The following is a 218,648-nucleotide window of genomic DNA, read 5'->3' on the forward strand; positions in this document are numbered from 1 at the left end:
GACAGGCGATTCATCAAAGCCACGGGTAACACGCCTGTCGAATATGCGCAAAGGGTAAAGATCGAATCGGCAAAAAAAGCGCTGGAAACTACCCGTAAAACGGTCAATGAGGTCATGTACGAAGTTGGCTATTCCGATGTAAAGGCGTTTCGCGAAGTATTTAAAAGATTCACGGGTATGTCGCCCCTCGAATACCGGAACCGGTATAACAAAGAGGCTTTGGTATAAATTTTCCTAAACATTGGCCAGTACGTTACATGCCCTATAGGGGCGTTCCCCAAACAGAGATCACCAGTTTTCTGCTCCCGCCCTGGTTGCGGTGCTCGCAGAGGTAGATGCCCTGCCAGATGCCCAGCGCCAGCCGCCCCCGGTTTACGGGTATCAGCACTGAACTGCCCAACAAGGCTGCTTTCAGGTGGGCAGGCATATCATCCGGACCTTCATCGGTATGTACATAGTCCGGATCATTTTCCGGCACCGATTTGTTGAACCAGGTTTCGAAATCCTCCCGTACAGTTGGGTCGGCGTTTTCGTTGATAGTTAGAGAGGCAGAGGTATGCTGGATAAAGACCTGACACATACCGGCGGCAATTTCACCGATCTGGGGCATCGCCCGAACGATTTCGTTGGTAATGAGGTGAAATCCACGGGGCCTTTCCCGCAGGGTGAGTTGAGCCTGAAACATTTTCATGCTGCAAAATACAAACGAAATGTCATGACTTTTCCTGACATAACCTGACATTCGCCGGCGAGTGCTGGGAGCAACTTATTTTCTTTGGTAAGTTTGTAAATCGGTTCAAGACGAGATCAGTCTGGTCATGGTCAAAAGATCTCTGCCTCCCTGATCGATCCGTCCGCAGGCACCGGCTCCGTAGCGCTCCCGTACCCGATCCGTACCCGACCCGTACCGGTCTCGAATAAATAGCACAACTTTTGAAACAGCCTCATTTTCACTAAAAATGACAGGGCGTATTATGATCATCTCCCGCACAATTCACAGAGGCCCTAACAAACAATGATGCGATTGGTAAGTTGAACAAGGTTACACAACCTGGCATCGGTACTAATAATTCCAGAAAACATGGACTTGAACGAGTACAATAACGGAGAAGCAACACCCAATTTTGCGTAATGATACTTTAAGCTGATCCGGATAAACCCCCTACCTTAGTTCCGCTAAGCAACTTCCCCCACCCATACACTACGAAACGATAACTCCTCCCTGATCGTTACTATTCGTTCATCTTAAAAAATTCACCATTACCATGCAAGCAATTACCATCAATGCCAACAGCACCACACCACAACCTGCTGCTGCAAAACCTGCTGTGTTACTCTCTTATGTAACGTACGATCCGGATCCTGTCAGCGATATTGCCACCTACCTGCCGGGCTGGAAGGTAGTTTGGAATGGGGTCCAAACCGAAGATGGAAACTATGCCTTTATTGCACTTGAAACCGCCACTTCTACTTACGCATTGGCAATCCGTGGTTCACTGCCACCACAAGATGTATTTGATAACTGGGATGCCTTTGCCAACTGGGTCCTGGAAGACATGGACGTAATCACTACCGTAAGCTGGCCCTATTCAAGTATTCCGAAGGCCATTATCAGCAATGGTACCAATACTTCCTTCACAAACCTGCAGGCAATGCAGGACTCGCTCGGGTCGGGCCAAACGATTACCGAATACCTCAATCAAAATGTGATAACGCCCGGTAAGCAACTGATCATTACCGGTCATAGCCTCGGCGGAAATATTGCCAATGTGTACGCTTCTTATTTGGTAAGCAGTATTGCCAATACCAATTATTCGTTGAGCAACCTTTCCCTCTTAACCTTTGCAGCGCCGGCAGCTGGCAATGGCGCATTTGCCAACGACCTCGATGCCAAAATTACCAATGCCTGGCATTACCATAACTTTAACGACATCGTACCCTGCTTCCCCGTATGTGTATTGGTAGGTACCGTTGCTTATCAATACATACCCCAGCCCGATGCTGGCGCGATTACAACAACCATCGACGGGGTAACCGTGAGTTTAAAAGAGGCATTCCTGATATTGGCCGGTACATTCTACGTCTATGGATACCAGCAACAGAACCGGAACTATTTTGTATTCAACACTACGCTTGATAAAGATTACACCAGCAATACGATGAGCGATTTCTTCCAGCAGGCAGGATACCAGCATCACCTGCAAAATTATGCAGGGTATTTAGGCGTCACGATTCCCAATGCCACCCTGGTAGCTGGCTAAAGTATTCTATTTAGGTCAATGGCCCACCGCATTGATACGCAACGAAACAGTAAAAGGCTGTAGTGAACCCGCAAGGATCACTGCAGCCTTTGTTACATGAATGACCAACCATTGTAGTGGGCTGTTCGCAACGCGTGTTGTTTCTTCTCTATTCGTCAACGTCTTCAAATCCTGTAGGCGTCTAAACCGCAACGCTTTCTAAACCTGCCGCGAGGGCCGATTCCATAAGGCCGGGAATACCAGCTCCTTCAATGCGGTAAGTGGTTATATCGGTAATGCCCATAAATTCGAGGATAAAGCGCAGGTAAGGTTCCCCAAAATCGAAAGGTTTCATAGGTCCATCCGAATACACGCCATTGGAGGCAATGGCCAGATACACTTTTTTCCCTTTTAATAAACCTTCCGGCCTGCCGGTTTGGTAGCTGAAAGTTTTACCGGCCCGCACTATATGATCGATCCAGGCTTTAAGGGCCGAAGGAATGTTAAAGTTGTACATGGGCACACTGATAACAATGATCTCGGCTGCAAGCAATTCTTTTACAGCTTGATCCGAACTATACAGGGTATCTTTTTGTTCTGGTGTGTGTTCTGTATCAGCCAGTCTGTAAGCGACCGGGTGAATTTCATTGAGGTGGATATAGTTCTTCTTCACAGTATCGTTGATACTTACTTCACTGCCAGGAAATTGGGTAAGAAGTAGTTCAACAATCCGGCTCCCCAGGCGGGTGCTGTTCGATTGATCACCCCGCGGACTGGAGGTGACATGCAAAATTTGTTTCATCGTGTATTATGCAAAGTAGTTACGAAATGTTAAGTCATCCAGCTGATCCCTGCGCAGGTTTCATGATGCAAGCTATGTACATTTGTAAATGGAAAAGACTTACTAACCTCGAGGTTAGCAGTTACTTGTAGTATACTATCCTGAATATCATTATTATGGAAAATGCACACAACGGTCATCATCTTTCTGGTCAATGCGTTTCCGTATTGGATACGGTAGATGATGCGCTCTATGTGATCGGAGGTAAATGGAAATTGAGGATCATTATTGCACTCTCGGATGGGAGGAAGCGGTTCAACGAACTGCAGCGGTCCATTAAAGGCATATCAGCCCGTGTGCTCTCCAACGAATTGAAGGATCTTGAATTGAATGGATTCGTTAAACGCATCGTCGATGAAAATTCAGCGCTGTCATCGGTGGCTTATGAGCGAACAGATTATGCCAATACTTTGCGCTCCGTGATCGGGTCCCTGCATGAATGGGGAGAAATGCACCGCAAAAAGATCATGCAGCCTTAACCCTTCGAAAGCTCGATCCACACCGGCGCATGGTCGCTGGTTTTCTCCCAGCCCCGCACTTGTTTGTCGACACCGGCTGCTTTTAACCGGCCTTTGATCTCGGGGCTCAGCAGGAAATGATCGATCCGCAAACCGGCATTGCGGCCAAAAGCATCACGAAAATAATCCCAGAAGGTATAGATGGTTTCGTTGGGGTGCAAAGTACGTAGCGCATCCGTCCAGCCCTGACCAGCGAGCTTTGCAAAGGCTGCCCTTGTTTCGGGTCGGAATAAGGCATCGTCTACCCAGCGTTCCGGCTTGTAAACATCCTTCTCAGTAGGCATCACATTATAATCACCCGTCAGGATCACCGGCTTCTTTTGGGCCAGTAAGGATTGTGCGTGTACAGCAAGTCTTTCAAACCATTGAAGTTTGTAATCGAATTTGGGTCCCGGTGCCGGGTTGCCATTGGGTAAATACAGGCAGCCGATGATGATGCCATCGATAGTTGCTTCGATGTAGCGGCTATGAAGATCTTCCTGGTCTCCCGGCAAAGCACGCCTGATCTCCTGGGGAGGTTCGTGGCGCGAAAGGATGGCAACACCATTCCAGCTTTTCTGCCCGTGCCAGATGGCATGATAACCTGCATCCCGGATCGCCTGTTCGGGAAATTTTTCCTGCGGGGCTTTCAGTTCCTGCAGGCAGGCAACATCCGGTTTCGACTCTTCGAGCCAGCGTAACAATACAGGCAACCGGCCATTCACACCATTCACGTTATAAGTAGCAATCTTCATACAAGCATTTTTACAAATGGAACATCTTCGGTAAGTCAACCGAAACAATAAAGCTACATTCTTTTCCGCACGCTGCCTTCGGTAAAATGTTATCAATTCCCTGCATAAAGTGGAAGATCCTATACATCACAAGAGGGGAAATGCGTTTGACTGGATGTATAAAAAAGCGTGCGCCCGCACGGGAGTGTCGTCAAAAGGGTAGCCCCTTTAACGGCATATCACACGCGGGCGCACCCACCGAGGTTATTACTGCTGTTTGTATTACTTAATGAAAGGCCGATTTGAACCTGGCCAATGGGGCCATGCGGGCCCTGTTGAGCACCAGTTCATCACCCGAGACTGTAAAGTTATCAGCCATTTCCAATGCTTTCAGGTACTTGGTTTCAATCTCCATGTTCTTGCAGAACATACGGGTAGAGATCATTTTTGAGAACTTGATGCGATTGAGCGGCCCTGTCTCGAACTGCCCCGAAAAGGTATTGCAGCTGCCATTACCGCTCGCACGGCCCGTGCTATCGATTAAAGTAAGAAAAGGTTCTTTGGCAAAGGACGAATCTACGGCTATAGGTTGACCATTCAGTTCCACTAGCTTCCACCTGCGGTAGAGTATGGCATAGTTGTCTTTACTGAGAACATAGTTGGCTGCCAGATCGCCGGTGATCTTCGCACCGTTCAGGTCCAGTTGGGTGAGGGTACGTTCGCCTACAAAATACTTGGCCGGGCCCGAAGCGCTTTCCAGCGTGATGGTATTGCCTTCTGCATTCCAGGTAAACTTCCCTTTTTCATCGGCAGGCGTTACAGGCCGCTCGAGGTATTTGGTTCTTCGCAGGTAGGTAAGATCCCTGTTGAGGTAGATAGTAGTTTGAATACCTGGACAATCTGCGCACGGCAACACGCCCCGGTAAATACCATCCCAGTCCAGCGAATTGTTGCTGTTGTGTGCTTGATCCGCAGCAGGGACGTTGCCGGTCGTGGTGGTGGCGGCACTATCGGTCGATCCGGGTCCTTCCTTCGAGGCAGGCGTGGGGGAATCGCAGGCGGTCCACGCAGTAATAAGCAATGTGTACAAGAAAATAGATAGGCGTTTCTTCATGATGAATACTTTAGGTGAAATGGAAAGGATGGATCTTCTGCGGAGGGGGTGGGGAGCTTCGGAACCGGAGCTTGTTAAAGGTACTTATTTTGCAATTCTTGTGCCTCGGAAAGCAATTTGGGGAAGTTTGAGCAATAAATAGACATGGCCCATACTGCAGGAGTGCAATACTGGCATGAGGTTGGTCGCTGGAGACCGGCGGTGAGTTGAATTGTTAAGCGCGTCTGTACTGTGGCAGTACAAAAAGTTTCACAATGCTATGTGCGATCAATGAAAGCGCAAAGGATACCACCACCAGCAATAATTGTTTACCAGGCGTGTTGAAAGTATCGATCACCGGCGATACATCCTTGCCCGCATATAAAAAGGCAGTCAGGCAGGCCAAAGCGCCCGTGATCCACAACGTAAGGTGAGAATAAAAATAACGGGTCTTTTTAAGACCTCCGGGACCGAAACTGGTAAATAACAGGAATACATGGGCGAGAAAGCTAACGGCCATTAAGGCAAGCAGCATGACGATCATAAGTAGTGTTTTAGATGTTACCCAAATAAATACCACAACGTATGTAGCTATGGGTTGCAGGTAGCAACCCTTTCTGCGATCAAGATAATACAATTACCCGAGATCGCTGCGCTTGCCATATACCGTAAAGCCGCAAGTAAATAAACCTTCTTGTGCAATACCCCCACGATCGTATACCGTTTAGCCGCAAGTAATCAATCCTTTGCAAAACGTACCACCATTTCCACCACTTGGAAGCAGCTGCGGGCCGGCCGCTTTTCACCCGGCACCACCAGCCGGAACGGGCCTTTACCAGATGGCAGGGGCCCCCCATCCACCTGGTGCGCCAGGATCACCTGCCTGTCTGTAAATTCATTATCGAGCTCGGCCAGCGAGAACACCACTTCGTAGCCATCGGCGCATTTTACCAGTAGGTACTTGGCCAGATTTTCTCCATGAAGTTGCTTGCCGGTGGTCACCCCCGCTTTATTCAGTAGGTCCTGAATGGGCACCCCCGTATAGGTATGCTCTTTACCATCGCGGTCTTTTAACATGGCTGGTGTTTGTTTCATGCCGAGTATTTCCGCAGCGGTTATTTTGGTGGGCGCTTTTACCTCGCCGTTGATCGCAAGAGCTACCGGATTGTCTTTATTTTGAGTCCATGCAGCCTTTGTCAGTAAACAGGTGGACAGCAATAGAAAAAACAGTCTTGTTTTCATTTCGATTGATTTTTGAAAGGATCCGAGAATCGTTGGTCGCTAATAAATGTTGAATCGGTAAGCATTTGTAGAAAAGCCAGCAGGTCTTTTTTTTCAGCTGCAGAAAGTCCCAATTGATTACCACGCATTCCTTCGGCTCCCTGCTGCAAAAACACGCTTAGGGTTGAACTGCTGTGTATATGCTCATTGTAATGGTCGATCACGGCATCCAGCTTGTCGAAGCGTCCATCATGCATATAAGGAGCCGTCAGCGCAATGTTGCGCAGTGTGGCAACGCGAAACCGGCCTGCGTCGAACGACTGGCCCGTAATGGCGGCGCGCCCTGCGTCTTGCGGCACACTATCGAGACCGTTGTTATGATACAATTCAAGAAAGGTCTTCGGGCCTCCATGACAATGACCGCAGGCCGCGCCGCGGATGCCCTTTTCGCGGTTGGGATTGGTAAAGAACAGTTGGATGCCATTTAACTCCGACGGGCCTGGTTGGTATTCACCCCGCAGGTACTGGTCGTACTTCGAGTTGGAGGAGATCAGCGTACGTTCAAACTGCGCGATTGCCTTAACAATAAGATCACCGGTGATGACCGGCGTGCCGAATGCTTTTGCAAACAGGGGAGGATACACCTTCGTGCGTTGTAGTAGTTGTGCCGACCGTTCCGGCGACTGCCCCATTTCATGCGGATCTGTCAGGGGTATGGAAGCCTGCGCCTCCAGCCCTTTTGTCCGTCCATCCCAGAAGAAGTTGCGCACCCACAGCAGGTTGGCCAGCGACATGGCATTGCGTGGCGTGGAGGTCCCATCCACGCCAAGGCTGAAACGAAGGCCATCGGTAAAGGCTTTCTCCTGCTGGTGACAGCTGGCGCAGGAAATACGACCGTTGGCCGAAAGACGGGGTTCATAGAATAAATGCCTGCCAAGGAAAACACCCTCTTCTGTAAGCGGGTTGTTTGCCGGCATATCAAAGCGGTTACCGAAGTAGGAGGGGTATTGCAGTTGCATGGGGGTAGCCACCGGCTGCTCCACCCAGGCCGCAAGGCAAACCAGTGTAACCATCGTACCTATTACTTTGATCCGTTTCATAGCATGCTTTCCGGTATTACAAACGATACACGACATTCACGAAATAGTTTCTGCCTGGTTCAGGATAGCCTTCCACTAGCGAATAATTCACATCGCCAATATTGTTAATGCCGCCTTCCACCGAAAAGTATTTCCATACCGGTACCAGTGCCCGCGCATTCAACAGGGTAAATGAACCTGCCTTGGTGCCATAAGTGGTGCTGTAACGATCAGCATTGTATTCTATATTGGCCTGCAATGAAAACCAGTGCTGAAGTTGGTATTGCGCAAAGCCAAACACCTTATGTTCCGGTACATCCGTAAACCGGATCGCCGGATTGCTGAGGTTATTACGTTTTACATAGGTATAGTTGGTGCCCAGTTTAAGCGATGCGATCAATAGGTATTCGAAACCGGCTTCAACGCCCATGAACTCCGACTCACCTACATTTTGCAATTGACTTTGCCACACTTTGCGCACAGAGTCGTACTTCACATTGCTGACGCTCTGTATCGTATTGTGGATCTTGCTGTAGAAGAGGGCCGCTTGCAGGCTCAGCCGGTTGTTGAAATAGCCCCGGTAACCCAATTCGTAATTGAGGGCATATTCAGCAGCGAGGTAAGGATTGGGAATCGCTGTGCCGAGCCGGTACGAATACCGGTCTTTCGTGGTGGCAAACCGCGTTTTCCTGGCTGCACTCGCAGTGAATGTACTGTTGTTGTTTAAACGGTATTCCAATCCACCTTGTATGTTAAAGGCATCGTTGTCATTAGAAGGGTAGTCGGAGATGGTCTTGGTGGTGGAATTATAATCCTGGGCCTTCAGGCTGTTGCGGTTATTGTAGCTAAGTCCTGTCAGCAACAATAACTGGTCCGTGATTTTGAATTCGTTTTCCAAACCGGCCGTAAAGGTATTGTCGCTCATGGTACGTTCTGGCTCCCCTTCATTGTGCTCGCGATGCACGTCCTGCTTAAACTGAACGGTGAGCTTCAGTTGATCACGCTGCTGCCAAAAACCTCGTCCGTATTCTGCAATGCCGCCGAAGGTATAATCATTGTAATGGCTCTTGAAGGCGTAAGGCCGGGATATACTGGTATAGGTAGCGTCGTCGTAAGAGTTGAGCTGGTTCTTGAACTTGTCGTAATATAAGCGGGCCTTTATATATTGGACACTATCGATGGCTGTATTGGCAATGAAGTAGAGGCTTTGCTTATCCCAATAGGGCCACTGCCAGTACCGCGGACTTTTGAACTGACTGTTCAAAGTATCTTTCCCTGTGTATACCGGCGATCCCTTTTTGCCGTGCTGATAAATATAACTCAGGGCATACTCCGATCTTTTGTTGGGGGTAAAGCCCACCTTCACACTGTACTTCTCATCGGAGTTGTAGGAGTTGTTGCGTCCATCTCCATTTTCTGTTTTAGTGCCAATGAAATTATTCGATAACGGAAACGAGTCACGGTTCAGTTTGGAAGCGCCTGCCTGAACATAGAACTTGCCAAGGTTGCTGCCTACATTGATATTCATGCGGTACCCGCCCGATAGCCAGCCACTGGCGCCATTTATTTCCAGTTTCTTTTCGGGCCGGCTGCTCACGAGGTTGATAGCCCCTCCCAAAGCGTTGGGTCCATAGAGTACAGAGGTATATCCTTTCGAAACGTGGATGGCCGAAAGGTCGAAAGTAGTGAAACGGGCCAGGTCAACATAGCCGTCATAGGGAATGTAAACCGGAATACCGTCTATCAGTAAGGGTACCTGCCGCAGATCGAATCCACGCACATACACCATGGCCTCATTACGCGGACCTACAGCAGACAGATGTACGCCGGGCAGCAGGTTGAGCGCTTTGGAAACATCGTTTTTGGCAAACGTTTGTAGGCGGTTACGGCTGAGAAAACCGTTCAGGTCCGATTGTTTTTTGCTGATCACCTCAACGGTGCCAAGGGTAAAAATGCGTGGTGGCAGTGAGTCGGTCGGCTTTCGGGATTGGGTAGGAGAGCGTTCTTGTGCTTCGCACCAGGACGCAGCCAGTAGGCTTGCCCACAACAGCATTTTAGTCATGGAAATATCAGTTTTAAGCGTTATTCCCGTAAAGATATAACGATGTCGCTGAATTACCATACGGCACACTCCAGGCAGTAAAACAAACCAAATCAGAAAGGGCACTGGTATTTACATGAATGCAGCAAGCTGTCCGTCAGTTTGTAGAGGCCGGCAACTCAAATCATCTCTTGCAAGCTGCTGGTTTCTGCTTCGAGGAATTGCAGAAACCTTTCCCGCAGTTGGTGGTGATATTCGATCATAGCTTTGGCGGCCACCGAAATGGAGGAACCACCTCCTTTTTCGCCGCCGGTGGCCGTTACGACCATCGGTTCTTTGCTCATGGAGTTTAGACGGGATACGATCTCCCAGGCCTTCTTATACGACATGCCCATTTCTTTGGCCGCCTGGTTGATGGAACCGGTCGACTCGATATGTTCCAGCAGTTCCACAGGGCCCGGACCCCAAAACCGGGTGCCATCGCCCTCAATCCAAAGGCTGCCCTTTACGGAATAGGATCCCTTCTTGAAGATATCCTTGGTAGACTTTTTCATGCTGCAAATGTATCTAGTTTAAACAAGGCATGCAATGCTCGTTCCCATTACGTTTGTGGGACCCGGAAGAACAGCCACTGGCAAGGTTCACCGGGCTTACCATACTCAAATTGAACCATGATAGCGGTCGTTGACCCTTGGCGTGACTATGCCAGTGCGCTGCCTTTGTGGAGTAACCCGTTTGCCGGCCGCCGGCAGGCAGAAAGTTTTGCCGTATTTTAATGGCGACACCAAAGCAACTTTACTATCTTGCCCCGGCCAATAGCTGCCTTCGGCAGCCAATAAAACCAACCTTTAGTTATTAAACCCGATTGCATGAAGCGATTATTATTGATCCCTTTTCTGTTCCTGAGCATACTGGTAGCTGCTCAGTCTGCCTCCAATGACATGTTATTACCCGATTCGCTGGGCTGGCGGCTCGGCAGCCAGGCCTATACATTCCGCCTGTTCAGTCTCGAAGAAGCACTGGGCAAAATGAAAAGTATCGGCATTAAGTACGTAGAATTGTTTCCCGGTCAAAAGATCACCAAGCAAGGCACAGCCACTACTGCCCCCAATGCTACCCCCGAAGACCGTGCGCTGATCAAAAAGCTGCTGAAGGATAATGGCATCAAAGCCGTTTGTTATGGTGTAGTGAATGGTAAGAACGAAGAGGAGTGGAAAGCCGTCTTTGAATTTGCCAAAGACATCGGAATCGAACACATCACCACCGAACCTCCTTTCAACCAACTGGAGCTGCTCGATAAATTCTGCAATGAATATAAGATCCGCGCTGCCCTGCACAATCACCCCGTGCCTACCACCTACTGGCATCCTGCCATCGTGCTCGACCAGTTGAAGAATCGCAGCAACATGATCGGTGTATGCGGTGATATTGGTCACTGGGTGCGCTCTGCGCTCGATCCTGTTGCAAGCATCAAGGAATTAAAAGGCCGGTTGATTGCATTTCACGTAAAGGACCTGCATGTATACGGCTCCAAGTCGGCCCACGACGTACCCTGGGGTACCGGTGTAAGCAATATTGCTGGTGTGCTCAATGAATTAAAAGCACAGGGCTTTAAAGGTTATTTCTCGGTGGAGTATGAATACCAGTGGGAAAACAACCTGCCTGCAGTGCAGGAAAGTACACAGTACTTCATGCGCGTGGCAAAACGTATCAATGCCGGAAACTAAGGAACCAATAGGTACACCAAAAGGTACAATGTTCTTACAACTATAAGGATCAAGACTGATCCTGTTCAAACGGCCGCCCGATAACTGGCTTTGCGCTGGCTCATCACAAATGGATGAGTGTATTAGCAAAAGCACAGCTTATCCGGTGGCCGTCGTTATTTAGTAAGCTGATTATTTACTGATCTTCCTTTTGCTGATCGCACCATATCTGCATGATAGGCGTTTGCGGTAGCATAGTAGTTGAGCTCGTCCGGCGTTTTGCCCACCCAGTCGGTTGAGCGGCCTTCAAAATAGAGCACCGACCGCTGCGGATCGATGGTGAGCGTAGTGAACAGGGCATCCTTATATGGACAGGTACTGGCAAGCACGGGATGCGATTGATGAATATCGGCGCTATAGCTCTCGTGGGCAAACTTGTTGCCCAACCAGAAGTAAGAAGCTGAATTTACATGTACGTAATGAACATTCTTTACCTGGTAGGCCGCATCGATATGGGTGTGTCCGTTCAGTGCCACCAGTATTTTATCGGCAGCATCGCTGAGAATATCCTGCAATTCGGCCGCATTGTCTACCGCAACGGGCCCCGCCAATGGTTGGTGCGAAACGATCACGATCGGGCCGTCTATAGTCTGCAGTTTTTCTTTCAGCCAGGTCGTTTGTTCACTGCCGATGAAAGCGGGGTAACCGCTTTTATAAGCAGGCGATCCCTTATCATTGCCATCCAGTACGATGAAAGAGATGCCATTCACTTCCTGTACGTAATAAGGAGCCGACATACCCCAGGTAGCGATCACCTGGTCTTTCGTGTATCCCGTATCAGTATCATGGTTGCCGATCACGTGCAGGCGTTTGTCATGAGCCTGGTTGAACAACCCAATGAAGTCTTTATTCTTATCCGCCGGAATGGCGAAGTCGCCCATCTGCATGATCGCATCTGGCTTCACCTTATTAATGTGTTGTACAAACGACCCGAGGCGCGCAGGCGCATCGTGAATGATATCCTGGTGCAGGTCGGTGATGATGCCCACTTTTACAGTCTTCTTTAGACGATGGATAGCGCTGCTGCTGTTAAATGGAATGAGTAATGATAAGCAGGCGCCGGCAGTACTGGCAATGAAACGACGGCGGCTAAGTCCATTGGGCTGGTGAATCGAGGAAAGGTGGTTCATATGGTTGTTTTTCGACCGGCTTTAATTGCCGGCCCGGCAGTATTAGTAGTTAAAGGCAAAGTACCGAATTCTCCGGTAACGAATTGGGTTGTCTCCTATTTGTTGATTATTAAATTGTTATGTGCTGATTGGCATCTCCGGGGAAGTGGCTTTGCCCCACCGTTCATCATTATTCTCCTAATAAGTTAGTTGAACTACTAATTAATTAGTAGTATTGTTGTACAAAGCAATCAGCCATGCAAAAACTCGCTAAAAGGGAAGAACAGATCATGATCGTATTCTGGGATTTGAAGAAGGCCTTTATACGGGAAGTGATCCCCCACCTGCCCGACCCCAAGCCACACTATAATAGTGTAGCTACGATGGTGAAGATCTTAGAAGATAAAGGCTTCCTGAGCCACGAAGCAGTTGGTAATATGTATAGTTACTTTCCGCTCATCGAACGGGAGGATTATCAGAAGCACGCCATCAAAGACATCGTTAGCCAGTATTTCGACAATTCCTACCCGCGTATGCTGGCTTTTTTTGCCAAAGAGCAAAACCTATCAGAAGACGAACTCAATGAAATAGTGAACATCATTAAAACCAAGAAAAAATGATGCATTATATCACCAATGCAGGTCTTATCCTGGCGGGATGCTTCATCTTCTACAAGCTCCTGCTGCAGAAAGAAACCTTTTTCCGCGCCAACCGCTGGATATTACTGGCCTGCCTGGCGCTCTCGTTCAGCTTGCCGCTCGTTCGGGTACCCGAACAGTGGTCGTTGCGCAAGCCAGGCATAGCGACTTCAACAGAAGAAGCGGGCTCAGGCAGTATTACCGCCAACGAAACTACCAACGAACCCGTGAATACGGGAGCAACGGAAGGTAATACCAGCGCAGAAACAAAGCAGGAGAATACAACAGGTGCGTTGAAAGCGCCTCAAAATAGTGACCCTGCTACGGCAGCCGCATCAACACCACCAGTCACCAACAATACCAGAGACACGGATACCAACTTCTTTACCTGGCAGCAGGCACTTACCTGGGCTGGCTGGCTGTATTGGTTTGGTGTGTTCGTCTTTGCCGGTAACTTCCTGGTTCAGCTCTTTACATTATTGTATCGAGCCTATTCGCGGCCGGTGATCCGTGATGGTAAATTCCGCATCGTAGAGCTCTCCGGTAACCAGGCGCCCTGCTCTTTCCTCAATAATATTTTCATCAACCCCGAGAAGTATGATTGGGAAACCTACAACCAGATACTCGAGCATGAAAAGATACACATAGAACAAAAGCATAGCTTCGATCTGCTGGTTGCCGAACTGGTGATTGTATTCCAGTGGTTCAACCCCTTTGCCTGGCAATACAGGAAGGCCCTGGAAAATAATCTCGAATACCTGACCGACGATCAGCTCGTCAACTACAAACAGGTAGAGAAAGCAACCTACCAACTAAGCCTGCTCAAAGTTTCGGCTCCCCACTTTCCGCTAAACCTGACCACCAATTATAATCAATCACTGCTCAAAAAACGTATAGCCATGATGAACGTAAAAAAATCAAATCTTCACACCGCGTGGAAGTATTGCTTCCTGCTTCCTTTGCTCGTATTGTTTGTGTGCCTGCTCAATGAGCCCATCGCGTCGGCACATGAGCCCGCTACTAAAAAGTCTTCCATGATGGGCGAAAACTTCTTCCGTACAGATATGGAAACGGAGGGCGCCTGGTTCGCTACCATCAATGCTAAAAAGCAGGAAGTGAGCATCCAGTTCAAGAGCGATGGCGATGAACACTCCAACAACAGTACTACTTTTCCTCTGCGCGACCTCGGAGAGCTGCCAAGAGACAAATCGGGCATCTTTACCGTTACCCGCGAAGCAGGTATCATGCAGTTTACCGGCAAGTTCGAAGGCGATCAGGGCATGGGGCGCTACAAATTCACACCGGCTGCCGGATTTGCAGAGACCATGAAAAAGGAAGGCATCGAACTGCGCCATGACAAAGATGTGCTGGTATTCTTCTTCGTGAATGTCACCCACAGCTATGTAAAAATGCTGAAGAACAATGGTTACAACGATATCGACCGGGATGATGTAATACCACTGGCTGCCCTGAAGATCGATGAGCCCTATATCAAAGCCATAAAAGCCAGCGGCATCAAAGGGTTGTCGCAAAAGGACCTGGTGCCTTTCAAAGCACTTGGCATCAATGGTGAATATATTGCCGAGATCCGCAAGGCCGGATACCCTGATGTATCTGCTCAGCAACTTATTTCCTTTAAGGCACAGAATATCGATGCAAAGTACATAGCAGATGTGAAGGCGGCCAGCGCTGTTACCGCAAAGCCATCTGCATCTGGCACGGGAGCCAAACCTGCTGCGGCAGCCAAGGGAACCAATCCAAACGCTAATCCCAACGTAAATGTGCATAACGATGTCGAGGTCAATACAGAAGTGTCCGCACAGGATATGATATCGATCAAGGCACTCAGGATCGATCCGGAATACATCAGGTCGTTGAAAGCCGTTGGTTTCGACAACCTGCCCAATCATCAGATCATATCTATGAAAGCGAATGGCGTAACGCCGGAATATATTAAAGGATTAAAAGCAGCAGGTATAAATGATCTCCGGGCAGAGGATGTGATCTCCATGAAAGCGCTGAACGTAGACGCAGCCTATATTAATTCAATGAAGGCCGTTGGCGTCAACGATATCCCCACGCGTGAATACGCCAACATGAAAGCGATGGGAGTGGATGCAGCCTATGTAAAGTCTTTAAAGTCATCCGGGTTTAGTGATATATCCTCCCGCGATATATTGTCCGTTAAAGCACTGAATGTAACGCCGGAGTACGTAAAGTCGTTCGAAGCCCTTGGATATAAGAACATCATGCCCCGGCAGGCAGTATCTATGAAGTCGCTGGGCGTTACCTCCGATTATGTAAAAGGATTTCAGGATATCGGATACAAAGACTTCAGTCTTAACCAGGCAGTTAGTTTTAAAGCTATGAACATAACACCGGGTGTAGTAAAAGAGTATACCGACCTCGGCTTTGACCATCTTTCACTCAACGATGTGCTGAGCGCCAAAAGCACCGGCACTACACCTGCCTTTATATCGTCGATGAAAGAAAAGGGACACAATTTCAAGAGCCTGCAAAAATATGTTCAACTGAAAACGATCATCGATTAAGGATCGTTTCAATCAATAGCCATGATCACAAAGGGCCGACTATTTCAAAATGGTCGGCTTTTTTGTGCATGGTAGTTACGGGCACACAGGTCCGGTCACGATCAATAAGATGTAGGGACAGTATTTTATACGTTCCCGCAGCTCGCTCACCGGCGACCAGGTGGCAAAAGAACAGGCACCGACCGAATAAGTGAATTGCGCACAATTCATGTTAAATGGTTTACGGGTCACCCCGTAAATCTGCCAGTTGGGTACTACTACCTATAAAAAAACATGTATTGGAAATCTATATTTGCCGCCACTGAAATCATAGGCAAATGAAAACAATGACCAGGAAATATAGGGTGCTGCTGTTGGGCATGATCGGGGTTGGTATTTATACAAGCAGCCTGGCGCAGGTACCCCAGGCGCCCTGCACGAAAGAGGATGTGGTAAATATATCCACCAATTGGACCACGCCTTTGGTGAAAAGCAGCACAGCCCAATCTCAACGGCAGCAAAAGATATTGCAGATACTCAAGGCTGCTTATCCCAAACCCACCGGACTCGTTCCCAATGTACATGGCTTCCTGCCTGTAGATGGAGATCCGGGTAACGAGTATATTGATCAGCCCAAAGGGTCGCCATTGCGTTATTCGGTCACAACTTACTTTCATACCCTGCTGTGCGACGCTAAAAAGGGAACCACCTACCGGGATGGAGAAACCCATACCTGGATTATTGCTTATATCAATTCACTGACCACCTTTTTGGTGCCGGCCCATTTTAAACTTCCCAACGGACAACCGCTGTACTTTATGCCAAGAGTGGTTGGCCAACTGAAGGGTTATCCTGTATACGATACGCAGAAATGGAAAGATATACCGGATGAATCCGTAGTATTGGCTGTCGGCGACAAATTGCCGGTAAGGCCTGTAAGCCGCGACGAAGTGTTGTCGGTATTGACGGCCGAAGTCAACATGCAAATGGCCGAATTGGAAGCAGCACAAATAAAATTAGCGGAAGCATTAAAAGAGTCACTGGCAGAGGCCGATAAAATGAGTTTCAAGACACCCGAAGAAAGGGAAAAATACAAGCAGGGTAATATCCGTGAGGTTGAGAATGGAAAAAGTAAAAGCACTCAAATGATCGCTTCCTTTCGCCAACGGCTTCAGGCCATAGAACAGTTAAGAGCATCGATGTCACCAGCGGATAGAGCAAAACAGGCGGTATTGAATGATATCCGGGATCTGGTTCCCATCAAAGGAAAAGCCATCAGTTTTGAGGAGCAGGAAAAAACAGGTCGTGCCCTGGTGGTGCGTGACCTTACCTGGGGAAACAAAAAACAAGCTCCACATAGTATCCAGTTGATCCAACTGCTCATGCACCATCAAACCGATGCCCGCCACGTCGCCAAAAAAGAAATGATCAGGCAATTCAAGGAGAATATTGATGTGGAGGCATTGAGAAAGTTACTGGAAGTCGGATCATAATAATTCACTTCCTGTAATACTCCACCTTCTATACAGCTCCTTCAAAAGTCGGCACCAGCAATAGAAATTGCCGGTGCCTGTAACTATTATTATTGAATGGATGCTAATAACGTAATTTTTAAGGCATTGTGATTTTGTTTCGGATAAAATAGCGATTCAGTCGTCATGGGTTGTACAATATAGGTAGTGAACGGCAGCTGGCTGATCCTCATTGATCCATGTATATTTTATCAACCATAAAATGTTATTTCGGGCGAATCAGGTTGGGTAGCTTCCTGAACTGGCAGGAAAGGGCGTTCAAAGATTGAAACGTGCCAGAATGCTTTTCATGCATCAAATTGATGCTTTTGACCGATTTCGATTTTACCTTATATAACGAAATACTATTTTAGACTCACCTTACTCCTATAGCAACATCCTGTTGCTCTATTGAGCACCCTAAATCCATACATATGAAGACAGTACTAGCCCTGGTAGTTTTTCTACTATTGGGTACCTGCACCATGTCCCAGGAATTGAAACGGGACGTCACCTTTAATAATAATGACACTACGGCGAACTCCAGTGTTCGTTGTATCGCCATTCAGGCCGATCAGAAGATCATCTTTTTTGGCGACAATACATTTTACAACGGCTACTGGCCGCTGGGAAATGGTATGCCCATCAATTATGGCGGGCGATTGAATATGGATGGATCCTGGGATGCCTCCTTTCAGGGTATAACACTCGATGGAAGGGTGGATGATGTACAGATCCAGGACTGGGATCAAAAGGTGCTCATCGGTGGATCCTTTACCCAGGTAAATGGAATACCACGCAGTGGTATTGCGCGGTTGAACACGGATGGAACAGTGGATATGTCTTTCAATCCGGGCACGGGTATATCGGGCAGATGGGATGGTGATCTGCGCGTATGGAGTATCCAGGTAAAAAATGCAGCATTGCCGGCTGATCGAAGGATCTATATCGGTGGACATTTTGAGTACTACAATGGTACTTATGTCGGTTTACGCGGTGGAGTAGCCAGGCTGTTGGAAAACGGGAGCAAAGATATGGCGTACGATCCGCAGGTTACCAATGGGGTAGTGTACTGCATCCTGCTAGATCAGGCAACAGATCAACTATATGTAGGAGGTGATTTCTGGAAAGTGGCGGGAGCAGATAAAATACGGTTTGCCCGGTTAAATTCGAATGGTTCACTGGACAATGCGTATACGATAGGGAACTTCTGGGATTTTCCCGATGGAACCCTTACATCCATGACGCTTACTCCCAGCGGAAAGCTGCTTATCGGGGGATATTTTACTTCTATCAAAGGCTTTACCCGTCGTGGGCTTTGTAGAATGAACCTGGATGGAACTGTTGACGCTTCTTTTAATATGGGCAGAGGATTTGAGAACGGTGGATCGGCATTGGATAACGGAACTGAAGTTAGAACAGTGCTCACATTAAAGGATGGTTCAATAATAGCAGGCGGCAATTTCACCAAATACAATGGAGTATCATGTCCTTATATTGTTAAGTTGGAAGAAGACGGCAGGATCGATACGGATACCACTTTCGGTACAGGATTTAATGAATGGGTGACCGATTTGAAAGTTCAGAATTACGCAGGCGTTGAGAGCCGCCTGGTGGTAGGAGGGTTCTTTACCAGGTACCAGGGCTTTTACCAGGGCGCCATCATGCGATTGTTTACGATGATCGCGCTGGCGCAAACGCCAACGGCAGAAAAACCACCCATCGTTAAGCCTGCCGCCGAACTGGCAGTCTATCCCAATCCTGTGGCGTCGGTGATGCAGGTGAAGTCGGCTTTTACGAAAGCCACTACTTGCTATTTCAAGTTGGTAGACATGAATGGACTGGTGATCAAAAGCTGGCGCACCCGGATCGCCGGCGGCAACCAGTCGACGCAATTTCAGATGCCGCCTTTTGCCGGAAAATATATTGTATTGCAAATGACCGATGAAGGAGGATATCCTCTGCTCATCACAACATTAAGAGCTCGTCCATAGTTTTGATGGTTAAATTGTTTTTGCCAATAACCTATTCCTTCGAAAGAAAATTGTTTCAGGCCATTAAAAACAAAGTACAATGAATTGCATCCCATTCATAAAGCATCATCTATGGATAACCGTACACCCTCTCTCAATGCTCACTGGCTTCCTGCTTTGTCTTTTCGTTTTGCCATTGCTCAGGAACAAAGAAAGTGCAGTGACCTGAATTTTATACCGGCCAGGGTCGATGTAGGACAGGCTGGTGTGAGCGCTGCTATCGAACAGGCCCGCCAGGAAGAACGCAACCGGATTGGTGGCGAGCTGCACGATAATATCAGTCAGCTCCTGGTTACCTCCAAATTGCTCTTAACCCTCATGCAGGCCGATCCAAGGCAAGCCGATGAGGTATTGCCGAAAGCTATAGAATTGCTATCCAAATCGATCAATGATGTGAGAAGTTATGCCCATGCGATCGCCAACGCAGGAGAAAGCCGGAAGCCGCTGGCCGCAGAGATCGAAACCCTGTTGGAGATGGTAACCCTGGCAGCGGGCATCGAGATACATTTTCCGCAGGAGGCTAAGGATAATTTATCGGTCGATCGCCGGCAGGAAACCGATCTGTACAGGATCGTACAGGAAGCGATCCACAACATCATCAAACATGCAGGGGCCACCCGGGTGGAGATCGCCTGCCAACGTTCAGGCGAACGCCTGGAATTAACCATCTGCGATAATGGCAAAGGCTTCGATCCTTTCGAAGTGGAGAAAGGGGCTGGTTTAGAGAATATGCATCAGCGGGCGCTGCGATTACAGGCACTATGCATGCTCGATACATCGCCCGGTAAGGGAACCTCTGTGTTTATCAGCTTACCGGTAAACGTTCACCAACTCAAAACTGCCTAATATTCTTTCACAGTAACTTCATGACCTACTTCTTGCGAAGTAAGGGCATGTGCTTTTGCCGGTGCTGTTGAATATTGATCGGCGCCCGCATCCAAAGGCGCTTTTCGCAACTGACCGTCCTGGTCTACAGTAATGCCTCTCCAATCGTTGCCGGCTGCGCCGATTGCCGGACTGCCTTTTTGCAAATGATAAACCCCGGAAGCATCCTTGATAAATAAAGGATCTGCGGAGAAGTAGGCTGAATCCGGTAATTGACCGGCTCCCTTTGTTTGAAAAAGCAAATTGCCCTTCCATACGGGCTGCAGGTAGGGGCCTTTAATACTCACCGCTTCACCACCACCCTGGATAATGTTGTATGCGATCGTGATATTGGTTGAACCAAGCCCATTAGGCCTTTCGGTGCGGGTTATATTCTCTTCATTATTCACCAGCGTATTGAAGAGGATCAATACCCGGTCGGGCCGGTCGTGCGAACGAAGGTCGGCGCCATCCGCCACTTCTGCACCGCCGTTTCCAATATTGATGGCTGGCTTGCATTGCTCGAAGTAATTGCTGTGTACAATATGGTCGTCCCCGAAAATGCGCAAGCCGGGTGTGCGGAAGAAATAATTGCCATACACTTCACAATGATTGCCATGGCGCAGGGTAAACTGCGCTTTGCAATCGCGGATGGTATTGTAGCGAAGGGTGACGAAAGAGGCCTTTACCGAGATCAGTTCGTTTTCGCCCGCACATTGTTCAAAGAGGTTATTTTCTACCAGGCTATGGCTGGAAGAAAGGCTGTATCCGCTTAAGCCAAACTGAACGGCTTCGGCCCCATTGCCTTTTTGCGGCTGGAAGTCGAAGAAGTAATTGTGGTGTATCCAGAGCCGCTCTGCAATCTGGTTGCCTTCGCCGCGCACACCAATGAATTTGCCGAGGGCATTTTTGTGGTGGAACGTATTGTAGTCGACCTGGTGATCGCTCCCCATGATAGTCAGGTAGTTTCCTTCGCCGGCGGTTTGGAAAATGTTGTGCGTCCAACGGCAAAACCGGCTGCCGGGTTCCATTAGCGCTTTATCGGAGGTATGCAGGAAGTGAAAGCCACGGATAACGATGAAGGCGGTATTGCCTGCAATGCGAAAGCCGCCGCTGCCTTTGATCAAGGCACCGCCGTTTTTTTGAGCCGCAATGGTAATAGGGTGGGCAGCTGTGCCGCTATTGCGAATGATAATATCACCGGTAGTCGTATAGTCGCCATTGGCAACCAGGATCACATCGCCTGGCTGCGATTTGTCAATAGCGCTTTGCAGTGCCGAAACAGATTTAACCAGAATTTCTTTGGCGGTAATAGTGCCGGCAGTCAGCAATAAGGCCAGTAATGTACAGGCTCGCAAACACGTCATTTGTTGGGATGTCATGGAATTGATCGCTTAAGCCACAAATAACGAAATAATTGAAGCATGCTCCGTCTATAGTATTTGCTTTTTGTACAGGTATATTGGCGCCAGACCGGTTATTTCCCAACGCCGAAATCGTACAACGTGTCACCACCCTTAAACCAGGTGTCTTTCACAGCGCCCAAACCCTCGAAGCGGTATTGAACACCCACAATCCCGGTAGGATCATTGGGAAAATCAAGTTGGTAGGCCATCGTTCCATTTACATAGAATTTCATGTGGCGGTTGCTGCTTTCAACCCGCAGGATAACCCAATTGGAGAGGTCGGCGCCAAACCCGGAAAGGTCAGCATGTTTACTGTAAATATTGGCGCCACAGGCAGTGAGGTGGAGGTCACCCGTACAGGTCTTGGCGGCCAGCGGAATGAATATGATATCGTTCTTGCATTGTATCAGTACATCTGCATACTGGCAGGCTCCAGAGCCTGATGAAAAGTCACTCTTCACTTTTGTTTCAAAAACAAAGCGGTCGCTTTGCAAGGTGCCCAGGTCGCGCTCATTGAAAAAGCGCAGGCGGGGCGCTGTAGGATAGAGGGACAGGCCATAGGTTTTCAGGGTGGTCGTATCCACTTCCACCCTGTCAGCTTTCAGGTATTCTTCTTTCCGGAAATAATGCGGTACAGGATTGTTCTCTGCCAGGCACAGCCAGCCATTGGAAGAGATCATGAGGTTATGGGCCTTCACTTCTTCGCCATCAGCGATCAGCCTTGCCCTGAAAAAGCCGGGATAATAGTAAATGGCGGAGTGTTCATGTTTGTCTTTGGGCACATGTGTTTTGCGCCGAATATCCCAGGTTTGCACGATAAAAGTCGAATCGGTATGGGCGGCGGATGCATCGTAATGAAAAATGACGGTATTGGGTACACCTTCCGACGCGATCTTGTTGGCCGAAAAGCGAAACTTGCCGGGATCGGGTCTTTGCAGTTGCTTAACTCCCATGAAACCGATCACCGCCAACGCGAGCAGTATACCTCCGGCTGCATACAGCAATCCTTTCTTTTTCCTTGGCGGGGTATGCCCGAGGTGGCCAACGGCTTCGTTGGCTGACCTTTCGGCCACGGTTGTATCGTCGATGATTTCGACGGGGCGAACCTCTGTGATGGTTGATAAACTTGTCGAGGCAGGCACTGGTGCAGGCCTGAATTGCTGCTGGTAGGTACGCCAATCCGCATAACCCAGGTACATGGCGAGGGTATTGAGCGTGGTTTGGGAAGGCGCGTTGAGATAGGTAACTTTGCCCCATACCCTTTTAAGCGTGGACACGCTGAGTTGTACCTCCGTATCATCGGCTATCAAAGCAGCCAGCTTTTCGAAGTCTGCACTAGACCAGCCCGAAGCAGCTCCCCAGTTCAATTTGGTCTCGATGGCCTGCAGACAGGCTTTGATATGTAGTTGCTCATCATTTGTTGTCATTTGGTAATGAGCTGTTTAATGCGTGAATAAAAATGAACAGAACTTGCATTGCTTTTGTGCAGGCCGCATAGGCCGGTACGCATCAATTTTGGGTTCATCATCACATAAACCATCAAATTCCATTGCATGAAAAAAATGATACGCTGCACGATGCTGTACCTCCTCGCTGTAATGACAGCTACTACCTCTTTCGCACAGGGCAAAATACAAAAACTCCCGCTTGACGATCAGACCAACTGGCAAATATTTAACAGGAGCATCGTAACCGTCAGCAAAGATAGTGTGGCTTTCGGCCAGGGCGAGAACGAAGGCATGTGGATCTGGAAAGGGACGACTTTTACGCCACAAACGATCGAATTCGATGTGCGCGGTGAAAACAATATGGACAGAAGTTTTGTCGGCATTGCCTTCAACCTGCAGGATGAAAAGACCTATGAAGGCATTTACTTCCGTCCTTTCAACTTTTACAATCCCGATACCATTCGTCGCTGGCGCGCGGTTCAATACATCTGCGCTCCAAATTACCCTTGGTTTAAGCTACGGGAAGACAGCCCGGGCAAATACGAGAACAAGGTATGGCAGGCGCCCAATGGCGACGATTGGTTTCATGTAAAGATTACGATCGATCATCCCGTCATTAAAGTGTATGTAAACAAAAACAACACGCCCACGCTGGTCGTGAACAGTCTTTCCGAACACAAGTCGGGCAGGGTGGCACTTTGGATGGGTAACCAGGCACGCGGCACTTTCGCCAATCTTGTCGTGAAATAAAGCAAACGTCTTTCAATGTGTCAAAGGCATTACTGGCCGTCTTCTGTAAGGGAAGGAACGGCTTGTGATGCACTTTGATCGTTGTGGCAATGCATGCCGGAGAAACCGTAACTTTAAATCAAAAATGCCCCAGCAAGGCCTGCTCTTCATTCCGGATATCAGTGGCTTTACGAGGTTTGTGAATGAAATAGAACTTGAACACAGCCGCCACATCATTCAGCAATTGCTGGAATTGCTGATCAATGCCAATGAAGTGGGGTTGGAGGTGTCGGAAGTTGAAGGCGATGCCATCCTCTTTTATAAATTTGGTGAGCCCGACGAACTGCCTACCCTGTACAAACAGGTGGAAAAAATGTTCCTGTCATTCCACCAGCATGTGGCGGCCTACAACAAACGCCGCATCTGTCAATGTAAAGCCTGCATCACGGCTGTCGACCTTACGCTGAAAGTGATCACGCATTATGGCGAGTTTACCACCTACAATGTCAAAAACTTCAACAAGCTGATCGGCAAGGATGTGATCGTTGCCCACCAGTTGCTCAAAAATGATATTGACCAGCACGAATACTGGCTGGTGACCGGCAACCTGCTGAAAGATCAACAGCCTGTTGGCCTGGCAGGCTGGATGGAGTGGAACAGCAGCACCAAACAAACTGAGAACGGACAAATACCGTTTTATTATACGCAACTCAGCGAGCTCAAGAATGACCTGCCACCCGATCCGCTGCCCGATGTAGAGGTGGCCGATAAAGTGAAGGTGGTATCGGTCTCGAAAGTCTATGATGTGGGAATCAAGGTGCTTTGCTTCACGGTAGTTCATTTTGAGTTCCGGCACGAGTGGCAGGTAGGGCTAAAGGCAATCGATGAGGTGGAACATTTTCTGCCGGGTATCGGAAGCAGTCACCGCCACCTGTACGACAATGGCAAAAGCACGATCCTCCACACCAGCAGCTTTGTTTATGACCCCGCCGTGAAAGTAATGTTCAGTGAAACCGATGAACCTAAAAAAAGAGGCCTGTATTATACGATCGAGCCGGCCGGCGATGGCAGAACAAGGCTCACGCTCGATTTTTACATTGCCAAAGGCTTTGTACGTGAAACACTTTTCAACCTGTTTGAAAAGCAGAAAATGCAGCGTGATCTCGAGCAGTCGCTAAAAAACCTGGAGCCTATTGCACGGGATATGGTGTTACCCGTTGAGTTTTAGGGCGCAGCAAAACAGCGACCTTACCGTGGCGGCAACAGTAATTAGCGATTCATAAACATTAATTGTCCGACAGTCGCCAAAAAAAGCGAGAAATCGGTAATATTGGTTAATGAAAGTGCTACAGTTTACTGTGCCGATGACGCAGCGGGGTTCCGTCGTGGTGCAGGAGGATAACCTTCCTTATTTCTACAACTTCTTTCACCGGCATACGGAAGGGCAGGTTACGCTTATCCTGAAAGGGGAGGGAACACTGATAGCCGGCAATTATACACAGCCTTTCAAAGCAGGGGAGATCTATATCCTGGGCGCCAATCAGCCGCACATCTTCAAAGCTGCCCCCCGCTATTTCGAAACCGAGGTGCCCAACAGCATACACGCCATCCACCTTTACTTTGATCATGACAGGCTGCTCTCGGGCATTTTTAATATGCCGGAATTCGATCAGATCAGGAAATTTGTAAGGGCTAGCAATAATGGCTTCCAGCTGCCCGAACGCCTGGCGCCGCAAGGCGGCCGGTTGATCAGGAAGATCAATAGTGCCGGCGGCACTGAACGCCTGATCACTGTGATCAGACTGTTCCACTTTTTCGCCAACGAGGTCAAAGAATGGAAGTCGCTCTCGACTGGTACATCGAAACAGGCATTTACCGATATGGAAGGCCTGCGGATGAACGATATTTACCAATACACCATCGACCATTTTACCGACGATATCTCGCTTTCGCAGATAGCAGGCATTGCCCACATGACGCCCCATGCATTTTGTAAATACTTCAAGAAGCACACCCGTAAAACGTATATGGGATTCCTGAACGAAGTGCGGATCAACGAGGCCTGCAAGAAGCTCATCAATGGAAACTTCGAATCTATTTCCACGATTGCCTATGCTAACGGCTTTAATAACACGATCACGTTCAACCGTGTCTTTAAGAAGGTAATGGGTATGAATCCCACAGACTATATCAACAGCTACAAGCGTAAGTAACGAAGCTGCCTCATTTCTTTAATGTGGGGTATGAACGAAATTCCATGAAACAGCAAGCTGTTGATTGTTCTTACACGGCAAGACGCATATGCCCCTGCTTTTGTCTTTTTATCCCCCCGATAGTGAGCCAACAGGCAGGTAAATTTGTTGCAACCAACAAAACCTTCTATGTCACGCACCGACTTCAAAACAGTAGATGAATATCACGCCATTTTCCCTGCCGACATTGTAGCAAGGCTCGATGCAATCCGTACCATCATCAAAAAAGTGGCGCCAGACGCAGAAGAGGTGATCAGTTACCAGATCCCCGCTTATAAATACCTGGGATTTTTGATATACTACTCCGCCTATAAGGGGCATATCTCGTTGTCGTATCCTTTCAGCGCAGCGTTGCTGGCTGAATTCAGTAAAGACCTGGCAAAGTATAAAGTGAGTAAGTCGGCCATTCAGTTTCCGCACAACGGGCCGTTGCCGGAGGCATTGATCAAAAAGATCGTTCAGTTTCGGTTGCGGGAAAATAAAGAAACGGCAGCTTTGAAGGCAAAAAAATAACCAGTCGAAGTACTTATGTAAATCCTGTTCTGTTCGAATATATCCATCCTGTATGCATCTTCTCCGACTGCCGTGTTCGTTTGGCGACGTTTAGCTTAGTCAGGTCCTATTGATAGGGTGGGGCTGGAAAGGAGGTTAAAAAACTATCCGGTTTTCCGGTAGTTGAGAGGAAGTTCAAAAGCGAGGTCGTTCCGGATAAAATCGGAAGGAACCTGACCGGTAAACCGTTTGAAAGCTTCCCGGAAAGAGTTCCGGTTATTGAAGCCACACTGGGTGGCCAACCCATCCAGGCTCCAATGACAAGCCTCTCCCTGCTTTATGAGCAGCACTGCGTGCCCGATCCTGTGCAAGTTGACAAAATCGGTGAAGCGCATGTCGTACGACTGATTGATAAACGCAGACACCCGGTAAAGCGGGATCCCCAATCCGTCCGACAATTCCTGAAGGCTAAAACCATGTCTCAGATAAGGTTTTGAGTCCCTGAACAAGCTCTCCAACAAGGATTTAAGACCGGAATCTTTAACATCCCCATTCGCATTTTCGACGTAGATAATGGTACTCATTAGGATAAATTTAGTGATGTAAAATTATGAGCTACCTACGCTTACGGGCAGTATGTTACCGTTAATTAACGGTAATAATCTAACTATGGTCGAGGCTGATACCTGCCGCTTCAACACCATCCATGATGCGTAAAGTGATGTCTTCGAAGAGGATGAACTTCTCGAGGAATGCTTTTAATTCCCGGTGGATGTCTGGCCAGATGGCTTTCAATTCACGCACCAGTATTTTACCTTCTTTGGCGAGTTTAAGTTTGCCCATCGTAGCCGTACGGATCACCAGGTCGAATTTGAGGGAAGGCATATTGATCTTTTCGCCCCACGCGCGCGCCATTTCGTAATCTTCGTGAATATAGTAATAGACCGACATCGTGAAGCTATAGCACCACGGGTAAAAAGGATTCAGTTCGATCGCTTCTTCCAGCAAGGATTTCCCCCGCTCATATTCACCCAGGTAGATCAGGGTAAGGCCCAGCCAGCCGATATTGTTGGAAGAACTGTAGTTGAGGGCCAGGCATTCGTCGATCACCTTCAAGCTGGCTTTGCGTTTTCGGGCCAGCAGCAAAGCCCACGCGAGGGTCTGGTAGCCATGCATGCAATAACGGTCGAGGTTGATGGCCTTGCGTGCATATTCAATGCCGCTGCTGATAACGGATACCGGGTGAAGGTCCATCAGGTAGCTATCGAGATGCACTTCACCCAGCACTGCCCAGGCCAGCGCGTTGGCAGGCGTTACCTGCAGCGTATGTTCCAGGGCTTCTTTGGCCTGCAGCAAAACCGGTACATTGTATTCTTTATGGTATTTGTAATGCCAAAAAGCGGCATTGTGGGTGCCGAGTATGTCGGCCTGTTCGGCCGGAGATGCAATAGACAAGTGGTGAATGATAGCGCCGTAATACCCGGCGATCACGGAAGCGATATTCCTGGTAACATCGTCCGATACGTTGTTAAGCGGTGTAGCCGAGAGCGGCTGATCGTAAGTGCCCGCCCATATTTGCTCGGAGGTAAACGTATAGATCAATTGAACATTGATGCGTATGTTCTCTTCGATCACCTGCACACTGCCGGTGAGTACGTAGTGAATACCATATATGGCGCTCAGCTGGTTAAACTCCGTAAGCCTGTTGGATATCATGCGCATGGAATAATAAGAGATCACCGATACGTTGCGGAAGTGCGATATCTCGGTGCTTAACTGCTCGCTGATGACATCGGCAAAGAAATGTTTGCCCGTTTCGGGACCCCGGTTATGGAACGGCAATACTGCAATGGTAAGCCGGCCAGGTGAACTGGGAGGCAATAGCGTAGCGGGAGGTTCCACAGGAGTTACTTCTGAGGGCATAAAAGAAAAAACGGGCACATAGGTGCCTTTGGGGATGGCGATCTTTACCGGGTCGCCTTTACCGGTATTGGAGTAATAAGCGTCCAGCGTCTGGCGGAGGCGGCCCGCATGGATGCGGACGCAGGCATCGAACTGCGGATTGAAATCGGCCGGCCTGCCCAGTGCGCGGGTGCCAATGGTATATTCCTTGATCTCGTTAACGCGTCCGGCGATGGTCTCTTCTACTACATAATCCAGGAACCGGCATAGCAATTCCTTATTATTAAACTCCTTACTCATCCGGATGCGAGCCATTTGCATGGTAATGTCTTCTGATAACGGCGTTAGTTCCTTGACAGATTGGTTGGCCATATTAGCGTTGGTTGAATGGTCGCTGGGAAAATAGAACTACAATTAAAAAAGCAAGAGCCGCTGATAATGTAAAGGTTGATTGTCTGTGCAGAAGCAAATCGGTCGCCTGCCAAATTAAAATAATATTTGAACATGGCAATATTATGTATTGGCATCCTGTTCATTCGGATTAGCTTTCACCAGGTATGTGCGCTGGCAATATAGATAATTTCCTTGCTAAACCGTTATTCTATTGACTTTTTTAACCATGCTCCATTTGACCGGGAGGCTGGTGAAAATGCAGGCCGGCTGATTGACAGGTAACACTGGTACTTGAAAATGTGTTTCCCGGCTTCGGGATATATTGCCTGTAAACCTTAAATTGTGTAATCATAACACACCCATAAAAAGCCTTGCTATGAACACACGTCGCTCGTTCCTGCAGAAATTGTCTGCCGCAGCTATCACCTTTCCACTCATTTCATTTGAAGATTGTACCAATGCCGATCAGGCTGGCAGCAAAACCTACGACGGCCCTGTATTGCGCGTGGCCATCATGGGACTTGGTGGTTATGGAACACGTGTGGCCGATGCCATGGTCGACTGTAAGAAAGCGAAATTAGTGGGCGTCATCAGTGGCACACCTTCAAAAGTCAAAGCCTGGCAGGCGAAATACAATATCCCCGATAAGAATTGCTATAACTACGAGAATTTCGATGCCATCAGTAAGAACCCCGATATTGATGCAGTATACATCATAACCCCCAACTCTCTGCACCATCCACAGGCCCTCAGGGTGGCGAAAGCAGGCAAACATGTGATCTGCGAAAAGCCGATGGCCCTCAATGCGAAGGAAGGGCAGGAAATGGTCGATGCCTGTAAGAAAGCCAATGTAAAACTCCTGGTGGGGTACCGTATGCATTTTGAGCCTAAAACACTGGAAGTAGTGCGTATGCGAATGGATGGCGAGTTGGGAAAGATCCTGTTCTTCCAGGGCTTGTCGGGTTTCAGGATCGGCGATCCCACACAATGGCGCCTCAACAAACAACTGGCAGGCGGTGGTTCGATGATGGACATTGGTATTTATTCTATTAATGGCGCAAGGTATATGGTGGGCGAGGAGCCGGTATGGGTAACGGCACAGGAAAGCAAAACAGATCCGGTGAAGTTTAAAGAAGGGGTAGATGAGACCATTCAATTTCAATTGGGCTTTCCTTCGGGTGCGGTAGCCTCCTGTTTATCGACGTACAGCATGAATGGATTAGATAAATTCTACCTCAATGGCGTCAATGGCTTTGCGGAGATGCAGCCCTCCACGGGTTACGGCCCTATCAAGGGCCGCACGCACAAGGGCGAACTGACCCAGCCGCATGCCACGCATCAAACCGTTCAGATGGAAGAGTTTGCGGCCATAATACTGGAAGGACGTAAGCCGGTAATACCTGTTGACGGTGAAGAGGGCCTGCGCGACCTGCGGATCATCGACGCCATTTACGAGGCCTGCAAAACAGGAAAAAAGATAGAACTGAGATAATTTACTGGTGATACGGGTGGCCAATGAACAGGTTGAAGCTTTTCACGAACGGTTGTTCATATGGCAAACAATAACCATGGTAACGCGTATGGGTCGGTTACCGTTTGGTGAATGATCCCATTGTATAAAGCCCGCTTACTGTTGCAGAAATGCTGTTTTTCTTCTCTCACAAGACGTATTCCACCCGTCATAATGCCGCATTTACCCCTGAGAATAAGCACGTAATCAATTTACTTTTGTAAACGCGAACCATGCCGCGGGTAACCTTGTTATCAATAACCTTTGGTTTACCCGATAGGCAACCGGTTGGCTCCCTACTGGGAAATTTCTTTGAAAAAAACTTGGCTGTATCTCAAACGTTGTTACTTTTGCTAACACTGTTAGATAAAATAACAATGGGAATATCTGAAAGAAGGTTACGGCAAAAAGAGGAAGTGCGGTCCAGCATACTGGCAACAGCGTGGCAAATTGTTAAAGAAGAAGGATGGCAGGCACTCTCCATCCGGAAGATTGCCGATGCGATAGAATACAGTGTTCCGGTCGTATATGATCATTTCGTGAATAAGGAGTGTATCCTGCTGGAGTTTGCCCGGGAAGGCTTTTGTTTGTTGGCCAGGAAGATGCAGCAGGCCAAGGGAAAGCACGCTGATCCTGCCCAGCAGCTGAAGGCGATGGCTGATGCCTATTGGAACTTTGCCTTTAAGAACAAGGAATACTATCAGGTGATGTTTAACTTGGGTATACCCTGTAGTGAAGCAGATGATTGCAGCTGTTTGCCCGAGAAGATCAGTTTCAGGAGCCTGGTTTCGGATTCGATCACCACGATCCTGGTAAAAAACAAACGAACGGACATTAGTGTATGCATGAAGAGCCATACCTTCTGGTCGGTGATCCACGGACTTATTTCCATTAAAATGATGAGAACATCCGATGTATCGGATGATTTGAATAAGATGGTGATGGATGATGCGATAGAGGGGTTCATTAAAAACCTTGCCTGATCTTTCTCTGAGGGGAAACTTATCCAGTGGGTAAAAAAAGGCGCTAATTTATTTAGTGATTCGTGACTAATTTAATTAGCTTTGCTTCCGCTGTTTATTAAAGGGAAATGATGGCACAACATTCGTTTGCTGAGTATAGACAGTTCTTGAAAGGGAAAGATTAGCCATGAAACAACAAATCCTCCTGCGCCCAACGGTAGGCAAGAGATCGGTCGAAATATAGTATACCGGATTTGTCTGTCTTCGTCTCAACTGTTCGTCTTAGCTACAAAAAAGTATTGATTATCCTGCCCGACTGATAGAAACTCAAGTCGATTGCATGCTTTTGCCATAAGCATATTGTTGATATACTGACCTGTTTATTTAATAACCGGAGGTGCTGCAGCCTCCCGTAAACAACCTGTTATGCAATACACACTGAAGATGAATAAAAGAACACACCAATCAATTGCTGCTGCCGGTCCGGCGTTGCGCCTTCCGGGTGCACCGTTGGGTCAGTTCATGCTCGGCGCCATTGTCTCTATCTTATTATACAGCTGCGGATCTTCTGCAGCTCCCGGACCTGCCATGGGTGCTATGCCTCCTCCCCAGCTGCCGGTGATAGCAGTCTTTACTTCACCTGCTACAACCTACAAGGAGTATTCAGCTACCCTGGAGGGGAGAGTGAATGTGGAAATACGCCCGCAGGTAGAAGGTTATCTCGAAAAGATCTATGTTGATGAAGGCGCCTTCGTAAAAGTTGGTCAGCCCTTATTTAAGATCAACGACCGCATCTACAACGAACAGCTCAACAGCGCTCAATCGAGTGTGCTGGCTGCCCAGGCCAATGTGGCCAAAGCACAGGTAGAGGTTGACAGGCTGATACCACTGGTAGATGCAAAGGTTGTTTCCGAAGTACAGCTTAAAACAGCCCGCACGGTACTGGACGCTGCCAAAGCATCCGAAGAGCAGGCGAAAGCTGCCGTAGGCAATGCGCGTATCAATGTAGGTTATACCTATATCACGGCTCCTGTTAGTGGTTATATCGGTCGCATTCCGCATAAAACGGGTAGCCTGGTAGGAAAGGGAGAATTTCTGCCGCTAACCGTACTGTCGGACATCAACGAAGTATATGCTTACTTCTCCATGAGTGAGCCCGATTTTATCGTGTTCAAGCAACAGTTTGCCGGTAACTCGGTCGAGGAAAAGATCAGTAAAGCACCAGCAGTTGAGCTGCTGCTGGCCGATAACAGTGCCTATCCTCAAAAAGGAAAGATCACGTCGGTTGATGGTCAGTTCGATAAAACAACGGGCACCATCAGCTTCCGCGCCACTTTCCCCAATGCCGGCGGAACACTTCGATCGGGCAATACCGGTAAAGTACGTATCCCGCAACCGCTGTCGGAAGTGGTGATCGTACCGCAGGAAGCGACCTTCGAGATCCAGGACAAGGTATTTGTATTCGCTGTAGGCGATAGCAATAAAGTGGCCAGCAAGCCCATTACCGTGGCTGGTAAAACGAGTACTTACTATTTCGTGCAGAGTGGTGTTAAAGCCGGTGAGAAGATCGTATTCTCCGGTACCGGTAACCTGCAGGATGGAATGGTGATCGTACCGCAGCCTATTTCGACCGACAGCTTATTAAAAGTAAAACCATTGTAAATCTCATGCGATTCGTACGGATACCCATTGCATGCATGTATCTGTACTTCCTTAAGATTGAATGCTGATTTCTATTAGATGAATTCTGTATTCTGAATTCTAATACCATTCCCATGCTTAAAAAATTTATTGAAAGGCCCGTATTATCAACGGTCGTTTCCATCATATTGCTCCTGTTGGGCGGACTGTCGTTGTATACACTGCCAGTAACCCTGTTCCCGGATATTGCGCCACCCAGTGTGCAGGTCACTGCACTCTATCCAGGCGCCAATGCCGAGGTGGTTGCCCGCTCGGTGGCTACGCCGCTCGAAGAAGCCATCAACGGGGTGGAGAACATGACCTACATGACCTCCAACTCGAGCAATGACGGTAGTATGACGCTCACCGTTTTCTTCAAACAGGGTACCGATCCCGATATCGCTTCGGTGAACGTACAGAACCGCGTATCCAAGGCTGTTAACCAGGTGCCTGCTGAAGTTGTTCAGTCCGGTATCTCTACCCAGAAAGTGCAGAACAGTATCATCATGTTCGTAGCACTTTCCAGTGAAGACAGCGCGCAGTACAACGAGCTGTTCCTCGAAAACTATATTAAGATCAACCTGATCCCCCAGGTACAGCGTGTACCCGGCGTAGGTCAGGCGCTGGTATTCGGCACCAAAGACTACTCCATGCGCATCTGGTTGAGGCCCGATCGCCTGATCGCCAACAACCTGTCGCCCCAGGACGTATTGAGTGCCATTCGCGACCAGAACCTGGAAGCGGCCCCCGGCCGTTTGGGACAAAGCAGTCCGGAGACCTTCGAATACGTACTTAAATACAAAGGGAAACTGAGCCACAACGAAGATTATGAGAACTTCGTGATCAAGGCCAACAACGACGGATCTATGCTGCGCCTCAAAGATGTGGCACGTATTGAATTTGGTTCCTTTACCTATTCGAGTAACAGCCGCATGGATGGCAAACCGGTTTCGGGTTTTGCCGTATTCCAGACCGCTGGTTCCAATGCGAATGATATCCTTACCGAAGTAGAAAGACAATTGAAAGAGTTCGAACGGACCCTGCCCAAAGGCGTTAAGACAACGGTGATGTACAACTCGAAGGAATTCCTCGATGCATCGATCCACCAGGTTCGTGAAACGCTGATCATTGCCTTTGTACTGGTGTTCCTGGTAGTGTTCATGTTCCTCCAGGACTTCCGTTCAACGTTGATCCCGGCCATCGCGGTACCGGTAGCGATCATCGGTACGTTCTTCTTCCTCCAGTTATTCGGTTTCACCTTGAACCTGCTGACGCTCTTTGCCCTGGTACTGGCCATCGGTATCGTGGTGGATGATGCGATCGTGGTAGTGGAGGCAGTACACTCCAAAATGGAACGAACCAACCTGCCGGCGCGTACGGCCACCGTACAGTCGATGAGCGAAATTTCCGGAGCCATCATTTCTATCACACTGGTAATGGCTGCGGTGTTTATCCCGGTAGGCTTCATGCAAGGCCCGGCTGGTGTATTCTACCGTCAGTTTGCCTTTACCCTGGCCATTGCGATCCTGATCTCGGCGGTGAACGCCTTGACATTAAGCCCCGCACTTTGTGCCCTCTTCCTGAAGAGCCCGCATGGAGATGAAAGCCATGGCAGCCGTAAAGGATTTGCCGGCCGTTTCTTCGGAGCTTTCAATTCAGGGTTCACCTCGATTACCAATAAATATATCAAGAGCCTTCAATTCCTGATCAAACATAAATGGGTACCTATTTCAGGGCTGGTGCTCATCAGCGCAATAACCTTCTGGCTGGTGAAGAAAGCACCTACCGGTTTTATTCCCGATGAAGACCAGGGCTTCGTACTCTACGCCGTGAATACGCCTCCCGGTAGCTCGCTCGACCGTACCAACCAGGCTACCCGTCAGATAGAGAACATAATCAAAACAGAAGAAGCCGCCAACCACCACTATGTGATCGATGGTTTAAACTTCATCAGCAATGCCAACGCATCTCCTTATGCCGCCGGCTTCATCCGCCTGAAGGATTACAAGGATCGTGGTGCTGTGAAAGATGCCACACAGATCGCCAATGGCATTGCCGGTAAGGTTTCTTCTGTAAAAGGAGCCAGCGCCTTCTTCTTTAACTTCCCCACCGTGCAGGGTTTCGGTAACGTGAGTGGTTTCGAGTTCATGCTCCAGGACCGCAGCAACGGGCCGCTCGACAAATTGGGCAACACTGCCTGGGGATTCATTGGTGCGCTCATGCAAAGGCCCGAGATCGCTTATGCATTCACCACCTTTGCTACCGGCAATCCGCAATACATGATCGAAGTAGATAACATCAAGGCTAAACAGCTGGGTGTTTCCATTACCGAGTTGATGCAAACTATGCAGATCTATTACGGTAGTAGCTTCGTTTCCGACTTCAATCGTTTCGGTAAATATTATCGTGTAATGGCACAGGCCGATCCTGCTTTCCGGACAGACGCCTCTTCGCTGGATGGTATCTATATAAAGAACGACCGGAAAGAAATGGTGCCGGCTAAAACACTGGTTCGCCTGAAACGGGTATATGGTCCGGAAACTGTAACAAGGAATAACCTCTTCAATGCCGTAACCATCAACGGAGTGCCTAAGCCAGGCTACAGTACCGGTGATGCGATCAAAGCGATCGAAGAAACGGCGAAACAAGTATTGCCCCGTGGTTATGCTTATGAGTGGACGGGTGTTACCAGGGAGGAGATCAATACCGGTGGTCAAACAGGTTTCATCTTCCTGCTGAGTATCATCTTCGTGTACTTCCTGCTGGCAGCGCAATATGAAAGTTATATCCTGCCGCTGGCGATCATCCTTACCATACCGACGGGGGTGCTGGGTGTGTATGCGTTCATCGGATTCGCCGGCATTGAAGCGAATATCTATGTGCAGATCGGTTTGATCATGTTGATCGGTCTGTTGGCCAAGAACGCGATCCTGATCGTGGAATACGCTGTACAACGCAGAAGAGCCGGTATGGGCCTCATTGAGTCGGCGCTGGAAGGTTCCAGGCTGCGGCTTCGCCCCATCCTGATGACCTCTTTCGCATTCATCGTGGGCCTGCTACCATTGATCTGGACGCACGGCGCATCTGCAAAGGGTAATGCTTCTATCGGTACCAGTGCGGTAGGCGGTATGCTAACCGGCGTAATACTCGGTGTTTTCATTATCCCCGTATTGTTTGTGATATTCCAGTACCTGCAGGAAAAACTCACCGGCAGAACCGGACCCAGAGAGATTAGCCTTAGCGAATAAGATACATTGACACTATAGCGATCCGGCAGCGCGAGCTGCCGGATCGTAAAACCAACAACAGAAGACATTAAACGGATATAGCATGCAATACAAGCATATTCATTTTTACATAACAGTAGTAGCCGTCCTCCTGGTAACAGGCTGTAAGGTTGGCAAGGATTACCAGCGTCCGGAAGTACAGCTGCCACAGCAGTTCAACGGACAAAGCTTTGCCGATACCAACAGCATTGCTGAAATAACCTGGAAGGACTTCTTCACCGACCCTGCCCTCCTGGAATTGATCAATAAAGGCATTGCCTACAACAACGATCTGCTGGTGGCGATCAAGCGCATCGATATCGCACAGGCGCAAGCCCGGCAGGCGAAGCTGCTCCAATTGCCTGAAGTAAACCTTCAGATAACCGGAGCCATCAACCGGCCATCGGATAATAGTTTGAATGGTCTTAGTGCCAGTGCCTTCCTGGGCAAAAGCTATATCGAGAATTACCAGGTGCTCACCAGCATTTCCTGGGAGGCCGATATCTGGGGAAAGATCCGCCGGCAGAAAGAAGCCGTACTGGCGCAGTACCTGCAAACGCAGGAAGCAGCCAGAGCGGTACAAACACAGGTGGTGTCCAGCATCGCCCAGGGATATTATAACCTGCTGATGCTCGACAGGCAATTGGTCATTGCCCGCAACAACCTGGCACTGAACGACACTTTCGTGAATGTTACCAGGATATTGAGAGATGGTGGCGTGGTGACTACGCTGGCGGTACGCCAGGCCGAAGCCCAAAAGCAAACCACCTCGTTACTGATTCCGCAATTGGAGCAGGATATCGCACTGCAGGAAAATGCCTTGCAGGTCCTCACCGGCCAGTTACCGGGCACGGTTTCCCGCACGGCTGTACTCAACGACATTCCCTTGCCTGCCTCCATGTCTACGGGCTTGCCCGTGGCGATGGTGAGCAGAAGGCCTGATGTACGAACCAATGAAATGGCGCTGGTGGTGGCCAATGCGCAGGTAGGCATAGCACAAGCCAATATGTACCCCGCGCTCAGCATTACCGCCGGCGGTGGCCTGGAATCATTCAAATCAAGTAACTGGTTTAATATACCCGGATCGCTGTTCGGACTGGCGGCTGGTACCATTGCGCAACCTATTTTCAGGAAGCGGCAACTAAAGACCCAGTTCGAGATCGCTAAACTGGAAAGAGAACAGGCTGTCATCGAGTTCCGTCAGGCGGTGCTGCTCGCCACCGGTGAGGTCAGTAACGCACTGGTGCAGGTGGAGAAACTGAAAGAACAGCGTGTAATCGCCGTGAATCAGGTAGATACCCTGAAAGAAGCCGTTGGAAACGCTCAACTGCTGTTCAAAAGCGATATGGCAAATTACCTGGAGGTGATCGCCGCACAAACCACCGCATTACAGGCCGAATTGAACCTGGCCGCCATTCAACGCAGCCAGCTGGGCGCTGTGGTGGAATTGTACCGCTCACTGGGTGGCGGTTGGAAGTAAAAGAGTGTAGTGGTCATTAATGACCTACTTACGACAACAAACCGTCTCACAAGGCGCTTAAATAAAGTTGTTTTTTAGCCATGAAGAACAAATGGGTCACCCGGGTTATACCGGTGTGGCCCATTTTTTGTTATGCAATGCCTGCGCTTTTCCCGGAAAATGCCAGGTGGGGTAAATATGCCGACAAATTATCATCTGGTAATTCGTCTGTGAATTTGTTCAAACAAACATTTCTTTGGGGCAACTCAGATCACTCCCTTCCCGTTTACCGTAAAATAGTCATCACTTAGCCATCCCTGCGAACTGTCCGTAGCCGGGAGAATTAGTCTTTGAAACAGTCCATTTGCGCCATCGTTCATTCTAAAATTGGAGTAATTTAGTATTGGCATGAGAGGAGTGACCAACACCAACTACATTATCCGTTACCTCGTGTTGCTTTTATTGGGTATGATGACGCAGGCATCCCAGGCTCAGCAGCATACCCTGACAATACAGGTAGTGGACAGCACACTGATACCCGTGGGCCACGCCACTATAAGAATCAATAAGCGGGAAATGCTGGTGGATTCATCCGGCACTTATACAGCCGGCTTTTCCCGTGGCAACTACCGGATTTATATAACTGCGGTAGGACATAATCCTGCAGTGCAGGAAATATTCCTGCGTTCAGATTCCAACCTGCGCTTTATTTTGCATCCCAGAGAAAGTTTGTTGACCAGCGTATTCGTATCGGCCTATTCGAATGTGCGGCGCAATCAAATGAGCGCACAGCGGCTTAGTATTACACAGATCAAAAAACTACCGGTGATACTGGGCGAAATAGATCCGCTCAAGACCATTACCCTGTTGCCCGGCGTGAAGAATGGGGGAGAGGCGAGCGCCGGTTTGTATATCCGCGGCGGCGGACCCGATCAAAACCTGGTATTACTCGATGGAATACCGGTCTATAATCCCAATCACCTCCTTGGGTTCTTTAGTATATTTAATGGAGACGCGATCAGGAATATCGAAGTGATAAAAGGTGGTATACCAGCTGAGTTTGGTGGCCGGCTAAGCAGCGTCATTGATGTCAATTCGCGTGAAGGGGACAAAGATAGTTTCCATCTTTCGGGCGGAATAGGACTTATTTCTTCACGCCTTGCCGTGGAAGGCCCATTAAGTAAAGGCAAATCCTCCTATCTCATCAGTGCCAGGCGAACTTATATAGATCAGGTGGCGAAACTCGTAGCGAAGGACAGTTTGGGCGATAATGGCTATTACTTTTATGATGTAAATGCAAAGCTCGATTTTCAATTGAATAAAAAGAATGCCCTTGCGTTTACCTTCTACCTGGGTAAGGATGATTTCTCTTTTGTGGATGATGATGAGGACGGACCAGACCGCCGCTTCAACGCTATTTGGGGCAATACTATCCTTGGTCTCACCTGGAAACAGCAGCTGAGCTATAAACTCCGGCAGGAATTATCTGTTGTGCGCAACGATTTCGATCTCGATAGCCGCATGATATACGGCACTACCACCTATATATACGCATCGGGCCTCACCGATTATGCCGCAAAGAACGATTGGGTGTACACGGCCAATCGCTGGCTCAAGGCGAAGGCTGGCTGGCAGTATACCTGGCACAACTTCAGGCCCGGTGCAGGAAGCTCAACTGCTGGCCTCCAGGATTTCAAAAGCAATATCGAAGATCGTCATGCACATGAGGCGGCAGCCTATGTCAGTGCCGATCTGAATATAACGCCAGCCATTAATCTCGTGGCTGGCTTGCGCTACAGTTACTTTAACCAGGTTGGTCCTACTTCGTTCGTGGTGTATGATGCCGATGGGTCGCCCACCGGCGAAACAGAACAATATGGTAAGGGGCAAAGTATCGGCAGTTATCACTATCCGGAACCAAGATTTTCCCTATTGTACAAGCTATCTCCCCAGTCAAGCATTAAATTATCCTACACACGTACCGTTCAATACCTGCACCTGGCCACCACAAGCGCGGCCACCTTCCCCGGCGACCTGTGGGTGCCTTCGGGCAGAAAAATAAAACCAGCTCAGGCCGAACAGGTGGCAGCCGGTTATGCGTGTGACTGGCATGACGGAGCCTGGGAGCTCAACGTGGAGGCGTATTACAAAACGATGTCGAACCAGATCGAATTCAAGCCCGGTGCAAGGTTGTTGCTGAACCAGAACCTGGAAGGCGAAATGGTATTCGGAAAAGGAACCGCCTATGGGCTCGAAGTATTTTTCCAAAAAAAGACGGGCCGGCTTACTGGCTGGATCGGTTATACACTGAGTCGTACAGAACGCACGTTTCCCGACCTGAACAAGGGCAAAACCTTCCCTTACCGCTACGATCGTACGCATGATGCAAGTCTTGTGCTTAACTATAAGCTCAGCAGGAAATGGGATATAGCCTCCGTGTTTGTATATGGTACTGGCAATGCATTGACGATGCCTACAGGCAGGTTTGCGTACAGCCTCGGCTTTAACCGCAACGAGCGTACACCCATATTTACGAACATCAATCAATATGAGCAGGTAAACGATTACCGCATGCCGGCATACCATCGTTTTGATCTTGCATTCACCTTTACTCCCAGACCCGATAGTAAGAAACGATTCAAAAGCAGCTGGAATTTTGGGGTATACAACGCCTATAACCGGTACAATCCGTATTTCATCTATATCGATGTGGACGAAGACCTGCAGACGATCAAAGGCAAGAAAGTATTTCTTTTTCCCATTGTGCCCTCCGTTACCTGGAACTTTAAATTTTGATGTATGAAAACAGTACTACTAAAGCGGAAATGGATGTGGTTGGCTGTTTGCCTCGCAGCGGTAGGTTGCGAGCGCGATTTTGAAATAGACCTCAATGATGGCCAGCCGCAACTTATCGTGGAAGCATATATCAATAACGAAATGCCCCTGTACAATTATGTGGTGTTGAGCAGGAGTAAGGACTTTTATGAATCGGGCCTGCAAAATGTGGCCGTAACAGGCGCAATGGTAACGATCACAGAAGGCATGCGCATGCCCGACAATACCTACCAGTGGGATGGCGCCACCACGGTACAAATGAAGGAAGGGCGGTTGCAGCAATTGAACAATTCGAGCCTGCCAGGCTTTTATTTCGATCAACGCCTGGCTACCGATTCAATCAATGCATTGATGGGCAAACCCGGTAAGAGTTATAAACTGGACATAGAAGCAGATGGGAAAAAGTACAGCGCCATAACCGAACTGCTGATACCCGTTGCCATCGACAGCCTGACCCTCGGAAACTATTACCTCGACAAGAACGAAGACACCGTTTACAGAAAAGCGCGTATAACCGTGCATTATAAAGACCCGGATACCATTGGCAACACCCAACTCTATTATTGGCGCCATTGGGAAAATCGTAATAGTTTTGGCTGGGGCGCCCTGGGTACCAACCGCTATACGCCGGGTACCGACGACCTCATCAACGGACAATATGTAGACCTCACCTTATCGAATGGTTTTGTAATAGGCGATACGGTCAATTACTTTATGTCCAGTGTGGAACGCAAAGTGTATAATTTCTGGGACAGCTTCAATAAAGCCCGGAGCAATGGAGGCCCCTTCGCAACCCCGGTTTCGTTGCAGAGCACCATCTCCGGAGAAAACGTGGTGGGCTGTTTCAGTGGTTTCAGCCTGAGCGGAAAAACGATCTCTATAAAGTAATCTGGCCGAGATCGGGCTGGCCTTGTAACAAATGGTATTGTTGTAACGACAAATGGCCCTGACCGGGAACTGGCTTTGCAGGTAAGAATGGGTGGCAACCGGCATTTCTTCATAAAATGCTTAACCATGGAACAAACCATCGTGTTGAAGGTCAATGGCAAGTCTTCATCGGTAACCATCGATCCCGAAACGCCATTGCTGTATGCCTTGCGCAATAACCTGCACCTGAACGGACCAAAATACGGTTGCGGAATGGCGCTATGCGGTAGTTGTATGGTTTTACTGGATGGAAAGGCACAACCCTCCTGCATCATGCCCTGCAGTGCGGCAGCCGCTCACAACATTACCACCCTCGAAGGGATAGGAACTGCCCAGGCACTACACCCCCTGCAGCAAGCTGTGATAGAAACGCAGGCCGCCCAATGCGGCTATTGCCTCAACGGTGTCATCATGTGCGCCAAACAACTCCTGGATGAGCACGGATCGCCTTCCGAAGCACAGATCAAAGAAGCATTGCAGCGGGTATTGTGCCGTTGCGGCACCCATACCCGGTTTATTGCCGCTATAAAAAAGGCTGCAGCCATGAAGTGATAAAACTACCATTCACTATCTACCCATAACAAACCATGCCAATTCCTGTCAATAATACACCCACCAACGAATCCCGCCGGCGATTCCTGCGCCACACCGGCCAACTGCTGATCGGCTTTCATTTATTACCCGCTTCTCTCAGGCTGGCACAGGCGGGCGAAACGATCAGTCCCATGCCAGACGAAGGCAATATCAATACCTGGTTGAGGCTGGATGCCGAAGGCAACCTAACGGTGCTTACCGGCAAAACGGAACTGGGTCAGGGTATTAAAACGGCCCTGATGCAGATTGCAGCAGAAGAATTGGATATATCCATGCAGAAGGTAAACATCATTATAGCCGACACAGCCCAAACAGCCGATGAAAGGTATACGGCGGGGAGTGCCTCCATCACCGCCAGCGGCAGCGCCATACGGTCGGCAGCGGCAGAAGCCCGGAAAATATTACTGGAACTGGCAGCAGCACAACTCCACACAACTGTGCAGCAACTGGCCGTAAAGGATGGCGTAGTTACAGCGCTGAACACCAAAGAGGCAATTAGTTATGGGGCATTGCTGAAGGGAAGATCGATAGAAGGAAAAGTTACGGAGAAAGCTCCTTTGAAGGATCCTGCTAAATATACCATTGTAGGTACTGCCTGGCCGCGCGACGATATCAAAGCCATGGCAACCGCACAACCCGTATATGTGCAGGATATCAGGATGCCCGGCATGGTGCACGCGCGGATATTGCGTCCGCCGGTGTATGGGGCAAAACTATCCTCCCTGCCCAATGATGATCCTGCCGGTGTTACGGGCCTCCTCAAAATATTTCGCAATGGAAGTTTCGTGGCAGTGGTTACCAGCGAAGAATACCAGGCCATCAAGGCACTTAAATACCTGCGTGAAAAAGCGATATGGCAAAAGCCGGTACTGTCGCCGGCGCAGGATAAATTATTCGATCAAGTTACCGCATTACCCTTGAAAGGTGAGGAGGTGGCGAAGAACGAGGCGGCTGAAGCTGCCATCGCCGGGGCGGCTGCCAAAGTAGAAGCTGTCTATAAACGGCCCTATCAGATGCATGGCTCCATAGGCCCCTCCTGTGCCGTGGCATTATGGAAAGAGGATCTGCTTACCGTGTGGTCACATTCACAGGGAGCTTTCCCATTGCGCAGTACACTCGCCGATCTGTTGCACCTTCCCGAATCGAAGATCAGGGTGATCGCGGTGCCCGGTTCGGGCTGTTACGGTCATAACGGAGCCGACGATGCAGGTGCAGATGCGGCCCTGTTGGCAATGGAATTACCCGGGCGGCCGGTACGCGTGCAGTGGATGCGCGAAGATGAACATTGCTGGGAGCCTTACGGATCTGCGATGGTCATGAAACTTACCGGTGGTTTGGATGCCAGCGGGCAACTATTGGCCATCGATACCACCTTGTGGTCCGATACGCACGTCGCGAGGCCCGGCGGCAAAGCCGGGCACTTCCTGGCTGGCCGCGATCTGGCAACCCCCTTTACCTTCACACCCGGTGGCTATTCGGGCGGTAGCTACCGCAATGCATTGCCGTTGTACGATACATTGCGTAAAGTGACCTTGTTCAATTATAAAGGACCGCTGAGAACTTCGGCCCTGCGTAGTCTTGGCGCTTATGCCAACATCTTTGCCCTCGAATCATTCATGGATGAACTGGCCATTCGTGCCGGTAAAGACCCTGCCGCCTTCCGTCTGCAAAATTTGAAAGACGAGCGGGCTAAGGCCGTTATTCAAAAAGTAATGGACATAACGCAGTGGGAAAAGCGAACCGGAGCAAAAGCGGCTTCGGTTGGATGGGGCATCGCATTCGCACAATACAAGAATGATGCAGCTTATTTTGCCGTGGTAGCCGAAGTTGCGATCGACAAAACGGCCAAACAGTACCGCGTCAAATCACTCACCGGTGTAATCGATGCCGGGCAGGTGATCAATATAGACGGACTAAAAAACCAGACCGAAGGGGGCATGATACAATCAACCAGTTGGACCCTGCTGGAGCAGGTACAGTATAACGAAAAGGGAATATTGAGCCGCGGCTGGGATTCCTATCCCATCCTGCGTTTTCAGGCTGTGCCGTCTATAGCCGTGGAAGTCATCAACAGACCTGGGTCACCACCCGTGGGCGCCGGAGAAGCGGCTCAGGGACCTACGGCGGCGGCCATTGCCAACGCCATCTATCAGGCCACCGGCAGTAGGCTGCGCGAGCTGCCACTCAAACCAGACAAAATAAACTGGCAATACTAAACTTTGCATAAACTGCCTGGACTTATCCCACGCTCACCTTCATCACCACTTTCTTGACGGGGGCTGCACCCTGTACCTGGATATTTGGCATATGCAGATCGGTAGGATAGAAAATGGCAAACATGCCTGTCTTCATATGTGAAAAGAAAGAGGGTTTGCCACCAAAGAGCCAGAAGTCATTCGTATCGTCGTAGGCTTTGGAAGGTTCCTGCTGACGCAGAAAATCATGACCGATCAATTCTTCCCCACGCACAATGTATTGAACGTCGATGTATTTCTTGTGGGCTTCCATTTGCTCACCCGAAGCCGCAACGGTGTCATACTCATTCACGATGGCAATAACATCGGTGCCATCTATCTCATATTTTCCTTTGGGCACATTGCTGAAGTCAGTTTCGGAAAGGTAGCGGAATGCTTTTACGAACTTAGGACCAAGGTGATTATACAGCGCCGCATTTTCTAAAGTGTCGATAACCATGCTGGATAGGTAATTTATGGAGCAGCAAGATAGGCTAATAAGCTTACAATCAAAACCAGGACAACCTTTGACTCTCTTATAATCAATTATAAATCATAGGGTATTTGCCTCTTTAACTTGTTTTAACAAAAAAAAGAAGAGCTTCTATATACAACGTACGTTTTTTATCGTACCTTGGCGTTATGAAAGTCAGGAAAGACAATAATGCCCGCGATACCGTGCCTACCAAGGCAGAAATGGATGTATTGCAGGTATTGTGGAAACATGGCCCCTCTACCGTTCGGTTTGTGCACGATACCCTCAATGAGCAAAAAGAAGCTGTTCAATATACGTCCACGCTCAAGCTCATGCAGGTGATGACCGAAAAGGAAATGCTTACGCGCGATGAAACGAACATGAAGCATGTGTATAGTGCAGCACTGGAAGAAGAAAAAACCAAAGGCACCATGCTAACCCGTTTCGTCGATTCGATGTACGATGGTTCTGTGAGCAACCTGATGGTGGCCCTGTTGGGCAATGATAAAACGTCGGAGAAGGAAGTAGAAGTGCTGAAGGCGATGTTGAAGAAACTGGATCAGCAATAGTCCCCAATAAATCACAGCATGACTGGCGCATATTTATTCATACACGGCACATTGACCCAAAAGATATTGCAGGCATTTACCTGGATGCTCGTACATTCTATATGGCAGGGATTCCTCTTGGCGCTCCTCGCTGGTGCAGCTATGTTGTCGATGCGAAAGTCGGCCCCCGATAAGCGATACAAGGCATTGGCCGTACTGCTGGCTGGGTACCTGGTTACTTGTTTGTTAACGTTTGTATATGTATGGAATGATGCACCGGCCGTTAATGATGCACCCGGAACAGGGATGGCGATTGCCGAATGGAAAGGATTTGCCATCACCAACATCATACATTGGCTTAACGATTATTGCACCACACATGCTACCTTAATTGTAGCCACCTGGTTTTTCCTCTTTGCCTTCCGTTGCTGGCAAATGACGATGGCCATCAAATACGTCAAAAAGGTAAAAACGAAACAACTGTCGGGCCCGCCGGATGGATGGCAGCAAAAGGTCAATACGTTCGCATACCAACTCGGTATCGGCAAAGCCGTAACCTTGCTGGAGTCGGGTGTTACCAAAGTACCGGTAGTCATCGGCCACCTGAAGCCCGTTATCTATATGCCGCTTGGTTTACTGGCCAACTTGCCGCCTCACCAGGTAGAAGCCGTGTTACTCCATGAACTGGCCCATATCCGCCGCCATGATTACCTGTTCAACTGGGTGCAGCATCTGGCAGAAACGGTTTTCTTCTTCAACCCCGGATTGTTGTGGGTATCGGCCTTGTTGCGGGAAGAAAGAGAGCATTGCTGTGATGACATCGCCTTGTCATATACCGGCAACAGGAAACAATTTATACAAGCGTTGATCAACTTTAAGGAACAGGTAAGTCAACAGGGCGCTTATGTGATGGCGTTTCCCGGTAAGAAAAGCCAGTTGTTGCAACGGGTTACCCGCATCGTTCACAACCGAAACAATGCATTTAATGGCATTGAGAAAGGGTTCCTGCTACTGAGTGCTTTTGTTTGCCTGCTGTTGCTGGCAACCTTTGTCACCGATCAAAAGCAGGTTCAAACATGGACAGCCGAAACAATAACAGCAACTCCATTGATGCACGTTAGCCAGCCTGCGAACGCAGAACCGCCTGCTGATCGGTCTCGTACGGTTTTGCCCGTCAAATCATCTGGCCGTTCACGTAAGTCTAACAATACTGCCACCTCCGAAATACCGGCCTCCATCGTGATAGGGACAAGCGTAGAGCCGTCAACGGTTCCACAAGAACCCGTTCAGCAACACCCAACGGAGTACACCGGGCAGCAGGAAGAAATGAAGTCTGAAATTGATGTAACAGCGCAGTACCATGCAGCTTTGATTGAGCAGCATCGTCGCCAGGCGGCGCAGGATAACCAGCAGGCAGCCGTGCAACGCGAAAAGGCCGAACAGGATAGAAAGGAGGCTGAACGTCATCGTGCACAGGCAGCTATCGAACGTATACAAGCGGAACGGCACCGGGAGCGGGCCGAGGCAGACCGTCGCAAAGCGGAGCAAGACCGCGAACAGGCAGAACAATATCGGCAGCTGGCAGCTGATGATCAGGCGAAGGCGGATCATAATCGCGAGAGGGCCGCCAAAGACCATCAACAGGCACTGCAGCATGCCGCACAAGCCGAGAAAGACCGGCAGCGTGCAGAGATCGATCGCCGGCATGCCGAACTTGATAGGGCACGCGCAGAGCGCGACCGGGTACAGGCCGACAAAGACAGGGCTCGCGCAATGACCGGACGAAACCTGGCCGAAAGCAGGCAGTATAGCCGGCAATAAGCAAAAGACAAATTCCCGATATATATCAATCATTCAGGGGCTACCCAGTACAGGTTACTGATGCGCAGGTAACTGGTAGCGTGTGTGTATTGCCCGGATGAAGACAGATTATTCTCATTTACAAGCTGGGTTTCCAAAAAATCACTGCATGGTGAACAGGGAAAGTATTGCCCATTCTAAAAAAAGAAAACATGAAAAACAAAATGTTCAATGTAAAACTACTCCTGCTGGTAAGTACACTGGCAGCAACAGGCGACGCGGTACAGGCTCAAACAAAAACACATTCCAGTACACGCTATAGCACTACCGATTCAAACACCGGGTCGGGTATTACCTGGCTCAATGTCGATTCAGATTCGCTGAACGATCCCCGCAAATTGATCACCCTGTACAAGAACAATCAGGTATACAAGATCAAGACCGATGAGGGAAAGATCACAGAACTGTTCATTGATGAAAAGAAGATCGCAGAAGCCGACTACCCGCAATACCAGCCTATGGTAAAAGACCTGCTCGAAAAGATCAGGAAAGACCAGGAGCGGGCAGAAGCAGATCGTAAACGTGCTGAAAAAGACCGTGCAAGAGCCGAGGTGGATAGGGCCGTTGCTGAGAAATACCGCGAGGCCGCCAGTCGTGACCGGGAACGGGCCGAGGTAGACCGCCGCAAAGCAGAGAAAGACCGGGAGCAGGCTAGGGGCGGCCAGGAGCGTGCTGAAAAGGACAGAGAACATGCCACGCATCAACGGGAAACGGTAGAAGCCTACCAACAGGAAGCCCAGAAGCATCGTGCGGAGGCCGAAGCCGATCGCAAGCAAGCCGAGGCGCACCGGCAGCAGGCAGCAAAAGATCATGCACAGGCCGAAAAGCACCGTACGGAAGCTGAAGCCCACCGCGCGCAGGCCGAAAAGGACAGGGCCCGCGCAGTAGTGGATCGTCAACGGGCCGAAGTCGATCGCCAACGGGCCGAGATAGACCGTAAGCGGGCGGAAGAAGACCGTAAAATGATGGAGCAGATGATCGAAGAGCTGATCAGCGAAAAGATCATCAGTGATCGCGAAGAGCTGCGCGTGGTGCAATTATCCGAAGAAGCCCTTATCATCAATGATACGAAGCAACCTGCAGCCTTGCACCAGAAGTTGAAAGGCAAATACCTGAAGAAGAAAGGTGGCAGGATCACTTATGTACACAGTCCCAACCGTACGTACTTCGATGTAGATAACAAGTAGGCTGCAGAGCACTACAACAACAAAGTCGTTTGGCGAAGCAGTTCCTGCATCAGCCAAACGACTTTCTATTTTGAGATGGGTTGGTCTTATTTCCTCGTATGAGAAGCCCAGGTATGTCCCTGGCGGGCGATCAGGGCCTCTGCATTCTCCGGACCCCACATACCGGCCGAGTAATTGGGAAATTCGATCGAGTTGTGCGATTCCCACGCTTCGAGAATAGGTGTCACCACATCCCACGCGATCAGCACCTGGTCCGAGCGCATAAAGAGGGTAGCATCGCCCTGCAGTGCATCGAGCAACAACGTCTCATACGCTTCTGGTGTACTGGTAGAGCAGGAGTCGTAATCGAACACCATTTCCACCGGGTTCAGGTTCATCTCGAGCCCCTGGCGTTTAGCGGTAAACCGCAGGCGGATGTCCATTTGCGGCTGTATGTTTATGATCAGCCTGTTGGGCGTTACACTGTCATACAAATGCTCGGGGAACGAAGAGTGGGGTATGGGATGGAACTGGATGGTGATGGACGAAGTCTTTTCGGGCATGCGTTTACCGGTGCGAATATAGAAAGGCACGCCTTGCCAGCGCCAGTTGTCGAGGTGGAATTTGATGGCCACATAGGTCTCGGCATTGGAGTTGGGGCTTACGCCCGGTTCCTCGCGGTACCCGGGCACCTGCTTACCCTCTATCCACCCCGCGTCATATTGTCCACGCACGGCATACTTACTAACTTCTTCGGGTTTGATGGGCTTGATGGCGCGCATCACATCGGCTTTCCGGTTGCGGATCTCTTCGGCATCAAAAGTCACCGGCGGTTCCATCGTGATCATGCACAACAGCTGCAGCAGGTGATTTTGCACCATATCGCGCAGCGCTCCGGCGCTTTCGTAATAGCTGCCCCGCTCTTCCACGCCCACCTGCTCGGCCACGGTGATCTGCACGTAGTCGATATAATTCCGGTTCCACAAGGGCTCAAACAAGGCATTGGCAAACCGGAATGCCAGGATGTTCTGCACAGTCTCTTTGCCCAGATAATGGTCAATGCGGTACAACTGCTGCTCCTGGAACAGGCCGGTCAGCAGGTTGTTGAGTGCAATAGCTGTTTCCTTGTTGTGGCCGAATGGCTTCTCGATCACGACACGGTCGGTAGCAGCATTGGAGGCCAGCCCTTGCTTGTGCAGGTTAACGGCTACCACTTCCACAAAGCGCGGAGCGATCGAGAGATAAAACAAGCGGTCGGCACGCAGTCCCCACTGCTTGTCCAGCTCGTTCACCTTATTGGTGAGGTTGGTATAAGTGATCTCTTCATTCATATTGGCCGGGATATAACTCAGCCGGCTTTTGAACTCCTGGAGCGCAGCAGCATCTGGTTTGCCCTTGCGCGAAAACTCGTTCAGGCTGTCTTCTACGAATTGGTGGTATTGGGCATCATCGAATTCATTGAGGCCAAGACCAATAATGGCAAACACATCGGGCATCCAGCCATCGAGGTATAAATTATAGAAAGCAGGCAATAACTTTCTCTTCGAGAGATCGCCGCTGCCGCCGAAGATGACAATGATGGTGGGGGTGGTTTTTTTCCCTGAGATCATAGTGGTGATTTATGAATGGTTGCGCAAAATTAACAGGTATCTGCGTTAGTCGACAGCCATGCCGTATTGAAGCAGCGCGCGGCGGGTTTCTTCCAGGCTAATGTGCTGAATACCTTGAATACCCAGGCTGCGGGCCACATTGATGAACACAAGCCGGTCGTCCAGATACAGTGCTTCTGATGGTTTCACGAAGGCAATGTCCAAAGCCAACGTATAAATTTCTTTATCGGGTTTACGCAATTTCACGAAAGCCGAGGAAATGAAAGCGTCGATGAACTTATCCAACCCGAAAGTCCGTATACGGTAGTCGTTCAGTTCCCGGCCTTCATTGTTGAGGGCAATGATCCGGATGCCGTATTGCTTTTTCAACTTCTGCACGAAGGCCAGCATGTCATTGTCGGGCTGGGTTTGCTGGAAGATGAAATCGGCAAATACTTCGGGGGTAAAAGAACGGGGTTCGTAAAAAACGGTTTGTTGCAGGTAGTCGTCCAAAGAGATCTTGCCCGATTCGTAGGTATCGAAGAACAGTTTATGGCGATCGTTAAATTCTTTGAAATCAAGAGAGAACTTCTCGGCGGCCAGCTTCCGGGAGCTCTGTGGCCATCCATTCGTGAGAATGACGCCGCCCATGTCGAGGAACAATACTTTAATTGGTGTACTCATATATAATTGCCTGTCAGTTTTATAATCCGCAAACAAAGCTATTGAGTAAGTTCCAATACACCAATTGACAATTAATTACCCGTATTGTACAAATCATGGAAAGCCCGGCGTATATCACCACTGCTGGCGACGATACACGCCGGGATCGTATTAATTAAAGATATCGTTGAGTACACCCGCCAGGCGAACCCCGCCTTTCAGCAGCCGCTCGTTGAGGGTTTGCACATGGTCGAAGTTGTAGCGGTAACTCAGTTTCTGGTTAGGCTCTTTGATCTCTGCGTACAGCTGATTGCTTACCGTGTACGATTCGAACAACCATTGGCCGATCGGTTGACTTTGCCATTCCTTCCTTTGTTCTTCCGTTGTAAAATTGATGGCCTTTACATATTCAGTATAGCTCAGCTCCTGGTACTCGATGAGCTTCTCGTCCCACACGCTGTGGAGGTTTGCCGGCTGGTTAAACCATAAAACATTAACACGGTTGCCGCCAAGATCATCCGGGCGGCCGGTATGCATGGGTTGATGGGCGTCGCCCACGAGGTGAATGAGAACGCGCAGGTATAAAAGCTTTTTGTCGGCTTCCAGCGACTTGTTCTTTAGTTCACTGATCACAAAGTTCATCTTAGTATAAATATCCGTGGCGGTGTCTTTGGCAAGGTAGTCGTGAACCTGCTGTTCGCTCAATCCTTCTTTGAAGTTGATATAGTGCCACGGGCTCAGGTAATTGTAGGCCGGGTCGGATTTGATGAAGTCGGGCCAGTTGCTCGTCATGGCCAGCGATTCGTTGCCGAGAATGGCGGCGATCTGGCGGCGCGCCTTTTTGGTAAGATAGCCATCGGCTATTTCACCCACGATGCGATGTCCCAGCATACCCCAGGCCATCGATTGGGCGGGCATATAAAAGAGGAATGCCATAAACAACCATTTTTTCAAGATACTCATATCAGTAAGTAATTGTTTGCCCAAATATAAGCAGATCACCCCACGCCACCATTAAGCCTGTCTTAAGTCCCGGGTCTGGTGGCATAAGATTGGAACCTTTATAAAATAGTCATAACCGGGGAAATTTAGCCCCGTTCAACGTCAAACAGTCTCATTTATGGGTGAACCTTCCAGGAAAACGCGCACGCAGGTATTTACAAAGCAATTGGATTCCTTTTTCATGGATATCTATGCTATCGGGCAGTTTACCGGCAGATTCTTTCGTGAAGCGTTCCGCCCGCCGATAGAATGGAAAGAGATCATCCGGCAGTTTTATATGGTAGGATATAAATCGCTGGCACTCGTTTCCGTGACCAGTTTTGTAACCGGTATCGTATTTACCAAACAATCGCGCCCCTCGCTGGCCGAGTTTGGAGCCACCTCCTGGCTGCCTTCCCTGGTAGCCATAGCCATTATCCGGGCCCTGGCGCCGCTGGTAACAGCCCTCATCGCTGCCGGGAAAGTGGGATCGAATATCGGAGCCGAGCTGGGGTCTATGCGCGTAACGGAACAGATCGATGCCATGGAAGTATCTGCCGTCAATCCCTTTCGCTATCTCGTGGTTACCCGCGTGCTGGCTACTACCTGTATGCTGCCGCTGCTCATGCTGTATATGTCGCTAATAGCTTTGCTCGGCGCCTACCTCAATGTGCACCAGAACGAACAAACCAGCCTCAATGCATTCTTTCAAAATGCTTTTGAGCAGATATCCTTCCTCGACTTGTTTGCCTCGACCTTCAAATCGCTCGTATTTGGCTTTACCATTGGCATAGTTTCCAGTTACAAAGGATATTATACCACCCAGGGCACACAGGGCGTAGGAAAGGCCGCCAACTCGGCCGTAGTAATATCCATGTTCCTCATATTCATCGAAGAGATCATCATCGTGCAAGCCGTTAACTCAATAAGACCGTAAACAACCAATGAAGAAACCAAACCAACATATCGAACACAACAACGCAGTCATTCGCATCCGCGATCTCTACAAATCGTTTGGCGATAACCATGTATTGCGTGGCATCAACCTCGATATCCGGCAGGGCGAAAACCTGGTGGTGCTCGGCAAATCAGGTACCGGTAAATCGGTGCTCATCAAGATCATGGCTGGCCTCCTGAAGCCGGATAGCGGCACGGTAGAAGTATTGGGCGAGCACGTAGATAAACTGTCTGCCAAAGAACTCGATGCCCTGCGGCTAAAGATTGGATTCTCATTCCAGCACAGCGCGCTGTACGATAGCATGACGGTAGGGGAGAACCTGGCTTTTCCCCTGCAGCGCCACCAGCGGCACTTATCGGCCGATGACGTGCGTAAAGAAGTAATGCGGGTACTGGAGGCTGTAGGGCTGGCACAAACCCTTAAACAGTTGCCGAGCGAGCTATCGGGCGGCCAGCGCAAACGTATCGGTATTGCGCGTACCCTTATTATGCAGCCTGCTATTATGTTGTATGATGAGCCTACGGCCGGTCTCGATCCCATAACCAGTATGGAAATCAATAACCTTATCAATGAAGTGCAGGAAAGTTACCACACCACGGCCGTGATCATTACCCACGACCTTACCTGTGCCAAGTCGACCGGCGACCGCATAGCCATCCTGCTCGATGGCCATTTCAATCATACCGGCACCTTCGAAGAAGTAGTGGAGAAAAGTACCGACCCGCAAGTGAAAAGTTTTTATGACTATAATTTTATCGACTGATGGCAACCAACAAAAACAGACATGCTATAACGGTGGGCTTTTTTATTACCCTCGGCACCATTATCCTCATCGTAGGCATATTCACCCTCGGCGGACAGAAGAAAACCTTCTCTCCCTCGCTGCATGTTTCGGCCGTATTCAATAACGTCAACGGATTACAGAAAGGCAATAATGTATGGTTTTCCGGGGTCAAGATCGGCACTGTACGCAGCATCGAATTCTTTGGTACCTCGCAGGTAAAGGTGACCGTCAATATCGACCGCACCGCACGCGAATACATCCGGAAAGATGCGCGGGCGAAGATCACGGCCGAAGGATTGATCGGCAACAAACTCGTGGTATTGTCGGGCGGCAGCCAGGAGGCGGGCCCTATACAGGGCGGGGAAATCCTGCTGGTAGACGAAGCCATGAACCCCGACGAACTGCTGGGCACGCTGCAAACCAACAACAAAAACCTGGCAGCCATCACCACCGATTTCAAAACCATCAGCAAGCGACTGGTAGAGGGAGAAGGGTCGATGGGTGCCTTACTCACCGATAAAACCCTGTACAAAGACCTGCAGACCACCATGGCGGCCCTGCGTACCACCGTGGGTAACTTACAGGTAGCGGCCCGCAACAGCGAGCAGCTGACAAAAAGTATAGCCGACTATTCCTCCAGCCTCAACCGCCCGGGCACCCTGGCCGGCGACCTGGTTTCGGATACAGTCATCATGACCAACCTGCGCACCTCGGTCGAGCAGATCAACCTGGCCACGGCTCAGGCCAATGCGTTCGTGCATTCGCTGCGTAATGCCGGCAAAAAACTCGATGAAGGGGATAATGCCGCTGGCCTGCTCCTCCATGATGAACAGGTGGCAGAAGAGTTGCGCAGTACCCTGCAAAACCTCAACAGCAGCAGTAAAAAGCTCGATGAGAACCTGGAAGCCATGCAGCATAATTTCCTGTTCCGTGGTTATTTTAAAAAGAAGGCCCGGCAGGAAGCGAAGGATAGCGCGCGGGCGAAGAAAAATTAAGCTGGTACTGCCCGATGCCGTCAACCCCTACAGAGATCCGGAACATCACAACAACGTATAAGTTGCCCCTGTTGAAACAAACCACCAACAGGGGCTTTGTTTATTCCGTCTTCAAACTTTTAACCGGGTTCACCAAGGCTGCCCGGATAGCTTTATAACCCACCGCGATCCACGCGATGAGCATGGAGAAAACGATCGCCAGCAGGAAGATCCCGGCACCCATCGTTGTGTGGTAGTGGAAATCGGCCAGCCACTCGTTCATGAAATAATAGGCCACCGGACCAGCGATCAGGAAAGCCACCACGATCAACACCGTAAACTCTTTGGAAAACAACAGAACAATGCTTTGTACCGAGGCGCCCAACACTTTGCGTATACCGATCTCCTTCGTCTTTTGAACCGCCATAAAGGCAACCAGCCCATACAAACCGAGGCAGGAGATGAAAATGGCCAGCACGGCAAATACTTTGAACAGCTGAGCCGTGGTAGCCTCCGACTTATACATGCCGTTTATTTTATCATCGAGAAAGGTAAGGTCATACAGGTAGGTTGGGTAGATGTTCCTGAACAGCCGCTCCACCTTTTCCATCGTTGGGCCAAAGCTGGCGGTGTTGACGCGAACGGCCAACGTAGAATAGTAACCCAAATTCGTCGTGATGGCGATCGGCTTCACCGCCATGTGCAAAGACCGGCTATTGTAATCACGCACAACGCCTACTATAGGATACCGGGTTTTTCCATCGAACGAAAGCGTTTTACCGATAGCCGCATCCGCAGCAGCAAGTCCCAGTTGCTTCACAGCGGTTTCGTTCACTACTACTTCTCTAACGGAATCGCTTTGGAAGGGAAGCCTTCCTGCTGCCAGTTGCAAACCAAAAGTGGAATAAAAGCTGGTATCGCCAAACTGAATGGTGATCCTGAACGGCAGTTTCTCCGCATCGTTATTGAAGTAAAGTTCTTCTTCGGCCGACCAATAGGCGACCGGCGAATCCCAGCACAGGCTCGCCTCTTTTACGCCAGGCAGCGCCTGCATCTGTTGTTTCAGTAAGGGATATTTCACCCGCAGCGAACTGTCGCTGGGCAGATCGATCAGGGCAATGCCCTCTTTCACCAATCCCATTGACTGGTTGCGGAAAAATTGCATCTGCTTCACCACGACGATCGTGCCAATCACCAGCAACTGTGCGATCACGAACTGAAAAACCACCAGCGATCTCCGCAGCGAAATGCCGCCTCCGATCTTACTGCTGAGCTTGTTCCTGAAAATGGCCGCCGGTTTAAAGCCCGATACAATGAAGGCCGGGTACAGGCCCGCCAACAGCGTGATGACCAGTGTAAGGGCAACCAGGAACAAGAGCACGGCTGGATGCAATAACAGGCCAACCGAAAAGGTTTTGTTCAAAAGGTTGTTGAGAATAGGCAGGCAGGCCACAGCCAGTAGCATACCCAGCAGCAAGGCAAAGAAGGTAATAACCCCTGTTTCCTGCAGGAACTGGCTGATCAGCGAACCGCGATCGCTTCCCAATACTTTTCGTACGCCGATCTCTTTCGCTCTAAGTACAGATTGAGCCGTAGATAAGTTGATAAAATTGATGCAGGCCACCAGCAACAGGAACACACCGATAAGGCCCAGCGACCACACCTCGCGGCGCGATAAACCATCCTCCCGGAAACTGCCATATGAAGCATTGAAGTGAATATCGTGCAAGGGTTGAAACCTGAGTTGAGAGCTGGCCTGCCCGGGTTTTGCCACCGGTGCATATTTCTTCATGAAGGCCGGTAATTGAGCGGCCTCGGTGTTAATGGAATGGTTGCGGGGCAACAGCACAAAACATTGCATCCGTTCATTGACCCAGTTCCAGTTATCTGCTGCAGTAAACCAGGTGGGATCCATGATCTTTCGAAGCGTGGCGAGCGACACCCCCAGTTGTACAGGAATATCGGTATTGCCGGGCAGGTCCTTGAAAACGCCCTGGATCAGTACTTTATTCCGGAACGACCAGAACTCGATCGTACGGCCAATGGCAGCCTGCGCACTGCCGAAGTATTTTTTAGCCAGGGTTTCCGACAGCACACCGGTATTCGGCGCCGTGAGGCCAGTCGCGTTGCCAGCCACCCATTGGTAATCGAAGATCTCGAACACGCCGGATTCAGCGAAGAACAGTCCCTCGTTTTCCTTGAACCGCTTTTCGTCGGCAAGCCCGTTGCTGCCGGGTACATAGATCTGTGCCTGGCCCAGCGAAGCAATGAAACCCACTTTCTCAAAAGCCGGAAAGTCGTTGCGCAGCGCATCGACCATGGGGTTGGGCACGCCGCGATGGTATTCATCGATAGCACCGGTAGTGGCATTTTTCTTTTCGGTAACTACACGGTAGATCCTGTCATTGTTTGCATGATAATTGTCATATGTCTCCTCGTACCGGATCACCAGGAAGAGAAGGATGGCGGCAGCGATGCCCACTCCCAGGCCCGCAATATTGATCAGGGCAAAAGACCTGTTCTTCTTCAACGACCGGAATGCCGTCTTCAGGGAGATAGTAGTCATAGCAATTTGGGTGGTTATGTGTTTAAACAGATACGGGCACGGAGAAATGTGCATTAGCTGATCCCAAAAGCAGTCCAAAAATTATCGACTTCAAAGCTAATAAGATAGAAATGCAAGAGAAGAATAGGCTGTTCGATAGTGATACACTGGCCGACCGGATTTGAACAACCTGCGCCTTAAAATGAGGGCACCCCTTCGCGGTCTGCCGACCAGGAAGGGGTGCCCCGTTTATCGCCTTACTATAGAATCTACTTTTTGATCATCACCCGCTGGGTAAATTCAACCGCTGTACCCTGCACCAGTACGAAGTACTGGCCAGCTGCCAGCTGATGGGTGGGTATACGCTGTTGCCAGTAACCTGCTTCCTTGTTGAATTGATTCACTTGCACCGTGATGCCCTGGCTGTTCAACAGCTTAACGGTGATCCTGTCCTTGTTGGGATTGTTGAAGCCGATCGTGATCGCATCGGTTGCCGGGTTGGGAAACAATACCAGCTTGCCTGTCTGCACATCGATGGTAGCCTTCAGCAAGGAGAACAAGGTAGTTTTACCGTTGACGTCCGTTTGGCTGAGCCTGTAATAATTATTGCCGATTGCCGGATGTTCGTCTTTGAAAGCATAGTTGCTGCCATTGGCTTCGTTCGTCGAAGCAACCTGGCCTATCTTCTGGAAATTGACCCCGTCTTCCGAACGTTCGATGCTGAAGAACTGGTTGTCCTGCTCCAGGGTCGTAGACCAAATGATGCTCACCCCTTCTTTGCCCGAGGAAGCGATCTTATAATTGGAAAGCGCTACCGGCAGGGCAGCTTCGGCCCGGCTGTACTGCAGCGCCCATTCGTACACATTCCTGCCATTCTCCTTAAAGGAAGCGTCGTAGGTGGCCGTCCAGGCATCATGGTCGGCCGATGGGAAGATCGTCTTTTTGGCCCTTGGGGTAGGTGGGTGTAAGCCATCGTTGATCAGCGTAATGTACAGGTTGGTGGCAGTGACCCGCACAGTGAGGTCGCCGTCGTTGTGCGTAGCCCATACCGGCAGGTTGGCTTCGCCGATATTGTCAGCAAGCCAGGAATAGGCTTGCGAATAACCGCATACAGGAATAATACCGGCCAGCTTTTTGGCTGCCGCAAGGCTGCTGCCCGCATATTCCCATACGGCGCCGCCACCCAGGCTCATGCCGGTAAGGTAAATACGGTCGGTATCTACCCGGTAATTATTCTTTACATAAGTGAGGATCGATTCTACTTCTGAAGGAACCAGTCTTTGCTTGTATTGGGGTGAGATAACTATGAAACTATAAGACCGCCCGCCGGAAGTAACTGTCGTGGGGAACTTGCCTTCCTGGATATTTTTGGGAATGGCATCACCCAGTAACTTCTGCAGATCATTTTCACTGCCATCGCCACGGTCGCCATCACCATGGAGGTAAACGATCACGGGATATTTTTGGGTACCACTGGGGTTGTAGCCCTGGGGCAGGTACTCCCACAAACCACCACAATTGTTGTTGATGAAAACTGTCTTTTTCCGGTGTACGGACGCTTGAGCAAAACCTCGCTGATTCAATAACAGGCATACCAATAACAGGCATGCTGTACCGAAAGTGTACAAATGCTTCATGTCGTTAATTTTTCAGGATAAATACAATAAGGGCGGCTACAGCCTCGCAGCTGTACACAAGAAATTGGATGCTATGGCAAGAAGTGTAATCAGAAGGTAAGCGACCAACGACGAAAAAAAATCGTGCCTGTGGTATTTTACGGGATCAGGTCAGGTTTAGGTTGCCAGTTATTATAAATAGCGGCAAATATTCCACAAGATTGGACTGGGTGCTTTGAGCGGCCCAAAGCTACAGAAATTTTTACCGTATCCGCCGCGGTTTGCAAGATTAAAGTTAGGAGTTATAGGTTGCCGATAGAATTGGGTTCCCGGCCGATTAGCACTACACTTATATCTGCGAGTAATTGGTGGGCTGCAAAAAGGTCTTTGTAATGCGCGAAATGATCAGCTTGTCGGCATACTCCGGCAGGCTCGCGACCTTTTTCCACTCGGGGTCGCTACCGAAGGTTTTCCAGTTGCGGTCGTGTGCCTCCATATTATCGAAAGTAATCATGTAAGTAAGGTTGGGCCGCGCTTCGCCGATCAGCGATTCACCAAAGAAAACGGGAGTGAGCCCGGTCTTTTTGAAGATCTCTATCTCACCGCCTTCATTGAACATCTCGATCTTTTTCTTGCCGGCATACTCTGTAGGGCTTTCATACCGGCGCAGCTCGAAGATCCTTTCCTTCATGGGTGGCGCCACCAGGTGGGGCATTTCGGTGAATGATTTCAGCAAAGAACTCTGTATCCGTTCGTAGGCCGGAGCATCGGCCGGGGCACTCAGATAGTCGGAAGCTGCTTGCTGGAATGTTATGTCTTTCGCCAGGTTGAAGTCCATCGACGTAAAATCATCCAGCGAAGGAAAGGGGATCACTACATACAGTTTGGTTTGCCCCGTGGGCTGCAATTCAGTAAAAACGCCTACCTGCTTTGCGCCAAGCCGGTTGAGGGCAGGTATGGCTGCCTGGGCAAAATAACGTTCGGTAAGTTGTTGCTGTTCGGGATTCTTAAAAGTGTAGATACGCAGTTCATAATATTCCTGCTTCTTTTTTCCTGCCGCGGGTGGCAAAGCAGCAGCGGGCAGGGAGGCAGCAGAAGCGCCGGTAACAAGGGCAGATTGAATAAAACGACGACGTTTCATATAACAGGTATAGTAAGTGAGATCAATAAGAATGATATCGATGTAAATTTATTGATTCCGGCCGGTATTCAGGAGAGCTTTTTATAGCCGCTCACAATGCACCATCCAAATAACCGATAAAAAGCCGGCAGCAGATCAACTGCCGCCGGACGGGCCAACCGTCTATCTCATCGCCGACGGCCAGGCCCTATGTTGACATAACAAGCAAACCCATAACAGACCAGTTCAGAAACAGTAGAAAGTCTTCACCTCCGTACAGGGCCTTGGTCCCCACACGGTCCTATGTGCTCATGGCTGTTTTCTTTTTTCGCCGCTTTTGCGAGCGCCGGTAAAAGATCTCCACGATCAATGGAAAGATCAGAAGCGTAAGGATCGTTGAACTGATGAGCCCGCCGATCACGACGATTGCCAAAGGCTTCTGTGTCTCTGACCCAATACCGGTGGAGATGGCTGCTGGCAACAGTCCGATGGCTGCCATCAAAGCCGTCATTACCACCGGCCTGATCCTCGAATTGACCCCATCGCCAATGGCCCGCACCAGCGGTATTTTCTGGTGCATGTTCTGCTTGAACACCGAAATGAGAATAACCCCGTTCTGGATACAGATACCAAAAAGTGCGATAAACCCGATGCCCGCCGAGATACTGAAGATGGTGCCCGTGATGTGCAACGCGAGTATACCGCCGATCATGGCAAAAGGTACATTGATCAGCACCAGACCTGCATCCAGAGCATTACCGAACATGATGAACAGGAGAATGAAGATCATGACCAAAACCACCGGCACTACCTGCGAAAGCTTTTGCTGCGCACGCACCTGGTTCTCAAACTCGCCGCTCCACTCGATGTTCATTCCCTTGCCCAGCTTCACTTGCTGCTGTACCCTTTTTTGCGCATCGGTGATCGTGCTGCCCATATCGCGCTCGCGAATGGAAAACTTGATGGCAATGAACCGGGTGTTCTTATCACGGTAAATAAAAGCCGGTCCGGTCACCGTGCCGATGGTGGCGATCTCTTTGAGTGGCACCGTAGCACCATGCAGGGTGGGTACCCGCAATTTGCTCATGGCATATTCATTGTCCCGGTACTCTTCGGGATAGCGGATGCGGATGGGGAACTTGCGATCGCCCTGGTAAAAGTAAGAAGCCGATTTACCACCAATCGCCGTTTCGATCACGGCATTGGCATCGGCAATGGTAACACCGTAGAGCGCCATTTTCTGTTCGCTGAGTTGTATGCTGATCTCCGGCTGGCCCAAGTTGCGCAACACACCCAGGTCCTTCACCCCCGGCACGGTTTTCATCACCTGGTACACACTGTCGGCCACCCGGTCAATACTCTCCAGATCATTGCCGAATATTTTGATGCCGAAGGAAGCCTTGAAACCCGCCACCGCCTCGGCTACGTTGTCGATGATGGGTTGAGAAAAGTTGAGTACGATACCAGGGTACTGATTCAGTTTTCCGTTCATCTCTTCGATCAATACCTCCTGACTGATCTTTCTTTTCCATTCTTTTTTGGGCTTGAGGTCAACCTGGAACTGGGTGAAATAAAAACCATTCGGGTCGGTACCGTCGTTCGAGCGGCCGATCTGCGACAGCACACGGCTCACCTCATCAAACCCACCCAGTTCCTTCCGGAAAGTTTCGGACATTTTTCGTGTCTCTGTGAGGGAGTAGCTCATGGGCAACTCCGCCGTAACCCACAGGGCGCCTTCATTGAGCGTGGGCAGAAATTCGCTGCCCAGGAATTTGAAAGAGAATAGTACAAGACCCATGAAACCAAAAGCAACCGACAGGCTCAGTTTCTTATGGCCCATGGTAAATCGGAAAGCCCTGTTCACGATGCGGTTGAAGAAATTGACAACCGGATTGTTCCGCTCCCGTGCGTTTTTATTCAACAATAGACTGGCCAGCACCGGTACCAGCGTAAGGGTAAAGAGCAAAGCGCCCAGCAGGGCAAAGCTCAGTGTCCAGGCCAGCGGGGAGAACATTTTGCCCTCTACCTTTTCAAAAGCGAAAATGGGAATGAGGCTGGTGATAATGATCACCTTGGCAAAGAAGATGGCCTTGGCCAGCGATGAGCCCGTTTTACGGATCATGCTCAGTTTGGCCATCTTGTTGTACCGCGCCATACCCACCTCATGCGCTTTGTGCGCCAGCACTACGAACAACCCTTCCACCATCACCACGGCCCCGTCGATGATGATGCCAAAATCGATGGCCCCCATCGAAAGCAGGTTGGCGCTCATGCCTTTCATACGCAGACAAATAAAAGCAAACAGCAGCGAGAGGGGAATAATGATCGAAACGATCACCGTCGTGCGCCAATCGAACATGAAGATGAAAACGATCAGCGTTACCAGCAGAATGCCTTCAATAAGGTTGTGGGTGATCGTTTCCGTACAAAAATCCATCAGTTTGTCGCGGTCGTAAAAAGGCACCATACTTACACCGGCCGGCAAAGTATGCTCATTGAGTTCTGCGATCTTCGCTTTCACTTTGGTCAATACTTCCCGCGGGTTCTCCCCTTTGCGCATCACCACAATACCTTCTACCACATCGTTGTCCTCATCGAGGCCCACCTGGCCCACGCGTGGCACATGACTTTCCACAACAGCCGCCAGGTTCTTCACCAGCACTGGTGTACCGTTGATATTGTCTACAATAATGTTTTCGATGTCGCGTGTTTTGTCGAGCAGGCCAATGCCGCGCACCACATAAGCCTGTCCGTTCTTCTCGATCACATCACCGCCTACGTTAATATTGCTTTTGCTGACGGCGTTGAAAACTTCCAGGGGGGTGATATCGTAACGCAGCAACATGGCAGGATCTACCTTGATCTCATAGGTTTTTTCAGCACCACCGAAAGCGACCACATCGGCCACACCGGGCACACTGCGCAGCTGCCGGTCAATGACCCAGTTCTGGATGGTGAGCAGGTCGGTAGAGCTTTGGCCCTTACCCTGCACGGTGTAACGGAATATTTCGCCCGTAGGGCCATAGGGAGGTTGTACCTCCGGCTCCACACCATCGGGCAGGTTTACATTGGCCAGTAAATTGTTCACCTGTTGCCGGGCAAAAAAATCTTCTACCTCGTCATCAAAGATGATCTTGGTAACGGACAGGCCAAACATTGAGATGGAGCGCAGCGAGGTTTTCCTCTGCACCGGGTTGAGGTTCACCTCGATGGGAACAGTTACAAACCGTTCCACTTCTTCGGCGCTGCGTCCTGGCCATTGTGTTACGATGACGATCTGCGTATTGGTAACGTCCGGGAAAGCCTCCAGCGGAGTTTTGATATAACTCCAGATGCCGGCAACGATCGTTACCAGCGTCATGAAGAAGATGAAGAACCTGTTCTTTAACGAAAAGGTCACTATGTTGGAAATGAATTTGTTCATGGTGCAACAACTTTTGCAATGGGTAAATCGGATTAATTGTTCAGCGCACCATAGATCAGCAGCTGGTAGCGTGCGATCACTTTTTCGCCTTCCTGCAGTCCGCTCCTGATATAGGTGGTAGTACCGATGGTCTTATAAGGTTCTACTTCACGGGTTTCGATTTGGCAATGGTCTTTGTGGACCATCACGAAATTCCGGTTGTGGTCGAAGATCATCGCCTGTGCGGGGATGGCTGGCATCTGCTCCCGGCCTTCGGTGTACTCGATATTGATCTGGGCAAACATTTCGGGCTTCAGCAAATAGCCGTCATTGGGAATCCGTATCCTCACCTTCATCACCCGGCTTTGCGGATCCAGGATGGAATAGATGCGGTCTACCTTGCCTTTAAAGACTTTGTCTTTGTAGGCGATCACACTTACCTGCGCATCATAACCCACCTGTATCTTGGAGATATCGCTTTCAAATACATTGGCGATCACCCATACTTCATCGAGGTTGGAGATGATGAAGAACGGGTCGGATCCTTCAACACGGTATTGCATTTTGTCGGTCACGTTTTTCTCCACGATAAAACCGGATACAGGCGCCGTGATCGTTTGCAGGGCATTGCCGCTGGCGCCGTAAATGGCATTCGTTTCGCGGATGCGCTTGAGATCGGCGCGCGCTTTGTCGAGATCTGTTTCGGCGGCAAGCACATCTTTTTCTGTAGCGAGGCCGGCAGCAAACATCTCTTTATTGGCGGTCAAGGATTTCTCCGCCAGCTTAACCGTCGATGCGGCATTCGACAACTGCCCCTGGTAATCGGCAATCTCACTGCTGCGCACCACGGCCAGTACCTGCCCCTTGGTGACGTAATCGCCCAGCTGCACTTTCAGCGATTCAACAATGCCGCCCACTACCGGAAATACCTTGATCCATTTATCTTCATTGGCTTCGATCTTTCCCGATAAGGCGATCTCATTCCTCACGGTGTCGGCCTGTACGGTTGCCAGCTCAATGTTCTTTTGCAAGGTATCGGAGAGGCAAAACCGTTCAGGCTCAATGGTGTTGGATGCCTGCTCCTGGCAGGAGGCCAGTGGCAGCCACATCAAAACGATGTATACAGGAAATAATAGTGGTTTCATAATTGAATGCATTTAAATGGGTTAGTTGAATACATTTTTGCCCAGCGCGAAATTGAGCGACTCGAGCGCCTGGTCTTTCTCATTCCGCAGCTGGTTCCACCGCAGGATATTATCGCGCCAGGATTCGTAGAAGTCGGTAAACTCCAGCAGACTGATGTTCTTCTTCTGGAAATTCTCAGTGATGCCTTGTAGCAGGTGGTCGAACTTCTTGTGGAAAGCCGGGTCGAAAGATTGCAGCATCTTCTCGCTGTTCAGCGCCTTGATATAGGCTTTCTGCACTTCATTTTCTACAGTAAGTTCCTGTTGCTGATGCAAAACCTTGCTTTGCTCAACCTGTGCCTGCGCGGCTTTGATATTGCCCTGGTTGCGGTTAAAAAATGGGAGGTCCATCGCAGCATTGAGGAAGGTGGCGTCGTTTACGAAACTGCCGCGCTTATCAAACTCGAGACCCAGTTGCAGATCGGGCGTGCGCAGGGCTTTCTGCCATTGATAGTGCTGCTGGCTGGCCGCCGTGTTTGCATCGGCTGCTTTGAGGTCGTACCGGTTGTTGAAAGCGCTGTCGAGCAGTGATTGCAATGGATGTTGCTGCAGGGTAACCGGACCATCACCCATTTCCACAGGTAAATAATAATGGTGGTTGTCATTCAGTAATAACTGCCATTCGGCCTGCAGGTCATTGAGCTGGTTGTCGATACTGGTCTGCTCGGCTTGCAACGTATACAACAGCGATTGAATACGTACGGCATCTTTAAGGGTTACTACTCCCTTACTCAGCAGGTCATTGTAGGCAACACTCAGCTGCTGCAGTGATCGCACCTGTGTTTGATAAGCCTGCCTCGACTGGTGCAGTCGAAGTATGCTGAAATAGTGGCTGCGCAGTGTATAGCGCAGGGTACGCAGCAAATCGTAGAACTGATACTCCACAATGGTTGCCTGCGTAGTCGCCAATTTGATCTGCTTATTGCGTTTGCCGGCGAGGCTGATCAGTTGGGTTAACTGGATATCGTACTGCCCCGTTTTATGGGTTACATCGAAAGGTTTGCGCAGGTCGGGGTTGTACAGGTTACCGCTTACCGACAGGTTGGGGTTGTTGTACAAACGCGCCTGGATCACCTGGGCCTGTGCCGCGGTAATATCGTACCGGGCCGCCAGCAGGGAAAGATTGTGTTGGAAGAACTGTTGTTCGGCAGCCTGCAGGGTAATGCGCAGCGTGTCCTGGGCTTGCACAGCAAGGCCACAGAACAATACGCCAACGAATACCATGCACCGTCCGAACAGAAAATGAATTCTATTCATACATGGAAAAGTTTTGTGAGAAAGGAACAGTAAAGGAGCACAGGCGCATACCGCAAGTTGGCCGGGGCAGACAGACATAATCAGTCTGCCATACGGCAGCATAATGGCAGTATAGGCTGTGTAAGCGTACAGCAGTTCAGGAACGAAGTATCATTCGCCCTGCATTAACTGCCATTAAGCAGAAATGCGATCGGGAGGAGGTGTGAGAATAGTGAAGAAGCCTTTGCAGGTAGGAGAGAGCTGCATCCACGCCATCGAGGCACTTGTATTGGTGCCGCTCGGGGGCACACTTACTTTGGGAGCCGGTTGAAACACCAGCGGCTTAAAGGCAGATTTTTCAAGGCCCTTGTTCTGGGGCATACCATCGCTGTCGTCATCGTCGTCGGGTATATAATCGTTGTCGTCCAGGATATGCTCGATCACGTATTCGGTGATGCTGTCGAAGTCATCGTAATCCTGTACAGCCTTCGCCGTTCCGATATTGAACGACGTGGTGAGGTAGTCGAGGTCAATACTCTGGTTGAGTACCGAAAAAGCGACGAGTATGAGAATAAACCTGGTCATGTACGGGACGAAGTTGCAAATATAGAAGGCCTCACCAAAAAATAGCAGCTGGTGCCTGGATAAGCCGTTAAGATCGAGTTAAGTATTTTCATCAGGCAACACTTTACATAAGGAACCGCTAAGAAAAAAATGGGTGCAACTGGTTTTTAGGCCCCAAAACCGGCATTCCCGATCTAGAAACTGCCTAATCGATTGATTAGCAGGAATTATCGTTTTGACATATGAATAGTTTTTCCCAATCGGGTAACCCTTTTTTCCCGATCCGGCACCCAAATTCACCTGCCCAACCCCAATTTTGCGCAAAATTTTACTGGCTGTGAAAAATATCTATCTGCCCATCGTGCTGTTTTTTGGAATAGGAGCTGCTCAGGCTCAGGATCAAACTTCCGTTGCGCACACGTCCGCCGCAACTGTTCATATTCCTACCGAAACCGACCCAGGCCCCACGGCAACTATTAAAGGAAAGGTGGTGACCACCGACGGTAACCCCGGTTCATTCGTCAATATTGTACTGAAAGAAATTAATAAAACTGTGGTAGCCGATGAGGCTGGCTTTTACATCCTGAAGGGTGTTAAGCCTGGTACCTATACGCTCCTGGTTTCTCACACAGGTCTGCAAACCCAGGAGAAAAAAGTAGAGCTGGCTGCCGGCGACACGAAAGAATTTGACTTCACCCTCCGCGAAACTTCGCTCCAGTTGGAAGAAGTGATCGTAGAAGGCAGAAGAAGCCTCAACAACAAAGTAGTAGGCATCGGTAAAATACCGATTGCTCCTATGGACCTGCCACAGAGCATTACTGTAGTTGGTCAGGGTCTCATCCGCGACCAGCAGGCGCAGCGCCTCAGCGATATCGTTCGCAACGTAAATGGAGTTTACCTCTCTACTACCCGCGGTGCTGTACAGGAAAGCTTCTCAGGTCGTGGTTACGCCTTCGGTAGCAACAACCTGTTCAAGAACGGCATGCGCGTTAACTCCGGTGCGATGCCCGAAGTAAGCTCCCTCGAGCGTGTTGAAGTATTGAAAGGCAGCGCTGCCATCCTCTACGGCAACGTAGCACCCGGTGGAATCCTCAACATGGTGACCAAGCAACCCAAGTTCAACTTTGGTGGTGAAGTGTCATTCCGTACCGGAAGCTATGATCTCTACAAACCATCTTTTGATGTATACGGTCCTATCAATTCCAACATCGCTTACCGCCTCGTTGGCACTTATGAAAGTGCTGGCAGCTTCCGCGATGGTGTAAGCTCCGACAGGTATTATATCAACCCCTCCCTGCTCTTCAAACTCGGTAAACGTTCCGAATTGCTGGTGCAGGGCGATTACCTCAAGCATGACTTTACGCCCGACTTCGGTATCGGATCACTCGGCGGCAACAAGATCCCCGACGTAGACCGTTCTTCCTTCTTTGGTACGCCCTGGCAGTATACCAAAACCGAGCAGGCAACAGCCAATGCTACCTATCGCTATAAGATCAGCGAAAACTGGAACCTCGCTGTAAATGGTTCTTATCAACAATACAAGCGCGACTACTTTGGCGTAGAGCGTATCCAGGCAGCAGCTGATGGTAAATGGGCACGTCCCCTTGGCCGCAACAACACGGATGAAAAATATTACCTCGCACAGGTTGACCTTACCGGTAAATTCACTACCGGCAAGATCGGGCATATCCTGCTGGCGGGCGTAGATGCCGATCGTTACGATATCGAAAACCTTGGCTACAATACGCCCACTAAAGCGTATGATACCATCAATATCCTCGACCCGAAGAAATATGTTCCCCGCACCGATATGCCGGTAGTGACTGCCATTCGTACAGTTAAAACGCCTACCAACCGCGTTGGCGCTTATGTGCAGGACCTCATCAGCATCACCCCCAAGCTGAAATTGCTGGCAGGTGTACGTTACTCATATCAGCGCGCCCTGGCGCCAGATTCTACTACCTTTGCCACAGGGGCAAAGGGTAAGGGCAAGGATAAAACAGACGATGCGTTTTCGCCCCGCGTTGGCCTGGTGTATAAGGTGACCAACAATACAGCCGTATTCGCCAGCTATGCCAATAACTTTTCCGTAAACTCCGGTACTGATATTTATGGCGAAGCATTGAAGCCTTCTATCATCGACCAGTTTGAAGTAGGTGTTAAGAACGACTTTCTCAACGGACTGCTCTCTGTAAACGTAACGGCTTACCGTATCCTCAACAACAACTTCGCCATCACGGCGCCGTTTACAAAGGATGGAGCGGTAAACTCCAACAGCTCGCTGAAACAACTTACCGGCCAAACTACCAGCGATGGTATTGAACTCGATGTAACCGCGCACCCCACACGCGGCCTGGACCTCACCGCCGGTTACAGCTACAACAGGATGCGTTATACCAAAACCGATACTACCGTTGGTAGCTATGTTGAAGGTGAGCGCCTGGTAAACACACCTGCGCATACAGCCAACGCTACTGTTTTCTACACCTTCTCGGGCAACAACCTGAAAGGATTGAAAGTTGGCGCCAGCTTCGTATACATTGGCGAGCGCAATGCAGGCTGGAACAACCAGTACAAACTGAACGGCTATCCCGGCGTATCGCGCCTGTTTGCAGTAGATGGCTATGCTACCCTCGATCTTTCTGCCGGCTACAGCTGGAAGAAGATCTCGGTACTCGCCAAGGTGTCGAACGTGACCAATACGCTGAACTACATCGTGCACGAGAACTATAGTGTTAACCCGCTGCCTCCCCGCCAATTTGCGGCAACAGTGGCTTACAAATTCTAAAAAAGAGCCTGGGAGCTACGCTACCTCCCTTGTCGAGAAATAAGAAGAAACTGCCCTTGGGCAGTAACGGGCTGGCAGTCGAACTGCCAGCCTTTTTTGTGCCCTGGCCAGAACGGGTTGGGTATTAAGTAAGGTAAACTACACTCCCTCCGCCGACCAAGCCGTCGCGACCAGGTGGTTGATTTAGGGATGTCTCGTATATGTCTCGTCTATGTCTCGTAGATGTGCCGTATATGTCTCGTCTCTTATAGAGACGGGATATCTACGGGATAAATAAGAAACAACTGCGGGATAAAAACGGGATATCTGAATAAATCTCTTGATTACCCTATAGCACAGGTAGGAAGGTTGGGTGCTTTTCATTATTATTGCTCTACCGTACGATTGAACGAATTAAATATTTAAGCCATATTCATGCACCCATCCTTTTTGCCGGCAAGGCGGCCCAGCTTTCGCGCCGCTATCTTCTTTTTGCTCACAATAGCCCCATTCTTAAGCACCAACGCCCAGGAAACCATCATAAAATACCTCTCGGGAGTTGATAAGGACCATACCGTAAACTGGGATTTCTTTTGCACCGGCGGCCGCAACAGCGGCAAATGGACCAGCATCGCCGTACCCTCCTGTTGGGAACTGCAGGGCTTTGGCCACTACGACTATGGCCGCGTGAAACTGGAAGAACAATCGGAGGAAGTGGGGAAGTACCGCTATCGCTTCCAGGCCGATAAGCCATGGAAGGGACAAACCGTGAAGATCGTTTTTGAGGGATCGATGACAGACACAGAGGTGAAGATCAATGGCAAACTGGCCGGTCCAACCCACCAGGGCGCTTTCTATCGCTTTACGTACGACATCACTGCTTTACTGAAATATGGAGGCTCTAACCTGCTGGAGGTGGAGGTGAAGAAAAAATCCGCCAACAGATCGGTGAACCTTGCCGAAAGGGATTCCGATTTTTGGGTATTTGGCGGCATCTTCCGTCCCGTATATCTCGAAGTAACGCCAACGGCGCATATCGACCGGCTGGCGATCTTTGCCGCCGCTTCAGGCGATTGCCGCATCTCCGTGATCAAGAAAGGCGCCGGTACCGCCTACAAAGCATCTGCCGTGATCACGAAAGCGAATGGCCAGGTCATAACAACAGAGAATAATCTATATGTGGCCGGCGATACGCTCGACGTGTTGCAATATTTTGTGAGTAAACCCGACCTGTGGAGCCCTGAGTTTCCCAACCTGTACAAAGTGAAAGTGGACCTCAAAGACCCGCAGGGTAAAGTAGTGCACACGGTAGAAAAGAAATTTGGATTCAGGGATGCGGAGCTACGCGTAGGCGATGGCTTTTACCTCAACGATAAAAGGGTTGTATTTAAAGGGGTGAACCGGCATAGCTTTTGGCCCGAAAGTGGCAGAACCCTCAGCAAGGCCATCAGTATCGAAGATGTGCAACTGATGAAAGACATGAACATGAATGCCGTGCGCATGTCGCATTACCCGCCCGATCAGCATTTTCTCGATGTTTGTGATTCACTGGGCCTGATGGTGATCGATGAACTCACCGGCTGGCAAAAAATGTACGACGATACCACAGCGCGCAGATTGGTGAAAGAGCTGGTAATTCGCGATGTCAACCATCCTTCCATTGTATTGTGGGCAAATGGCAATGAAGGTGGATTCAACAGAACGGTCGACAATGACTATGCAAAATACGACCCGCAGATGCGCCACGTGATCCACCCGTGGGAGAAGTTCTATGGCACCGATACCAAGCATTATCCCGATTACAATTACCTCACCAATGCCGCACTCAACGAGCGGGAAGTCTTCTTTCCCACAGAGTTTATGCATGGCCTTTATGATGGTGGTCATGGCGCGGGGCTCGATGATTTCTGGAACCTGATGCAGCAAACACCCCGCGCCGCAGGTGGTTTCCTATGGTCTTTCGCTGATGAAGGGGTGGTGCGCCGCGATCACAACGATAGCATCGATACCTATAAAAACAATGGACCCGATGGTATCCTGGGACCTCATCACGAAAAAGAAGGCAGCTTCTATACCATCAAAGAGATCTGGAGCCCTGTATATATTGCACCGCAAACGATCAATACAACTTTCAACGGACAACTGCTGGTGGAGAACCGGTACATGTTCACCAACCTCGCTCAATGCAGCTTTCAATGGAAGCTGTTCAACGTGGAAAAAGAGGCGATGAAAACACTGGCCACCGGTAAAGTACAACCGGTATCCATACTGCCCGGCGAAAGGAAATGGCTCGATCTTAAACTGCCGGCAGAACTCGATAACGCCACCATACTGCACCTCACCGCTACCGACCCCTATGGCCGCGAAATATTTACCTGGAGCTGGCATATTAGCCTGGGTTGGGTGGCCATGCCGCCAATCGACGACAGCAAGGTGGCTAAGGTAACTTATAGCGAATCGGGTAATGAATTGCTGGTGAAGGTCGACAACTTCACGGTGCATTTCGACAAGACCACCGGCTATCTGGCCAAAGTAGTAAAGGGCAATGAAGTGTTGTCCTTATCCGGCGGACCGGCCCTGGCCGGCTTCGATCAGCAACTGAGCTCATTTACGTTTAAGGATCTGGGCAAGGATGTAATGGTGCAGGCAGAATACAAAGGGAAAGACAATTGGCTGAAAGCGATATGGATGTTCAGATCGGGCCAGATGGTGCAACTGAACTATACCTATTCACAACGTGGCGATGCTGACTACATGGGCATCACTTTCAATTATCCCGAAGAGAAGATAAAGGGTATGAAATGGGAGGGCCGCGGACCTTACCGGGTTTGGAAGAACAGGTTGAAAGGTATGCAGTATGGTGTATGGGACAAAGACTATAACAACACCATCACCGGTGAGCGTGGCTGGCAATACCCCGAGTTCAAAGGCAATCACGCCGAAGTGGCCTGGGCCAGGGTGCGCACCAGTGAGTTTCCCTTTACGGTGTGTCCCGGCGGCCGATTTCTGCAAATGCTAAAGCCCGATGCGCCGCAAGGGGCTTACAATACGAATACTACCGTCAACTATCCGGCTGGTAATATCGGCATCCTGAATGCAATACAATCTATCGGCACTAAGTTTCAGGCAGCCAATGTAATGGGACCACAGAGCCAGAAGAACGTGCAGCTCAACGCGCCCTACGAAGGCCTGGTGTGGTTCGATTTCAGGTAACGTATGGCCGCACCGCCAATAGGGCTTCCGGCTCAACGCACCCTACGAAGGGGGGCGATTTCAGGTAACGTATAGCCGCACCGCCAATAAAGTTTAATATTTTCTTTTCAGGACAGGCGCTATTTTCGGAGCGTAAAATAGATGCTTATGAACGCCTGGGCGGCATTTGGGGATACGGTCATTTTATTGGGTATCGTGCAGGGTTTCGTATTGAGTGCCTTGTTGTTCAGGTCGCGCAGGCACCAGCCCGCCAACCAGCTGCTGTCGGCCCTGATCGGGTTGATCACCCTGGCCTGCCTTAATATCTATTTTCTCGACGCCGACTGGCCGCAAAGCAATAAAGCATTAAGTATATTGGCCAATGCCCTGCCGCTGGTCGTCATTATGCCAATGGGGCCGCTCATTTACCTGTATGTGAGGGCCAGTACGCAAGCGAACTTTCAGCTGACCCGCGATCTGCGCGTACACTTTTATCCGGTATTGATCGACCTGTTACCTTATATCCTGGTGCTTACAGGTGACCTGGGCCTTTTAACCGGAGGCATTTCTCCTGCCCAACGAAGTTGGATCAGCAATGCCATCGATCAGTACGATGTGTATGCCGATATTCCCCGCTGGATCTCGGTAACTGCTTATTGCTGGCAGGCCCGCAAATACCTGACAGGCCTGCAATCATCATCAGCGGGTGAGGAAAACCAGCGCACCGTTCGCTGGATGCAGCAATTCCTGTTGTTGTTCCTCGTGTTTCAGGCCATATGGTTCTGCTATCTCGTACCGTATAGTCTACCCGCTACCCGCCAACCCCTGTTGGATGCCGTCGGCTGGTACCCCATCTTCGTACCGCTGGCCATATTGATCTATTGGTTGGGGCTGAAGGGCTACCTGATCTCTTATACATCCGCACAGGTAGCCACCGGCAGGCAGGTTGAGACATCCCGGTTGATCGATGCAACAGCCAGCCGTTTGCCCGATACAATCACCAACCAATATGTGCCGTTGCTCATAAAGGTCATGGAAGAAGAGAAGCTGTTCCTCGACCCTTCCCTTACGGTCAATGGACTGGCCGGCCGGATAGGCGTTCAACCCAAAACAGTATCAGCCCTGATCAATCAGCAACTGAATAAAAGCTTTTCCAGCTTTATCAACGAATACCGGGTGGGGCATTTCAAAGACCGCGTGCTGCAGCAGGATGCCGCCTCGCTCACCATTTCAGGCATCGCAGCAGAATGCGGTTTCCCTTCTCCCGCAACTTTTCAACGGGTATTTAAACAGGTTACCGGCATTACCCCTTCGCAATACATCCAGGAGGCCAGGCACGACGCGCAAGTGCTGGACCCGTAGATTGATGCCCGACGTAAACGTAGCCGGCCGCTTAATACTTGCAAAAAGCAACTTGAACACTGAAAAACGGCTATAATGCAGCCGTTATCCCTCTCAAATCCGGATTTGAGCGTTGCTCAATTGGGCCAGCGCCGCACCATTGAAGAAGTTTGCAAAAAACAATCCGCATGAAATGGTTCCTGAAACAGATTGCCTGTTGGTTATTGGTGCCCGCATTGGCACCTGCGCAAAACAATAAGGCGCCCTATGATAGTTTGACCGCAAAGATCCTGACAAAGCAGCAGATGCAGGAAGACCTCCAATACCTCCGCAAAGTGATGGAAGAAGTGCACCCGGGTCTATACCGCTATACCCCGAAGCCGGATATGGATCGCCGGCTAGATAGTTTCTACCACCAGGTTACCGGACCGCTGCCATATTATAGCTTTTTTAATCAGGTGTCTTCTTTGGTGGCAGGTGTTCGCTGCGCACACACCCATGCCTTGCCGGGGCCCGATTGGGAAGCCCATTTTATGGCCAATGCCAAACTGATTCCCTTTTCCACCCATATCATCGATGACCACTTGTACGTATCGGTCAACCTGACAACCGACACCACCATTAAGCCCGGGTACGAGATTGAAACCATTAATGGTGAGCGGCTGCCCCAAATACTTAGCACCATCTACGATCGCACCTGGAGCGATGGCTACAACAAGACCTCCAAAACCCAGCGTTTTAATACGGGGCACTTTAGCCTCCTGTACTATATGCTGGTGGCGCGCCCGGATAGTTTCACCGTACAGGCCCGTGACAGGGCTGGGCGCGCCGTAACAGTAACCTATCCCGCCATGACACCTACCGAAGCGCGTAAGTACTTCCGGCAAAATCCAGTGAATAAAGAGATAGTGCGACTGTATGTAGACAGGAAACGGGAAGACCTGAAGCTTGACATTCGCAAAGATCTAAACGCGGGCATCCTCACCATCAGGAGTTTTGGCGGGTCCGCTGCCAAAAAGCTGGGCAGCTTTTTGCCGAAGGCCATGAAGGAAATGGCGCAGAAAAAGATCGGTCACCTGGTCATCGACCTGCGTTACAATGGAGGTGGCTGGGATAGTGCCGGTGTATTATTGTTTACCTGGTTGATCCACGAGCCATCAAAGTATTACCTGCGGCAGCATACCGTTAGCGATTCCTCTTCTTATTATAAGCTCAGCGACCTGTCGCCCGAAGACCTCGCCAACGCCAAAAATGAACTTGTGCGTGAACCTGATGGTACTTTTTCCATCAAGGCTCAATATGCGGCAGGGCTACCGCTTCAGTATCCCGTAAAACAACCTTATGCCGGAAAGCTCTATTTTCTGATGAATGGCGGCAGCGCTTCCACCACGGCGGAATTTTTGTCGGCAGCCCGCGCCCATCAACTGGGCACCTTCATTGGTGAAGAAGCAGGAGGTAATTATGAAGGCGGCAACGGAGGTTCGTTCATTCCGCTTTATTTGCCCAACAGTAAAATTAAGGTTACGATACCAATCGTCTACTACGATAACTATACAAAACCTCCTGTGGTGAAAGGTCATGGCGTATTGCCCGACCACGCAGTGCCCGATGATCTTGATAACATATTTCGTGGAGTAGATACTCAACTGGAGTATGTTCTGCAGCTAATACGCGAAGGCAAATAAACAACCCTGCGTCCGAAAGGTATACCTCGGTACGCCGTTCCACCTGTTATTGGATAAAGTAAACCTCAGCGATCTTGCCGTTTTTGATCTTGTAAATGGCAATAGCCGAGAGCGGTTTATCGCCAAATCCGGTAACGCTTTCCTGGTCAATGACGGTATCGCCTTGCACAATACGGTTCACCAGTTTGCAATGGAGCTCCTTTACGCGCTCGAACATGCCACTGTATTGTTTGCGCATCGCTTCTTTGCCCTGCACCATCAGCTTGTCGGGGAATGAATAAATACGTACGCTATCGCTGTAAGGTTGAAGGAAGGCGTCGATATTGCGTGCATTGTAAGCATTCAATTGTTGCTGCGCCAGAATCTCCGGCGTAACGGGCAGTAAATGCTGCGATTGCATAGGAACGCCGCGGTGAATCACGGTCTGTATGTTCCCGAGAGCGGTGAGGTCCTGCAAGGGGTCTTTATCGAGCAGCAGCAGATCGGCTATTTTACCTTTCTCGATGGTGCCGTATGCTTTGTCCTTTCCAAAACCTTTCGCAGCATTGATGGTGGCCGAGCGAAGTATTTCCGCATTGCTTAAGCCAGCCTGCTGCATGGCCAGCAGTTCTGCAAAAAAAGACGAAGCATGTAGGGTGCCGATGTTACCGGCGTCCGTGCCCGCTACCACCAGTACGCCCGCCTCCTGGGCCAGTTTGAGGTTGGTGAGCATGGTGCTGTCTCCCTTATCGGGTATGTGCATGCGGCTGCGCAGGCTTTTATAGTCGAAAGGCAGTTTGCTCTTTTCGATATGTTGCAGATCGGAGAGCGTACCCAGCATAAAGGGATCGCCGTAGGTGAAATCATGAGCCGTAAAATTGAACTGCTGGGTAAAAGTGCGGCTATATCCCTGCGATACCAGCAGGGTAGGGATGTATACCACCTGTTTCGATTTCAGCAACTGCAGCATCTCCGTATCCAGTACCTTATCATCCACACTGTGCACCAGTATATCGGCGCCAGCCGTTACGGCCAGTTTGGCGGTTTCATATTCAGTCGCATGCACCGCCACTTTAAGACCGGCGGCATGGCTTTCTTCGATAGCCGCTTGAACGATCGGCAAGGTTGCCTCCGGCTTTTGTCCGGGTAACACGATGTACCAGATCTTGATGAAGTCGGGTTTCAACGGCAATTGCTTTTTCACGAGCGCCCTCGCTTCTTCGGCGGTGGTTACCTTCACGATCGGCGGATCTTTTTTATCGAGGTTGGGTGGCAGGTAGGTCGAAACGAGCGGACCTGTCACCAGCGCCTCCGGGGCGATGAGCTGTGCATTGACCGAGTCGCGCACGGCGTAATTGCTCATAGGGCCACCCACATCGATCACCCGGGTGATACCGCAGGCCAGGTAGCGCGCCATTTGGTTGTACAGATTATCCCTCACCCATTGCTGATCTTTTTCGTAGGGGTAAAACTGCTGGAGGTTCGCCCCATCGGGCCGGGTATACAAACCTCCACTCTGGAAAAAATGGATATGTGCATCCGTCATGCCCGGCATCAGGTATTTGCCGCTGCCATCGATCACGGTACCATTGGCAGGTACCTTGATTTTTTTGATCGATCCCACGGCAGTGATCCGGTTGCTGTCGATCACCACGGTTTGGTCGGGTTCAGCTTTACCGGTCACCACATTGATGACAGTTACTTTGCTGATGATGATGGGAGTGGTTGGCTTCGATATGCCGGCTGTAATGGCTTGGGTTTGCGCGGCGGCAGGCAGGGACAGGGCGAGCAGGATAGTCGCAGACAAGCACCATTTTCTCATGGAAGGGTTAGTTTTACCTTAAAGATAGTGGAAACCGACGGATGGGAACGGGCAGCTGAACCGCACGCTGGGATGATCGCACAACGGTCGATCGAACACCGCCGCGACCGCGCGGTGCCTCGATCAAAGCAGGCGTGATTGGCCGCTGGCCCGCACACATGCCCGACCGAACACCCGCTTGATCACGCGGGCCGAAACAACCACCCGGCGAAAAAAAGTTGCTCTTACCTGTAAGTTTTGGACCGCTCCCGCGATAAACTATAGTGATGGCATTATTGGAAGCTGAATTTACCGACCTGCTTAACCAGCACATAGGGTTGATCTACAAGGTCTGCAATATCTATTGTGCCGATAAGGAAGACAGGCGCGATCTGTTCCAGGAAATTGTATTGCAATTGTGGAAAGGGTATGCGGGCTTCAAACAGGAGGCCCGGTTCTCTACCTGGATGTACCGGGTGGCGCTCAACACGGCCATCTCTAATTACCGGCGCGTGCGCAGCAGGCCCCGCCGGGTTTCGCTGGAAGACGCAGGGATCGATATCCCCGACCCCGGTGCATTGCCTACAGCCAATGAATCCGTCAAATTATTGTACCAGGCAATCGCTCAGTTAACGCCGGTAGAAAAAGCCATGATCCTGCTTCATCTCGATGGATGCACCTACCAGGAGATGGCGGCCATCACCGGCATCAGCAACAACAATGTGGGTGTAAAACTGAACCGTATCAAAAGTAAACTTGAAAAAATATTAGCTGTTTATGGCAACAACATTTGAAGCGCTGCAGGCTGCCTGGCAGACCTGTGATCAGCAATGGCAAACACAAAAGAAGGTCAGTGAAAGATTGATACGTTCCATGATCAGGGAAAGGTCGGTCACTACGCTCGCGGCTATGGGGCGGCAGAACCTGTTGCTGGCGGGCTTGTTCCTACTGTACACCGCATTCTTTATCGCCTGTATAGTGGGCAATGCATTCGATTATACCGCTGTAGTTTTCTTTATTCCGCTTTCGGTGCAGGCAGTTGCCTGCTTGGTAGGCGCGCTGCTGCTGCTGTCGGTCTACCAGCGAATCAAAAACATCAGCCTTGCCAACGAATCGCTGGCCGGCGGCCTTCGTCAGGCCATCGATGCCAATGAGCGGCACCTGAAAATGAGCCATAAAATTTGGTGGTGCTATTTCATGGCAGGCGCAGCATTCCCCTTTACATGCTTACCCGCTGCCATCGCAAAGAGGGGAACAGCCGAAGCGCTGGGCTACCTGGTCATTCCGCTGGTGATCATACTTGGAATGGTACTGCTGGCGAAAAAAATGGGTTGGTTTAAAAGCAGCAAACAGGAAAGCCTGAAACGTCACCTGGCCGAGTTGGAATCCCACCTGGCCGAGTTGGAAGCGGCTTAACAAAACTAAACAGGATGGCCGTAGCCACCCTGTACCTTCTCATTTCTGTATAGTCGTTGCGTGCAAAAAGGTTCTTTATTGTTTTTCAAATTCCACCCGGCGGTTATTGGCTTTGGCAGCCGGTGTGGTGGCCTTATCAACCGGCGCGCTTTCACCCTTGCCATCGGTCTCCATGCGGTCGGCATCGATTCCAAACTCTGTCGTTAAAGCCGCCTTCACGGCTGCTGCTCTTTGTTTAGAAAGGTTGAGGTTGTACGCCGCTTCTCCATCGCTATCGGTATGGCCCGTGATCTTTACTTTCAGCGACGCATTTTCTTTCAGGGTGGCAGCAATTTCTTTCAACACGCCATATGATTCAGGTTTGATGCGATCGCTGTTCACGTCGAACAGGATACCCGTGGTCACAAACTTTCCTTCCGTGAGTAATTTGTTGCGCAGGTCGGGCGCACCGGTGGCGAGGCGCAGGTTGGTGATGAAATACTGGTCGGGCTCGGTACGGGCGGTGGTGAGGCCAAACACGAGTGCATTGTAAGCGGGTGCATTGAGCGCCCGAGCCACATCCACCACTTTCTCTTCATTGAAGTAAATGCGAATCCTCGTCTTCTGCCGCCATATGGCCACCTTCATGAAATTCTTCGTTTTGGCATGGAACTGGGTGGTGGCCTGTTGCTGCTGTAAAGAGTAGTCTCCGTTCAGCGATGCTTCATAACCCATACGGCCAGTTTGTCCGTCGGTCGACATAGGCAGTATCCAGGTATTGAAACCCGTGCGTCCGCCCAAACCCTGCATATAACGGGTATAATGATCCGGCTTTTGCAAAGAAGCGATAGCGAATGACAATGGCGACGACTGGTTGCGGAATCCCGGATTACAGCCTACCTCAAACTCGAGCGTAAAGTTATCGGGCAAAGCAGAGATGAATTCGGGCATGTACACACCGCTTTTATTGATCGCCAGCCATTGGCCGCTATGGCCTTCGAGGGTAACGATCTCGCCGCCCGCATTCGTATTCCATTTGGCGGGGAAGTCGCCGCGGGCATCCTGCGAAAAATCTTCGAAGGCGATCACTTTATCACCGGGCACAAAGTCGTAGGCGCTGTATACCTTGAGACTGCCGGCAGCTGCTGGCGCCGCAGCTACTGCACCCGTTTTTTCCGGGGTACCTGCTGCCGGTGAGGTAGTCGTCTTTTTGCCATGCTTGCCATCCAGCACGCTGTCCATGGCTTTGCCCGATTCTTTCACCACTTTATTCTCCGCCTTGTCTTTGGCGAGGTTCTTCAGCTTATTCAACAATTGTGCCTCCGCGCTACTGGCTGTCAGCACGGCAATGGCAATAATCAGATGCTTCATAACAAACATTTAGAGGGGATAATGATCGATTAGTTCACGCATCAAATGTAATGGTGTCGCGAAGCCTGGCGCAGGAGAAAGCTACCAGTGTACTTATACGCAGACGAAGACAGGTAAACTTGATTGGCAGAGCTATGTGGTATCCTGTCGGATAATAGGGCTGTTCGTCGTACCCGGGGGCATTGTGCAGGCCAATGCGGTCACTCATCGGGCTATCGGCTGTTTCGTCGGATAGGCCCGGCCTCCACTGGCATGTTATACTAATTTTAACACATGAGCCGGATTGCCTGGAATCACCTTCTAACCAAAAGGGTATTGTGGACCATTACTGTCAAGGAGTTATTGCTTTGGCTGTTGTTCAATATCGTGTACGGGTTACTTTTTTACCTCGCCCTGCACGCTATTAGCGGCGGGCAAAAGATCCATGGCATCTATGTATGGTTATTGCTCGATGTATTTATCGAGATCTTCATCCAGGGTTTGCTCACGATTCCTTTGTGGTGGCTGTTTTTCCGCCGCCTTAGCGATAAACCTATACCCGTCATCCTGGTTACGCATGTGGTGCTGGTAAGTGCTTTTTTGTACCTGCGTGGTGTAAGCGAAGGAGTAGTGAGTAAACTAACCTGTAAGGAGTCGGGCGCGTTTTTCTACTGGCATGCCTACTACCTGCCCATGCTGTTTTACGTGATCCAGTTCTCCATCTTCCATGCCTATAATTTCTGGCTCAAAAGCCAGCGCCAGGTAGAGAAAGAAAAAGAGTTGATGTCGCTGGCCTACCAAAGTGAAGTGAACGCACTCAAAGCACAGATACAACCTCATTTCCTCTTCAATACCCTCAACTCCATCAGCGCTACCGTGCCGCCCGAAATGGAAGCTACCCGCGTATTGATCGCCCGGCTGGCCGATACCTTCCGCTATGCATTGAAAAGCACACAAAAACACCAGGTAACACTGGGGGAGGAGCTGGATTTCATCCGCACCTGGATCGAACTGGAGATGCACCGCTTCAAATCGAGGCTTAAAGTTGAATATCATACCGATGAGTCGGTGCTGCAGTTGCAGATCCCGCCCATGTTGCTGCAACCCCTCGTGGAGAATGCCGTAAAACATGGGATCGGCGGCAGCATTACCGGCGGCACCATCAAAATATCCTGCATCCGGGAAGGTCGCCATGCCAAGATCATTATCAGCGATACCGGGGCCGGTTTCAAGGGCGATCTGCAGCAACTGGAGCGCACAGAGGGCATCGGATTAAAGAATACCCGACTGCGCCTGCTGCGTTTGTACAACGAAGAGCTGTTTGTGGAACCTAATGTACCTTCCGGACTAACATCGTATTTTTACATTCCTTTATAAACCGCGCAATGGCCAAGAAAGTACTTATCATAGACGATGAAGATGCAGCCCGCCTGGTGATACGCCAGTACCTGGGGGCTTTTGAAGAGTTGCAGATCGTTGGCGAATGCAGCCATGGGCAAGAGGCCGTAACGGCCATCAACCGGCTCGAGCCCGACCTGGTTTTCCTGGATGTGCAGATGCCCGGGCTCAGCGGCTTTCAGGTGATCCAGCAAATAGTACACGTGCCACAGATCATCTTTACTACTGCCTACGACCAATATGCGCTCAAGGCGTTTGATTCCAATGCCATCGATTACCTGCTCAAGCCCTATACCCTCGAACGGTTCAAACAGGCAGTTTCAAAAGTATTGTTGCGGTCCGGCAATCCTTCCATCGATGCCGTAAAGAACCTGGCTGATCAGGCCGGCGGTAGCGCCACTACCTACTCCGAAAGGATACTGGTGGAGAGCGGCAATAAAATGACCAATATTCAAACTGCAGAGATCATCTACCTCGAGGCCGAGCGCGACTATACGCGGCTGCATACCGAAAAAAAGAATTACCTCAGCAACTACGGCATTGGCGTTATCGTGCAACGGCTCGATCCCCGGCATTTTATCCGCATTCACCGGTCGTACATCGTCAACATCAACCATATTAAAGAAGTATACCGCGAAGACAACGGCATCCTCGTCATCACCTCCAACAATGTATCGCTCAAAGTAAGCCGCAGCTATACCGACGACCTCCGCCGACTGATGTATTGATATCCCGACGAATGACTTAATCGAACGATGAAATGTTATTGCTCATTTCGTCGACCCGGTTCTCCACTGGTAGTTTATGGCTTTTATCCCGTCAATGTCCATCCTACATTTGTTTTCGCAACCCGGCCGGACGAAAAAATGACAGAGGGTGGTAATTTTTTGCTGACTGGCGGGGTTGCTTTTCAAGCATCTCTTTTCAAAGAATACAGCCATGAATAAAACAATCCTTTTACCCGCCGGCATGCTGGCACTTACCGGTATGCTGATCACTGTTATGGAAGCTGCTGCTACCACCGGCTATCAACGGCAGTCACTGGCCGACGCCGTTTGTCCGCTCAGGGTCGGGGCTGTTGAATTCTGCACAGACCGGTCCCTGCACCATCATCATTCTACTGGAAATACATTTGCCGCTGCTGCCTTACTGAATACATACGGCCTCAAAACGGCCACTGGCTTCATCAAGGATCATGGCAGCCTTTCATCGACAGACGTACACAACAATCAATAAATCAGAAATACTGAAAATGAAACGGACCACCGCCGGTTTGGGCGCATGGCCCGTTTTTTTATGAACGATGGGCTAACTGCCGGAGTGCCTATAATTTTGCCATCTTCGCTGCTTCCACAGGCGATACAGGCGCAGGTACGCGGTTCTTCACCGGAGGTAATGATTGCAGATAAGTATACACTGCTTTAAGATCTTCATCGGTCATTTTTCCTACCATTTCCCAGGGCATGGGTGGCATAATGGGACGCCCGCCTTCCTGACCAAGATGCTTGCCGGTGCGCAAGGTCTTCACAAAGTTCTCTTCGCTCCAGGTGCCGAGGCCGGTAGTGGAATCGGGCGTAAGGTTGGCCGAATAGCTGATACCCCAGGGGCCAACAGCGGCGGTGATGTCGCCGGCAAACAACATCCAGTTGCCTGGCTGTAATGCTTTGGCGTCGATCGGCGGCAGCTTGCTGCCTTCGGGGTGGCCCGATAATAAACGTTCTTCATCAAGCACCGGACCATTGGGGCCAAACTTTTTGGGCGTGTGGCAATCGTGGCACGCGCCGATGGTAACCAGGTATTTACCACGGGTCACCAGTTCGCCGTTGGTAGGTGCATTCGAAGCAGATAATGAATCGGTTTTCTTTTCCACCTGTGTAGTACATCCGGTCTGGAACATCAGGGCAGTTCCTGCCAGCAAGCCAATCATGCCTGCCAGCATCAATTTCTTTTTCATCTTGTACTGTGTTTAATGAGCAATAAAATTCCAGCTGCAAGCCATTGAAGCTTGCGGATCATAATGCCTGATAAGGGATAGCTACAGATTGATCAGTGGGGCCTGAATACGGAGTGGGTGAATGCGTACAAATCTATTCAGTGATACAAATATAGTCAATAAGGCTATGCATGAATTGGTACGGGATGCGTACAGGATGAGCAAAGGCCGGGAAGGATTGTGGTCATCAGGCCGGGCGGCCAACCAGGTACATGATCCAGCAAATGGTAGCAGTGATGGCCAACACCATCACCCATTTGTATTTTTCCCACAGGTCGCGCCGCTTTCTGCGTTGAACGGCTTCGTGAACGTCGCGCAACATGGTTTCATCGGTGCCAGCAAGTTGCGAAAGCAGGAGGGCGATGGGTTGCAGGTAACGCAGCGGCAGCGGATCGGCCGCTTTCAGCAGCGAGGAAATGATGGCGCGGTTGACAGGTTGTTGTTGCGCCTGCTGAAGGATACCGAGATTGGTTTCGCTGAGCAGTTGCCGCACATGAAAGCTCAGGGCATCATAGTCGAGCTGGAAAATGTTCATCGAATGGACGTAGTGCCGGAGCCTTTTGCACTCGGCCAGGATGGCATCGGGGCTAAGGGCTTTTTCAACAAACGCCTCTCCGATACTGCGGTTGTACCAGCGTTTGTAATTGTACTCTTCCCGTAGAGTGGGATCGGAGAGTACCTCCCATGCTTCCTGCACTTCACGAAACAGCGCGGCCGAGAGATGGTCGCCGTTGTTCTTATCGGGATGGTATTTGAGCGCCAGCCGCCGGAAAGATTGTTTGATCTCCTTGTGGGTGGCGATGGGGGCGACTTCCAGAATTTTATAGTAATCCTTTAATTCCATATTCGACGGTGCGAAAATAGTGGTAAATGTGTTACGCTGATAGACAACAAAACCCTAAGTTTGCCGTTTTATTGAAGGAATATACCCCATTCACTAAGCTATGAAAACCACTGCCTTTCAAGTTGTTGTCCGCACCCTGTATGTAGTTGCCGCAGTATCGCTCATCACTGGTTGCGAAAACCTGTCCGAAGCGAAGGTGGCGGTCGCCGCTACGCCAGCAGCCAAAGAAGCAGCTGCTGCCACACCGGCCCCTGCCAGCGACAACAATACACCCGCCACTACGCCGATCACCAAACCGATCCCGGCGGATGCAGCTACGGTCATCGCCCGGAAAGAAGTGCCCATTCTTTGCTACCACCAGGTACGTGACTGGAAGCCCACCGATTCTAAAACAGCCCAGGCTTATATCGTTCCTGTTCAGGCCTTCAAAGACCAGATAAAGATGCTGGCCGATAGTGGTTACCATACCATCTTGCCCGATCAGTTGTATGCCTACCTAACCACCGGTGCTCCTTTGCCATCCAAGCCCATCATGCTCACCTTCGATGATACCGATCTCGATCAGTATACCACGGCACTGCCCGAAATGAAGAAGTATGGATTCAAAGGCGTATTCTTCGTCATGACAGTATCCATCGGCCGCCCGCGCTATATGAGCAAAGAGCAGATCAAAGAATTGTCGGATGAAGGACACTCCATCGGTTCTCATACCTGGGATCATCACAATGTAAAAAAGTACCAGGGCCAGGATTGGGTTACGCAGATCGAAAAGCCTTCCAAACAAATTGAGAAGATTACCGGTAAACCGGTTACTTATTTTGCATATCCCTTCGGCTTGTGGAATCCGCAGGCCATTCCCGAGTTGAAGCAACGGGGCATCATTGCAGCTTTCCAGCTCTCTGATAAACGCGATCCCAACGATCCCCTGCATACCATTCGCCGTATCATTGTACCTGGCTCATGGAAGCCTGCTATGCTTCAAAGATCGATCAGGAGCAGCTTCTAAGCGTATAGTTGCATTTTCAAAACGGTTCATCCTGAAAAACGTTCGGTTTATTCTTTTTGATTGACTGTCTGTGACCTTGACCCTTTTTGCGGTGAAGGGTATCGATACATTTGTCGGCCTAAGAAAACTTTCTTATTTCTCAACCCGATAAAGCGTAGCGACATGAAGGTATTAGTTGTGGAAGGAGATAAGCGCGTTGTAAGAATTCTGGAACGTGCTTTGAAGAGAATCGATCACTCCATCCGTATCATTGGCACAATTCCTGCCATTTTCTCATCGGCCCATTGGCTGAAGCAACATGGAATTCCCGACATTATTTTAATGAGTGAGGATGCTGTGAAAGAGCACCAGATCATTGACCTCTCAAACGGCAAGGTCAATGCAACGGTTATTTTCACAGTTCAGTCGGATCAATTCACATTCTATGCATTCCGCCTGGCTCATCTCGAACACCTGCTGCCCGCCGCATTCATGGAACGTTTCCAGGACGAAATGGACCAGGATGTAGTAACGGCTCCCGTACAGGTTATGGCACCGGCCACGAAGGTCATTCAAACAACCTGGCGAACCCGTTTCCTGGTAAAGCAGGGACAGAAATTTGCTTCGGTGGAGACGGCGACCATCGCTTACTTCTTTTCAGAAGGCCGCTTCATTTTCTTCAAAACGATCGACGGGCAGAAATACCTGGTCGAGTACACGCTGGAGGAATTGGAGTCCATGCTCGATCCGCAGCAGTTCTTCCGCATCAACCGTTCACTGCTGGTTTCCTTTAAAAGTGTAGATCAGATCCATCCTTATTTTGGCAATCGTTTAAAGCTCTTTCTCGAGCCCGCTATGGAGAAGGATATTCTGGTTAGCAGGGAAAAAGTGAATGAGTTCAAAAAGTGGCTGGGGCAGTAGCTCGATTCGCTACCCGGATTATTCGATTCGCACAGCGTAATATGCAGTTAGCACGAAATGGCTTTAGGGGCCAACAGGCAAAAAGTATTTTGGGAGGTAACCCAAATACCCTGTTAAAAACCCTCAAACCCTCTAACCATGCGTTCCATTGCGATCCTATCCGGTCTGGCAATCCTGTTGCTATTCCTTCAACCAGCGTACAGTCAATGCAAAAAGGCCCCTCCTCCTGAACCCTGTACGGGAACAGAGCCTTCTCCGGTCAATAACGAGATCATGACCGTGGGCATTAAGAAATGGTATTATGGCCCTGCCGCCACGTTCAGTCAGTTAACCCTCCGGGGCGGCACCCTGGTCGTTTGCAGCGATCTTACCATTACCAAGTTAATCCTCGATTCAGGAACTATTGTGATCAACCCTGGCGCCAAACTCACAGCAGGTGGTGGTGGAAGTGGTATGATCTGGCAGGGCGGATGTGCCGTGTACAATCACGGCCGGTTCGAGATCACTTCCAACCTCACCCTGCAGGGGCCCTATGCTTCTGCGGCAAGGCCCAATATCCTGATGAATACGTCGCCGGCAGCATCCAGCAGGTCATTCGATTACCTGGTGATCAACGATCCCAATTCATTTTTGATCAACAATGGGGCTGCCCAGTTCCATGGCGTCATCACCGATAACCTGGCGGCGCCGGGAAGCGTTTGCCTCGGCTATACCAGTCAGCTGAAGCAATCGGTGCTTATCAATAAGGTCAAGGATAGTTATGTGGCGCCATCGGGTACAGCCTGTGTGTCGGTATCCTCCTTTTCGCAGTTCCTGGATACGCTCACCAACCATCCGTCCCTGCTCGCCTGTATAAGTTCGGGGCATACTTCTCAAACCGGGGGAGCCAACAAGCCCAATGCCTGGGGAGAAGCAACCAGATTCAATGCGTGTACCGATTGCGCCAGCATCGCTCTGCTCGATCTGGAGCCAGAGCGCCCGCGCATAAACAGGCCAACGGAAGAGGCTGGCATTAAATTCTTTCCAAACCCTTTCACCACCCAGGTTCAGGTGAGCTGGGCGGCAGGCCAAAAGCCCGAAGCGGTAATGATTGTCAGCAGCACCGGCCAGCCAGTATACTACGCCCGCACCGACGGCGCCACGGCAAATGGCATGAAGATCGGACTGCCGGCCTCGCTGCCCGCAGGCAGCTTTATCGCCAAATTGATCTACCCCGCCACGACGGTAGTTCACAAACTCATTAAAATACAGGAGTAAACCCTTAATGCGCAACCCCGGGTACAATAAATTGTGTTGATAAACAAGTACTTATGTTGTTATTGCCGACCGGCCCCGAAAGTGGGCGCCGCCAGGCTTTTTTGTGATGCAACGAAAGGGAAAAGTTGGATGTCTAAATGGCTGCGGAGGAATTCCGGCACAGGAACGCAATCTTTTGCAATACTTGTAGTCAAATTCATCACGCAGCTAAATAATGTTTTAGATTCGCGAACCCTATTATTTCAGACACAAAAACATAAAACGGTGCAAACGAGCAAGGTGAAAATTACTTTATGGAGTTTGGTAGCAATGATCGGTATTTCTTTGACTGGTTGTTTAAAAGCCACAGATCCCCAGCCACAGGCCGCAAAGGCATATGTGTCGATATTGCATTTGGCTACAGTGCCCACCGCATTGAGCACAGATGTCTATTTCGATGATAAAAAGGTTTCTACCAACGCTTTTCCTCCCGGTGGTGTACCACAGTTCTATTCGCAGATCGAAGTAGACGGTTTCAAGATCGACTTCAAAAAAGCAAACGGCGACAGCCTGATGGCCAACGTTCCGTTTGCGCTGTACGATTCCCTCGGTTTTTATTCAGTGATATTGTACAACCCCACCAGCACCAGCAATGCGATGAAAGCCATGAGGATCGAGGATGATTTCTCGAGTTTGTCTCTTGACAAGACTTTCTTTCGTTTCTGGCACCTGAGCCCAAGTGTCAACGACCTGGGGCCAGTTGATCTGTACATCGACAACAACAAAGTAGCCAGCAACCGCACCCTGGCCGATAATGAATTCAGCGACTATCAGAATATATTCCAAACCACCACGTCCGGCAGCCATTCTATCAAGATAAAGCTAAGCAATAAGGATACTGTGATCTATCAATCCCCTTCGGATGTTTCGTTCCAAAGTGGCAATGCTTATACTTTATACCTGGCCGGTAATACCGGCGGCGCAGATGCCAACAAACTTACTGTTGGTTCATTGAGAGCGGCTAATAACTAAACGAACTTTACCAATACAAAAAAGGATGCACCTTACGGGGTGCATCCTTTTTCTATGTTAGCCTGTCCCAATGCTAATTTCTTACCAGTACTTTATCGTTGTTGATAGAATGGCTGGTCCTTACCGGGGTCTTTCCCTGCAGTAATTCGGCCACATAACCGGCGCACAACAGGTGCGGATCGTAACGGTTGAACTCGGCTGCCATGGTTTTTACATGTTGGCGGTACGTATCATTCTTCAATACCTCCTCCACACTTTGTTTTACCTGGGCGGGCGTTGGCTTTTCTGTTTTCAGATCGATACCCAGTTTAAAGTAACCCACCCGGGCGTTGATCTCGAGTTTACCTTCATGTACACCACCCACCACCAGGGGCAGCAGGTGCTGAACGCCCAGCATAACGCCGCCATAACCACCGTTGGTTACGTATACGTCCGAGTAAGGCATCACATCATCGAAGGGAATGAAATCTTCAATGATGAGGTTGTCCGACTGATATCTTTTTCTCAGTTCACCGGTCTTCGATCCACCGGTAGTAACGATAACGAGGTGGTTGGAATTCCTGAAGGCCTCGATGGTGGGCACGATGATCTTCTCCGGATCCTTCTCTACGGTGCCCTGGGTTACCAGGATCACTTTGTCGTATTGCTCGAGCTTGGGATGATACCAGCGCTCGCGCTGTTGCGTCGATTGATAGGGCAGCAGGGGGCCCAGGAAGCGAACATTGCTGCCAAGGTCGCTGCGTTTGTATTCGAAACCGGGTGTGCCGCTCTGCAGCAATAGGGAGGCTTTGCGCGTCAGGGCATCAAACACATTCGAGCCGCCGGGATCGATATCGTATTCGCGGAAGATCTTGCGGAAGACCTGGTTCGATTTACGGAAAATGAAATTGTCGGCAATGAAACGCATCACATCCTGCTTGCGGCGGCCAAAGAAACCGCTGGCCGGTGTGAGGCCAAGGCCGGCAGGGCCCAGGTCGCGCGAGGTTTCGGTGAGTGGCACCACGCCGATCGCGATCGCCGGTATATGCATCTTCTCTCTCACGAAAGGAAGCGCACCAAAAGTGACATCGGCGATCACCAGGTCGAAGGGAAACTCCTGGTAGATCTCCTGGATATCCTCAAAGTATTCAGTAGAGCGAAGGATGAACACATTGATCAGGTCGAAATTGAGTTTGCTCACCTGGCTTTTGTGCTTTGCCCGTTCGGGAAAAACATCATCCGGCTCGCCGCCCGAAAAATCGAAGGCGCGGTTGAAAGGATAATGCGGTATGCCCAGTTTGCGGAGCTTATCGCTATAGGTTTCGGAAGTGTACCACCTCACATCATAACCTATACTCTTCAGGTGCATGGCCAGCCCCGTAAGGGGATTGAAGTGGCCGTCTGCAGGTACATTGGCAAACAGGATCTTTTTTCCATTGCCGTTTGCGGGAAACCCGTAATATTTATTCTTTTCCATGACTGATAACCGGTTTAAATATTAATTGCAATAGCAATATTAATCACCGGAAATCCGGGCCCAATGGGGCTCTTGCATGAATTGCCCCATCCTTATTGTCAGTTGTCGAAATCGGTGGATGGAAATGGAAGTCTGGAGTCAGTATTCGAAGCCCTTGATGGCATCATCTTTCAGCATCATATCTACAAACCGGTCCTGGTTGACCTTGGTGCCTTTAAGTTTAAGCAGTAGATGGAGTTCGTTGCCTTTTTTGGTGCGTTTCTGCCGGCTGCAGCGCAGGCGGCATTCCGTATACATCCTGTTGAACCTGATGAGCACATCGGGGACGCTGTCGCATACGATGATGTAGTTGCGTTCTTTGTGAATGGTATCGATGATGGGTTCCAGTTTGATAAAAATGGAAAGCACCACCAGTACGCTAACGGTAGTGCCCGCCGCAATGAGGTAAAGACCGCTGCCCACTGCCATGCCGATGGCAGCGGTAGTCCATACGGTAGCGGCCGTGGTGAGGCCATTGACGCCCTGTTCGCTCCTGAAGATCACGCCGGCGCCGAGAAAACCAATACCGGTTACTACGGTCGAGGCAATACGGTCTGCCGTGCCGTTCGTGAGTAGTTGCGACACGATGCAAAACAGGCACGAACCCACGCAGATGAGGGTAATGGTGCGGAGTCCGGCCGATTTATCATGATATTCCCGTTCGGCTCCGATGATGCCGCCCAGCAAAATGGCCAAACCAATCCTCAGCAAGGCTGTGTCCCAACTGAATAGTACCATGGAGGGTTATTTTTCGTCGTCTTCGTTTTCTTCGTCCAGACTATAAGCATTGTTCTCTTCATCCTCTTCGCCAATGGCTTCATCGGCGTCGTCATCTTCACTGCCCGGCACGTCGAGATCACGCCCGCTGTAGGCATTGCTGAATCCTTTTTCATTGAGCGGGTCGCCGTCATCATCCGTGCTGTCGAGCGCAGTAGCACGTATTCTGCGGCCTTCCTCATCTGTAGTATAACCGGCAGCATCCCTCAGGCGGTCGGCTTCCTCTTTGGTAACGTTCGTGGTGCCCCTGTCGGCCCGGAAGTCTTCGTCTTCCCGGTCGTCGAGAATGCTGTCTCCTTCTTCATCTTCCGAAGAAATAGTGGTATCGGCATATTCGCTCATGCGCGGTACATGAATGTGTTCCTGTCCGGGAATGTCTTTCACATCGGGCAGGTCGAGGGTGGTCTCTTCCTCCTTCATTTTTGCTTCATCCTCGGGCGTGTCGGGGAGGTCGGCACTGCCAGAGCGCTTGTTGACGGGGACTTTGGGAGCGGTGGTTTGGCCCCTGCCAGGTGAAGCGGACTTTGACTTTTTCATAAACACCTCTTTTTTTAAGATACCGGCTAAAATCTTGTGCCAGCGTCGGCAAGCTGACAGAGCGGCTGTCAGGCGCCCCGCCCGCGTGGAGAGCAGCCCGGTCACCCACGCTCACCCGTCTGCCGCGTTCCGTCATCCGGGTGGTGAGAACGGAGGGGCAGGGATCAAGAAACGAAGCCCAGGTTCCCTGTAAAACCTGCCCTGCGGTGAAATAAGAATGGGATTAAAATCGATACTTTTTTAACAGGGGTTGATGGGTCGATTTCTTTTTTACTTATCTTTGAAAGGATCGAAAGATTTGCAGCGATTATTACTTTCTCCGTCAACATTGAGTGCCTGCCATATTTAAAGTTCTCCCGATTTTTTGCCAACGAATTGCATCTGTACCTGTCGATTGAAACATGTGTCGGTACCATGTACCGTACCAAATCAGCCACTATTCAGTATTCTGGTCACTCATAAAATCTGATCGCATGAAAAAGCTACAGTACAATTACCTGCCTGCCGACGGCGGCAGCACAGGAAAGGCAACGAAAGGCAAAACAAACGCAAAGTCAACTGCAAAGCAAACGGCGCCCGTGCCACCCGATGAGGAAACGGTCAACCGCCTCAATGCTATCGCCCGCGAGTACCCGTTTTGTGTTTACTTCAAGCAGAGCACTATTTCCCTACTATAATAATATTTTCTATCGGAACTGTACAGCCGCACGTGGCGACAGTCAATCACTGTGTGGTCCGTACACTATAAACATCAACACCAACTGCTACAACGGAAAAGGCCATCTCAAACCAGTTTGAGGTGGCCTTTTTTAATAATACAACTTCTGTAAACAATAAAAGGGTACTCAACGAGTACCCTCATTTTCATGGAGACGTTCAGCAGATCAACTTTTTGAAAAGCTGATGGTGTGATCGTCATCTACCGGCAGGGATTGAAACCAGAGCCTTAACGGATAATTTTCGGAAGGGTCGTAATCGAAATAGAATCTGTTGTTGTTGGTAAGCTGCCTTACCTCATCGTCTGTGGCAGGGCGATCGATGGTCTTGTTGCCACTTCTCCAGCCCCGGTAATGGGCCTCGCATACTTTAAATTCCAGGGTATGCGCCGCTTCATCAAACACCACCGTACCATTCATTTTGGTTACGGACTGCATACCGCTGTAATAACCACCATCCACCAGCACAACGAGTTCTGCGTTCTTTCCATTGGCATCGAACTTCAGGTATTGGCCGGTTTTGAAACCCGTACCAACATATTTGCCGTTGTAGGCATCTACTACAATGGTGCCCGAAACGCCGCCGTGGGCCCATCCGCCCGCCATACCTGAAGGGGCGTTGCTGCTGGGCAGGTTGCAATTTTTACCGTCGTTGTCCTTGTCACAACTCATCGAAGCGACTGCAAGGGCAGCCGCACACACAACATAAAACAATTTGCGCATGACTATACTTTTTGGCTTGATTAATGATGGTGCGAAGCTACCCCCCGCTAGTGCCCGGCGTCAATGACGAATGGATTGAATTGCCATTTCCGGCTGGTGAATTGAGGGGGCACATTATCCATTACCTTTGCCGCTCATTGCATCAGTTTGATATGAAAGGATGGTTGTTAACCCTTGGGGGTATTATTTTATATGGCTGCGTGGCGGCACAGTTCAACGACTCAACCCATTATCACATTAAATACAGCACTACCGGCATCATCAATCGTACCAATGATGCCCGGTCCTTCGTATTGAACAATGTATTGGGATTCCAGGTCAATAAAGAGAAGATCACCATCAACAGCGGCAACAGTTGGATCTATGGCCGACAGGGCAGCCGCCTTACCAACAATGACTTTATCTCGGCACTCAATGTCGATTATCTCAAGAACAGGCAGCGGTTGTATTATTGGGGACTCGTCACCTTTACCACCAGCTATTCGTTAAAGATCGATCACCAGTTGCAGGCCGGTGGAGGTATTGGCTATAACTTCATCAACAAGGAAAAGGCCGAACTGGTAGTAAGTGATGGACTACTCTACGAAACCAGCAAGTTCACCCTGGCGACGGAGGGCGACTTCGATCACCAGACGGTGCGCAATTCGCTGCGCATAAAATACAAATGGCATGTGACCGATGTGGTGCTCCTCGACGGCGTGCACTTTTGGCAACCATCCCTCGAAAACTTCTCCGACTACAATATCCGCTCTACCTCTTCGCTCTCGGTAAAGCTGCGCAAATGGCTTAGTTTAACAACTGCCCTTACTTACAACAAAGTGAGCTTCACCAACCGGGAGAACCTGCTCGTCAACTTCGGCATCACGGCCGAGAAATACTTCTAAATTGCCCACCAATTGAACCCCTCATGTCACGTTATGTCATGACATAACATGACACCCGCAAAGAAAACATCAACAAAATTTGGAATCGCCAGGTTCCCCTGATTACGTTTGCGGCGAAAGGCAATCAGATAGGCAGGAGATCATCAAAAAGAGGCCGTTTAAACAGTTTAGAGTAATCGTTGAAGTGATCCGCAGGCACCCGCTCCGTGGCGCTCCCGTACCCGCTCCGTACCGCTCCCGTACCGGTCTCGAATAAATAGCGCAACTTTTGAAAAAGCCCCTCTTTCACTAAAAGCGGTAGGGCTGCTGGCGTCCTTATCCTATTGAGCTAGCTTCTACAGAGCAAGACCGCTGCCGGATCCGCTGGCGTATCCGTGCTCAAATCCCCCTAAAAAATCAACTTTCTACCTCTCGAAATCACACTGTCACATATAGGCTCCCCCAAAACAAAAGGCCGGCATAAAGCCGGCCCTTGCGTGGAATCTTCTATGTTAATTATTGTGCTTCAATTTCAGCATAAGAGCTAACAGGCTCACAAGTGCAGATCAGGTTCCTGTCCCCATGCGTATTGTTCACGCGGGCAACAGATGGCCAGAACTTGTTGGCACGGATATAAGAAAGCGGGAAAGCTGCCTGCTGACGGGTATATGCATGCTTCCACTCATCAGCCGTAATCACAAACTGCGTATGAGGCGCATTCTTCAGCGGGTTATCTTTCTTATCGGCCTTGCCTTCTTCAATAGCACGTATCTCTTCACGAATGCTCAGCATCGCGTCGCAGAAACGGTCCAGCTCGGCCTTGTCTTCACTTTCTGTAGGCTCGATCATGATGGTGCCCGGAACCGGGAAACTCATGGTAGGAGCATGGAAGCCATAGTCCATCAAACGCTTGGCCACATCTTCCGCCTCGATCTCTGCAGATTTCTTGAACGGACGCAGGTCAACGATGAACTCATGCGCACACTGGCCATTGTGGTTCGTGTACAGGATCTCATACTCTTCCTGCAATCTTGCACGCATATAGTTGGCATTGAGGATCGCATATTCAGTCGCCATCCTGGCACCTTCCTGGCCCAGCATGCGGATGTAACCATAGCTGATGAGCAGGATAGAAGCCGAGCCATAAGGAGCAGCAGACACCGCGCCTTTGCCATTCAGCGAAACGTGACCGGGCAGGTAGGGAGCCAGGTGTTCCTTCACGCAAATGGGGCCCATGCCGGGACCACCACCTCCATGCGGGATAGCGAAGGTCTTGTGCAGGTTGAGGTGACAAACGTCGGCACCGATGAGGCCAGGAGCCGTAAGACCTACCTGGGCATTCATGTTGGCGCCATCCATATAAACCTGACCGCCATGCTGGTGGATGATATCGGTAATCTCTTTTACAGTCTCTTCATACACACCATACGTGCTGGGGTAGGTGATCATGATACCGGAAAGCTCTTTGCTGTATTGAGCAGCCTTGGCCTTCAGGTCCTCTACATCGATATAACCGTTCTCAAGGGCTTTTACTACTACCACCTTCATGCCGGCCATCACAGCACTGGCAGGGTTGGTACCATGCGCGCTGATGGGGATCAGCATAACATTACGATGTGCTTCGCCGCGGCTTTCATGGTAATCGCGGATCACGAGCAAACCAGCGTATTCGCCCTGGGCGCCGCTGTTGGGTTGCAGGCTGCATGCATCGAAAGCCGTGATCTGGCACAGGTATTCGCTCAGTTCAGTGATGATCTGCGTATAACCTTCTGTTTGATCTTTGGGAGCAAATGGGTGGATTTTGCTCCAGTGAGCCCAGCTTAAGGGGATCATTTCGGAAGCAGCATTCAGTTTCATGGTGCAGGAACCGAGTGAGATCATCGATGTATTGAGCGAAAGGTCTTTGTTCTCGAGTTGCTTGATGTAGCGCATCATTTCCGACTCACTGTGGTGGGTGTTGAACACCGGGTGCGTCAGGAAAGGAGAAGTGCGCGTTAAGCCGGTAGGCAGGTGATACAGGCCGGCGTCTTCGCTAACTGTAAAACCTGCAACATTGTGCTCATTGGGTTGGTCGAGCAGCAAGAGGATGTCGAGCACGTCGCTGTGGTTGGTGCTTTCATCCAGCGAAATGCCGATCAGGTTGTTGTCGAAGTAACGGAAGTTGATGCCTTCATGCTCAGCCTTGGCTTTGATAGCGGCAGCGTCCTCTACCTTGATCACAACCGTGTCGAAGAAGTTTTCATACACTACTTCATATCCTTCAGACTCCAGCTCTTCTGCCATGGCGTTGGCCAGTACAGTTACGCGCTTGGCGATATCTTTCAGTCCATCGGGACCATGGTACACCGCATACATGGCAGCCATATTGGCGAGCAGGGCCTGGGCGGTACAGATATTCGAAGTTGCTTTTTCGCGCTTGATGTGTTGCTCACGGGTTTGGAGCGCCATACGCAGCGCGCGGTCGCCCTGTGCATCGATACTTACACCGATGATACGGCCGGGGATGCTGCGCTTGAATTCGTCCTTGGCAGCGAAGAAGGCAGCGTGCGGGCCACCAAAGCCCAGGGGAACCCCAAAACGTTGGGCCGAGCCACAGGCAACATCGGCGCCCAGTTCGCCCGGAGGCGTCAGGAGCGTCAGTGCCAGCAGGTCGGTGGTCATTACCACATAAGCTTCTGCTTCGTGTACCTTCTTGATGAAGGCACGGTAATCTTCAATTGCGCCTTTGTCGTTGGGGTATTGAACCAATGCACCGAAGTAGCTATTGTCGAAGCTGGCAGTTTTGTAATCGCCAAACACCACTTCAATGCCAACAGGAATAGCCCTTGTTACCAAAACATCTTTGGTTTGGGGGAAGGTCTCGTTGTCGACAAAGAATTTGGGGCGGGTAATATGATCGTGGTCTCTGTTGAGTGTGTTGAAGAACATGGTCATGGCTTCAGCTGCCGCAGTAGCTTCATCGAGCAGCGAAGCGTTGGTGAGCGGAAGACCGGTAAGGTCGGCCACCATGGTCTGGAAATTCAGCAGGCTTTCGAGACGGCCTTGTGAAATCTCAGCCTGGTAAGGCGTGTACTGGGTGTACCAACCTGGGTTCTCGAAAACGTTGCGGAGAATAACGCTGGGTACGATGTTGTCATAGTATCCCTGGCCGATATAGCTCTTGAATGTTTTATTCTTGAGGGAGATCTCTTTCAGCTGCTGCAGATACTCGTGTTCACTTATGCCCGCCGGAATATTGAGGGCCTGGCTCATGCGGATGGCCGGGGGGACTGTTTTGTTGACCAGGGCTTCCAGACTGGATTCCCCGATCGTTTTCAGCATTTGCCTGGTTTCGCTCTCATGGGGGCCAATATGGCGACGGATGAACTCGGAGTTTTGCTTTTCAAACAGACTCATATATAGTATTGATTTCTAATTTCAATTGTTGGAGCAACCGCAAGGAGGGCGGGGAGGTGAAGGAAAAAAGACTACCTCGGAATCGACCACAAACCTTACGGTAACCCTTCTAAAAGGGTGCAAAGTTAAGTGGAAACATTCACACTAACAGGTGTTTGCGCAATCCGGTGCATATGATGGGGAAAACCCATTGAAATACAGGGTGGTACAAGCTTCTGCAAGAGGTAAATATAGACCTCAAAAGGATAATCGGTCGGAGAAAGGGAGGAATGGGGGCGCAACGGGATACTCAATTCAGGACGGGCGTACTACAACCTTGTTTACGACACAGTTGCGGGCCGAAAGCGTTATTTGCTTACATTAGGGAGCCAAGCTGCTAACCCATGCATACCAACAACTGCTTAAACTGTCAGTCGAACTTGTCCGAGAACCAGCGCTATTGCGCCAAATGCGGCCAGCAGGCCGCCATACACCGGTTTTCCATACCCCACTTCCTGCACGAGTTCTTTCATGCCTTTACCCATACCGACAAAGGCATCTTCCACCTGCTGAAATGCCTCGCCACCAGGCCAGGCACTACCGCCCGGGAATATCTGCAGGGCAAACGCAAAGCCTACTTCAACCCATTTACCTTCTTCCTCATCGTGATGGCGATCTACGTATTGGTAGATCCCTTTTTCGTAAAGGCCGTGCCGGAAGCAAGGCCCGATCAGGAGGTACTGGCCCGCATTCCCACCGCCGAAGGCCGCGAACGGTATGTGAGTATACTACACCGAGCCAATAACGTACGGCATTTTCTGACCTCCAAAGCCAACATCGTAGCCATGGTAGCCGTACCGCTGATAGCTTTTATATCCTGGTTGTTCTTTTACCGCCGTGGGTTCAACTTTGCCGAACACCTCACTGCTAATATGATGTTCGTAGTGTTCAGTAACCTGGTGCTGGTGGTATTGATCTTTCCACTGAAAGCGATGCTGAAGAACGATTCGTTGGGGGCCAAATTACCCTTTCTGGGAATGCTGTTGCAAGTCCTGTATCTGTGGTGGTGTTATAATGGATTCTTTCAGTTTCGAACGCCCGCATTGCGTACTAAATCCTTCCTGGTAAGCCTATTCTCGATCAGCCTGTGGTTCATGTTCTCACTCACCATGGTGGCGATCTATATCTACCAAAGCTGGGACTTTTATAAATTCTTTGGCCTTATGGCCGGAAGGTAATTACTGGCCCGAAGCTTTAACGGCAATCGGATCCTCCTGGAGCTCGGGCAGGGTACCTGCCTCTTCCTCCCTCATTTGCTCGCTCGTGAGGCGGCTGCCATCGTGGCTCCAGCCCGGAGGACCGAATACATACCCCCATTTCTCCCGCCAGCCAATATCGGTGCGGGAAATATCCTTGAAGATGTTTTGCCATTCGTGAAATACGACCGTAACGGGCGTCTCCTTCTCCGTCGGCTTGCTGGTGAGCCCGTACCGGATGGGTTGGTATTCAGTAGCCGGCAGTTCGGCCTGGAATGTGCCAAACAGCTTATCCCAGATGATCAGGAACATGCCCATGTTCTTATCGAGGTACCTGGCATTCGAAGCATGGTGTACCCGGTGGTGCGAAGGCGTCACCAGGATATGTTCCAGCCAACCCATTTTATGGATCAGTTCGGTATGCACAAAAATGCCCCAGATCTGCGTGGCAGAATAAACGAATACGATGTCGATCGGCGAAAAGCCCATCAGCGCCAGCGGTATAAAATAAATGAAACGATACAAAGGTTGAAACACCGAAGAGCGGAATCCCACGGTGAAGTTCATGTGCTCCGACGAGTGGTGCGTTACATGCACCGCCCAGAACAGGCGTATCTCATGATCGAAGCGGTGCAGCCAGTAATACAGGAAGTCTTCCAGCAACACCAGCATGAACCAGTATACCACCACATGACTGAAGGAGAAGATATGATGCCGGTAAAAATAATCGAGGATCACCAGGTAAGCGCCCCTGAACAGCAGGTCGATCGCGCCATTGGCCAGCATCAGGTAACAGTTGATGGCAGTGTCTTTCCAGGTATATGATTTGCGATGGCGGTAATTGCTCAATAAGATCTCCAGCCCGATGATGATGAGGTAGATCGGGGTGCTGATAAGGATGAGTATTTGTTCCCGTAATGAATCCATGCGGCAACAAAAGTAAGCATCCGATGGTAAATGAATTGTCAAAAATTAAGCGGTACCCGTTTGTGTGCAGTCTACATAGATTAGAATTTATATACATCATAAAATTCATGTGGCGATCATGATAAGTGGACAGGATAACTGATCACCCATTTCCAGCTTGTATCAACGTATTATCGACTGCTTCGATGGCCCTGAGCTCCTTGCTCGTATGCCGGCTGCCATTGTGGCTCCAGCCAGGCGGACCAAATACATACCCCAACCGTTGTTTCCAGTTGATACCGGGCTGGCGTACATCCTGCCATATATCGGCCCATTCATGAAAGATGACGGTAGACAGGGTATCATCCTGCATCGGTGTTTTCAGCCCATAACGGATGGGTTCATACTGCAGGGCCGGTAATTCCGGTTGAAACGTGCCGAATAGCTTGTCCCAAAAAATAAAAACAGATCCCATATTCCGGTCGAGGTACCGGGTGTTGGAAGCATGGTGTACCCGGTGGTGAGAGGGGGTAACGAGCACGTATTCGAGCCATCCCAGTTTGCGCACTTTTTCGGTATGGGTGAGGATAGCCCATATTTCGGTAATGGAATAAACCAGCAGGATATCGGCCGGCTGAAAACCCGCCAGCGCAACAGGAATAAAGAACGCAAAGCGATACAAGGGTTCCATCACCCCGGCCCGGAAACCCACCGTAAAATTGAACTGGGCCGAAGAGTGGTGGTTCACATGCACCGCCCAGAAAAGCCGGCAGGTATGGCTTAAACGGTGCAGCCAGTAATGCATCATATCCACCACCAGCAGCAGGCCCACCCAATACATCCAGGAGTGGCTCAAATGTGTGAATGCAACGCCAAAAAAGAAACTCAGCAGGGCAAAACTCACTCCCCGCATCACCAGGTCTACAACGCCGCTACAAATACTGAGGGCGAAGTTCTGGATGGTATCGCGCCGGCGATAGCTGTGGGTATGGTGCAGGTTGCTTAAAATGATCTCGGTGCCAATGATGATGGCATAAAGCGGCGTGGTGATCAACACCAGTAATTGCTGATGAAGTGTACCCATGCCCCCGTCAATTCAAAAAAAGTACCATGTAATGCTGGCCCGGTTCAGTAACTTGCAGGCGTAAATAATTCTAATCACATTCTAATGGTCCATTAATCTGCCGGAGCGTATAATTGGCTCTTGTGGAATGATTTAGCGGATGCAGATACCCATCAACGATAACTGGAAAAAGAAGGCGGCTGCCAATCAAAAGCAGTACGGGCGGTTCCTGAAGCAGGCCGATAAGAACAAAGTGTTGAAACAATTGCCCGATTTGCACGAAGAGGCATTCAGCCACATCGATTGTTTGCAATGCGCAGCCTGTTGCAAGAACTATTCGCCGCGCTTCAAAACACCGGATATCAAGCGTATCAGCAAACACCTTAGAATGAAGGAAAGCGTATTTATAGAAACCTATCTCCGCCTCGATGAAGAAGGCGATTACGTCGTGAAATCGACACCCTGTCCCTTTCTCGGCGATGATAATTTTTGCTCCATCTATGATGAGCGTCCTTCCGATTGCGAGCGTTTTCCCTATACAGACGAAGATGTGTTGTTGAAAAGACCACAACTTACCCTGAAAAATGCAAGCTTTTGTCCTGCTGTATACCATGTCATGGAAAACCTGATACAGCAGGCGGAAAATAAAACAGGAAAATAGCCGCTGCCTCCCAACAACAAGACAATATTTTTTGTATAATTCAGCTATTGCTAAGAATAGGATCTAGTTACCAAAGACGATCATAAACCAACCGCCCATGCATTTACCTGACCTGATTGTAGACCTCGCCCTCATATTGGGTGTAGCCGGTATCACCACGCTTATTTTCAGACGCCTGAAACAGCCGGTGGTATTGGGTTATATCCTGGCAGGCCTGCTGGTCGGTCACAATGTACCCTGGACGCCCACCATCTCCGATGAAGCCAATGTGGAAGTATGGGCCAAGATCGGTGTGGTGTTCCTCTTGTTCAACCTCGGACTTGAATTCAGTTTCAAAAAGTTGGTGCGCATCGGCGGCACGGCCTCCATTACCGCCATCGTCGAAATTGCAGGCATGCTGTTGGTCGGCTTCCTCGTGGGCCGCCTCATGGGCTGGTCAACCATGGATAGCATCTTTCTCGGTGGTATATTATCCATTTCATCAACAACCATCATTATCCGCGCTTTCGAAGAACTGGGCATCAAGAGCCAGCGCTTTGCAGGCATCGTGTTTGGCGTGCTCATCGTCGAAGACCTGGTAGCCATCTTATTGATGGTGATCCTTTCCACCCTGGCCGTAAGCCAGCAATTCGCTGGCGGTGAAATGCTCATTTCCCTCGCCAAACTTGTTTTCTTCCTGGCCGTATGGTTCCTGGCCGGCATCTTCCTGTTGCCGACTTTTCTGCAAAAGGCCCGTAAGCTCATGAGCGAAGAAACACTCCTCATTGTATCACTCGGCCTCTGCCTTGGTATGGTCGTGCTGGCAACCAGTGTAGGATTCTCGCCCGAACTCGGGGCCTTTGTAATGGGGTCCATCCTCGCCGAGACCACCATGGCCGAGCGCATCGAGCACCTTGTGAAGCCAGTGAAAGACCTGTTTGCCGCTGTATTCTTCGTGTCGGTCGGTATCATCTTCGACCCCGGTACCATCATTGAATACAAATGGCCGGTGCTCATCCTCACCGTGGCCACCATTATTGGCAAAGTCCTGAGCACAACAGCCGGGGCTTTGTTATCGGGCCAGCCGCTGAAGCAATCACTGCAATCGGGCATGAGCCTCGCGCAAATAGGAGAGTTCTCGTTCATCATCGCATCCCTCGGACTTACCCTCAATGTAACAAGCGGCTTTTTGTATCCCATTGCGGTAGCCATCTCGGCGATCACGACCTTTACCACGCCTTACCTGATCAAGTTTTCCGAGCCGCTGTATCATTGGATAGAGGCGCGCCTGCCCATGCGGTGGAAGGTGGCCATCAATCAATACGGTACCGGTGCGCAAACTATCCAGGCCGAGAGCGATTGGAAGATCGTATTGCGTTCTTATATCACTATTATGGTGATCAACTCCGTCATAGTATTGGCGATCGTGTTGTTATCACAACGCTTCCTGCTGCCATTGATAGCATCTTCTGTCAACAGCGAAACCGTCGCTGCGGTGATCACGTGCTTTATTACGCTGGTGGCCATAGCCCCCTTCCTCTGGGCCCTGGCCATCCGCCGCCTGCATTCCTTTGCCTATGCCAACCTTTGGCTCGATAAAAAATACAACCATGGACCGCTCGTAATGCTCGAAGTAGTGCGTAACGTGCTGCTGGTAGTGCTGGTAGGTTTCCTGGTAGATCGCCTGTTCACGGCAATGATCGCGGTGCTGGCGGTGCTGCCCGTGATCATCGTGGTACTGCTCATCTTTTCGCGCAGACTGCAATCGTTCTATTCACGTATCGAGAAAAGGTTCTTGTCCAACCTTCACGAACGTGAAGGCGCCACCCATGGATTGCCCCACCTTTCGCCCTGGGATGCACACATTGCCTATTTCACGATCCAGCCCGAATCGAGCGTCATCGGCAATACCTTGCAGGAATTGGCCTGGCGCGAACAATACGGCGTGAACATCGCCTCCATCGAAAGAGGCAAACGCACCGTCTATGCACCCACCCGATTTGAAAAGATATTTCCGTACGATAAGATATCAGTGATCGGTACCGATGTGCAGCTGGAGAAATTCCGTAAGGTCGTGGAAACAGAGGTCATACCAGAAGAAAAGCAGATCGCCCGCGAAGATATTACCCTCAATAAACTGATCATCGACGAGCATACCGCCCTTCGCGGCCAATCGATCCGCAACTCCGGCATCCGCGAAAAAGTGAACGGATTGGTCGTAGGCATCGAACGCAATGGAGAACGCATCCTCAATCCCGATTCAACCACCATCTTCGAGTGGGATGATGTAGTGTGGATCGTGGGCGATCGCAAACAGCTCCATCAGTTGGTGAAAGAATAATAGAAACGCCCGCAGAACAGCGCCGCTCTGTGAGCAGCCTGCAAAACCCCGCTCAGGCGGTGAGGCATTTTAACTGCTGTCTGACTATTACTTAGTATTCAAACTTCCGCAGGGTAGGGGCTTTGAACCACATGGCCATCACCACCAGCAAGGTCATGGTGCCGCCAAAGATAACAGAAGGCACTACGCCCATAGCCCGTGCAGCCAGCCCGCTTTCCACCTGGCCAATCTCATTCGATGAATTGATGAACATCGAGTTCACCGACGAAACCCGCCCGCGCATATTATCGGGCGTTTTCAATTGCAATATGGTGCCCCGCACCACCACACTGATGCCATCGAGAATGCCGCTGATGAGCAAAGCAAGGAATGAAAGCCAGAATATCTTCGAGAAACCAAACACGATAATACACAAACCATAACCCGCCACCACATACAGCAGGGTGAGGCCCTGCTTTTTGCGCAGTGGGAAAAATGTAAGCGTAACGATCACACTGATGGCGCCGATATCGGTGGCAGCATTGAGCCATCCAAAACCAATGGGACCTACATGCAGTATCTCGCCGGCAAAGAAAGGGATCATGGCCACTGCGCCGCCAAACAGTACGGCAAACATATCGAGCGTAAGAGCCCCCAGCAGTTCTTTCGTGGCAAACACATATTTCAATCCTTCCTTAACACTCTCCCAGGTCTTTTGCTCACTGTTCTTATGCAGGATGGGTTTGGGTTTGATGAGCCAGATGCAGATGGCCGAAATGACCAGGTAGCCCATAATGATCGAGAAGGTAACCGAATAACCGAGGTAGGCGATCAGCAATCCCGCCGATCCATGCCCCAGCACCGAGCCGGTAAGCCAGGTAGTGGAGCTCCAGGTCACAGCATTTGGTAACAGAGGCTTTGGAACCAGTTGAGCAAGGATAGAGCTGGAGGTAGGACCCGAAAAGGAACGGATAAAACCGGTACAGAAAATGATCAGGTAAATACCCAGTTGCACAAAGCGCTTGCCCATACTCACCTCAACGCTTTGGAAAGTTATGAAGAGCAATCCGGTAACACACAGCAGGTATAAGAGTATAGTGCGGAACAGGAGGGTGCGTTTGTCGCTTTTATCGACGATATGGCCCGAGTAAAGGGCCATCGTAATGGCAGGAATAGCTTCCGATAGACCGATCAGCGAAACCTGTAAGGGGTCTTTCGTAAGCAGGTAGATCTTCCACAATACCAGCGTGGCCACCATGCGCATGGCCATAATGAAGAAGAACCGTTGAATGATGAAGTAGCGAAATTCTTTGATGCGTACAGAGGCGAAGGGGCTGTTCTGACTTTGAAGATCGGTATCCATGCCCGCAAAAATAAAAAATTACGGCAAAGTAAGGTAATGCTGTCCGTAGTCGTAGTCCTTTTCCAGGGCATCCGTGATCACTTTTAAATGCTTTTCATTGCCCAGGAAATCGGCATTGCTCGCATCCACAAACAGCGTCTTCATATTGTGCTGTTTGATGTAATGCGTATAGGTCTCCTGTATTCTGAAAAGATATTCGTCGGGGATGTTCTGCTCGTATGACCGGTTTCGCTTGCGGATATTTATTTGCAGTTTATTGACAGGCGCGTGCAGGTATATCAGGATCTCCGGTTGGGTGATCTGCTGGTGAATGATCTCAAACAGCTTCTGGTAAAGACGAAATTCTTCTTCGGGCAGGTTCACCTTGGCAAACAACAGGCATTTGGTAAACAGGTAGTCAGTAACGGTGACGCTCTGGAAGAGGTCTTTCGTATGAATGAGTTCTTTCAGTTGCTTATACCTTTCGGCCATGAAGAACAATTCGAGCGGAAAAGCATACTGGGCGGGGTTTTCATAGAACTTGCTGAGGAAAGGATTGTCAGCAAAAGCTTCCAGGATCAATCGCGCGTTGTACTTTTTGGCCAGTAAATGAGATAAGGTGGTTTTACCCGCCCCTATATTGCCTTCGATGGTGATAAAGTGATAGTTCATATATTGATTGCGGGAAACGTCAACGCCCGTCAAAATAAAGGAAATGGATACACACCTTTATCGGGTGATCATAATTTGTGGAAAAGTCTGGGGGAAATACGCAATCGATCCTGTAACGGGCCAGTTATCAGCCGCTTTGTGGTTTATCACCTGCTTGGGCAGCTGCCACCGGCTGCAAACGACGCCAGGCAGCAATCATTCCTGGCTTATCTCAGTCTTTTAATCGCTGAACCTCGAGCGTGTCCGGGCATTCCAGCAATAATTGATGGATGGATTTGTGTAAAACCGGGTGCATCAGCTGCGGCGCTATCTCTTCCAGCGGCGCCAGGGCAAACCGCCGGTTCTGCACTTCCGGATGGGGGATGGTGAGCGACGGCAGGTCGATAATGTCATTATTAAAAAAGATTATATCAATGTCGATAATGCGCGGCCCATACCTTTCATCCCGCACCCGCCCCAGGGATGTTTCCACTTCCAGCACGTGGTGGAGCAGTTCGGGTGCTGAAAAGTGCGTTTCGATCCGTAAAGCCTGGTTGAGGAAGGCCTGCTGGTCGGTTTTACCCCAGGCGGCTGTTTCATACAATGCCGATTGCTGCCGAACGCTTCCGCAGCGTTCATCGATGGCTTTTACAGCCTGGTGCAGGTTTTGCTGCCTGTTGCCTACGTTGCCGCCTATCAGTAAATACGCTTTATTCATATATTGCATCCCGTCGAAGGGTCAAATATCTTTGAATTTTGTATTAAAATCAATTAGTTGATGAATAGCTTCCTGAAAATATTTCTGGCATCCCTGGCCGCACTTTTTTTGTTTACCGTGATCATGATGTTCATCACGATTGGTTTTTTGAGTGGCCTCGCCACACCCAAAAAGGAGTCAACCGGTTCCAAAGCCGTATTGATGCTCGATCTTTCGCAACCATTTACGGAAGTCAAAAAAGAAAACCCACTCGCCGGCCTGGGGGGCAAAGAACAGTATTCAACACCGGCTTTATACGAAGTGGTACGCCTCATCCGCTATGCCAAATCCGATTCGTCCGTGAAGGGGATCTATATTAATTGTGGAACCAACAGTAATGGTTTTGCAACGGGCGATGAATTGCGCCAGGCCCTGCTCGATTTCAAAGCAGGGGGTAAGTTCATCTATGCCTATGCCGACGTGATCAACCAAAACGCTTACTACGTGGCCAATGTTGCCAATAAAGTGTATTGCAATCCCAAGGGTGGGCTCGACTGGCGCGGCTTCTCCATGCAGATGGTATACCTGAAAGGCACCCTGCAAAAACTGGAGATTGAACCACAGATATTCTATGCCGGAAAGTTCAAGAGCGCTACCGAACCATTCCGCGAAGAAAAAATGACCGATGCCAACAGATTGCAATCTACTGTTATCCTCAATGACCTGTACGGACACTTCCTGTTGCAAACGTCCGCAACACGTAAGCTCGATACCGCCCTGTTGCACCAGTATGCCAACGAAAACCGCATACAGTTTGCCAACGATGCACTTCAGTATAAACTCGTCGATGGATTGAAGTACGACGATGAAGTGAAAGACGAGATCAAGGAAAAGCTCTCTGTGAGCAAATACGACAAGATCAATTTTGTAAGCCTTGGCAAATATGCCATGGCCGTTAACTATAAAGCCACCGGCGAAAAGAAGATCGCCGTGATCTATGCCGAAGGCGATATCGTAGATGGCAAAGGCGACCAGGAGAACATTGGCGGCGATACCTACCGCAACCTCATCCGCAAAGCCCGGCTCGATACCGAGATCAAGGCCATTGTAATAAGGATTAATTCAGGAGGCGGCAGCGCCATGGCGAGTGAGAACATGTGGCGCGAAATCGCGGTGGCCCGGCAGGATAAACCCGTCATTGTGAGTTTTGGCGATGTGGCGGCATCAGGTGGTTATTACATGGCCTGTGGTGCCGATAGCATATTTGCACAGCCCAATACCATCACCGGCTCCATCGGTGTGTTCACCCTGCTGCCCAATATGCAAAGCTTCTTTAAGAACAAACTGGGTATGACCTTCGACGGCGTTAAAACCTCCCCCGACGCAGATGCACTGTCGGTATCCAAACCACTCACACCGGCACAAAGACAATATTTACAGAACGACGTTGATACCATCTACCAAACCTTTAAGCAACGCGTAGCCGCCGGCCGCAAAAAGAGCGTCGAATACATCGACAGCATTGGCCAGGGACGCATCTGGAGCGGGTCGCGTGCCGTAGAACTCGGCCTGGTCGACCGCATCGGTGGTCTCGATGAAGCCATCGAAGCAGCCGCGAAACTGGCTAAAGTATCAGGTTATGGACTAAAAGAGTTTCCCGAGCCGCGTAATATCTTCGAGTTGATATTCGGTGATTACCAGCAAAATGCAAAGCAGTCGGCCATCCGGGAAGAACTAGGTGCCGAGGGTATGAAAACCTACAATACCCTTAAAAGGGCAAAGGCTATGGTGGGTGTGTCGCAGGCAAGACTACCTTTCGATTTTTCGATAGATTAAGATATTTCCCTTCGTAAGCCATAGTTTTGCTGCTCATTTAACTACAGGACCCCATATGCCGCAACCATACAATCAGTTCCGGGGAATGCTGGCCATTACCAGAGCCAGCCTGAAAGCCGTGTTCAGAAGCCCGAGTGCTGTGATCTTCAGTTTTGCCTTCCCAATGGTATTCATATTGGTGTTTGGCTTCATTGGCGGCGGCGGAGGCATCAATGTACGCATCGCATTCGATAAAAAGGCCGATACCACTTCGCCTATCTATACTAATATTCAGAAAGCACCTGGTATCCGCATAGTGAACAAAGGCGAGAAAGAACTGCTGGAAGACCTGGAGAAAGGCCGTATTACAGCCATCCTTAACATTCAGAAAAGCAACGATAGTTTATCAGACTACAAGCTAAGCTTCAAGAGCTCCGGTGCGGTAAATCCACAGAACCTCGAAATATTGAGATCCATATTTGAGTCGAAAGTAAGGTCAGTGGATGAAGCACTCTATGGCAAAAAGCACACATTGGTGGCGATCGACAAACAGGTCGAGATGGTGCCCGGCCGTGTGTATCGCACCATCGATTTTATCTTGCCCGGTCAGCTTGGTTTTTCACTCATGAGTGCCGGAATATTTGGTGTGGCATTTATCTTCTTCAATCTGCGCCAAACCCTGGTGTTGAAACGCTTCTTTGCTACGCCCATCAAACGTTCTTATATCATATTGGGTGAAGGCCTCAGTCGGGTTATCTTTCAAATGATCACCGCCGTGGTGATATTGCTCGTGGGACATTTCTTCTTCAAGTTCACCCTCATTCATGGGGTGCTCACCATGATCGAACTCCTCATCCTGAGCTTTATCGGATTGATCGTATTCATGGGCTTTGGTTTTGTCGTGAGCGGTGTGGCCAAGAACGAAAGCGTCATACCACCCCTGGCCAACCTGTTCACTTTGCCGCAGTTCCTGCTGGCAGGCACCTTTTTCTCGATCGATAATTTCCCTTCCTGGCTGCAGCCGCTTTGCCGCATATTGCCCCTTACCCATATGAACGACGCTATGCGGAATATCGCCTTCGAAGGGGCGCACCTGACCGATTGCGGAACGCAGATCGGAGTACTCGCCATTTGGGGCGTGGTGGCCTATGCAGGAGCAGTGAAAGTATTCAAGTGGGAATAAGTCCAGTTTATTAAATATCCAATATGCGCATCGTTAAATTAGGATTGATCAGTTTTGTCGTATTGTTCCTCATCGTGTTCGGAATATCCTTGCTGATACCCGGTTATATCCGCATCTCGAGGGCAGTCAATATCACCGCACCCAAAGACAGCATACAGCATTACCTCACTGACTTGCGCCAATGGAAGCAGTGGAATGGCCTCACCACCGCCGCTACCGTCGTCAACCCCGCCTGGTCGGCAAATACTTTCACCAGCGATGGACTGCAGGTAGCATTAAAAGAGGTAAAGACCGACACCATCACTACCAACTGGAAGCAGGAGGGTGGCCGCGAAATTGCAAGTGGTTTCACCCTGCATACCATAGATAACACCACTGTAGTTCAATGGTATTTCGATTTTAAACTTCGGTGGTACCCCTGGGAAAAATTTGGTAGCATCATTTTTGATAAGCAATTAGGGCCTCCTATGGAGCAATCTTTGGGTGCCCTCAAAAAAAAGCTGGAATCCATTCCCTGATCACTTAAATTCACGAAACACTAATAAACACGTTGTATGAAAAAACTACTATTTCTGGCTGCCATGGCTTTTGCCGGCACCATGTTGTTGTCGACCGAAGCAGCTGCCCAGGGTAAGGCAAGTCCGCATGATACGGTGGCAGTAAAAGATATCAAAGTAACTTATGGCCGTCCTTACAAGAAAGGACGCGTGATCTTTGGCGGACTTGAAAAGTTCGGCAATGTATGGCGCACCGGTGCCGACCAGGCCACGGAGATCACATTTACCAAAGATGCCACCTTCGGCGGTAAGCCGGTAAAAGCGGGTACCTATTCTTTGTTCACCATTCCTGATGAAAAAGAGTGGACCGTGATCCTGAACAGTCAGCTGAAACAGTGGGGCGCCTACAAATACAACGAGATCAAAGGCAGCGATGTACTACAGGTAAAAGTGCCCGTAAAGCACCTGGAAAATGTAGTAGAGCAGCACACGATCCGCTTTACGCCTAAAAATGACCTGATCATCGAGTGGGATCAAACCCAGGTATCAGTGCCCATCAAGATCTAAAACATCCTGTTTATAGCAGATCCAGGCGGCCCTTCGGGGCCGTTTGTCGTTTATATTACCTTTACTGAAATTGTTATATGAGCGTACTGGATAAACTGGCATCTGTCCTTGGCCGCCGCGATGAAGTGCCCAACCAGGAGTTGGCACATGCCATCGTAAAGAAAAACGATGCGAAAGCCGTGAAAGAACTCGTCGATAACCTGCACCACAAAAACAAGGATATACAAAGCGATTGCATCAAAGTATTGTATGAGATCGGCGAACATAAACCGGCGCTCATAGCTGCCTACGCCCCTCAGTTCATTGCCCTGCTCGGTCATAAGAACAACCGGCTGCAATGGGGCGCCATGACCGCGCTAAGCGCCATTACCCTCGAAAATCCCAAAGAAATATACGCAGCACTACCTGCCATACTCGAAGCGGCCGATAAAAGATCGGTGATCACCAAAGACCATGCGGTGAACATCCTGATCAATCTATACAGCGTGAAGAAATACCAGGACGATGCATTTCCCCTGTTGATAGAGCTATTGGTAAGTAGCCCTGTCAACCAACTCCCCATGTACGCCGAGAAAGCAATGCCTGTCATCCTGGACAAAAACAAAGCGCTGTTCATTAAAACACTGCAGTCAAGACTCGATGATATTGACAAAGACACCAAACGCAAACGCGTGGAAAAGGTGATCAAAAAACTCAGTTAACCGCATTCAGTTCACCCAGTATTTCATTAATTGTTAAATACACCTTTTCCAGTTCCACTTCCGTAATGCAGTAGGGAGGCATCAGGTAAACGGTATTACCCAATGGACGTAAATAAACGCCACGGCTCAGCGCTTTTTGCGTGATCTCCCGGCCGATATTGTTCAGGTATTCATCTTTACCCAGCACCAGTTCAAAGGCAAACAGGGTACCGCAGCAGCGGATGTTCTTAGTGATGGCTGGAAATTCAACAGCTACCCGGCTGGCAAATGACTGGTGTTGCTGGCCGATACGGTCGATGTTTTGCTGGCAGGTTTCTTTTTCCAACAGGTCCAGACTGGCCAGCGCAGCGGCGCAGGCCAGCGGGTTGGCGGTAAAAGAGTGACCATGAAAAAAAGTCTTCAGTTTATCCTCTTCCAGGAATGCTTCATAAATGCGGTGTGTGCAGGCCGTTACGCCCAACGCCATCGTGCCACCGGTAAGTCCCTTCGACAAGCAAACGATATCAGGCTGATGCTCCAGGTAATGCGAGGCAAATAACTTACCGGTGCGGCCAAACCCTGTCATCACTTCGTCCGCAATACAGATCACCTCATGCGCCTGGCATTTTGCGATCAGGCCATCGAGCCGGGCTGCCTCATACATCAACATACCCCCTGCCCCCTGCACCAGCGGTTCATAAATCAGGCAGGCCACCTCCTCCCAGGGAATGCCTTGGTCATCCAGTTGAGATATGTCAAAATTTGCCTGGTGAACATCGATAAAGATCACCTCGAACAACTTGTCCTGAAAAGCCAGGGTAAAAACGCTTCGTTCGCTCACACTCATGGCGCCAAACGTGTCGCCATGGTACGAGTTATTGAAAGCCAATATCTTATTGCGATTCCGCTGGCCTTTGTTCCACCAGTACTGGATCGACATCTTGAGGGCTACTTCGGTAGCTGTAGATCCATTATCAGAATAGAATATGCGTGAAATAGCGCCGGGAAGCTTCTCCAAAAGCCGTTCTGCCAGCCGAACCGCGGGTTCGTGCGTAAAACCGGCAAAAATTACCTGCTCCAGGGTCTTTGCCTGCTCATATAGTTTTTCCGCAATATATGGATGAGCATGGCCGTGAATGGTGACCCACCAGCTGCTGATGGCGTCGATATAATCGTTACCGTCTGTATCTGTTAAATAACATCCGTCACCTTTAACTATGGGAATTGGATCCGGCATGTATTTTTGTGGAGTGTATGGATGCCAGATCACTTGCTTATCCCTGAGTTTCAATGAATTTGACATGGGTCAAAGGTAAGGTTCTTCCATTATCCCCAAAATGGGCGCCGGTTGTTGCCGGGCAGGCCGGGGATACAGGTCAAAAAAACTTGCAAGGGAAGCAGAAAAGTAGAATCGGGTGCAACGTCTTGGAATTGTAAAATGTCACGTGTAGTACAGAAAATGGATTATAACAGGCTGGTTAAAGATTGTATCAAGGGCCGACCGGACGCCCAGCGACAGCTCTACGAGCATTTTGCCGAGGGGATGCTGGGTATATGCTATAGGTACACTAAGTCGATGACCGATGCCGAAGATGTGTTGCAGGAAGGATTTATCAAAGTATTCAAACACCTGGATCAATATAAGTTTGAAGGTGAATTGGGGGGATGGATCCGGAGGATCATGGTGAATACAGCCCTCAATTACCTCAAAAAGAACAGCCGCTACCAAACCGACCTGGCTTATTTCGACACGAGCCTGCACCCTGTGTCGTCTGATAACCCTGAAGTGAACCTTTTGGCCAAAGACCTTGCAGAGCTGATCCGACAATTACCAACCGGTTACCAAACTATTTTCAACCTCCACGCGGTGGAGGGTTATTCTCATGTAGAAATTGGGAAGATGCTCGGCATCAACGAAGGTACTTCCCGTTCACAATATGCCCGTGCCCGTGCTTTGCTCATCACCTGGTTGAGAAAGCAAAATATGGAAACAAAAAATGAAACGTATGTCCGACCATGATTTTGAAAAACAGGTACAGCTGAAGCTGGAGCAACTGAAGTTGCGTCCATCTACAACTGTGTGGGCGGAGGTGGAAAGGAATATCCGCCTTCAAAAGCGCCGCCGCCGTATGCTGATATGGCTGCCGGCCGCCTTATTGGTGCTCGTTGCGGGGGGCTACCTGACGCTGAAGCCCGGGGCGCACCACATCGATCAGCCGATCGTAAAGAAATCCTCATTACCTGTATCACCAAACAATACGCCATCGAGCCAGAATTCTACTCCTGTTACTGCTACTGAAAACAATACACCTGCCAACACACCTGTAGAACATACTAATGACCAGGCGGTTGCTGCTACGCAGCCTGCTGCTGATAATCAGTCAACCACCACGCTCCCGAACGACAATACGGCACCAGCTGTAAAGCCCGTAGAAAAAGCGCCGGTATCGGTAGCTGGTAAAGAAAGTTCAACGCCTGCTGTAAAACCTGTAATAAAACAACCATCAGCAGTAACTCCTGAAAAGACAATATTTAATAAAATAGTACCGGCCCCGGCTACGGTCAAAGCTACACGCAAACCCGATAGCGGCCGCAAGCAAACCGGCAATGGCCACAACCGGTCGGGTAAAAAAACTGATCAGGATAATGGCCTCGCCACCAACAAGTCGGCGCCCGAAAATCCCTTGTCTGCTGCATCCAGAGCTGCTTTGAGCCCTGGCGCACCCGTTACCGCATTGCCCGTGGTGGTAGATTCTGCGGTCAACACGGTATCGGTAGGCGATTCCGCACTGGCACAGGTAACGCCTGTTGATAGTGCAGGTGTTGATACAGCGCAAGCCCTCGCTGTAACAGCGCCGGCCACTCAGATCCCCGCAGCCCAGGCACCCGATAAAAAGTCTGTTGCCAAAAACATACAATCCAGGAAATCAGGTACCAAAGAATCCAAATGGCAGTTCGGTGCACAAGCCGAAGCTGGTTCCTCCGGTATAACGCAGGATGGACTGTTTGGGCTTAACCAGGAAGCAGCTGTGGCCGATCTTGCCATGAACAGTTTTGCTCCTCAGTTCCCCCGGCCGGTCGTCACCAAGGCATCCAACCTTACGATGGGGCTGTCATTCTCTGTTGGCGGTTTTGCCCAGCGCAAGCTCAGCAATCGCCTCAGCCTGTCCGCAGGGGTGCAATATGCTTACCTCAGCGCCCGCCAGGTAGTAGGCACTAAGGTGGAGAATAACCGTACCGTAAACCGGGCGCCAGCATTTTCCCAAATGGTGAGCTCCTATTACGGTGGCAATAACACAGAACAGTACACTAATAAATATCATTTCCTCGAGATCCCCGTAACCCTGCATGCCCAGCTGAACAAGGGCGAGCGTTTGCCCATAGGCTGGGATGTTGGCTTCTCGGTATCAAAACTGCTTAATACGAATGCATTGCATTACGACGGATTGGGCGGTGTATACTATAAGGACAATTCCCTCTTCAATAAAGTACAGTGGGCAGCCTCTACCGGTTTCTTCGTGAAACTGTTCCATAACGGCAACCATCCGCTGTCGGTAGGTCCTGTATTGCGTTATAACATGACGCCGCTCCTGCAAAAAGAGTTCTCAACCGGTCAGCACCTGTGGTCAGTGGCCCTGCGCGCCAGTGTGTTGTTGAAAAAATAGAGAACAGGCAACGGCCGGGGTTATTCTGCTGTCAAGGTTTAAAACCCTTCGTTATGACATGGATTAACCAACGCTTACTGCTATGGGTGGTGTGTGCCATTTCAATAGTATCGATGAATGGCTGTCTGAAAGACAATTGTACACGCACCTATTCAATTTACCTGCCGGTGTACAAAACACTCACCGAAGTAAGAGCGGCCATGAAGAGCGGTACATCCCGAACGGTAAAAGAACCTGGTAAACTCTACATCTACGGCAACTATATATTCCTCAACGAGCAGCAAAAAGGCATACACGTCATTGATAATTCCAATCCGGCTGCACCGCGCAACATTTCCTTTATAGATATAGCCGGCAACGTAGACCTTGCTGTGAAAGGAAATACCCTTTATGCCGACTCCTGGAGCGATCTGGTGACCCTCGATATCAGTGATCCGAAGGATGTTAAACTAAAGAATATCCTGAACAATGTATTCCCGCACAGGAACCGGTATTACTACCAGTACAATCCGGCCAATGTTAATCCGGATTCATTGAAAGTGATAGTAGACTGGATTAAGAAGGATACCTCAGTCGATTGTGAATCGTACCGCATATTGTATGAGTCCTTTTATTCATTGGCCAGCGCCGACAGAGCCGGCAATTATGCTTCGCCCAATTTTGGCGGTATGGGTGGTTCCATGGCCCGCTTTACGCTCATGAACAACTACCTGTACACGGTTACCAATTCTACCCTCAACACATTCAGCATCTCCACTCCGCAGCAGCCTTCGTTGGTAGCAAAGAAAGAGCTGAACAATTGGAATATAGAAACCATCTATCCATTCAGGGATAAGCTGTTCATTGGCTCTTCATCGGGCATGTATATCTTCAATGTCAACAATCCGTCCGCGCCGGAGCAACTGGGTACCTTCTCGCATGTACGCAGCTGCGACCCCGTAGTGGCCGATGAAGATTATGCCTATGTTACGTTGCGTTCGGGAACGGCTTGCCAGGGATTCACCAATCAGCTTGAGATCCTGAATGTGCAGCAGCCAACAAGTCCCTCTCTGGTAAAAACATATCCCATGACCAACCCACACGGATTGTCGAAGGATAATAACCTGCTCTTCATTTGCGATGGCAAGGATGGTGTAAAAGTGTATGATGCCAGCAATGTTAATGACCTCAAACAGATCAATCATATCGGTGGATTCGAATCGTACGATGTGATCGCCTACAACAAGCACGCGATCGTAGTGGCCCAGGATGGATTGTACCAGTACAACTACGCCGACGTAAAGAATATTAAACTGCTCAGTAAGATCAAAATAGCTAAAGACTGATCGTATGCGGAATCGTTCTTTATTGATCACCATAGTGCTCTGCTGCGCGGCTTATTGGTCTATGGGGCAGTCAAATTGCGTGGGGGAGAAGAGCAGGTCGCCCTGGCGGTTTAGTTCCATCAACAGCATCGGCGTGGCAGCGGGCGAAAACTACAATAGCCTGTTGATACAAAGCGTCAATGGCTTTCGCTACAAGACCTGGTTCATAGGGGCGGGGCTGGGATTGGATGCCTACCGTGATATTAGTTTCCCCATATTCCTCGACCTGCGCAAGAGCCTGTTCGCGAAACCCAGCACGCCGTTCTTGTATGCCGACGGCGGTTTCCAGATCATGGCCGAGAAAAATGATAAGAATAAGGAGCAATTCGATTGGAAGATCTTCCACCCTGGCGTGTATTACGATGTGGGCGCAGGCTATTACTTCGCATTGAAGAACAAGGATGCCTTACTGATGAGCGTTGGATACAGCAGGAAGGAAGTGGAGATCGAGCAGGGAATGGGCCGGTTTGCGTACCGCTTCAACAGGTTCTCCTTTAAGATTGGCTACAAGCTGTAAAAGATAGTTTTTATTCATCGCCGTTTTTCTGTCGCAATGTCAACCCCCGGGTTAATCGGTTAATGGCTTCGGCCATCCGGTCGATCCGGGTTTCTTCTTTTTTGGCTCCGTACATCCAGTCGATGTATTGTTTTTGTTCGCCGGGTGGCAAGGCGAAGAAGGCCTTGTGGGCAGCAGGTTCATCCCGCAGGCAATCGAGCCATTCGCCCGGCATCTCTAAAGGATCTGTATGGGCATACAATACTACTTTTACCAGGTCGCCTTCCCCTTTTTTGATATGTTTCCTGATATCGGCTTTTACGGGCATGAACATGGAACCATTGGCCATCGGCATCAGGTTATAGGCCTTCAATTCATAATCGTCGATAAAGCCCCTTACCTGCACCATACCATGTTTGCCGCGCTGCTCCCGGGTGATCTCCTTGATGACGATATAGGTCCAGCCTCCTTTGCCGGCTACCTTCTGCAACCGGTATCGTTTATTCACCAGCGGTTGTTCCATGATCGGTATTTTGTACAAACGACAAATTACGTTGTATGCCCTGATACTTCGACCTTTTAAGAGGCGAATGACGGAATATTTTCCGGAAGGCATCTTCCGTCATCGATTGCCATTCGGCAGTGGAGAAGTTCAGCAGCTCGGGGATGGGGGAGAACTCCGTTTCGCGCGTGGGGGTAGAGAAGCGGTTCCAGGGGCATACATCCTGACAGGTGTCGCAACCGAAGAACCAGTTGTCGAACTTATCTTTCATATCCGAAGGGATCAGCTTCTCTTTCAGTTCGATGGTAAAATAAGAGATACACTTGCTGCCATCGATCACCTTATTATCGAGGATGGCGTCGGTGGGACAGGCGTCTATACACTTACGGCAGGTGCCGCAGTAATCCTTTGCAAAAGGATCGTCGTATACCAGCGGCAGGTCGGTGATGAGGGTGGCGATGAAGAAGAAAGAACCCCCTTGTTTGGTAAGCAGGTTGCCGTTGCGGCCAATCCACCCGATACCGCTTTTTTGCGCCCAGGCCCGTTCCAGCACGGGGGCCGAATCGACAAAACCTCTTCCCTGCACTTCGCCGATCTGCAGTCTGATGTGGGCGAGGAAGCGGTTGAGCTTTTCGCGGATCACTTCATGATAGTCTTTGCCATAGGCATATTTGGAAACCTGCAGCGCGTCGGGATCCTGCTTTTCGGCCGGGTAATAATTGAGCAGCAGGGTGATCACCGATTGAGCACCCGGCACTAACCTGGTAGGGTCTATCCGCAGTTCGAAGTGATTTTCCATGTACCGCATGGAACCATGCATGCCCTGTTGCAGCCAGTTTTCGAGGCGCCGGGCATCTTCGTCCAGGCGTTGCGCCCGGGCGATGCCGCAATAGTCGAAACCCAGCTCGCGGGCCAGTGATTTAATGAAGGCGGTATGTTGCTCTATGGGGCGCATGCGGCAGTGGCGGGCAAGAACGCTCCATTTGGGGCGCCCGCTGGCCGCAATTTAGCAAAGAAAACACGAAGGAGCATTCGGCACCTGTTCACGCCGCGATCCAGCGCCTGGGTTTGTCTCTACCATGTTGCCCACCACCACACCCAACATCTTCAGCCGGCCCGGCATTCGCCACCGTAACTTCAGGCGCCTCTCCCACACCGACCCTTGCCGGCAAAAAAGTATCAATTATTTGTGTTATTTCTACACCCGTCAATTATGGCCCCAAATAATCGCCCCTCCATGAAATAATTGAGTAAATTGGCTACCCGATAAGCAAATTCAAACAAACTAAACAGCGATTGTGAAATATTTACTTGGAGTCGATGTCGGCTCTTCCTCCGTCAAAACAGCCCTGATAGAAATAACCACCGGAAGGATTGCCGCCACTGCCTTTTCCCCCTCCGAAGAAATGCAGATAGATGCTCCCCAATCCGGCTTTGCCGAACAGGACCCCGACAGGTGGTGGCAGGAAATGCAGCACGCACTAAATAAAGTACGCCAGCAGGTACCCTTCAAAAGCGATGAGGTAGCAGCCATCGGCATATCCTATCAAATGCACGGACTCGTATGTGTCGATAAAGCAGGCAAGCCATTGCGTCCATCCATCATTTGGTGCGACGGCAGGGCTGTTACCTATGGTAACAAAGCCTTTCACGACCTGGGCGAAGATTTCTGTTTGTCCAACTTCCTCAACTCACCGGGCAACTTCACCGCATCAAAACTCAAATGGGTGCGCGAAAACCAACCCGATATCTATAAGCAGATCCACAAGATCATGTTGCCCGGCGATTACATCGCACTGCGCCTTACCGGCGATGCCACCACTACTGTATCGGGTCTGTCTGAAGGCATTCTCTGGAACTTTAAACAGCGCAGCATTGCGAAAGACCTGCTCAACTACTATGGCATCGACGAAAGCCTGTTATCGGCCATCGTGCCCACCTTCGGCGAACAGGGCCGCTTAACCGCCGAAGCTGCCGCCACCCTGCAGCTGAAAGCGGGTATTCCCGTTAGCTACCGCGCCGGCGATCAGCCCAACAATGCTTATTCACTCAACGTACTGCAACCCGGCGAAGTGGCTGCCACCGCAGGCACCTCCGGCGTTGTATATGGAGTAACAGATAAAGTAGAATACGATCCAAAATCCCGCGTCAACACCTTTGTGCACGTAACGCATACCGAGCAACAGCCGCGTTATGGCATCCTGCTTTGTGTAAACGGAACAGGTATCCTCAACAGCTGGCTGCGCAAGAACTCCTTCGGCAATGCCTCCTATGCCGATATGAATGCAGAAGCGGCAGCGATCGCACCCGGTGCCGACGGACTCCAATTCTTCCCCTTCGGCAATGGCGCCGAAAGAGTGCTGGAAAACAAAGATCCCGGCGGGCAATTGCAGGGCCTGCAATTCAACCGGCACCACCGGGGCCACGTAGCCCGCGCCGCGCAGGAAGGCATCGTATTCTCCCTGCAATACGGCATGGAGATCATGCAGCAGATGGGCATGCAAATGAAGACCATCCGCGCCGGCCATGCCAATATGTTCCTCAGCGATGTATTTGGAGCTGTTTTTGCCAATACCACCGGCTGCACCGTAGAGTTGTACAATACCGATGGAGCTGCCGGCGCCGCCCGGGCCGCCGGAGTAGGGGCAGGCATCTACCCCGACTTCAAAAGCTGCTTTGCCGGCATGAATGTGATCAAAAGACTGGAACCCACGGCTCAGTTGCAGGAACAATACAAGAACGTGTATGGTGAATGGAAAACCGCCCTACTGAAAAGCCTGTAAAAAACAGAAAATTATACCCGGGGGCCGACCATATTGGTCGGCCCCTCGAATTTATGGCTTGCAGGCGCCCAACTGGTCGTCGACTGCCTCTTTGAATTGCAGGTAAACCTCCTTCTTCTGCTCGCCCAGCAATGTCTTCACGAAAATGATCGCTGCATAGTTGCGGCATTTGTCTACATAGGGCCAGGTACCGAATAGCCCGGGGCTGCTCACTACGGTAGCATTGCCATTGGCATCCTTTTCCTGTATCCACTCGCCATAGCCATATTCATAGCCGGTTGCAACGGCCGGCGTGTATTTTACCGGTAATCCGGGGAAGTGATTTTTCTGCATTTCGGCCACCGCCTCTTCGCTTAAGATCCGCTTGCCTTCAAACGTCCCTTTATTAAGGATCATCACCAGGAAGTTCATATAATCCAGTGCGCTCGACTGCGCCCCACCCGAAGGATTGGGCGCATTGCCATTGTCGTCATTAAATGTGGTGGCTTTCATCTTCAGCGGACGGGTGAGCCTTTCCTGCACCAGGCGGCCAAAATCTTTTTTGGTGACGATCTCGGCTACCCGCGCAGCCAGGTTGAGGCCGCTGCTGCCGTAGGCAAACTCCTTACCGGGATTGTTGGAGATCTCTTTGGCCGCAATGGCGTTGGCTTCGTCTTCCAGTGTCTGGAATTTCCGGCGCTCCAGGAACTTGGCAACGCCATTCTTCCCATTGTCGATACCTGTAGTATGGGATAAGCATTGGCGGATCGTAATATATCCTTTCATGTATTTGTCCAGCACCGGGATGTATTTGCTAACAGGATCATCGAGGTCGATCTTTCCCTGGTCTACCAGCGTCATGATCGTAGCGGCTGTTAGCCATTTGCTGCAGCTGGCAATAGGTGCCTGGGTCTTGGCGGTGAAATCGGTGCCGATCTCTTTTTTATAGATTACCTGCCCGTCTTTCCACACCAGCGCTACTAGGTTGTTTCCCAACAGCTTTTTGTTCCTTTCCAGCAATTGGTCTACCCTGCTGAAGTCGTATTGCCCATGGGCTATCTGCAAGAATAACAGGCCAAACAACAATAAACTGAATTTTGGACAGGTTTTGGGGCTTTTTAATGACATAAATGCCGGAAATTTTTGGTTGGATTGCGATTTGTGATAAGGGGTTAAAGTTATTGGAAGATACGGCAACTGAACATTGAGGGTTGGCACAATGTTGTTATTAACGAATTATTTATCGCCCCCTCCCCATAGCCCACAGGCCCCCGGCCAAACACACCGCAAGGGCCCAGGCTATTGACCGCTTCAGTGACCATCGGCCAAAACCAAAAAGAAGAAACTATGAATCTGAATAATTTTACAATCAAGGCACAGGAAGTGATCGCGCAAGCGCAACAGATCGCTTTTAACCAGGGCAATGTAAATATAGAAACGGAGCATTTGTTGAAGAGCCTGCTCGACCAGGAGGATTCGCCCATAGAATACCTGCTGAAGAAAAATAATGTGACGATCAACCTGCTCGAAACAAAGCTGGAGGAGGCCATCGAAAAGCTGCCCAAAGTAAGCAGCGGTGCCCAGCCTGCCCAGCAGATCAGCCGGGATGCCAACAATGCCATATTGCGGGCCGGTACCATCCTCAAGCAATTCGGCGACGAATTTGTAAGTGTGGAACACCTGCTCGTATCCATCATGCAGGGCAGCGACAATACAGCCCGTTTACTGAAAGATACCGGCCTCACCGAAAAGGGATTGGTGGCTGCCATCAAAGACCTTCGTAAAGGCGATACCATCAAGAGCCAAACACAGGAAACGCAGTTCAATGCACTGAACAAATATGCTAAGAACTTGAACGAACTGGCCCGTCAGGGCAAACTCGATCCGGTCATCGGCCGCGATGAAGAGATTCGCCGTACCCTGCACATCTTATCGCGCCGCAGCAAGAACAATCCTATACTCGTGGGAGAGCCCGGCGTAGGTAAAACAGCCATTGCCGAAGGGCTGGCCATGCGCATCGTGAATGGCGACGTACCGGAGAACCTCAAGAGCAAGATCATTTATGCACTCGATATGGGGCAGTTGATCGCAGGCGCCAAATACAAAGGTGAGTTTGAAGAAAGACTGAAAGGCGTTGTGAAGGAAGTAAGCACCAGCGATGGAGAGATCATTCTCTTCATCGATGAGATACATACCCTCGTAGGGGCAGGTGGAGGCGAAGGAGCCATGGATGCGGCCAATATCCTCAAGCCGGCCCTTGCACGGGGCGAGTTGAGAGCCATCGGCGCCACTACCCTCAATGAGTACCAGAAGTTTTTCGAGAAAGATAAAGCGCTGGAACGCCGCTTCCAGAAAGTGATGATCGAAGAACCATCGGTCGAAGATGCGATCTCGATCCTCCGCGGATTGAAAGACCGTTATGAAACGCACCACCATGTGCGCATCAAGGACGAAGCGATCATCGCGGCGGTAGAATTGTCTCACCGCTATATCACCGATCGTTTCCTGCCCGATAAGGCCATCGACCTCATCGACGAAAGTGCCGCCAAGCTGCGCCTCGAAATGAACAGCATGCCCGAAGAACTGGACAAGCTCGAAAGGCAGATACGACAACTCGAGATCGAACGCGAAGCCATCAAACGCGAGAATGATGAGCACAAGCTACGCGAACTTAATACCGACATAGCCAACCTGAGTGTAGAACGTGATACGTTCAAGGCAAAATGGAAGGCAGAAAAAGAGATTGTTGACAAAGTACAAAATGCCAAAGCAGCGATCGAGCAACTGAAGCTCGAAGCTGAACAGGCAGAACGCAATGGCGAATACGGCAAAGTAGCTGAAATACGCTACGGCAAGGTAAAAGAACAGGAGAAGATCATTCAGGACCTTTCTACACAGTTGGAGGTGATCAATGAGAAGCGATTGTTGAAAGAAGAAGTGGATGCGGAAGACATTGCAGAAAATGTGGCGAAGGCAACCGGCATCCCGGTGACACGCATGTTGCAGAGTGAAAAGGAAAAACTGTTGAACCTGGAAGACCATCTTCACGAACGTGTGGTAGGACAGGAGGAAGCAATCACCGCCGTAGCGGATGCTATCCGCCGTAGTCGCGCAGGCCTGCAGGATCCCAGGAAGCCTATCGGTTCCTTCATCTTCCTCGGTACAACCGGAGTAGGTAAAACGGAACTGGCAAAAGCCCTGGCCGAATACCTCTTCGACGACGAAAGTATGATGACGCGTATCGACATGAGTGAGTACCAGGAAAAACATACGGTGTCGCGGCTGGTAGGCGCCCCTCCGGGATATGTAGGGTACGACGAAGGTGGTCAACTCACGGAATCCGTGCGTCGGAAGCCTTACAGCGTGGTATTGCTCGATGAGATCGAGAAAGCCCACCCCGATGTGTGGAACGTATTGTTGCAGGTACTCGATGACGGCCGCCTCACCGACAACAAAGGGCGCGTGGTGAACTTTAAGAACACCATCATCATCATGACCAGCAATATCGGGAGCCACCTAATCCAGGAAGCATTCGAAGGTGTAACAGAACGTAACCTCGACGAAGCGACCGATAAGGCGAAAGTGGAGGTAATGAACCTGCTGCGTCAAACCATCCGCCCCGAGTTCCTGAACCGGGTTGATGAGGTGATCATGTTCCAGCCCCTGCTCAAAAAAGAGATCAAGGGGATCATCTATATACAGCTCAACAACCTGAAGAAGATGGTAGCCGCCAATGGCATCGATCTTCAGTTCAGCGAGTATGCAGTCGATTACCTCGCCGAAAATGGATTCGATCCGCAATTCGGCGCAAGGCCCCTCAAGCGGCTGATCCAAAAAGAGATCGTAAACCAGCTTTCCAGGCGGATACTGGCCGGCGATATCGATAGAACGCACCCGGTACTGGTCGATGTGTTTGATGGGGTAGTGGTGTTCCGGAACGATGTGCCCAATCACGTGGCTTCCTAAGGTAAGCATGCCACCAATGAAGCGCTAAAATCGTCTATATAGCATATTACCAAAGCCATTCTGCCGCGAGCGGAGTGGCTTTTCTTTTACTGCACAGATAACCAGCCGGTTGCCTGTGCAGTGCTGCATTCACCCGCGTGTGTTCAGGCATAGACACTCCGGGTACGGCAACCAGCCGCAATCATCGTAAAAGGTAAAAAGGAGATCGAATATGGCAATAAACAACAGACCTAAGATCATCGACATCATTTCACCCAAGGAAATCTGGCAGGGACCTGCCGGCGCCCCGGTGAAACTGGTGGAGTTTGGCGATTATGAAAGTGAGGATTGCGCCAAAGCGCATGAGGTGGTCAAGAAGCTGCTCAATGCTTATGGCGATCAGTTGAAGTTTAATTTCCGGCATTTTCCGCTTACACAGATCCATCAGCGCGCGCACAAAGCAGCTGAAGCAGCGGTAGGCGCAGTACAGGCCGGGAAGTTCTGGGAAATGCACGATACCCTGTTCCGTAACCGAAAGCACCTGGGCCAGGTAAGCCTCAAGGAATACAGCCGTGAAGTTGGCATCAGTGATAAGCACTTCCTCACGAGGCTCATCGATTCGTTCTATGGATGGACGGTTCGCGCCGATCTCATGGATGGCCTCGCCCTCGGCGTACGTGACGTGCCCTGTTTTTTCATCAACGATCAGTTATATACCGGCCGGCCATCTTTCGATGGCCTCAGCAAAGCCATCGATGAGGCCTTGCAGACAAAGCGGAAAACGCCGGCCAAACAGAACGCCTAAAGTCGGGGGAGGTCTCACCACCGAAACCACACATTCCGGCTTACTGTTAAGGCGAACCGCAGCACCAGGTTCCTGACTTTTTTTATTCCCATAGTGTGCATAGCCAATGCAGGCTGCCCCTGGGCAGCCTGTTTTTTTGCGTAACGTAGCCGGTTACAGGATCACGTATGGAACAACAGCGCCACGATAACCGCCCCCGAGATGGTAAGGATGATATTGGCAACCGCATAGGTGACGGTATAACCCAAAGCTGGGATCTTACTTTGCACGGCATCCTGCACCGCCAATAGCGCCGCCGATTCATCGTGAGCGCCGGCACAGGCGCCCAAGGCAATCGCCGGATGGAACCTGAACACGTAACGGGCCAGGTAAAGGGCCAGCAGCATCGGCAATAGGCTGAGGATAATACCGGCGATCAGGAGCTTTACGCCTTCCTGCCGCAGCCCCTGGATAAACCCGCTGCTCGATGAAATACCCACGATGGCAATGAACATATGCAAGCCCAGCTTTTGCAATAGCCACACCGAAGGGGCCGGTATATTGCCGAATACGGGCCGGCGTGTACGCAGCCAGCCGAAGAACAGGCCTGCCAGCAGAGAGCCACCACTGGTGCTGATGCTTAACGGGATGTCGCCTGCTTTTACCGTTAGCGCGCCGAGCAGTGAGCCCAGCACGATACCAATGCCCATATACACGATATCGGTTTCAATGCCGCTCTTTTCTTTATAGCCCAGTTTTGATACTGCGTTTTCCAGGTCTTCTTTGGTGCCCACAATTTCCAGCATATCGCCTTTTTCGAGGGTTGTACGGGCTACAAGCGGCATTTCGATACCAGCCCGGGTAAGCCGTCGGATGCCGATCCCGTGCACCGAATCACGGCGCCGCAATGCATTCAACGAATGCCCAAGGATAGCTTTCTTTGAGACAACCACATTCGCCACTTCAATGGGAAAGTTCAGCAGATCCGCGTCGATGATCTCGGCGCCGAGGTAGTCTTCCACCCCCACAATCTGCACCCGCTGTCCGCTCACGGCAATAATATCTTCCAGCAGGATGGTAGTATCGGGAGCAACGGGCATCAGTTTGCCGGCCCGCTTGATGCGCTGCACATAGATGGGCTTTTCCCTTTTAAGCATGTAGACCTCAAGGTCCCGCACCTTCATGCCATCCTTGAACAGGTCGTTCGTGATGGCATAAGCGCGGAAAGCCACCTGGTCATAGGCTGTCGTCAGAGAACCATCCTCATCGTCGGCATTGCCCATCTCCGCTTCCAGTTCTTTTGCTTTCTGGGGCAGGTTGCCACCCAGTAGTATGGGGCCAATGACCGAGAGGAACCAGGCGGTGCCGGCCGTCCCGAAAATATAGGTCACGGCATAGGCCACCGCTATTTGGTCGGTCCAGTATTCTTTTTGACTATCGGGAATATCCAGTTTGCTGATCGAATCACCTGCTACGCCAATGATGGCCGAGCAGGTATTGGAGCCCGACAGTAAGCCGGCCCCCGTACCCGGCGAAAAATGAAACAACAGCGAAAGCACATAAGCCAGGGCCAGACTGGTGAGGCAGATGGTAACAGAGAACAAAGCCTGCGAAAGGCCATCCTTTTTGAGCCCCTGGAAGAACTGAGGGCCGATGCTGTACCCCATCGAGAATAGGAACAGGAGAAAATAGGTAGCCTTGCTGGAGGCGGAGATACGGATATCGAGCTGCCCCACTACGATACCCACCAGTAAAACAGCCGTAACCGTACCCAAGGTGAACTTGCCTACTTTTAACCGGCCGATAAAATACCCTGCAGCGAGTGTTAAAAAGACCGCGATCTCGGGATAATGCCTGAGCGATTCTTGTAGCCATTCCATGCGAACAAAATTTAAAGATTGCCACTACAGTTGATGTGGAATAATAGGGCCCTGGAAGCCGGCAGGAGACAGGCGGGAAGTCGTAATACAAATTACGGGAATAAAGCATGTGATAGATCAAAATCTTAACGGCAACAATATCAAAGGGCGCTTTTGGCTGCACACAGCCTGTGTAGCCCGCCAAATACCGTCAATGGTTACAGAGCTGGCTGTGCTAATCCGCAAACCGTAATTATATTTACGCCATGAAATTCCTGTCGCTTTCCCTGTTCGTCTGTTCCGTATCGCTCCTTGTTTCCTGTGGATCTTCTAAAAAGGCCGCCGCGCCGGCAGCCAGTGAACCGGCAGCGCGCCTGTTACCCCCACTACCCGCCTCGCAGATCAACATACCCATCAAAGTGTACATGAAGCCCATGCTCGATATGATGGAGAATGTGGCGGCCAAAGAATTCACCAGCGATAAATGGCCCAATTACTTACAGAGCGGTTGCGATTTCCGGTACAAATACCGCTTCGTGCGTTCTCCCTTTAGCTTTTCCGTCGTGAACAACAAAGTGAACATCGGGTTCCGTGGTAATTACCAGATCGCCGGCAGCCGTTGCGTATGTGCCTTCGATAAGCAGGTATCGCCCTGGGTTAGCGGCAGCTGTGGTTTTGGAGATGAATCCCTTCGCCGGGTCGACCTTAACATCAGTTCTATGCTTAACCTGCTGCCCAACCACCAGGTAAGTACGGTAACCCGCCTCGAAAACCTCAAGCCGATCGATAAATGCCAGGTCACCCTGCTGCAGAATGATATGACCAAAGAGATCATGGACAGCATCAAAGCCTCTGTGGAATCATACTGCACCACCTTCGATAATTTTGTGCAGGCCGTCAACAACAACGCATTCCTGCAACAGTGGCGCAGCGGCGGCAGCCGGGTAATGCCGGTAAGCAAATACGGCTACCTCAACCTTAACCCCACGCACTTGAAGGTGAGTAAGTTCAATGTGAACCGCGATACCCTGTACTTTGCCATCGGGTTCCAGGGCTCACCCAAATTCTCGTCCGACAGCCTCCGGCTGGTAACCCGTGCTTCCTTACCACCCATCAGCGGAACCGACAACAGCGGCGCCATCAGTACTTACCTCGATGCGGTATACGAGTATAAATTCTTCAATAAACTGCTCAATGATAGTTTGGCCAACAAACCCTTTGAAGTAGAGGGACGCACATTTGTGATCAAAGACGTAAATATTCGGGGCAGCAACGACGGGAAGATCGCGGTAGACGTATCCTTTACCGGCAACCGCAAAGGCGTACTGCACCTGAGCGGAACGCCCGTACTCGATACCGCCAGGCAATACCTTTCCATGCCCGATATCGATTTCGCACTCGACACGAAGGATATGCTGGTCAATATTGCCAAGGGCATGTTCCGCAAAAAGATCATCAAGGAACTGCAGGGAAAATCAGTACTCGATATCGCTGCCCTGATCCAGAAGAATAAAGCCCTGATCGAGGCCCGCCTGAACCAGCAGGTCACCGAATGGATGAGTACCACTGGCCGGCTCGAAAGCATCAAAATAGTGGGGTTATTGCCCCAGCGCGACTATATCCAGGTGCAGGCCTTCATAAAAGGGAATATCCAGCTGATTGGCCGACCGCCAGCTAACTTATTGAGTATGAAACATTAAAAGAAGGGGAGAAAATTGTGCGCCGAGGCAACCAACTGACTTTGTGCTGCGTATTATGGGATGATTTCAGAAAAATTGTAACTTATATAAGAAGTTTTACAATTGTAAACCAACCATCCCTTGCTCGCAGATAACCCGAAAATTTCTGCCCTGTTGAAAGGCTGCCGTCAAAATGAGCGGAATAGCCAAAAGGAGTTATATTATTTACTCCGCGGGTTTGCTATGAAAATTTGTTACCGCTACACCAATGCCCAGGAAGAGTCTGAAGAGATCATGAACGAGGGATTCGTCAAGCTGTTCAAGAACATCCAGCAATTCGACGAACACCGGCAGGAAGACACCCTGTTATCGCTCAAAGGTTGGTTCAAACGCATCCTGGTCAACACCTGCATCGATCACTATCGCAAAAGCCACGCCTCCGTGAATGGGCACGTACTCAGCACCGAATCCGAGTCCATACCCGATCATGGAGAAACAGGCATCGATATATTATCCTATAAAGAGATCATAGAAGCTATCCGATTGCTGTCGCCGGGTTACCGGGCAGTCTTTAATCTGTTTGTGATTGAAGGTCTTAGCCATGAAGAGATCGCTAATGTGCTGGGAATATCGGTAGGGGCGTCAAAATCCAATTTGTCAAAGGCCCGTGACAACCTAAGAAAACTATTGTTGAATAAAACACAGTACAACGTGTATGTATCCCCTCAATGACAATGACCTGGACCGACTGAGCAGGGAGGCTGCTGAACAATACGATGTGGAATCGTCCACCTCGGGTTGGGAAGCGCTCGAAACCCAGCTCAATAGGGAACTGCCTCTCAAAGAGGACAAGGAGCGCAGACGCTTCCTGTTCTGGCTGTTCCTGATCGTGCTGCTGGCAGGCGGTGGTGTCATGTACACGATGACCGGCAACAAGACCGATCGTACACTCCAGGTAACAGGACCAAATACTGTACCAACTGCGAAAGATCGCACTTCCGATAATAAAGGATCCATTCCAACAACGCAAAACACGATACCAACGCAGGAAGCTGAGGCTACAAGCAGTGCAGGTGAAATACCTTCAACGGCAACATCCACCGATCCCGTAACTGCCGGCAAAGCAGCCACTGATCCAACAGTATTGACGACAACAGATAAAACCCAGAAAAAAACACTCACCGGAACTCCACAGGCGGAAACTACAGACAATACCGCCTCAACAACAGTTGATCGGCCAAACACAGGCCATACAACCCCTGGCGATCGGGCGTTCCAAAAAAACGGCCCCGGCAATCGCAAACATATTGTTGGCACTTCCGCTGCCGGCTTGCGTTCCAACACATCAACCGTGCAACCAGGTAATGAAAATCTGGTTGGTCAATCGTCCCGTTCGCCGCTTGCACCAGGCATAACTTCATCTTCCATAGTTACAGAGAACGACCTACACGCCAGTCTGGTCAATCAACCCCGGTTTACGGCCGGTACCGTTGGCCCCATCAAAGCACCACCACTAACCCTGGCGGTGAATAGTCAGGAAAAAGAGCCTGCAAAAATTCAAAGAAAAAGGGAACCGCGTGGGTTTGAATTAGGACTGCTGGCCGGTCCGGATATGAGCAACGTGAAATTTACCAATACGGATAAGCTGGGTTATAACGTAGGCCTGCAGGTGGGCTATCGTTTCAACAACCGTTGGTCGGTCAACACCGGCTTTATGTATACCCGTAAGAATTATACCGTAGAGGGAGAAGATTTCACCAAACCCAACTATGGCTGGTGGCGGTGGATCGATCTTACGAAAGTGAAAGGCTACTGCGAAATGTTTGAGGTGCCACTCAATGTGCGGTACGATTTTTCTGTGAACCGAAAAACACGCTGGTATGCTACGGCGGGCGCCTCCTCTTATTTTATGACGGGAGAAGAATACACCTACGATTACCTGTATAACGGCGTACCCGGTACTGCGCCGAGATCCTACGATTCCAGCAGCAACTACATCTTCTCCATCCTCAACCTGGGGGTGGGCTTCGAACGTTCAGTTGGAGAACGATTGTCCATTCAGGCCGAGCCTTATTTCAAACTGCCAACCAAGGGGCTTGGCTACGGCAAGATCAACCTCAACAGCTACGGCATTTATTTTGGGGTGAAATACAAATTGCACAAGTAGGAAAAGTAATGGTATAGTCCGCCACCTGATTCATGGCTTACACCAGTATATTCAACAGGAATAGGCAGCCCGTTACTTCGCCTCGAACCAGAGCGGCTTGCTGTCGTTCCAGGTTCCATTGTAATTGATGAACAATTCTTCACCCGCTTTAACGAAACGCACCGTTTTGATCGTGATGGTATCCTCATTATAATCCATCTCGTATTCGCAATTCGACTTGTAAGAATGGTTGTATACAGGCACATAGCCGAGCGCCATGCAGCACTGTTTTTGATCCTGGCCCCATTCAAAAATATAATCGTGCAGCAAGGTTTGGTCGATGAGCTTGCGGTCATTGCCATTCATAACGATCACGGGCGCTATTTCCACAATGGTATCTTCCTCCAGACTTTCTGAAGTAAACACCCCACGACCCATTTCATCGGTGGGGCCTACAAATAAGCAAGGCAGTATCATACAGGAAAAGAAATGTATTGGGTAAATTCTATACGGCGCCAAAATAGCCAATTTTTTGAACTGTCGCGGCACTGCCTGTACGCTCACCACCAATCACACCATCGGCCATGTCTTTTTCGCAAGCATTGCCCTTTGGCCTTTTCCCGTAATTTTGGCCAATGAGCACGGAAAACATCACCCTACAGGACCAGTTCGAAGAGCTGATGCGCAGTGGCAATGAGAACTCCATCCGGGAGTGGCTCAATGACCAGAACATCAGCGACGTGGCAGAGCTCATCGATGAATTGCCCGAATACGAAAGCCAGATCGTCCAGCATATGAATATGCACCGGGCTGCCAGCGTATTCAAGATCCTGGATCTCTCGACGCAGAAGGCGATCATACAGGAATTGCCGCCTTATAAAACAGCCGAACTGCTCAATGAACTGCCGGCGGATGACCGTACGGCCTTCCTCGAAGAGCTGCCCAGCGAAGTGGTGAAGGAACTGATACGCCTGCTCGATCCCGAAGAACGGCGCGTAACCCTCGCGCTGCTCGGCTATCCCGAAGGCAGCGTAGGCCGTATGATGACCCCGGATTACATATCCGTGCAGGTCGATTGGACGGTGGCGGAAGTATTGGAACATATCCGCGAAGTGGGGAAGGACAGTGAGACCATTGACGTGATCTACGTGGTAACTGATAAAGGCGAGTTTGTCGATGACATCCGGATCAGGGAGATCCTGCTGGCTAGTCCTGAAAAGCAGGTGGGTGAACTCATCGATAACCGTTTCATAGCCCTTCATGTCAACGACGACCAGGAACAGGCCAACCAGGTGTTCAAGATGAACAACCGCGTGGCGCTGCCCGTCATCGACGACAAAAACCTCCTGCTGGGTATCGTAACCATCGATGATATCCTCTGGGTGGCCAACGAAGAGTTCAGTGAAGACATGCAAAAGATGGGTGGTACCGAGGCCCTCGATGAGCCCTACCTCGAAATGCCTATCATCAAGCTCTTTAAAAAAAGGGTCATCTGGCTAGTGGTGCTCTTCCTCGGAGAAATGCTGACGGCTACTGCCATGGGGTATTTCGAAGATGAGATACAGAAATTCGTGGTGCTCGCCCTCTTTGTACCCCTCATCATTTCCAGCGGTGGTAATAGTGGCTCGCAGGCATCCACACTGATTATACAGGCCATGGCAGTAGGGGAGATCACCCTCATCGACTGGTGGCGCGTACTGAGGCGCGAGATCATTTCGGGCCTGCTGCTGGGTGGTATGCTCGGGGTGATCGGTTTTTGCCGGGTCGTATTCTGGAACTCCATCTTCCATACCTATGGCGATCATTCCATGTTGGTAGCCTTTACCGTGGGCTTCTCGCTCATCGGCGTGGTGCTGTGGGGAACGGTGTCCGGTTCCATGCTCCCGATCATCCTCAAGAAGCTCGGCGCCGACCCCGCCACCTCCTCTGCTCCTTTCGTAGCGACGCTGGTGGATGTAACAGGCCTCATCATATATTTTTCCACCGCTTATATCTTTTTGGGAGGTATTTTGCTCTGATAAGATAAGAACCCCCTTATATCACAAATAAAATCAATGAGAAAATCAACGTTAATCCCCCTGGCATTGCTGTGCGGCCTTGCAGCAAACAGCCAGACGAGCTCCCTTGCACCATTGACCGTTGACAAGATCATGCGCGATCCCAAATGGATCGGCACCTCACCGTCCAACCCCGAATGGTCGCTGGATGGTAAATACCTGCTCTTCGACTGGAATCCCGAAAAAGCGGTATCCGATTCCGTTTACTTTATAACCCCCGCCGCACTCAATCCGCAAAAAACAACCTACGCCTTCCGCGAACAGGTACTGGATGAAAGCAGCGTCGTTTACAATACCAAAAGAACCCACTATGTATTCAGCCGCCAGGGAGATATTTACCTCGTTGAGGTAAAAACAGGGCAGCAACGTCCCGTAACCCGCACCACCGAATTTGAAAGCTCACCCCGGTTTTCTTTTAATGACGGTAAGATCGTCTACGTAAAAGGGCTCAATCTCTTTGCCTGGAGCATCGCCACCGGCGAAACCACCCAGCTCACCAACTTCCAGCAGGGAGGTGTATCTGCACCCTCCGTGCAGGCCTTCGCAGGCCCACAACGTGGAGGCGGTCAGGGAGGCCCCGGAGCATCCCGCGGCAACAGAACTGCCTCGGCGGGCAATACCCAGGAGAAATGGCTGGAGACCGAATCCATCGCCAATTCGCTCATACTGCAAAGTCGTAAGGAAAAAAGAGAGCTGGCCGATTCCATGCGGAAAGCCCTGCCCAAAGAGAAGGAGCTGCGCACCCTCAGTATAGAAGATAAATCGCTCTTCGGCACCACCATCAGCACGGATGGCCGTTTTATCACCTATCGCTTAACCCGGTCGGCCAGCGGAGGAAAAAGCACCATTGTGCCCAACTACGTTACCGAAAGCGGCTTCACCGAAGACATCCCCGGCCGCACCAAAGTAGGCGCGCCCATGAGTACGCAGGAGCTGTACCTGTACGATATGCAAAAAGATACCGTGTATGTCCTCAAAACAGATTCCATACCCGGCATCAAGGACCTGCCCGACTATGTAAAGGATTATCCGGCCGTGTACGCCGAGAAAACCAAGAATCCTGCCCTGCGCGCCGTCTCTTATTCAAACACCACCTGGGCGCCCGGAGCTGCTTATGCAGTGGTAGACGTGCGCTCGCACGATAACAAGGACCGCTGGCTCTTATTGCTCGATGGCAATACCGGTAAATACAGCCTGCTCGATCGTCAGCGCGATGAAGCCTGGATCGGTGGCCCCGGTACCAGTGGCTTTGGCAATGCCGCCACCGGTTGGGTAGACGCCAACACATTTTGGTACCAGTCAGAAGCTACCGGCTATTCCCACCTCTATGTGTACAACGTAGCTACCAAAGAGAAAAAAGCCCTTACCAGCGGACAGTATGAAGTGCAGCGCACCATCCTCTCCAAAGACAAAAAATACTTCTACCTCACCACCAATGAAGTGCATCCCGGCGAGCAGCATTTTTACCGCCTGCCGGTAACCGGTGGCAAGGCCGAGCGCATCACCACGATGAGTGGCGCCAACCAGGTAACGCTTTCGCCCGATGAAAAAAACATCGCTATCCTGTATTCCTATAGCAACAAACCCTGGGAGCTTTACCTGCAGGAAAACAAACCTGGTGGCAAATTACAACAGGTTACCTCCGCAGCACAAACCGACGAGTTTAAATCATACCCCTGGAGAGATCCAGCCGTGATCACCTTCAAGGCAAAGGACGGCGCCGAGGTGCACGCCCGTCTCTATCGGCCCGCTAATCCGCATCCTGCCAAACCGGCCGTGATCTTTGTACATGGAGCCGGCTACCTGCAGAATGCGCACAAATGGTGGAGCAGCTACTTCAGGGAATACATGTTCCACAACCTCCTGGCCGACCAGGGGTACACAGTGCTCGACATTGACTACCGTGGCAGCGCCGGCTATGGACGCGATTGGCGCACCGGCATCTATCGCCATATGGGGGGTAAAGACCTCAGCGACCAGGTCGACGGAGCAAAATACCTGATCGAGAAAGAAGGAGTGAATCCACAGCATATCGGGCTCTACGGTGGGTCCTATGGTGGGTTCATTACACTAATGGCGATGTTCAATGCCTCCGATGTATTTGCTGCCGGCGGCGCCTTACGCTCGGTGACGGATTGGGCGCATTATAATCATGGCTATACCTCGAACATCCTTAACGAGCCCATCAACGATAGCCTCGCCTACCAGCGCAGTTCGCCCATCAATTTCGCCGCAGGCCTCAAGGGGCACCTGCTAATGTGCCACGGCATGGTCGACGTGAATGTGCATTTCCAGGATATCGTACGCATCAGCCAAAAGCTGATCGAGCTCGGCAAAGACAATTGGGAACTCGCCGTGTATCCCGTAGAAGACCACGGCTTCGTGGAGCCCAGCAGCTGGGCAGACGAATACAAACGGATCTTCAAGCTCTTCGAAATGCATTTAAAGAAATAGGGACATACCATATTCGAAACAGGAAGCGGGTTACCGGAAGGTGGCCCGCTTTATTTTTGGGGTACTACTGCAATAAATACAAGCGCTCCCGAACGCGCCCAGGGCAAAACGCTAAATAATTGCACAGTAGCACCGGACAAAGTGCACGCAGTAAAAGGTTTCCGAAGTAGCTGGCAATAAGAGCCAAATGTTTTCGTTTTGGGGAGGTCTTTTTGGTGCGAATATTTGCTTGCTATAACGGGTTACCAATTATAAGTCTGGGGTGCGGAATGCAGAAACTTGCACAATCCTCATAATTTTCAATAAATTGCGCAAACGATTGTTCATGCCGTTTCGCCAATGGAGGCGAAAGCCCTAATCACCAAACTGACGAAAAGAACCGGTACACAACGATCATTTAAACCAGTAACTCGAAACCAATTACGTATGTGTGGAATAGTAGCTTATATCGGCCCCAAAGAGGCCTACCCCGTTATTCTGAAAGGATTGAAACGTCTCGAATACCGTGGATATGACAGTTCAGGTGTTGCGTTGCTCAACGCTGGTCTGAAAGTATATAAGAAAAAAGGCAAGGTAGCCGAGCTGGAAGAAAGCCTCGTAGGCAAAGACCTTCATGCCAATGCAGGCATCGGGCATACCCGTTGGGCCACTCATGGTGAACCCAGCGACCGTAACGCCCACCCGCACATGTCGGCCAATGGTAAACTGGCCATGATACACAATGGCATCATCGAAAACTATACCCAGCTCAAGGGTGAATTGCAAAAAAAAGGCTACACATTCAGCAGCGATACCGATACCGAAGTACTGCTGAAGTTTATTGAAGATATACAGCTCAACAACGATTGTGGATTGGAAGAAGCCGTACGCATCGCCTTGAAGCGTGTTACCGGCGCCTACGTGATCGTGCTCATCGACCAGGATAATCCCGATACACTGATCGCGGCCCGCAAAGGAAGTCCGCTGGTGATCGGAATCGGCAAGGGCGAACATTTCCTCGCCTCCGATGCATCGCCCATCATCGAATACACGAAAGAGGTGGTGTACATCAACGACTATGAACTGGCCATCGTGCGGCCCGACGAATTGATCCTGAAAAACCTCGGCAACGAGAAGATCACGCCTTTTGTTACCAAGCTCGATATGGAACTGGCCGCTATCGAAAAAGGCGGTTACGAACATTTCATGCTCAAAGAGATCTTCGAACAGCCGCATACCATATTCGATTGTTTACGTGGTCGTCTCGATGCAGCTGCCGGCACCATCACCATGGCCGGCGTGCAGAACAATATTGAGCAATTGAAGAATGCTAACCGTATCATGATCGTGGCCTGCGGCACCAGCTGGCACGCCGGCCTTGTAGCCGAATACGTGATCGAAGAGCTTTGTCGCATCCCCGTAGAGGTTGAATACGCTTCGGAATTCAGGTACCGCAATCCTGTCATCCATAAAGGCGATGTGATCATCGCGGTATCGCAAAGCGGGGAAACCGCCGATACCCTCGTGGCCATCGAAAAAGCGAAGGAACAGGGCGCCATCATCTTTGGTGTCGTGAATGTGGTGGGTTCTTCCATCGCCCGTATCTCCAATGCGGGTGCTTATACCCACGCAGGTCCCGAAATTGGCGTGGCCAGTACCAAAGCATTCACAGCCCAGCTGGCGGTGCTCACCATGATCGCCCTGAAGATCGCTTACGAAAAAGGCACCATCGATAACAAACGCTTCATGCACCTGGTCAACGAGCTGCAGGAGATTCCCGATAAAGTGCCCGCGGCCCTGCAAACAGCCGATGCCGTGCAGAAGCTGGCTGCCAAATACAAAGACGCCAAAGATTTCCTCTACCTCGGCCGCGGCTACAATTTCCCGGTAGCCCTGGAAGGAGCCCTTAAGCTGAAAGAAATATCCTACATACATGCCGAAGGTTATCCGGCCGCAGAAATGAAACACGGCCCCATCGCGCTGGTAGACGAATCACTGCCTGTGGTGTTTGTGGCTACCAAAGACTCCTACCACGAAAAGATCGTGAGCAATATCCAGGAGATCAAAGCCCGCAAAGGAAAAGTGATCGCCGTGATCTCCGAAGGCGATGATGTCATCAGCAAAATGGCAGATGATGTGATTGTGGTGCCTGCCGCCGATGAGCTGGTAGCTCCCATGCTTAGTGTGATCCCCCTGCAATTGCTGGCTTATTACATTGGCGTGGCCAAGGGCTTGGATGTCGATAAGCCCCGCAACCTGGCCAAGAGTGTAACGGTAGAATAAACGTTCACGGGTCACCGCCCGCGGAACACAAAGTAACCTGTAACACGATCAGCTATGAACATTATTAAGAAAAGCCCCTTGAACACACTGGGTTACCACTTTATTCCTGCAGAGTATCTGCCCAAGGGAAAGGATGAATATTACCTGCGTAATCAGCAAAACATCAATGGCATCCGGTACCGGCAACTCTCGGCCTACGAGATCGAGGTGCTGGTGCGCAACCGCAATACGTCCGACAACTGGAACCATATCCTCGTGTCCGATGCCTTCAATCCCGAACTGGTGCAGAACTGTAAGTTCTTCGGCCTCGTACGCATCGGCAAACTCGAGCCCTATTATCTCGAGTTCCACAACCTGCGCCGGCCTGTGGGCTTGTACAACAGCACGATCATCAGTTGCGATTTTGGCGACAATGTAGTGGTCGACAATGTAAATTTCATCTCACACTACATTACTGGCAGCGAAGTGATACTCGTTAACATCAATGAGATCGATGCTACCGACCACTCCAAATTTGGCAACGGTATACTCAAAGAAGGGGAGGCCGAAAACATCCGCATCTGGCTCGAAGTGTGTAATGAAAATGCAGGCCGCAGCATCATTCCCTTCGATGGCATGTTGCCCGGCGATGCCTGGCTCTGGACACAGCATCGCGACGACGAAATTTTGCAGGATAAACTCAAGCTCTTCACCCAACAGCGTTTCGATACCCGGCGAGGCTATTATGGTACCATCGGTGATCGTACGGTGATCAAGAACTGCCGCATCGTAAAAGATGTAAAGGTGGGCACCGATGCGTATATCAAAGGCGCCAACAAGATCAAGAATGTCACCATCAATTCATCCGCTGAAGCGCCTACACAGGTTGGAGAAGGGTGCGAACTGGTGAATGGGATCGTAGATTACGGTTGTCGCCTGTTCTACGGCGTGAAGGCCGTACGTTTTTTCCTCGCCTCCCATTCGCAACTGAAATACGGCGCCCGCCTGATCAACTCTTATCTCGGCGATAATTCAACGATATCGTGCTGCGAGGTGCTCAATTCGCTGATCTTCCCCGCCCACGAACAACACCACAACAACTCTTTCCTCTGTGCCGCGCTGGTACAGGGACAAAGCAATATGGCTGCCGGCGCCACCATTGGCTCCAACCACAACAGCCGTAGTCCGGATGGAGAACTCGTTGCCGGCCGTGGCTTCTGGCCGGGCCTGTGTGTAAGTATTAAGCACAACTCCCGCTTCGCCACCTTTACCATCCTGGCCAAGGGCGATTTTCCGGTCGAACTCGATATACCCATACCATTCAGCCTGGTGAGCAATGATGTTACCAATAACAGGTTGGTTGTAATGCCGGCCTATTGGTTCCTCTACAACATGTATGCACTGGCACGCAACTCGTGGAAGTATGTAGACCGCGACAAGCGCATCAACAAAACCCAGCACATAGAATTCAGCTTCCTGGCGCCCGATTCGGTCAACGAGATCGTCAAGTCGCTGGAGTTATTGCAGCTATACACCGGTAAGGCCTGGTTGCGTCGGGAAGGCAATCACAAGAAACTGACGCAGGAAGACGTCATCGCCATCGGCAAAAAACTGCTCGACAACAACGATCCGATATTGAAGGAGCTCGAGATACTGGCAGAAGGTTTTGAGAACAGTAGCCGACCCGTTGTATTGGTAAAAGTACCGGCGGCTTACCGCATCTTCAAGGAACTGGTTAACTACTACGCCGTACAACAAATACTCGAATACAGCAAGCAGCAAGGATTGAAGACCTGGGAGCAGGTACAGGAAGCGTTGCCCGCTAAGGCGGTTATTACACCCTGGATCAATGCGGGCGGACAGCTCATACAGCGGGCATCGCTCGACAAACTCATCAAACAGGTGCATGGCGGCCGCGTAAGGAGCTGGAATGACATCCATGCGTTCTATACAGAACAGTCTGACAACTATCTGGAGGAAAAACTACACCATGCAGCCGCGGCTGTGAAAGCTGTGCTGGGCATCAACCTGAAAAAAGCCACGCCAGCAACGATCAGGCAAATGCTGCAGCAAAGCGTGCAAACCAAAGAATGGATGGTAGAAGGAATCTATGAATCGAGGGCCAAAGATTACCGCAACCCGTTCCGCCAGATGGTCTATGAAACCAAAGAAGCGATGAACAAGGTGATCGGTAAACTGGAAGACAATTCCTTCATAAAACAGGAAAAGGCCGCACTGGAAACTTATAAGAAAACGATACAGCAGTTAGCCCGCAAATGGCAACTGACCAAAGAAAAAGAACCGGCATAAAGCCGGAAGTCACCAGCGGTTATTCAAATGAGGCCGCCAGTTCGTCTATCTTCTCTTCTACACCATAAAAGCTCGCTAGTTTGCGGATCACGCCTTCCACCAGGGCATCGGGGCATGAAGCGCCGCTCGTGATCAATACGCGCAAAGGAGATTGGTCTGGTAAAAAGGACGAAGTCAGCACTTCCTGCTTTGAGTGATAGTTGTAATGCAGCACATCTGTACGCGAAAGCAGCTTCTCTTCTGAGTTGATAAAGTACGTAGGCAATTTTTCTTCGCACAGCTCCACCAGGTGCGTCGTATTCGAAGAATTGTAGCCGCCCACAACAATAGCCAGGTCGGCTGGCGTTTGCAGCATATGGGTGATGGCCGTTTGATTGTCGTTGGTGGCGTAACACAACGTGTCGCGCGTATCGGCAAAGCGTTCGCCGATCGTAGCATCCGTGAGGGCATAATGCTGCCGCATGGTTTGTTTGAGGTAATCGGCAATGGCTTGCGTATCGGTAGCTAGCTGCGTCGTTTGGTTCACCACCCCGATCCTTTGCAGGTGTTTGGTAACATCAAATCCTTCGGAATAACGGCCGGCAAAGCTCGAGTAGAAGCTATCGGGATCCTGTTCACCGGTAATGTATTGAGCCAGCAGTTCCGTGTCATTCATATCATTCACGATCACAGAGGGAGCGTTTTCCGCGGCATGTGAAAACGTGGCGCGCGTTTCTTCGTGTTTGGGCTTACCATGGATCACAATGGTATAGCCTTTCTTCGCGATCTGCTCACTCCGGTTCCATACTTTCTCCACAAAGGGGCAGGTGGTATTGTATTTTTCGGTAGGGATGCCAAAACCCTTCAGTTTGGCTTCGATCTCCAGCGTGGTGCCGAAAGCCGGGATGATGACCACATCCTCGGGCGTCAGCGATTCAAAAGGGATCAGCTGCTGGCCGTAGGTATCCTGTAAAAACTGTACACCTCTTTGTTGCAGGTCGGCATTGACCTGTGGGTTGTGGATCATCTCACTCAGCAAAAAGATGCGCTTGCCGGGATTCTCTTCTATCGTGCGAAAGGAAATTTCAATAGCGTTCTCTACGCCGTAGCAAAAACCAAAATGGCGGGCCAGGTAGATCTGTAAGGGGCCGAGGTTGAGCAGGGTAGGGGTGAAGTCCTTTTTCATCTTGTCGGCCGCTTTCCGGGAGGCCTTGACGGCGTTGATCAGCGGACTGCGATATATGATGGGAACATTAAACGATTTCATCGTGACAAAGGTACAAACTTGCCGGTGAATGCCCCATATACGGTCAGATGGGCTATATTCGTATCGTTTCCAATCCTTAATGAACTATGTTGAGACGTTTTACACCGGTAGCCTGGAGCACAGATTCGAATATCTATGAAGTCAATATCCGCCAATATACCCCCGAAGGCACCTTTCATGCCTTTGCACAACACCTGCCCCGACTGGCCGATATGGGCGTAGAGATCCTCTGGTTCATGCCCATCACTCCCATCAGCCTGGAAGGCCGTAAAGGCACCATGGGCAGCTATTATGCCTGCTCCGATTACACAACAACCAATCCCGAGTTTGGCACCGTAGCTGATTTCAAAAACCTCGTGCAAAAAGCCCATGAGGCCGGCATGAAGGTCATCATCGATTGGGTGGCCAACCATACCGGGCTCGACCATGTGTGGGCTACCAGCAATCCCGGCTTTTATAAAAAGAACATCGACGGAAAATTCTACGATACCCACGGGTGGGACGATGTGATCGATCTCAACTATTACGATCAACCCATGCGGCAGGCGATGATCGATGCCATGGCCTTTTGGGTGCGCGAATGCAATATCGATGGATTCCGTTGCGATATGGCCCACCTGGTGCCGCTCGATTTCTGGCGGCAGGCCCGGGTGGCGCTGGAGCCCATCAAATCATTGTTCTGGTTGGGCGAAACGGAAGACCTTCCATACCTCGATGTATTCGATATCTGCTACGCCTGGCGCTGGATGCACCATACGGAAAAGTTTGCGAAGGCGCAGCTTACGCTGGGAAGCCTCGTTGATCTGTTGCAACTGTACCGGCAGGAGTATCCGTCCGGCACTTGCCCGCTGTTCTTTACTTCCAACCATGATGAGAACAGTTGGAATGGGACGGAGTATGAAAAGTATGATGGGGCTGCGCGGCCGCTGGCGGTATTCAACGCCACCTGGTTTGGCATACCGCTTATCTATAGCGGGCAGGAACTGCCCAATCTCAAACGGCTGAAATTCTTCGATAAGGATCCGATCGAGTGGACAGGCAGGAATCAGCTGCATGAGTTTTACAAAGCCCTTCACGGGCTGCGTAAGCAGCATCCTGCCATCGATACGGCACGTGATACGCAGCCCGAAAGGATTGCCACCAATGCCGACGACCGGGCGCTGGTATACATCAGGCGGTACGAGCAACGCCAGTTGCTGGTGATACTGAACCTGTCGGCCCAGCCGGTCTCCTTACAACTCACCGATACGCAGATAAAAGGCGTATTCATCAACATATTCGATCACAAGACTTACTCCATTGCTCCAAGGCAGACCCTCGAACTCAAAGCCTGGGAATACCTCGTATTGACCGATCAATAACAACAATATCTACCAGCAGTACACCGGACCACAACGGCACCAGTTATGACGGCGTTTGCGTACCGCGCATAAAAAAGCGGAACTCCTGTGGGGAGTTCCGCTGAGCACTTTTATGAAAAGAGAAATTAGTTACCGCTGTTCATGGGGATCACGATGGGGTAAATGCCTTCGTAACCCTGATACATACCTTCTACTTTCACGTTACCGGTAGCGTTTTCAAGGATCTTCCTGAAATCGTCTACATTTTTCACTTCTTTGCCATCGGCCTTCAGGATCACATAACCTTCCTGAACGCGTACTTTGGCGAGTGCGCCACGGCCGGTGATAGATTTGATCACCACACCGCCATTCACACCCAGTTCCTTGGCGTCTTCCTTACTGAGGGTTTCAAATTCGGCGCCCAGCTTGCTGAGCACAGAAGTGCGCACGATATCGGTAGAACCTGTTTCATTACGCAACGTAACGGGCGTAGTAAATTCTTTACCCTCGCGTTTGTAGGTGATGGATACTTTATCGCCAGGGCGGTAAGTAGCGATCTGGCCCACCATATCGGCGCCGCTTACAACAGGAACGCCATTGATCTTGGTGATGATATCGCCTTTCTTGATGCCGGCAGCGGCAGCGGCACCTTCCGTGCGGGCATTCAGTACATATACACCTTCGCCTTCTTTAATACCGTTTTGTTCCTTCACGTCTTCGCTCAGGTTTTCACGGGGATACTCGATACCGAGGTAAGCTCTTTGTACGGTGCCGTGTTTCATGAGGTCGGCAACGATCTTCTTAACGATGTTGACCGGAATGGTGAAAGAGTAGCCGGCATAAGCACCGGTTGGTGATGCGATGGCCGAGTTGATGCCGATCAGTTTACCATCGGTGTTGATGAGCGGACCACCACTGTTGCCGGGATTCACGGCAGCGTCGGTCTGGATGAAAGACTCAACCGGCGTGCGGCTCTGGCGGCTGTTGATGTCGAGTGTGCGGCCTTTGGCACTAACGATACCGGCGGTAACGGTAGTTTCCAAAGTGAGTGGATAACCCACAGCCAGTACCCACTGACCAACCTTTACATCGTCGGAGTTACCATAGATGAGGAAGGGCAAGCCTTTCGCGTCTACTTTGATCACGGCGAGGTCACTGCTGGGATCGGCAGCTACCAGTTTAGCTTTGAAAGATCTTTTATTGTTCAGGGTAACGTTGATCTCGTCGGCCCCGTCAATTACGTGGTTGTTGGTCACGATATAACCATCTTCGCTGATGATGGCGCCGGTACCGGAAGCCATTTGCGGAATGGAGCGGGAGCGGTCGCCGAAGAAATCATCGAGGTCCATATCGAACAGGTCACCGAACGGACTCCTGCGTGGCAGGTTGTTGCTGGCAACGCGTGTTGCTTTGGTCTTGATGTGCACGGTGGCGGGGATGGCTGCATTGGCGGCCGGCACAAAATCGGCCGGTGCGTTCGTCAGCCCTTTAAAGTCGGCGTAATTGGCCGGGATCTTACCGCTGTCGTTGTTGTCATTCTGATAAACGTAGGTGTCGGACTTGCTGTACCGTTGGTAGCCCCACATGGTACCAACCGAGGTTGCAGCGCTGAGGATCACTATGCCTGCTATTTGTTTAAAGTTCATATTCGTTGAAGTTTTTAATTGCTTTTGGTAAAATACGATTTCAAATTGTGTGCCTGCTCACAACAAAAATAACAGCACGGAATCAATATGGGTCACGACATGGTGGTGGTTTAACAATTAATTTACTAAAGTCTTCGTACTTCGTCTAACAAATATAACATAAAAACCCGGGAACTCAGACAGTTAGCTTCGTCTATCGGCCCGGAAATCGAAAGATAATCAGGCAGTTTGGAAGGACTGAAATGAGTTGCCGGGTGGTAACACACAGGTGATCTGCGGTACCAGACTACAGGCTTACCAGGAATTGCATGGTGTCGATGCCGTCGGCATAGTCGGTTAAGCCGGGTTGTTGAGCTTTGCCGAAGGGCAGCCATTTTTTTCCAACGATGCACTGGATGTCATTATTTCCCGTCAAAGCGTCGGTGACTGCCAATTCATCCTTGTAAAATGTGTAATGCAATTGGCTGATGGGGGAGAAGGGCGAAGCAGCTTCGTGCAGGATGATGCTGCCATTGGTCATGTAGTATTGCTTGTTGATGATGAGGATGGCCAGTTGATAGTCGTAGTTGTTTTTGTATTTGTGGTGGTCGGCCAGGTGTTCGTATTTTTTGAAGGTCTCGAGCAGGGGCACGAAATCGTACTCCTCCGGAACGTAGAGTTGTGTAACGTTGCGGCAGCCTAGGCCGAAGAACTGGTATACGTCGTCGGCGAGCAGGGCCAGTTGTTCTACGGTTTCATTGCCGTCGAGAATGGCTACGGAAGTGCGATTGCGGCGAATGATATGGGGGTATTTGGCGAAGTAATAGTCGAAGTAGCGGGCCGAGTTGTTGCTGCCGGTGGCGATGTAGGCGTCGCAACCTTTGAGCATGGGTTGCAGGGCGATGAGGTCGCGGGTAGCGGGCTCCCAGGCATGAAGTTGCTCCACGAGGTGCTTGATCAGGGTTTCATCTTTCGAGGAGGGTTTGATGGTTTGGCGGTGGCCGCTGATGAAAACGGAAAGCAGGTCGTGAAACCCAACGAGGGGGATATTGCCGGCCATCACGATACCCACGTTTTTGGGTTGCGGGGTGGATTCCGGAATGCTGTATTGATGGGCCCAGGCGGTTAAGGCGGCTGGGTTGAGATAGGCTTGACCTATGCTGTTAGCCGAGAGGTCAATAAATTCGGGGGTGAACCATCCATTTTCACGGGAAGTGCGCTCTTTAACTGCTGTCCATTGATTGTCAGAAGATAAAATATATTCTCCCAGGCGCTTCGCTAAATCTATCCGTTGTTGTAAATTCATTACAGCGTATATTTGTCGTGCAAAATAACTGTATTCGATCCATTAAAATTCAAGGAATATATGTCTATTAAGATCACGGAAGAGTGTATCAATTGTGGGGCTTGTGAGCCGGAATGTCCCAATAATGCCATCTATGAAGGTGGGGTTGAGTGGGCGATCTCCGACGGCACCAATGTAAAAGGCCCTTTCACGCTGATGGATGGCTCGGTGGTGGATGCAGATGAGCGGCTGGCGCCCATTAGTGTTGATATCTATTATATTACGCCCAACAAATGTACGGAGTGCCAGGGCTTTCACGAAGAGCCTCAGTGTGCGGCGGTTTGTCCGGTGGATTGCTGTGTGCCCGATGAAATGTACCAGGAGACGGTAGAGGAGCTGATGGCGAAGAAAGCGAAGATGCATATTTAACACAAGTGTGCAAAAGTAGAGCGTCCAAAATTTGGAGCGCATTGCAGGGAAATCGTAACTTAACAGTATTCAAATAGTGAATGTAGTCTAAGTACTACTTAAAGCAGGCGGGTGATATTTCCCGTTGTAGAATGGTGAAGCGGCAATCGTCCTTCACCTTTCTGATTTTTAGGGGGTGATCAACTCAAGGTCGCTTGGCAATCTTTTCCTTCCTACACATCTTCATTGATACATCGTTTTCACGGTTACCACTTTTTTCAGCACGAAGCCTTCTCACTTATTCGCCAAAACTGCACAGTTATGCCTCAAAACTGCACACTTATGGGTTTGTCCTTGTCCGTTTGAAAGTTTTAGTCGTACTTCGATTTGAAAGCAACATTGAGCTGCTCCCCTGGCTAAGTGATTGCTACATTACCTTACCTGTTTAACCGACCTAACCTTAACTAACCATGCGAAACCCATGGCTCCTTGTCCTATTAATGATCTTTATCCTGCTGCATTCCGCTACAGCCCAGGATAATCCAACATTTGCAGACAAAATCCTCGGCCTTCCCGCTAAATTTAACGACCGCATTCAAAAGAAAGCTGACAAACTCGAAGAGCAACTCACCCGTCAAACTGAAAAATACCTGCAACGGCTGGCCCGCAAAGAAGAAAAGTTGCGCCGCAAGCTGATGAAGACCGACTCGACGGCCGCCAAACAACTTTTTGATGGATCAGCCGAACAATACGCGAAGCTCTCCGAGAAGTTGAAAAATCCCACAGCCATCACCGGCAGGGCAGGCGGGCAATACCTACCTTACGTTGACTCCCTCAAGACATCTCTTTCATTCCTCGAAAAGAATAAGGACCTGCTCAATTCCGAGGAAGCAAAAAAGATCACCGGTTCCTTACAACAAGTGCAGCAGATCCAGGGTAAACTGCAACAGACCGAAGAAATAAAAGCTTTTATCCGTCAGCGTAAAGAACAGATCAAGGCTACGCTCAGCCGCTATACGAACCTGCCGGCTGGCCTCACCAAAGGGTATCAGGATTTTCAAAAGGAAATGTATTACTACACTCAACAGGTGCAGGAATACAAGGACTTGTTGAATGATCCTGACAAACTACTCAATAAAACACTTTCGCTTCTTAATAAACTGCCCGCCTTCCAGGACTTCATGAAGCAGCATTCCGAACTGGCCGGATTATTTTCTGTGCCGGCAGGATATGCGAGCGGTCAAAGTCTGGCCGGTTTGCAAACCCGCAGTCAGGTGCAACAGCTGATGCAAAACCAATTGGGAGCGGGTCCCAATGTGCAGCAGATGATGCAGCAGAATCTGTCTGCAGCCCAGGCGCAGTTGAATGAGCTGAAAGATAAGATCAGCAAACTGGGTGGCGGTGGCGCCGACCTGGATATGCCCAATTTCAAACCCAACAACCAAAAAACAAAATCCTTCTGGAAGCGATTGGAGTATGGCTCCAATCTGCAAACGCAGAAGTCCAATGTTTTCTTTCCCACCACTTCCGATCTCGGTTTATCTGTCGGTTACAAGCTGAGTGATAAAAGTATCATCGGTATCGGTGGCAGCTACAAAGTAGGGTGGGGGAAGAATATCCGTAACATCTCCATCAGCAGCCAGGGGGCGGGATTGCGCTCATTCCTTGACGTAAAACTCAAAGGCAGTTTCTTCGCCTCCGGCGGATTCGAATACAACTACCAGCCATTATCGTACACCGAAACACTCACTCCCCAGGATCAGCATCGGGTAGAAGAATGGCAACAAAGCGGACTCGTAGGCGTCAGCAAGATCATCTCTCTCAAAAGCACAACCTTCAAAAAAACAAAACTGCAGTTGCTGTGGGATTTTCTCAGCTACCAGCAGGTACCCAAAGCCCAGGCGTTGAAGTTTAGGGTGGGGTATAGTTTTTAGAGAACGTCTATAAACTAAGAGCACGAAATCAAATTACCTGATAAACCTAAACTAAATCTTAACAATCATGAGAAGAATGTCACATCTTACCGACTCAAACCAAGCCCCCTTCGTTTATTGTAAGCGAACCAGATTTCTACTCTAAAGAGATCGCACAGCGAATTTTCATTTTTTTCTGAATTCTTAATTGCTTTTTGGCAATGGACAGTTTGCAAAAATTGCCCAAACGGCCAACCTATTTCTATTCAAGAAACACACAATTTACATGAAGAAAGTTCTTAGTTCAACGTATCCGTTGATACTGTTGATGTTGCTATGTATTTCGTCAATGGCACAAACCAATAATTATGCGGTAACGTTGCCCGAAGTGTTACCGGCTTCCCCCGAGCCCTGGGCTTTTGTAAAAGCCGGATTGGGAAACACCAATATGTCAACTGGGGCCGTGTCGGCAAAAATTCCCTTGTATGACATTAAGCTCAGAGATTTTACATTCCCGATATTCTTATCCTATTCCACCCAAGGGTTAAAAGCCGATGAAGCCTCTTCCAGGGTGGGTTACGGTTGGGTGCTAAATGCCAACGCAATGATCACTCGCTCGGTAAGAGGTAAACCCGACGAAATGACGCTTCGTCGACCGATGTTGACAGATTGGTATGCCAATGTCGACTCTGTCTACAATTATTACATGGATATGTCAAACCCCAACTCGATGTATGATAGTCAGCCCGACGAGTTTTCATTCAGTTGTAATGGGTATTCGGGGAAGTTTGTATTAGACAATAATTTTATTCCCCGCATGACCTCTACCAGTAATGTAAAGATCGAAGTGGGAGGAGGCTTTGTTCCAAGTACTTCAAGTTCCATCGGTCCGTTCTATATTACGACTCCCGACGGGGTGCGTTTCAAATTCGGGGAGACCTACGAAAGAACAACCAGCAATAATCTGATGTTTAATAGTGCTTTCAAGCTGGTGACCCGCACTGCCTTCTTCCTGAACTCCATCACATTGCCCAGCGGAGATTTTATCAATTTTCAATACTCACCGATCGCCCTGAATGTGCGAACAGGTGTTACGCAAACCTTGCAGGTTGCAAAACAAGGCGGAAGGCAGGAATGTGGGGATTGTGAGTCGCGCAATAGTTATACTACGCAAATTAATAGCGTGAATTACCAGTCTCATTATCTTACGGGCATCACCACTTCAAGTGGGCAATGGCTGTCGTTCGACTATGAAAATCAAACAGACCTTACGGGGGATGTGAGACTTAAAGGATTTATAGTTTCGGGATTAAAAGAATTCAGGTTTAATTATTATGACGTTCCTGGCACGGGAGTGGGAAAGCCGCTCGGACGATTCTTCCTGACAAGAGTTCGCCAGATCAATTATGATGCTACAGAATCGGGTACGGACACTTCCTTTGATTATTCTTTAACGTATAATCAGCTTGATAAAGTGCCGCTGCCGATCACTTTCGCACAGGATTATCTGGGTTTTTACAATGGTCAAACAGGCAACAATTACCTGATACCACCTTCGGTAAATTCCAGCAATACGATCGATATCAGTCATAGATCTTTCAATACGACGGAAACGATGAAAGGTGCCCTGGTTGAAATCAAGTACCCGACGGGTGGCAGGGAAGAGTTTGTATATGAGGCCAATACTTCGGGCAGGTATCAGGTAAACAAAAGGGCTTTTTACGTTGATCTCTATAGAGCCGGCATCGGTTATGCGACCTATACGTACGACAATATAGAGGTACATAAGGATCAGGTTGGAACACTTATGGCAACAGCCGTAGATGCGGATCCCAACGACGGTTACCTGGAGGATCCTGGGCACAATACCGTTGTTTTGAAACTTTTTGATGAGAGTACAAGTACATTGATTACAACAGTTACCCTGATGGGACTAACTACCAATAATGTTAACGTGAATTTATTGGCAGGCCATAACTATAAGCTTGAGCTTACAGTGAAGGGAAGCATAAACTGGGGCAACGGAACACTGCATTATGATAATAGCTGGACTGATATTTATGACACCGTTTATGTGGAAACTTCGTTACCCGGAATACGTGTAAAGCAAATCAACTATTCGTCGCCGGGAACATTTGGCAACTATTCCAAATACTTCAAGTACGCCAGTTTAACTGATCTGCAAATGTCAACGGGGTTAGAGTACCTGAATTCCATCTTTCATAGCACTTCTGTTTCGAAGAATTTTTGCGGAGACTTTGGGGCTTATGAAACGCACTGCCTTCTCGATATCTATTCCTCAAACACGGCGAGTGATGTATATGGATCGGTAGGAAGCGGAAGCCTTATTTACTATACATCGGTGATTGAAAGCGATGATCCAAACTTTGCCAATGGAGGCACACAGTATAACTTTTTCCCGAATGAAATGGGAGGAAACCAGGTTTCTCTACATGGTGGCGATATCCCCTATCTTCCGCAAGGGCAGGCTCCAACTTTATCTGGTGAGGTATCCTCTAAATGGATATTTAACAAGGATAAGCAAATTGTAGAAAAGGAGGAAAATGAATACGAAACGCTATATTATTCCGACCCAACCGTCTATTCAGTGTTTGTAAGGAAAAACTGGGAACCGTTTCCTGATCGCCCCGACATCCTTGAACCATTCGATGCAACAAGAACGCATTACGCTAATTGGTGGATCAGGCGGAAAAGTAAAACAAATACAAATTATGCGGGAGGGGGCACATCAATTAGTAAAACAGATTACCAGTATGGGCTTCCTGTAAATATTCAACCCACCTTTTTGGTTACAACCAATAGTAAGGGTGAGCAGGTAAAGACTGAGACCAGGTATCCTACGGATTTTCCTTCAAATCCTGTAATGGCAAAACTGGTTCGTAAGAACATTGTAGCACCCGTTATCGAACAATCTTTATACAAGAGCGGAACGGTAATGCAAAAGAAACAAGTTACTTATCGGGATTGGTTTGGCGACAGTACAATCGTGTTGCCCGATACAATCAAAACTAAGTTAACACCAGCGGCCTCACTGGAGACTGATCTTGTATTTGCCAAATACGATACCCGGGGAAATATAAAGGAGTTGAAAAAGGAGTCGAATATACCTGTTGCTTACTTGTGGGATACCATTCGGGCAGTACCGGTTTGTGAGGTGAAAAATGCTACGGTTCAGCAGTTTGCTTACGCCGGCTTTGAAGACGGTACTGGCTTGGGAGGCTGGCAATTGAACTCAGGTAGCGCCAGTGAGGGAACAGCATTTACGGGAATGTATGATTTCACGGGTTCGATATCCTGGACGGTAGCAGTAGCCGGCACCTATACTGTACAACTCTGGGCCAAAGGAAGCGTAACCGTAAATGGCGCAACTGGAAAGAACCTCCGTTCAGCACGCGGTTGGACGCTTTATGAATGGTCGCTTACCAATCCTTCATCGGTAGCTGTCTCCGGTACGCATATAGATGATGTGAGGCTGTATCCTCAGAATGCCATGATGAAAACATTCACCTATAAGCCATTTGTGGGTGTTACTTCCCAAACCAATGAATTGGGAATAGCCTCCTATTTCGAATATGACAACATGCTTAGGTTGTTGATGGTAAGGGATATCGATAGCAATATCATCAAAAGGTATAAATATGAATTTGTGCCGCAGGAATCTGCTACTGCCACCTGGCAGCCCACGGGAGCAACGAGGTGTAAACCTTGTGCATCTAATCCGTTGTATAGTTCTACTATCCAGGAAAGGGAAGAGAAGGACATCAATCAAACAAGTAGTACTTATAACCAGCTCCGTTGGGTCGAGACAGGCGCTTCCGGAAGTTGCTCGGCAAATGCGGTTTGGCAAAATACCACCACCACGCCTCGGTGTGTAAAGGACGGACAGAATAATAATACCGGGGGACGGGAGCAAGAGCAAAAGGATGTAAATCCATGCAGCCTTACCTATAATCAGACCCGCTGGATTACGATTTCTTCTGATGAAAATGCGTGCCCCTTGCCATGTCCCGGTTGCAACACGATTGATAAGAAGTGTATAAATGGCGTTTGTGAAACAGGCATTTTGGACTTTGTAAGTTCAGTGCAGGTCAATGGTTACACCTGGCATTGTACCTGGAGGTACAAATTTTCTGACCTAACCTATTCTGCCAATTTCGTGATTGTAAGTTCAGGCCATTGTGAAGTGGATTAAGGCAGCTACAAGCATAGATGAACTAATACCTAACTAATGAAAAAGATTTCGATGCATACAATATTTAAGAAGAATAAATATTTCATTGTTTCGCTGCTACTGGGGGTAAGTGCGGATGGAATAGCCCAAACACCGGTAACTCCCCAGATCCCTTATGAAGGAAACGCAAAGGTGAATTATATCCGCACCTGGGAGGCTTCGGCGCCCGAACAGAATGCGGCAACGTTAACAGGCCGGCCATTGAAGGATGTAAAACAGGGAACGACCTACGTTGATGGGTTGGGACGCCCGATTCAGACTGTAGTGAAGCAGGGTTCATTGGCTACGGGTGCTTCCGGCGGCCCAACTGACCTGGTAATAGCGGTCGTTTATGATGGGTTTAGCCGGGAGAAGTTTAAATATCTTCCGTTTGCCGCCAATAATAAGGACGGTAATACTTCAATTAATGATGGCTTATTCAAGCTTAACCCGTTCCAGCAACAAGTACAGTTTTACAATAACCAATTGACGGGTCAACCCCTGGAGACCAATGTAGGCACCGGTAGCCTCAATTGGGCCTATGGACAAACCACTTTCGAAACTTCACCGCTCAACAGGACGCTGGAGAGTTTTGCACCAGGCTCCAGCTGGGTGGGCACTGCGGGAGATGCCACGGAAGCCAATCGCCATTCGGTGAAAGCAAAGTACTACTTCAATACGGCAACAGATGACGTAAAGATCTGGAAGGTGATCGATAGCGTTAATAAATGGGGCTCCTATTCGATGACAGGTGTTTATGGTGCCGGGGAACTCTCTAAAACAATCACCGTAAATGAGCACAACAAGCAGGTGATTGAGTTTAAGGATAAGGAGGGGCAGATCATATTGAAAAAAGTCCAGGTCAATGGGGCAGGTGATGATGGCTCTGGTATCAGCTACCCTAATTGGCTGTGCACGTATTATGTGTATGACGATCTTAACAGGCTTCGGCTGGTGATCCCTCCGGTTGCCGTAAATCATTTATTTGCATCTACCTGGAGCAACGCCACGTTGCTAAATATGCTGCCGAATTTGTGTTTCCGGTATGAATACGATTCCCGTGGACGTATGATACGCAAGAAAGTAGCCGATGGTGGCGAAACCTGGATGGTATATGATGCGCGGGATAGGCTGGTATTATCACAGGATCGTCAGATGCGTACGGGCTACAAAGGGTGGATGTATACAAAATATGATGACCTGAATCGTCCTGTTTCCACTGGCTTTATACCTGATATAACCTATTGTGCAGACCTTGCTTACCATGTTAATGCAGCCTGGAGCAGTACCAATTATCCTGACCTGAATAACTATGTGGAAGAGGTTTATACAGAGACATTTTACGACAACTATAGTTGGTTGAATAGCTTCTCCTCCTCACTAGATTCGAATTACATCAATACATTCGATTCTTATTTGTATGCACCTTCTGCAAGCTATCCTTATCCACAGGCAACCACTCCCTCCACGAATAAAAAGGGGCTGATCACGGGCACACGGGTAAGGGTGGTTGGGCCAGTTGTTTCCTACTTTTTTACGCTGAATATTTATGATGATAAAAGTAGAATAGTACAAACGAAAGCAACCAATATTACCGCCGGAACAGATATTACCACGACCCAATATGCCTGGAACGGTCAGCCCTTGGTAGTTGTTCAAAAGCAACAAAAAGGAGGTGCCAATCCACAATCACACATCATTGTTACTAAATTGTCTTACGATGATCTTGGGCGATTGTTGACCGTTAAAAAAGCAGTCAACAGTACCATTGGCAGCCAATCATTGTCAAAGACTGAGCAAACCATCGTACGCAATGAGTACGATGCGCTGGGGCAGTTGAAGAAGAAATTCCTGGCGCCGGGTGCAAGCGGCGGGTCATTAGACTCACTCACCTATGACTACAACGTGCGGGGCTGGATGCTGGGTGCAAACCGGGAATACGCAACGGATACCATTAGCGCCGCCAATAGGTTTGGATTTGAGTTGTCCTATGATAAAACCAGTCTTACCGTCAATGGCGTGGGTGCTAATTACACGTCCAATCGACGCTACAACGGCGATATTGCCGGCATGCTCTGGAAGAGTGGGGGAGACAGCAGGTTGAGGCGCTATGACTTTAGTTACGATGTGGCGAATCGGCTGATTGATGCCGACTTTAAACAATTTACCGGTAATGGTTTTAACCGGAACGCCGGTATCGACTTCACGGCAACTGGAGTTACCTATGATGCCAATGGCAACATCCTCACGATGAACCAGCGTGGACTGAAGCAGGGTAGTAGTGTTACTATCGATAGCTTGTTGTATAATTATTATACTTATAGCAACAAGTTGATGAATGTGATTGACAGGGCCAATGACACGGCGACGACCCTGGGCGATTTTAGGGCATCGGGAAAATATATGCAAAGCCTGACCGGGGGTAAAACGAACTCAACGGTTGACTATACCTATGAAGCCAACGGGAATCTGAATACAGATCGAAATAAGGACATAGAAGGCGGTATAGCGTACAATCAACTGGCATTGGTTCGGTATGTGGAAGTTAAGACTCCGGCTGGAACCGTTAAAGGTGGTATTACCTATTATTACGATGCGATGGGTAACAAATTGAAAAAGGTGGTTGATGAAACAGGTAAACCGTCTAAAACTACGCTCTATCTCGGTGCTTCGGTATACGAGAACGACACACTGCAATTCATAGGGCATGAGGAAGGCAGGTTAAGATTAGCGAAGCGGACATTTACAACAGGCAGTACGGCCAACCAGTTCCAGTATGACTACTTCTTAAAGGATCACCTGGGTAATGTGCGTATGGTATTGACAGAGCAAACGGATACCGCCAATTACCTGGCCTCTATGGAAGCAGCTTACAGGGCAACGGAAGATAAACTGTTCTACAATATCCCCAAGACCAGCTATTCGAAAGCCCTTGTTCCAGGTGGATATCCTGTAGATGCAACAACGAATCCCAACGACTCCCTGGCGCGTACAAACGGCAGTGGCAATAAAGTTGGACCGGCGATCGTGTTGAAAGTAATGAGTGGTGATAAGGTTGATATTGCGGTGAAATCCTTCTACAAGAGTGGTGGAACAACCAATTCCGGTGGAGATCCGATTGCGGACATGTTAAGCTCTCTGGCTTCTGGCATTATTGGAGTTGCCGGCGAAAGCAAAGGAGCATTGGCGGCATTGAGCAACACCTCAACAAGTCCATTATTGGGAGCTGTGAATAGCTTCAGAAGCAACAAAAATCCCAATCAAACCGGCAAACCAAAAGCATATCTCAACTGGATTTTGCTCGATGAACAACTTAATTATGTTGCAGGCAGCAGCGGTGCCACACCAGTGCAAAATGCTGATGCTATTTATGCCCTGACGAGTAATGGCCCTGTATCAATTTCAAAAAACGGTTTTTTGTATATTTATGTTAGCAACGAAACCCAGAACTGGGACGTGTTCTTTGATAACCTGGCAGTACAGCATATCACTGGGCCAATTACCGAAGAAACTCACTATTATCCATTTGGCTTGACCATGGCGGGCATCAGTTCAAAAGCTGTTGGTAAACTGGACAATAAGTATGAATACAATGGTAAGGAAAAGCAAGAGAAAGAGTTCAGTGATGGCAGCGGTCTGGATTGGTACGACTACGGAGCGAGAATGTACGATGCGCAGATTGGCAGGTGGCATGCGATAGATCCGCTGGCGGAAGTTAGTAGGCGTTGGTCGCCATTTGTTTACGGACTTGACAATCCAATAAGGTTTATTGATCCCGATGGAATGTCTACGGAAGATGTTACAGAACAGGATCCTAGAAAACCCAGGAGGTTACCTGATCACTCAGAAGTGCAAAATATGAATAGTGACGAGATAGTTAATGATGTATTGTATGTTGCTTCCGGTCTCGGAAATCAGCCTGAGGAAGACTTCCGTGCGGAAGGAGAGGAAAGTGTATCAGCGTCGAAAAATGCCCTTAAGATGTATGTCCAGGATCGATTTAAAGGCACCGCGGGTGTGATGGATTTTGGTGCTATTTTTAAAGATGGCGTTCGCATACCCATAGTTGGCGTAGACTTTCATGATCAAGTAGGTATTAATGTCACACCAATGGTGCAAAGTTTTGATGAGTATCTGGGAACCACTGGCGGATCGTCAGGCGCAGATGCGGGCTCAAAGAATGGAGCATCAACGGAAAATGGATATGAAGGAAAGGCGGGGAAGGATGGTAATGGAGGAAGCGCAAGTACGAAACATCAACAATCAAGGGAGCAATCGGCTGGCCAGTCTACTTCAAATAATTCTACAAACCACAAATACAACGCGACAATGCTTGTTCAGGTGACTATTAATTATGAAGTTGTTGGTGCGGCTGGTGGCAGGAAAAGTCAAAGCCTCACTTATTTTGTAGGTCAAAAGATAAAATTCAACGCGGATGGTACGGCTTATGGAGCAGGTGAACCTGCTAAATTTAAAGCAGCCGTGATTACCCAGGCGAAACAAAAAATAGATAAATGAAAATAGCGCTTATTAGTTTGTTGGTTTTTCAAGGCGTTTTGGCAATCTACTTTCTAGATAAATGCCTTCAATACACCAATTCTTATAATAACAAAAATATTGAGGGCGTAGCAGTTTACGGAGTATTGTTTTCATTTCTACTTGTAAATAGTACTTGGATAGTATTAACACTATACAAGAAGAAAATCACTGAAAAGTAGAAATAAGGGATATTAATTATTTGGTTGAATTGAATAATTCAGCCTTTAAATTAAGAAGTCAAACCGGGCTGCTTAGGGTAGTATCGCCTGCTAAATTATCCCATACTTATTTTTCTAGTCAAAATCGGGGTCCGAATGGACTCCGATTTTTTAAGTTTATGTGGTTGCCTAGGTTTCACCAAAACCAATTATACATAGCAGTATAAAAAGATTGTGAGGAAGACTGTAAATCTCGATTTAGGTGATAATTCGCAATCAACCATGAAAAATCACCTGAAACACCACCAGTTCCAATTAAAGAGCTCAAGCTAGCCCCCTCTCTTTACCCGCTCTCAGATCTCCCCCCGGTCACGCACTAGGTACTCCCCGAGTAACTCCTGAATAATCCCCCATTAGGTTAAAGGGAAGTCTAATGGAACTCTAAGGGAACTCCAAGGCAACAGTAAGGCAACAGGCATCAAATGTAGGCTGGACGGGCTTTTTTGCTCAGTTAGATTGGCGGATGCAGTTCTATGGCGGGTTTGCTCGAAATGAGCAATTCAAATAGCATAGCCGCGAAGCCCGGATGAAGCAGATCTGTCTAATTTACAATATCTACCATCCCATATCCAAATTTATCGCTTCACCTAAGTAGAAAATGCAGCCTATACCCACCATCATTAGCTCAAATCCCTTTCGTACTTGCTAGCCGTCGGAAACACCCTTCAACGCAAAAGCATCCTCCCCGGCTCAAAACCCTTCCTGCTTCTCAGTCGCCCGAAACGCAGCTTATCCCCCAAGTGCCCCCTCAACCCCTTTTCCTGCGCGTCAGCACCGAAACGCACCTCTATACACAACTTCTGTCTCAAACATCCTTTCCGGCGAGTCGGCTCTCCATTACCCGCCAATAAACGATCTTTCCCAACCCGGGAAGGGCGAACACTGAGCGAACACAGAGCGAACCTACACCGAACACGAAAGGGGACCGTTCCCCAAATGGGAGAGACTTTCGATCGGTCACTCGAGCCTCCAAACCTTTACCCTACCAAGTACGAACTTGTCCGCCTCCAGCAGCGCTAAAAAGCGCGATACGGACCCATCTCCGACGCGAAAGTTTAAATGGAGGAAAATAGAATGGCCCCGTATGACAAAGGAAATGCAGCCAATGCAAGGCATTATCACGGAGAGCCGATCCCGCTTCTCGAATTTTATGCATTCAGGTAGCAGTAAACGATCAGGTACTCTTCTTCTTCAAGGCTCAGGAATAACACCATTTTTGTCTGCAATACTGCAATCCTCATCTTATATGGGATGTTTAGGTGTAAACAACCCATGATGCTGACTATCCACCTCTCTGTTTTTTCTCCGAAACTCCCTATCCCGCTTTTGCCACAAACGCAATTCAACAGGCGGCAATTCAGCAAGGTCCTTCTTTCCAAACCCGACCACTTCTTCACACAATGACGCACATTGTGCACGATAACTGATACGCAGATTCGTGCAGGGATATTCCTTCATTACGCCCCGCCGGCCAGCATATTGTTTACTGAGGTAGTCGAAGATGTCTTCCCGCTCCCAGCCATATTTTAACCAGATCCTGGCCTCGCTGACGAGTATACGGAATTGATTCTTCTTCCTGCGGTGCTCGGGTATCAGTGCATACACGGAAGCAGCAAGGGGCGATGCCAGGGCCATCTGTCCAGACGACGCCCTGAACTTTCGGAACGCCGGATCTTTCTTAATCCTTTTGCCGGTAATCGAACTGCGCGTGCGCAAATAATACCTGTCATACATCAGGTATACCGTGATCGGACCCACAGTACCAACGAACGGAGGAATGGAGGTAAGTCGAGCCATAAGATGGATTTTACTTGAAGTTACACAAGCGACGTTTATCCAAGAACAGACCCGTGGCATTCCGTGGCTTTCCGTGACATATAGTTACTTTCCGTGGCATTTTAACATTTCCTACGGCCTCACGATTGTCAATCATATAACCCATTTAGCCATCAACAGAAAACTGTATAGTCAGTGCAGCCTTATCCGCTTCTGATTATTACCTCAAGCGCATTTCCATCGCCCCAGCGATACACCTCGTTCGGTCCTTGTTCGTACCTCATCCGGAGTTACCGCGCAATTCCTGGCTGTCGGGGCTCCTTCACGTTTGGCCTTCTACTCGCCATTGTTTGCACATTCTTATGATATCCATTAGGTTAGGTTCGGCGTGGCCCAAAACAAAGAACGAATGAAGTACGTGTCAGGCAAGAATCTAATGCACCCAAACACTGCAGCTCCCAGCCCCATTAACCCGCCTCCTCGCCAACCTTACTGTCCAACCCGCCGCCGCACGCCGCACAAGATCACCCCACAACCCCCACACAATCAAACCGATAACCCAGCCCACCTGCAAAATCACCACACATCACACCCCCAAATCCCCTCCACCCGACCTAAAGCCCCCTGATTCCGAAACATTTATACCATCCCCAACGCTTTTTTCGTTTATTTGCTGAAAATTCCAAATAGATCAATGAAGCCTGTTATTGCCTTTGTCACCGGTGGATACTCAACCGAATCCGTCATTTCCTATAAAAGTGCGGTTACTATTGAAAACAACATCGATACCAGCAAATACGAAGTCTTTAAAATAGATATCACCCCCGAAGGCTGGTGGTACGAAACCACTACCGGCCGCAAAATAGCCGTCGACCGCAGCGATTTCTCCATTTCTGCCGATGGTCGCAAGGTCACTTTCGATGCCGTCCTCATCGGCATTCACGGCACCCCCGGCGAAGACGGTAAACTGCAGGGCTACTTCGACCTCCTCAACCTGCCCTATACCTCCTGCGATGCCGCTACCTCCGCCATCACCTTCAACAAGCGCTATACCGTGGCCGTCGCCGCCTTCGCAGGTATTCATGTGGCCAAATCTTTGCATATATTTAAGCATACGCCACTCACTCCGGCCGAGATTTTGAAACAGGTGAGCCTGCCGGTGTTCGTAAAACCCAACAACGGCGGATCCAGCATCGGTATGAGCAAAGTGCACAAAGCAGACGAACTCGCAGCAGCCCTCGAAAAAGCCTTTAAGGAAGACGATCAGCTGCTCATCGAAGAATATATCTCCGGCCGTGAATTCACAGTAGGTGTTTTCAAAACAACCGAAGGCATCATCGTATTGCCCATCACCGAAGTTGCTACCGATAAGGACTTCTTCGATTACGAAGCCAAATACCAGGGCAAAAGCACCGAAACAACGCCCGCCCAGGTCGATGAAAGCATCGCCGATACCATCCGTAAAACGGCCCGCAAAGTGTACGAGATCTTTAACTGCCGCGGTGTGGTACGCATCGATTTCATTTACAACGAAGCTAAAAATGCACCCTATATCCTGGAGATCAATACCGTGCCCGGCCAAAGCGAGGCCAGCATCGTACCCCAACAGGTAAAGGTGATGGGATGGACCCTCAAAGATTTCTACTCGTCGCTCATCGAAGACGCATTAGACAGGGGTAAAAGCAAATAACCAACAATCTTAAATCGAAATCCAACAACGTGTTCAAATTCATCACCAGTCGACCTCTATGGCAGAACATCCTGTTTGCGCTGATATTGGTGTTCCTGTTGCTGTTCCTTTTCCTGCAATCACTCAACCTCATCACCCGTCACGGAACTACAGTAGTAATACCCTCCGTAACCGGTAAATCCTATGAGGATGCAAAGAAGATCCTCGAAGCACAAGGCTTCGATGTACAGATACAGGACTCTATCTACAACGATACCGCAAAACCGCTTTCCGTATTACGCCAGTTTCCCGATGGGGAAGAAGTGGTAAAGGTGAACCGTACCGTGTACCTAACCATCAACAGGGCAGTAGCCCCCGATATCGAAATGCCCAACCTCGAAGGACTCACCTTCCGCAGCGCAGAGATCGCGCTCAAGCAATACAACCTGCGCCTCGAGGATACCACCTATGTGCCCAACTTCGCCAAAAACTCCGTATTGGAGCAACACTATAAAGGCAAACGCATCAGGCCCGGTACCCGCCTTCCCATGGGAAGCGGCATCACGCTGGTGCTGGCGAGCGGACTGGGTAATGAAGAGCTGCCGGTACCCGATCTCTTTGGCAAAACCTACACCGAAGCCAGGGTGCTGCTGGAATCTTATGGACTCACCCTCGGCGCCACCGCCTTCGAACAGGGAGTGGCCGACAGTACCAACGCGTACATCTACACCCAACAACCCGAATCCATATTGCCCGATGGCCGCATCAACATGATCCGCCAGGGACAATCGATCAACGTACGCCTCCAGGCACAGCGCCCGGTACGCGATTCCACCGCCATACCAGCGCAGCCGGAACAACCAGAGTAAACCATCAATAACTATTATATGCAGAACATAACAGCTGAAGAAGTAAAAGCACGACTCGATGCGGGAGAAAAACTGAACCTGGTAGATGTGCGCGAGCCGCATGAACATGCTGACTTCAACATCGGTGGTAAATTATTTCCGCTCGGAAAAATACAGACCATGCAGGTCGATGAACTCGAAAGCCTGCAGGAAGAGGAAGTGATCGTCTACTGCCGCAGCGGCAACCGGAGCGGACAAGCCGCCATGATCCTCGAAACCCTCGGCTTCAAGAATACCAAGAACCTCGTAGGCGGTATGATGAACTGGGAGTCTGTGTACGGCAGATAATACCGCAACAGCGTAAAATAAATAAGGGCTGTTCTTTGCTGCAAAGTAGAGAGCAGCCTTTTGCTTTACCATTTAAACGGCATCAGCATCGGCACCTTTTGCTGATACGCCCGGTACGCTTCGCCAAACTCGGCACGCAGCTTCCGCTCTTCCCACACCGTGCCAATAAAAGTATACAGCGTAATCATACAACAGGAAATGAGATACCCAAGCTCCGGCCAGATCAACCAGCACGACCACACGGTCAGCAACGTACCCGCATACAACGGATGCCGCACATAACGGTTCAGTCCGTCCGTCGTCAGGCCCATAGACTCTTCTCGCCTCGGAAACAATACATCGATGCCGCTGAGGTAGAAGAAGTATCGCCAAATGCAAATGAGCATGATCGCAAGGCCACCAAGCGCAGCCACACCTGCTATCAATTGCCACACGATCCCCGGCCGCCACAACCAGACGGTTGGCAGCTGCCACTCGTACCAGACAATAACCAATAAAATAAAGAAGGAAAACAAAGAGTAGGAGAGACGATAAAAAGGAAAGAAACGACCGCTTATCTGTTGCACCCTGCGCTTCCACCAGCCGGCGGCAAACAGGCTGTGCGTACTGCCAAACAACAACCAAAGAGCGATAAGATAAATGTAGGCTAACATGCAGTGTTATTCTCTCTTAAAGATACCTACATTTCCGCCATCAAAACCTACATCCGCCGCGGAAACCCGCCCCGTAGTCAAAACGCTGCATCCGATCCCTACACCTTCACCTTCAGCGTACAGCCCTCACCAGGTGCCGAAATGATCTCCATATCGCCATTGAACACCTCGATCCGGTTGCGGATATTGTTGAGGCCCATACCCGGCCTCACTTCCGAAACATCAAATCCTACACCGTCATCACGAATGGTCAGCAAAGTATGTCCGTCACTGGGCTTCAGGTCGATGATTACGCCCGCCGCATTTGAATGCTTTAATACGTTGTTCAGTTGCTCCTGGATGATACGGTACAGCACCAGCCGCCGGTTCTCGGGCACCTGGCTTTCATCAAAACCCGCATGGCGCACATGAAATTCGATCTCGCGGGCATGGCTGATATCCTCGATCAGTTGATACAAGCTCTCCAGTAAACTCTGTTCATTCAAAGCTGGCGGTAGCAGCGAACGCGACAAACTCCTGATCTCTTCGATGGTTTGGGTGATATAACTCGCGCACTTATGCAAAAGCTCTTCCCGCACAGCCGGGTTCACCAAAGCATGTTGTATATAAAGCTTTACGACGCCCAGTAGTTGATTGATATTGTCGTGCAGTTCCTCACCCAGTTTCTTGCGCTCCGCTTCCTCCGCCTGCAATACACTACGCGCCAGTTCGTCTTTATGCCTGGTTTGCGCTTCGATTAATGTGTCCTGCAACAGCCTTTGCTCGGTTACATCCTGCATAGCGCCGATCAACCGGTAAGGTTGCCCCGCAGCGTTACGCATGATAAACCCCCGGTCGAAGATGGTTTTGAAATCGCCGTTCTTGCAACGGAAGCGGTATTCATCCTGCCATACGGTACCGCCGGTATCCAGCTTGGCATCGATGGTATCGAGTACCCTTTCCTTGTCTTCCGGATGCAGGTTGTTGGTCCACCAGTGGTAATTATCCTGCAACTCATCTTCCGTATATCCGAACATCTCCTGCAAAGCCCGGTTGGTATAGCATTGTTTGGTCTGAATGTTATAATCCCACACCGCATCATTCGTAGCCATGCCCAGGAGTTGATACCGCTCCAGTATCTCCTGCTCCTGTTTACGCGCTTTTTGCACCTTGGCGTAATACCGGTGGCTGATATAATAGATCAGCCCGGCGCCCAGTACCATAAAGGCAATACCCTTATAGCGCTGTATGTTATTGTATACAACGGGATCATGGTCGCTGATGGACCAGGCTATTGAATCGGAAAACAATATCCAGGCAGTGCCGAATACAAGGAAGGCCAGTGAGAGTTTTACAGAGGAGGGCATAGGATTTTTCATGCTAACAGGCTATGAAATACAATATTGCGAAAAATTTACTTCTATTCCATACCGATCATCGATTTCACAGTAAAAAATCATTCTATGGGGTAACACCGGTTTGTCCACGTCAACCTGACACCGATGTTATTTTGCTCCCCAACCGCCCCACTTCCTTGCCCCCGCATTCCCTTATCTTTGCGCCATGCATTACGTTTCTGTAGAGGGACTTTCCAAGTCGTACGGGGTAAAACCACTTTTCGAGAACATCTCATTCCATGTAGAAGAAGGCGATAAAATAGCGCTGGTAGCCAGGAACGGCTCTGGTAAATCGACCCTGCTTAAGATCCTCGCCGGTACCGAAACCGCCGAAGACGGTAAAGTTTGGGTCAACAAAGAGGTTACCGTAGCCCTTTTCGATCAGGAACCTACCTTCCAGGAACACCTTTCTGTGCTCGACAATATCTTCCACCACAACCACCCGGTAATTAACGCAATTAAAGCTTATGAAGCCGTGAATGAGGATGGAACGCCCGAACAGGTGAGTGATGCGATCGTAAAGATGGATGAACTGGGTGCCTGGGATTTCGATGCCAAGGTGAAGCAGATCCTCGGCAAGCTCAATATCCACCACCTCAACCAGCCCACCGGCACGCTTTCGGGCGGCCAGCGCAAACGCGTGGCCCTCGCCAAAACCCTCATCGATATCGGGTTCGAGCACAAGCACGTATTGCTCATCATGGATGAGCCCACCAACCACCTCGATGTAGAGATGGTAGAGTGGCTCGAATACTACCTCAACCAGCAACACGTAACCCTGCTGCTCGTTACCCACGACCGCTACTTCCTCGACAATGTATGCGAAGAGATCTGGGAAATGGACCGCAGCAGCCTCGTCGTGTACAAAGGCGATTACGAGAATTACCTCGAGAAAAAGGCCGCCCGCATGGAAAGCGAAGCAGCTACCATCGATAAAGCCCGCAATACCTACCGCCGCGAACTGGAATGGATGCGCAAGCAACCCAAAGCGCGTACCACCAAATCCAAGAGCCGGCAGGATGCTTTTTATGTAGTGGAGTCCAAAGCCAAACAACGCATCGAAGACCAGAAACTCCAGCTCGATGTAAAAATGAGCCGCCTCGGCGGTAAGATCATCGAGTTGAAGAAAGTGTACAAGAGTTTTGGAGAGAAGACCATCATGAAGGGCTTCGACTACACCTTCAAAAAAGGCGAAAGGGTAGGGGTTGTAGGAAAGAATGGCGTAGGGAAATCCACCTTTATTAATATACTCCAGGGCATCGACCAGCCGGATAGTGGCAAGATCAACATTGGCGACACCGTCATCTTCGGCAACTATTCGCAGCAGGGCCTACACATCAAAGAAGATGTCCGGGTCATTGAATACGTCAAGAATATTGCAGAAAGTTTCCCCCTCGCCAGCGGCGGATCGCTCAGTGCGGCCCAGTTCCTCGAACTGTTCCTGTTCCCGGCCGAGCAGCAATACACGTATATATCAAAGTTGAGCGGGGGCGAAAAACGCCGCCTGCACTTGTTGTCGATATTGTTCCGCAACCCCAACTTCCTGGTGCTCGATGAGCCTACCAACGACCTCGACCTGCAAACGCTGGCGGTGTTGGAGAACTTCCTCAACGATTTCCAGGGATGTCTGCTCATCGTATCGCACGACCGCTATTTCATGGATCGCCTCGTCGACCACCTCTTCGTGTTTGAAGGCGATGGCGTTATCAGCGATTTCCCCGGCAACTATTCGCAATACCGCATAGCCGAAAAGGAAAAGGAAGAAAAGACACAATCAGCCAGGCAGGAAGCTAAAAGCCCGGCCGCAGCAGAGCAGGCTTCCAGCAAGCCCGTGGAAAAAAAGAAGTTCTCCTTCAAGGAAAAACGTGAGTTTGAAACGCTGCAACAGGAGATCGCCAGCCTCGAAAAGGAAAAGGTGGAGGTGAACGAGAAGCTCAACAGCGGCAGTCTACCCTTCGAAGAACTGCAAAAACTCGCCAACCGCATCGGTGAGATCACCGCCCTGCTCGATGAAAAAGAGCTGCGTTGGCTTGAACTCAGTGAGATAGAGGGCTAAAGTCCTCCCGCCTATAAAAAGAACGCACGCCGGCCACCGGCGTGCGTTCTTTTTCCACCAATGGCAAATAAATCCATGTCGCTTGCCTTACATTTGACCTCCTAAAACAAAAAACATACATTTTAATGAGAAAACTATGCCTGGCAATGGCTTTGGCGGCACCACTGGGAATGATGGCCCAGAAGATCGCCAACCCTGTTCCCTACGCCAACAGCATCTCGGCTGAGGAGCTGAAAAAGCACCTGTACATTGTTGCAGGGCCCGAAATGGAAGGCCGCGAAACCGCTACCGAAGGTCAGCGCAAAGCTGCCGCTTACATTGAGAACTATTTTAAACAACTTGGCCTCGCACCCGGCTACAACGGCGCCTGGCAGCAGCCCTATCCCGTTTACCAGGATTCATTGGTAAGCGCATCCATCGAGATCAACGGAAAGAAATTCCAGCCCTTTACTGATTTCTATGCCAACCTCTCCAGCTCCAACAGCTCTTCCTTCATGACAAGTGAAGTAGTGTTTGTAGGATATGGCATAAGCGATTCTACCCGCAACGATTACAAAGGCATCGATGCAAGAGGTAAAGTTGTATTGGTGCTCGCCGGCACACCACCCTCAACACAAGCCGCCGGCGCGCCCCGCCGTGGTTTCGGTATGTCGCCCATCATGGAGGCCGCTTCAAAGAATGGCGCCATCGCAGTATTGCAGGTACAGGTAGGCTTCCCCCGCCGCAATGCCTCCAACCGTGGTAGCCAGTACATCAGCGGATTCCGCAAAACCATCTATCCCAACCTGTATGGCATCTCCGACCAGGTGGCCGAAGCCATCATGGGCGCCGACTACGCCACTGCGAAAGACGCCATGAAAGCCGGTAACCCACAGGCGAAGACTTATGCAGCCAACATAGCTGTTGAATTCAATAAAGCAGTAACCAAACTCGAAAGCTCTAATGTGATCGGGTTCCTCGAAGGCTCTGATAAGAAAGATGAGTACGTGTTCCTTACTGCCCACTACGACCACATCGGCAAAACAGCCGCTGGCGTCATCAACTTTGGAGCCGATGATGATGGATCCGGCACTGTGAGCATCCTCGAACTGGCTGAAGCATTTGTAAAAGCAAAAGCAGCCGGAAAAGGTCCCCGCCGTTCGATTGTATTCATGACCGTATCTGGTGAAGAAAAAGGACTCTGGGGATCTGAATATTATTCAGATCATCCGGTGTACCCGCTCGATAAAACCACTGTCGATCTCAACATCGACATGATCGGCCGCATCGATCCCAAGCGCAAGATCGGCGACTCTACCAACTACATATTCGTAGTAGGCGATGATAAGCTCAGCTCCGATCTGCGCCCCATCAGCGAAGCGATGAACAAGAAATACACGAAGATGGAACTGGATTACAAGTTCAACGAACCCAACGATCCTGAGCGCATTTACTACCGCAGCGACCACTTCAATTTCGCACGCAAAGGTGTACCCATCATTTTCTATTTCAACGGAACCCATGCCGATTACCACCGCCCCACCGATACGCCCGATAAGATCAATTATGATCTGATGGCGAAACGTGCCAAGCTGGTGTTCTTCACTGCCTGGGAAATGGCCAACCGCAACGACATGTTGAAGAGAGATATTCCTTTAACCATGCCCGGCCGATAAGACAGCTCAACAAGGCAATTGCCTTACAATAGAACGAGGGTGTATCGACCGATACACCCTCGTCATTTTCCTACCCCTTCACAATCTTAAAACACTGCCGGTGCAGCTTGCCCTGGAAGTCGAAGGGCGTAGTAGCCTTGGTAATATCCTTAATGGAAGTTGATTGTATTTGCTCCGCGTCCAATATAAACTTCCGGTAATTGGTGCTGAAGTACAACACCCCGCCTTCACTCATAGCGCGCAAGGTTTTATTGATCAGTTCCACATGGTCGCGCTGGATATCGAGAAAGTCAAGCATTCGCTTGCTATTGCTGAACGTAGGCGGATCCATGATCACCAGGTCGAAAGCCCCTGGCTTCAAAGTATCGAGGTATTGCTTCACATCTGCATGCACATAATAATGCTTCTGCGGATCGTACAGCTTGTTGAGCTCCATATTGTCCTCGCCCCATTTCAAATAGGTTTTGGAGAGGTCTACCGAAGTAACGGAAGTTGCACCACCCGCCGCAGCATATACCGAAAAGGAAGCCGTATAACAGAAGAGGTTGAGCACCCGTTTGCCGGCACATCCCTCACGCACCATCCCGCGCGTAATGCGGTGGTCGAGGAACAGGCCCGTATCGAGGTAGTCAGACAAATTCACTTTGAAAGTGAGTCCCGCTTCCTTCGCTTCGAAGAAAGCTTCTTCCGTCGCTACCCGCTGGTACTGGCCCAGGCGGCCCGCTTTGCGCTGGCGTTGTTTGATGTAAACATTATCCGAGGGAAGCTCCAATATCTCACTGATCACCTGGATACAGTCTTCCAGCCACTGTTCATGTTCTTCTTCCGTCAACGAATGACGGCGTTTGTATTCGGCGAGGTAAATATTCTCTTCGTAGATCTCGATGCAGAAAGGAAACTCCGGCAGGTCATGGTCATACACCCGGTAACAGGTAATACCCTGGCGCCTGGCCTGCTTGCCAACATGCTTGTACACCTTGGTAAGCCGGTTCCTGAACATCTCAAATTTATCAGCTGACATGCGCCAAAGATACTTCTCTCCGGTACATGATGCCAAAACCCACACAACTTAGCAGGCATACGCCACCCACCAGCCACCACAACATAGGCCATCCCGCATGGTCGGCCACCTGCGAACCGAGAAAAGGCCCCAGCGTTTGCGCCACCGACCAGGCAATGGTATAGAGACCTGCATACTGACCACGGTTGTGGTTGGCCGTGCGCGCAATCCAAAAGGAGTTCATGAACGGCATGGCCAGTATCTCGCCAAAAGTGATCAATACGATCATGCCGATAGCGAGCAGTGCATTCATGTGAAACACATTCAGCATCAGGTACGACAGGCCGCAGAGTAACACACCGATCGTGATATAATACATCTTACTGCGTTTGCCTTCCAACTTGTAGACAAGCACCATCTCGATCACGGTAATGATCAATCCGTTCAGGGCATTCAGCAACCCGATATATTGTTCCGAAAAGTGAAGTACATTTTTGTAGTAAGCCGTAAGGTTATTGAAGATCTGGAAAAAGCAGGCCGCAAAGAGAATAGTAAGCACGATGAACCAGAGAAAAACCTTGTCCTTATACGCAGAATGGGCAGGGTCGGGCACCTCGCGGGTCGCGGGTGAATGCTTCTGCTGCACTTTCGAAGGCGGCAGCAAATACCACATCAGGAGAGCAGCCGCAATATTCGTACAACCATCCACCCAAAACAGCAGTTCATAGTCGTGGGCCGCAATGATGCCGCCAACGGCACTGCCCACAGCCCAACCCAGGTTAATGGCCAGGCGGTTGAGGGAGAAAGAACGCGTGCGGTTCTCCGCATTACTATAATAAGCGATCGCCGTGGAGTTTGCGGGCCTGAAAGATTCGTTCACCAAACTCAGCAAAAAGCTCAGGATACAAATACCGCTGAAGGAATGCATCTGCCCAAGTACGATAAACAATAAGCCACCGCCAATCAAGGCCACCATCTGCACCCGGAAGAAACCGATCTTATCCGTAAGCCAACCGCCCAGGTAACCGCCAACCACCGCACCCAATCCAAATAACCCCATCACGATGCCCGCATCGCCGATGCTATAGCCCACTTCCGGACTGATGAGGTAAATGGTCATAAAGGGGAGCACCATAGTGCCGCTTCGGTTGATCAGCATGATCAACGAAAGCCACCAGGTATGGGCCGAGAGGCCACTATAGGCATTCTTATAGAGAGACAAGGTTCCGGCAAACATGGCTATATCAGTGAGTAAGCAACAAAAATAAGGATACCGGCCGGCTAAAAAAGAAACATCCCCTTGGAAGGGGATGTCATAAAGTGATTATCGTGCGTATTTGTGCTTGAGGTAAGCAAAGGCCGGCAGCTATTGATGCCTATTACGAACCGAAAACCTTCTTCAACGTTTCAGTTACGCGGGCCGCGGGATCCTTACGGATCTTCTGCTCTTCCTGGGCAACCTGGAAGAACATACCACCAAGGGCCTTTTCGGTCACATAACCCGATAGGTCGGGGTTTACCTTATTGAAAGAAGTAGGCAGTTTATTGTAGGTCTCAAACACCGTTTTCCAATGGCGGGTAGCGCCTGTCTTTTCCAGTGCTCCTTCGATCACCGGGCGGAAGGCCGCCGTTAGTGCAGGTACCGTTTTACCGCGCAGGTAACCGGTAGCTGCCGTGTCACTGCCTTTCAAAATACCCAGCGCATCCTGGAAACTCATGGTCTTAACCGCATCGAGGAAGATGGGAGCGGCCGATTTGGAAGCATCTTCAGCAGCCCGGTTCATCGACAAAATGGCGTCATCCACCAGTTTGCCCATACCGGCCGCACGCAATGTTTTTTCCACTTTCTGGGCTTCGGGAGGCAACAACACCTTAATGGCAGCATTGGCAAAGAAGCCGTCCACCGCCGAGAGCTTATTGGCGCCATTGGTAGCACCTACGGACAGCGCTTCCTTCAGGCCGGCCACGATATCGTCGTTGCTGAGCGAACCGCCTTTGGCCTTATTCAATAAACCGCTGGCTTTCTTGAACAAACCACCACCACCGGTATCCTGGGCAAAGCCCGCTACCGAACTCAATAAAAACAAGGGGAGTATTACTTTTTTCATAGCGACATTATTTCGCTAAAAGTAACGTCGGTTTCTATAAAAAGTTGTTAAGCACAGCCAGCAAAAAGCCATTAAATTCTATTTAATCCACTCGAAGTCTTCGGCGCGCGGCATGTTGTTAAAAACATGTAAAATCTGCTCTGGCGGGGCTGCCAGTTTACGCAACTGTGTATCGATCCAGGCGCCATCCACCGTGATCACGGCAGCGAGGATATCGCCTTTTTTGTAGATATGATGGCGGATGCTCCAGCGCGATTGATCTTCCCGGGCTTTCGTCAGGTGCAGGTCGATCGTCACTTCATCACCCAGCCTGATCTCTTTCTTGAACACACATTCCTCGCGAAACAGGATCGGGCCAAAATGAAACTGGGCCATCGAAGCTGCCGTAAGCCCATGCGCCTCCAGAAAAGCAATGCGGCAATAAGCCCCATAATCATAATACACCGAATGACGCAAATGGAAATTAGGATCGAGATCGGCCCAGCGCACCTCTACTGGTTTTACATAACTGCTCATATACGATAATTAAAAAGCTATGACTAAAATTAGCCTTTACCGCAATTATTAGCTAATTTTCGGATAGAATATACCGCATCTGCATGCGAAAATTCATCGCCACGATATGCCTTATCACTTTTATCACCCTTCAATACGGGAAGGTGATCAGCTATTGGCATTGTCGCATCGTGGCTGCTACCGCCCATTGCGATTGCGAACAAAAGATGGTGAGCCACGCAGAAGAAGACCATCCCGGCGCTCCGCTCGTGATTGCCAAAGAGAAGGCGGAAGAGGTTTATTTCTCCTGCACCTTTCACGCCCAGCAACCCATAACGGTCAATACCGACAATACCGCGCAAAGTCTCTATCAACCCATGATCTCCTCCGATCATACCATCCCGGTATTCCAGCCTCCCCAGTCCTGATCCTTTACACCACCAGCAATTACTATTAACTGAAGAACGCTCGTCAAGATGCATCCGCATGCGCTTGTGCGCAGGTGCATGCGGCATGGCAGGGCGTATACACATAAACTTACAATCATGAAACTTTCTATCATGGCGGTTATTGCAATCGCCTTCATTACCTATACAACAGCTTGTCAGCGCAAAGCTGCGGCGCAAACTACCGGCAACGCAACCAGCAATACGTCACCAACACTGGCCAACCTCGAATACAAAGATGCCAATGGGAACCTTAATTTGCTAGGCGCTACCAGCCGTGATAGGTTGGCGCAGGCGCCTTTCGATACCTGGTTCAATAAAACCTACGCCGATTATACCATCGACAGTGCCACAGCCAACAAATTGAAACCACTGCTGAAGAACAAACAGTTCGTCATATTCATGGGTACCTGGTGTGGCGATAGCCGCCGCGAAGTACCCCGCATGTACAAACTGCTCGACTATTGTGGCGTAAAACCCGCACAGATCAAACTGGTCAATGTCAATAACCACGACTCGGCCTATAAACAAAGTCCGGCCCATGAAGAACGCGGCCTCTATATCTTCCGCGTGCCCGATCTCCTGGTCTTCGATCGCGACAAAGAAGTAGGCCGCATTGTGGAGGCACCCTTGACTACTCTCGAAAAAGACCTGCTCGCTATCACAGAAGGGAAAAATTATTCACCGAAATATCCCGGTACCGCCTACCTGATCAACCAGTTTCAAACGCCCGGCTGGATGTCGACGCCCGCTGCGCATGAACAGGTGGCCGAGCAGTTACGGCCCCTGATCGGCCAGTGGGGTGAGCTCGCTTCCTTTGGCCGTGTCATGCTCATCGCCGGCGAAACCGACCGTGCCATCGATGCCATGCGCATCAACACGATACTGTACCCCGCAGAAGCTGGCGCCTGGCAATACCTGGCCACCGCTTATGTGAAAAAAGCGAATAAGCCGGCCGCAAAAGACTGCTGTCAGAAGGTATTGCAGCTGCAGCCCGGTAACCAGCAGGCCATAGCCCTGCTCGACCAGCTCAACCGGGAATAAGTGTTAAAATTAGCCGTATGATACCGGATAGATAGAGGCGTGCCTGAAAGGGAACGCCGTAGAGCAACTTGCCCAATCGGTTGGTATTGATCGTTAAATGGTGGTCGCACGACCACCATTTTCATTGGAATATTCTGGCAGGTTTTACTACATTTGAGCCCTTAAAAACATCTGAATGAAAAGAACAAGTTTGTTGATACTGGGCTGTGTGGCTACTGCTGCGTCGATTGCTCAGACCACTAAGCCCGCTGCCGGTAAACCTGCCCCTAAAACAGGTGCAAAGCCCGGAACCGTAAAGGCGGTTGCTGCTGCCGTACCGATGAAGAATTCTGTAGACTCCTTCAGCTATGCCATTGGCCTCAGCATTGCCAATTTCTATAAGCAACAGGGCGTCAACAACATCAACAACCAGTTGGTGCTCAAAGCGCTCACCGATTCCAAGAATGGAAAGGCCGCCCTCAATGAAGAACAGGCCAATGCATGCATCATGACCCATATGCAGGCAGCCCGCAGCCAAAAGTCATCCGGCGCCAAAAAGGCCGGCCAGGCCTACCTCGAGCAAAACAAGGCGAAGCAAGGCGTGGTAACCCTGCCCAGCGGCTTGCAATACCAGGTGATCACTACCGGCACAGGTCCCAAGCCAACGATCAACGACCAGGTAAAATGCCACTATGCAGGTTCCTTTACCGATGGCAATGAGTTTGAAAGCTCCTATAAGAACGGTCAGCCCGTTACCTTCCCCGTAGGTGGCGTGATCCGTGGCTGGACAGAAGCCCTCCAACTGATGCCCGTAGGCAGCAAGTGGAAACTCTTCATTCCTTCCGAACTCGGTTATGGCGATATGGACAACGGTCCTATCCCCGGCGGTTCAACCCTGATCTTCGAAGTAGAGATCCTCGAGATCGTGAAGGCCGACCAGCCAGCACAACAGCCAGCACAACAACCCGCTGGTCAGCAATAAGAGATCATACGATCATCATACAGCAAGAAGCCGAATGGAATCCCATTCGGCTTCGTTGTTGAAAAGCGCGACAGTTGCTATTGTTTCATGAATTTATATTGATACAAACGCTTCCCTTGTGCATCGGTCACCAGTACCATATACACGCCACCGGCAAATCCTTTCACATCCAGTAACGTATTTCCTTCCTGTACCGGTTTAGTGATCAGCAGCTTTCCATTTACATCCAGCACTTTGATCACCGATCGTTCCGTTACGCCGGCAATTTTCACCTGCAGCGTATTGATCACGGGGTTGGGGAAAACCTGGAACTTAGGGGTACCGGTTATCAACCGGTCATCGCCACGGGTAGCCGTACCGGTCGCTACACGCAGGGTATAACAACTGCTGGCATTGTTGGCATTGCTGTACCCATATACACGCAGGTAGTAAGTTCCGGCAGCGGCAGTGTAGTTAATCGTTTCGCTGCTGGTGCCACCTGCCTGCGAAATACCCACCTGTGTTTGGGCACTGTTGAATAGGCGGATATCGTAGTCGGCCGGCAAGGTGCCCAGCGTAACGGTAATGGTACCGCCTGCGGTGATCGTAAACTTGTAATAGTCGTTATCTGCGCTCGGACTGATCAAACCCGTCACATTTGTATTGAGCGGGATCTGTACCGCAGTGGCAAAGGTATTATTGCTGCCAGCATCGTAAGAGCTCGAACAGCCGGTAACAGGCGTAGCATTGATCTGCAGGGCATAACACATCGATGGGTTAAAGGCCCCATTGTAGCCAAACACCTGCAGATAATAGGTGCCTGCGGCAGCAGCAGTGCGTGTAATGGTTTCGCTGGTTGTGCCGCCATTTTCAGAACGCGCGAGCTCGGTACCTGCCGAATTGTAAAGAATGATATCATAATCACCGCGCAGGCTGCCGAGTGTGATGCTCAGGTTATTGGTGCCACCGATGATGAAAGAATACCAGTCTTTATCCGTTGCAGTAGCGATAGCAGCAGATAGGGCTGTATTGGTCGGTACCGGTGCTGCCGCCGCCTGATTCTCGTTCGCTTCATACGCATTGGCGCAGGTTATAGTACCGGTGGTGGTAAACTGTGCTGTGCTGTAAGTGCTGCTACCCGAAGTGCAGTTGGCGCGTACCCGCCAATCGTAAGTAGTAGAAGCAGTAAGGCTGCTCAGGTTTACTGATGTACCTGTGGAGCCAGTGGCTGCATTTGTCCAGGTAGAAGCGGCAGCAGTTTTATAATCCACATCATAACTGTTGGCGCCGCTCACGGCCGTCCAGCTTACCGTAGCTGTAGTGGTAGTAACGCCCGTAGCAGTTAAACCGGCAGGAGCCGTACAAGGGGGTGGCGTGCCGCTGATGGTGAAATTGGTATTGGAAATATCGTAGAAGATATTGGCGACCGCTTCGATCTTTACCCGGGCCGTGGTGGTCAGATTATTCGGAACTGTAATGGATTCACTGCCATCATTGGGCGTACTGGCCAATAATACAATAGGGAAGGTAGTACCGCCATCGGTAGAGAGCGAGACCTTCACGTTGGCGCAACTCACCGGCGCCGCATTGGAGCCGTTCACACTCCAGGTGATCGTTTGAGCAGAACCCGGAGCCCAGGTGAGGGCGGTATTCGGCGCCGTCACCGCAAACGGACCCACGGCGGCGGAGATGATCACCTGCATATCATCGCTATTGTTATTCCCGCCGCCGCTGTGGTTATCCCTCACGGTAAACCGGAAGTTGAGCGTACGGGCCACAGAAGGCAATACCTCCCATTTATTAGTATTGGTTCCACCCAATACTGAAGCCAGCGCCGGAAAGCTGCGCGATGGGGTGGTAGCGTAGGTAACGCTCCTGAACTGCGGACCCGATGTAGCCGTAGCCGAAGGCACAGTAGAAGAGCCCGAACCATAATTGTCGTATTGTTCCCAGGTATAAGTAAGCACATCGCCGGCATCCGCATCGGACCCAGTACCACTCAGCACAAACGGTGTTGATTTGGGAATGGTGTAGTTGGCGCCGGCATTGGCGGCTGGTGTGGTGTTCCCGGTAATGGTTACCACCGCACAACCACCGCCGGTGGTGCCTTTGACATAATCGGTTACCTGCTCCACACTCTTGGCATGGAAATAATCATCGCTGTGCGGTTGAATATCGGTGGTTGCACCGGTAATACCGGCGTACCCCATGATCGTACTGCCGCTACCCGGCTCCATATTGGCGCCGGTACCTTCCGTTTGGAAGGAGAAGGTATGGTTGGCGCCAAACTGGTGGCCCATCTCATGCGTGGAGTAATCCACCACAAAAGGATCGCCCTCGGGCGTGGTGTGCGAAGTAAAGCCACTTCCCTTAGAGCCTGCCACGCATACGCAACCAATACAACCAGCATTGCCGTTGTTGGAGCCACGGTGTACCAGGTGCCCGATATCATAGTTTGCGTTACCGATCACCGCATCGATCGTTTGCTGTGTTTTGGTATTGTACTCACTTGTCCATGGATCGGTGGATGCATTGAGATAAATGATCGCATCGTTGCTGGCGATCAGGTTCATGCGGATGCCGAAATCACGTTCATAGATGCCATTGGTGCGGGTCATCAGTGTATTCATGGCAGCCAACACTTTTGCCTTCCGCTGCGCATCGGTAGTCTCCGTACCATCGAGGAAGTAAGTTGAATACTCTCCCGTTGCAGCCAACGCGAGGCGGTAAGTGCGCAACCGGCCATCATCGGCGCCCCGCAATGCATTGCCGGGCACATTGACCGCCGGTGGAGCTACTTTGTTGTTCTCCGCTGTCATACACTGAAATACATTGCGGTAATCCACCACTTCCTGCCGCGAGAAGACAACATAGAATTTGTCTTGCCGGTCTACCGGGTCGATATAGATCGTCGGCCGGTCGGCGGAAAGGATCATCGCATGAAACCCGCGCGGCGATACATCGAACCGGATAGTAGAAGTGGGATGATCGATGCCCCTGCCGGCATAGGATTGAATCTCAGGATAACGCGACGCCAGTGCGGCGTCCATCACCGGTGCAGTCACGACGCTGAAGCGTTCAAACTGTCCGTTGCCAGTAGGCAATGTCAATACAAAAGATGAAAGGTCCGCGCTCACCCTTCTCTCCGAAGGGGTAGACCGCAAACTGCGTTGAATGTTTAACTCATCGAGCCGGTAAAGCCGGAATGAAGTGGGCCTGATGTGTTTCGTAAAAAGATTCTTGCTGATCGAAGATTCGTTGACGGGTGTCCAGAATTCGGTTTGCTGCGCCATAGACGCAACGCCCGTCAACACTAATGCGAAGAGTAGTGTAGACTTTCTCATGAGACAAAGGTTTTTGGTTCTATTAAATTTAAACCAAATACAGTTCGTCTGCGCTAAGGCGTTTGGGTATATCCATTAAATGCAACTACGAGTCGTAAGTAATACGGGTTGACCAAAGTTCCAACACGCATCACCCGCGACTCGTAGCGAGATCAATAATAACTGCTTAATTATTCGAACCGTGGTCGGGTTGGTTGCCACCTGACTTACGGCGTAATTGCTCCAGTAACTGCAAGCCCAATAAACCATTCATCGAACCATTTCCATCACCACCTCCATTGATCAATATTTCCGGCATGATCCGTATATGTTGTGTACCGATGGCTTCCATGATCTTGAGCTGGGTAAAGTTGTCACCTCCCATGCCTTCTACCGCCAGCTTATAAGACTCAGCCGAAGACTTACCGATAGCCAGGATCTTCTCCGCTTCAGCATTACCGGTCAATGAAATCCTCTCGGCTTCTGCTTTAGCCAGCCATTCGATCTTCTCTGCATCAGCCTTTGCCATCAGTCTCGTCTTTTCTGCTTCACCACTGGCCAGCAACTTCAGTCTTTCAGAATCGGCAGTGGCCTGGATGCGCACACTGTTGGCATCACCGGTGGCTTTCTTCACCGAAGCATCTGCAATGCGTTCGGCGATCAATACGCCCTGGTCGGCTTTTACGATTTCTTTCTGTATTTCGGCAATGGCCGTTTCCTTTTCCAGCGCCTGCCTGGTTTCCTGCGCCATCTTTTGGGTGTCGTAGGTTACCTTCTGCTCTTCAGCGATCTTTCGATCAGTTAACGTCTTCATTAACGATTCGGGAGGGACAATGTCGCCGATCAGGGTATCTACCCCAAACACGTTGTATTGGTCCAGCACATGCCCGATATGTTCCCTGGCCGATTCCTGGCGTTCCTTACGGCTCTTGAGGAAGTCGATCACTTCGGCATCCTGCGCCGAGTTGCGGAAATAGTTGCCGATTGTTGGTTCCAATACCTGTGTTACGAGGTTGCTCATGTTACCAAAACGTGCAATGACCTTGGGCGCCTCCGTCGTAGGAATGTGAATGATCTGGGCTACATCGAGATTGAAGGTAAAACCATCCTTACTGCGCACGGTAATGGTTGAAAGATTTTTGTCCAGCTGGTGTGCCTCGCTGCGTGCACTGGCCCAGTTCAATACCAGGTTGGTCGTGGGCACCAGTTCCACTTTCATAATATGCGAGTTGACTGGGTATTTACCGGGCCCCAGGGCTTCGGCCCACACACCTTTCTGCGTTTTGGATACGATGTTGCCGTGTTTGAATTCAACGCCGCTCAGGTCTACGCCTTCTTCGCCAACGAATGAGATCACCACGCCTACATAACCGATGGGGATCTCTGTCATCCTTACCATCTCTACCTTGGTAAACCATGGATTTAGGAAATAAGAACCCGCAAGGATCACCTGTTCCTGCAATCCTTTATAACCATTGTTTGAAAGGAAGGTATCCACATCCTGAAATTTGTTGTGTCCCTCGATGTGTTTACCGGCGATCTGGCCTTCTTCCAGTGGTCGACCTTCCAGTGTGGTAACGATACCCACTGCATTATCGGGAATGGTCGTCATGTCGTGGATCTCGATCTCGAACAGCAGGGTGTTGATGCGGTACGAGCCTGGCGGTATGATCGCCGTTTGACGGCCTTTTCTTCCGCCATTGAGCAAAAAACCCGGCGCATCTTGAAAGGTATCGCAATCAACTTTACGGGCAAGGATACGGCCGGTTTCCAGTTCCATCCCATCCTTGGCAAGTACAAGCCCGATCTTACCGGTAGGGATCACCGTAAAAGGCTGAAAGTTGATCTCATACTGCCAGATCCATTTCCAGAAATAAACGCCCGGAGCAAGCGTTGGCGCCTGAAAGCCGGCTTCGCCCTGCGTGGCCACGATGCGGCCAGCCGGTAATTCCTGCTTGCCAAACAGGACGAACTTTTTTGTTACCAGGCCAATACGGTCTTCAGGAACGATGACCAAACCAAAGAAAACGCGGAGGATGATTTTGTACAATACAAGGCAAAGAAGGGGAATGCCAATGAGCAAGGCCCATTTGATAATTGGGGTTTCCATACTATTTATAATTATTAAGAAAAACGCGGTATGTTAAATGTCTTGTTCTTTGCAAAGCATGGAAAGGCGATAGCTGCTCCAACAGTTCGATAAACTATTGATGCAATACCGGCATAACCTGCTTGCGCACATGATTAATTGTTGGGTGGAGAAGTGTTGTGAATGGTGAACCGGATGGTCTTGAAAAGAGATAGATAGTGGCTGTTTACTTGAGCACGTTCCATATTGGAAACATTGGTTAGCCAAAGGTAGAAAATGATTTCAAATTCCAATAAGCCAAGTGAAAATTGCGTACTTACACGTGACGAACGGATTAAAATAGTGGTAACAGGCATACTGATGCCTGTTACCGTTTGCGGTCGTGGTTGCTAAACTGTAATTGCGTTAAAGAGGTGTACGGCAGGGATTAGGCAACGGAGGTAGCCGGGTACGAAACGCTGATCATGGCGCCGGAAAGTGTCGTATAACATACGACCCAGGCTTCTTTCAATGCAGGATGCCAGAATTTATCGAGGCCCTTTTCCAGGGTCCACAACAAGGCTTGCCCTACCACCTGGTAATGTTCTTCCTTTACACCGTACTGTACATGTCGTTGCGCCAGTTTGGCTACTTCGTCCAGGATGTCTTCCAGGCTATCCAACCGGTTGATCACATAGTTGATCATGGCGATCAGCTTCCTCGATTGTTCGGGCTGAGGGCTTTTGAATAAATGCTGCAGGTGAGGAGCCAGTTCAAACAAGCGGGTATAGAACAACTTTCCTACTTCTTCTGCCGGCATACAGGCCACCAGCGTCCAGGACCGCTTAACCAGGTGAATTTGTTCTGTAGTCATAATCGTGATTGTTTTACAGCACAAATATGGAAAAGGGCAAAGGCCGGGTGAAACTTATTGAAGCGAAGCGTAGGAAATAGCCAAACAGCCGTTGTAATTCCGGAACGACACAATTATTTATATAGTAACTCGTAATACTCAGTGGCCATTCTCCCAGCCTCGAAACGGAAGCGTACATCACGCATACCGTTTTTGGCGATCTGGCGCCAGGTATCGTATTGGTCGTAATACATCGGCAGGATTTCCTTTTCCAGGATATCATACAACTTGTTGTAATCGTAATCATCCTGCTCCTGCACATTCATATGGGCGTAGTCTCCCTTGGGCACCACAAACCCATTGTGGGCATGATCCATGAATTCGGGGATCCATCCATCATCGGTCGAGAAATTGATAGCGCCGTTCATCGCCGCCGTCATACCACTGGTGCCGGAGGCTTCGCGGGGTACGCGGGGATTGTTGAGCCAGATATCCGAAGCCTGCTTCATCCTTTTGGAGAGTGTAAGCTCATAACCGATCAGTACGGCCACATTCTTATAGTTCTTGCTCAGGTGAACGAGGTTATTGAATTCATTGATGGCCGGGTAATCCATCGGGTAGGGTTTACCTGCCCAGATGATCTGTACGGGGTATTTCTTATTGCTCAGCAACTTTTCAAATCGCGCCCGGTCGCGGCTCAGGAATTCAGCACGTTTGTAACCGGCAAACCGGCGTGCCCATACAATGGTGAGTACATTCGGGTCAAATACTTTACCCGTTTGGTCGGCAACGATCTCGAAGGCTCTTTTCTTCAGGTATTTCTTACGGTCATCGAACCAGGTATCATTGCTTTCATCCGAAGCACGGTAAAGTTGTTTATCGGCCCAATACGTCCAGTTCTGCGCATTCGTGATCGAAATGATCGGACAAACGCCAGGATACTTCTCCCACATATGGCGCGATACCTCCCCATGTAGCGCGGATACCCCATTGGCAATATGGGCAAAGCGTAAGGCTACCAGTGAGTGGTTGAATTGGTCATCCTGTAAACCGGTTAACTTACGAACTTCATCCAATCCAAGGCCGCAGAAGTAGCTCATCTTATGGCAAAGGTTGATATCGTGCTTTTCATTACCGGCTTCTTCAGGCGTATGGGTAGTAAATACCAGGCGCTTTTTAATGTCTTCTACGTTACCGAATTTCTTATAGAGATAGAACACCGAAGAAACCCCATGGGCTTCATTGAGGTGATAGCGCTCGGGATTGAAATTAAGCTCATCGACCAGCTTGGCGCCGCCCACACCCAATAATATGAATTGAGCCACTTTGGTCGCCACATTGGCATCGTACAGGCGATGGGTGATGGTTTGGGAAACGTAGTCATTCTCGGGCAGGTCGGTACTCAATAAGAACAGCGGAGCCGATTTAAAGGTCTCCGGGTTCAGGTACCATACCTTCACCCATACCGGATGATCGTGGATGATGATCTGAAACTTAATGCCTGTATCTTCAAGAAAACTGTAGTTCTTCTCCATCCAGGTTACCTGCAGGGTTTGATCCTGGTTACGTGCCTGATCGTAATAACCGTATTTCCACAAAATGCCAATGCCAATCATGTTCTGCTTCAGTTCATACGCGCTCCGCAGGTGCGATCCTGAAAGAAATCCCAGACCACCGCTGTAGATCTTGAGGGGTTGATGAACAGCAAATTCCATGGAAAAATAAGCCACGCTTTTGGAGAACTTGTCATCTATCTGATAGGGTACTTTGTAATTGATGAAACTCATATGGTATAATACAATTATGCTTGATGAATAAAGCCACTGGGTACCTGCTGCTGCGGGCAATTGCGGGGCCAGCAGCGGTACACTATATGTGTACTTAGTACGCAAAAGCGTTGCAATATAATGGTAAAAAACTACATGTGAAGTTTTTTACAGCAGATAACCGGGCTGATTACCAACGCAACAGGTAAAGGCTTATTGTACGGGGCATCAGGCTTCCCGGGCATCTGATTCAGGACTTAACGGTAAATCGATACTGGCAGGGTAGGGGGATGTTTACTTCTTGCCCGCTTTGGGTTTGGCCGGGGCCTTCTTCTTGGGATAGCTTCCTTCAAAGAAACATTTGATGTCGCGGTAACTGCCGCATCCGCCTGTTTCTTTGATCACCACCCGGTTGGCGCTGAAAGTAAACTCGATGGTACAGGGATTGCCGCTTTCCTGGAAAACAGCTACAGAAGCCGAAACGAAACGGGCAACACCTTTTACTTCTCCGCGGCAGTCGCTCTTTTCGAAATGTATGAACACCAGGGGCTCACTGGCACGCTTTCCGTCACGAACGGCAATGAAGTTCTTTTTATCCTTTACGTAGTCCCCCGAAAACTTGTTCTTGATTGGCAGTGTATCGATCGGGTTAATGACATTCTCGATGATCTCTTCATTGGGCTCCGTAAGGATCAGTGTGAATTCGTTGGCGCCGCTATTATAGATATACACATTCCGCTTGAAAGTAGTCTCGTTATTGGCCCGTTTTTTCTCGTAGTAAGTAGTGATCTGGAATTTACGGTCGAGCATACCGTACGTGGAAGAATATTGATCAAAGCCCTGCTTTACCAATGGCATCATCTTCAGGAATTCATTGTCTTTGTTAAAGCAGGCTAAATATCCGACGCGTTTAGCGCCCGTAGTGGCTTTGATGAAAAGGTAGGTTTCCTTGCCATCCTCCTGGGTGCGGCCCAGCGGGAATAATTTGGGCGTAACGCCTTTGCCAAAGTCAGCCTGGATCAGGCTATCGGGAATAAATTGCTTGAATATCTTGTAACCTATCTGCAGCGAATCGGTCGATTTCTTCAACAAAGTAGTATCGGCAATACGGATGGGGAGTGGTGACTCGGGAAAAAACTCAATGAATTCTTTTACCGTAACGGTTTCATCATCCTGCAGGGACGTTTTCTTTCCTTTACAGGCAACGATCAACAGGAAAACGGGTAGCAAGAGAAAGTAAGACTTCATAATCCGGGTTAAATCATTCGCGGTTAAAAGTAGTACATCCCTCTCACTCCTTGAAAATATTGTGTTTTTATATTCGTTATTTAATTTTAGATTTGTCTAAAATAAAATTTAGATTTATAGGAAATGACCGCGGCTCCGAAATACTCCAGCAGTACCGAAAATTACCTGAAAGCCATCTTCCACCTGCAGAAAAGCGATGGCATAGTGACCACCAACGACGTAGCCAATGAATTGCAAACGCGGCCGGCCTCGGTGACCGATATGCTCAAAAAGCTGAAAGCGCAGAAACTTCTCCTGTACGAGAAATACAAGGGCTTCAAATTGAGCAATGAAGGCCGGAAGGTTGCCCTCCAGATCATCCGCAAACACCGCCTGTGGGAATTCTTTCTGGTGGAAAAGCTGAATTTCGGGTGGGATGAAGTGCATGAGATCGCAGAAGAGCTCGAACACATCAGCAGCAAAAAATTGATCGATCGCCTCGACGAATACCTCGGTTTCCCCAAATCGGATCCGCATGGAGATCCTATCCCCGATAGTAACGGAAAATTCACCCTGCCCAAGCAGGTCGACCTCCTCAACCTGCCACTTAATAAGGTGGCAGAGGTGTCAAGCATTGGCGACCAAAGTGCCGAAATGCTCGAACTGCTCGGACATAAAGGCATTGCCCTCGGAACTAAGGTAGAGGTCAAGAAGAAGTTTGCCTTCGACAACTCTCTCGAACTAAAATTTAAAAACCAATTGATCGTTACGGTGAGCGAGCACGTGGCCAAAAATGTGTTTGTAAAGTATGATGAATAGATTAAAACACGAACAGTCTCTCAGCGAAGTACATGAATCGATAGATGTCAATACTAAAGGGACCAAGTGGAAAAGAGTGCTCGCTTTCTTCGGACCAGCCTATCTCGTCAGTGTAGGCTATATGGATCCCGGAAACTGGGCTACCGATCTCGCGGGAGGTAGTAAGTTCGGTTACGCACTCATCTGGGTGCTGCTGATGAGCAATATCATGGCGCTCCTCCTGCAAAGCCTTTCGGCCCGCCTGGGCATCGTTCGCGGGCGCGATCTCGCGCAGGCCAACCGGGAAACCTATCCCAAAACCATCAACTTCTTTTTATACATACTGGCCGAAGTGGCCATCGCCGCCACCGACCTGGCCGAAGTACTGGGTATGGCCATCGGAATACATTTGCTTACAGATATACCTATTATCTGGGGCGTGGCCATCACAGTATTGGATACTATCTTGCTGCTCTACCTGCAGCGCCTGGGTATTCGTAAGATGGAAGCCTTCATCATCGGTCTTGTGGCAGTGGTAGGACTTTCCTTTTTTGTAGAGATCCTCCTCGTAAAGCCCGACCTGCGGGAGGTTTCCACCGGTTTCGTACCTACTTTACCTAATAATGAAGCGCTGTACATTGCTATCGGCATTATTGGAGCCACCGTCATGCCGCATAACCTGTACCTCCACTCAGCACTCGTACAAACACGTAAAATAGACAGAACGAGACAGGGGATTAAACAAGCCTTGAAATGGAGTTTTGTCGACTCGGCCATTGCCCTCAACATAGCCTTTCTGGTCAATGCAGCCATACTCGTACTGGCAGCCACTGCATTTTTTAAGAATGGCCTCATGGTTGATGAGATCAAGAATGCTCACCAGCTCCTTTCGGGCGTGTTGGGTTCTAAAGTGGCACCTGTATTATTCGCTATCGCCCTGATCGCAGCCGGACAAAGCTCTACCGTAACCGGTACCCTTGCCGGCCAGATCGTAATGGAAGGTTACCTGCGCCTGCGCATCAATCCATGGATCAGGAGGCTATTGACGCGCTTGCTGGCCATTGTACCCGCCATTATCGTAATCTATATATTCGGCGACAAGGAGGTCGATTTCCTGCTCATCCTCAGCCAGGTGATCCTGAGCATGCAATTGGGATTTGCAGTGATACCGCTGATTCACTTTGTAAGTGATAAAAAGACCATGGGACCCTTTGCCATTAAACCGATAGTACAGGCCGCCGCCTGGTTGATCGCAGCTGTACTGGTATACCTGAACATCAAAATGGTGCTTGCCGAAGCAGGCACTGTGTTTGACCAGCCTGGTAATAATTTATGGAAGACGATCATCGTGGTGGCAGGCATCCTGTTCCTGGTGCTCCTCGCCTTTACCATATTCTATCCCCTTGTTAGTAAACGGCCAAAGCCAGTGTCGATACAAATGCACCCCGATGTCGATGCATTGAAGCCATTGATAGTGCCTACCTATAGAAAAATAGCCGTTGCGCTGGAGTTTGGCGAACATGATTCGGCCATACTGGCCCATGCTATCGGGCAGGGTAAAAATGAATCGGAATACGTACTCATCCACATTGTAGAAAGTGCCTCCGCCAGGTTGCTGGGGCAGGAGAGTGACGATTTCGAAACCCGGGCCGATGATGAGCGGTTGCAGTTCTACATTCGGCAACTCTCCGAACGAGGGTTTTCCACGACCGGGCATCTTGGCTTCCGTCATCGTGCCAAAGAGATCGTGCGCCTGGTAAAGGAAAACAATGCCGATATGCTGGTAATAGGGGCACACCGCCATACTGGGGTAAAGGATTGGCTCTATGGGGAAACGATCAATTCTGTGCGGCATGAATTGACCATTCCTGTATTGGTGGTAAACCTATAAGCGTGAAATCAAACTATTGCATACTTAAACCGCAATTGATATCTATGTTCTCTCCCGTCATGGATAGTTGTTTTAACAGGTAGGAAACGAGATCGGCAATTTCGCGGGGCTCACTCATCTTTCGCAAAGGAACGCCTTGCACCGCTACTTCATAGGCTTTTTCCCGGCTGGTCGACATATAGGCCGCGATCTCATCCAACGCCTGATCGGCCATCGCCGTTGCGACCCATCCCGGACTGATACCGTTTACCAGGATGCGGTGACTGGCCCATTCAACAGCCCAGGAACGGATAAGGCCATTGAGGCCTGCTTTGGAGGCACAAAGCGCCTGGTATCCGGGCATTCCCACCTTCGACATCGCAGAAGAGATAACAATAATGTGCTTGTAGTTCGCTTGCGAAGCCTGAATGGCTGGCAAAAAACTATGCACGAAATTATAGGTACCCGTCAGGTTGGTAGTAACCACATCATCCCAACGGTCCTGTTCACCCCATTGGTTGGAGCCTCCAACACCCGAACAGGCAATGAGGCCGTCGATGGCGGCACCGTTCAATTGCCCGGCGGCTGCCTGTAAGGAGCTCCTGTTTCGAATGTCAGCAATCAACACGCGGTGATTCTTACCTGGTAGGTCCTGTAGAGTGGCCTGTAAATTGGCAGCATTCCTGCCCAACAAAATAAGGGAATGTCCTTCTGAATCTATTTGATGTGCAACACATTTGCCGATGCCGCTGCCGGCACCACTGACGAGATAGGTATTCATAACAAGCTGGATTATACGTTGGTGTTACGTAAATATAACTTGCCGGGAATGGCTTGATGCCCCAACTTGTATGAATTGTGTAATTACAGCGGTGATAAAGCCTTAAATAGCTGCAGGTTGTTGTTGATTTACCCCCGTCGGCGAAACACCACTTGCTTTTTTGGATTTGGCCGCAGAACCGGATTGCTTCTTTTTGCGTCCCCACCAGATCATAAAACCTGTGATAGGTAACGAAGCGGCGATCAGGCTGGCGAAAAAGGCCAGGAATTTACCTGTCAATCCCAATACCGCGCCCGTATGGATATCGTAGTTCATACGATAGATCTTATCGGCCGTAGTGGCCTGGTTGATCCTGCCCCAGATATGATTGGCGGGCACCTCTTGCAGTGTATATTGATCGTAGAAGCGATAGTCTGTTTGCCAGTAGGTATTCTTGTCTGCGTTGAGAGCTGCCTCGATGGTGCTTGTATCACTGGCCGGAAAATGCATTTCCAGCGATCCTCCTGCTACTTGTTCCTGTTTCAATTGGTTCCATAGTGCATCTACAGGCTGCTGGTAAGCGCTGACCTTGGTGGTATCCGATAAAGGCTCTGTGTATACGATCGATTTCTCGCCGCCGATCGCCCAGTAGGCACCTTTCGCAAACCACTGGAAGCCCCACACCAGGCCGGTGAGGGCAATAAAGATCACTACCCAGGTCATATAAAAGCCGAATACATTATGCAGGTCGTAGTTAACCCTCCGCCAGCGTGCATTCCATTTTACTGAAAAGCGCTGCTTGCGGGCGGCCTTATTCCTGGGCCACCAAAGTACGATACCCGTAATCATCATCACCACAAAAACGAGCGTTGCAGTGGCCACAACTGGTTGACCTATAGTAGGAGGGAGCCACAGGTAGAAATGGCCATCCAGGATCCAGCGGAAGAAGTCGTCATTCATGTCCTTCGCCTTCAATACCTGCCCTGTGTAAGGGTTGATGTACACGATATAATAATACTCTACCGGTTCGAAAGCGTAAAAAGAGACCCTGGCTGCATCAGTGCGGTCTGCATAACCCACACTATGAATATGCTTACCGGGTAGTTCCTTTTCAGCAATGGCCCGTAGCGTGGATGGGGCCAGGTAAGGTTTGTCCGATGCTTCGACAAAACGGTAAGGTTGTGTCATATTCTGGATCTCCTCCTGGAACGCATAAATGCAACCTGTAAGGGAAATGATCACCACGAGCAGGCCACTCGTGAGTCCCAGCCAAAGATGAACCTTACCAATGATTTTCTTTATAGACATCGACGCAACTTATTGACCTTGAACAATACCCAAACCCGTAAAGCACCACAACCGGAAGTGCCTTACGGGCGGGGCCGTAAAAAAAGGACGGTTTAACAGTAACTAAAGTTTTTCGGTTTCAGGCTACAAAAATCCTATTCCTGCATCAAAATGGTTTATGTAATCGGGAAAAGATGGTTACGCAAGCGGGAAAGGCTGATTTTCAGGGCTAAGCGTACGCCCCATCCAGTTAATTCGCCGGGGCAATAGGGCAAAAGTCAAGGCAAGGGGCTTCCCCCTGAATCCAAAGAAAAAACGCTCCCCTTGCGGAGAGCGTTTGTATAGTTTTTGAGATAGATCTCATTAAGCGCTGCAGGTTACACAACCTTCCTGCATGGTGCAGGTGGCGCCTACCGGGATGACATCTTCGCTGCCCTCTACCACTTTCAGGGAGTGGTTGTCGGTGAGCGGCTCGGTCATTTTGCCACCTTGCTTTTCTACCGTGAACTGTACAGCCTGTGAAGCAGCCTTCGTACGCAGGTAGTACATGCCCGTTTTAAGGCCTTTCTTCCAGCCGTAGAAGTGCATAGAAGTCAGTTTGCCGGTAGTGGGGGTGTCTACAAACAGGTTCAGCGATTGAGACTGGCAGATATAAGCGCCGCGGTCAGCAGCCATATCGATCAGCGTACGCTGTTTGATCTCCCAAACAGTTTTGTAGATTTCCTTGATATAATCAGGAATACCCTCGATCTTTTGAACAGAACCATTGTGAGCGATGATCTTGTTCTTCATGTCATCGTTCCACAGGTTCAGGTCTACCAGATCTTTCAGCAGGTGCTTGTTGACAACCACAAATTCACCACTCAATACGCGACGTACATAAATGTTGGAAGTATATGGCTCGAAACACTCGTTGTTACCCAAAACCTGCGAGGTGGAAGCGGTAGGCATGGGGGCCACCAGCAGAGAGTTGCGCACACCATACTTCACTACTTCATCCTTCAGACGGTACCAATCCCAGCGAAGGGTTGGCTCAGCGCCCCAGAGGTCAAACTGGAACTGGCCTTTGGAGGTAGGTGAACCGGCAAATGTTTCATACGGGCCATCCACTTTTGCCAGGTCTTTACTGGCGGTCATGGCGGCAAAATAGATCGTTTCAAAGATCTCTTTATTCAGTTGCTTGGCTTCTTCGCTTTCGAACGGAAGACGCAACAGGATAAAGGTATCTGCCAAACCCTGTACACCCAGCCCGATAGGACGGTGGCGCATGTTGGAAGTCTTTGCTTCTTCCACAGGGTAGTAGTTATAATCGATGATCTTGTTCAGGTTCTTAGTAGCCTCGTAGGTTACTTCATACAGCTTCTGGTGGTCAAACTGGCCGTCGATCACAAAGCGGGGCAACGCCAGCGATGCGAGGTTACATACAGCCACTTCGTTCTCTGAAGTGTATTCGAGGATCTCAGTACACAGGTTGCTGCTCTTGATGGTACCCAGGTTCTGCTGGTTCGATTTGCGGTTAGCAGAATCTTTATACAACAGGTAAGGTGTACCGGTTTCGATCTGCGCATCCAGGATGGCGAACCAGAGATCCTGAGCCTTTACCGTTCTGCGGGCCCTTCCTTCTGTTTCATATTGCTCATACAGCTTTTCAAACTCTTCACCCCAGCACTCATGCAAACCGGGTGCTTCATGAGGGCAGAACAAACTCCACTGGCCATCGCTTTCAACCCTTTTCATGAACAGGTCGGGTATCCAGAGGGCATAGAACAAATCTCTTGCACGCATTTCTTCCTTACCATGGTTCTTGCGGAGATCGAGGAACTCGAAAACATCGGCATGCCAGGGCTCCAGGTAGATGGCAAAGGCGCCTTTGCGCTTACCACCACCCTGATCCACATAACGGGCCGTGTCATTGAATACGCGCAACATCGGGATGATACCATTGCTGGTGCCATTGGTGCCTCCGATATAGCTGCCGGTTGCACGGATGCCATGGATAGAAAGACCAATACCGCCGGCGCTTTGCGAGATCTTCGCAGTTTGCTTCAGGGTATCATAAATACCGTCGATGCTATCCTCCTTCATGGTCAACAGGAAGCAGCTGCTCATTTGAGGCTTGGGGGTTCCTGCATTGAAGAGGGTAGGCGTAGCATGCGTGAACCAACGTTCGGTCATCATGTGATAGGTCTTGATGGCGCTTTCGATATCTTCTTTATGGATACCGATGGCCACACGCATGTACATATGTTGTGGACGCTCTACGATCTTACCATCTACTTTCAGCAGGTAAGATTTTTCCAGCGTCTTGAAACCGAAATAGTCGAAGCTGTAATCGCGGTCGTAAATGATGGTAGAGTCGAGCAGTTCGTGGTGTTGCTGAATGATCTCCCATACATCATCGGCTACCAGTGGGGCAGCTTTACCAGCTTTGCTGTCTTTGCATTCGAACAACAGCTTCATGGTGGCGCTGAAGCTCTTGAGCGTGTTTTTATGTAAGTTACTCACCGCAATACGGCTGGCCAGCAGCGCATAGTCGGGGTGTTTCACCGTGAGCGAGGCTGCTGTTTCCGCAGCCAGGTTGTCCAGTTCGGTAGTAGTCACACCATCATACAATCCCTCAATAACTTTCTTCGCAACATCGATGGAATTCACGAAACGCCTGTCGAGCCCATAGCATAATTTCTCAATGCGGGCCGTGATCTTGTCAAACTTGACAGACTCCTTTTTGCCGTTTCTTTTTATTACAAACATGGGTTAGTAGTATTTATGATGAGTAATTGGTGTCTGTTATTCGACTAAAAATCTTCTTCGAGTGTGAAACTTTGGCTTTCCTTGCTGCCCATTACACCACTTTTCTGGTAATCGCCCACCCGCTTTTCGAAGAAGTTGGTTTTACCTTCCAGAGAGATCATTTCCATGAAATCAAAGGGATTGGTGCTGTTGAACATTTTGGGATAACCCAGTTCGCTCAGCCAACGGTCGGCCACAAACTCGATGTATTGCTGCATCAGCTTGGCATTCATCCCGATCAGGTCAACAGGCAAAGCCTCGGTAATGAACTCTTTTTCGATCTTCACAGCATCGCCAATGATGGCATACACTTCTTCCTGGGTCATCTTTTTGTTCAGCATGCTGTACAGCAAACAGGCAAATTCACAATGCAGACCCTCGTCACGGCTGATGAGCTCATTACTGAAGGTCAGGCCGGGCATCAAACCACGCTTTTTCAGCCAGAAGATGGAGCAGAAGCTACCACTGAAGAAGATACCTTCAACAGCTGCAAAAGCAACCAGCCTTTCGGCGAAAGAGCCGTTCTCGATCCAGCGCAAAGCCCATTCGGCTTTTTTCTTAACAGCCGGTACAGTATCGATAGCGTGGAAAAGACGGTGCTTTTCCTGGGGATCCTTAACATAGGAGTCGATCAGCAGCGCATAGGTTTCGGAATGGATATTTTCCATCATGATCTGGAAACCATAGAAACAACGTGCTTCGGGCAATTGCACTTCACTCATGAAGTTTACTGCCAGGTTCTCGTTCACTATACCATCACTCGCCGCAAAAAAAGCCAGTACGTGCGAAATAAAATGACGCTCTCCATCGTTTAAGCTTGCCCAGTCCTTCATGTCGCCGCTCAGGTCGATCTCTTCTGCGGTCCAGAAACTGGCTTCATGCTTCTTGTACATTTCCCAAACCCGGGGATAGTTGATCGGCAGGATCACAAAGCGGTCTTTGTTTTCCTGCAGTAATATTTCGTTTTCGTTACTCATGGTATATTTTTAGAACCGTTTGGTTAATATGGCGACGACAATGCCCCTCCAATAGAAATATCCTTCCATGGATGGAACCAGAAATCACCCGTTACAAAAGGGAACAACACATTACCAGGCCACCACACCAACCAAAGGGGTAGAGGTATAGTGAAGAGGCCATATTAGCCGTGCGATTACCTTTTATGCGAAGGTGTGCACGCATCGTCTGGCAGGTGTCTGACTTTTTGCCGGTTCCGGCAATCACAGTTGCGCAACAGTCCATGAATTTCACATGGTTCCCTATTAAGTCTACCTAAACTATTGATTATTAGCAGTGTAAGATAGACGCCGATACGATACTTTGTAAAAGAGCGAATACAAACTTAGGGACCTGAGGTGGGGGGGCCAAACTAACTTAGTAACAGGGGGTGGATAATTCAAAAGGACGTTTTCATGAACACTTTGAGGGCTCCAATTGTGCTGCATTTCGCCCTTTTTCGATGGCCTGCTATCAGGGAGTATCCCGTGTAGTTCGCTTCCCTGCTGCTTTCCGGCGCAGAAATGTACCGTTAACTATTAAATAATTGACACATTCACACAAACCGGGCGGGTATACCTTTCCAACCGGCAGCAAATAGCCTTATTGGTCATTTATAGAAATCTATCTCAAGGGAAATAAAACAAGGTGATAAATATTGAAGGAAATTTATAGAGCGGACCCTGGTATACCGAGGGACCCATGATCATGAGAAAAACTACGCAGTTTCAATAACCCGGGCCGCCACGTCAAAAACGGGAACGCTACGATAGCTTGAATATTCACCGGTCCGGGTTATTTGAAATTGTTACACGCTGCGGCATAGTGCCAGCCGGATCATTTGCCTAATCGTACTTATGTCCTTTGCTGAACAGGAATTCACGCAGCGAAAGGGTCAACGTGGCCTGTACATAGTTTTCTTTGATCAGGCCATTCGTGATCGTGCCGCGGCGTCCCGCCTCCAGCGAAAGTCCGTAAAACAGACTACCACTTAAATAACCGCCATAACCAATACTGCCTCCTATTTCATTGACGGGTGTGTTGCGGATGCGCAGGTAAGAGTTGTGGGTGAAAAAGCCGGCCTGAACATAATTCTTTTCATACCGCCGCCCCCAACGCTCCACCTGGTTCGAGAACTGAATACCTGCCGATAACCGACGGCTGTCAATAAGGGTATAGCCATATCCCCGTTGTTTCAGATCAGTCCAGCTTTGGTAGTTGTAATCTACGGCCATCGTTAGCCGGTTCTTGTGCGTAAAGGAGATACCAGCATCGTACGATACGGGCAACGAAAAAGGGGTACCAGTAATCGTTTCATCTTCTTTCACAGCCGTACCACCCTCCGTAATGGAAACGGTACGTTCTGAGTTAAGTGTTGTTTTGGTGGTGAACTTCCCGCCCAACGCAATCTTCCAATTCTTGCTGAGATTGGCAGCATAAATGGATCCAAACTCAAACCGGAAATTATTGTAGAACTCCCTTGTTTTGGTAACGATATCTGCAGCCAATACATCCCCGGTCAGGGTTTCGGTATGGTTTAGCGAGCCGAAAATAAAAGAAGAGCGAATGCCTACCGAAAAATGGCGCCCCAACGCGAATGCATTGTTCCAATACACATTGTACAGGCCACCGTCGCCTTCATAATCGCCCAGGTAGCTGTCATTCGATCCTTCAATACTTTTCGTCGCCGTATAGTGATACCCGGCATAGCTTACAGGCATAAAGCCCACACTGCTGGCCCAGAAGTTGTTAAGTTTGGTAGCCACTGAAAAGCTTTTTAAGGACAGGTCACGCGTCGAACGGTTGGCTTCGCCGATCGGTGTTCCCGCATAAGAAACGATCTTGCCGGTCAGCGCCATATTCACATAAACATTGCTTCGCTCAAGGCTGCTTAAAGAAGCAGGGTTCTTTACGAATTGATAATACGGACTACTCATCAACGAAATAGAACTGTTGGCCATGCCAATGCTCCGGTCATAGAACCGTTGTTCAAGGTCTCCCACACCATAAATGGAATAAGGGGCATTGTAATCCTGGGCTTTTAAGGAGAGGCCCGCGAGCAGAAGAGAAAACGTAAGAAGTTTTTGCATGAGTGTCCGGGTTTATTGAACCGTCATAACGGTCACTGATAATTGAGTCTTGTATTTGGCATGATCATGAGCACCCATCAATGCCCTGTTGAGCTTTTTGGCCGAACCGGGATATTCCTCCAGTACGAAAACGCCACCTTCCGAATTACCGGCACTATTTAATAAGTAACTGACGTACGACGAAACATCAAAGCTGTATTGTGTGTTCAGCCGGTAGATATAGTCGATGCTGGGCGCAGTATATTGAGCTGTTGTGCCGTCGGCCCCTGGCAAAGCATCACCGATACCATTCGTAGCGTCCGTTTGTGCCAGGAATAAAGTATCCGGTAGGCGGAAACCATAGTTGTCGAAGGATTGCTCGATGGGCTTGATGATCAGTTTAGCATTCAGCAATTTCACCACGCTTGATAATCCCAAAACATTCCGGAGCGACGGAAACTTGATCTTCATCATAACACCCGTACCGGCTTGCGTAAATGCATAAGGATACGCTTCGGAAGTAAAGAATTCTGTCTGCCCGGCAAAACCTGGTTGCAGGGGCGTATTGGTGCGGTTACTCGACACCTGGTTGTACTGGTAACCGGTTCTTGTTAAAGAAAAGGAGATGACATGTTCCTGGTATACAGGGATCGTCGTGTGGTAATAAAGTTTCATCATCACACTGCTGTCGGCAGTGAAGCTGAAGATGGCGCCTTTATCCTGGGCGTTGACCTGGATGCAAAAGCCGCGCAAATAATTCAGAAAGGCATCTTCGCTTTTCATTTCGGCTGCCTGCAGTTTGATCTTATTGAACAGTTCTGCCCCCCTGGTTTGTGGCAACCTGATTTGGAGCGAATCATTTCTGCTCGGACGAATCAATTGCGTAGTACTGCCAAGGGCAGCGGAAAGCTTAGCTGTTACAGAAGTGTTAAAGAGCTTGCTGGCATAACTATACTCAGGCTGATAAGCAAGCTCATAAACCGAAAAGGTTTGCGCCTTTGACGTGTCGCCATAATAATGTTTATCCGGTTTCAGGGTCATTGACAACGAATCATAGACAGCGTCATTGGGAAAGGTGATAGAAGATATATCGGCAGGCAAGCCCAATTGAAAATAGGTACTGGCCATCGTCGCCCCCAAATGCGGATCTTCCCACCGGCCGATCAATAGCTTGCCAGTGCCTGAGGTCGGGAACGAATCCAGCACTACCGTTGAGATCACTGGCGTAATGGTATCGATGGTGATGAGTCTGGTATAATTATCGTCGCCCAGGTTACCAAACTTGATCTCGTCTTTATAACAGGCACTGAGCAAAAAAGAGGAAAGACAGGTACTGAACAAAACAGCAACAACAGATTTCGGTAAAGTCATACACATAGCGGAATGATGATCGGCGCAATATATTGGGCTGTCATTGGGTGGCTTTGTTATAATATATGGTTATTCATGAATAATCGACGAAGGCACGCTTTCGATCTGTAAGACACTAAATGAATCAATGGTTGGTTAGGTGCTGTTCACACAAGCCGCGTCATTCTGTTAACAGGTAGCGGTAAACCTCATGCGGGGAGCGAATTATCTCTGCCGATTATAATAAGAATTTCGTCGATTCAACCTACCAGCCTATCTATTTTACCAAGACGTTTGGAGAGGGTCGGAATACTTTTATCGAAAATACTGTAACGCAAAGGGGCCATTGGCCGATTGCCCATTCCGGTACACATCTGCAATCATCCCGCTGCACCGGATCGCCGATGACCGGTCCCTCATACTAAAAACTTGAAAATGATGAAACAAATTGCTGTTTATGCTGCTTCCTTATTGATTGTATCGACACCGGTATTCCTCTTGCCGGGGTGCACCAAAAGCACCGATAGCGACGATGAACTGGTGGGCAACTGGTCGATCAGCAAAGACTTTGAGAATGATGCCCGTAGTGAGGCTGTTCTGTTTACCATCGGCGATAAAGCATACCTGGGAACAGGCGTATCGGCCACCAAGCGTTACAACGATCTGTGGGAATTCGACTTCGACAAAGGTTATTGGACAAGAATGAAAGAAATGCCGGGAGCAGCCCGTAATTCTGCCGTGGCCTTCTCGGTAGGCACCAAGGGATATGTAGGAACCGGTACCGATGGGTACGATGAATTCAATGATATGTATTCCTTCGACCCTGCCTCCAACACCTGGGATCCCTTAACAGCATTCCCCGGATCGGCCAGGTACAATGCAGTCGCATTTACTATCGGCGATAAAGGATACATCTGCTCCGGTTACGATGGCAGTGACCTGCAGGATCTTTGGTCTTTTACACCCGGAACAGGTCAGTGGGAACAATTAAAGAGTATGAACCGCAGAAGGTCGGCATCTACAGCTTTTGTGATCGATAACAAAGCTTACATCGTAAGCGGTAATAACAACGGAGCAGCATTGAACGACTTGCTGGTATACGATCCCGCAACAAAAGACTGGACCGAAAAGAGAAAGCTCACCGATGTTTCTGACGAAACGTACGACGATGATTATAGCTCCATTGTTCGGTACAATGCGGTAAGTTTTGTTATGAACAACAAAGCTTATCTCGCTACAGGACAAAGCGGATCCTTTAATTCCACAGTTTGGGAATACGACCCCGCATCGGATGTTTGGGCACAGAAAACCGCTTTTGAAGGTAAGTCAAGAGAAGGAGCAGTGGCCATGACATTGAAGAACAAAGGGTTTGTGTTAACAGGACGTAACGGGTCGGAATATTATTATAACATGTTTGAATTTCATCCCAACGATGAACAGAACGACGATGACAATCAATAAGATTCCACGTATCCTGGTGGCTGCCGTCGTTGTGGCGGCAGCTATTACCGTAGTCAAGCTCTATTCATCCGCCGCGCCGGTCAATGGCGAAACGCTTACCTATAAGTGCTTTGAACAGGAGGCAGGCTGGGGATACGATATAGTGACGGGTGGCAGGATCATCATCCATCAATCGATCGATCCTGCATTGCCCGGCAGGAGAGGGTTTGCCACGAAAGCCCAGGCAGCCGCCGATGCAGCAATTGTTATAGGAAAGATAAAATTGGGTGAAACCCCGGCATTTAATGTACCTGTAAAGCAGCAGACCGGTACCTTCCCGGCTCAATAGTATGATGACAAAAGAGAAAGCCCGTGATAGCATAGCTTATATATTGGGGTTTAAACCCGTTAAAACAAAACGTCATCGGGTACTGGTCATAGTGTCACATCTCTTTTTGTGGGGATTGTTCCTGGCACTGCCCTTGCTGATCTACAGGATCAGGATATTGGATATCACATTTTTTTACCGTGAGCTCATTTCCAAATCCTTTTTAGTCATCCTGTTCTATGTAAACTATTATTACCTGATACCCAGGTTTTTTCAGCGCAGAAAGATTGCCAACTACTTTCTGTCTATCACTGCTGCGCTGGTGTTGCTCTGTGCATTGAACATAGCTACAGAGTATTTCTTTCGGGAGCACCTGCGTACACATGCCCGACGATACTTTTTAACCAGCAGGGTGGGCAATGGAATGGTGGCCATGAAGGATACCCTGATAGGACCTCACCCGCTAAACCTGCCCACATTGTCTCCTGCACCGGCCATGGGCACCATACAGGTAATGGGCAACGCCGTTGCAGGCGAAACCTTTGTGGTGGAAACCAACCATACGCCAGACGATTCGGCACGCAGGCCCATGAGACATTGGCGCCGGTTCTTCAAAGGCTCGCCACCAGGCGATTCGATGGCCGTAACGGCAGCAGTACCCGCCATGCCTTTTTTTAGAGAAGGACCGTTTGGCGAAAGAAGTATATTCTGGATGGGGTTCTCCATGGTATTGATGAATACACTTTCATCGGGCGTGATCATATTGCTCATCAGTGGGTTCATCAAACTCGCCAATTCACTCATCATAAGTGAGAAACAAAAAAAGGCATTGGAAAATGAGCGGCTGAATGCAGAATTGAATTTTCTGAAGCTGCAGATCAATCCTCATTTTCTGTTCAATACGCTGAACAGCATTTATTCCCAGGCACACCTGAAATCGGAACAAACGGAATATTCCATCCTGAAGTTCTCGCAGATCATGCGGTATGTGCTGTACGATAGTACCACCGAAAAGATACCGCTTACCCGTGACCTGGAATATATACGTAACTACATCGACTTGCAAAAGTTGCGTATCTCGAAAAACATAACCATTCAGTATGAAGTAAAGGGCGTCACCAACGATTTGCTGATAGCCCCCCTCTTGCTGATCACGTTTATAGAAAACGCCTTTAAGCATGGGATCAGTTACTCAAGCCCATCAGCTATCGACATTAAGATTAGCATGGTGGGAAATGATCTTACGCTGACCGTTGGCAATACCATTATCCGGAAAGCGGGAGCTGTTCCTGAAACGGCGGGTGGGGTGGGCCTGGTCAATGCGCGACGCAGGCTGGATGTCTTATATCCCGGTCGTTACTGGCTCGATATAAGCGACAACAGCAGTATCTATGTGGTAAACCTCAAAATCACCCTGGATCATGAGTCGGGCCGCGATCAGATTGCCCACCGGTAATCACCTGATCAATGGTCTCTCAAAGATCCGGCATAAACAGAAAACTCTAATCGATGCAACTAAACTGCCTCATTGTCGACGACGAACCATGGGCACTTGACCTCATGGAAGATTTCATTCGCAAAATACCATACCTCCGCCTGGTAGGGCGCTGCGAAGGTCCCATGGCGGCCATACCCTATTTTGAAAAAGAGGAGATCGACCTGGTATTACTCGATATCAAAATGCCCGACCTCTCTGGTATCCAGTTTCTGAAGATCTTACCCAAAAAGCCAGCGGTGATCTTTGTGACGGCCTACCATGAATTCGCGGTAGAAGGGTATGAGCTCGATGCCATCGATTACCTGTTGAAACCGGTTCCCTTCGACCGCTTTGTGTCGGCCGTAAACAAGGCTTATGAATATGTCGGTTACAGAAAGAACAAGTCTCCACAACGGAAAGATGATTTCCTGTTTATCAAAACAGCCCATAAGATCCAGAAATTATTCTACCATGATATTGTGTACCTCGAAGGGCTGAAGGACTATACCCGCATCCACCTGGCAGATAGCAAGAAACCCGTCGTTACACTCCAAAGCCTCAAATACTTCGAAACCCGGCTGCCCAACGAAGATTTCATCCGGATCCACCGCTCGTATATCGTCTCTTTGCGGAAAGTCGATACCGTATCCAGAAAAACGGTCTTCCTCGGCGAAACCGAACTTCCCTGCAGTGAGCATTACAAAGACCTGTTGTATAATATCATAGGTGAAAAACTCTAGCACTATTTTTCCCGCTGTAAATCAAGCAACTACAGCCTCCTTATCCTTTCCTTTTTTCTTTTATATATGGAAATCGATTAAATGTGTTCTCCCGGCGTAAAAGGTACCCGGCGAACCGTAAAAACCGCTATTTTCGTCACCGTCCAAAAAATATCCTGATTATCTGGAATCTGGGCAATATCCAGTCCATCATTCCGTTGATACTGAAAACGTTGATCAATTAATTCATCCCCTTAAAAAGGCTGAATCTATGAAAAAACCGAACAAGGCAAGATTCTGTACGCTGGTAAGTGCCCCCTTATTAGGTTTAGCAATGCTGTTGCTATGCTCTTTTGTACCCGTATCTTCTACGGTAACCACCAGTAATTTTAAGTTTCGAAATACTACTCCCCACAAACTGGAGAACCCCTCAAAAGTTGCAGCATTTTCATTTCGGAATAGCATGGAGATATACGATAGCCTGCACCTGGAAGAACTGGGGCTGTCTAAAATGGTGTATCGCCTCGCTGTAAAAGGAATGGAAAAACTCTCGCACGCAGGAAAACTCAAAGGAAACGTCATATCCATCGTCGATTTCAGTCAGCCCAGTACGAACAAGCGCCTGTATGTGATCGACCTCGATAATTACGAACTACTCTATAACACCTGGGTTGCCCATGGCATGAGGTCCGGCAAGACCATGGCCAATGTATTTTCCAATAAGCCATCCTCCAATAAAAGCAGCCTTGGTTTCTACATTACCGGCGAAGCGTATCAAGGTACCAATGGGTATTCCCTGAAATTGCAGGGGGTAGAAAAAGGCATCAATGACTTTGCCTACCGCCGGGCTATCGTTATTCATGGAGCCGATTATGTAAGCGAGCAATTTATTTCCAACCAGGGGTATATTGGTCGTAGCAAAGGTTGTCCGGCAGTCCCGATAGAGATCTGCCAGCCCATGATCGATCAGATCAAGGATGGAACCTGCCTGTTTATTTATCATCCTACATCGACCTACCGCAGCAGATCTCCGCTTTTACGCTAATAGCAGATCATCACAAGTATACCGGAGGAGTGTTAGAGACTAATGCGGAGCGTTCGTTTCCCTGGCTTGTTTATAACTCGTGTAATTCCTTTTTCCAATTCGAATATCCAATTATTTATCTTTGATTTTTAATTCATTATAACTCACAATACCTATGCTAAAGGTTGGCGTATTCGGCGTTGGTCATCTCGGAAAATTTCACCTCAACAACTGGAAAGATATAAAAGACGTGGAGCTGGTGGGTTTCTACGATCCGCACGACGTATCTGCTCAGGAAGTCACGGAAAAATATCAGTTGCCGCGGTTCCTTGACCCCGAGCGCCTCCTGGAAGCTGTTGATATCGTCGATATTGTGGCGCCTACTACCTACCATTTCGAGCTTTGCAAATTGGCGATCCGCAAGGGAAAACATGTTTTTGTGGAAAAGCCATTGGCGAATACGATGGAAGAAGCCCGCGAGCTCGTGAAACTGGTTCGCGAATCCAACATAAAGCTGCAGGTAGGTCATGTAGAACGGTTCAACCCCGCCTACCTGGGCATTCAGCACCTTCAGTTGAATCCCATGTTCATAGAGGTACACCGCCTCGCGCAATTCAACCCGAGGGGTACAGAGGTAAGCGTGATCCTCGACCTGATGATCCATGATATTGATATCATACTCAGTATCGTACGGAGTGAGGTGAAACTGATCTCCGCCAGCGGGGTCGCTGTAATGACAGATACGCCCGACATTGCCAACGTACGCATTGAATTTAACAATGGCTGTGTAGCCAATCTCACCTCCAGCCGCATTTCGATGAAGAAAATGCGAAAAATGCGGTTATTCCAGAAAGATGCTTATATTGGAGTAGACTTTCTCAACAAAAAGTCCGAAGTTATTAAGCTGAAGACTCCCCAGGATGTAGATGCCTTTTCCTTTGACCTGGATACACCGCATGGAAAAAAGACAATTGCGGTCATAAACCCCCAGGTTCCTGATGTTAACGCGATCAAAAAAGAATTGGAATCCTTCCGGGATTCAATCCTGAACAATACACCCACCAGGGTTTCAGAAGTAGATGGTTACAGGGCAATGGATGTAGCACACCAGATTTTACAGAAAATAAAAAACAACAGCATTACCTCGTAGCTTTCATGTCAGTCCAAAAACGTATCCATAGCGTCTGGTATTTATTCGGCGACTCTATTGCTGCCCTACTGGCTTGGATCGTTTTGCACTTTGCCCGGCGGTATTACCTGCATGAACCTATTTATTCACCCGATGAAGGTATCTATTTCAGCAAGCCATTCTGGTGGGGCGTTTTCATCATTCCAATAGCCTGGTTGTTTTTTTACACCCTGATTGGTTCCTACCACACCCTGTACAAGAAGTCCAGACTTAACGAGTTTACCAATACCATCATCACCAGCATCATCGGTTGCATTATCATTTTTTTCTGCATCGTGATCAACGATCCGCAGCATAAGTACACCTACTTCTATAAGGCACTCTTTACCTATATATGGGCCCAATTGACATTTACCTGGATATTGAGGAGCTATATATTGAGTAAAGTACGCCGGCAGCTGGCCGAAGGGCATATTCAATTCAATACCCTGCTGGTGGGAGGCAATTCCGTTGCCAGTAAGATCTACAGCGACACCAAAACCGGTCTGCGCCTCGCCGGTTACCATTACACCGGATTCGTATCGGCAACGCCTGAAGTGAACGGCATCAGCGCCCATTTGCCCCAATACGGCTGTATCACCGAAATTGAACGCGTCGTTCGGGAAAAACAGGTGCAGCTGGTCGTAATAGCGCTCGAAAAGTCCGAGAAACAGCAGGTAGAAAAGATCGTCTCTGTATTGAGTGAAGAAGACGTAGACATCAAAATTGCCCCCGATATTATCGATATCCTCTCCGGGTCTGTAAAGACCAGCAACGTCTTCGGTGCAGTGCTGTCCGACCTCAACACCGGGCTCATGCCCGAATGGCAGCAGAACATCAAACGGGTGATCGATGTGTTCGTCGCGTTGTTCGGTTTGGTACTGTTGTGCCCGGTTTACCTATATGTAGCTATCCGGGTCAAGTTATCTTCACCCGGCCCGGTCTTTTACGCGCAGGATAGAGTTGGCTACCGCGGACGCACCTTCCGCATCTACAAATTCAGGTCGATGTTTCACCCTGCCGAACAAAATGGCCCCCGGTTATCCTCCGCCAATGATGAACGCATCACCAAATGGGGCAAAGTGATGCGCATTTGGCGTCTTGACGAATTGCCCCAGATGTGGAACATCCTGAAAGGAGAAATGAGCCTGGTGGGTCCAAGACCCGAACGCCTGTATTATATCAATCAGATCCAGCAACGCGCTCCTTATTTCAAATACTTATTGAAAGTAAAACCCGGATTAACCTCCTGGGGAATGGTTAAATTTGGGTATGCTGAGAATGTTGAGCAAATGGTGGAGCGAATGAAATATGATCTGATGTATATTGAAAACATATCGCTCGCCCTTGATGTCAAGATCATGATACACACCCTTAGGATCATCTTCATGGGGCAGGGGCGGTAATACCCGTTCGCCGTAGAAATTGACCAATCACTTTTACATAAATCGCATGTACAAAAAGATCGTTTCCCTCTTAATCCTGATCCTTTCAACCTGTGCATTGCTGGCCCAGGATTACTGGCAGCAGGAGGTGCATTATAACATTGATGTAGCGTTGAATGAAAAATTGAAGAGCCTCGATGGTAAGCTCCAATTAAAATACATCAACAGATCACCGGATACACTCACCTATATCTGGTTCCACCTTTGGCCCAACGCATATAAGGACAATACAACGGCGCTCGCCAGGCAGTTGTCAGCTGATAAAGAGGGCCGTAAAAAGCTGAAGAATAAGAAGAGTGAAGGGTTTATGGACGGATTGGCCTTTACCGTCGATGGTAAAACAGCCGTCACGATGCCCGATACCGCGGGTAATCCGGATGTAATAAAGGTGCTGCTACCCGCCCCGTTAATGCCCGGGCAAACCGCCAGCCTAGCCACACCCTTTCAGGTTAAGTTACCCTACTACTTTTCGCGTTCGGGTTATGATGGCGATCAATACATGATCTGCCAATGGTATCCCAAACCCGCCGTTTACGATAAAAAAGGCTGGCATCCTATTCCCTATCTCGACCAGGGTGAATTCTACAGTGAATTCGGAAGTTTCTCCGTAAATATCACCGTTCCGGCCGAATACATTGTGGGCGCTACAGGCAGCTTGCTTACGAAAGATGAACTGGAACGATACAAATCAATAGGGGCCCAAAACTACCAGGCCAGATCGGCAGTGGCCAAATACCAGACCGATAAGCCAGGCACCACCAAAACACTGCAATATGTTGGCGAAAACATACATGATTTTGCCTGGTTTGCCGATAAGGACGTCGTGATACAATACGACACCCTTCAACTACCGTCCGGTAAAATTATCGATGCATTTGCCTGGTACCAGCCCAACGGCAACGTACAATGGGGGCTCGGTGTCAATTATATAAAAGATGCGATTCGTAAATATTCAGGATGGATCGGAGAATACCCCTGGCCGGTAGCGCAGGCCGTGGAAGGTCCTAAAAACCTAACCTCCGGCGGAATGGAGTATCCAATGATCACGCTCATCACCAGTCCCGAAGCGGACGCAGAAGGGCTCGATGCCGTGATCACCCACGAAGTAGGGCACAATTGGTTTTATGGCATCCTCGGGAGCAACGAGCGAGACCATCCCTGGATGGACGAAGGCATCAACAGTTTCTACCAGTTTAGGTATGAAGCCGAGAAATACAAATCCAACAGTATTTTCGGAAAGTCGCTGCCCAAAGAGATCAAGGCCCTGCCTGCCGAAGAACTGCTGAGCCGGGTGTACAATGCACTGAATAGTCTGCCCGCCAAAGAACCGGTCAATACCGGCTCCACCGGATTCGCCAATAAAAATGATTATGGTATCGTTGTATACGTAAAAGCCGCAACCTGGCTATACCTCGTGCAAATGGCCATGGGAAGGGAAAACTTCGACAAAGCCATGCAGGAATATTTTAGTACCTGGAAGTTCAAACACCCGTACCCGGAAGACCTCAAAACTGCCCTCGAAAAAGCAACCGGGTCCGACCTGAGTCAGTATTTTGAGCTGTTGAACAAAGAGGGGAATTTTTAACGAAACAAACAGTAGCCGGCAATATTAAGATCATGAAGAAACGTTTACAGATATTCTTATGGTTACTTTGCCTGCAACAGGTAGCATCGGGCCAATCTTACTGGCAGCAGGATTTGCAATACACCATCGATGTAAGCCTCAACGATCGCGAGCATTCGTTGAACGGATTCCTGAAACTCCGGTACACCAACCATTCTCCCGATACGCTAACCTTTATCTGGTTCCACCTTTGGCCCAACGCCTACAAGAATGACCGCACAGCATTCAGCGATCAGCTCTTGCAGCATGGTCGCACGGATTTTTACTTCTCTGAACGGGAAGACCGCGGTTATATCAACCGGCTCGATTTCCGTGCCGGTAACAATACCCTGCAAACGGAAGATCATCCGCAGTATATCGACGTTGTTAAGGTAAAACTCAACACGCCCTTGCTGCCGGGGGCGCAAACTGAAATAACCACCCCTTTTCATGTTAAACTGCCAAAGAATTACTCCCGCGGCGGGCATGTGGGCAATTCATACCAGTTAACCCAATGGTATCCCAAACCAGCCGTGTATGATCGGCAAGGCTGGCATCCGATGCCTTATCTTGACCAGGGAGAATTCTACAGCGAATTTGGCACCTATGATGTACGGATAACGGTTCCACAAGACTATATCGTAGCGGCAACCGGGAATTTGCAGAGCGAGGCCGAAAAAGACTGGATGAAAACGAGGAATGAAGCCTACTGGGCATTGCATCCTGTACCGGTGATCAGTAAACCAAAGTTCCTCAAGCCTCCGCCAAAACCAGTTAAGAAGGCAACACAACCCGCGCAAAAAAAAACTACCACTGGAAAGAAGCCAGCTGGTGCCGGTAAAAAGGCAACAACAACCCCCAAAGCAACTGACCAACAGACAGCAGAGCCTTTGCAAGCAGCAACTGCCAATACCGTAGCGGGTCAGGAAATGGCAACCAAAACACTCCAGTTCAAACAAGACCGCATCCACGATTTCGCCTGGTTTGCGGATAAGCGCTTCGTAGTGGATTATGATACCATCCGCCTGCCTTCGGGCAGGGTGATAGACGCCTGGACCTTTTATGCCGAAAACGATAAGATATGGAAAAGTAGCCTGCGCATGACCAAAGACGCTATCCAGTTTCGTTCCCGGCTCATCGGGGAATATCCTTACGATGTGGTAAGCGTGGTGGAAACCCATACAGGTTTCGATGGGGGGATGGAATATCCCACTATTACCAATATTGGCCGTGTCGATGATACCATTACGCTCGACGTCGTCATAGACCACGAGGTAGGGCACAACTGGTTTTATGGTATCCTTGCCAGCAACGAGCGCGATCATCCGTGGATGGATGAAGGCATTAATTCATACTACGGCAACCGGTATAAAGCATGGAAATACCCCGCCAAAGCACAACGCAATTGGCTGGAGTCGAAGATTCCGGAAGACCAGGCTGGCCTCTTCCTGGCGGCCCTGGCCAAGGAACACCGTGACCAACCCATCAATACAACGTCTGCCGCATTTCAGGAAGACAATTATGGGCTGATAGCCTACTACAAAACCGCCGCCTGGATGAAGCAATTGGAGCAGTCCATCGGGCAGCCGGCATTCGATAGCGCAATGCAGCATTATTACCGGCAATGGCAGTTCAGACACCCGTCGCCGGCTGACTTCCGGGAGGTAATGCAGCAGCATGCCAATAAAGACCTGACAAAAGTTTTCCACTTGCTCGATACCACCGGCGTCTTGCCGGGAGGATACACTGGTGCCAGGAAGCTAAAGCCTGCATTGCTCTTCTCCATGAAGGACTATGAAAAAGTGAACCATATAAACTTGCTGCCGGCCATAGGGTACAACATGTACGATAAATTTATGGTAGGCCTGGTGTTGCACAATATTACCATGCCTTCGCACAACCTGCAGTTTATTGCGGCACCGCTCTACGCCACAGCCAGCAAGCAGGTCAACGGGATCGGCAACATCAACTACACCTGGCATCCGGCAGAACGTTTCCGGTCTATTGAACTGGGACTTACTGGTGCAAGGTTTTCTACCATCGAAGGGGTAGATAGCAACCAGGCAAAGATCTTCGGCGGTTTTTATAAAGTGGTACCATCAATCCGGTTTACTTTCAAAAACAAGTCATTGCTTTCCACCATGGAGAAGTGGCTGGAGTGGAAGACCTACCTGATAGGAGAGAAGGGATTTAGATATGTTACGGATAGTGATGACTCCATGACCTATGCCGCCCCCGGCCTGCAACGCAACCGGTATCTCAACCAGCTCACATTTAATGTAACCAATTACAGGAAACTATACCCCTATGATGCGCAGATCCAGTTGCAGCAGGGAGATGGTTTTTACAGGGCCAATGCCACCGGTTTCTATTATTTCAATTATCCACGCGGAGGTGGACTGCAAGTGAGGGCCTTCGCAGCCAAGTTCGGTTACCTGGGGGGTAAAACGAACGAGAAATACGGGAACACCTATTTATACCAGCCTAAACTCACGGCCGTGCGGGGCGATGAAGACTATACCTACAGCAATTATTTTATCGGACGATCTGAATTTGATGGCGCCGCCAGTCAGCAGATCATGATGCGCGATGGCGGACTCAAACTGCGTACCGACCTCTTTGCCGGACTGCAGGGTAGGTCCGACAATTGGGTGGCATCCTTGAACTTTAATACCACGCTACCCAGGAAGCTGCTTCCTGTTGAATTGCCGGTGCGCGTGTTTCTTGATGTGGGTACCTATGCCGACGCCTGGAAAAAAGATGCCGCCACCAGCCGCTTTCTATACGTAGCAGGTCTTCAGCTTTCGTTGTTCAAAGACCTGCTGAACGTGTATGCCCCCTTGTTTTACAGCAAAGAGTTCAGGGATAACCTGAAAACGGTTCCCGAAGAGAACAAGTTTGGCAAGCGTCTTTCCTTCAGCATCGATATACATCGCTTTAATTTGCGTAAAATTATTGGCAAGTAAAACGCAATGACGCATACGGCACCCCGATACCTGCGGCGTAAAGAACTCGATACCGGAAAATGGAATAGCTGTCTCGATCAGGCCTCCAACGGGCTGATCTATGCCTATACCTATTACCTCGATGAAATGGCTGAGAATTGGGACGCGCTCGTTTGGGACGACTATGAAGCCATTATGCCCCTTCCCTGGAAAATGAAATGGGGATTAAAGTATTTGTACTGGGTGCCATTTGTACAGCAGCTAGGGATATTTTCCCGTAGCCTGCCCACTGCCTCGCTGTTGCAAAGCGGAATACAACACGCCTTGCAACACTTTCGGTATGGCGACCTTTTCCTGAATTTTGCTAATACAGGCTTGGCAAACACCATCGAAAAGACCAACCTGGTATTGTCGTTAAAGTCAAACTACGACAGTTTGGCCGGTAATTATAGATCCGATTTGCTGAAGAACCTGCACAAGGCGGCCAAAGGAACCATGAATTATACAACGGCAATAGATCTGCCCACAGCCGCTGGTTATTACCAGCAAACCTATCAACAGCAAATCGGGGTACTGCATACTGATCAATACCAGCAGTTCGTCCGGCTTTGCGAAGTGGCGCAGCAACACGGCGAACTATTGCTGAGAGGTGTCAACAACAACGAAAACCAATGGCTGGCGACTGCTCTTTTGTTGAAAAAGCATGGTCGCATGTATCTGTTGCAATCAACAACCTTGCCGGCCGGCCGTAAAATTTCGGCCAACCACTACCTCCTCGATCAGTTGATCCGGGAGTTTGCAGGAACTGAAACGGTCCTCGATTTCGAAGGATCCGACATAGCGGGCATTGCTCATTTCTACAGGAATTTTGGGGCCGTGGACCAACCTTACTACCTCTATCATTTTAACGCGCTTCCTTGGTATCTCAAATGGATTAAGAAATAAACGGCGATCCTTTACCCGCGGTAGGCCCAATACAGGTTTTCGTAGGTAAATGGCCTTTTTTCAATGCGGAAGCCAGCCAAAGTGGCCATTTCGATAAATCTGTTCACGAGCGCCTCACTATGTAATTCAATAAGAATATGCCGGGTGATCGACAGCCATTGCTGCGACGACTGCAGTAAAAAAGCCTCCGCGCCTTCAATATCTATTTTCAGGATATCTATACGGGTTAGCCCGTGGTCAGCGATTAGCTGGTCGAGGGTAAGTCCGGGTATAGGATGAGCGGTGGGCAACGAAGAAACCTGGGTATTGTAAGAGAACTGGGATTTTTGAAGGTAAACAGGCGAATTGTTCTCATGAATAGCGGCGAGCAGGGGAGTCAGCCGGCCGTTTTCGATCTCTGGAGAAAGATTCTTGCATAGCAGTTCGTAATTATGGGCATCTGCCTCTACGGCATAGATTGTTGCCTGGGGGAATTGGAGGGAGAAATAAAGGGAGGTCATCCCCACGTGAGCGCCCAGGTCTATGATCGTGGAACTTGAATGGACCAGACTCTCTGGCAGATCATAGATCTTTCGCCACCAGATATCGTAAAAAATAGTGAGGTCGCCGGCATAAGTACGTAAACCGACCGATCGGGAATGGCCCCTGAGCCGGAACTGGTATTCCACCGCAGGGTCTGCGGTCGGGGTTGTCGAGTTAGCCGAGTGCCAGGCTAATTGCTTGGTATTGGCCATCAGTTTCTACAAGCCGCCCGGACTGTTTGCTACTTTACAGCAAAACCAGCCCTTATTGAAAGCAGTGGAGATTCTTTTGATCAAAGCAGACATATGGTTAAATACCCATTTCCCTTTCCTCGAGGATCTTTTCTGCGATCAGCACATCAATGGGATGGGTGATCTTGATATTGGTCGATTCGCCATCGATCAGGTGGATCTTAACACCCAGCCGCTCCACCACACTGGCCTCATCGGTAAAAGATTCTTCATACTCCTGCTCAAAAGCGGCCTTCACAATATCACTGTAGAAGGTCTGCGGGGTTTGGATGATACGTACCTTACTGCGGTCAATGAATTCATTACCGTCGTAGGTCAGGATCCTGATGGAATCAACCGCAGAAATGGCAGGAATGGCATTGCCACGTTCCTGGGCCATTTGATAGCACCGCCTGATCAGTTGCGGCGTGAGCAGGCACCTGACGCCGTCATGAATAAAAACGATTGAATGCTGATGAATATGGGAAAGACCATTACGAACCGAATGGAAACGCGTTTCGCCTCCAACGGTCATCCAGATGCGGTCGGGAGCATAGGTCGATCGTAAGATCTCCTGGCCCGTTTGCAGGTGAGCCTCCGGCAGCACCAGTATGATCTCCAGGTCAGGAAATGAATCCAGGAAAGCGGTCAGGGTGTACCATAAAACAGGTTTTCCCTGAAGGGGGAGAAATTGCTTGGGCACCACGGTACCCATGCGCATGCCGGAACCGCCGGCGACTATAACAGCATACTTTTTCATGTAAGGGGCAACGTCAACTTTAGTATAATGTACTGGTTAAGAGTACAAAAAGATTTCATTAGCTGCAAATTCAAGGGAAAAACTTTGCTGGATGGGCAAACAGGTTATACTCTTTTCATTTTTTACCAACCCTGATCCTGAAAACCTGATCTTTAAGCAGGAATTCCTGTCCAATTTTGTTCTTGACCCGGATCCTACTCACTACCATCCTGCTGCCGGGTTCCATATGTCTGATTCCTGAAAGAGCCATTCCGCTGAATAATCCATCGGGGCAGTCTGTTTCTGAAAAGCAGGGCGTACCACTACCAATAAAGCCTGTTTTGAAACTGATAATCTCAAAGGCAGGGTGGGAACTTACCGGTTTACCTGCCGTTATTATCTCCTCAATGGTCAATGAATCGGCCCGGCCACCAATGGTGATGGAATAGGGGAGCTGCTTCAATGGGTTGCCAGTCTGGGCAATCGTTAGAAATGAGAGCAAAAGTAAACCCAGGAAAGGAATATTAGCACATCGCATATAAAAAGTCAATGTATACCCTAAACGCAATCCCGGCGGTCAAAAGTATAACACCCGCCCGGATCAGTGGGATAAACTACTCGCCTCCGAGCAAATCCCGCTCGATCTCTTCCAGCTGCACAATATCCCAGGCCTCACTCTCCGTAGGCGTCACGTTCATCAACTCCAGGATCTCCGCCTTCTCAAGCATCTCTTCCACCTGAGGCTGTAGCTCACAGATCACAAAGGATGCACCCTGCTCATAAAAGGTTTGTTGTATCTTTAGGAGACATTCTCCTGCAGCTTCGTCCATTTCGTTAATGTCTTTAACAATAAGAACCACGTTTTTAACGTCATTTTGGAGGAGCGGAAGTAAACATTCATCCAATTCTGCTGTCATATTAGCAGATAAGACCGGCTCAATGATCGTTATGGCATGGAATTTTTGCTTGGTATCAATTTTGACCTGCATACACACTTAATGTTTGTTAACAGCCGTTAATAAAGAGGCGGGAACATAAGTCAAAATTATTCGTTATTATTGTATAACACAACAAATTACACAAATGGATAACAATTTTTCAGCCCAGGTAAAGGAGATTATTTCGTTTAGCAGGGAGGAGGCTTTACGGCTGGGGAATGATTTTATCGGTACCGAACATTTGTTGCTTGGGTTGATTCGTGAGGGTGAAAATACGGCAGTTCGTATTTTGAAGAGTTTCAATGTAGATCTGTACGAGCTGCGGAAAGAAGTAGAATTGGCTGTCAAGGACAAGACCGGTAAGAACATCGCCAACATAAACAGCTTACCCCTGACCAAACAGGCAGAGAAAGTGATTCGTGTAACGGTACTGGAGGCGAAAGCCCTCAAGAGCCCCACCGTAGAAACGGAGCACCTCATGCTCTCCATCTTGAAGAACAAGGAAAACATAGCTACTCAAATCTTAAATCAATTTGACGTGGATTACGATTTATTCAGAAACGAGTTAGGCGTAGTAAAAAGCAATGATGTGCGTAGCGAGTATGCCGATGAGAACGAAGACGACTTCGATGAAGAAAAGAAGTACTCACAGCAAAAGTCACGCGCAGCAGGAAATGCCAAAAGCAAGACACCCGTATTGGACAACTTTGGTCGCGACATCACCAGGTTGGCCGAAAGCGGAGCACTGGATCCCATTGTAGGCCGGGAAGAAGAGATCGAGCGCGTATCGCAGATCCTTTCCCGTCGTAAGAAGAACAACCCCATCCTCATCGGTGAACCCGGTGTAGGTAAAACCGCAATCGTTGAAGGATTGGCCCTCCGCATCGTTCAACGTAAGGTGTCAAGGGTACTGTTCGATAAACGTGTTATTTCGCTCGACCTGGCCGCACTCGTGGCAGGTACCAAATACCGCGGACAATTTGAAGAAAGGATGAAAGCCATCATGAACGAACTGGAAAAGAATCGTGACGTGATCCTGTTCATCGATGAGATCCATACGATCGTAGGTGCCGGTGGCGCCAGTGGATCACTCGATGCATCCAATATCTTCAAACCAGCCCTGGCACGTGGAGAACTCCAATGCATTGGAGCATCTACACTCGATGAGTACCGTATGTATATTGAAAAAGATGGTGCACTCGACCGTAGGTTCCAGAAAGTAATGGTAGAACCGCCTAGTGTGGATGAAACCATTCAGATACTTAATAACATCAAGTCGAAATACGAAGACTACCACAACGTAACGTACAACGACGAAGCCATCGATGCCTGTGTGAAGCTCAGCGACCGCTACATCACCGACCGTCTGTTGCCCGATAAGGCCATCGACGTAATGGATGAAGTGGGTGCACGCGTACACCTCAAGAACATCAATGTGCCTAAAGAGATCCTCGACCTCGAAAAGAAGATCGAAGATGTCAAGGTGGAAAAGAACAAAGTAGTCAAGAGCCAGAAGTTTGAGGAAGCCGCTTCCCTCCGTGATACGGAAAAACGCCTGCAGGAAGAGCTGGAAAAAGCCAAGGCAAGCTGGGAAGAGGAAAGCAAACATAAACGCTATCCCATCGATGAAGAGGCAATCGCCGAAGTCGTGAGCATGATGACAGGCATACCTGTTAAGAGAATGGTGCAGGCCGAAACGGAGAAGCTGCGTAACATGACCATCGATATGCGCAACATGGTAGTTGGTCAGGACGATGCCATCCTTAAAGTGGTGAAAGCCATTCAGCGTAACAGGGTAGGGTTGAAAGATCCTAAAAAGCCCATCGGAACATTCATCTTCCTCGGACCTACCGGGGTTGGTAAAACCGAGCTGGCGCGTGCCCTTGCCCGCTACATGTTCGACTCCGAAGACGCCCTCATCCGTATCGATATGAGTGAGTATATGGAGAAATTCACGGTTAGCCGTTTGATCGGAGCGCCTCCCGGATACGTGGGATACGAAGAAGGTGGCCAGCTTACAGAACGTGTTCGCCGCAAACCATACTCCGTGATCCTGCTCGATGAGATCGAAAAGGCTCACCCCGATATCTACAACATCCTGTTGCAGGTACTCGACGACGGTCAGTTGACAGATGGACTCGGTCGCAAAGTGGACTTCAAGAATACCCTGATCATCATGACGTCCAACATTGGCGTACGCCAGTTGAAAGACTTTGGTGATGGAGTAGGTTTCGCAACAGCTTCCCGTCAGCAAAATGCGGAAGAGAACAACAAAGCGGTGATCGAAAAGGCCCTCAAAAGGACCTTCTCTCCCGAGTTCCTTAACCGTATCGATGATGTGGTGATCTTCAACTCGCTGAGCAAAGAGCATATCTTCCTGATCATCGATATCCTGATGAAGGGAGTAATGAAGCGCTTGAACAGCCTTGGATTCAGCCTTGAGCTGACCGAAGAAGCCAAGAACTTCATCGCCGAAAAGGGCTACGACCAGCAGTTTGGTGCACGTCCGCTGCACAGGGCTATTCAGAAATACCTCGAAGATCCCCTGGCAGAAGAGATACTCAACCTGCACATCAAGCAGGGCGATGTAATGCTCGCCGATCTGGATAAAGAAAAGACCAAAATTCAGTTTACGCTGAAAGCGACAAAAGAAAAATCAGAAGCTTAACAAAAAGCTTCCATCATATCAACCCTTCCGGATTAACCGGAAGGGTTTTTTATTGCCCCGGATTTTATCAGTCGATTAGCCCCCGGGGTCCGAAATCCAGATATTGATTTCGATCATGCACTATCATTTTTAAAATGTCGTTTATACATTAAGTCCCTCTGTTTTATTACTGTGAACAGGCCGGGGTATTTCTCGCAATACCAAAACCCTGCTTACAGACCATGGAAAAATCCAATGCTTATGATAACAAGGTGACTTACGCGTAGTAGGTCCGGAATCGTCCCCGCTACATTTTTATGCCGCTCAACATTTATTGGGCGGCATTGCTTTTTTGTAAAGAGCCATGCACAAAGCCCGAAGTCGCCAACAACAAACTCCTTTTTTCTTAGTTTTGCGTTCAACAACATGGAAAAGAAGATCATCATTACTATCGACGGCTGGTCCTCCTGTGGCAAAAGCACCCTGGCCAAGCAACTGGCCCGTGAACTCGGATATGTGTATATCGACAGTGGCGCCATGTACCGGGCAATAACCCTGTACTTCCTGCGCAATCACATCGACTGGACGCAACACAAAGCGGTAGAAGATGCATTGAGGAAAATATTGCTCGAATTCCATTCAAACCACAAAACCGGACAAAGCGAGATCTACCTCAACGGCGAAAACGTAGAGTATGTGATCCGTGACCTGGTGATCGCGGAGAAAGTGAGTGAAGTGGCGGCGATCAAAGAAGTACGCCAGTTTGCAGTGAAACAACAGCAGGGCATGGGCAAAAAGAAAGGGATCGTTATGGATGGACGGGATATCGGCACTGTTGTATTCCCCGATGCAGAACTAAAAATATTCATGACAGCCGACAATGCCATTCGGGTAGAACGGAGGTTCCGGGAACTCTACGACAAAAACCCCAACGTTACCATCGAAGAGGTGAAAGCCAACCTCGAAATGCGCGATTATATCGACTCCCACCGCGAGATCAGTCCGCTTCGCCAGGCCGAAGATGCGATCCTGCTCGATAATTCCAAACTCACCATGCGCGAACAGTTGGATCTCGCACTGGGCTGGGTAAAGGAGCGGCTCAGCGCAGCCCGGTAATATCATTTACCAAACGAATGACGGGCGGCGCCGCACTAACCGGTACGGCGGCAAGTCAAAGAAAACGAATCACAATCGCCCTGCGGCGAGCAGGCAGACAGTCAGCAGCCCATGCCCCGTTTATCCGGCCCCGGCCCCCTCACCGGGCTAAACGGCGAATTGGGCGAAGAGCGGGCCCTTATATAATATAAATTGCTATTTTGGCGTTTAACTGGGTAATTTTCATCGGGCAAGGACGCAACTCTTCACCAGCCGCTTCCGGGTATGGACTGATTTGCTTTACTTTGCCCCCGGTTTCCAGTAATTATACCCTTAAGCTAAGCCAGGATGGTATTTAACAGCATTACTTTCTTAATATTTAGTGTAGTCTTTTTCCCTATTTATTTCCTTACCCAGGGCAAAATGAGGCTTTGGTGGATCTTGCTGGCTAGCTACGTATTTTACGGCTGGTGGGACCCCCGCTTTCTCGCTATCATCATGATCTCCACTTTCATGGATTTCAACTTCGGCAAGCTCATCGGGGCCACCGAAGATAAAAGCAAGCGACGCACTTATCTCATATTCAGTATGATTATGAACCTCGGATTCCTGGGGTTCTTCAAATATTTCAACTTCTTCATCGACAGTTTCGTCAGCATGATGCAGGCATTTGGATTCAACCCATCCATCAGCACCTTGCAGATCATGTTGCCTATCGGTATATCCTTTTACACCTTCCAAAGTTTGTCCTACACCATCGACATCTACCGGCGCGAAATACCGGTAGAGCGCGATATGCTCAAGTTTGCAGCCTTTATCGCACTGTTTCCCCAGTTGGTGGCGGGCCCCATCGTGAGGGCGCGGGACCTGCTCCCGCAAATGGAGACCGATAAAAAGTTCGATTGGGACAATTTCAATTCAGGCCTCGGGCGAATACTCTGGGGATTCTTTAAAAAGGTGGCCATCGCCGATTCACTGGCACCATTTGTAGACCAGTGTTGGGCCGATCCCTCCAAGTTCAGCTCTTCGCACCTCCTGATAGGCGTTATATTCTATTCCTTCCAGATCTATTGCGATTTCTCGGGCTATTCCGACATCGCCATCGGCCTGGCACGGATCATGGGCTACCGGTTCGTGGAGAACTTCAAAACACCCTACTTTTCACAAAGCTTCAGCGAATTCTGGACCCGCTGGCATATCTCCCTGTCGAGCTGGCTCAGGGATTACCTGTATATCCCGCTGGGTGGTAACCGCCATGGAAAGGTCCATACTTACAAGAATAACATGATCACCATGTTATTGGGTGGATTGTGGCATGGGGCCAACCTGGCATTTATTTTCTGGGGCTTCCTGCACGGAGTATACCTGATCATCCAACGGATCACAACACCCATCTGGCGTAAATTCGTGCAGATCGTCCGGATGCCGGCCTTCCTGAACTCAGCCATTTGCATAGTTATTGTATATGCGCTTACGGTGGTGGCCTGGATCTATTTCCGTTCAGGTAGTATGGGACACAGCAGCTTTACCGTGGCCAACTCGATCATTGGCCGGATATTGTCATTGGAAGATTTCACCTGGTATAGTGTACTCAATAAATACCAGGTGTTGAAAGGAGTATTCCTGTTGGCGATCATGCTGGCGGTAGAGATAACCAATCAGCGGGTGTCCTGGAATGTTTCCCAACTTCAGCGCCCCGCACTACGGATCGCATTGTTTGTATCTGTATTGTGGCTCATCGCCCTGTTTGGAACATTCTCTGCCAACTCATTTATTTATTTCCAGTTCTAACCTAACCCGAACATGAAAAAGGCAATTTGGATCATCGCATTTCTGGCAGTACTGTTTGTGGGCGACCGTCTGTTAGGCTATATATTCCAAAAACAGATCACCAGCAGCCAGTTCCGCTATTCACGCATGTACCGCGGCGAAGGCCAGGCAGATATCCTCATTGTCGGTAATTCCAGGGGCCTCAACTTCTATCAGCCCACCGTTGACAAGGCCACCGGACTCAAATCATTCAGTCTCTGTTATTATAGCATGCCCTGTGAAATAGCTACCGTGCTTACGCAGGATTATCTCGATCGCTACCCCAACGTAAAAACGGTATTGGTAGAAACGTCTATCGTCGCCATGTCCGATGATAAACTGCTGCCAGGTTTTACCACCTACATGCCCTATTCCAAAAGGATCGATTCGGTCTTGAAGACAAAAACGGAGGATACCTGGTACTACGCCAATTTTTCCCATATCTATCGCTTCAACAACGAGGTATTTCAACGTGCCATGTATTATCGCAACAAGCTCGATAACGACTGGTACTTCGATCATACCATTACGCAAGACCTTATCGACCAGGCGCCCAACCGCAGCGTGGAATTGAACTCGCCCGAAAAGCATGTACAGGAGCTCAAACAACTGGCCGACTATTGCCGAGCCAGAAATATCAATGTGCAATTTGTACTGGCCCCCATATTCCCTACCTATAAAGTGAAGAAACTCCAGGAATTCAAGAAGAATCTGGAGGCAGCTATAGGCTACCCTATGCACGACTTCAGCAATTCGATCAAAGACTACTCATCTTTCACCGATTACCTGCATGCCAACCTGAAGGGCGGCGCAGAGATCGTAGACACCATGGTAGCCCACGGCATCCTTCCCAAAGCGCAACAGCCGGCCATCACCAGCCGTTAATTGTCCCGAAATATCCTTTTTCAATGCGAGCCTCCTTCATCAGGGAAGCCTCGACCCACTTCCCGTAAGTTGATAATCAGCCATTAAAGCCTCATCAAATCCTGCATGCGTTCCTCTTTTGGAAATCAATTCCAGCTTTGGGAAAATTCCCATCATGGTGACTGGGTAGTTGGTCACGCCCGGGAGAAATGTTTAAGATTTTTGAGTCTCATTGCAAATAGTTGTGATTCATTTGCTTAAGTGTAGCAGTTAGACCCCCTTTGTGTTTCTCGGACACTTAATCAAGCTTTTTGGCTCATTGTTGGAACATCACCATGCCAGAACCCTAAGCAATGAAACAGTTCTACCCTAAAACGTTGATCGGAAAGATATTCCTTGTAGTGACCTTAACAATGAACACTGCCGCATGGGCACAATGCCCGGCAGGAAGTCTGAGCCCCGTGGCCAACAAAGTCTACACCAACGGTGAAACAGTTTGTATCTCCGGCAATTTCAGCGGTGCCATCAAGCTGAACAATGGCGCCAAAATGGTTATAGTAAGTGGCGGTAATTATACCGGTAGTTTCGACGGCAATCCAGGCTCTTCGGTACAGGTAAATACAGGAGGCACATTCAATCCTTCTAACGCGAACAACCTCGCATCATCCATCTTGTCAGGAAAAAACGCAACCATCAACCTGGCCAGCGTCACATTGGCGAATGGATTTGCGCTCACCAACAATGGCGCCTTTACCTGGTCGGGCAACTGGAACCAGAATAATGCTGTAACAATTAACAATACTGCTTGTGGCACAATGGTGTTTAGCCAGGGTACTACCCTGCAAAACAACGCCGTCATCAACAATAGCGGCACGCTCATATTCCAGCAATCACTCACCACCAATAGTGGTACAACGATCGATAACCGCGGAAAACTCATCGTGGTAGGCGACTTTACGCCTTCAGGCAAACTGAACAATCAATGGCAGGCGGTATTCAAAGGCAATACCAACAACTTCAATACTGGCGACTCCATTATCAATCTCTATACACTCGTATTCAAGAATGCGATCACCGGAACTATTAAGATGCGGAATGACGGCTTATTCTGGGTGGGTGGATCGTTTCAGTACAACAGCGGCGCCAGCATCAAGATGAACCGTACCAACGCACAGATCAGGGTAAGCGGAGCATTCGTCAACAACTCCACGATTACCGGCAACGGTAAGGTGTTTGTTACCGGAAGCTTTGCCAACAACGGAGCCCTTACAGGAAAAAGTGCCGCCGAAAAACTGTCACTTAACCAAAACATCACTTCTGGTACCACCAACACGCAATACAATTCGTCGATGTCTGCAGAAGATACTACCACCTTTGTTGGCGGAGCCGGTAACCCCGATGTTTCTTGCGCAGTATTGTTGCCCATGGTGGTAACCTCGTTCAGGGGAAATTATCTCGACAATGTAGTCAACCTCAGTTGGGCGACGGCCACTGAAGCGAACGGAAAGAAATTCGTGATTGAATACAGCACGGACGGGATCACTTTTACAAAGGCCGGTGAAGTAGCCGCCAAAGGAAATACGACAATGCAAACGACCTACCAATACAGGTATACGGGAGTTATTAGTGCAACCATATACTTCCGGTTGGTATTGGAAGACCTGGATGGAGCCATGGAGTATACGGGAATAGTAAGCGTGAAGACAGGAGCGGTGCAAAAGGTAACAGCCAGCGCTTACCCCAACCCTTTTGCAGAAAAGCTCGAAGTACTGGTGTCATCGGCCAGGTCAACAACAGTAACGATAAAGCTGATGGATATGAATGGCCGCACCGTGAAAATCCAGGTAGCGACTGCGCAGGCAGGTAACAACAAATACCAGGTTACCGGTTTGTCAAACCTTAATAAAGGAATGTATATGCTGGAGGTAACGGCTGGTGAAGAAAAGTGGATACAAAAGCTGATCAGATAATACAAGGTTTTTTCATGAATGAGTGGTGAAGAAGGTCCTGCCGTAAGGTGGGATTTTCTTTTTTGTAAAAGATTTAGCGTAAAGGATAATAAAAGGCGGAAGACGGCCGTTTATGGAATCCACTGTTTTTGAAACAAATAGTGAGGTGAGTAGAGCACCCTGGGTATAATGATGCGGATCCTGTAGTTGTTTTGTAAGGATGATTTTACAGCAAACACGAATGAGATTAATATAAGGCATTTCATTAAACCTAATCCTGTATTAACACAGGCTTGCTCTGAACCTGCGTAAAGAAGCCCGTAGTATTCGCCGCAACATGCGCCTTATACTACGGGCTTCGCCAATTTCTGCAGGTGTTGATATGTTAAAACTTCATAAAATTGCCTTTCTAAATACTTGAAAGCCAGGTCTGGAAAAAATGTCTCACCACCGCTGGGCATAAATGGCACATCCCTTGAAATAGGGGCTGTGGAAGGACAGTATTGTTCACTAAAACAGACAGGCTATGAAACAATCGTTCAGCATTCAGTTTAAGTACCCGTTCAAAGAAAAGAACATCTCGATCGAACTGAAAGGAGATGTAACGGCCCATCATAGTGACCCCTGGTTTACCGTCAGCAATATACGTTTCACCAATCGGCCCGAGGGGCCTTACGACGCATTTCCCGAGATACGGGTGCAGCAACGTGAATGGCAGGGAGAAAAAGTATGGGTACACATGGATACACAAAAGGAAAGTGAACTCAGTCATATAATCGGCCAGGCAATTGATGACCATCTATTGCGCAATGCTGGTTAAATGGATCCGAAAAATATTCCTATGAACCATACCGGTGCAGAGTAGCCGGTGAACCAGACCGGTAGCATAATGCAATAGCTGCCGGTTTTTTTTGTGGATACTTTAGTTATTCGCCGTGTTGGTAATCGTCGATATTTTCCAACGCATCATCTTGCAGAAATTGTTTGCAGGTACAGTACTCGCCCATGGGGCAGGAGGGAGGATCGAAACTACAGAGCTCAAAGGTGGTGAGGCTCGAGTCGTTGATCTCGGTCTTGATATCGAGGGTACTTACGAGTAATTGATATTTTTTGGGGGTCGGAATATCATCGGGAATGTCGGTATCCAGGTTCCAGGTGAACATCATCTTGCTAAAGGCAGCACACAGGCGCTCCAGTTGAGGGGTGCTCAGCATATGGGCTGGCGGAAACTGTTCCTGCTGCAGGCCGCAGTAATAGCCAAAAGAATGAACAGGGTCCGCGTCTGGCCAACGATCATCCTCCTCCTGCGAATCATCGATGAATTCAGGGTACGCGTACTGCAGTACCGGCTGATCGGGTCTCTCCGCTTCCAGGATGTCCGTTAAAAGGTGTTTAATATAGGCTTCCATACCTGAGAGCATTTTAATAGCCCTAATGAGATATACGATAAATCACGCCAAAGGATTTCTCTCGTAACTTAATTGGAGTAAGAAACTTGCACGGATTTGAACAGTTGGTGACAGATGATACACTTAAATATGAAGAAAAATATGATACTGGGCAGATTATCAGGGAAGTATTGATGCCAGAAAATGTTCTATTCATGAAAGGTGGGGAAAATTATCCGCGAAACTCGACCCTCAGAACCACATCAGGTTATCCAGGGGGCCAAAAGCTGTGTAAGGCAGCAACGGTCACGAGACATGGACCCTCCAAAAATCCCCGTCAGAGTGTCGCAGAAGCCACCCACACGCTCCAGGTGCCGCAGAAACCCTCTTATAGTTACTCATCCGGGAGTCGCGACACTACCGCAAAGCAAACGCTCCAGGTGCCGCAGAAACCCTCTTATAGTTACTCATCCGGGAGTCGCGACACTACCGCAAAGCAAACGTTCCGGGTGCCGCAGAAACCCTCTTATAGTCACTCGTCCGGGAGCGCGGACACTACCGCAAAGCAAACGCTCACCAGGCGCCGCAGAAACCTCTTAAAAAGTCCACCAGCTATCACGGAGCTCTCCCCCAAAAAAAAGGTACTGTTTTAAATTCCAAAAAAATCTGAACTTTATATTTGACGAAGGAGAGCTTCAGTTGAGAGATTCGACGGAAGTTCATCTTGTGCAGGCAGGCTTATTGGCCTGCCTGTGTTT

168 protein-coding genes and 1 riboswitch (1 of these 169 running past the window's edge) are annotated in these 218,648 nt (G+C 49.6%); of the genes, 96 read left to right on the forward strand and 72 right to left on the reverse strand.

The features are described from left to right. Positions 1–228 carry the 3' portion of a helix-turn-helix domain-containing protein gene (locus P2H89_RS15575; RefSeq protein ID WP_275828386.1) on the forward strand. Its footprint begins 762 nt before the window's first position, so 228 of the gene's 990 nt are visible here — the last part of the coding sequence; its start codon lies beyond the left edge, outside the window; its stop codon occupies positions 226–228. Positions 229–262: 34 nt separating this feature from the next. Here P2H89_RS15575 and P2H89_RS15580 read toward each other — a convergent pair whose 3' ends face one another. Further along, positions 263–691, reverse strand: a complete 429-nt coding sequence (locus P2H89_RS15580) for a secondary thiamine-phosphate synthase enzyme YjbQ (RefSeq protein WP_275828388.1) — start codon at positions 689–691, stop codon at positions 263–265. Positions 692–1,265: 574 nt separating this feature from the next. Here P2H89_RS15580 and P2H89_RS15585 point away from each other — a divergent pair. Then, positions 1,266–2,261 (forward strand): lipase family protein, encoded by a 996-nt coding sequence (locus P2H89_RS15585; protein WP_275828390.1) that lies wholly within the window; start codon positions 1,266–1,268, stop codon positions 2,259–2,261. A gap of 181 nt (positions 2,262–2,442) precedes the next feature. Here P2H89_RS15585 and P2H89_RS15590 read toward each other — a convergent pair whose 3' ends face one another. After that, positions 2,443–3,042, reverse strand: coding sequence for an NAD(P)H-dependent oxidoreductase (locus P2H89_RS15590; RefSeq protein WP_275828392.1), 600 nt, complete (start codon positions 3,040–3,042; stop codon positions 2,443–2,445). 155 nt (positions 3,043–3,197) lie between these two features. Between P2H89_RS15590 and P2H89_RS15595 the strand changes: the two genes are divergently transcribed. After that, complete coding sequence (locus P2H89_RS15595) at positions 3,198–3,560, forward strand: helix-turn-helix domain-containing protein (RefSeq protein ID WP_275828394.1); 363 nt, start codon at positions 3,198–3,200, stop codon at positions 3,558–3,560. Here P2H89_RS15595 and xth read toward each other — a convergent pair. The 7 genes from xth to P2H89_RS15630 all read right to left on the reverse strand — a co-directional run bounded on the left by xth (position 3,557) and on the right by P2H89_RS15630 (position 10,300). Continuing rightward, entirely contained in the window at positions 3,557–4,333 is a 777-nt protein-coding gene (gene xth, locus P2H89_RS15600) for an exodeoxyribonuclease III (protein WP_275828396.1), read from the reverse strand. The genes P2H89_RS15595 and xth overlap by 4 nt on opposite strands. Positions 4,334–4,598: 265 nt before the next feature. Then, entirely contained in the window at positions 4,599–5,426 is an 828-nt protein-coding gene (locus P2H89_RS15605) for a copper resistance protein NlpE N-terminal domain-containing protein (RefSeq protein ID WP_275828398.1), read from the reverse strand. Between the two features lie 214 nt (positions 5,427–5,640). Then, positions 5,641–5,949 (reverse strand): hypothetical protein, encoded by a 309-nt coding sequence (locus tag P2H89_RS15610; RefSeq protein WP_275828400.1) that lies wholly within the window; start codon positions 5,947–5,949, stop codon positions 5,641–5,643. Between the two features lie 194 nt (positions 5,950–6,143). Further along, positions 6,144–6,647: a molybdopterin-dependent oxidoreductase gene (locus P2H89_RS15615; RefSeq protein WP_275828402.1), complete on the reverse strand. Its 504-nt coding sequence runs from the start codon at positions 6,645–6,647 to the stop codon at positions 6,144–6,146. Further along, complete coding sequence (locus P2H89_RS15620; protein WP_275828403.1) at positions 6,644–7,726, reverse strand: cytochrome c peroxidase; 1,083 nt, start codon at positions 7,724–7,726, stop codon at positions 6,644–6,646. Before P2H89_RS15620 ends, P2H89_RS15615 begins: the two co-directional genes overlap by 4 nt. Before the next feature lie 16 nt (positions 7,727–7,742). Next, positions 7,743–9,767 (reverse strand): TonB-dependent receptor, encoded by a 2,025-nt coding sequence (locus P2H89_RS15625; RefSeq protein ID WP_275828405.1) that lies wholly within the window; start codon positions 9,765–9,767, stop codon positions 7,743–7,745. Between the two features lie 158 nt (positions 9,768–9,925). Next, on the reverse strand, positions 9,926–10,300 hold the full coding sequence (locus tag P2H89_RS15630) for a LysR family transcriptional regulator (RefSeq protein WP_275828407.1): 375 nt from the start codon (positions 10,298–10,300) through the stop codon (positions 9,926–9,928). A gap of 315 nt (positions 10,301–10,615) precedes the next feature. Here P2H89_RS15630 and P2H89_RS15635 point away from each other — a divergent pair, with 315 nt between their 5' ends. Next, positions 10,616–11,473: a sugar phosphate isomerase/epimerase gene (locus P2H89_RS15635; protein ID WP_275828409.1), complete on the forward strand. Its 858-nt coding sequence runs from the start codon at positions 10,616–10,618 to the stop codon at positions 11,471–11,473. A gap of 155 nt (positions 11,474–11,628) precedes the next feature. Here the strand turns inward: P2H89_RS15635 and P2H89_RS15640 are convergent, their stop codons facing one another. After that, positions 11,629–12,642 (reverse strand): metallophosphoesterase, encoded by a 1,014-nt coding sequence (locus P2H89_RS15640; RefSeq protein ID WP_275828411.1) that lies wholly within the window; start codon positions 12,640–12,642, stop codon positions 11,629–11,631. A 236-nt stretch (positions 12,643–12,878) separates the two neighbouring features. On the opposite strand from P2H89_RS15640, the gene P2H89_RS15645 reads away from it, so the two are divergent. Then, positions 12,879–13,241, forward strand: coding sequence for a BlaI/MecI/CopY family transcriptional regulator (locus P2H89_RS15645; protein ID WP_275828413.1), 363 nt, complete (start codon positions 12,879–12,881; stop codon positions 13,239–13,241). Next, the gene (locus tag P2H89_RS15650) at positions 13,238–15,811 is read left to right on the forward strand and encodes a M56 family metallopeptidase (RefSeq protein WP_275828415.1); all 2,574 of its coding nucleotides are present in this window, start codon (positions 13,238–13,240) and stop codon (positions 15,809–15,811) included. Before P2H89_RS15645 ends, P2H89_RS15650 begins: the two co-directional genes overlap by 4 nt. A 75-nt stretch (positions 15,812–15,886) precedes the next feature. On the opposite strand, the gene P2H89_RS15655 is transcribed toward P2H89_RS15650, so the two are convergent. Further along, positions 15,887–16,021 (reverse strand): hypothetical protein, encoded by a 135-nt coding sequence (locus P2H89_RS15655; protein WP_275828417.1) that lies wholly within the window; start codon positions 16,019–16,021, stop codon positions 15,887–15,889. Positions 16,022–16,128: 107 nt separating this feature from the next. Here P2H89_RS15655 and P2H89_RS15660 point away from each other — a divergent pair, with 107 nt between their 5' ends. The 3 genes from P2H89_RS15660 (at position 16,129) to P2H89_RS15670 (ending at position 20,180) form a co-directional block, all read left to right on the forward strand. Next, on the forward strand, positions 16,129–17,283 hold the full coding sequence (locus tag P2H89_RS15660; protein ID WP_275828419.1) for a hypothetical protein: 1,155 nt from the start codon (positions 16,129–16,131) through the stop codon (positions 17,281–17,283). Between the two features lie 452 nt (positions 17,284–17,735). Further along, the gene (locus tag P2H89_RS15665; RefSeq protein WP_275828421.1) at positions 17,736–19,295 is read left to right on the forward strand and encodes a delta-60 repeat domain-containing protein; all 1,560 of its coding nucleotides are present in this window, start codon (positions 17,736–17,738) and stop codon (positions 19,293–19,295) included. A 111-nt stretch (positions 19,296–19,406) separates the two neighbouring features. Next, on the forward strand, positions 19,407–20,180 hold the full coding sequence (locus tag P2H89_RS15670) for a sensor histidine kinase (protein ID WP_275828423.1): 774 nt from the start codon (positions 19,407–19,409) through the stop codon (positions 20,178–20,180). Here the strand turns inward: P2H89_RS15670 and P2H89_RS15675 are convergent. Next, positions 20,177–21,556 (reverse strand): polysaccharide lyase 6 family protein, encoded by a 1,380-nt coding sequence (locus P2H89_RS15675; protein ID WP_275828425.1) that lies wholly within the window; start codon positions 21,554–21,556, stop codon positions 20,177–20,179. The genes P2H89_RS15670 and P2H89_RS15675 overlap by 4 nt on opposite strands. 119 nt (positions 21,557–21,675) lie before the next feature. Next, on the reverse strand, positions 21,676–23,031 hold the full coding sequence (locus tag P2H89_RS15680; protein WP_275828427.1) for a hypothetical protein: 1,356 nt from the start codon (positions 23,029–23,031) through the stop codon (positions 21,676–21,678). 126 nt (positions 23,032–23,157) lie between these two features. On the opposite strand from P2H89_RS15680, the gene P2H89_RS15685 reads away from it, so the two are divergent. The 4 genes from P2H89_RS15685 (at position 23,158) to P2H89_RS15700 (ending at position 26,546) form a co-directional block, all read left to right on the forward strand. Then, positions 23,158–23,802 carry a hypothetical protein gene (locus P2H89_RS15685; RefSeq protein WP_275828429.1) on the forward strand — a complete coding sequence of 215 codons (645 nt, stop codon included), beginning with the start codon at positions 23,158–23,160 and terminating at the stop codon, positions 23,800–23,802. Positions 23,803–23,926: 124 nt separating this feature from the next. Beyond that, the gene (locus tag P2H89_RS15690; RefSeq protein WP_275828431.1) at positions 23,927–25,009 is read left to right on the forward strand and encodes a DUF2652 domain-containing protein; all 1,083 of its coding nucleotides are present in this window, start codon (positions 23,927–23,929) and stop codon (positions 25,007–25,009) included. Positions 25,010–25,118: 109 nt separating this feature from the next. After that, positions 25,119–25,994: an AraC family transcriptional regulator gene (locus tag P2H89_RS15695; protein ID WP_275828433.1), complete on the forward strand. Its 876-nt coding sequence runs from the start codon at positions 25,119–25,121 to the stop codon at positions 25,992–25,994. Positions 25,995–26,162: 168 nt separating this feature from the next. Next, positions 26,163–26,546 (forward strand): DUF1801 domain-containing protein, encoded by a 384-nt coding sequence (locus P2H89_RS15700; protein WP_275828435.1) that lies wholly within the window; start codon positions 26,163–26,165, stop codon positions 26,544–26,546. Positions 26,547–26,689: 143 nt separating this feature from the next. Here the strand turns inward: P2H89_RS15700 and P2H89_RS15705 are convergent, their stop codons facing one another. Continuing rightward, positions 26,690–27,109 carry an AraC family transcriptional regulator gene (locus P2H89_RS15705; RefSeq protein ID WP_275828437.1) on the reverse strand — a complete coding sequence of 140 codons (420 nt, stop codon included), beginning with the start codon at positions 27,107–27,109 and terminating at the stop codon, positions 26,690–26,692. Between the two features lie 79 nt (positions 27,110–27,188). Further along, complete coding sequence (locus P2H89_RS15710) at positions 27,189–28,799, reverse strand: hypothetical protein (RefSeq protein ID WP_275828439.1); 1,611 nt, start codon at positions 28,797–28,799, stop codon at positions 27,189–27,191. Between the two features lie 397 nt (positions 28,800–29,196). On the opposite strand from P2H89_RS15710, the gene P2H89_RS15715 reads away from it, so the two are divergent. The 9 genes from P2H89_RS15715 (at position 29,197) to P2H89_RS15755 (ending at position 44,269) form a co-directional block, all read left to right on the forward strand. Beyond that, positions 29,197–30,312 carry a Gfo/Idh/MocA family oxidoreductase gene (locus tag P2H89_RS15715; RefSeq protein ID WP_275828441.1) on the forward strand — a complete coding sequence of 372 codons (1,116 nt, stop codon included), beginning with the start codon at positions 29,197–29,199 and terminating at the stop codon, positions 30,310–30,312. Between the two features lie 395 nt (positions 30,313–30,707). Beyond that, the gene (locus tag P2H89_RS15720) at positions 30,708–31,313 is read left to right on the forward strand and encodes a TetR/AcrR family transcriptional regulator (RefSeq protein ID WP_275828443.1); all 606 of its coding nucleotides are present in this window, start codon (positions 30,708–30,710) and stop codon (positions 31,311–31,313) included. 405 nt (positions 31,314–31,718) lie between these two features. Continuing rightward, a complete protein-coding gene (locus tag P2H89_RS15725) occupies positions 31,719–32,954 on the forward strand; it encodes an efflux RND transporter periplasmic adaptor subunit (RefSeq protein WP_275828445.1) in 1,236 nt (411 codons plus the stop codon). A 113-nt stretch (positions 32,955–33,067) separates the two neighbouring features. Beyond that, the gene (locus P2H89_RS15730) at positions 33,068–36,220 is read left to right on the forward strand and encodes an efflux RND transporter permease subunit (protein ID WP_275828447.1); all 3,153 of its coding nucleotides are present in this window, start codon (positions 33,068–33,070) and stop codon (positions 36,218–36,220) included. Between the two features lie 82 nt (positions 36,221–36,302). Further along, positions 36,303–37,718 carry an efflux transporter outer membrane subunit gene (locus tag P2H89_RS15735; RefSeq protein ID WP_275828449.1) on the forward strand — a complete coding sequence of 472 codons (1,416 nt, stop codon included), beginning with the start codon at positions 36,303–36,305 and terminating at the stop codon, positions 37,716–37,718. 387 nt (positions 37,719–38,105) lie between these two features. Then, positions 38,106–40,493 carry a TonB-dependent receptor gene (locus P2H89_RS15740; RefSeq protein ID WP_275828451.1) on the forward strand — a complete coding sequence of 796 codons (2,388 nt, stop codon included), beginning with the start codon at positions 38,106–38,108 and terminating at the stop codon, positions 40,491–40,493. A 3-nt stretch (positions 40,494–40,496) separates the two neighbouring features. Beyond that, complete coding sequence (locus tag P2H89_RS15745; RefSeq protein ID WP_275828452.1) at positions 40,497–41,420, forward strand: DUF4249 domain-containing protein; 924 nt, start codon at positions 40,497–40,499, stop codon at positions 41,418–41,420. 126 nt (positions 41,421–41,546) lie between these two features. Beyond that, a complete protein-coding gene (locus P2H89_RS15750) occupies positions 41,547–42,011 on the forward strand; it encodes a (2Fe-2S)-binding protein (RefSeq protein WP_275828455.1) in 465 nt (154 codons plus the stop codon). Between the two features lie 35 nt (positions 42,012–42,046). Continuing rightward, positions 42,047–44,269, forward strand: coding sequence for a molybdopterin cofactor-binding domain-containing protein (locus P2H89_RS15755; RefSeq protein WP_275828457.1), 2,223 nt, complete (start codon positions 42,047–42,049; stop codon positions 44,267–44,269). A gap of 22 nt (positions 44,270–44,291) precedes the next feature. On the opposite strand, the gene P2H89_RS15760 is transcribed toward P2H89_RS15755, so the two are convergent. Beyond that, the gene (locus tag P2H89_RS15760; RefSeq protein ID WP_275828459.1) at positions 44,292–44,747 is read right to left on the reverse strand and encodes a YhcH/YjgK/YiaL family protein; all 456 of its coding nucleotides are present in this window, start codon (positions 44,745–44,747) and stop codon (positions 44,292–44,294) included. A gap of 182 nt (positions 44,748–44,929) precedes the next feature. Between P2H89_RS15760 and P2H89_RS15765 the strand changes: the two genes are divergently transcribed. From P2H89_RS15765 to P2H89_RS15775, 3 genes are all read left to right on the forward strand, one after another. Further along, the gene (locus P2H89_RS15765) at positions 44,930–45,331 is read left to right on the forward strand and encodes a BlaI/MecI/CopY family transcriptional regulator (RefSeq protein ID WP_275828461.1); all 402 of its coding nucleotides are present in this window, start codon (positions 44,930–44,932) and stop codon (positions 45,329–45,331) included. A gap of 18 nt (positions 45,332–45,349) precedes the next feature. Beyond that, complete coding sequence (locus P2H89_RS15770) at positions 45,350–47,131, forward strand: M56 family metallopeptidase (protein WP_275828463.1); 1,782 nt, start codon at positions 45,350–45,352, stop codon at positions 47,129–47,131. A 191-nt stretch (positions 47,132–47,322) separates the two neighbouring features. Further along, positions 47,323–48,357 carry a hypothetical protein gene (locus P2H89_RS15775; protein ID WP_275828465.1) on the forward strand — a complete coding sequence of 345 codons (1,035 nt, stop codon included), beginning with the start codon at positions 47,323–47,325 and terminating at the stop codon, positions 48,355–48,357. An 86-nt stretch (positions 48,358–48,443) separates the two neighbouring features. Here P2H89_RS15775 and zwf read toward each other — a convergent pair whose 3' ends face one another. From zwf to P2H89_RS15790, 3 genes are all read right to left on the reverse strand, one after another. Further along, the gene (zwf, locus tag P2H89_RS15780; RefSeq protein WP_275828467.1) at positions 48,444–49,946 is read right to left on the reverse strand and encodes a glucose-6-phosphate dehydrogenase; all 1,503 of its coding nucleotides are present in this window, start codon (positions 49,944–49,946) and stop codon (positions 48,444–48,446) included. 45 nt (positions 49,947–49,991) lie between these two features. Then, positions 49,992–50,609 carry an HAD family phosphatase gene (locus tag P2H89_RS15785; RefSeq protein ID WP_275828469.1) on the reverse strand — a complete coding sequence of 206 codons (618 nt, stop codon included), beginning with the start codon at positions 50,607–50,609 and terminating at the stop codon, positions 49,992–49,994. Between the two features lie 150 nt (positions 50,610–50,759). Beyond that, entirely contained in the window at positions 50,760–51,524 is a 765-nt protein-coding gene (locus P2H89_RS15790; protein WP_275828471.1) for a S1/P1 nuclease, read from the reverse strand. Between the two features lie 184 nt (positions 51,525–51,708). Here P2H89_RS15790 and P2H89_RS15795 point away from each other — a divergent pair, with 184 nt between their 5' ends. The 3 genes from P2H89_RS15795 to P2H89_RS15805 are packed head-to-tail and all read left to right on the forward strand — an operon-like array spanning position 51,709 to position 54,306. Continuing rightward, entirely contained in the window at positions 51,709–52,506 is a 798-nt protein-coding gene (locus P2H89_RS15795) for an ABC transporter permease (protein ID WP_275828473.1), read from the forward strand. A gap of 7 nt (positions 52,507–52,513) precedes the next feature. Further along, positions 52,514–53,290 carry an ATP-binding cassette domain-containing protein gene (locus tag P2H89_RS15800; protein WP_275828476.1) on the forward strand — a complete coding sequence of 259 codons (777 nt, stop codon included), beginning with the start codon at positions 52,514–52,516 and terminating at the stop codon, positions 53,288–53,290. Beyond that, positions 53,290–54,306 (forward strand): MlaD family protein, encoded by a 1,017-nt coding sequence (locus P2H89_RS15805; protein WP_275828478.1) that lies wholly within the window; start codon positions 53,290–53,292, stop codon positions 54,304–54,306. The genes P2H89_RS15800 and P2H89_RS15805 overlap by 1 nt, the downstream gene beginning before the upstream one ends. A gap of 100 nt (positions 54,307–54,406) precedes the next feature. Here P2H89_RS15805 and P2H89_RS15810 read toward each other — a convergent pair whose 3' ends face one another. From P2H89_RS15810 to P2H89_RS15840, 7 genes are all read right to left on the reverse strand, one after another. Further along, positions 54,407–56,851, reverse strand: coding sequence for an ABC transporter permease (locus P2H89_RS15810; RefSeq protein ID WP_275828480.1), 2,445 nt, complete (start codon positions 56,849–56,851; stop codon positions 54,407–54,409). 248 nt (positions 56,852–57,099) lie between these two features. Then, positions 57,100–58,467 (reverse strand): T9SS type A sorting domain-containing protein, encoded by a 1,368-nt coding sequence (locus tag P2H89_RS15815; RefSeq protein ID WP_275828482.1) that lies wholly within the window; start codon positions 58,465–58,467, stop codon positions 57,100–57,102. A gap of 328 nt (positions 58,468–58,795) precedes the next feature. Then, on the reverse strand, positions 58,796–59,587 hold the full coding sequence (locus P2H89_RS15820; RefSeq protein ID WP_275828484.1) for an NIPSNAP family protein: 792 nt from the start codon (positions 59,585–59,587) through the stop codon (positions 58,796–58,798). Positions 59,588–59,867: 280 nt separating this feature from the next. After that, positions 59,868–62,990 carry a CusA/CzcA family heavy metal efflux RND transporter gene (locus P2H89_RS15825; RefSeq protein ID WP_275828486.1) on the reverse strand — a complete coding sequence of 1,041 codons (3,123 nt, stop codon included), beginning with the start codon at positions 62,988–62,990 and terminating at the stop codon, positions 59,868–59,870. A gap of 32 nt (positions 62,991–63,022) precedes the next feature. Further along, positions 63,023–64,114, reverse strand: coding sequence for an efflux RND transporter periplasmic adaptor subunit (locus tag P2H89_RS15830; RefSeq protein WP_275828488.1), 1,092 nt, complete (start codon positions 64,112–64,114; stop codon positions 63,023–63,025). Between the two features lie 21 nt (positions 64,115–64,135). Beyond that, complete coding sequence (locus P2H89_RS15835; protein WP_275828490.1) at positions 64,136–65,410, reverse strand: TolC family protein; 1,275 nt, start codon at positions 65,408–65,410, stop codon at positions 64,136–64,138. Between the two features lie 174 nt (positions 65,411–65,584). Then, complete coding sequence (locus tag P2H89_RS15840; protein ID WP_275828491.1) at positions 65,585–65,974, reverse strand: hypothetical protein; 390 nt, start codon at positions 65,972–65,974, stop codon at positions 65,585–65,587. Positions 65,975–66,290: 316 nt separating this feature from the next. Between P2H89_RS15840 and P2H89_RS15845 the strand changes: the two genes are divergently transcribed. The 4 genes from P2H89_RS15845 (at position 66,291) to P2H89_RS15860 (ending at position 74,938) form a co-directional block, all read left to right on the forward strand. Further along, positions 66,291–68,741 (forward strand): TonB-dependent receptor, encoded by a 2,451-nt coding sequence (locus P2H89_RS15845; RefSeq protein ID WP_275828493.1) that lies wholly within the window; start codon positions 66,291–66,293, stop codon positions 68,739–68,741. 414 nt (positions 68,742–69,155) lie between these two features. After that, entirely contained in the window at positions 69,156–71,933 is a 2,778-nt protein-coding gene (locus P2H89_RS15850) for a glycoside hydrolase family 2 TIM barrel-domain containing protein (RefSeq protein WP_275828495.1), read from the forward strand. A 147-nt stretch (positions 71,934–72,080) separates the two neighbouring features. Further along, positions 72,081–73,274: a helix-turn-helix domain-containing protein gene (locus P2H89_RS15855; protein ID WP_275828497.1), complete on the forward strand. Its 1,194-nt coding sequence runs from the start codon at positions 72,081–72,083 to the stop codon at positions 73,272–73,274. A 167-nt stretch (positions 73,275–73,441) separates the two neighbouring features. After that, positions 73,442–74,938, forward strand: a complete 1,497-nt coding sequence (locus tag P2H89_RS15860; RefSeq protein ID WP_275828498.1) for a S41 family peptidase — start codon at positions 73,442–73,444, stop codon at positions 74,936–74,938. A 46-nt stretch (positions 74,939–74,984) separates the two neighbouring features. On the opposite strand, the gene P2H89_RS15865 is transcribed toward P2H89_RS15860, so the two are convergent. Continuing rightward, a complete protein-coding gene (locus tag P2H89_RS15865) occupies positions 74,985–76,739 on the reverse strand; it encodes an amidohydrolase family protein (protein WP_275828500.1) in 1,755 nt (584 codons plus the stop codon). A gap of 266 nt (positions 76,740–77,005) precedes the next feature. Here P2H89_RS15865 and P2H89_RS15870 point away from each other — a divergent pair, with 266 nt between their 5' ends. Both P2H89_RS15870 and P2H89_RS15875 read left to right on the forward strand, forming a co-directional pair. Then, positions 77,006–77,512 (forward strand): sigma-70 family RNA polymerase sigma factor, encoded by a 507-nt coding sequence (locus tag P2H89_RS15870; protein ID WP_275828502.1) that lies wholly within the window; start codon positions 77,006–77,008, stop codon positions 77,510–77,512. Next, positions 77,496–78,134, forward strand: coding sequence for a hypothetical protein (locus tag P2H89_RS15875; protein WP_275828504.1), 639 nt, complete (start codon positions 77,496–77,498; stop codon positions 78,132–78,134). Before P2H89_RS15870 ends, P2H89_RS15875 begins: the two co-directional genes overlap by 17 nt. A gap of 75 nt (positions 78,135–78,209) precedes the next feature. Here P2H89_RS15875 and P2H89_RS15880 read toward each other — a convergent pair whose 3' ends face one another. After that, positions 78,210–79,484 carry an OmpA family protein gene (locus P2H89_RS15880; protein WP_275828506.1) on the reverse strand — a complete coding sequence of 425 codons (1,275 nt, stop codon included), beginning with the start codon at positions 79,482–79,484 and terminating at the stop codon, positions 78,210–78,212. Between the two features lie 273 nt (positions 79,485–79,757). Here P2H89_RS15880 and P2H89_RS15885 point away from each other — a divergent pair, with 273 nt between their 5' ends. From P2H89_RS15885 to P2H89_RS15895, 3 genes are all read left to right on the forward strand, one after another. After that, positions 79,758–80,840 carry a histidine kinase gene (locus P2H89_RS15885; protein ID WP_275828508.1) on the forward strand — a complete coding sequence of 361 codons (1,083 nt, stop codon included), beginning with the start codon at positions 79,758–79,760 and terminating at the stop codon, positions 80,838–80,840. Between the two features lie 8 nt (positions 80,841–80,848). Further along, on the forward strand, positions 80,849–81,589 hold the full coding sequence (locus P2H89_RS15890; RefSeq protein WP_275828510.1) for a LytTR family DNA-binding domain-containing protein: 741 nt from the start codon (positions 80,849–80,851) through the stop codon (positions 81,587–81,589). Between the two features lie 211 nt (positions 81,590–81,800). Then, on the forward strand, positions 81,801–82,097 hold the full coding sequence (locus P2H89_RS15895) for a hypothetical protein (protein WP_275828512.1): 297 nt from the start codon (positions 81,801–81,803) through the stop codon (positions 82,095–82,097). 88 nt (positions 82,098–82,185) lie between these two features. On the opposite strand, the gene P2H89_RS15900 is transcribed toward P2H89_RS15895, so the two are convergent. After that, positions 82,186–82,815, reverse strand: coding sequence for a c-type cytochrome (locus tag P2H89_RS15900; RefSeq protein WP_275828514.1), 630 nt, complete (start codon positions 82,813–82,815; stop codon positions 82,186–82,188). Positions 82,816–83,041: 226 nt separating this feature from the next. Further along, positions 83,042–83,698, reverse strand: coding sequence for a J domain-containing protein (locus tag P2H89_RS15905; RefSeq protein ID WP_275828516.1), 657 nt, complete (start codon positions 83,696–83,698; stop codon positions 83,042–83,044). 100 nt (positions 83,699–83,798) lie between these two features. On the opposite strand from P2H89_RS15905, the gene P2H89_RS15910 reads away from it, so the two are divergent. The 4 genes from P2H89_RS15910 to P2H89_RS15925 all read left to right on the forward strand — a co-directional run bounded on the left by P2H89_RS15910 (position 83,799) and on the right by P2H89_RS15925 (position 87,872). After that, positions 83,799–84,704 (forward strand): polysaccharide deacetylase family protein, encoded by a 906-nt coding sequence (locus P2H89_RS15910; protein ID WP_275828518.1) that lies wholly within the window; start codon positions 83,799–83,801, stop codon positions 84,702–84,704. 162 nt (positions 84,705–84,866) lie between these two features. After that, positions 84,867–85,604, forward strand: a complete 738-nt coding sequence (locus P2H89_RS15915) for a LytTR family DNA-binding domain-containing protein (RefSeq protein ID WP_275828520.1) — start codon at positions 84,867–84,869, stop codon at positions 85,602–85,604. A 138-nt stretch (positions 85,605–85,742) separates the two neighbouring features. Continuing rightward, positions 85,743–86,861, forward strand: a complete 1,119-nt coding sequence (locus P2H89_RS15920; protein ID WP_275828524.1) for a T9SS type A sorting domain-containing protein — start codon at positions 85,743–85,745, stop codon at positions 86,859–86,861. A 279-nt stretch (positions 86,862–87,140) separates the two neighbouring features. Beyond that, the gene (locus tag P2H89_RS15925; protein ID WP_275828525.1) at positions 87,141–87,872 is read left to right on the forward strand and encodes a DUF4397 domain-containing protein; all 732 of its coding nucleotides are present in this window, start codon (positions 87,141–87,143) and stop codon (positions 87,870–87,872) included. Positions 87,873–87,945: 73 nt separating this feature from the next. On the opposite strand, the gene P2H89_RS15930 is transcribed toward P2H89_RS15925, so the two are convergent. The 3 genes from P2H89_RS15930 to P2H89_RS15940 form a co-directional block, all read right to left on the reverse strand. Then, positions 87,946–89,328: a nucleotide disphospho-sugar-binding domain-containing protein gene (locus P2H89_RS15930; protein WP_275828527.1), complete on the reverse strand. Its 1,383-nt coding sequence runs from the start codon at positions 89,326–89,328 to the stop codon at positions 87,946–87,948. A gap of 138 nt (positions 89,329–89,466) precedes the next feature. Next, positions 89,467–90,105 carry an MgtC/SapB family protein gene (locus P2H89_RS15935; RefSeq protein ID WP_275828529.1) on the reverse strand — a complete coding sequence of 213 codons (639 nt, stop codon included), beginning with the start codon at positions 90,103–90,105 and terminating at the stop codon, positions 89,467–89,469. A 6-nt stretch (positions 90,106–90,111) separates the two neighbouring features. After that, positions 90,112–90,681, reverse strand: a complete 570-nt coding sequence (locus P2H89_RS15940; RefSeq protein WP_275828531.1) for a hypothetical protein — start codon at positions 90,679–90,681, stop codon at positions 90,112–90,114. A gap of 473 nt (positions 90,682–91,154) precedes the next feature. Here P2H89_RS15940 and P2H89_RS15945 point away from each other — a divergent pair, with 473 nt between their 5' ends. After that, positions 91,155–91,358 (forward strand): hypothetical protein, encoded by a 204-nt coding sequence (locus P2H89_RS15945; RefSeq protein ID WP_275828532.1) that lies wholly within the window; start codon positions 91,155–91,157, stop codon positions 91,356–91,358. Positions 91,359–91,565: 207 nt separating this feature from the next. On the opposite strand, the gene P2H89_RS15950 is transcribed toward P2H89_RS15945, so the two are convergent. Then, positions 91,566–92,120 (reverse strand): hypothetical protein, encoded by a 555-nt coding sequence (locus P2H89_RS15950; RefSeq protein ID WP_275828534.1) that lies wholly within the window; start codon positions 92,118–92,120, stop codon positions 91,566–91,568. A gap of 152 nt (positions 92,121–92,272) precedes the next feature. On the opposite strand from P2H89_RS15950, the gene P2H89_RS15955 reads away from it, so the two are divergent. Beyond that, positions 92,273–93,004 carry a DUF481 domain-containing protein gene (locus tag P2H89_RS15955; protein WP_275828536.1) on the forward strand — a complete coding sequence of 244 codons (732 nt, stop codon included), beginning with the start codon at positions 92,273–92,275 and terminating at the stop codon, positions 93,002–93,004. A gap of 495 nt (positions 93,005–93,499) precedes the next feature. Here the strand turns inward: P2H89_RS15955 and gcvP are convergent, their stop codons facing one another. Then, positions 93,500–96,379 carry an aminomethyl-transferring glycine dehydrogenase gene (gcvP, locus tag P2H89_RS15960; RefSeq protein WP_275828538.1) on the reverse strand — a complete coding sequence of 960 codons (2,880 nt, stop codon included), beginning with the start codon at positions 96,377–96,379 and terminating at the stop codon, positions 93,500–93,502. Positions 96,380–96,762: 383 nt separating this feature from the next. On the opposite strand from gcvP, the gene P2H89_RS15965 reads away from it, so the two are divergent. Then, complete coding sequence (locus tag P2H89_RS15965) at positions 96,763–97,596, forward strand: DUF3667 domain-containing protein (protein WP_275828540.1); 834 nt, start codon at positions 96,763–96,765, stop codon at positions 97,594–97,596. Here P2H89_RS15965 and P2H89_RS15970 read toward each other — a convergent pair whose 3' ends face one another. After that, complete coding sequence (locus tag P2H89_RS15970) at positions 97,597–98,541, reverse strand: sterol desaturase family protein (protein WP_275828542.1); 945 nt, start codon at positions 98,539–98,541, stop codon at positions 97,597–97,599. It lies immediately after the preceding gene. 142 nt (positions 98,542–98,683) lie between these two features. Then, positions 98,684–99,604, reverse strand: a complete 921-nt coding sequence (locus P2H89_RS15975) for a sterol desaturase family protein (RefSeq protein WP_275828544.1) — start codon at positions 99,602–99,604, stop codon at positions 98,684–98,686. Between the two features lie 139 nt (positions 99,605–99,743). Here P2H89_RS15975 and P2H89_RS15980 point away from each other — a divergent pair, with 139 nt between their 5' ends. Further along, complete coding sequence (locus P2H89_RS15980) at positions 99,744–100,244, forward strand: YkgJ family cysteine cluster protein (RefSeq protein ID WP_275828546.1); 501 nt, start codon at positions 99,744–99,746, stop codon at positions 100,242–100,244. 97 nt (positions 100,245–100,341) lie between these two features. Then, positions 100,342–102,564: a cation:proton antiporter gene (locus P2H89_RS15985; RefSeq protein WP_275828548.1), complete on the forward strand. Its 2,223-nt coding sequence runs from the start codon at positions 100,342–100,344 to the stop codon at positions 102,562–102,564. Between the two features lie 91 nt (positions 102,565–102,655). Here P2H89_RS15985 and P2H89_RS15990 read toward each other — a convergent pair whose 3' ends face one another. From P2H89_RS15990 to folK, 3 genes are all read right to left on the reverse strand, one after another. Next, positions 102,656–103,906 (reverse strand): MFS transporter, encoded by a 1,251-nt coding sequence (locus tag P2H89_RS15990; protein WP_275828550.1) that lies wholly within the window; start codon positions 103,904–103,906, stop codon positions 102,656–102,658. An 18-nt stretch (positions 103,907–103,924) separates the two neighbouring features. Further along, positions 103,925–104,557 carry a deoxynucleoside kinase gene (locus P2H89_RS15995; RefSeq protein WP_275828552.1) on the reverse strand — a complete coding sequence of 211 codons (633 nt, stop codon included), beginning with the start codon at positions 104,555–104,557 and terminating at the stop codon, positions 103,925–103,927. Positions 104,558–104,768: 211 nt separating this feature from the next. Further along, a complete protein-coding gene (gene folK, locus P2H89_RS16000) occupies positions 104,769–105,254 on the reverse strand; it encodes a 2-amino-4-hydroxy-6-hydroxymethyldihydropteridine diphosphokinase (RefSeq protein ID WP_275828554.1) in 486 nt (161 codons plus the stop codon). Between the two features lie 60 nt (positions 105,255–105,314). Between folK and sppA the strand changes: the two genes are divergently transcribed. The 5 genes from sppA (at position 105,315) to P2H89_RS16025 (ending at position 109,996) form a co-directional block, all read left to right on the forward strand. After that, positions 105,315–107,069 carry a signal peptide peptidase SppA gene (gene sppA / locus P2H89_RS16005; protein ID WP_275828556.1) on the forward strand — a complete coding sequence of 585 codons (1,755 nt, stop codon included), beginning with the start codon at positions 105,315–105,317 and terminating at the stop codon, positions 107,067–107,069. A 55-nt stretch (positions 107,070–107,124) separates the two neighbouring features. Next, positions 107,125–108,231, forward strand: coding sequence for an ABC transporter permease (locus tag P2H89_RS16010; RefSeq protein WP_275828558.1), 1,107 nt, complete (start codon positions 107,125–107,127; stop codon positions 108,229–108,231). 23 nt (positions 108,232–108,254) lie between these two features. Beyond that, positions 108,255–108,749 (forward strand): SRPBCC family protein, encoded by a 495-nt coding sequence (locus P2H89_RS16015; RefSeq protein ID WP_275828560.1) that lies wholly within the window; start codon positions 108,255–108,257, stop codon positions 108,747–108,749. A gap of 36 nt (positions 108,750–108,785) precedes the next feature. Next, positions 108,786–109,295, forward strand: a complete 510-nt coding sequence (locus P2H89_RS16020; protein WP_275828562.1) for a DUF2911 domain-containing protein — start codon at positions 108,786–108,788, stop codon at positions 109,293–109,295. A 77-nt stretch (positions 109,296–109,372) separates the two neighbouring features. Continuing rightward, positions 109,373–109,996, forward strand: a complete 624-nt coding sequence (locus P2H89_RS16025; RefSeq protein ID WP_275828564.1) for a hypothetical protein — start codon at positions 109,373–109,375, stop codon at positions 109,994–109,996. On the opposite strand, the gene bioA is transcribed toward P2H89_RS16025, so the two are convergent. Beyond that, positions 109,989–111,278: an adenosylmethionine--8-amino-7-oxononanoate transaminase gene (gene bioA, locus P2H89_RS16030; protein WP_275828566.1), complete on the reverse strand. Its 1,290-nt coding sequence runs from the start codon at positions 111,276–111,278 to the stop codon at positions 109,989–109,991. The two genes, P2H89_RS16025 and bioA, sit on opposite strands and share 8 nt — an antisense overlap. Positions 111,279–111,413: 135 nt before the next feature. Between bioA and P2H89_RS16035 the strand changes: the two genes are divergently transcribed. From P2H89_RS16035 to P2H89_RS16050, 4 genes are read left to right on the forward strand one after another with little or no spacing between them, the layout of a single operon-like run. Then, a complete protein-coding gene (locus P2H89_RS16035; RefSeq protein ID WP_275828568.1) occupies positions 111,414–111,995 on the forward strand; it encodes an RNA polymerase sigma factor in 582 nt (193 codons plus the stop codon). Then, positions 111,973–113,640, forward strand: coding sequence for a hypothetical protein (locus P2H89_RS16040; protein WP_275828570.1), 1,668 nt, complete (start codon positions 111,973–111,975; stop codon positions 113,638–113,640). Before P2H89_RS16035 ends, P2H89_RS16040 begins: the two co-directional genes overlap by 23 nt. A gap of 53 nt (positions 113,641–113,693) precedes the next feature. Then, positions 113,694–114,965, forward strand: a complete 1,272-nt coding sequence (locus P2H89_RS16045) for a hypothetical protein (RefSeq protein WP_275828572.1) — start codon at positions 113,694–113,696, stop codon at positions 114,963–114,965. Positions 114,966–114,969: 4 nt separating this feature from the next. Then, complete coding sequence (locus P2H89_RS16050) at positions 114,970–115,521, forward strand: hypothetical protein (protein WP_275828574.1); 552 nt, start codon at positions 114,970–114,972, stop codon at positions 115,519–115,521. Between the two features lie 10 nt (positions 115,522–115,531). Here P2H89_RS16050 and P2H89_RS16055 read toward each other — a convergent pair whose 3' ends face one another. Beyond that, positions 115,532–116,023: a YdeI/OmpD-associated family protein gene (locus tag P2H89_RS16055; protein ID WP_275828576.1), complete on the reverse strand. Its 492-nt coding sequence runs from the start codon at positions 116,021–116,023 to the stop codon at positions 115,532–115,534. Beyond that, a complete protein-coding gene (gene queG, locus P2H89_RS16060; RefSeq protein WP_275828578.1) occupies positions 116,001–116,957 on the reverse strand; it encodes a tRNA epoxyqueuosine(34) reductase QueG in 957 nt (318 codons plus the stop codon). The genes P2H89_RS16055 and queG overlap by 23 nt, the downstream gene beginning before the upstream one ends. Positions 116,958–117,300: 343 nt before the next feature. Between queG and P2H89_RS16065 the strand changes: the two genes are divergently transcribed. Continuing rightward, positions 117,301–118,785, forward strand: coding sequence for an FGGY family carbohydrate kinase (locus tag P2H89_RS16065; RefSeq protein ID WP_275828580.1), 1,485 nt, complete (start codon positions 117,301–117,303; stop codon positions 118,783–118,785). A gap of 51 nt (positions 118,786–118,836) precedes the next feature. Here P2H89_RS16065 and P2H89_RS16070 read toward each other — a convergent pair whose 3' ends face one another. Beyond that, positions 118,837–119,892, reverse strand: coding sequence for a serine hydrolase domain-containing protein (locus P2H89_RS16070; RefSeq protein WP_275828582.1), 1,056 nt, complete (start codon positions 119,890–119,892; stop codon positions 118,837–118,839). Between the two features lie 219 nt (positions 119,893–120,111). On the opposite strand from P2H89_RS16070, the gene clpB reads away from it, so the two are divergent. Then, positions 120,112–122,730, forward strand: coding sequence for an ATP-dependent chaperone ClpB (clpB, locus tag P2H89_RS16075; protein WP_275828584.1), 2,619 nt, complete (start codon positions 120,112–120,114; stop codon positions 122,728–122,730). Positions 122,731–122,941: 211 nt separating this feature from the next. After that, positions 122,942–123,514, forward strand: a complete 573-nt coding sequence (locus P2H89_RS16080; RefSeq protein WP_275828586.1) for a thioredoxin domain-containing protein — start codon at positions 122,942–122,944, stop codon at positions 123,512–123,514. 161 nt (positions 123,515–123,675) lie between these two features. On the opposite strand, the gene aspT is transcribed toward P2H89_RS16080, so the two are convergent. Further along, complete coding sequence (gene aspT / locus P2H89_RS16085; protein ID WP_275828588.1) at positions 123,676–125,373, reverse strand: aspartate-alanine antiporter; 1,698 nt, start codon at positions 125,371–125,373, stop codon at positions 123,676–123,678. A 245-nt stretch (positions 125,374–125,618) separates the two neighbouring features. On the opposite strand from aspT, the gene P2H89_RS16090 reads away from it, so the two are divergent. From P2H89_RS16090 to P2H89_RS16100, 3 genes are all read left to right on the forward strand, one after another. Further along, complete coding sequence (locus P2H89_RS16090; RefSeq protein ID WP_275828590.1) at positions 125,619–127,052, forward strand: DUF4403 family protein; 1,434 nt, start codon at positions 125,619–125,621, stop codon at positions 127,050–127,052. Positions 127,053–127,205: 153 nt separating this feature from the next. Continuing rightward, complete coding sequence (locus P2H89_RS16095; RefSeq protein ID WP_275828720.1) at positions 127,206–127,763, forward strand: sigma-70 family RNA polymerase sigma factor; 558 nt, start codon at positions 127,206–127,208, stop codon at positions 127,761–127,763. After that, a complete protein-coding gene (locus P2H89_RS16100) occupies positions 127,747–129,198 on the forward strand; it encodes a porin family protein (RefSeq protein ID WP_275828592.1) in 1,452 nt (483 codons plus the stop codon). Before P2H89_RS16095 ends, P2H89_RS16100 begins: the two co-directional genes overlap by 17 nt. Positions 129,199–129,270: 72 nt before the next feature. Here P2H89_RS16100 and P2H89_RS16105 read toward each other — a convergent pair whose 3' ends face one another. Beyond that, entirely contained in the window at positions 129,271–129,654 is a 384-nt protein-coding gene (locus P2H89_RS16105; protein ID WP_275828594.1) for an SET domain-containing protein-lysine N-methyltransferase, read from the reverse strand. A 158-nt stretch (positions 129,655–129,812) separates the two neighbouring features. Between P2H89_RS16105 and mgtE the strand changes: the two genes are divergently transcribed. The 4 genes from mgtE (at position 129,813) to P2H89_RS16125 (ending at position 138,239) form a co-directional block, all read left to right on the forward strand. Further along, positions 129,813–131,195, forward strand: a complete 1,383-nt coding sequence (mgtE, locus tag P2H89_RS16110) for a magnesium transporter (RefSeq protein WP_275828596.1) — start codon at positions 129,813–129,815, stop codon at positions 131,193–131,195. Between the two features lie 36 nt (positions 131,196–131,231). Beyond that, on the forward strand, positions 131,232–133,688 hold the full coding sequence (locus tag P2H89_RS16115; RefSeq protein WP_275828598.1) for a prolyl oligopeptidase family serine peptidase: 2,457 nt from the start codon (positions 131,232–131,234) through the stop codon (positions 133,686–133,688). A 426-nt stretch (positions 133,689–134,114) separates the two neighbouring features. Continuing rightward, the gene (gene glmS / locus P2H89_RS16120; protein ID WP_275828600.1) at positions 134,115–135,950 is read left to right on the forward strand and encodes a glutamine--fructose-6-phosphate transaminase (isomerizing); all 1,836 of its coding nucleotides are present in this window, start codon (positions 134,115–134,117) and stop codon (positions 135,948–135,950) included. A gap of 54 nt (positions 135,951–136,004) precedes the next feature. Further along, a complete protein-coding gene (locus P2H89_RS16125; protein WP_275828601.1) occupies positions 136,005–138,239 on the forward strand; it encodes a DUF4954 family protein in 2,235 nt (744 codons plus the stop codon). Between the two features lie 19 nt (positions 138,240–138,258). Here P2H89_RS16125 and P2H89_RS16130 read toward each other — a convergent pair whose 3' ends face one another. Further along, complete coding sequence (locus P2H89_RS16130; RefSeq protein WP_275828604.1) at positions 138,259–139,485, reverse strand: 4-hydroxy-3-methylbut-2-enyl diphosphate reductase; 1,227 nt, start codon at positions 139,483–139,485, stop codon at positions 138,259–138,261. 86 nt (positions 139,486–139,571) lie between these two features. Here P2H89_RS16130 and P2H89_RS16135 point away from each other — a divergent pair, with 86 nt between their 5' ends. Continuing rightward, the gene (locus P2H89_RS16135; RefSeq protein WP_275828606.1) at positions 139,572–140,846 is read left to right on the forward strand and encodes an alpha-amylase family glycosyl hydrolase; all 1,275 of its coding nucleotides are present in this window, start codon (positions 139,572–139,574) and stop codon (positions 140,844–140,846) included. A gap of 125 nt (positions 140,847–140,971) precedes the next feature. Here P2H89_RS16135 and P2H89_RS16140 read toward each other — a convergent pair whose 3' ends face one another. Further along, positions 140,972–142,471: a trypsin-like peptidase domain-containing protein gene (locus P2H89_RS16140; RefSeq protein ID WP_275828608.1), complete on the reverse strand. Its 1,500-nt coding sequence runs from the start codon at positions 142,469–142,471 to the stop codon at positions 140,972–140,974. Between the two features lie 286 nt (positions 142,472–142,757). Beyond that, complete coding sequence (locus tag P2H89_RS16145; RefSeq protein ID WP_275828610.1) at positions 142,758–143,756, reverse strand: acyl-CoA reductase; 999 nt, start codon at positions 143,754–143,756, stop codon at positions 142,758–142,760. 60 nt (positions 143,757–143,816) lie between these two features. Here P2H89_RS16145 and P2H89_RS16150 point away from each other — a divergent pair, with 60 nt between their 5' ends. From P2H89_RS16150 to P2H89_RS16165, 4 genes are all read left to right on the forward strand, one after another. After that, a complete protein-coding gene (locus tag P2H89_RS16150; RefSeq protein WP_345799369.1) occupies positions 143,817–144,164 on the forward strand; it encodes a 4Fe-4S dicluster domain-containing protein in 348 nt (115 codons plus the stop codon). A 449-nt stretch (positions 144,165–144,613) separates the two neighbouring features. After that, entirely contained in the window at positions 144,614–146,077 is a 1,464-nt protein-coding gene (locus P2H89_RS16155; protein ID WP_275828614.1) for a hypothetical protein, read from the forward strand. Positions 146,078–146,342: 265 nt separating this feature from the next. Further along, a complete protein-coding gene (locus tag P2H89_RS16160) occupies positions 146,343–150,269 on the forward strand; it encodes a hypothetical protein (RefSeq protein ID WP_275828616.1) in 3,927 nt (1,308 codons plus the stop codon). Positions 150,270–150,320: 51 nt separating this feature from the next. Then, positions 150,321–154,805: a DUF6443 domain-containing protein gene (locus tag P2H89_RS16165; RefSeq protein ID WP_275828618.1), complete on the forward strand. Its 4,485-nt coding sequence runs from the start codon at positions 150,321–150,323 to the stop codon at positions 154,803–154,805. Between the two features lie 1,481 nt (positions 154,806–156,286). Here P2H89_RS16165 and P2H89_RS16170 read toward each other — a convergent pair. Continuing rightward, entirely contained in the window at positions 156,287–156,841 is a 555-nt protein-coding gene (locus P2H89_RS16170) for a hypothetical protein (protein WP_275828620.1), read from the reverse strand. Positions 156,842–157,514: 673 nt separating this feature from the next. Between P2H89_RS16170 and P2H89_RS16175 the strand changes: the two genes are divergently transcribed. Genes P2H89_RS16175 through P2H89_RS16185 form a run of 3 tightly spaced genes read left to right on the forward strand, consistent with a single transcriptional unit; the run spans position 157,515 to position 159,685 of the window. Further along, a complete protein-coding gene (locus P2H89_RS16175) occupies positions 157,515–158,510 on the forward strand; it encodes a D-alanine--D-alanine ligase (protein WP_275828622.1) in 996 nt (331 codons plus the stop codon). A 29-nt stretch (positions 158,511–158,539) separates the two neighbouring features. Continuing rightward, positions 158,540–159,358 carry a PASTA domain-containing protein gene (locus P2H89_RS16180; protein ID WP_275828624.1) on the forward strand — a complete coding sequence of 273 codons (819 nt, stop codon included), beginning with the start codon at positions 158,540–158,542 and terminating at the stop codon, positions 159,356–159,358. Between the two features lie 18 nt (positions 159,359–159,376). After that, complete coding sequence (locus P2H89_RS16185) at positions 159,377–159,685, forward strand: rhodanese-like domain-containing protein (RefSeq protein ID WP_275828626.1); 309 nt, start codon at positions 159,377–159,379, stop codon at positions 159,683–159,685. A 65-nt stretch (positions 159,686–159,750) separates the two neighbouring features. Here P2H89_RS16185 and P2H89_RS16190 read toward each other — a convergent pair whose 3' ends face one another. Continuing rightward, positions 159,751–160,338, reverse strand: a complete 588-nt coding sequence (locus tag P2H89_RS16190; protein WP_275828628.1) for an NnrU family protein — start codon at positions 160,336–160,338, stop codon at positions 159,751–159,753. Between the two features lie 98 nt (positions 160,339–160,436). Next, positions 160,437–161,696 carry a PAS domain-containing protein gene (locus tag P2H89_RS16195; protein ID WP_275828630.1) on the reverse strand — a complete coding sequence of 420 codons (1,260 nt, stop codon included), beginning with the start codon at positions 161,694–161,696 and terminating at the stop codon, positions 160,437–160,439. A 184-nt stretch (positions 161,697–161,880) separates the two neighbouring features. On the opposite strand from P2H89_RS16195, the gene P2H89_RS16200 reads away from it, so the two are divergent. Together P2H89_RS16200 and P2H89_RS16205 are read left to right on the forward strand one after the other, a co-directional pair. Beyond that, positions 161,881–163,770, forward strand: a complete 1,890-nt coding sequence (locus P2H89_RS16200) for an ABC-F family ATP-binding cassette domain-containing protein (RefSeq protein WP_275828632.1) — start codon at positions 161,881–161,883, stop codon at positions 163,768–163,770. A gap of 125 nt (positions 163,771–163,895) precedes the next feature. Then, positions 163,896–165,425 carry a M28 family peptidase gene (locus tag P2H89_RS16205; protein WP_275828634.1) on the forward strand — a complete coding sequence of 510 codons (1,530 nt, stop codon included), beginning with the start codon at positions 163,896–163,898 and terminating at the stop codon, positions 165,423–165,425. 70 nt (positions 165,426–165,495) lie between these two features. Here the strand turns inward: P2H89_RS16205 and P2H89_RS16210 are convergent, their stop codons facing one another. From P2H89_RS16210 to P2H89_RS16225, 4 genes are all read right to left on the reverse strand, one after another. After that, positions 165,496–166,446, reverse strand: coding sequence for a class I SAM-dependent methyltransferase (locus P2H89_RS16210; RefSeq protein ID WP_275828636.1), 951 nt, complete (start codon positions 166,444–166,446; stop codon positions 165,496–165,498). After that, positions 166,436–167,662 (reverse strand): MFS transporter, encoded by a 1,227-nt coding sequence (locus P2H89_RS16215; RefSeq protein WP_275828638.1) that lies wholly within the window; start codon positions 167,660–167,662, stop codon positions 166,436–166,438. The genes P2H89_RS16210 and P2H89_RS16215 overlap by 11 nt, the downstream gene beginning before the upstream one ends. Positions 167,663–167,804: 142 nt before the next feature. Continuing rightward, a complete protein-coding gene (locus P2H89_RS16220) occupies positions 167,805–168,533 on the reverse strand; it encodes a DUF4197 domain-containing protein (protein WP_275828640.1) in 729 nt (242 codons plus the stop codon). A 78-nt stretch (positions 168,534–168,611) separates the two neighbouring features. Continuing rightward, entirely contained in the window at positions 168,612–169,049 is a 438-nt protein-coding gene (locus P2H89_RS16225) for an acyl-CoA thioesterase (protein WP_275828642.1), read from the reverse strand. A gap of 83 nt (positions 169,050–169,132) precedes the next feature. Between P2H89_RS16225 and P2H89_RS16230 the strand changes: the two genes are divergently transcribed. The 3 genes from P2H89_RS16230 to P2H89_RS16240 all read left to right on the forward strand — a co-directional run bounded on the left by P2H89_RS16230 (position 169,133) and on the right by P2H89_RS16240 (position 171,479). Further along, on the forward strand, positions 169,133–169,456 hold the full coding sequence (locus P2H89_RS16230; RefSeq protein WP_275828644.1) for a hypothetical protein: 324 nt from the start codon (positions 169,133–169,135) through the stop codon (positions 169,454–169,456). Positions 169,457–169,573: 117 nt separating this feature from the next. After that, entirely contained in the window at positions 169,574–170,518 is a 945-nt protein-coding gene (locus P2H89_RS16235; RefSeq protein ID WP_275828646.1) for a hypothetical protein, read from the forward strand. Between the two features lie 175 nt (positions 170,519–170,693). Further along, positions 170,694–171,479: an FKBP-type peptidyl-prolyl cis-trans isomerase gene (locus tag P2H89_RS16240; RefSeq protein WP_275828648.1), complete on the forward strand. Its 786-nt coding sequence runs from the start codon at positions 170,694–170,696 to the stop codon at positions 171,477–171,479. Between the two features lie 77 nt (positions 171,480–171,556). On the opposite strand, the gene P2H89_RS16245 is transcribed toward P2H89_RS16240, so the two are convergent. The 5 genes from P2H89_RS16245 to P2H89_RS16265 all read right to left on the reverse strand — a co-directional run bounded on the left by P2H89_RS16245 (position 171,557) and on the right by P2H89_RS16265 (position 180,716). Continuing rightward, a complete protein-coding gene (locus tag P2H89_RS16245) occupies positions 171,557–174,802 on the reverse strand; it encodes a reprolysin-like metallopeptidase (protein ID WP_275828650.1) in 3,246 nt (1,081 codons plus the stop codon). A 166-nt stretch (positions 174,803–174,968) separates the two neighbouring features. Beyond that, a complete protein-coding gene (locus P2H89_RS16250; protein WP_275828652.1) occupies positions 174,969–176,891 on the reverse strand; it encodes an SPFH domain-containing protein in 1,923 nt (640 codons plus the stop codon). A 406-nt stretch (positions 176,892–177,297) separates the two neighbouring features. Beyond that, positions 177,298–177,723, reverse strand: a complete 426-nt coding sequence (locus tag P2H89_RS16255; protein WP_275828654.1) for a globin domain-containing protein — start codon at positions 177,721–177,723, stop codon at positions 177,298–177,300. Between the two features lie 113 nt (positions 177,724–177,836). Beyond that, positions 177,837–179,489 (reverse strand): alpha-glucan family phosphorylase, encoded by a 1,653-nt coding sequence (gene glgP, locus P2H89_RS16260; RefSeq protein WP_275828656.1) that lies wholly within the window; start codon positions 179,487–179,489, stop codon positions 177,837–177,839. A gap of 273 nt (positions 179,490–179,762) precedes the next feature. Then, positions 179,763–180,716: a hypothetical protein gene (locus P2H89_RS16265; RefSeq protein WP_275828658.1), complete on the reverse strand. Its 954-nt coding sequence runs from the start codon at positions 180,714–180,716 to the stop codon at positions 179,763–179,765. A 123-nt stretch (positions 180,717–180,839) separates the two neighbouring features. Here P2H89_RS16265 and P2H89_RS16270 point away from each other — a divergent pair, with 123 nt between their 5' ends. Together P2H89_RS16270 and P2H89_RS16275 are read left to right on the forward strand one after the other, a co-directional pair. Further along, on the forward strand, positions 180,840–181,514 hold the full coding sequence (locus P2H89_RS16270) for a metal-dependent transcriptional regulator (RefSeq protein WP_275828660.1): 675 nt from the start codon (positions 180,840–180,842) through the stop codon (positions 181,512–181,514). After that, positions 181,504–183,384 carry an Nramp family divalent metal transporter gene (locus tag P2H89_RS16275; protein ID WP_275828662.1) on the forward strand — a complete coding sequence of 627 codons (1,881 nt, stop codon included), beginning with the start codon at positions 181,504–181,506 and terminating at the stop codon, positions 183,382–183,384. Before P2H89_RS16270 ends, P2H89_RS16275 begins: the two co-directional genes overlap by 11 nt. A 13-nt stretch (positions 183,385–183,397) precedes the next feature. On the opposite strand, the gene P2H89_RS16280 is transcribed toward P2H89_RS16275, so the two are convergent. The 6 genes from P2H89_RS16280 to P2H89_RS16305 form a co-directional block, all read right to left on the reverse strand. Continuing rightward, positions 183,398–184,144, reverse strand: coding sequence for an SDR family oxidoreductase (locus P2H89_RS16280; protein ID WP_275828663.1), 747 nt, complete (start codon positions 184,142–184,144; stop codon positions 183,398–183,400). A 102-nt stretch (positions 184,145–184,246) separates the two neighbouring features. Continuing rightward, complete coding sequence (locus tag P2H89_RS16285) at positions 184,247–185,431, reverse strand: PepSY-associated TM helix domain-containing protein (protein ID WP_275828665.1); 1,185 nt, start codon at positions 185,429–185,431, stop codon at positions 184,247–184,249. 342 nt (positions 185,432–185,773) lie between these two features. Continuing rightward, positions 185,774–188,161: a ribonucleoside-diphosphate reductase subunit alpha gene (locus P2H89_RS16290; RefSeq protein WP_275828667.1), complete on the reverse strand. Its 2,388-nt coding sequence runs from the start codon at positions 188,159–188,161 to the stop codon at positions 185,774–185,776. A 44-nt stretch (positions 188,162–188,205) separates the two neighbouring features. Next, a complete protein-coding gene (locus P2H89_RS16295; RefSeq protein WP_275828669.1) occupies positions 188,206–189,177 on the reverse strand; it encodes a ribonucleoside-diphosphate reductase small subunit in 972 nt (323 codons plus the stop codon). Between the two features lie 192 nt (positions 189,178–189,369). Next, positions 189,370–189,491, reverse strand: a riboswitch (cobalamin riboswitch). A gap of 550 nt (positions 189,492–190,041) precedes the next feature. Next, a complete protein-coding gene (locus P2H89_RS16300; protein ID WP_275828671.1) occupies positions 190,042–191,286 on the reverse strand; it encodes a hypothetical protein in 1,245 nt (414 codons plus the stop codon). Between the two features lie 12 nt (positions 191,287–191,298). Beyond that, the gene (locus P2H89_RS16305) at positions 191,299–192,636 is read right to left on the reverse strand and encodes a DUF4270 family protein (protein ID WP_275828673.1); all 1,338 of its coding nucleotides are present in this window, start codon (positions 192,634–192,636) and stop codon (positions 191,299–191,301) included. Positions 192,637–193,050: 414 nt separating this feature from the next. Here P2H89_RS16305 and P2H89_RS16310 point away from each other — a divergent pair, with 414 nt between their 5' ends. The 10 genes from P2H89_RS16310 to P2H89_RS16355 all read left to right on the forward strand — a co-directional run bounded on the left by P2H89_RS16310 (position 193,051) and on the right by P2H89_RS16355 (position 205,709). Next, the gene (locus P2H89_RS16310) at positions 193,051–194,076 is read left to right on the forward strand and encodes a kelch repeat-containing protein (protein ID WP_275828675.1); all 1,026 of its coding nucleotides are present in this window, start codon (positions 193,051–193,053) and stop codon (positions 194,074–194,076) included. Next, complete coding sequence (locus tag P2H89_RS16315) at positions 194,063–194,404, forward strand: DUF4907 domain-containing protein (RefSeq protein WP_275828676.1); 342 nt, start codon at positions 194,063–194,065, stop codon at positions 194,402–194,404. Before P2H89_RS16310 ends, P2H89_RS16315 begins: the two co-directional genes overlap by 14 nt. A gap of 1 nt (position 194,405) precedes the next feature. Beyond that, on the forward strand, positions 194,406–195,839 hold the full coding sequence (locus tag P2H89_RS16320; RefSeq protein ID WP_275828678.1) for a sensor histidine kinase: 1,434 nt from the start codon (positions 194,406–194,408) through the stop codon (positions 195,837–195,839). A gap of 53 nt (positions 195,840–195,892) precedes the next feature. Continuing rightward, complete coding sequence (locus P2H89_RS16325; protein WP_275828680.1) at positions 195,893–196,600, forward strand: LytTR family DNA-binding domain-containing protein; 708 nt, start codon at positions 195,893–195,895, stop codon at positions 196,598–196,600. A 250-nt stretch (positions 196,601–196,850) separates the two neighbouring features. Continuing rightward, positions 196,851–197,624 carry a murein L,D-transpeptidase catalytic domain family protein gene (locus P2H89_RS16330; protein ID WP_275828682.1) on the forward strand — a complete coding sequence of 258 codons (774 nt, stop codon included), beginning with the start codon at positions 196,851–196,853 and terminating at the stop codon, positions 197,622–197,624. A gap of 154 nt (positions 197,625–197,778) precedes the next feature. Then, complete coding sequence (locus P2H89_RS16335; protein ID WP_275828683.1) at positions 197,779–198,753, forward strand: Gfo/Idh/MocA family oxidoreductase; 975 nt, start codon at positions 197,779–197,781, stop codon at positions 198,751–198,753. A gap of 5 nt (positions 198,754–198,758) precedes the next feature. Further along, complete coding sequence (locus tag P2H89_RS16340; RefSeq protein WP_275828685.1) at positions 198,759–200,177, forward strand: sugar transferase; 1,419 nt, start codon at positions 198,759–198,761, stop codon at positions 200,175–200,177. Positions 200,178–200,223: 46 nt separating this feature from the next. Then, a complete protein-coding gene (locus P2H89_RS16345) occupies positions 200,224–201,801 on the forward strand; it encodes a M1 family metallopeptidase (protein ID WP_275828687.1) in 1,578 nt (525 codons plus the stop codon). 32 nt (positions 201,802–201,833) lie between these two features. Continuing rightward, positions 201,834–204,785 (forward strand): M1 family metallopeptidase, encoded by a 2,952-nt coding sequence (locus tag P2H89_RS16350; protein ID WP_275828689.1) that lies wholly within the window; start codon positions 201,834–201,836, stop codon positions 204,783–204,785. A 6-nt stretch (positions 204,786–204,791) separates the two neighbouring features. Continuing rightward, positions 204,792–205,709, forward strand: a complete 918-nt coding sequence (locus tag P2H89_RS16355; protein WP_275828691.1) for a GNAT family N-acetyltransferase — start codon at positions 204,792–204,794, stop codon at positions 205,707–205,709. Positions 205,710–205,720: 11 nt separating this feature from the next. Here P2H89_RS16355 and P2H89_RS16360 read toward each other — a convergent pair whose 3' ends face one another. The 4 genes from P2H89_RS16360 to P2H89_RS16375 all read right to left on the reverse strand — a co-directional run bounded on the left by P2H89_RS16360 (position 205,721) and on the right by P2H89_RS16375 (position 208,189). Beyond that, positions 205,721–206,443: an FkbM family methyltransferase gene (locus P2H89_RS16360; RefSeq protein WP_275828693.1), complete on the reverse strand. Its 723-nt coding sequence runs from the start codon at positions 206,441–206,443 to the stop codon at positions 205,721–205,723. Positions 206,444–206,540: 97 nt separating this feature from the next. Beyond that, positions 206,541–207,221: a 2-C-methyl-D-erythritol 4-phosphate cytidylyltransferase gene (locus P2H89_RS16365; RefSeq protein ID WP_275828695.1), complete on the reverse strand. Its 681-nt coding sequence runs from the start codon at positions 207,219–207,221 to the stop codon at positions 206,541–206,543. A gap of 115 nt (positions 207,222–207,336) precedes the next feature. After that, entirely contained in the window at positions 207,337–207,768 is a 432-nt protein-coding gene (locus P2H89_RS16370) for a hypothetical protein (protein WP_275828697.1), read from the reverse strand. A 46-nt stretch (positions 207,769–207,814) separates the two neighbouring features. Then, positions 207,815–208,189: an STAS domain-containing protein gene (locus P2H89_RS16375; RefSeq protein WP_275828699.1), complete on the reverse strand. Its 375-nt coding sequence runs from the start codon at positions 208,187–208,189 to the stop codon at positions 207,815–207,817. 94 nt (positions 208,190–208,283) lie between these two features. Here P2H89_RS16375 and P2H89_RS16380 point away from each other — a divergent pair, with 94 nt between their 5' ends. From P2H89_RS16380 to P2H89_RS16405, 6 genes are all read left to right on the forward strand, one after another. Next, positions 208,284–210,806 carry an ATP-dependent Clp protease ATP-binding subunit gene (locus P2H89_RS16380; protein WP_275828701.1) on the forward strand — a complete coding sequence of 841 codons (2,523 nt, stop codon included), beginning with the start codon at positions 208,284–208,286 and terminating at the stop codon, positions 210,804–210,806. Between the two features lie 405 nt (positions 210,807–211,211). Then, positions 211,212–211,901: a (d)CMP kinase gene (gene cmk, locus P2H89_RS16385; RefSeq protein ID WP_275828704.1), complete on the forward strand. Its 690-nt coding sequence runs from the start codon at positions 211,212–211,214 to the stop codon at positions 211,899–211,901. Positions 211,902–212,303: 402 nt separating this feature from the next. Beyond that, positions 212,304–213,671, forward strand: coding sequence for an MBOAT family O-acyltransferase (locus P2H89_RS16390; protein WP_275828706.1), 1,368 nt, complete (start codon positions 212,304–212,306; stop codon positions 213,669–213,671). 12 nt (positions 213,672–213,683) lie between these two features. After that, complete coding sequence (locus P2H89_RS16395) at positions 213,684–214,574, forward strand: hypothetical protein (RefSeq protein ID WP_275828708.1); 891 nt, start codon at positions 213,684–213,686, stop codon at positions 214,572–214,574. 332 nt (positions 214,575–214,906) lie between these two features. Then, entirely contained in the window at positions 214,907–216,523 is a 1,617-nt protein-coding gene (locus tag P2H89_RS16400) for a T9SS type A sorting domain-containing protein (RefSeq protein WP_275828710.1), read from the forward strand. Positions 216,524–217,028: 505 nt separating this feature from the next. Next, a complete protein-coding gene (locus tag P2H89_RS16405; protein ID WP_275828712.1) occupies positions 217,029–217,322 on the forward strand; it encodes a hypothetical protein in 294 nt (97 codons plus the stop codon). Positions 217,323–217,428: 106 nt separating this feature from the next. Here the strand turns inward: P2H89_RS16405 and P2H89_RS16410 are convergent, their stop codons facing one another. Continuing rightward, positions 217,429–217,911 (reverse strand): hypothetical protein, encoded by a 483-nt coding sequence (locus P2H89_RS16410; protein ID WP_275828714.1) that lies wholly within the window; start codon positions 217,909–217,911, stop codon positions 217,429–217,431. Positions 217,912–218,648: the final 737 nt, after the last annotated feature.

It is taken from the genome of Paraflavitalea sp. CAU 1676 (assembly GCF_029223285.1).
Lineage (GTDB): Bacteria > Bacteroidota > Bacteroidia > Chitinophagales > Chitinophagaceae > Paraflavitalea.

Excerpts from the sequence above, each read along its gene's own strand:
- P2H89_RS16300 (WP_275828671.1), bottom strand. The coding sequence starts at position 191,286 with ATGCAAAAACTTCTTACGTTTTCTCTTCTGCTCGCGGGCCTCTCCTTA.
- xth (WP_275828396.1), bottom strand. The coding sequence starts at position 4,333 with ATGAAGATTGCTACTTATAACGTGAATGGTGTGAATGGCCGGTTGCCT.
- P2H89_RS16125 (WP_275828601.1), top strand. The coding sequence starts at position 136,005 with ATGAACATTATTAAGAAAAGCCCCTTGAACACACTGGGTTACCACTTT.
- P2H89_RS16155 (WP_275828614.1), top strand. The coding sequence starts at position 144,614 with ATGCGAAACCCATGGCTCCTTGTCCTATTAATGATCTTTATCCTGCTG.
- P2H89_RS15905 (WP_275828516.1), bottom strand. The coding sequence starts at position 83,698 with ATGGAATTAAAGGATTACTATAAAATTCTGGAAGTCGCCCCCATCGCC.
- P2H89_RS15810 (WP_275828480.1), bottom strand. The coding sequence starts at position 56,851 with ATGACTACTATCTCCCTGAAGACGGCATTCCGGTCGTTGAAGAAGAAC.
- P2H89_RS16405 (WP_275828712.1), top strand. The coding sequence starts at position 217,029 with ATGAAACAATCGTTCAGCATTCAGTTTAAGTACCCGTTCAAAGAAAAG.
- P2H89_RS16080 (WP_275828586.1), top strand. The coding sequence starts at position 122,942 with ATGGCAATAAACAACAGACCTAAGATCATCGACATCATTTCACCCAAG.
- P2H89_RS15740 (WP_275828451.1), top strand. The coding sequence starts at position 38,106 with ATGAGAGGAGTGACCAACACCAACTACATTATCCGTTACCTCGTGTTG.
- P2H89_RS15870 (WP_275828502.1), top strand. The coding sequence starts at position 77,006 with ATGGCATTATTGGAAGCTGAATTTACCGACCTGCTTAACCAGCACATA.
- P2H89_RS16185 (WP_275828626.1), top strand. The coding sequence starts at position 159,377 with ATGCAGAACATAACAGCTGAAGAAGTAAAAGCACGACTCGATGCGGGA.
- P2H89_RS16325 (WP_275828680.1), top strand. The coding sequence starts at position 195,893 with ATGCAACTAAACTGCCTCATTGTCGACGACGAACCATGGGCACTTGAC.
- P2H89_RS16175 (WP_275828622.1), top strand. The coding sequence starts at position 157,515 with ATGAAGCCTGTTATTGCCTTTGTCACCGGTGGATACTCAACCGAATCC.
- P2H89_RS15910 (WP_275828518.1), top strand. The coding sequence starts at position 83,799 with ATGAAAACCACTGCCTTTCAAGTTGTTGTCCGCACCCTGTATGTAGTT.
- P2H89_RS16240 (WP_275828648.1), top strand. The coding sequence starts at position 170,694 with ATGAAAAGAACAAGTTTGTTGATACTGGGCTGTGTGGCTACTGCTGCG.
- P2H89_RS16225 (WP_275828642.1), bottom strand. The coding sequence starts at position 169,049 with ATGAGCAGTTATGTAAAACCAGTAGAGGTGCGCTGGGCCGATCTCGAT.
- P2H89_RS15715 (WP_275828441.1), top strand. The coding sequence starts at position 29,197 with ATGAACACACGTCGCTCGTTCCTGCAGAAATTGTCTGCCGCAGCTATC.
- P2H89_RS15605 (WP_275828398.1), bottom strand. The coding sequence starts at position 5,426 with ATGAAGAAACGCCTATCTATTTTCTTGTACACATTGCTTATTACTGCG.
- P2H89_RS16025 (WP_275828564.1), top strand. The coding sequence starts at position 109,373 with ATGAGCGTACTGGATAAACTGGCATCTGTCCTTGGCCGCCGCGATGAA.
- P2H89_RS15665 (WP_275828421.1), top strand. The coding sequence starts at position 17,736 with ATGAAGACAGTACTAGCCCTGGTAGTTTTTCTACTATTGGGTACCTGC.
- P2H89_RS15760 (WP_275828459.1), bottom strand. The coding sequence starts at position 44,747 with ATGGTTATCGACACTTTAGAAAATGCGGCGCTGTATAATCACCTTGGT.
- clpB (WP_275828584.1), top strand. The coding sequence starts at position 120,112 with ATGAATCTGAATAATTTTACAATCAAGGCACAGGAAGTGATCGCGCAA.
- P2H89_RS16160 (WP_275828616.1), top strand. The coding sequence starts at position 146,343 with ATGAAGAAAGTTCTTAGTTCAACGTATCCGTTGATACTGTTGATGTTG.
- P2H89_RS15680 (WP_275828427.1), bottom strand. The coding sequence starts at position 23,031 with ATGACAACAAATGATGAGCAACTACATATCAAAGCCTGTCTGCAGGCC.
- P2H89_RS16040 (WP_275828570.1), top strand. The coding sequence starts at position 111,973 with ATGAAACGTATGTCCGACCATGATTTTGAAAAACAGGTACAGCTGAAG.
- P2H89_RS15580 (WP_275828388.1), bottom strand. The coding sequence starts at position 691 with ATGAAAATGTTTCAGGCTCAACTCACCCTGCGGGAAAGGCCCCGTGGA.
- P2H89_RS15620 (WP_275828403.1), bottom strand. The coding sequence starts at position 7,726 with ATGAAACGGATCAAAGTAATAGGTACGATGGTTACACTGGTTTGCCTT.
- P2H89_RS15615 (WP_275828402.1), bottom strand. The coding sequence starts at position 6,647 with ATGAAAACAAGACTGTTTTTTCTATTGCTGTCCACCTGTTTACTGACA.
- P2H89_RS15890 (WP_275828510.1), top strand. The coding sequence starts at position 80,849 with ATGGCCAAGAAAGTACTTATCATAGACGATGAAGATGCAGCCCGCCTG.
- P2H89_RS16375 (WP_275828699.1), bottom strand. The coding sequence starts at position 208,189 with ATGCAGGTCAAAATTGATACCAAGCAAAAATTCCATGCCATAACGATC.
- P2H89_RS16235 (WP_275828646.1), top strand. The coding sequence starts at position 169,574 with ATGAAACTTTCTATCATGGCGGTTATTGCAATCGCCTTCATTACCTAT.
- P2H89_RS16015 (WP_275828560.1), top strand. The coding sequence starts at position 108,255 with ATGCGCATCGTTAAATTAGGATTGATCAGTTTTGTCGTATTGTTCCTC.
- P2H89_RS15920 (WP_275828524.1), top strand. The coding sequence starts at position 85,743 with ATGCGTTCCATTGCGATCCTATCCGGTCTGGCAATCCTGTTGCTATTC.
- P2H89_RS15635 (WP_275828409.1), top strand. The coding sequence starts at position 10,616 with ATGAAGCGATTATTATTGATCCCTTTTCTGTTCCTGAGCATACTGGTA.
- P2H89_RS16150 (WP_345799369.1), top strand. The coding sequence starts at position 143,817 with ATGTCTATTAAGATCACGGAAGAGTGTATCAATTGTGGGGCTTGTGAG.
- P2H89_RS15735 (WP_275828449.1), top strand. The coding sequence starts at position 36,303 with ATGCAATACAAGCATATTCATTTTTACATAACAGTAGTAGCCGTCCTC.
- P2H89_RS15750 (WP_275828455.1), top strand. The coding sequence starts at position 41,547 with ATGGAACAAACCATCGTGTTGAAGGTCAATGGCAAGTCTTCATCGGTA.
- P2H89_RS16200 (WP_275828632.1), top strand. The coding sequence starts at position 161,881 with ATGCATTACGTTTCTGTAGAGGGACTTTCCAAGTCGTACGGGGTAAAA.
- P2H89_RS15955 (WP_275828536.1), top strand. The coding sequence starts at position 92,273 with ATGAAAGGATGGTTGTTAACCCTTGGGGGTATTATTTTATATGGCTGC.
- P2H89_RS15660 (WP_275828419.1), top strand. The coding sequence starts at position 16,129 with ATGAAAACAATGACCAGGAAATATAGGGTGCTGCTGTTGGGCATGATC.
- P2H89_RS16320 (WP_275828678.1), top strand. The coding sequence starts at position 194,406 with ATGATGACAAAAGAGAAAGCCCGTGATAGCATAGCTTATATATTGGGG.
- P2H89_RS15700 (WP_275828435.1), top strand. The coding sequence starts at position 26,163 with ATGTCACGCACCGACTTCAAAACAGTAGATGAATATCACGCCATTTTC.
- P2H89_RS16290 (WP_275828667.1), bottom strand. The coding sequence starts at position 188,161 with ATGTTTGTAATAAAAAGAAACGGCAAAAAGGAGTCTGTCAAGTTTGAC.
- P2H89_RS15970 (WP_275828542.1), bottom strand. The coding sequence starts at position 98,541 with ATGGATTCATTACGGGAACAAATACTCATCCTTATCAGCACCCCGATC.
- P2H89_RS16070 (WP_275828582.1), bottom strand. The coding sequence starts at position 119,892 with ATGTCATTAAAAAGCCCCAAAACCTGTCCAAAATTCAGTTTATTGTTG.
- P2H89_RS15880 (WP_275828506.1), bottom strand. The coding sequence starts at position 79,484 with ATGAAGCATCTGATTATTGCCATTGCCGTGCTGACAGCCAGTAGCGCG.
- P2H89_RS16220 (WP_275828640.1), bottom strand. The coding sequence starts at position 168,533 with ATGAAAAAAGTAATACTCCCCTTGTTTTTATTGAGTTCGGTAGCGGGC.
- P2H89_RS16140 (WP_275828608.1), bottom strand. The coding sequence starts at position 142,471 with ATGAACTTTAAACAAATAGCAGGCATAGTGATCCTCAGCGCTGCAACC.
- P2H89_RS15655 (WP_275828417.1), bottom strand. The coding sequence starts at position 16,021 with ATGAATTGTGCGCAATTCACTTATTCGGTCGGTGCCTGTTCTTTTGCC.
- P2H89_RS15840 (WP_275828491.1), bottom strand. The coding sequence starts at position 65,974 with ATGACCAGGTTTATTCTCATACTCGTCGCTTTTTCGGTACTCAACCAG.
- P2H89_RS15720 (WP_275828443.1), top strand. The coding sequence starts at position 30,708 with ATGGGAATATCTGAAAGAAGGTTACGGCAAAAAGAGGAAGTGCGGTCC.
- P2H89_RS15935 (WP_275828529.1), bottom strand. The coding sequence starts at position 90,105 with ATGGTACTATTCAGTTGGGACACAGCCTTGCTGAGGATTGGTTTGGCC.
- P2H89_RS16050 (WP_275828574.1), top strand. The coding sequence starts at position 114,970 with ATGCGGAATCGTTCTTTATTGATCACCATAGTGCTCTGCTGCGCGGCT.
- P2H89_RS16275 (WP_275828662.1), top strand. The coding sequence starts at position 181,504 with ATGATGAATAGATTAAAACACGAACAGTCTCTCAGCGAAGTACATGAA.
- P2H89_RS15690 (WP_275828431.1), top strand. The coding sequence starts at position 23,927 with ATGCCCCAGCAAGGCCTGCTCTTCATTCCGGATATCAGTGGCTTTACG.
- P2H89_RS16105 (WP_275828594.1), bottom strand. The coding sequence starts at position 129,654 with ATGATACTGCCTTGCTTATTTGTAGGCCCCACCGATGAAATGGGTCGT.
- P2H89_RS16285 (WP_275828665.1), bottom strand. The coding sequence starts at position 185,431 with ATGTCTATAAAGAAAATCATTGGTAAGGTTCATCTTTGGCTGGGACTC.
- P2H89_RS16355 (WP_275828691.1), top strand. The coding sequence starts at position 204,792 with ATGACGCATACGGCACCCCGATACCTGCGGCGTAAAGAACTCGATACC.
- P2H89_RS15610 (WP_275828400.1), bottom strand. The coding sequence starts at position 5,949 with ATGATCGTCATGCTGCTTGCCTTAATGGCCGTTAGCTTTCTCGCCCAT.
- P2H89_RS15820 (WP_275828484.1), bottom strand. The coding sequence starts at position 59,587 with ATGAAACGTCGTCGTTTTATTCAATCTGCCCTTGTTACCGGCGCTTCT.
- sppA (WP_275828556.1), top strand. The coding sequence starts at position 105,315 with ATGAATAGCTTCCTGAAAATATTTCTGGCATCCCTGGCCGCACTTTTT.
- P2H89_RS16350 (WP_275828689.1), top strand. The coding sequence starts at position 201,834 with ATGAAGAAACGTTTACAGATATTCTTATGGTTACTTTGCCTGCAACAG.
- P2H89_RS16265 (WP_275828658.1), bottom strand. The coding sequence starts at position 180,716 with ATGAAGTCTTACTTTCTCTTGCTACCCGTTTTCCTGTTGATCGTTGCC.
- P2H89_RS16020 (WP_275828562.1), top strand. The coding sequence starts at position 108,786 with ATGAAAAAACTACTATTTCTGGCTGCCATGGCTTTTGCCGGCACCATG.
- P2H89_RS15650 (WP_275828415.1), top strand. The coding sequence starts at position 13,238 with ATGATGCATTATATCACCAATGCAGGTCTTATCCTGGCGGGATGCTTC.
- P2H89_RS16135 (WP_275828606.1), top strand. The coding sequence starts at position 139,572 with ATGTTGAGACGTTTTACACCGGTAGCCTGGAGCACAGATTCGAATATC.
- P2H89_RS15825 (WP_275828486.1), bottom strand. The coding sequence starts at position 62,990 with ATGAACAAATTCATTTCCAACATAGTGACCTTTTCGTTAAAGAACAGG.
- P2H89_RS15595 (WP_275828394.1), top strand. The coding sequence starts at position 3,198 with ATGGAAAATGCACACAACGGTCATCATCTTTCTGGTCAATGCGTTTCC.
- P2H89_RS15590 (WP_275828392.1), bottom strand. The coding sequence starts at position 3,042 with ATGAAACAAATTTTGCATGTCACCTCCAGTCCGCGGGGTGATCAATCG.
- bioA (WP_275828566.1), bottom strand. The coding sequence starts at position 111,278 with ATGTCAAATTCATTGAAACTCAGGGATAAGCAAGTGATCTGGCATCCA.
- P2H89_RS16280 (WP_275828663.1), bottom strand. The coding sequence starts at position 184,144 with ATGAATACCTATCTCGTCAGTGGTGCCGGCAGCGGCATCGGCAAATGT.
- P2H89_RS16145 (WP_275828610.1), bottom strand. The coding sequence starts at position 143,756 with ATGAATTTACAACAACGGATAGATTTAGCGAAGCGCCTGGGAGAATAT.
- glgP (WP_275828656.1), bottom strand. The coding sequence starts at position 179,489 with ATGAGTTTCATCAATTACAAAGTACCCTATCAGATAGATGACAAGTTC.
- P2H89_RS15835 (WP_275828490.1), bottom strand. The coding sequence starts at position 65,410 with ATGAATAGAATTCATTTTCTGTTCGGACGGTGCATGGTATTCGTTGGC.
- P2H89_RS16045 (WP_275828572.1), top strand. The coding sequence starts at position 113,694 with ATGACATGGATTAACCAACGCTTACTGCTATGGGTGGTGTGTGCCATT.
- P2H89_RS16330 (WP_275828682.1), top strand. The coding sequence starts at position 196,851 with ATGAAAAAACCGAACAAGGCAAGATTCTGTACGCTGGTAAGTGCCCCC.
- P2H89_RS15785 (WP_275828469.1), bottom strand. The coding sequence starts at position 50,609 with ATGAGTACACCAATTAAAGTATTGTTCCTCGACATGGGCGGCGTCATT.
- P2H89_RS16295 (WP_275828669.1), bottom strand. The coding sequence starts at position 189,177 with ATGAGTAACGAAAACGAAATATTACTGCAGGAAAACAAAGACCGCTTT.
- P2H89_RS15795 (WP_275828473.1), top strand. The coding sequence starts at position 51,709 with ATGGGTGAACCTTCCAGGAAAACGCGCACGCAGGTATTTACAAAGCAA.
- P2H89_RS15745 (WP_275828452.1), top strand. The coding sequence starts at position 40,497 with ATGAAAACAGTACTACTAAAGCGGAAATGGATGTGGTTGGCTGTTTGC.
- P2H89_RS16395 (WP_275828708.1), top strand. The coding sequence starts at position 213,684 with ATGAAAAAGGCAATTTGGATCATCGCATTTCTGGCAGTACTGTTTGTG.
- P2H89_RS16335 (WP_275828683.1), top strand. The coding sequence starts at position 197,779 with ATGCTAAAGGTTGGCGTATTCGGCGTTGGTCATCTCGGAAAATTTCAC.
- P2H89_RS15975 (WP_275828544.1), bottom strand. The coding sequence starts at position 99,604 with ATGGGTACACTTCATCAGCAATTACTGGTGTTGATCACCACGCCGCTT.
- P2H89_RS15755 (WP_275828457.1), top strand. The coding sequence starts at position 42,047 with ATGCCAATTCCTGTCAATAATACACCCACCAACGAATCCCGCCGGCGA.
- P2H89_RS15930 (WP_275828527.1), bottom strand. The coding sequence starts at position 89,328 with ATGGAAAAGAATAAATATTACGGGTTTCCCGCAAACGGCAATGGAAAA.
- P2H89_RS15730 (WP_275828447.1), top strand. The coding sequence starts at position 33,068 with ATGCTTAAAAAATTTATTGAAAGGCCCGTATTATCAACGGTCGTTTCC.
- P2H89_RS16115 (WP_275828598.1), top strand. The coding sequence starts at position 131,232 with ATGAGAAAATCAACGTTAATCCCCCTGGCATTGCTGTGCGGCCTTGCA.
- P2H89_RS16165 (WP_275828618.1), top strand. The coding sequence starts at position 150,321 with ATGCATACAATATTTAAGAAGAATAAATATTTCATTGTTTCGCTGCTA.
- P2H89_RS16250 (WP_275828652.1), bottom strand. The coding sequence starts at position 176,891 with ATGGAAACCCCAATTATCAAATGGGCCTTGCTCATTGGCATTCCCCTT.
- P2H89_RS15625 (WP_275828405.1), bottom strand. The coding sequence starts at position 9,767 with ATGACTAAAATGCTGTTGTGGGCAAGCCTACTGGCTGCGTCCTGGTGC.
- P2H89_RS16410 (WP_275828714.1), bottom strand. The coding sequence starts at position 217,911 with ATGGAAGCCTATATTAAACACCTTTTAACGGACATCCTGGAAGCGGAG.
- P2H89_RS16205 (WP_275828634.1), top strand. The coding sequence starts at position 163,896 with ATGAGAAAACTATGCCTGGCAATGGCTTTGGCGGCACCACTGGGAATG.
- P2H89_RS15915 (WP_275828520.1), top strand. The coding sequence starts at position 84,867 with ATGAAGGTATTAGTTGTGGAAGGAGATAAGCGCGTTGTAAGAATTCTG.
- P2H89_RS15995 (WP_275828552.1), bottom strand. The coding sequence starts at position 104,557 with ATGAACTATCACTTTATCACCATCGAAGGCAATATAGGGGCGGGTAAA.
- P2H89_RS16215 (WP_275828638.1), bottom strand. The coding sequence starts at position 167,662 with ATGTTTGCCGGAACCTTGTCTCTCTATAAGAATGCCTATAGTGGCCTC.
- P2H89_RS16305 (WP_275828673.1), bottom strand. The coding sequence starts at position 192,636 with ATGACTTTACCGAAATCTGTTGTTGCTGTTTTGTTCAGTACCTGTCTT.
- P2H89_RS15940 (WP_275828531.1), bottom strand. The coding sequence starts at position 90,681 with ATGAAAAAGTCAAAGTCCGCTTCACCTGGCAGGGGCCAAACCACCGCT.
- P2H89_RS15670 (WP_275828423.1), top strand. The coding sequence starts at position 19,407 with ATGGATAACCGTACACCCTCTCTCAATGCTCACTGGCTTCCTGCTTTG.
- P2H89_RS15630 (WP_275828407.1), bottom strand. The coding sequence starts at position 10,300 with ATGAAAAAGTCTACCAAGGATATCTTCAAGAAGGGATCCTATTCCGTA.
- P2H89_RS15945 (WP_275828532.1), top strand. The coding sequence starts at position 91,155 with ATGAAAAAGCTACAGTACAATTACCTGCCTGCCGACGGCGGCAGCACA.
- P2H89_RS16310 (WP_275828675.1), top strand. The coding sequence starts at position 193,051 with ATGATGAAACAAATTGCTGTTTATGCTGCTTCCTTATTGATTGTATCG.
- cmk (WP_275828704.1), top strand. The coding sequence starts at position 211,212 with ATGGAAAAGAAGATCATCATTACTATCGACGGCTGGTCCTCCTGTGGC.
- P2H89_RS15985 (WP_275828548.1), top strand. The coding sequence starts at position 100,342 with ATGCATTTACCTGACCTGATTGTAGACCTCGCCCTCATATTGGGTGTA.
- P2H89_RS15875 (WP_275828504.1), top strand. The coding sequence starts at position 77,496 with ATGGCAACAACATTTGAAGCGCTGCAGGCTGCCTGGCAGACCTGTGAT.
- P2H89_RS15855 (WP_275828497.1), top strand. The coding sequence starts at position 72,081 with ATGAACGCCTGGGCGGCATTTGGGGATACGGTCATTTTATTGGGTATC.
- P2H89_RS16315 (WP_275828676.1), top strand. The coding sequence starts at position 194,063 with ATGACAATCAATAAGATTCCACGTATCCTGGTGGCTGCCGTCGTTGTG.
- P2H89_RS16360 (WP_275828693.1), bottom strand. The coding sequence starts at position 206,443 with ATGGCCAATACCAAGCAATTAGCCTGGCACTCGGCTAACTCGACAACC.
- P2H89_RS16340 (WP_275828685.1), top strand. The coding sequence starts at position 198,759 with ATGTCAGTCCAAAAACGTATCCATAGCGTCTGGTATTTATTCGGCGAC.
- P2H89_RS15865 (WP_275828500.1), bottom strand. The coding sequence starts at position 76,739 with ATGAGAAAATGGTGCTTGTCTGCGACTATCCTGCTCGCCCTGTCCCTG.
- P2H89_RS16100 (WP_275828592.1), top strand. The coding sequence starts at position 127,747 with ATGTATCCCCTCAATGACAATGACCTGGACCGACTGAGCAGGGAGGCT.
- P2H89_RS16230 (WP_275828644.1), top strand. The coding sequence starts at position 169,133 with ATGCGAAAATTCATCGCCACGATATGCCTTATCACTTTTATCACCCTT.
- glmS (WP_275828600.1), top strand. The coding sequence starts at position 134,115 with ATGTGTGGAATAGTAGCTTATATCGGCCCCAAAGAGGCCTACCCCGTT.
- P2H89_RS16270 (WP_275828660.1), top strand. The coding sequence starts at position 180,840 with ATGACCGCGGCTCCGAAATACTCCAGCAGTACCGAAAATTACCTGAAA.
- P2H89_RS15850 (WP_275828495.1), top strand. The coding sequence starts at position 69,156 with ATGCACCCATCCTTTTTGCCGGCAAGGCGGCCCAGCTTTCGCGCCGCT.
- P2H89_RS15790 (WP_275828471.1), bottom strand. The coding sequence starts at position 51,524 with ATGGCATTCCTCTTTTATATGCCCGCCCAATCGATGGCCTGGGGTATG.
- P2H89_RS15685 (WP_275828429.1), top strand. The coding sequence starts at position 23,158 with ATGAAAAAAATGATACGCTGCACGATGCTGTACCTCCTCGCTGTAATG.
- P2H89_RS15860 (WP_275828498.1), top strand. The coding sequence starts at position 73,442 with ATGAAATGGTTCCTGAAACAGATTGCCTGTTGGTTATTGGTGCCCGCA.
- P2H89_RS16055 (WP_275828576.1), bottom strand. The coding sequence starts at position 116,023 with ATGGAACAACCGCTGGTGAATAAACGATACCGGTTGCAGAAGGTAGCC.
- folK (WP_275828554.1), bottom strand. The coding sequence starts at position 105,254 with ATGAATAAAGCGTATTTACTGATAGGCGGCAACGTAGGCAACAGGCAG.
- P2H89_RS16010 (WP_275828558.1), top strand. The coding sequence starts at position 107,125 with ATGCCGCAACCATACAATCAGTTCCGGGGAATGCTGGCCATTACCAGA.
- gcvP (WP_275828538.1), bottom strand. The coding sequence starts at position 96,379 with ATGAGTCTGTTTGAAAAGCAAAACTCCGAGTTCATCCGTCGCCATATT.
- P2H89_RS15775 (WP_275828465.1), top strand. The coding sequence starts at position 47,323 with ATGAAAAACAAAATGTTCAATGTAAAACTACTCCTGCTGGTAAGTACA.
- P2H89_RS15895 (WP_275828512.1), top strand. The coding sequence starts at position 81,801 with ATGAATAAAACAATCCTTTTACCCGCCGGCATGCTGGCACTTACCGGT.
- P2H89_RS16390 (WP_275828706.1), top strand. The coding sequence starts at position 212,304 with ATGAGGCTTTGGTGGATCTTGCTGGCTAGCTACGTATTTTACGGCTGG.
- P2H89_RS15990 (WP_275828550.1), bottom strand. The coding sequence starts at position 103,906 with ATGGATACCGATCTTCAAAGTCAGAACAGCCCCTTCGCCTCTGTACGC.
- P2H89_RS16345 (WP_275828687.1), top strand. The coding sequence starts at position 200,224 with ATGTACAAAAAGATCGTTTCCCTCTTAATCCTGATCCTTTCAACCTGT.
- P2H89_RS15950 (WP_275828534.1), bottom strand. The coding sequence starts at position 92,120 with ATGCGCAAATTGTTTTATGTTGTGTGTGCGGCTGCCCTTGCAGTCGCT.
- P2H89_RS16400 (WP_275828710.1), top strand. The coding sequence starts at position 214,907 with ATGAAACAGTTCTACCCTAAAACGTTGATCGGAAAGATATTCCTTGTA.
- P2H89_RS15965 (WP_275828540.1), top strand. The coding sequence starts at position 96,763 with ATGCATACCAACAACTGCTTAAACTGTCAGTCGAACTTGTCCGAGAAC.
- P2H89_RS16035 (WP_275828568.1), top strand. The coding sequence starts at position 111,414 with ATGTCACGTGTAGTACAGAAAATGGATTATAACAGGCTGGTTAAAGAT.
- P2H89_RS16130 (WP_275828604.1), bottom strand. The coding sequence starts at position 139,485 with ATGAAATCGTTTAATGTTCCCATCATATATCGCAGTCCGCTGATCAAC.
- queG (WP_275828578.1), bottom strand. The coding sequence starts at position 116,957 with ATGCGCCCCATAGAGCAACATACCGCCTTCATTAAATCACTGGCCCGC.
- P2H89_RS15765 (WP_275828461.1), top strand. The coding sequence starts at position 44,930 with ATGAAAGTCAGGAAAGACAATAATGCCCGCGATACCGTGCCTACCAAG.
- P2H89_RS15770 (WP_275828463.1), top strand. The coding sequence starts at position 45,350 with ATGACTGGCGCATATTTATTCATACACGGCACATTGACCCAAAAGATA.
- P2H89_RS16190 (WP_275828628.1), bottom strand. The coding sequence starts at position 160,338 with ATGTTAGCCTACATTTATCTTATCGCTCTTTGGTTGTTGTTTGGCAGT.
- P2H89_RS15710 (WP_275828439.1), bottom strand. The coding sequence starts at position 28,799 with ATGGCCAACCAATCTGTCAAGGAACTAACGCCGTTATCAGAAGACATT.
- P2H89_RS15640 (WP_275828411.1), bottom strand. The coding sequence starts at position 12,642 with ATGAACCACCTTTCCTCGATTCACCAGCCCAATGGACTTAGCCGCCGT.
- P2H89_RS15585 (WP_275828390.1), top strand. The coding sequence starts at position 1,266 with ATGCAAGCAATTACCATCAATGCCAACAGCACCACACCACAACCTGCT.
- P2H89_RS16365 (WP_275828695.1), bottom strand. The coding sequence starts at position 207,221 with ATGAAAAAGTATGCTGTTATAGTCGCCGGCGGTTCCGGCATGCGCATG.
- P2H89_RS16195 (WP_275828630.1), bottom strand. The coding sequence starts at position 161,696 with ATGAAAAATCCTATGCCCTCCTCTGTAAAACTCTCACTGGCCTTCCTT.
- P2H89_RS16380 (WP_275828701.1), top strand. The coding sequence starts at position 208,284 with ATGGATAACAATTTTTCAGCCCAGGTAAAGGAGATTATTTCGTTTAGC.
- P2H89_RS15830 (WP_275828488.1), bottom strand. The coding sequence starts at position 64,114 with ATGAAACCACTATTATTTCCTGTATACATCGTTTTGATGTGGCTGCCA.
- zwf (WP_275828467.1), bottom strand. The coding sequence starts at position 49,946 with ATGATCTCAGGGAAAAAAACCACCCCCACCATCATTGTCATCTTCGGC.
- P2H89_RS16255 (WP_275828654.1), bottom strand. The coding sequence starts at position 177,723 with ATGACTACAGAACAAATTCACCTGGTTAAGCGGTCCTGGACGCTGGTG.
- P2H89_RS15800 (WP_275828476.1), top strand. The coding sequence starts at position 52,514 with ATGAAGAAACCAAACCAACATATCGAACACAACAACGCAGTCATTCGC.
- P2H89_RS15885 (WP_275828508.1), top strand. The coding sequence starts at position 79,758 with ATGAGCCGGATTGCCTGGAATCACCTTCTAACCAAAAGGGTATTGTGG.
- P2H89_RS16170 (WP_275828620.1), bottom strand. The coding sequence starts at position 156,841 with ATGGCTCGACTTACCTCCATTCCTCCGTTCGTTGGTACTGTGGGTCCG.
- P2H89_RS15815 (WP_275828482.1), bottom strand. The coding sequence starts at position 58,467 with ATGAAGCATTTGTACACTTTCGGTACAGCATGCCTGTTATTGGTATGC.
- P2H89_RS16210 (WP_275828636.1), bottom strand. The coding sequence starts at position 166,446 with ATGTCAGCTGATAAATTTGAGATGTTCAGGAACCGGCTTACCAAGGTG.
- P2H89_RS15645 (WP_275828413.1), top strand. The coding sequence starts at position 12,879 with ATGCAAAAACTCGCTAAAAGGGAAGAACAGATCATGATCGTATTCTGG.
- P2H89_RS15725 (WP_275828445.1), top strand. The coding sequence starts at position 31,719 with ATGCAATACACACTGAAGATGAATAAAAGAACACACCAATCAATTGCT.
- P2H89_RS16090 (WP_275828590.1), top strand. The coding sequence starts at position 125,619 with ATGAAATTCCTGTCGCTTTCCCTGTTCGTCTGTTCCGTATCGCTCCTT.
- P2H89_RS15980 (WP_275828546.1), top strand. The coding sequence starts at position 99,744 with ATGCAGATACCCATCAACGATAACTGGAAAAAGAAGGCGGCTGCCAAT.
- P2H89_RS16245 (WP_275828650.1), bottom strand. The coding sequence starts at position 174,802 with ATGAGAAAGTCTACACTACTCTTCGCATTAGTGTTGACGGGCGTTGCG.
- P2H89_RS15705 (WP_275828437.1), bottom strand. The coding sequence starts at position 27,109 with ATGAGTACCATTATCTACGTCGAAAATGCGAATGGGGATGTTAAAGAT.
- aspT (WP_275828588.1), bottom strand. The coding sequence starts at position 125,373 with ATGGAATGGCTACAAGAATCGCTCAGGCATTATCCCGAGATCGCGGTC.
- P2H89_RS15805 (WP_275828478.1), top strand. The coding sequence starts at position 53,290 with ATGGCAACCAACAAAAACAGACATGCTATAACGGTGGGCTTTTTTATT.
- mgtE (WP_275828596.1), top strand. The coding sequence starts at position 129,813 with ATGAGCACGGAAAACATCACCCTACAGGACCAGTTCGAAGAGCTGATG.
- P2H89_RS15695 (WP_275828433.1), top strand. The coding sequence starts at position 25,119 with ATGAAAGTGCTACAGTTTACTGTGCCGATGACGCAGCGGGGTTCCGTC.
- P2H89_RS15900 (WP_275828514.1), bottom strand. The coding sequence starts at position 82,815 with ATGAAAAAGAAATTGATGCTGGCAGGCATGATTGGCTTGCTGGCAGGA.